The sequence below is a fragment of the Actinopolymorpha sp. B17G11 genome (genome assembly GCF_040196095.1).
GTDB lineage: Bacteria > Actinomycetota > Actinomycetes > Propionibacteriales > Actinopolymorphaceae > Thermasporomyces.
Genome location: NZ_JBEFTW010000005.1, coordinates 1 through 230,686, shown reverse-complemented (window position 1 = coordinate 230,686; position 230,686 = coordinate 1). Strand labels below are relative to the sequence as shown.

General features: G+C 69.5%; 195 protein-coding genes, 1 tRNA gene, 3 pseudogenes and 1 riboswitch (1 of these 200 cut by a window edge). Of the genes and pseudogenes, 91 read left to right on the top strand and 108 right to left on the bottom strand.

The window, feature by feature from the left end; all coding sequences use genetic code 11:
* Positions 1-338, top strand: partial view of a TrmH family RNA methyltransferase gene (locus tag ABN028_RS08230; RefSeq protein ID WP_349696170.1) — the final stretch only. 424 nt of this gene lie to the left of the window's left edge; only the last 338 of its 762 coding nucleotides appear in the window; the start codon falls outside the window, past its left edge; the stop codon is at positions 336-338.
* 78 nt (positions 339-416) lie between these two features.
* Here the strand turns inward: ABN028_RS08230 and ABN028_RS08225 are convergent, their stop codons facing one another.
* The 3 genes from ABN028_RS08225 to ABN028_RS08215 all read right to left on the bottom strand — a co-directional run bounded on the left by ABN028_RS08225 (position 417) and on the right by ABN028_RS08215 (position 4,200).
* The gene (locus ABN028_RS08225) at positions 417-1,157 is read right to left on the bottom strand and encodes an HAD-IIA family hydrolase (protein WP_349696203.1); all 741 of its coding nucleotides are present in this window, start codon (positions 1,155-1,157) and stop codon (positions 417-419) included.
* A gap of 783 nt (positions 1,158-1,940) precedes the next feature.
* Complete coding sequence (locus ABN028_RS08220; RefSeq protein WP_349696169.1) at positions 1,941-2,861, bottom strand: ribosomal RNA small subunit methyltransferase A; 921 nt, start codon at positions 2,859-2,861, stop codon at positions 1,941-1,943.
* A 295-nt stretch (positions 2,862-3,156) separates the two neighbouring features.
* The gene (locus tag ABN028_RS08215; protein WP_349328280.1) at positions 3,157-4,200 is read right to left on the bottom strand and encodes an SIS domain-containing protein; all 1,044 of its coding nucleotides are present in this window, start codon (positions 4,198-4,200) and stop codon (positions 3,157-3,159) included.
* Between the two features lie 322 nt (positions 4,201-4,522).
* On the opposite strand from ABN028_RS08215, the gene ABN028_RS08210 reads away from it, so the two are divergent.
* A complete protein-coding gene (locus ABN028_RS08210) occupies positions 4,523-5,290 on the top strand; it encodes a GntR family transcriptional regulator (protein ID WP_349328281.1) in 768 nt (255 codons plus the stop codon).
* Between the two features lie 314 nt (positions 5,291-5,604).
* Positions 5,605-6,633 carry a class II fructose-bisphosphate aldolase gene (fbaA, locus tag ABN028_RS08205; RefSeq protein WP_349328282.1) on the top strand — a complete coding sequence of 343 codons (1,029 nt, stop codon included), beginning with the start codon at positions 5,605-5,607 and terminating at the stop codon, positions 6,631-6,633.
* A gap of 572 nt (positions 6,634-7,205) precedes the next feature.
* Here the strand turns inward: fbaA and ABN028_RS08200 are convergent.
* On the bottom strand, positions 7,206-9,026 hold the full coding sequence (locus ABN028_RS08200; RefSeq protein WP_349696168.1) for a YfbK domain-containing protein: 1,821 nt from the start codon (positions 9,024-9,026) through the stop codon (positions 7,206-7,208).
* Between the two features lie 76 nt (positions 9,027-9,102).
* Positions 9,103-10,707 carry an ankyrin repeat domain-containing protein gene (locus tag ABN028_RS08195; protein ID WP_349696167.1) on the bottom strand — a complete coding sequence of 535 codons (1,605 nt, stop codon included), beginning with the start codon at positions 10,705-10,707 and terminating at the stop codon, positions 9,103-9,105.
* A gap of 230 nt (positions 10,708-10,937) precedes the next feature.
* Here ABN028_RS08195 and ABN028_RS08190 point away from each other — a divergent pair, with 230 nt between their 5' ends.
* Positions 10,938-11,360, top strand: coding sequence for a DUF3151 domain-containing protein (locus ABN028_RS08190; RefSeq protein ID WP_349328285.1), 423 nt, complete (start codon positions 10,938-10,940; stop codon positions 11,358-11,360).
* A gap of 109 nt (positions 11,361-11,469) precedes the next feature.
* Here ABN028_RS08190 and ABN028_RS08185 read toward each other — a convergent pair whose 3' ends face one another.
* The 3 genes from ABN028_RS08185 to ABN028_RS08175 all read right to left on the bottom strand — a co-directional run bounded on the left by ABN028_RS08185 (position 11,470) and on the right by ABN028_RS08175 (position 15,030).
* Positions 11,470-12,330 (bottom strand): aldo/keto reductase, encoded by an 861-nt coding sequence (locus ABN028_RS08185; RefSeq protein ID WP_349696166.1) that lies wholly within the window; start codon positions 12,328-12,330, stop codon positions 11,470-11,472.
* Positions 12,331-12,571: 241 nt separating this feature from the next.
* Positions 12,572-13,951 carry an alpha-amylase family protein gene (locus tag ABN028_RS08180; RefSeq protein WP_349696165.1) on the bottom strand — a complete coding sequence of 460 codons (1,380 nt, stop codon included), beginning with the start codon at positions 13,949-13,951 and terminating at the stop codon, positions 12,572-12,574.
* A gap of 143 nt (positions 13,952-14,094) precedes the next feature.
* Complete coding sequence (locus ABN028_RS08175) at positions 14,095-15,030, bottom strand: diacylglycerol/lipid kinase family protein (RefSeq protein ID WP_349696164.1); 936 nt, start codon at positions 15,028-15,030, stop codon at positions 14,095-14,097.
* A gap of 210 nt (positions 15,031-15,240) precedes the next feature.
* On the opposite strand from ABN028_RS08175, the gene ABN028_RS08170 reads away from it, so the two are divergent.
* The 3 genes from ABN028_RS08170 (at position 15,241) to purD (ending at position 18,549) form a co-directional block, all read left to right on the top strand.
* Positions 15,241-16,524, top strand: a complete 1,284-nt coding sequence (locus ABN028_RS08170) for an adenylosuccinate synthase (RefSeq protein WP_349696163.1) — start codon at positions 15,241-15,243, stop codon at positions 16,522-16,524.
* 262 nt (positions 16,525-16,786) lie between these two features.
* On the top strand, positions 16,787-17,188 hold the full coding sequence (locus ABN028_RS08165) for a PIN domain-containing protein (RefSeq protein ID WP_349328290.1): 402 nt from the start codon (positions 16,787-16,789) through the stop codon (positions 17,186-17,188).
* A gap of 92 nt (positions 17,189-17,280) precedes the next feature.
* On the top strand, positions 17,281-18,549 hold the full coding sequence (purD, locus tag ABN028_RS08160; protein WP_349328291.1) for a phosphoribosylamine--glycine ligase: 1,269 nt from the start codon (positions 17,281-17,283) through the stop codon (positions 18,547-18,549).
* A 111-nt stretch (positions 18,550-18,660) separates the two neighbouring features.
* Here purD and ABN028_RS08155 read toward each other — a convergent pair whose 3' ends face one another.
* Positions 18,661-18,945 carry a DUF1540 domain-containing protein gene (locus ABN028_RS08155; RefSeq protein WP_349328292.1) on the bottom strand — a complete coding sequence of 95 codons (285 nt, stop codon included), beginning with the start codon at positions 18,943-18,945 and terminating at the stop codon, positions 18,661-18,663.
* A gap of 150 nt (positions 18,946-19,095) precedes the next feature.
* Between ABN028_RS08155 and ABN028_RS08150 the strand changes: the two genes are divergently transcribed.
* Positions 19,096-19,902, top strand: coding sequence for an SDR family NAD(P)-dependent oxidoreductase (locus ABN028_RS08150; protein ID WP_349696162.1), 807 nt, complete (start codon positions 19,096-19,098; stop codon positions 19,900-19,902).
* A 228-nt stretch (positions 19,903-20,130) separates the two neighbouring features.
* Here ABN028_RS08150 and ABN028_RS08145 read toward each other — a convergent pair whose 3' ends face one another.
* Both ABN028_RS08145 and ABN028_RS08140 read right to left on the bottom strand, forming a co-directional pair.
* Entirely contained in the window at positions 20,131-20,919 is a 789-nt protein-coding gene (locus ABN028_RS08145) for an LLM class F420-dependent oxidoreductase (protein ID WP_349328294.1), read from the bottom strand.
* A 49-nt stretch (positions 20,920-20,968) separates the two neighbouring features.
* Complete coding sequence (locus tag ABN028_RS08140) at positions 20,969-22,297, bottom strand: sensor histidine kinase (RefSeq protein ID WP_349696161.1); 1,329 nt, start codon at positions 22,295-22,297, stop codon at positions 20,969-20,971.
* A 110-nt stretch (positions 22,298-22,407) separates the two neighbouring features.
* Between ABN028_RS08140 and ABN028_RS08135 the strand changes: the two genes are divergently transcribed.
* A complete protein-coding gene (locus tag ABN028_RS08135; protein WP_349328296.1) occupies positions 22,408-23,292 on the top strand; it encodes an ABC transporter ATP-binding protein in 885 nt (294 codons plus the stop codon).
* Positions 23,289-24,038 (top strand): hypothetical protein, encoded by a 750-nt coding sequence (locus ABN028_RS08130; RefSeq protein ID WP_349696160.1) that lies wholly within the window; start codon positions 23,289-23,291, stop codon positions 24,036-24,038. The genes ABN028_RS08135 and ABN028_RS08130 overlap by 4 nt, the downstream gene beginning before the upstream one ends.
* A gap of 3 nt (positions 24,039-24,041) precedes the next feature.
* Here ABN028_RS08130 and ABN028_RS08125 read toward each other — a convergent pair whose 3' ends face one another.
* Positions 24,042-24,707, bottom strand: a complete 666-nt coding sequence (locus ABN028_RS08125; RefSeq protein WP_349696159.1) for a response regulator — start codon at positions 24,705-24,707, stop codon at positions 24,042-24,044.
* A gap of 216 nt (positions 24,708-24,923) precedes the next feature.
* Between ABN028_RS08125 and purB the strand changes: the two genes are divergently transcribed.
* Together purB and ABN028_RS08115 are read left to right on the top strand one after the other, a co-directional pair.
* The gene (gene purB / locus ABN028_RS08120; protein ID WP_349696158.1) at positions 24,924-26,363 is read left to right on the top strand and encodes an adenylosuccinate lyase; all 1,440 of its coding nucleotides are present in this window, start codon (positions 24,924-24,926) and stop codon (positions 26,361-26,363) included.
* Positions 26,364-26,481: 118 nt separating this feature from the next.
* The gene (locus ABN028_RS08115; protein WP_349328300.1) at positions 26,482-27,912 is read left to right on the top strand and encodes a sulfatase family protein; all 1,431 of its coding nucleotides are present in this window, start codon (positions 26,482-26,484) and stop codon (positions 27,910-27,912) included.
* 69 nt (positions 27,913-27,981) lie between these two features.
* Here ABN028_RS08115 and vanX read toward each other — a convergent pair whose 3' ends face one another.
* The 3 genes from vanX to vanH are packed head-to-tail and all read right to left on the bottom strand — an operon-like array spanning position 27,982 to position 30,651.
* Positions 27,982-28,662 carry a D-Ala-D-Ala dipeptidase VanX gene (gene vanX, locus ABN028_RS08110; RefSeq protein ID WP_349696157.1) on the bottom strand — a complete coding sequence of 227 codons (681 nt, stop codon included), beginning with the start codon at positions 28,660-28,662 and terminating at the stop codon, positions 27,982-27,984.
* Entirely contained in the window at positions 28,659-29,699 is a 1,041-nt protein-coding gene (gene vanA / locus ABN028_RS08105) for a D-alanine--(R)-lactate ligase (protein WP_349696156.1), read from the bottom strand. The genes vanX and vanA overlap by 4 nt, the downstream gene beginning before the upstream one ends.
* Positions 29,692-30,651 (bottom strand): D-lactate dehydrogenase VanH, encoded by a 960-nt coding sequence (gene vanH / locus ABN028_RS08100; RefSeq protein WP_349696202.1) that lies wholly within the window; start codon positions 30,649-30,651, stop codon positions 29,692-29,694. The genes vanA and vanH overlap by 8 nt, the downstream gene beginning before the upstream one ends.
* Positions 30,652-30,936: 285 nt before the next feature.
* Here vanH and ABN028_RS08095 point away from each other — a divergent pair, with 285 nt between their 5' ends.
* Complete coding sequence (locus tag ABN028_RS08095; protein ID WP_349696155.1) at positions 30,937-32,301, top strand: UDP-N-acetylmuramoyl-tripeptide--D-alanyl-D-alanine ligase; 1,365 nt, start codon at positions 30,937-30,939, stop codon at positions 32,299-32,301.
* Positions 32,302-32,320: 19 nt separating this feature from the next.
* Here the strand turns inward: ABN028_RS08095 and ABN028_RS08090 are convergent, their stop codons facing one another.
* The 3 genes and pseudogenes from ABN028_RS08090 to ABN028_RS08080 form a co-directional block, all read right to left on the bottom strand.
* The gene (locus ABN028_RS08090) at positions 32,321-32,893 is read right to left on the bottom strand and encodes a VanZ family protein (protein ID WP_349696201.1); all 573 of its coding nucleotides are present in this window, start codon (positions 32,891-32,893) and stop codon (positions 32,321-32,323) included.
* Positions 32,894-32,966: 73 nt separating this feature from the next.
* A pseudogene (locus tag ABN028_RS08085) lies at positions 32,967-34,112 on the bottom strand (lipid II:glycine glycyltransferase FemX).
* 32 nt (positions 34,113-34,144) lie between these two features.
* Entirely contained in the window at positions 34,145-34,624 is a 480-nt protein-coding gene (locus tag ABN028_RS08080; protein WP_349696154.1) for a M15 family metallopeptidase, read from the bottom strand.
* Positions 34,625-34,915: 291 nt separating this feature from the next.
* Here ABN028_RS08080 and ABN028_RS08075 point away from each other — a divergent pair, with 291 nt between their 5' ends.
* Positions 34,916-35,797, top strand: coding sequence for a phosphoribosylaminoimidazolesuccinocarboxamide synthase (locus tag ABN028_RS08075; RefSeq protein ID WP_349696153.1), 882 nt, complete (start codon positions 34,916-34,918; stop codon positions 35,795-35,797).
* Positions 35,798-35,928: 131 nt separating this feature from the next.
* Entirely contained in the window at positions 35,929-36,324 is a 396-nt protein-coding gene (locus ABN028_RS08070; RefSeq protein WP_349328306.1) for a RidA family protein, read from the top strand.
* A 72-nt stretch (positions 36,325-36,396) separates the two neighbouring features.
* Here the strand turns inward: ABN028_RS08070 and ABN028_RS08065 are convergent, their stop codons facing one another.
* Positions 36,397-36,873 (bottom strand): RrF2 family transcriptional regulator, encoded by a 477-nt coding sequence (locus ABN028_RS08065; RefSeq protein ID WP_349696152.1) that lies wholly within the window; start codon positions 36,871-36,873, stop codon positions 36,397-36,399.
* A gap of 246 nt (positions 36,874-37,119) precedes the next feature.
* On the opposite strand from ABN028_RS08065, the gene purS reads away from it, so the two are divergent.
* The 3 genes from purS (at position 37,120) to purL (ending at position 40,778) form a co-directional block, all read left to right on the top strand.
* Complete coding sequence (gene purS / locus ABN028_RS08060) at positions 37,120-37,383, top strand: phosphoribosylformylglycinamidine synthase subunit PurS (RefSeq protein WP_349328308.1); 264 nt, start codon at positions 37,120-37,122, stop codon at positions 37,381-37,383.
* Between the two features lie 85 nt (positions 37,384-37,468).
* Positions 37,469-38,155, top strand: a complete 687-nt coding sequence (purQ, locus tag ABN028_RS08055; protein ID WP_349696151.1) for a phosphoribosylformylglycinamidine synthase subunit PurQ — start codon at positions 37,469-37,471, stop codon at positions 38,153-38,155.
* A 316-nt stretch (positions 38,156-38,471) separates the two neighbouring features.
* Positions 38,472-40,778 carry a phosphoribosylformylglycinamidine synthase subunit PurL gene (gene purL, locus ABN028_RS08050; protein WP_349696200.1) on the top strand — a complete coding sequence of 769 codons (2,307 nt, stop codon included), beginning with the start codon at positions 38,472-38,474 and terminating at the stop codon, positions 40,776-40,778.
* A 136-nt stretch (positions 40,779-40,914) separates the two neighbouring features.
* On the opposite strand, the gene ABN028_RS08045 is transcribed toward purL, so the two are convergent.
* Positions 40,915-41,313, bottom strand: coding sequence for a hypothetical protein (locus ABN028_RS08045; RefSeq protein ID WP_349328310.1), 399 nt, complete (start codon positions 41,311-41,313; stop codon positions 40,915-40,917).
* Positions 41,314-41,341: 28 nt separating this feature from the next.
* Between ABN028_RS08045 and ABN028_RS35295 the strand changes: the two genes are divergently transcribed.
* The gene (locus ABN028_RS35295) at positions 41,342-41,713 is read left to right on the top strand and encodes a nucleotidyltransferase domain-containing protein (protein WP_502879170.1); all 372 of its coding nucleotides are present in this window, start codon (positions 41,342-41,344) and stop codon (positions 41,711-41,713) included.
* 7 nt (positions 41,714-41,720) lie between these two features.
* Here the strand turns inward: ABN028_RS35295 and ABN028_RS08040 are convergent, their stop codons facing one another.
* From ABN028_RS08040 to ABN028_RS08030, 3 genes are all read right to left on the bottom strand, one after another.
* Positions 41,721-42,437 (bottom strand): class F sortase, encoded by a 717-nt coding sequence (locus tag ABN028_RS08040; protein ID WP_349696150.1) that lies wholly within the window; start codon positions 42,435-42,437, stop codon positions 41,721-41,723.
* A 78-nt stretch (positions 42,438-42,515) separates the two neighbouring features.
* A complete protein-coding gene (locus ABN028_RS08035; protein ID WP_349696149.1) occupies positions 42,516-43,334 on the bottom strand; it encodes a hypothetical protein in 819 nt (272 codons plus the stop codon).
* A 483-nt stretch (positions 43,335-43,817) separates the two neighbouring features.
* On the bottom strand, positions 43,818-44,270 hold the full coding sequence (locus tag ABN028_RS08030; protein WP_349328313.1) for a hypothetical protein: 453 nt from the start codon (positions 44,268-44,270) through the stop codon (positions 43,818-43,820).
* 656 nt (positions 44,271-44,926) lie between these two features.
* Here ABN028_RS08030 and lon point away from each other — a divergent pair.
* Both lon and ABN028_RS08020 read left to right on the top strand, forming a co-directional pair.
* The gene (gene lon, locus ABN028_RS08025) at positions 44,927-47,383 is read left to right on the top strand and encodes an endopeptidase La (RefSeq protein ID WP_349696148.1); all 2,457 of its coding nucleotides are present in this window, start codon (positions 44,927-44,929) and stop codon (positions 47,381-47,383) included.
* A 1,127-nt stretch (positions 47,384-48,510) separates the two neighbouring features.
* Positions 48,511-49,863 (top strand): cytochrome P450, encoded by a 1,353-nt coding sequence (locus ABN028_RS08020; RefSeq protein ID WP_349696147.1) that lies wholly within the window; start codon positions 48,511-48,513, stop codon positions 49,861-49,863.
* Positions 49,864-49,981: 118 nt separating this feature from the next.
* Here the strand turns inward: ABN028_RS08020 and ABN028_RS08015 are convergent, their stop codons facing one another.
* The gene (locus ABN028_RS08015) at positions 49,982-51,598 is read right to left on the bottom strand and encodes an alkaline phosphatase D family protein (RefSeq protein ID WP_349328316.1); all 1,617 of its coding nucleotides are present in this window, start codon (positions 51,596-51,598) and stop codon (positions 49,982-49,984) included.
* 446 nt (positions 51,599-52,044) lie between these two features.
* On the opposite strand from ABN028_RS08015, the gene ABN028_RS08010 reads away from it, so the two are divergent.
* Positions 52,045-52,449 (top strand): sterol carrier family protein, encoded by a 405-nt coding sequence (locus ABN028_RS08010; RefSeq protein ID WP_349696146.1) that lies wholly within the window; start codon positions 52,045-52,047, stop codon positions 52,447-52,449.
* A gap of 146 nt (positions 52,450-52,595) precedes the next feature.
* Complete coding sequence (locus ABN028_RS08005; RefSeq protein ID WP_502877583.1) at positions 52,596-54,887, top strand: RecQ family ATP-dependent DNA helicase; 2,292 nt, start codon at positions 52,596-52,598, stop codon at positions 54,885-54,887.
* A gap of 32 nt (positions 54,888-54,919) precedes the next feature.
* On the opposite strand, the gene ABN028_RS08000 is transcribed toward ABN028_RS08005, so the two are convergent.
* A complete protein-coding gene (locus tag ABN028_RS08000) occupies positions 54,920-55,825 on the bottom strand; it encodes a sulfite exporter TauE/SafE family protein (RefSeq protein WP_349328319.1) in 906 nt (301 codons plus the stop codon).
* 233 nt (positions 55,826-56,058) lie between these two features.
* Between ABN028_RS08000 and ABN028_RS07995 the strand changes: the two genes are divergently transcribed.
* The 4 genes from ABN028_RS07995 to ABN028_RS07980 all read left to right on the top strand — a co-directional run bounded on the left by ABN028_RS07995 (position 56,059) and on the right by ABN028_RS07980 (position 60,789).
* Positions 56,059-57,414 (top strand): dipeptidase, encoded by a 1,356-nt coding sequence (locus ABN028_RS07995; protein ID WP_502879169.1) that lies wholly within the window; start codon positions 56,059-56,061, stop codon positions 57,412-57,414.
* Positions 57,415-57,670: 256 nt separating this feature from the next.
* Positions 57,671-59,251 carry a 3-hydroxyacyl-CoA dehydrogenase gene (locus tag ABN028_RS07990; RefSeq protein WP_349696144.1) on the top strand — a complete coding sequence of 527 codons (1,581 nt, stop codon included), beginning with the start codon at positions 57,671-57,673 and terminating at the stop codon, positions 59,249-59,251.
* Positions 59,252-59,578: 327 nt separating this feature from the next.
* Positions 59,579-60,250 carry an RNA polymerase sigma factor gene (locus ABN028_RS07985; protein WP_349328322.1) on the top strand — a complete coding sequence of 224 codons (672 nt, stop codon included), beginning with the start codon at positions 59,579-59,581 and terminating at the stop codon, positions 60,248-60,250.
* Entirely contained in the window at positions 60,247-60,789 is a 543-nt protein-coding gene (locus ABN028_RS07980) for a hypothetical protein (RefSeq protein ID WP_349328323.1), read from the top strand. Before ABN028_RS07985 ends, ABN028_RS07980 begins: the two co-directional genes overlap by 4 nt.
* Positions 60,790-61,012: 223 nt before the next feature.
* Here the strand turns inward: ABN028_RS07980 and ABN028_RS07975 are convergent, their stop codons facing one another.
* Positions 61,013-61,618 carry a hypothetical protein gene (locus ABN028_RS07975; RefSeq protein WP_349328324.1) on the bottom strand — a complete coding sequence of 202 codons (606 nt, stop codon included), beginning with the start codon at positions 61,616-61,618 and terminating at the stop codon, positions 61,013-61,015.
* Positions 61,619-61,864: 246 nt separating this feature from the next.
* On the opposite strand from ABN028_RS07975, the gene ABN028_RS07970 reads away from it, so the two are divergent.
* Both ABN028_RS07970 and ABN028_RS07965 read left to right on the top strand, forming a co-directional pair.
* On the top strand, positions 61,865-63,490 hold the full coding sequence (locus ABN028_RS07970) for an alkaline phosphatase D family protein (RefSeq protein WP_349696143.1): 1,626 nt from the start codon (positions 61,865-61,867) through the stop codon (positions 63,488-63,490).
* A gap of 301 nt (positions 63,491-63,791) precedes the next feature.
* Positions 63,792-64,769 (top strand): hypothetical protein, encoded by a 978-nt coding sequence (locus ABN028_RS07965; protein ID WP_349328326.1) that lies wholly within the window; start codon positions 63,792-63,794, stop codon positions 64,767-64,769.
* Positions 64,770-65,155: 386 nt separating this feature from the next.
* Here ABN028_RS07965 and ABN028_RS07960 read toward each other — a convergent pair whose 3' ends face one another.
* A complete protein-coding gene (locus tag ABN028_RS07960; protein ID WP_349328327.1) occupies positions 65,156-65,902 on the bottom strand; it encodes a hypothetical protein in 747 nt (248 codons plus the stop codon).
* A gap of 224 nt (positions 65,903-66,126) precedes the next feature.
* On the opposite strand from ABN028_RS07960, the gene ABN028_RS07955 reads away from it, so the two are divergent.
* A complete protein-coding gene (locus tag ABN028_RS07955) occupies positions 66,127-66,675 on the top strand; it encodes a dihydrofolate reductase family protein (RefSeq protein ID WP_349328328.1) in 549 nt (182 codons plus the stop codon).
* A 179-nt stretch (positions 66,676-66,854) separates the two neighbouring features.
* On the opposite strand, the gene ABN028_RS07950 is transcribed toward ABN028_RS07955, so the two are convergent.
* The 6 genes from ABN028_RS07950 to ABN028_RS07925 form a co-directional block, all read right to left on the bottom strand.
* Positions 66,855-68,408, bottom strand: a complete 1,554-nt coding sequence (locus ABN028_RS07950) for a dihydrolipoamide acetyltransferase family protein (RefSeq protein WP_349696142.1) — start codon at positions 68,406-68,408, stop codon at positions 66,855-66,857.
* 48 nt (positions 68,409-68,456) lie between these two features.
* Positions 68,457-69,437 (bottom strand): alpha-ketoacid dehydrogenase subunit beta, encoded by a 981-nt coding sequence (locus tag ABN028_RS07945; RefSeq protein ID WP_349696141.1) that lies wholly within the window; start codon positions 69,435-69,437, stop codon positions 68,457-68,459.
* Positions 69,437-70,618 (bottom strand): pyruvate dehydrogenase (acetyl-transferring) E1 component subunit alpha, encoded by a 1,182-nt coding sequence (pdhA, locus tag ABN028_RS07940; protein WP_349696140.1) that lies wholly within the window; start codon positions 70,616-70,618, stop codon positions 69,437-69,439. Before pdhA ends, ABN028_RS07945 begins: the two co-directional genes overlap by 1 nt.
* Positions 70,619-71,217: 599 nt before the next feature.
* Positions 71,218-72,396 carry a CaiB/BaiF CoA transferase family protein gene (locus tag ABN028_RS07935; RefSeq protein WP_349328332.1) on the bottom strand — a complete coding sequence of 393 codons (1,179 nt, stop codon included), beginning with the start codon at positions 72,394-72,396 and terminating at the stop codon, positions 71,218-71,220.
* Between the two features lie 162 nt (positions 72,397-72,558).
* A complete protein-coding gene (locus ABN028_RS07930) occupies positions 72,559-73,707 on the bottom strand; it encodes an acyl-CoA dehydrogenase family protein (RefSeq protein WP_349696139.1) in 1,149 nt (382 codons plus the stop codon).
* A 124-nt stretch (positions 73,708-73,831) separates the two neighbouring features.
* Positions 73,832-74,677 (bottom strand): alpha/beta fold hydrolase, encoded by an 846-nt coding sequence (locus ABN028_RS07925; RefSeq protein ID WP_349696138.1) that lies wholly within the window; start codon positions 74,675-74,677, stop codon positions 73,832-73,834.
* 110 nt (positions 74,678-74,787) lie between these two features.
* On the opposite strand from ABN028_RS07925, the gene ABN028_RS07920 reads away from it, so the two are divergent.
* A complete protein-coding gene (locus tag ABN028_RS07920) occupies positions 74,788-75,849 on the top strand; it encodes a sigma-70 family RNA polymerase sigma factor (protein WP_349696137.1) in 1,062 nt (353 codons plus the stop codon).
* A gap of 100 nt (positions 75,850-75,949) precedes the next feature.
* Here the strand turns inward: ABN028_RS07920 and ABN028_RS07915 are convergent, their stop codons facing one another.
* From ABN028_RS07915 to ABN028_RS07905, 3 genes are all read right to left on the bottom strand, one after another.
* Positions 75,950-76,522 carry a hypothetical protein gene (locus ABN028_RS07915; RefSeq protein ID WP_349696136.1) on the bottom strand — a complete coding sequence of 191 codons (573 nt, stop codon included), beginning with the start codon at positions 76,520-76,522 and terminating at the stop codon, positions 75,950-75,952.
* Positions 76,519-77,115 (bottom strand): SatD family protein, encoded by a 597-nt coding sequence (locus ABN028_RS07910; RefSeq protein ID WP_349696135.1) that lies wholly within the window; start codon positions 77,113-77,115, stop codon positions 76,519-76,521. Before ABN028_RS07910 ends, ABN028_RS07915 begins: the two co-directional genes overlap by 4 nt.
* 209 nt (positions 77,116-77,324) lie before the next feature.
* A complete protein-coding gene (locus tag ABN028_RS07905; protein WP_349696134.1) occupies positions 77,325-79,496 on the bottom strand; it encodes a 3-hydroxyacyl-CoA dehydrogenase NAD-binding domain-containing protein in 2,172 nt (723 codons plus the stop codon).
* A gap of 395 nt (positions 79,497-79,891) precedes the next feature.
* On the opposite strand from ABN028_RS07905, the gene ABN028_RS07900 reads away from it, so the two are divergent.
* The 3 genes from ABN028_RS07900 to ABN028_RS07890 all read left to right on the top strand — a co-directional run bounded on the left by ABN028_RS07900 (position 79,892) and on the right by ABN028_RS07890 (position 84,576).
* A complete protein-coding gene (locus ABN028_RS07900; protein ID WP_349328339.1) occupies positions 79,892-80,773 on the top strand; it encodes an EamA family transporter in 882 nt (293 codons plus the stop codon).
* 218 nt (positions 80,774-80,991) lie between these two features.
* Positions 80,992-83,064: an amylo-alpha-1,6-glucosidase gene (locus ABN028_RS07895; RefSeq protein ID WP_349696133.1), complete on the top strand. Its 2,073-nt coding sequence runs from the start codon at positions 80,992-80,994 to the stop codon at positions 83,062-83,064.
* A 93-nt stretch (positions 83,065-83,157) separates the two neighbouring features.
* Positions 83,158-84,576 carry a sulfatase family protein gene (locus tag ABN028_RS07890; RefSeq protein WP_349696132.1) on the top strand — a complete coding sequence of 473 codons (1,419 nt, stop codon included), beginning with the start codon at positions 83,158-83,160 and terminating at the stop codon, positions 84,574-84,576.
* A gap of 3 nt (positions 84,577-84,579) precedes the next feature.
* Here ABN028_RS07890 and ABN028_RS07885 read toward each other — a convergent pair whose 3' ends face one another.
* Complete coding sequence (locus ABN028_RS07885; protein ID WP_349696131.1) at positions 84,580-84,939, bottom strand: winged helix-turn-helix transcriptional regulator; 360 nt, start codon at positions 84,937-84,939, stop codon at positions 84,580-84,582.
* 160 nt (positions 84,940-85,099) lie between these two features.
* On the opposite strand from ABN028_RS07885, the gene ABN028_RS07880 reads away from it, so the two are divergent.
* Both ABN028_RS07880 and ABN028_RS07875 read left to right on the top strand, forming a co-directional pair.
* The gene (locus tag ABN028_RS07880) at positions 85,100-85,963 is read left to right on the top strand and encodes an NAD(P)-dependent oxidoreductase (protein WP_349696130.1); all 864 of its coding nucleotides are present in this window, start codon (positions 85,100-85,102) and stop codon (positions 85,961-85,963) included.
* Positions 85,960-86,865 carry an NAD(P)-dependent oxidoreductase gene (locus ABN028_RS07875; protein WP_349696129.1) on the top strand — a complete coding sequence of 302 codons (906 nt, stop codon included), beginning with the start codon at positions 85,960-85,962 and terminating at the stop codon, positions 86,863-86,865. The genes ABN028_RS07880 and ABN028_RS07875 overlap by 4 nt, the downstream gene beginning before the upstream one ends.
* A 75-nt stretch (positions 86,866-86,940) precedes the next feature.
* On the opposite strand, the gene ABN028_RS07870 is transcribed toward ABN028_RS07875, so the two are convergent.
* Positions 86,941-88,146 carry an acetyl-CoA C-acetyltransferase gene (locus ABN028_RS07870; protein ID WP_349696128.1) on the bottom strand — a complete coding sequence of 402 codons (1,206 nt, stop codon included), beginning with the start codon at positions 88,144-88,146 and terminating at the stop codon, positions 86,941-86,943.
* A 350-nt stretch (positions 88,147-88,496) separates the two neighbouring features.
* Between ABN028_RS07870 and ABN028_RS07865 the strand changes: the two genes are divergently transcribed.
* Positions 88,497-89,258, top strand: a complete 762-nt coding sequence (locus ABN028_RS07865; protein ID WP_349328346.1) for a phosphotransferase — start codon at positions 88,497-88,499, stop codon at positions 89,256-89,258.
* A gap of 69 nt (positions 89,259-89,327) precedes the next feature.
* On the opposite strand, the gene ABN028_RS07860 is transcribed toward ABN028_RS07865, so the two are convergent.
* The 10 genes from ABN028_RS07860 to hisC all read right to left on the bottom strand — a co-directional run bounded on the left by ABN028_RS07860 (position 89,328) and on the right by hisC (position 104,339).
* The gene (locus ABN028_RS07860) at positions 89,328-91,055 is read right to left on the bottom strand and encodes an ABC transporter substrate-binding protein (protein ID WP_349696127.1); all 1,728 of its coding nucleotides are present in this window, start codon (positions 91,053-91,055) and stop codon (positions 89,328-89,330) included.
* 439 nt (positions 91,056-91,494) lie between these two features.
* A complete protein-coding gene (locus tag ABN028_RS07855) occupies positions 91,495-92,499 on the bottom strand; it encodes a ferredoxin family protein (RefSeq protein WP_349696126.1) in 1,005 nt (334 codons plus the stop codon).
* 192 nt (positions 92,500-92,691) lie between these two features.
* Positions 92,692-93,444, bottom strand: a complete 753-nt coding sequence (locus ABN028_RS07850) for a septal ring lytic transglycosylase RlpA family protein (protein WP_349696125.1) — start codon at positions 93,442-93,444, stop codon at positions 92,692-92,694.
* A 344-nt stretch (positions 93,445-93,788) separates the two neighbouring features.
* Complete coding sequence (locus ABN028_RS07845) at positions 93,789-94,703, bottom strand: glycine betaine ABC transporter substrate-binding protein (protein ID WP_349328350.1); 915 nt, start codon at positions 94,701-94,703, stop codon at positions 93,789-93,791.
* Between the two features lie 103 nt (positions 94,704-94,806).
* Positions 94,807-95,811, bottom strand: a complete 1,005-nt coding sequence (locus ABN028_RS07840; RefSeq protein ID WP_349328351.1) for an ABC transporter permease — start codon at positions 95,809-95,811, stop codon at positions 94,807-94,809.
* Positions 95,808-97,076, bottom strand: a complete 1,269-nt coding sequence (locus tag ABN028_RS07835) for a quaternary amine ABC transporter ATP-binding protein (protein ID WP_349696124.1) — start codon at positions 97,074-97,076, stop codon at positions 95,808-95,810. Before ABN028_RS07835 ends, ABN028_RS07840 begins: the two co-directional genes overlap by 4 nt.
* Positions 97,077-97,442: 366 nt before the next feature.
* The gene (locus ABN028_RS07830; protein ID WP_349328353.1) at positions 97,443-99,365 is read right to left on the bottom strand and encodes an ABC transporter ATP-binding protein; all 1,923 of its coding nucleotides are present in this window, start codon (positions 99,363-99,365) and stop codon (positions 97,443-97,445) included.
* Positions 99,362-101,098, bottom strand: coding sequence for an ABC transporter ATP-binding protein (locus ABN028_RS07825; RefSeq protein WP_349696123.1), 1,737 nt, complete (start codon positions 101,096-101,098; stop codon positions 99,362-99,364). The genes ABN028_RS07830 and ABN028_RS07825 overlap by 4 nt, the downstream gene beginning before the upstream one ends.
* Positions 101,099-101,492: 394 nt before the next feature.
* Positions 101,493-103,130: a hypothetical protein gene (locus ABN028_RS07820; protein WP_349696122.1), complete on the bottom strand. Its 1,638-nt coding sequence runs from the start codon at positions 103,128-103,130 to the stop codon at positions 101,493-101,495.
* Between the two features lie 126 nt (positions 103,131-103,256).
* The gene (hisC, locus tag ABN028_RS07815) at positions 103,257-104,339 is read right to left on the bottom strand and encodes a histidinol-phosphate transaminase (protein WP_349696121.1); all 1,083 of its coding nucleotides are present in this window, start codon (positions 104,337-104,339) and stop codon (positions 103,257-103,259) included.
* 85 nt (positions 104,340-104,424) lie between these two features.
* Between hisC and ABN028_RS07810 the strand changes: the two genes are divergently transcribed.
* The 3 genes from ABN028_RS07810 to ABN028_RS07800 all read left to right on the top strand — a co-directional run bounded on the left by ABN028_RS07810 (position 104,425) and on the right by ABN028_RS07800 (position 107,344).
* On the top strand, positions 104,425-105,081 hold the full coding sequence (locus ABN028_RS07810; protein ID WP_349696120.1) for a DUF3159 domain-containing protein: 657 nt from the start codon (positions 104,425-104,427) through the stop codon (positions 105,079-105,081).
* Positions 105,082-105,259: 178 nt separating this feature from the next.
* Positions 105,260-106,264: a PadR family transcriptional regulator gene (locus ABN028_RS07805; protein WP_349696119.1), complete on the top strand. Its 1,005-nt coding sequence runs from the start codon at positions 105,260-105,262 to the stop codon at positions 106,262-106,264.
* A 174-nt stretch (positions 106,265-106,438) separates the two neighbouring features.
* Positions 106,439-107,344, top strand: a complete 906-nt coding sequence (locus tag ABN028_RS07800; RefSeq protein ID WP_349696118.1) for a fructosamine kinase family protein — start codon at positions 106,439-106,441, stop codon at positions 107,342-107,344.
* A 109-nt stretch (positions 107,345-107,453) separates the two neighbouring features.
* Here the strand turns inward: ABN028_RS07800 and ABN028_RS07795 are convergent, their stop codons facing one another.
* From ABN028_RS07795 to larB, 3 genes are all read right to left on the bottom strand, one after another.
* The gene (locus tag ABN028_RS07795; RefSeq protein WP_349696117.1) at positions 107,454-108,398 is read right to left on the bottom strand and encodes an NHL repeat-containing protein; all 945 of its coding nucleotides are present in this window, start codon (positions 108,396-108,398) and stop codon (positions 107,454-107,456) included.
* A gap of 300 nt (positions 108,399-108,698) precedes the next feature.
* Positions 108,699-109,949: a nickel pincer cofactor biosynthesis protein LarC gene (gene larC / locus ABN028_RS07790; protein WP_349696116.1), complete on the bottom strand. Its 1,251-nt coding sequence runs from the start codon at positions 109,947-109,949 to the stop codon at positions 108,699-108,701.
* A gap of 11 nt (positions 109,950-109,960) precedes the next feature.
* Entirely contained in the window at positions 109,961-110,851 is an 891-nt protein-coding gene (gene larB / locus ABN028_RS07785; RefSeq protein WP_349696115.1) for a nickel pincer cofactor biosynthesis protein LarB, read from the bottom strand.
* Between the two features lie 180 nt (positions 110,852-111,031).
* On the opposite strand from larB, the gene galE reads away from it, so the two are divergent.
* From galE to ABN028_RS07770, 3 genes and pseudogenes are all read left to right on the top strand, one after another.
* Positions 111,032-112,027, top strand: coding sequence for a UDP-glucose 4-epimerase GalE (galE, locus tag ABN028_RS07780; RefSeq protein ID WP_349696114.1), 996 nt, complete (start codon positions 111,032-111,034; stop codon positions 112,025-112,027).
* Between the two features lie 318 nt (positions 112,028-112,345).
* Positions 112,346-113,116 (top strand): GNAT family N-acetyltransferase, encoded by a 771-nt coding sequence (locus tag ABN028_RS07775; RefSeq protein ID WP_349696113.1) that lies wholly within the window; start codon positions 112,346-112,348, stop codon positions 113,114-113,116.
* 83 nt (positions 113,117-113,199) lie between these two features.
* Positions 113,200-115,507 (top strand): annotated as a pseudogene (locus ABN028_RS07770) (ATP-binding cassette domain-containing protein).
* Between the two features lie 112 nt (positions 115,508-115,619).
* On the opposite strand, the gene ABN028_RS07765 reads toward ABN028_RS07770, so the two are convergent.
* The 7 genes from ABN028_RS07765 to ABN028_RS07735 form a co-directional block, all read right to left on the bottom strand.
* Entirely contained in the window at positions 115,620-116,009 is a 390-nt protein-coding gene (locus tag ABN028_RS07765) for a VOC family protein (protein WP_349696112.1), read from the bottom strand.
* Positions 116,010-116,066: 57 nt separating this feature from the next.
* Positions 116,067-116,933 carry a GNAT family N-acetyltransferase gene (locus ABN028_RS07760; RefSeq protein WP_349696111.1) on the bottom strand — a complete coding sequence of 289 codons (867 nt, stop codon included), beginning with the start codon at positions 116,931-116,933 and terminating at the stop codon, positions 116,067-116,069.
* A gap of 162 nt (positions 116,934-117,095) precedes the next feature.
* Positions 117,096-117,932, bottom strand: a complete 837-nt coding sequence (locus tag ABN028_RS07755; protein WP_349696110.1) for an MBL fold metallo-hydrolase — start codon at positions 117,930-117,932, stop codon at positions 117,096-117,098.
* A 36-nt stretch (positions 117,933-117,968) separates the two neighbouring features.
* Positions 117,969-118,223, bottom strand: coding sequence for a hypothetical protein (locus ABN028_RS07750; RefSeq protein ID WP_349696109.1), 255 nt, complete (start codon positions 118,221-118,223; stop codon positions 117,969-117,971).
* A gap of 40 nt (positions 118,224-118,263) precedes the next feature.
* On the bottom strand, positions 118,264-118,704 hold the full coding sequence (locus ABN028_RS07745; RefSeq protein ID WP_349696108.1) for a YybH family protein: 441 nt from the start codon (positions 118,702-118,704) through the stop codon (positions 118,264-118,266).
* 14 nt (positions 118,705-118,718) lie between these two features.
* Positions 118,719-119,168 carry an SRPBCC domain-containing protein gene (locus tag ABN028_RS07740; RefSeq protein WP_349328370.1) on the bottom strand — a complete coding sequence of 150 codons (450 nt, stop codon included), beginning with the start codon at positions 119,166-119,168 and terminating at the stop codon, positions 118,719-118,721.
* A complete protein-coding gene (locus ABN028_RS07735; RefSeq protein WP_349328371.1) occupies positions 119,165-119,551 on the bottom strand; it encodes an ArsR/SmtB family transcription factor in 387 nt (128 codons plus the stop codon). The genes ABN028_RS07740 and ABN028_RS07735 overlap by 4 nt, the downstream gene beginning before the upstream one ends.
* Positions 119,552-119,814: 263 nt before the next feature.
* On the opposite strand from ABN028_RS07735, the gene imuA' reads away from it, so the two are divergent.
* The 4 genes from imuA' (at position 119,815) to ABN028_RS07715 (ending at position 127,143) form a co-directional block, all read left to right on the top strand.
* Positions 119,815-120,693, top strand: coding sequence for a DnaE2-dependent mutagenesis accessory factor ImuA' (imuA', locus tag ABN028_RS07730; RefSeq protein WP_349328372.1), 879 nt, complete (start codon positions 119,815-119,817; stop codon positions 120,691-120,693).
* Positions 120,690-122,579, top strand: coding sequence for a DNA polymerase Y family protein (locus tag ABN028_RS07725; protein ID WP_349696107.1), 1,890 nt, complete (start codon positions 120,690-120,692; stop codon positions 122,577-122,579). Before imuA' ends, ABN028_RS07725 begins: the two co-directional genes overlap by 4 nt.
* A gap of 144 nt (positions 122,580-122,723) precedes the next feature.
* The gene (locus tag ABN028_RS07720) at positions 122,724-126,329 is read left to right on the top strand and encodes an error-prone DNA polymerase (protein ID WP_349696106.1); all 3,606 of its coding nucleotides are present in this window, start codon (positions 122,724-122,726) and stop codon (positions 126,327-126,329) included.
* Between the two features lie 61 nt (positions 126,330-126,390).
* On the top strand, positions 126,391-127,143 hold the full coding sequence (locus ABN028_RS07715) for a hypothetical protein (RefSeq protein WP_349696105.1): 753 nt from the start codon (positions 126,391-126,393) through the stop codon (positions 127,141-127,143).
* Between the two features lie 11 nt (positions 127,144-127,154).
* Here ABN028_RS07715 and lipB read toward each other — a convergent pair whose 3' ends face one another.
* Positions 127,155-127,814: a lipoyl(octanoyl) transferase LipB gene (gene lipB, locus ABN028_RS07710; protein WP_349696104.1), complete on the bottom strand. Its 660-nt coding sequence runs from the start codon at positions 127,812-127,814 to the stop codon at positions 127,155-127,157.
* A 116-nt stretch (positions 127,815-127,930) separates the two neighbouring features.
* A complete protein-coding gene (locus tag ABN028_RS07705) occupies positions 127,931-128,503 on the bottom strand; it encodes a type VII secretion system-associated protein (protein ID WP_349328377.1) in 573 nt (190 codons plus the stop codon).
* A gap of 371 nt (positions 128,504-128,874) precedes the next feature.
* Here ABN028_RS07705 and ABN028_RS07700 point away from each other — a divergent pair, with 371 nt between their 5' ends.
* Complete coding sequence (locus tag ABN028_RS07700) at positions 128,875-129,507, top strand: HAD family hydrolase (protein ID WP_349328378.1); 633 nt, start codon at positions 128,875-128,877, stop codon at positions 129,505-129,507.
* On the opposite strand, the gene ABN028_RS07695 is transcribed toward ABN028_RS07700, so the two are convergent.
* The 3 genes from ABN028_RS07695 to ABN028_RS07685 all read right to left on the bottom strand — a co-directional run bounded on the left by ABN028_RS07695 (position 129,504) and on the right by ABN028_RS07685 (position 131,448).
* Positions 129,504-129,800: a hypothetical protein gene (locus ABN028_RS07695; protein WP_349696103.1), complete on the bottom strand. Its 297-nt coding sequence runs from the start codon at positions 129,798-129,800 to the stop codon at positions 129,504-129,506. The genes ABN028_RS07700 and ABN028_RS07695 overlap by 4 nt on opposite strands.
* 128 nt (positions 129,801-129,928) lie before the next feature.
* The gene (locus tag ABN028_RS07690) at positions 129,929-130,654 is read right to left on the bottom strand and encodes an HAD family hydrolase (protein ID WP_349696102.1); all 726 of its coding nucleotides are present in this window, start codon (positions 130,652-130,654) and stop codon (positions 129,929-129,931) included.
* Entirely contained in the window at positions 130,651-131,448 is a 798-nt protein-coding gene (locus ABN028_RS07685) for a peptidyl-tRNA hydrolase (RefSeq protein ID WP_349328381.1), read from the bottom strand. Before ABN028_RS07685 ends, ABN028_RS07690 begins: the two co-directional genes overlap by 4 nt.
* Positions 131,449-131,576: 128 nt before the next feature.
* On the opposite strand from ABN028_RS07685, the gene ABN028_RS07680 reads away from it, so the two are divergent.
* Positions 131,577-132,317 (top strand): PIG-L deacetylase family protein, encoded by a 741-nt coding sequence (locus ABN028_RS07680; protein WP_349328382.1) that lies wholly within the window; start codon positions 131,577-131,579, stop codon positions 132,315-132,317.
* Here the strand turns inward: ABN028_RS07680 and ABN028_RS07675 are convergent.
* The 4 genes from ABN028_RS07675 to ABN028_RS07660 form a co-directional block, all read right to left on the bottom strand.
* Positions 132,274-132,756 (bottom strand): hypothetical protein, encoded by a 483-nt coding sequence (locus ABN028_RS07675; RefSeq protein WP_349328383.1) that lies wholly within the window; start codon positions 132,754-132,756, stop codon positions 132,274-132,276. The two genes, ABN028_RS07680 and ABN028_RS07675, sit on opposite strands and share 44 nt — an antisense overlap.
* A 29-nt stretch (positions 132,757-132,785) precedes the next feature.
* Complete coding sequence (locus tag ABN028_RS07670) at positions 132,786-133,880, bottom strand: hypothetical protein (protein ID WP_349696101.1); 1,095 nt, start codon at positions 133,878-133,880, stop codon at positions 132,786-132,788.
* A 244-nt stretch (positions 133,881-134,124) separates the two neighbouring features.
* The gene (locus tag ABN028_RS07665; RefSeq protein ID WP_349696100.1) at positions 134,125-134,577 is read right to left on the bottom strand and encodes a thiol-disulfide oxidoreductase DCC family protein; all 453 of its coding nucleotides are present in this window, start codon (positions 134,575-134,577) and stop codon (positions 134,125-134,127) included.
* Positions 134,578-134,662: 85 nt separating this feature from the next.
* Entirely contained in the window at positions 134,663-135,100 is a 438-nt protein-coding gene (locus ABN028_RS07660; protein ID WP_349328386.1) for an ATP-binding protein, read from the bottom strand.
* 271 nt (positions 135,101-135,371) lie between these two features.
* On the opposite strand from ABN028_RS07660, the gene ABN028_RS07655 reads away from it, so the two are divergent.
* On the top strand, positions 135,372-136,709 hold the full coding sequence (locus ABN028_RS07655) for a S8 family serine peptidase (protein WP_349696099.1): 1,338 nt from the start codon (positions 135,372-135,374) through the stop codon (positions 136,707-136,709).
* Between the two features lie 127 nt (positions 136,710-136,836).
* On the opposite strand, the gene eccCa is transcribed toward ABN028_RS07655, so the two are convergent.
* A complete protein-coding gene (eccCa, locus tag ABN028_RS07650; protein WP_349696098.1) occupies positions 136,837-140,907 on the bottom strand; it encodes a type VII secretion protein EccCa in 4,071 nt (1,356 codons plus the stop codon).
* 298 nt (positions 140,908-141,205) lie between these two features.
* On the opposite strand from eccCa, the gene eccD reads away from it, so the two are divergent.
* Positions 141,206-142,600 (top strand): type VII secretion integral membrane protein EccD, encoded by a 1,395-nt coding sequence (gene eccD, locus ABN028_RS07645; RefSeq protein WP_349328389.1) that lies wholly within the window; start codon positions 141,206-141,208, stop codon positions 142,598-142,600.
* A 28-nt stretch (positions 142,601-142,628) separates the two neighbouring features.
* Here the strand turns inward: eccD and ABN028_RS07640 are convergent, their stop codons facing one another.
* A complete protein-coding gene (locus tag ABN028_RS07640) occupies positions 142,629-143,285 on the bottom strand; it encodes a hypothetical protein (RefSeq protein ID WP_349696097.1) in 657 nt (218 codons plus the stop codon).
* Positions 143,286-143,290: 5 nt separating this feature from the next.
* On the bottom strand, positions 143,291-144,475 hold the full coding sequence (eccE, locus tag ABN028_RS07635) for a type VII secretion protein EccE (protein WP_349696096.1): 1,185 nt from the start codon (positions 144,473-144,475) through the stop codon (positions 143,291-143,293).
* 405 nt (positions 144,476-144,880) lie between these two features.
* Here eccE and eccB point away from each other — a divergent pair, with 405 nt between their 5' ends.
* The 3 genes from eccB to ABN028_RS07620 all read left to right on the top strand — a co-directional run bounded on the left by eccB (position 144,881) and on the right by ABN028_RS07620 (position 147,447).
* Positions 144,881-146,443 carry a type VII secretion protein EccB gene (eccB, locus tag ABN028_RS07630; RefSeq protein ID WP_349696095.1) on the top strand — a complete coding sequence of 521 codons (1,563 nt, stop codon included), beginning with the start codon at positions 144,881-144,883 and terminating at the stop codon, positions 146,441-146,443.
* A gap of 372 nt (positions 146,444-146,815) precedes the next feature.
* On the top strand, positions 146,816-147,103 hold the full coding sequence (locus tag ABN028_RS07625) for a WXG100 family type VII secretion target (RefSeq protein ID WP_349328394.1): 288 nt from the start codon (positions 146,816-146,818) through the stop codon (positions 147,101-147,103).
* A 53-nt stretch (positions 147,104-147,156) separates the two neighbouring features.
* Complete coding sequence (locus ABN028_RS07620) at positions 147,157-147,447, top strand: WXG100 family type VII secretion target (RefSeq protein WP_349328395.1); 291 nt, start codon at positions 147,157-147,159, stop codon at positions 147,445-147,447.
* A 108-nt stretch (positions 147,448-147,555) separates the two neighbouring features.
* Here the strand turns inward: ABN028_RS07620 and ABN028_RS07615 are convergent, their stop codons facing one another.
* The 3 genes from ABN028_RS07615 to ABN028_RS07605 all read right to left on the bottom strand — a co-directional run bounded on the left by ABN028_RS07615 (position 147,556) and on the right by ABN028_RS07605 (position 151,159).
* Positions 147,556-148,668, bottom strand: coding sequence for a bifunctional helix-turn-helix transcriptional regulator/GNAT family N-acetyltransferase (locus tag ABN028_RS07615; protein WP_349696094.1), 1,113 nt, complete (start codon positions 148,666-148,668; stop codon positions 147,556-147,558).
* A 194-nt stretch (positions 148,669-148,862) separates the two neighbouring features.
* Entirely contained in the window at positions 148,863-149,357 is a 495-nt protein-coding gene (locus tag ABN028_RS07610) for an Asp23/Gls24 family envelope stress response protein (protein ID WP_349328397.1), read from the bottom strand.
* A 608-nt stretch (positions 149,358-149,965) separates the two neighbouring features.
* On the bottom strand, positions 149,966-151,159 hold the full coding sequence (locus ABN028_RS07605; RefSeq protein WP_349328398.1) for a DUF8462 domain-containing protein: 1,194 nt from the start codon (positions 151,157-151,159) through the stop codon (positions 149,966-149,968).
* Between the two features lie 249 nt (positions 151,160-151,408).
* Between ABN028_RS07605 and ABN028_RS07600 the strand changes: the two genes are divergently transcribed.
* From ABN028_RS07600 to ABN028_RS07590, 3 genes are all read left to right on the top strand, one after another.
* Positions 151,409-152,488, top strand: a complete 1,080-nt coding sequence (locus ABN028_RS07600) for a YbaB/EbfC family nucleoid-associated protein (protein WP_349696093.1) — start codon at positions 151,409-151,411, stop codon at positions 152,486-152,488.
* Between the two features lie 123 nt (positions 152,489-152,611).
* The gene (locus ABN028_RS07595) at positions 152,612-152,944 is read left to right on the top strand and encodes a hypothetical protein (protein WP_349696092.1); all 333 of its coding nucleotides are present in this window, start codon (positions 152,612-152,614) and stop codon (positions 152,942-152,944) included.
* Positions 152,945-152,954: 10 nt separating this feature from the next.
* Positions 152,955-153,731, top strand: coding sequence for a hypothetical protein (locus ABN028_RS07590; RefSeq protein ID WP_349696091.1), 777 nt, complete (start codon positions 152,955-152,957; stop codon positions 153,729-153,731).
* A 122-nt stretch (positions 153,732-153,853) separates the two neighbouring features.
* Here ABN028_RS07590 and ABN028_RS07585 read toward each other — a convergent pair whose 3' ends face one another.
* The 4 genes from ABN028_RS07585 to ABN028_RS07570 all read right to left on the bottom strand — a co-directional run bounded on the left by ABN028_RS07585 (position 153,854) and on the right by ABN028_RS07570 (position 158,140).
* A complete protein-coding gene (locus ABN028_RS07585; protein WP_349696199.1) occupies positions 153,854-154,189 on the bottom strand; it encodes a ThuA domain-containing protein in 336 nt (111 codons plus the stop codon).
* A gap of 74 nt (positions 154,190-154,263) precedes the next feature.
* Positions 154,264-155,742 carry an O-antigen ligase family protein gene (locus ABN028_RS07580; RefSeq protein WP_349696090.1) on the bottom strand — a complete coding sequence of 493 codons (1,479 nt, stop codon included), beginning with the start codon at positions 155,740-155,742 and terminating at the stop codon, positions 154,264-154,266.
* Positions 155,739-156,896 (bottom strand): hypothetical protein, encoded by a 1,158-nt coding sequence (locus ABN028_RS07575; protein WP_349696089.1) that lies wholly within the window; start codon positions 156,894-156,896, stop codon positions 155,739-155,741. The genes ABN028_RS07580 and ABN028_RS07575 overlap by 4 nt, the downstream gene beginning before the upstream one ends.
* Positions 156,890-158,140, bottom strand: coding sequence for a glycosyltransferase (locus tag ABN028_RS07570; protein ID WP_349696198.1), 1,251 nt, complete (start codon positions 158,138-158,140; stop codon positions 156,890-156,892). The genes ABN028_RS07575 and ABN028_RS07570 overlap by 7 nt, the downstream gene beginning before the upstream one ends.
* Before the next feature lie 164 nt (positions 158,141-158,304).
* Here ABN028_RS07570 and ABN028_RS07565 point away from each other — a divergent pair, with 164 nt between their 5' ends.
* From ABN028_RS07565 to ABN028_RS07545, 5 genes are all read left to right on the top strand, one after another.
* Positions 158,305-159,999, top strand: a complete 1,695-nt coding sequence (locus ABN028_RS07565; RefSeq protein WP_349328405.1) for a lipopolysaccharide biosynthesis protein — start codon at positions 158,305-158,307, stop codon at positions 159,997-159,999.
* Positions 160,000-160,232: 233 nt separating this feature from the next.
* Positions 160,233-161,039, top strand: coding sequence for a WecB/TagA/CpsF family glycosyltransferase (locus tag ABN028_RS07560; RefSeq protein ID WP_349328406.1), 807 nt, complete (start codon positions 160,233-160,235; stop codon positions 161,037-161,039).
* 318 nt (positions 161,040-161,357) lie between these two features.
* On the top strand, positions 161,358-161,942 hold the full coding sequence (locus ABN028_RS07555) for a hypothetical protein (RefSeq protein WP_349328407.1): 585 nt from the start codon (positions 161,358-161,360) through the stop codon (positions 161,940-161,942).
* Positions 161,942-163,519: a M23 family metallopeptidase gene (locus ABN028_RS07550; protein ID WP_349696088.1), complete on the top strand. Its 1,578-nt coding sequence runs from the start codon at positions 161,942-161,944 to the stop codon at positions 163,517-163,519. Before ABN028_RS07555 ends, ABN028_RS07550 begins: the two co-directional genes overlap by 1 nt.
* Before the next feature lie 221 nt (positions 163,520-163,740).
* A complete protein-coding gene (locus tag ABN028_RS07545) occupies positions 163,741-164,316 on the top strand; it encodes a hypothetical protein (protein ID WP_349328409.1) in 576 nt (191 codons plus the stop codon).
* Between the two features lie 1,247 nt (positions 164,317-165,563).
* On the opposite strand, the gene ABN028_RS07540 is transcribed toward ABN028_RS07545, so the two are convergent.
* A complete protein-coding gene (locus tag ABN028_RS07540) occupies positions 165,564-165,818 on the bottom strand; it encodes a hypothetical protein (protein WP_349696087.1) in 255 nt (84 codons plus the stop codon).
* 388 nt (positions 165,819-166,206) lie between these two features.
* Between ABN028_RS07540 and ABN028_RS07535 the strand changes: the two genes are divergently transcribed.
* Positions 166,207-167,043 (top strand): MinD/ParA family ATP-binding protein, encoded by an 837-nt coding sequence (locus ABN028_RS07535; protein WP_349696086.1) that lies wholly within the window; start codon positions 166,207-166,209, stop codon positions 167,041-167,043.
* Positions 167,044-167,481: 438 nt separating this feature from the next.
* On the opposite strand, the gene ABN028_RS07530 is transcribed toward ABN028_RS07535, so the two are convergent.
* The 8 genes from ABN028_RS07530 to ABN028_RS07495 all read right to left on the bottom strand — a co-directional run bounded on the left by ABN028_RS07530 (position 167,482) and on the right by ABN028_RS07495 (position 177,892).
* Complete coding sequence (locus tag ABN028_RS07530) at positions 167,482-168,393, bottom strand: PKD domain-containing protein (protein WP_349696085.1); 912 nt, start codon at positions 168,391-168,393, stop codon at positions 167,482-167,484.
* Complete coding sequence (locus ABN028_RS07525; RefSeq protein ID WP_349696084.1) at positions 168,360-169,043, bottom strand: DUF6318 family protein; 684 nt, start codon at positions 169,041-169,043, stop codon at positions 168,360-168,362. Before ABN028_RS07525 ends, ABN028_RS07530 begins: the two co-directional genes overlap by 34 nt.
* Before the next feature lie 70 nt (positions 169,044-169,113).
* Positions 169,114-170,190 carry a nuclease-related domain-containing protein gene (locus tag ABN028_RS07520; RefSeq protein ID WP_349696083.1) on the bottom strand — a complete coding sequence of 359 codons (1,077 nt, stop codon included), beginning with the start codon at positions 170,188-170,190 and terminating at the stop codon, positions 169,114-169,116.
* Positions 170,191-170,198: 8 nt separating this feature from the next.
* Positions 170,199-172,583, bottom strand: coding sequence for a hypothetical protein (locus ABN028_RS07515; protein WP_349696082.1), 2,385 nt, complete (start codon positions 172,581-172,583; stop codon positions 170,199-170,201).
* 44 nt (positions 172,584-172,627) lie between these two features.
* Positions 172,628-175,660: an ATP-binding protein gene (locus ABN028_RS07510; protein ID WP_349696081.1), complete on the bottom strand. Its 3,033-nt coding sequence runs from the start codon at positions 175,658-175,660 to the stop codon at positions 172,628-172,630.
* Positions 175,657-176,265, bottom strand: coding sequence for a hypothetical protein (locus ABN028_RS07505; protein WP_349696080.1), 609 nt, complete (start codon positions 176,263-176,265; stop codon positions 175,657-175,659). Before ABN028_RS07505 ends, ABN028_RS07510 begins: the two co-directional genes overlap by 4 nt.
* A 176-nt stretch (positions 176,266-176,441) precedes the next feature.
* Positions 176,442-176,717 carry a TrbC/VirB2 family protein gene (locus ABN028_RS07500; RefSeq protein ID WP_349696079.1) on the bottom strand — a complete coding sequence of 92 codons (276 nt, stop codon included), beginning with the start codon at positions 176,715-176,717 and terminating at the stop codon, positions 176,442-176,444.
* 227 nt (positions 176,718-176,944) lie between these two features.
* On the bottom strand, positions 176,945-177,892 hold the full coding sequence (locus ABN028_RS07495) for a conjugal transfer protein (protein WP_349696078.1): 948 nt from the start codon (positions 177,890-177,892) through the stop codon (positions 176,945-176,947).
* Here ABN028_RS07495 and ABN028_RS07490 point away from each other — a divergent pair.
* The gene (locus ABN028_RS07490; protein WP_349328421.1) at positions 177,882-178,256 is read left to right on the top strand and encodes a hypothetical protein; all 375 of its coding nucleotides are present in this window, start codon (positions 177,882-177,884) and stop codon (positions 178,254-178,256) included. The genes ABN028_RS07495 and ABN028_RS07490 overlap by 11 nt on opposite strands.
* A gap of 608 nt (positions 178,257-178,864) precedes the next feature.
* Here the strand turns inward: ABN028_RS07490 and csaB are convergent.
* The 4 genes from csaB to ABN028_RS07470 all read right to left on the bottom strand — a co-directional run bounded on the left by csaB (position 178,865) and on the right by ABN028_RS07470 (position 184,538).
* The gene (csaB, locus tag ABN028_RS07485; RefSeq protein WP_349696077.1) at positions 178,865-179,905 is read right to left on the bottom strand and encodes a polysaccharide pyruvyl transferase CsaB; all 1,041 of its coding nucleotides are present in this window, start codon (positions 179,903-179,905) and stop codon (positions 178,865-178,867) included.
* Positions 179,902-182,118 (bottom strand): DUF5693 family protein, encoded by a 2,217-nt coding sequence (locus ABN028_RS07480; protein ID WP_349696076.1) that lies wholly within the window; start codon positions 182,116-182,118, stop codon positions 179,902-179,904. Before ABN028_RS07480 ends, csaB begins: the two co-directional genes overlap by 4 nt.
* The gene (locus ABN028_RS07475) at positions 182,115-183,434 is read right to left on the bottom strand and encodes a lipopolysaccharide biosynthesis protein (protein WP_349328425.1); all 1,320 of its coding nucleotides are present in this window, start codon (positions 183,432-183,434) and stop codon (positions 182,115-182,117) included. The genes ABN028_RS07480 and ABN028_RS07475 overlap by 4 nt, the downstream gene beginning before the upstream one ends.
* Before the next feature lie 219 nt (positions 183,435-183,653).
* Positions 183,654-184,538: an Fpg/Nei family DNA glycosylase gene (locus ABN028_RS07470; protein WP_349696075.1), complete on the bottom strand. Its 885-nt coding sequence runs from the start codon at positions 184,536-184,538 to the stop codon at positions 183,654-183,656.
* Between the two features lie 483 nt (positions 184,539-185,021).
* On the opposite strand from ABN028_RS07470, the gene ABN028_RS07465 reads away from it, so the two are divergent.
* Entirely contained in the window at positions 185,022-185,300 is a 279-nt protein-coding gene (locus ABN028_RS07465) for a hypothetical protein (RefSeq protein ID WP_349328427.1), read from the top strand.
* A gap of 181 nt (positions 185,301-185,481) precedes the next feature.
* Here ABN028_RS07465 and aat read toward each other — a convergent pair whose 3' ends face one another.
* From aat to ABN028_RS07440, 5 genes are all read right to left on the bottom strand, one after another.
* Positions 185,482-186,207 (bottom strand): leucyl/phenylalanyl-tRNA--protein transferase, encoded by a 726-nt coding sequence (gene aat, locus ABN028_RS07460; protein WP_349696074.1) that lies wholly within the window; start codon positions 186,205-186,207, stop codon positions 185,482-185,484.
* Between the two features lie 144 nt (positions 186,208-186,351).
* Entirely contained in the window at positions 186,352-186,495 is a 144-nt protein-coding gene (locus tag ABN028_RS07455; RefSeq protein WP_349696073.1) for a hypothetical protein, read from the bottom strand.
* Positions 186,496-186,671: 176 nt separating this feature from the next.
* Positions 186,672-187,361, bottom strand: a complete 690-nt coding sequence (locus ABN028_RS07450; RefSeq protein WP_349328431.1) for a hypothetical protein — start codon at positions 187,359-187,361, stop codon at positions 186,672-186,674.
* Complete coding sequence (locus ABN028_RS07445; RefSeq protein ID WP_349696072.1) at positions 187,358-188,257, bottom strand: ABC transporter ATP-binding protein; 900 nt, start codon at positions 188,255-188,257, stop codon at positions 187,358-187,360. The genes ABN028_RS07450 and ABN028_RS07445 overlap by 4 nt, the downstream gene beginning before the upstream one ends.
* A complete protein-coding gene (locus ABN028_RS07440; protein ID WP_349696071.1) occupies positions 188,254-188,754 on the bottom strand; it encodes a GntR family transcriptional regulator in 501 nt (166 codons plus the stop codon). The genes ABN028_RS07445 and ABN028_RS07440 overlap by 4 nt, the downstream gene beginning before the upstream one ends.
* A 334-nt stretch (positions 188,755-189,088) precedes the next feature.
* On the opposite strand from ABN028_RS07440, the gene ABN028_RS07435 reads away from it, so the two are divergent.
* From ABN028_RS07435 to ABN028_RS07405, 7 genes are all read left to right on the top strand, one after another.
* Positions 189,089-189,790: a hypothetical protein gene (locus ABN028_RS07435; protein ID WP_349696070.1), complete on the top strand. Its 702-nt coding sequence runs from the start codon at positions 189,089-189,091 to the stop codon at positions 189,788-189,790.
* A 280-nt stretch (positions 189,791-190,070) separates the two neighbouring features.
* Positions 190,071-191,348 carry an extracellular solute-binding protein gene (locus ABN028_RS07430; protein ID WP_349328436.1) on the top strand — a complete coding sequence of 426 codons (1,278 nt, stop codon included), beginning with the start codon at positions 190,071-190,073 and terminating at the stop codon, positions 191,346-191,348.
* A 1-nt stretch (position 191,349) separates the two neighbouring features.
* Positions 191,350-192,315: a carbohydrate ABC transporter permease gene (locus ABN028_RS07425; RefSeq protein WP_349328437.1), complete on the top strand. Its 966-nt coding sequence runs from the start codon at positions 191,350-191,352 to the stop codon at positions 192,313-192,315.
* Positions 192,312-193,148 (top strand): carbohydrate ABC transporter permease, encoded by an 837-nt coding sequence (locus tag ABN028_RS07420; protein WP_349696069.1) that lies wholly within the window; start codon positions 192,312-192,314, stop codon positions 193,146-193,148. The genes ABN028_RS07425 and ABN028_RS07420 overlap by 4 nt, the downstream gene beginning before the upstream one ends.
* 278 nt (positions 193,149-193,426) lie before the next feature.
* Positions 193,427-194,665 carry a hypothetical protein gene (locus tag ABN028_RS07415; protein WP_349696068.1) on the top strand — a complete coding sequence of 413 codons (1,239 nt, stop codon included), beginning with the start codon at positions 193,427-193,429 and terminating at the stop codon, positions 194,663-194,665.
* A gap of 94 nt (positions 194,666-194,759) precedes the next feature.
* Complete coding sequence (locus ABN028_RS07410; protein ID WP_349696067.1) at positions 194,760-195,260, top strand: GyrI-like domain-containing protein; 501 nt, start codon at positions 194,760-194,762, stop codon at positions 195,258-195,260.
* A gap of 208 nt (positions 195,261-195,468) precedes the next feature.
* A complete protein-coding gene (locus tag ABN028_RS07405; RefSeq protein WP_349696066.1) occupies positions 195,469-196,599 on the top strand; it encodes a MerR family transcriptional regulator in 1,131 nt (376 codons plus the stop codon).
* Positions 196,600-196,775: 176 nt separating this feature from the next.
* Here ABN028_RS07405 and ABN028_RS07400 read toward each other — a convergent pair whose 3' ends face one another.
* Together ABN028_RS07400 and ABN028_RS07395 are read right to left on the bottom strand one after the other, a co-directional pair.
* The gene (locus tag ABN028_RS07400; protein ID WP_349696065.1) at positions 196,776-197,876 is read right to left on the bottom strand and encodes a ketopantoate reductase family protein; all 1,101 of its coding nucleotides are present in this window, start codon (positions 197,874-197,876) and stop codon (positions 196,776-196,778) included.
* Positions 197,877-198,101: 225 nt separating this feature from the next.
* Entirely contained in the window at positions 198,102-199,466 is a 1,365-nt protein-coding gene (locus ABN028_RS07395) for a TrpB-like pyridoxal phosphate-dependent enzyme (RefSeq protein ID WP_349696064.1), read from the bottom strand.
* Positions 199,467-199,777: 311 nt separating this feature from the next.
* Positions 199,778-199,904: riboswitch (SAM riboswitch) on the top strand.
* A 39-nt stretch (positions 199,905-199,943) separates the two neighbouring features.
* On the opposite strand from ABN028_RS07395, the gene ABN028_RS07390 reads away from it, so the two are divergent.
* The 3 genes from ABN028_RS07390 (at position 199,944) to ABN028_RS07380 (ending at position 202,690) form a co-directional block, all read left to right on the top strand.
* Positions 199,944-201,413 (top strand): aminotransferase class V-fold PLP-dependent enzyme, encoded by a 1,470-nt coding sequence (locus ABN028_RS07390; protein WP_349696063.1) that lies wholly within the window; start codon positions 199,944-199,946, stop codon positions 201,411-201,413.
* Positions 201,414-201,698: 285 nt separating this feature from the next.
* The gene (locus ABN028_RS07385) at positions 201,699-202,163 is read left to right on the top strand and encodes a cysteine dioxygenase (protein ID WP_349696062.1); all 465 of its coding nucleotides are present in this window, start codon (positions 201,699-201,701) and stop codon (positions 202,161-202,163) included.
* Positions 202,160-202,690, top strand: coding sequence for a rhodanese-like domain-containing protein (locus ABN028_RS07380; protein WP_349696061.1), 531 nt, complete (start codon positions 202,160-202,162; stop codon positions 202,688-202,690). Before ABN028_RS07385 ends, ABN028_RS07380 begins: the two co-directional genes overlap by 4 nt.
* A gap of 142 nt (positions 202,691-202,832) precedes the next feature.
* Here ABN028_RS07380 and ABN028_RS07375 read toward each other — a convergent pair whose 3' ends face one another.
* A complete protein-coding gene (locus ABN028_RS07375; RefSeq protein WP_349328446.1) occupies positions 202,833-203,813 on the bottom strand; it encodes a glycoside hydrolase family 6 protein in 981 nt (326 codons plus the stop codon).
* Positions 203,814-204,273: 460 nt separating this feature from the next.
* Positions 204,274-204,762 carry a glutathione peroxidase gene (locus tag ABN028_RS07370; RefSeq protein ID WP_349696060.1) on the bottom strand — a complete coding sequence of 163 codons (489 nt, stop codon included), beginning with the start codon at positions 204,760-204,762 and terminating at the stop codon, positions 204,274-204,276.
* A gap of 146 nt (positions 204,763-204,908) precedes the next feature.
* Here ABN028_RS07370 and sigJ point away from each other — a divergent pair, with 146 nt between their 5' ends.
* On the top strand, positions 204,909-205,934 hold the full coding sequence (sigJ, locus tag ABN028_RS07365) for an RNA polymerase sigma factor SigJ (RefSeq protein ID WP_349696059.1): 1,026 nt from the start codon (positions 204,909-204,911) through the stop codon (positions 205,932-205,934).
* A gap of 91 nt (positions 205,935-206,025) precedes the next feature.
* On the opposite strand, the gene ABN028_RS07360 is transcribed toward sigJ, so the two are convergent.
* Positions 206,026-206,289 carry a GntR family transcriptional regulator gene (locus ABN028_RS07360; RefSeq protein ID WP_349328449.1) on the bottom strand — a complete coding sequence of 88 codons (264 nt, stop codon included), beginning with the start codon at positions 206,287-206,289 and terminating at the stop codon, positions 206,026-206,028.
* Between the two features lie 200 nt (positions 206,290-206,489).
* Between ABN028_RS07360 and ABN028_RS07355 the strand changes: the two genes are divergently transcribed.
* Positions 206,490-206,753, top strand: coding sequence for a zinc finger domain-containing protein (locus ABN028_RS07355; RefSeq protein WP_349696058.1), 264 nt, complete (start codon positions 206,490-206,492; stop codon positions 206,751-206,753).
* Between the two features lie 225 nt (positions 206,754-206,978).
* Entirely contained in the window at positions 206,979-208,163 is a 1,185-nt protein-coding gene (locus ABN028_RS07350; protein ID WP_349696057.1) for an NAD(P)-binding protein, read from the top strand.
* A gap of 132 nt (positions 208,164-208,295) precedes the next feature.
* On the opposite strand, the gene ABN028_RS07345 is transcribed toward ABN028_RS07350, so the two are convergent.
* The 4 genes from ABN028_RS07345 to ABN028_RS07330 all read right to left on the bottom strand — a co-directional run bounded on the left by ABN028_RS07345 (position 208,296) and on the right by ABN028_RS07330 (position 212,186).
* Positions 208,296-208,982: a response regulator gene (locus tag ABN028_RS07345; protein ID WP_349696056.1), complete on the bottom strand. Its 687-nt coding sequence runs from the start codon at positions 208,980-208,982 to the stop codon at positions 208,296-208,298.
* Between the two features lie 107 nt (positions 208,983-209,089).
* Positions 209,090-210,361 (bottom strand): sensor histidine kinase, encoded by a 1,272-nt coding sequence (locus tag ABN028_RS07340; RefSeq protein ID WP_349328453.1) that lies wholly within the window; start codon positions 210,359-210,361, stop codon positions 209,090-209,092.
* A 26-nt stretch (positions 210,362-210,387) separates the two neighbouring features.
* On the bottom strand, positions 210,388-211,122 hold the full coding sequence (locus tag ABN028_RS07335) for an ABC transporter permease (RefSeq protein WP_349328454.1): 735 nt from the start codon (positions 211,120-211,122) through the stop codon (positions 210,388-210,390).
* Between the two features lie 131 nt (positions 211,123-211,253).
* On the bottom strand, positions 211,254-212,186 hold the full coding sequence (locus ABN028_RS07330; RefSeq protein ID WP_349328455.1) for an ABC transporter ATP-binding protein: 933 nt from the start codon (positions 212,184-212,186) through the stop codon (positions 211,254-211,256).
* A 300-nt stretch (positions 212,187-212,486) separates the two neighbouring features.
* Here ABN028_RS07330 and pdxR point away from each other — a divergent pair, with 300 nt between their 5' ends.
* Together pdxR and ABN028_RS07320 are read left to right on the top strand one after the other, a co-directional pair.
* Positions 212,487-214,019, top strand: a complete 1,533-nt coding sequence (gene pdxR / locus ABN028_RS07325) for a MocR-like pyridoxine biosynthesis transcription factor PdxR (RefSeq protein WP_349328456.1) — start codon at positions 212,487-212,489, stop codon at positions 214,017-214,019.
* 134 nt (positions 214,020-214,153) lie between these two features.
* Positions 214,154-214,594 (top strand): MarR family winged helix-turn-helix transcriptional regulator, encoded by a 441-nt coding sequence (locus tag ABN028_RS07320; protein ID WP_349328457.1) that lies wholly within the window; start codon positions 214,154-214,156, stop codon positions 214,592-214,594.
* 30 nt (positions 214,595-214,624) lie between these two features.
* On the opposite strand, the gene ABN028_RS07315 is transcribed toward ABN028_RS07320, so the two are convergent.
* Both ABN028_RS07315 and ABN028_RS07310 read right to left on the bottom strand, forming a co-directional pair.
* Complete coding sequence (locus tag ABN028_RS07315; protein ID WP_349696055.1) at positions 214,625-215,560, bottom strand: beta-ketoacyl-ACP synthase III; 936 nt, start codon at positions 215,558-215,560, stop codon at positions 214,625-214,627.
* A 198-nt stretch (positions 215,561-215,758) separates the two neighbouring features.
* Complete coding sequence (locus ABN028_RS07310) at positions 215,759-217,087, bottom strand: amidase (RefSeq protein WP_349328459.1); 1,329 nt, start codon at positions 217,085-217,087, stop codon at positions 215,759-215,761.
* Between the two features lie 186 nt (positions 217,088-217,273).
* Here ABN028_RS07310 and ABN028_RS07305 point away from each other — a divergent pair, with 186 nt between their 5' ends.
* Positions 217,274-217,969 (top strand): GntR family transcriptional regulator, encoded by a 696-nt coding sequence (locus ABN028_RS07305; RefSeq protein ID WP_349696054.1) that lies wholly within the window; start codon positions 217,274-217,276, stop codon positions 217,967-217,969.
* Between the two features lie 220 nt (positions 217,970-218,189).
* Positions 218,190-218,822 (top strand): class I SAM-dependent methyltransferase, encoded by a 633-nt coding sequence (locus ABN028_RS07300; RefSeq protein ID WP_349328461.1) that lies wholly within the window; start codon positions 218,190-218,192, stop codon positions 218,820-218,822.
* Positions 218,823-218,866: 44 nt separating this feature from the next.
* Here the strand turns inward: ABN028_RS07300 and ABN028_RS07295 are convergent, their stop codons facing one another.
* Positions 218,867-220,882, bottom strand: coding sequence for an ABC transporter substrate-binding protein (locus ABN028_RS07295; RefSeq protein ID WP_349696053.1), 2,016 nt, complete (start codon positions 220,880-220,882; stop codon positions 218,867-218,869).
* Positions 220,883-221,361: 479 nt separating this feature from the next.
* Between ABN028_RS07295 and ABN028_RS07290 the strand changes: the two genes are divergently transcribed.
* The 4 genes and pseudogenes from ABN028_RS07290 to ABN028_RS07275 form a co-directional block, all read left to right on the top strand.
* Entirely contained in the window at positions 221,362-222,600 is a 1,239-nt protein-coding gene (locus ABN028_RS07290; RefSeq protein WP_349696052.1) for an MFS transporter, read from the top strand.
* Positions 222,601-222,631: 31 nt separating this feature from the next.
* Positions 222,632-223,102 carry an SRPBCC domain-containing protein gene (locus ABN028_RS07285; protein ID WP_349696051.1) on the top strand — a complete coding sequence of 157 codons (471 nt, stop codon included), beginning with the start codon at positions 222,632-222,634 and terminating at the stop codon, positions 223,100-223,102.
* Entirely contained in the window at positions 223,102-223,416 is a 315-nt protein-coding gene (locus ABN028_RS07280; protein ID WP_349328465.1) for an ArsR/SmtB family transcription factor, read from the top strand. Before ABN028_RS07285 ends, ABN028_RS07280 begins: the two co-directional genes overlap by 1 nt.
* Positions 223,416-223,640, top strand: a pseudogene (locus ABN028_RS07275) (DUF899 family protein); the annotation flags it as partial. The gene ABN028_RS07280 and the pseudogene ABN028_RS07275, both read left to right, overlap by 1 nt.
* Positions 223,641-223,784: 144 nt before the next feature.
* Here the strand turns inward: ABN028_RS07275 and ABN028_RS07270 are convergent.
* A tRNA-Leu gene (locus ABN028_RS07270) sits at positions 223,785-223,871 on the bottom strand.
* A 545-nt stretch (positions 223,872-224,416) separates the two neighbouring features.
* On the opposite strand from ABN028_RS07270, the gene ABN028_RS07265 reads away from it, so the two are divergent.
* The 5 genes from ABN028_RS07265 (at position 224,417) to ABN028_RS07245 (ending at position 230,510) form a co-directional block, all read left to right on the top strand.
* The gene (locus tag ABN028_RS07265) at positions 224,417-225,487 is read left to right on the top strand and encodes an FHA domain-containing protein (protein WP_349696050.1); all 1,071 of its coding nucleotides are present in this window, start codon (positions 224,417-224,419) and stop codon (positions 225,485-225,487) included.
* Positions 225,487-225,960: an FHA domain-containing protein FhaB/FipA gene (locus ABN028_RS07260; protein WP_349328467.1), complete on the top strand. Its 474-nt coding sequence runs from the start codon at positions 225,487-225,489 to the stop codon at positions 225,958-225,960. The genes ABN028_RS07265 and ABN028_RS07260 overlap by 1 nt, the downstream gene beginning before the upstream one ends.
* Before the next feature lie 47 nt (positions 225,961-226,007).
* Positions 226,008-227,537: a PP2C family protein-serine/threonine phosphatase gene (locus tag ABN028_RS07255; protein ID WP_349696049.1), complete on the top strand. Its 1,530-nt coding sequence runs from the start codon at positions 226,008-226,010 to the stop codon at positions 227,535-227,537.
* Positions 227,534-228,955 carry an FtsW/RodA/SpoVE family cell cycle protein gene (locus ABN028_RS07250; RefSeq protein WP_349328469.1) on the top strand — a complete coding sequence of 474 codons (1,422 nt, stop codon included), beginning with the start codon at positions 227,534-227,536 and terminating at the stop codon, positions 228,953-228,955. Before ABN028_RS07255 ends, ABN028_RS07250 begins: the two co-directional genes overlap by 4 nt.
* 97 nt (positions 228,956-229,052) lie before the next feature.
* A complete protein-coding gene (locus ABN028_RS07245) occupies positions 229,053-230,510 on the top strand; it encodes a peptidoglycan D,D-transpeptidase FtsI family protein (protein ID WP_349328470.1) in 1,458 nt (485 codons plus the stop codon).
* The last annotated feature ends 176 nt before the right edge of the window (positions 230,511-230,686 follow it).

The window sequence follows — 230,686 nt, the reverse complement described above, 5'->3', positions numbered from 1 at the left end:
ACCGCCGGGGAGCGATGGTGACCGATCGTTACCAGCACGTCCGCCACCACCCCGACCCGGCCACGCTGGCAGCCTGGGCGCACGAGCAGGACCTGAGCGTCCTGGGTGTCGACAACCTGCCGGGCGCTGTGCCGCTGGAGACGTACGACCTGCCGCGCGCCTCCGTCCTGCTCTTCGGCCAGGAAGGCCCAGGTCTCTCGCCCGATGCCCGGGCTGCCTGCGACGCCGTACTCTCCATCGCGCAGTACGGCTCCACCCGGTCCATCAACGCCGGTGCCGCAGCGGCGATCGCGATGCACGCATGGATCCGGCGTCATGCGTTCGACCAGAAACCGTGATCATGATCGTGATCGTGAAGGTTTTCCGGCGTATGGGCGACTTTCCTTCATGATCATGGAAGACGGGAGAGCCCGACGCTAGATCTCGTCGAGCAGGTCGGCGACGGAGTCGACCACCCGCGAGGGGCGGTACGGAAAGCGCTCGATCTCCTCGCGCCGCGTCACCCCGCTGAGGACGAGCACGGTACGCAGGCCCGCCTCTACCCCCGAGATGACGTCGGTGTCCATCCGGTCACCGATCATCGCCGTCGTCTCCGAGTGCGCCTCGAGCCGGTTGAGCGCGCTGCGCATCATCAGCGGGTTGGGCTTGCCGACGAAGTACGGATCGGCACCGGTGGCCTTCGTCATGAGTGCCGCCACCGCGCCGCAGGCCGGCAGCACGCCGGCCGGTGACGGTCCCACCGGGTCGGGGTTGGTGGCGATGAACCGCGCTCCATCCTTGATCAGCCGGATGGCCGTCGTGATGGTCGAGAAACTGTAGGTCCGGGTCTCGCCGAGCACGACGTAGTCGGGGTTGCGATCGGTCAGCACGTAGCCGATCCCGTGCAGGGCGGTGGTGAGTCCCGCCTCGCCGATGACGAACGCCGTACCTCCCGGCGACTGGTCCTCGAGAAACCTCGCTGTCGCCAGCGCCGAGGTCCAGATCGCCTCTTCGGGAACGTCCAAACCAGCCGTGCGAAGCCGGGCGCGCAGATCGCGCGGGGTGTAGATGGAGTTGTTGGTGAGGACCAGAAACTTCTTGTCCGACTCCCGTAGCCGCCGGACGAACTCGGCGGCGCCGGGGACCGGTTGGCCCTCGTGGACGAGTACGCCGTCCATGTCGGCCAGCCAGCACTCGATCGCCCTGCGTTCCGACACCCGCCAACCTCCGTACCGTGGCCGCGCCGCGCAGTGTCAACTCGGCAACCACCGTGCCGCACAACGCCCAGGGCTGCCACCGTAGCCGTTCGCCTCGGCCGGCACCCTGGCGGCGCCGTTCGCCAGCGGCGGCGGCGCCAACCTCAGCGGCTGGCACGAGCGGATCCGCCTCCGAATTCGCTCGTGCCAGCCCACCGGGCCGGCGGACGTCCCCCGAGTGTCGACCAGGCGGGCCGGAAAGCTGACGCGGCAACCAACCTCGCGATCAGCGGTCACCCCCCTCCTGTGACCGCTGACCCGTGAGGTCGTGCCGGGTGCATTCCGGCGCCGTGGACGCCTGGCGCACATGTCCGCCGCTCTACCCGGGTACTGCGACCGTCGGTGGAACGCCAAGGGCGCAAGGGTGTTTCGGGCCGAGGAAAGCCCGCCTTGACACCCACCTCTGGACGCAGCCGGGTGGCTGTGGTTCACCGGCCCGCCGGGACGGACCGTTGCAGGGATGAGACTAACGCGCACAGTAGTCATATCGAAACCCAGGGTGTCCGAATTCTTCGACAGCACCCCGGCGGGCCCGCGAAGCCTCGATCGGCAGAGAACGCACCAGCGGCACGAATCACCACAATCGTGCAGACGATCGAGACGATCGTTCGCCGGCGTCGAATCCCACGCTTCCCGAACCCGTGTTGCGCCGAGTGCGTCGCCGGCCTGCTCATCACCGGTGCCAGCCGGACGAGGAGTCGGATGTCACCACCTCCGCCGGGCGTTCAAGGAAGGTCCCCGCTCGAGCGACCGTGGAAGCGGCGGGTTCGGCAGGGTCGGGTCGGCGGCGATGCGGCGGGCGACGTCGGCCCACTGGGCAACGTCGATCTGCCCCGCCGCGGCCGTCGGCGGGAGCGAGGCGAGGGAGAGCAGACCGTTCACCCGTTTCTTCGGGACGACCGTGGCCAGGACCTCCCGGGTCGTACGACGAGGGTCCCGGTAGGCAGCCGCCAGCACACCGTGCAAGGCGCCGGCGACCGGTCGCCGCGCCATGCCTGGCCGCCTGCGTACCTCGAGATGCGCGCCGTCCACCGCCGGCGCGGGTGAGAAGGCCGCCGTCGGGATCTTGCGGACAATCCGGAGCTCGAACCGCCCACCCCACCAGGCCGTCTCGAGGTCACGCGGAATCCGCCTGGTCATGCGCTTCGCGAACCCCCACTCCACCACCAGGTCCGCCGCGTCGATGGCGGTCTGAGCGGGATCGAGAAGTCGGCGGAACAAGCCGGTCGACAGTGCGTACGGGATCGAGGCCACCACCTGGAATGCCTTCCTGGGAAGGGGGACCACCCGCAGGTCGGCTTCGACGACGCGGACGTTCGGGCAGTCGCCGAACCTCTTGTGGAGGCGGGCCACGAAGCCGGCCTCGCGTTCGATGGCGAGCACCCGGGCTCCCGTCTCGGCCAACGGAGCGGTCAGCGTGCCCGGGCCGGCGCCGAGGTCGAGCACCAGGTGGTCGGGACCCAATGCCGCCGATGACACCACGCCATCGATGATCGAGCCCGAACGCAGCAGATGGATACCGTGCCAGTTGCTGCCACGCGAACCCGCGTGTCGGTGGGCGCCGGTGGTGCGACTACTCGGCGGGACCCGGTGGGAGCGGCCGGTGTGGTAGGGGCGGGCAGGCATGAAGACCTCCTCGAGTGGCATGCGGACAGGGCATGAAGAAGCCCCACCGAGATCACTCGGGAAGGTCGTACGGAAATGATGTGCGTCAGTCGCCGCGCTCAGCGCGGCGGAGGAATATCACGCACTCCGCGCGGCGTCCTGGACGGCAGCGCGGATGCAGGGTCCGGTCAGACCCTCACCGGGCGTCGGTGAGGCGTTCTGACCGCAGACGAATGAAGAAAGCGCACATCACGCTTTATCGTAACCGGCCCGCGCGTCAGGATCCCCACACCCCAAGCCACCGCGAAGAGGAACGTCAGGTGGCGTCGGTCTGGGTGATCTTGGACAGGCCGCGCGGCGAGTCAGGATCGAGCCCGAGCTGGCGGGCGAGCGCCTCGACGATGAGTTGCCCGGGTACGACGGTGGCGAGCGGGGCCACCGGCTCCGGCAGGTCCGGCCCGGGTACCCACAGCGCGCAGGACTCGGCGAAGGTCGCGTTCCCGCCGATCCCGATGGTGCGGGCCCCACGTTCCCGCAGGTCGACGGCGACCTCGGTGAGCCCGCCCACGACCGGACCGTCAGGTGCCGCCACCACGATCGCCGCCACATCCGCGTCGACGACCGCGATCGGGCCGTGCCGGAGGTCGGCGTACGACAGTCCACGCACCGGCCGCAGACAGGTCTCCTCCAGTTTGAGCGCGACCTCGAGCGCGGTGCCGAAGAGCAGGCCGCGACCGGAGACCAGCGTCTCCGCGGACGAGACCAGCGACTTGGCGGCCTCGTCGACGCCGGTACGCAGCTCGACCAGCCGGGCCATCTCGCCCGGCACCCGTGCCAGATGTGCGTCGAGCGCCGTGGGATCGGGCGCGAGCGCGGTCGCGAGCACCGCCATCGCGGCGAGCTGCGTCGTGTAGGTCTTGGTCGCCGGGACGGCGCGTTCCTCGCCGGCATGTGTCTCGAGGGTCAGGTCGGCAGCCCGCGCGAGAGCGCTCCCTCCCTCGTTCGTCACCGCGACGGTCCGGGCGCCGCGGGAGGTCGCCCATTCCAGGGTCTCGACGATCTCCCGGGTCTCGCCCGACTGGGAGACGCACACGACGAGGGCGTCGGTGAGGTCGACCTCGGCGTGGTAATGGGTGGCGACACTCGGCGCCGCGAGGCCGGCCATCCGGTGGGCGTGGATCTCGACGAGGTACCGCCCGTAGACACAGGCGTTGTCCGACGATCCACGCGCGACGAACAGGATGTGCCGCGTCCCCGCGGCAAGCCGGGCCAGGTCGCCCCGGAGCGGACGCAGGACGTCCAGGGTGCGCGCGACGGCGTCCGGCTGCTCGCCGATCTCCCGGGCCATCTGGGTGGTCATACCAACGCCTTTCGAGTGGTCCGGCATCCCTCGCGTGACAAGATGCGTCCGTACATGCCTGGGCGGACGATAACCGGGCACACTTCTCGGAGCGAGGACGCCCCGGCGACAGCGGACTGCCGGCAGCTGCCGGCGACCAGTGCCGGGTGGCAGTGCCGGGTGGCAGGGCCGGCTGGCGGCCTCGGGTGGCAGCGCCGGGTGGCAGCGCCGGGTGGCAGGGCCGGGTGACAGGGCCGGCTGGCGGCCTCGGGTGGCAGCGCCGGCTGGAAACGCCGGGGGCACCCTGATCGACGAGCCGGGCAGCCGGCAGGAGGAGTCAACCGTGGGTGACCGGCCGCGCGTCGTCACCGACGGGCCCGTGCCCAAGCATCTCCAGCTCCGGCACATCCTCGAAACGCTCATCACCGAAGACCTCACCTCCGACGCACCGATCCCGTCCGAGCGTGAGCTGATGGCCAGCTACCACGTCTCCCGGCTGACGGTGCGCGAAGCGATCGGGCAGCTGGTGGCGGAGGGTCGGCTCTATCGCGTACGCGGGAAGGGGACGTTCGTCGCGGCACCCCGGGTCGACTCCATGCTGGAGCTCACGTCGTTCACCGAGGACATGCGCCGACGCGGCCATGAACCCTCGACGGTCGTGCTCCGCTCGGTCGAGCTCGTCCCGCCGGTCGCGATCCGCCAGGCGCTCGGGCTGTCGGCGAGCCAGCAGGCGTACCGGATCGAGCGGCTGCGGATCGCCGACGGCATCCCGATGGCCTTGGAGAACGGGTGGTACGTCGCGGAACCGGCACCCGGGTTGCTCGACCGGGACCTGTCGGAGTCGCTGTACGGCATCCTGGCTCGTTCGTACGGCGTGGTGATCGACGCGGCCAAGCAGACCCTGCGGTCGGAGATCGCCGACGCCCAGACCGCACGGATCCTGGGGGTGGCGGCCGGGTCGCCGCTGCTGGTGCTGGATCGTACGTCGACCGCCGGCGGGCGACCGGTCGAGCGGATCACGTCGTGGTACCGCGGTGATCGCTACCAGGTCCACATCGACCTCGCCCGGGCGAGTGACGCCGGCCAGGTGCCCTGGCTGCGCCCGCGCTGAGCGTGCCGCCGGTATGAGCGGTGCTCGACCATGAGCCGTGGCCGACCATGAGCTGTGGTCGACCATGAGCGCTGGCCAACGATGAGCGATGGCCAACGATGAGCGATGGCCGACGATGATCATGCGGCAGAGTTGGCGGTTCCGGCAGCCGAATTGCCGCCATTCGTGACGCATGACCATGGTCGCCTTGTCGGAGCTGTCTTGCCAGCGGCGGAGCCGGTCGTCGAGCACGGCGAGGGCGAGAAACGTCTGACCAGTGGGCTCGGGGATACTTGGAGTGACGCGAGGATCGATGAACCATCCGAGGAGCGCCCATGCCTATCGCCACTCCCGAGGTCTACGCCGAGATGCTCGACCGCGCCAAGGAGGGCGCGTTCGCATACCCGGCCATCAACGTGACCTCCTCGCAGACACTCAACGCCGCGCTTCGCGGGTTCGCCGAAGCCGAGAGCGACGGGATCGTGCAGGTCTCGACCGGCGGGGCGGAGTTCCTGTCGGGCGCCACGATCAAGGACATGGTGACCGGGTCGGCCGCCTTCGCCGCGTACGCCCGCGAAGTCGCCAAGAACTACCCCGTCAACATCGCCTTGCACACCGACCACTGCCCGAAGAACAAGCTCGACGGCTTCGTCCGGCCGCTGCTCGAGATCTCGGCGGAGCGGGTGGCCCGGGGCGAGGACCCGCTGTTCCAGTCGCACATGTGGGACGGGTCGGCCGTGCCCCTGGAGGAGAACCTCGAGATCGCGAAAGACCTGCTGGCGAAGGCGTCCGCGGCCAGGATCATCCTGGAGATCGAGGTCGGCGTCGTCGGCGGTGAGGAGGACGGCATCGTCGGCGCGATCGACGAGAAGCTCTACACCACGCCCGGCGACGGTCTGCGTACCGCCGAGGTGCTCGGTCTCGGTGAGCAGGGCCGCTACATCACGGCGCTGACGTTCGGCAACGTGCACGGTGTCTACAAGCCGGGCAACGTCAAGCTGCGTCCGGAGATCCTTAAGGACATCCAGGACGAGGTGGGGGCGAAGTTCGGCAGGGAGAAGCCGTTCTCCCTGGTCTTCCACGGCGGGTCCGGGTCGCTGCTGTCGGAGATCCGGTCCGCGCTCGACTACGGCGTGGTCAAGATGAACATCGACACCGACACGCAGTACGCCTTCACCCGCGCCGTCGCCGACCACATGTTCAAGAACTACGACGGCGTGCTCAAGGTCGACGGCGAGGTCGGCGACAAGAAGGTGTACGACCCGCGCTCCTACGGCAAGGCTGCCGAAGCGTCGATGGCGAAGCGGGTCGCGGATGCCTGCGAGGCCCTGCGTTCGACGGGTACGACCCTGGCGAAGAACTAGGACTCCGACTCCGCCCGAGCGCGGGATCGCCCTGAGCGCGGGTTGGCCCACGGGCTCGCCGCCCTGGCAGGCGGTTCGCTTGGGTGAATGACCACGCTGCCCATGCCGGTGATCTCCGGACAGGCGCCGATGCCTGTTCCAGGTACCAGAAGCCTGCTCAGCGTGGTCATTCACCGACGAGACGGGCCCCGGATGCCCGATTCACGGAAAATCGTGACTGTTCGTACGCGGCAAGCGCTTGCCGCTACCAAGGGTGGTGTCCGAATCTGGCCTCGATTACCTGGAACTCCCGCTGAGACACGTATTGCGAGGCCGTCCGGCGTACCACAAAACTTGCTCCAGCGGCGGCGCTCCGGACGAACCGTTCCACGGGACTCGATGAGGGGCGCTGCCGCGACCACTTTCTGGATCTCCCCGCCGGTGCCCGATACCGCGCAGCCGGGCCATGATGTGGCCATGGCAGCTGGTTGGACCTGCCCCGAGTGCGAGCGCCGCTTCGGACGCCGACTTACGCGGCTGGCTCACCGAGGCCTACTTCGCCTCACTCACCTGATCGGCCGGCGCCACCAGGGCTAGATCAGTTCGCCCGCGCGATGGATGAGGCCGGCGAGGGTCGCGGCGTCCGGATCCTCGGTCGCCGCCGCCAGAGCGTCGGCCTCAGCCGCGAGCTGCTGCCACGACACCAGCTCGGGTACGGACGGACCCGGCAGCGGGTGACCCGGCGGAACGTCGCCGCCCACCCCGCCATGGCCGCCCAACCCGTCACCGCGACCGTCGAAGCCGGCCCCGCCGCCATCCAGCGCGCCGTCCGGCTCGACGTCGCCACGGTCGTACACCACACCTCCACCGCAGCCATAGACGTACTCCCGGCCCGACCCGACCACTCCGTAGCCGGCACCGCGCAGACATACTGCGAACGTCGCGGCTACGTAGTCGAGCCGGAGTCGGGTGGACGCGGCGGCGTACGGCAGATCCAGGTCGGCGACGGACACCACCGACTGCGCCTCGTCAGCGGCACCGGTCCGCGGCGAAAGCCACCGCGCGGTGGCGGTCGCGACCTCCCCGTGCGCACCGGGCCGGAGGTTCACGACGTAGAGCGCGGTCACGCTGTGCCCCGGACCCACCTCGCCCCCGTCGACGGCGTCGTTGCGGAAGTCCTGGTCGGCGACGGCGCGGTTCTCGAAGCCGATGAGCTGGTAGCCGGCAACGTTCTCCGGGTTGAACGCCACCTGCGCCTTCGCATCGCGGGCGCGCACCGAGAGGGTCCCGGGCAGCCTGTCGACGAAGAGCCGCCGGGCCTGCTCCACCTGCGAGACGTAGACCGCGAACCCCTCGCCGTTGTCGGCGAGCTGCTCCATCAGCTGGTCGCCGTACTCCCGGCCCACGCCGACGCAGAGCAGCGCGATGTCCTTGCCGGCGCTCTCGCGTACCTGCGCCAGGATCCCTTCGTGGGTGACGTTCCCGGTGTTGGCGAGGCCGTCGGACAGCAGGATCACCCGGTTGGCGACGCCCTCTCCGAACCCGTCGCGCGCCACCCGGTAGCCCGCGACGAGGCCGGCCTCGAGGTTCGTGCTGTCCTCCGGCGCGAGCTGGTCGACGGCCTGGTGCAGGTCGGCCCGCTCCCACACCGGCGTCATCTCCTGGATCACCCGGGCCTGCGTCGAGTAGGCGACGATGGCTACGGCGTCCGAGGGCCGGAGCTGGTCGATGAGCGTGTGCAGGGCGTCCTGGACGAGGTCGAGCCGCCCGGGTTCGCGCATCGATCCGGAGACGTCGACGACGAAGGTGAGGTGGGCGTTCGGCCGCGTTCCGTACCGCTCCGCGCGGGTCTGCAGCCCCACCCGCATCAGCCGGGTGTCGGTCGCGACGATGCCGCCGTTGTCGACCCTCGGCCCACCCCACGCCGGCAGTCGGAACCCGTCGGTGTGGACGCCGATGCCGTCGCCCGTGGGCTGCGGATAGTCCTGGGCGAACGCGTTGATGAACTCCTCCGGCCGTACCTGCGCCGGATCGGGGAGCGACCCGTCCGAGAGCACCCGGCGGGCGTAGTCGTAGGACGCGGTGTCGACGTCGAGCCCGAACGTCGACAGGTTGTCGTCGTACGGACGGACAGCGCGAGAGTCGACGGCGGCGTCGCCGTCGGCACGGAGCCCGCTCTCGGGTGCGGCGCCACCCTGCGGCGCCATGGGGGCGGCGCCGGAGTTTCCGTCGTACGCGGAACCACCGCCGGGCGCGCTCTTGCCCGCCTCGCCTGGAGCCGCCCGCTCCCGCCCTTCGCTTCCGGCGGCGCCAGGCGCGGTATCGCCGGAGCAACCGGCGAGCAGGAGCAGGGCGGCACTGACGGTGACGGCGATCGCGGTACGTAGCTGGGTCACGGCGGGATGTCCCTTCACGCGGGAATGCGATGTGCCGAGGGACGCGCTACCCCCGCCGGACGTTGCCCGCGGGCCCGATTCGCTTCACCCGTCGTCAGTCGCCGGCGGCCCCGCGCGCGACCAGAACCGCGCGTACGGCGTCCGAACCCCGGGCCTGTTCGGGAACCGGCGCGCCCGCGTCGAGCAACAGTTCCACGGTGCGCGGGTAGTCGCCGTGGCGTACCTCCTCCACCGTGCGCATCGAGGGTCCGCCGTGCGGGTCGTGGCAGTTCTCGGACCCGTGGCAGGCCATCTGCACGGAGTTGGAGTGGTACGTCGAATCCACCGCCGCAGGATCCGCGCCTGCCGCCAACAGCAGCTCGACCGCATCGGCCTGGCCACACCACGCGGCCCGTTGCAGCGCCGTCATGACGCCGTCCGGGGCGGCGTCGACGTGAGCTCCCGCGGCCAGTAGGTGCCGCAACAGCGAGACGTTGTTCGCCTGTGCGGCGTTCCGCAACACGTCTGGGTGCGGTTGTACGCCGGCCTCCGGCGACTTCGCACCAGACAGCAACGCAGCGACGGCGCGGTCGTCGTCGCTGGCCAGGGACTCGTCGGCACCGTGGGCGAGCAACAGGTCCACCTGGTCCATCCGCCCGTTGCGGAGTGCCTTGCGAAGGTGCGCGCCGGACCGGTGGTTCGGGTCGGCGCCGTGGGTGAGGAAGAGCTCCACCATGGCAAGGTTGTCGAAGTCCAGTGCCCTGCCCAGGCAGTACGACACCTTCTCCGGGTCCGGTCCGGCATCCAGGAGCAGCCGGGCGCAGGTGATGTCGGTGAACTCCGCCGCGTGGTAGACGGCCTCGTTGCCGCCGTTCTCGTCCGGGTCCGCTCCGGCATCGAGCAGCATCGCCGTGAGTTCGGCGTTGTTGGCGATCCCGGCGGCGGCGTAGAGCGGTACCTGCAGGTGCCCGTGGTCATCGGTGTAGCCGGCGTCCGGATCGGCACCGGCGTCGAGAAGGAGCCGGGCGACGGCGACGATACGGGCCGCGCGGTCAGGATCTGCGTGGCGTGAGTCGGCGTGGCCTGAGTCGGTGCGGAGGAAGCGGGAGAAGCAGGCGTACGTCAGGGGCGGCCAGTCCGACGGCGCAGTCCTGCGGCTGGCGGCTCCAGGGTCGCGGTCAAGCCGGCGGCGTACCTCGTCGACCTCGCCTGTGACGCACGCGGCCGCGAGATCGTGGCGGGCGAGCTCGGGATCGGCGTCGAGCAGGGTACGGGCCGTGCGGATGTCCGAGGAGCACGCCGACCGCACGAGCATCGCGGCACGCTGGTCGAGATCGAGCGCGCGGGTCTCCACGTAGGTCTTGAGGCGCGGCCAGGACGCGAACCCGTGCTCACGCGCAACGGCCAGCTGGGCCTCGGCGAGCTGAGCGAACTCGCCGTCTCGCCGGCGCTTCTTGGCCTCGTCACGCAGCCTGCGCAGGTCCGGCCGCGGAGGCAGCGTACGAAGAGGCCGCGGCGCGGCGGACGGCGGCTGCGACGAGTGGTCGGAGCCTTGGTCAGGGCCACGGCCATCAGGACCACGGCCATCAGGGCCACGGCGATCGGGGCGAGGGCCATCAGGGCCGGGGTGATCGGAGTCAGGGTGATCGGAGTCAGGGTGATCGGAGTCAGGGCGATCGGAGTCAGGGCGATCGGAGTCAGGGCGAACGGGGTCAGACACGACGTGCTCCTTCACCGGCTCCGGGGGTCCGCACACCGAAACCGAGAAGCGTCGCAAGTCGAGGACCGCTCGGTCACCGCTGCACCACTCAGGTGGGCTATGAGCCCTGTCCGCGGACCGGACGCGCCCTGCGCGCGGCCGCCAGGATAGGCCGCCGCAACCTCACTCGTCCACGGCCGCCCCGGCAGGTGGGAAGCGGCACCCACCCGACTGCGGGCAGGATGGTGGGCATGAGCACACCGCACAACCTGCTGGGCGAACCGCCCGCGACCCGGCTGCCCGAAGACACCGAGGCGCGCGCAGCCCTCGACGGCGGCGCTGATCCCGCGGAGGTCGCCCGCGCCCACCCGACGTACTCCCTCGCCTGGGCGCTCCTCGCGGAGCGCGCACTCGCCGACGGCCGGGACATCGAGGGCTATGCGTACGCCCGGGTCGGCTACCACCGCGCCCTTGACGCCCTACGTCGGAACGGCTGGCGCGGCCATGGCCCGGTGCCGTGGGAACACGAACCCAACCGCGGCTTCCTGCGGGCGCTGGGCTCGCTGGCCAAGGCGGCGGACTCGATCGGCGAGGACGACGAGGCCGAGCGCTGCACGACGTTCCTCTTCGAGTCGAGCAGCACGGCGGCCAAGGAGCTCGGCCTGCACGCCTGAGTCGAAGCGGATCAACGGCGGCGGACCCGGACAGCCCGGCGGCGGATGTCCAGTTCGGCCGCCGCCGATCGTCTCTTCTCCGCGGCGACGCGGCGACGCGCCTCCGCGGCTACGCGGCGTCGAGGGTGGCGACCTCGTCGGCGGACAGGGAGAGCTCGGGCGCCTGGGCGGAGTCGCGGATCGACTCCGGCCGACTCGCGCCAGGAATCGGGATCACGACCGGCGACTTCGCCAGCATCCAGGCCAGGCAGACCCGCTGCGGACTGACCCCGTGCGCCTTTGCGATCTCCGCGAAGGCCGCATGCCGGGAGCCGAGCTCACCCGCCCGGGAGATCCCGCCGAGCGGGCTCCACGGCAGGAACGCGATCCCCATCTCGTGGCACAGCTCGAGTTCGGGCTCGCTGCTCCGGAACGCCGGGGAGTACTGGTTCTGCACCGAGACCAGCCGCCCGCCGAGCACCTCGTTCGCCTCGCGGATCTGCGCGACCGTGGCGTTCGAGATTCCGGCGCGTAGGATCTTGCCCTCGTCGAGCAGGTCGCGGAGCGCGCCGACCGACTCGGCGTACGGAACATTGGGATCCGGCCGGTGGAACTGGTAGAGCCCGATCGCCTCGACCCCTAGCCGCTTCCGCGAAGCCTCGCACGCGGACTTGAGATAGGCCGGCGAACCGTTGGCCGTCCACGAACCGTCGCCCGGTCGCAGATGGCCACCCTTGGTGGCGACGATGACGTGCGAGGTGTCACCGCCGTAGCTCGCCAGACACTTGGCGATGAGCGACTCGTTGTGGCCGACCTCTCCCGCGTAGAGGTGGTAGGCGTCGGCGGTGTCGATGAGGGTGACGCCGGCGTCGAGCGCGGCGTGAATCGTGGCGAGGCTGCGCGCCTCGTCGGGGCGACCTTCGATGGACATGGGCATGGCGCCCAGCCCGATCGCGCCGACCTGCACATCGCCGAGCTGGCGGAGTTTCATGGACGGTCCCCTTCTACGGTGATCAACGGCTCGCGGGAGTATGCACGTACCCGTTCCGGGCGTCGCCCGGCGGTTGAGCGCCGGCGTTTCCTCGCCAGGATCGGACCCTCGGCCGCCATCTGTCCAACAGCAGAAAGTTCTGGGATTCAGCACGCGAGCTGATGGAAAGCGCAGGTCAGGAACGCCTTGCCCGCCCATGGCAGCCACCACGTCCCGGGGGACGCCGATCAGGAGACAGGCCCTACGTCCCGGGAGGGGAGGTCGGGTGGGTGGGGACGAAGACCCGCCATCCGTACGCGGGAACGCCGAGCGGATCGGCAATGTCCTCCGGTTCGCCCGGCTCCACCCCCGGCCCCGAACTCGCGCCGATCACCATCCGGGCGATCGAGTCAGCCAGCTCATCCGGGAAGCGGTACGCCTCGTCGGCGACGTTCATCAGCACCACCACCTCGCTGCGTGGTCCGCCCGGCGCAGCTGCGGTGTCCGGCGCCGTCACCCGGTAGGCGAATGCCCGGTTGGTGAGGTGCTCGACCGTGGTACGCCCGTGGACCAGCCACGGATGGCGCCGGCGGAGGCCGATCAGCCGCTGATGCAGGCGGTACACCGGCCACCCGGACTCCGACAGCCCGGCGGGTGAGTCCGGGAACACCGGCCGGATCGCGTCGTCACCACCCTCGCGTTCCTCCTTGATCCCCCGGAACCCCTGCTCGTCCCCGGCGTACGCACTCGGTACCCCGCCCACGGTGAACAGGACCGCGAGCGCATGTCCGACCAACTCGGCACGGTCGAGCCTGCTCGCCAGCCGTGTCACGTCGTGATTGCCGACGAAGGTCAGCGGGCAGAACGCCTCGACGAAGCTGTCGTGCCGCTCCAGCGCCCAGGCCAGTTCGAAGAAGTTCCGGTCGCGGAGTGAGCTCCAGATCGCCTTCCACAGTTCGTACTGCGTCACCGAGTCCAACCCGCTCTCGGCGACGTACCCGGCATAGTCGCCGTGGATCATCTCCCCGACGAACCACGCCTCCGGATTCCGCCGCCGCACCTCCGGCAGGACGCGGCTCCAGAACGTCGGTGCCACCGCGTACGCGGCGTCCAACCGCCACCCGTCGGCGCCCCGAGCGAGCCAGTGGTTCATGACGTCGATGACGTACGCCGCGACCGCGGGCTGGTCGTGGTCGAGGGCGGCGAGACGGTCGTGCCCCTCGAAGGTGACGTGGCGGCCGTCCGGCCCGCGCCGGAGCCACGCGGCCCGGGTCGACTCCTCCTCCGGTGCCTGCCCACCGCTCGGGAACCCCCGCCCCACATGGTTGAACACGCCGTCCAGCAGGATCCGCAGCCCGCGCTGACGGGCCGCCGCCACCAGCCGGTCGAAGTCGGCGGCGTCGCCGAGTCGCGGGTCGATCCGGAGATGATCCACCGTGTCGTAGCCGTGGGTCTCGGACGCGAAGATCGGCCCGAGCACCAGCCCGGAGCAGCCGAGCTCCACGGCATAGTCGAACCAGGGTTCCAGCCGGCTCAGACGATGCCGGACCTCGGCTCCCGGCGGCAGCGCGACCGGCTCGGCGCCGAGAAAGGGCAGCGGAAGGAGGTGCCACCAGATCGCGTGGTCCACCCAACCGCCCATCGACGCTCCTCACCTCGGATCACTTCCGCCGCGCCGTCGGACACATACCCCGTCGCCGGACACGCGCACCAGGGCGGACGGCGAAAACACCACCCCGGCCTAGGCCGGCATGAGCGCCCTGGCGGTGCGCTCCCGCGCCGGGTTCAGGCGGCCGGCACGACCATCCGCAGGCTCTGGGGCACGACCTTCCAGGTACACCGCTGCTCGGTGCCGCTGTCCTGGCCGTCGCAGGTCATCCAGAACCGCTGGCCGCAGACCTTGATCTCCCGCGCCCGGACCGTCTGGATGTCCGTACGAACGATCGGGTGCGGACGGCGGAGCCAGTGCCGTGCCGCGGACACAGGGTCGACGGCGAAGCCCACGACCAGCTCTGCGTGACCGTCCGCTCTCACCGCGCACGAGGCGACCGTGGACCCGGCACCCGGCCGCGGCGACGAGGCCGACGACATCGCGGACCTGCCGTTGGTGACCGCGACCGACCACACCGGCCGGTCGAAGTCGGCTACCACCTCGTCATCGGCCTCGATGCGTACGTGGAGGGCTCGCGGCCGCACCGACCCACGGCGACGGGCGGGACGACCGAACGCGGACAGGGGCCCGTGGTCGCCGAAGCCGTCCCGGCCACCGCCCAACCCCCACCATCCCGGCGTGCCACGCGCGGGGCAGCGGCCCAGGTGTACGGCATTGACGACTACCGAACCCCGGCAGTCGACGAGCAGATCGAACCGGCGCTCGACGCCGGCGAGCACCGTCTTGGCGGCGACGTCCGGATCAGGCGGAACCCCCGCCCCGCAGGCGAAGCCGCGGCCGGAGCCGTCCGGCAGAACGGCGAGCAACGCGTCGTCCAGCTCGTTGCGCCGGTGCAGGGCGGCGACCACCGAATGGAGGTGCCGGTCACCGCCGGCCACCACCACCGTGCGCCCGCCGCGCCGGTGCAGGGCGCCGTCGAGCTCCCCAGGCAGCCGTACCCGAACCGCCTGGACGTCGGCCTCCGCGCGCAGGGTGTCGATGGCGGCCTGGACCTTGTGCTCGTCCACACCGTCGGCGTCGGGAGGGATCACCACGAGCAGGGACTCCACGCACGGCACCCTACCGCCTGCTCCACTGCCCATGGCGCTGCCGAAAGGGGCCCGGACGGGGGTGGACTATCCTGGGCCCGCAAGAGCCGGCTGCCCCAGGTTCGCTGCGACGAGCCGGGATCCGCGACCCGGCAGCGGAGCGAGCCACCTCACTCCTGGCGCTCGTTCCGCAGGTGGCGGCCGGACGTCCGCCATTCGGAAGGACCCCTGATGCCCGCGATCGTGCTCGTCGGTGCCCAGTGGGGCGATGAGGGCAAGGGCAAGGTCACCGACCTGCTCGGCAGCTCGGTCGACTACTGCGTCCGCTACCAGGGCGGCAACAACGCCGGCCACACGGTGGTCGTCGACGGCGAGTCCTACGCCGTACACCTGCTGCCCTCCGGCGCCATCACGCCCGGCTGCGTACCCGTGATCGGCAACGGTGTCGTCGTCGACCCGGCCGTGCTGCTGGACGAGATCAGCATGCTCGAGGGCCGCGGCGTGAGCTGCACGAGTTTGCTGATCTCGGCCAACGCGCACCTCATCGCGCCGTACAACACCGTCATCGACAAGGTGACCGAACGCTTCCTCGGCCACAACCGGATCGGCACCACCGGACGCGGCATCGGACCGACGTACGCCGACAAGGTCAACCGTCTCGGCATCCGCGTCCAGGACCTCTTCGACCCCGGCATCCTGCGCCAGAAGGTCGAAGGCGCCCTGCTCCAGAAGAACAACCTGCTCGTCAAGGCGTACAACCGGCGCGCCATCGGTGTCGACGAGATCGTCGACGGGTTCCTGCGCTACGTCGACCCGCTACGTGGCTACGTCACCGACACGTCCGCAGTGCTCAACACGGCCCTGGACGGCGGCAAGGTCGTCCTGCTCGAGGGTGCCCAGGCGACGATGCTCGACGTCGACCACGGGACGTATCCCTTCGTCACGTCCTCGAACCCGACCGCGGGCGGGGCGTGCATCGGCGCCGGAATCGGCCCGACCCGGATCGACAAGGTGATCGGGGTGCTCAAGGCCTACACCACGCGGGTCGGTGCGGGCCCCTTCCCCAGCGAGCTGTTCGACGCCGACGGCGAGCATCTTCGCAAGGTCGGGGGGGAGTACGGCGTGACGACGGGACGGGCGCGCCGGTGTGGCTGGTTCGACGCGGTGATCGCGCGCTACGCCACCCGGGTCAACGCGTTCACGGACTACTTCCTCACCAAGCTCGACGTGCTGTCCGGCTTCGAGCGGGTGCCCGTGTGTGTGGGTTACGACGTCGACGGCACAAGGTATGACGAGATGCCGATGACGCAGACCGACTTCCACCACGCCCGGCCGATCTACGAGTACCTCGACGGCTGGTGGGAGGACATCTCCGGCTGCCGGTCGTTCGAGGACCTGCCGAAGGCGGCCCAGGCGTACGTCAAGGCACTCGAAGAGCTCATCGGCGCTCCCGTCGCCGGCATCGGCGTCGGACCCGGGCGGGACGAGGTCATCGCCCTGCGGCCACTGCTTTGACCGTACGAAGCGCGGCGCTGGCGGGTGCGGCGTCAACGGCACGGAGCAGCCGGACGGGTGCGGCGCCGACCGTACGGAGCTACCGGCCCGGGACCTTTCGCGTGGCGGCGCCGGTTGCCCTCGCCCGTGGCGGCGCGAATGACCACGCTGAGCATGCCTGTGGAGCCTCACCAGGCGTCGGCGCCTGTTCCGGGTGCCACAGGCATGCTCAGCGTGGTCATTCGCCGGGCCGGCTCGCGGGCGACGTGGAACGGTGGTCCATGTGAACGGCACCGCCAAGACTCTCCTCATCGTCGATGCGGCGAACGTCGTCGGCTCCGTACCCGACGGCTGGTGGCGGGACCGGCTCGGCGCGACGATCCGGCTCCGCGACACCCTCGCCCCCCTCGCGTCCCGTGGAGTCGACGCGATCGCCGAGCCGCCGCTGGAGGTCGTCCTCGTGGTGGAGGGCGCCGCACGGAAGGTGCCGGCGACGCCGGAGGTACGCGTGATCCCCGCATCCGGCTCGGCGGACGACACGATCGTGGAGTTGGTCGCGGCCGAGGACGCCCAGGACTCCCGCCGGGTCGTGGTGGTGACCGCCGACCGCGGCCTGCGGGACCGGGTGCTGGCGTTCGGCGCCGAAGTCGCCGGCCCGCGAACCGTCTACCCCGCCCCCGACTGACTCCCAGACATCACCGGCCGAAGGCCAACCGTCTGCGCGGCTGAGCGAGTCCGGCGGCGGCGGTCGGGAGGGGTCGTCTAGGGTCGCTTGCCATGGACGTACTCGTCGTGGGCGCCGGCGGCCGCGAACACGCCCTCGCCCTAGCCCTGCGCCGCGATCCCACCGTCGACACCGTGCACGCCGCCCCCACCAACCCCGGCATCGCCGAGGTGGCCGAGGCCCATCCACTGGACATCTCCGACAACGACGCCATCGCCGACCTGGCCGAGAAGCTGGGCGTGGACCTGGTCATCATCGGACCCGAAGCGCCGCTCGTGGCCGGGGCCGCTGATGCCGTACGCAGCAGAGGGATCACCTGCTTCGGCCCTTCGCGACAGGCGGCGCGGATCGAGGGGTCGAAGGCGTTCGCCAAGGAGGTCATGGCGGCTGCCGGTGTACCCACCGCGATGGCGCACGTGTGCGAAAAACCCTCCGAGGTGGCCACCGCCCTCGACGCCTTCGGTCCGCCGTACGTCGTCAAGGCCGACGGGCTCGCCGCCGGCAAGGGCGTCGTGGTCACCGTCGACCGCGACGCCGCCCTCGCCCATGCCGAAGGATGCGACCGGGTCGTCGTCGAGGAGTTTCTCGACGGCCCGGAGGTGTCGCTGTTCGCGCTGACCGACGGCGCCACCGTCATCCCGATGCTGCCGGCCCAGGACTTCAAGCGCGTCGGCGACAACGACGAGGGGCCCAACACCGGTGGGATGGGTGCGTACGCCCCGCTGCCCTGGGCGCCGCCCGGCCTCGTCGACGACATCGTCGCCCGGGTCGTGCAACCCACGGTTGACGAACTCCGCCGGCGCGGGACGCCGTTCGCGGGGCTCCTCTACGCGGGCCTCGCGCTCACCTCCCGCGGCCTCAGGGTAGTGGAGTTCAACGCCCGCTTCGGCGACCCCGAGACGCAGGTGCTGCTCCCCTTGCTGCGTACCCCCCTCGCCCCCGTCCTCCTCGCCGCGGCCACCGGCACGCTGAGCGAGGTCGAGCCGCTGCGCTGGCACGCCGGCGCGGCCGTCACGGTCGTCATCTCGGTGGCTGGCTACCCGGACGCGCCACGGACGGGCGACGTGATCGAGGGGCTCGACGACGCCGCCGCGTTGGACGGCGTGGAGATCCTGCACGCGGGAACGACGCTCGACGCCGCCGGGCGCCTCAGCACGTCCGGTGGGCGGGTGCTGGCTGTCACCGCGCAGGGCAGCGACCTGGCGAGCGCCCGCGACCGGGCCTACGCTGCCGTCTCCCGGATCCACATCGCCGGATCCCACCACCGGCGCGACATCGCGGCCAGGGCGGTTCAGGGCGAGGTACGAACGCCCGGTATGTGACGTCTTCCCCGAGCAGGGGGCTTGTCGTGGCGGAGGTTCCCGCACGCACGTCGGGATCGCAGGAAGGCACGCCCGTCGACGTCACGTTCGGGCGGCGGGACCCTTGCACAGTCAGGCCGGCTGGTAGGTCAGGCAGTCCACCTCGTTGTGCTGGTAACCGACGACGATGCCGGCGGCCTGGCACTCGAGGTTGACGTTGTGCTGGCACTCGGCCATCTTGCAGGCACCGACGTGGCCGACGGACGCGGGATCTCCTCCCTTGAAGGCCACGTCGTAGAACGTGTCGCACTGGGCGCCACGGGAGTCGCCGACCGTGATGGCGAGAGCGTGGCAGGCCTGATCGCGGTTGTACGCACACGACTCCGCTGCACACCGGTTCACTACGGGCATATCCATACCGGCGGCCTTCCCAGATCTTGACGTTTTGTAACGCCCGTCCGGGCCAGCGCAGTCACGCCGGGTCCGAATCCCGCCGGCCCGCCACGCCTGCGCTGGTTAGCGTTCGAAGCCAACGACGTCAGCACAGTAGGAAGGAACCCCGCCTCCATGGACCTGCACCTGTCAGATCGCGTGGCCGTTGTCACCGGCGCCTCGAAGGGCATCGGACTGGCGATTACCCGGACCCTGGTCGCCGAGGGCGCGCGCGTGGTCGCCACGTCCCGCAAGAGCACGCCGGACCTCAATGTCTTGCTCGGGCCGGCCGTCCTTCATGTCGCCGCTGACCTGATGGATCCGGATGCGCCGGCGATGGTCCTGTCGCGCGCTGAAGAGGCGTTCGGGGGTGTGGACATCCTGGTGAACAACGCGGGTGGGCAACCTCCGGGAGTCACCTTCCCCCGTGGCTCTTTCCTGGACGCGACCGATGACGACTGGCGGGCGACGGTCGAGTTCAACCTGTTCTCGGCGGTCCGCGCGGTGCGTGCCGCCATCCCGCTGATGCTGAAGCGGGGCGGCGGTTCGATCATCAACGTCTCCTCCATGATGGCCTGGCAGCCGTCACCGACCAACCTCGACTACTGCGCGGCCAAGGCGGCGATGACCAGTGCCGCGAAGGGTTTGTCGGAGGAGTTCGCACCGCGCGGTATCCGGGTGAACACGGTCTCCCCTGGGCCGGTGCGTACGCCTTGGTGGACCGACGCCGGTGGTGTCGCCGACATGTTCGCTGCTCAGGCCGGCGCTGATCGGGACACCGTGCTGGACACGATCGTCCCGGAGTCGATGCGTCTGTCCACCGGCCGCATGGTCGACCCACAGGAGGTCGCCGACGCGGTCGCCCTGCTCGCCTCGCCGCGTTCTGCCAGCACGACGGGTGCCGACTTCATCGTCGATGCGGGATGTCTCAAGTCCGTGTGACCGCATTCGTTCGCGCCGGTGACCGCATTCGTTCGCGCCGGTGACCGCATTCGTTCGCGCCGGCATACGCCACGTCGACACGTCGACGGCTACGAACCCCCGCCTCCACAACCGCCGATGGCGCCGCGATGAACGTCATCTCACGAAGGGGAGCCAAGAGCGGCGTCCTCCTGACTTCCCCTTCGCCTGTGTCACCGCGGAAGCGTGGAGCTTGCGGGCATGAACGCGTCAGGAACCGGAGGAGTTGTACTCGTCCCGCCAGGCGATCCACTTCTCGACCGTGCTCAGGTCGTAGTCGGGTCCGTTGACGCCGAGCGTGAACTGCGTGATCCCGGCGTCGAGCAGCGGCTTGGCGACGTCCTCCGGCGTACCCTCGGGCGCGCCGGCGGACCGCTCGATCTCGGCCGGGTCGCGGCCGATGTCGGCGCACCAGTCGTCGAGGACCTTGCGCTTGCGTTCGAGGGTCGAGGCGTCGCCGAACCCGTGCCAGATGTGGGCGTACTGCGCGGTGTAGCGGAGGGTCTTGCGTTCGCCGCCACCGCCGATGAGCACCGGGATGTCCCGCGTCGGCGCCGGGTTCAGCTTGCCCCAGCGGGCGGTGATCCGCGGCAGGGCCTCGGACAGGTTGTCGAGCCGGCCACCGGCGGTCCCGAAGTCGTAGCCGTACTCGGTGTAGTCGCGTTCGAACCAACCGGAACCGATACCGAAGATCAACCGGCCATCGCTCATGTGGTCGACCGTGCGGGCCATGTCGGCGAGGAGCTCGGGGTTGCGGTAGCTGTTGCAGGTCACCAACGCGCCGATCTCGACCCGGGACGTCTGCTCCGCCCAGGCACCCAGCATGGTCCAACACTCGAAGTGCTTGCCGTCGGGTTCGCCGTAGAGCGGGAAGAAGTGGTCCCAGTTGTAGATGATGTCGACACCGGCCTCCTCGGCGCGCGCTACGGCATCGCGGATCTGGGAGTAGTCGGCATGCTGGGGCTGGATCTGAACGCCAATCCGTACTGGTCTCGTCATGATGTGAACCTAACGGACCGCCGCAACCCCGCTCCCGACGATCACCGGGTCAGAGCCGATCAGCGTTCAGGACGTAGAAAAGTACGAGTACGGCGGCCATGGCAGCGGGGGCGAGGAATGTCCCGATCATGCTGCGGTGCAGTCGGCGGCGCGCGGCGGACAGCGCGTGGCTCGACAACGGTGCGACGTCTGGCGCGGCGGCCGAAGCCATGGGCATGAGCGGGAGCCACGCGGTGACGGTGAAGCCACCGTCGGTGGGGCGTGCGTCCAGGGTGCCGCCGACGAGCCGGACCCGCTCGTCCAGGCCGATGAGACCGTAGCCCTGGATGCCGTCGGTCTGTGGTGGGGCCATCGGCGGAGCACCGTTGACGACGGTGACGACGATCCCCTGCTCGCCCTCGTCGTGGCGTCGCAGGGTCACCGTCACCGAAGCGCCGGGTGCGTGCTTGATCGCGTTGGTGAGCGCCTCCTGGACCACCCGGTAGGCGGCGCGGGCCGTGACGTCCGGCACGGGTGTGTCGAACTCGGCCGTGGCGTCTTCGAGGGTCACGGCAACTCCGGACGCCGCCGCCTGCGTCACGAGCGACTGCACGGTGCCTCCCGCGGGAACGACGGGCGGCGTCTCGCCGTCGTCCCTCAGCATCCCGATGATCTCGCGCAGCCGATCCGTTGCCGACGCCGCCGCCTGCCGCAGCTCCCCGGCCGCCTGCTGCCCTTGCGGGCCGATCCCCGTGGTCACCTCGAAGCCCGCCGCCCGAACGGCGATCAGGCTCAGCTCGTGGCCGAGGGAGTCATGCATGTCGCGGGCGATCCTGGCCCGCTCCCGCAACCGGACCTGGTTGGCCACCAGACCCTGCTCCCGCTCGAGCCGCTCGGCGAGTTCCCAGCCGGCGCGGAGCAGTTCGGCACGCTGCAGGACGTACTGGCCGGCGGTCCACGGGAGGGCGACCTGGAGCACCATGGTGCTCGCGAGAGTGAACCAGTCCTGGGCCGTACCTCCCTGATTCACCACCGCGAAGGTCAGAGCCACCGTGCAAAGCCCGGCCAACAGCTGCACCACCGAAGGTCCCCCGGCCGTCCGGCGGCCGAGCAGGAATGCCAACGTCACCTGGGCAAGGGTCAGCTGCTCGCAGTAGAACTCCCTGGTCACTGCCAGAGCGAGGACCGTGGGAAGCACCACCGCGACGAGCGGGACGCTCCGGGACACGAGCACGGCGACCGCCAGCAACGCCACCGCCACGGCCTGGAACATCGGCATGGACAAAACGGAACCCGGCGGCAGGCCGTCGTCGCTGAGGAACACCGGGGCCGTGATGGCGGCCCAGACCAGGAAGTCGACAGCGCGACGACTGCCGAACATCCTCCAGATCCGCTCCACGGGCGACAGGCTACGGGGCACGACCGGCGGAAAGAGCTGACGAACGACAGTACGGCTCACTGACGATCGTGCGCAGTCGGGGGCAGCCGACGATCCGTAGGTTCGCGAGCGTGATAAGCCTGAGAGACCTCACCAAGCGCTACGGCGCCAAGACTGCCGTCGACGGACTGACGCTCGAGCTCACACCCGGGACGGTCACGGGGTTCCTCGGCCCCAACGGCGCCGGCAAGTCCACCACGATGCGCTTGATCCTCGGCCTCGACGCTCCGACGGCCGGGACGGCGCTGGTCTGTGGACGCCGGTACGCCGAACTCGACCAGCCCCTGCGTACCATCGGCGCGTTGCTGGACGCCAAGGCCGTCCATCCCGCCCGCTCTGGCCGCGACCATCTTCGGGCGATGGCCCGGAGCCAGCGCATCCCCGCGTCCCGGGTGGACCAGGTGCTGGCCCTGACCGGGATGACGGAAGCCGGGCGGCGGCGCGCCGGCACCTACTCGCTGGGGATGAGTCACCGGCTCGGTATCGCGGGCGCCCTCCTCGGTGATCCGCAGATCCTCATGCTCGACGAGCCCGTCAACGGCCTGGACCCCGACGGCGTGCGCTGGATCCGGACTCTGCTGAGGTCACTGGCGGCTGAAGGACGCACCGTCTTCATCTCCTCGCACCTGATGAGCGAGGTGGAGCAGACGGCCGACCGGCTTGTCGTGCTCGGCAAGGGTCGCCTGATCGCGGACGAGCCGATGGCGAACCTGCTCACCGGCACCGGGACGAAGGTGCGCGGACCCCAGCTCCACGCGCTCGCTGACGCGCTGGACGACGCCCGCTGGTCAGGGCCTGACGAGCTCACCGTCACCGGTGTCCATCCCGAGCAGGTCGGTGCGCTGGCCCACGAGCTCGGGCTCATGCTCTACGAGCTCAGTCCGGTCGAGCCGACTCTCGAGGAGTCCTACATGAACCTGACCGCCGACAGCATCGAGTACGGAGCCGAAGCATGACGACCACGTCCCTTCCGCCGGCCGCCACCGTGGCCTCGACCGCGGCCGCCGAGTGGATCAAGCTGCGCTCACTGCGTTCCACGTGGTGGTTCGTCGGCGGCTCCGCCGCCATCATGGCGCTCGTCGCCATGCTGGAATCCGACGACAGTGATCCTGCCACCGTCCTCGCGGTCTCCGTGGCCACGGCGGCCCTCTCCAACTTCCTGCAGTACACGCTCGCGGCGTTCGCGATGCTCGCCATCACTGGGGAGTTCGCCACGCGGAGCATCACCGTCACGTGCGCGTGTACGCCCTCGCGCACCCGCGTCATGCTGGCCAAGGCCCTCGTCGTGGGGTCCACGGTCCTGCTCGTCGGCACCGGGGTCGCGGTCCTGGGCGTCGGTGTCGCCGCCGTACGGTTCGGCGAGCTGGGCGCCCTCGACTCGACCCACCTCACCAGCATCGTGACCATGGGCGTCTACCTGTCCCTACTCGGCGTGCTCGCACTCGGCATCGGCACCCTCGTCCGCCGGACGGCCGGCGGTCTGGCGATCCTCGTCCTCCTGCTCCTCGTCGTCCCCGAGGTCATGGTGCTCGTGTCCGAGCGGCTGGGCGCTCCGGTCATTGCCACGATCGCGGACTACACGCCCGCGCCCGCGGGGTGGCGGCTCATGTCCGGGGACTGGGAGTACGCGCTGGTCCTCGCGGCCTGGGCGACGGTCACGATCGCCGCGGGAGTCTGGGCCCTGCGCACCCGGGACGTCTGAGCCCTACTCGCCCTCGGAGTCCCCTACCAGGCCGGCCTCATGGGCAAGCACCGCCGCCTGGACCCGGTTCTTCAGCTCCAGCCGGGCCAGCAACGTACTGACGTAGGCCTTGACCGTCCCCTCGGTCAGGAACAGCCGCTGACCGATCTCGGCGTTCGACAGTCCTGCGCCCAGGAGGGCCAACACCTCGCGCTCACGCGGCGTCAGCCTGTCGAGGCGTTCCTTCGCCGCCGTACGCCGGGTCACCTGGCCGTCGTTGACCAGCTGGATGACCCGGTGCGCGACCTTCGGCGAGAGGTACGACGCACCGCCGTATGCCGCCCGCACCGCGGCCATGAGTTCGTACGGATCACCCGCCTTCAGCAGGAATCCGCTCACGCCGCTCTCGAGCGCCGCCCCGATGTACTCGTCCTCGGAGAAGGTGGTCAGCATGATCACCGCGGTGTCCGGGACGACCCTGCGCAACTCTGCCGCCGCACTGAGCCCGTCGAGCACGGGCATCCGGATGTCCAGCAGGGCGACGTCGGGCCGGTGCACCCGAGCGGCCTCGACGGCCTCGCGCCCGTTGCCGGCGTCGGCGACCACGTCGATGTCAGGTGCGGCGGCCAGGATGGCCCTGACGCCGGCCCGCATCATCGCCTCGTCGTCCGCCAGCAGCACCCGGATCACGCCCCGACCGTACTACCAGGCACACCCGCTTGGCGGCGTCCAGCGACGCGTCCGAGCTCTGCGCGGCGGTTTCCATGATCATGAAGGAAAGGCGGCTATACGCCCGCAAACTTTCATGATCACGATCATGATCACGGGGGTCGACGCCTTCGGGGAACCGAGGGCGCGAGGGGTGATCCGGGGCGGGACCGCGACCGGCGGGCGGCCTGCGGGAGAATGGGGTACGTGCCGCCACCGGTGATCCCCGACGTCCTCGCCGCCCGCTACGCCTCCGCCCCCCTGGTGGAGCTGTGGTCGCCGGCCCACAAGGTGATTCTCGAACGCCGACTCTGGATCGCCGTGCTCCGGGCGCAACGCGACCTCGGTGTCCCGGTGCCCGACGGCGTGATCGAGGCGTACGAACGAGTAGCCAGCCAGGTCGATCTCGACTCGATCCGCGAGCGGGAGCGCCGCACCCGCCACGACGTCAAGGCACGCATCGAGGAGTTCTGCGCCCTCGCAGGTCACGAGCACATCCACAAGGGCATGACCAGTCGCGACCTCACCGAGAACGTCGAGCAGCTCCAGGTCCGCGCCTCCCTCGAGCTCGTCCGCGACCGCATTGTCGCCGCGCTGGCACGGCTCGCCGCGCGGGCCGCCGAACACGCCGAACTGGTGATCGCCGGCCGCAGCCACAACGTCGCCGCCCAGGCCACGACGCTGGGCAAGAGGTTCGCGTCGATCGCCGACGAGCTGCTCGTCGCCCTCGAACGCATCGAGGACCTGCTGGCGCGCTATCCGCTGCGTGGCATCAAGGGCCCGGTCGGCACCGCCCAGGACCAGCTCGACCTGCTGGACGGGTCGGCGGAGAAGCTCGCCGATCTCGAAGACCGCGTCGCCGCACACCTGGGCTTCACCCGTGTTCTCACCAGCGTCGGCCAGGTCTACCCGCGCTCGCTCGACTTCGACGTCCTGTCCGCCCTCGTCCAGGCGACGGCCGCCCCCTCCAACCTGGCGACCTCGATCCGGTTGATGGCCGGCAACGAACTCGTCACCGAAGGATTCCAGCCCGGCCAGGTCGGTTCGTCCGCCATGCCGCACAAGATGAACACCCGTTCGGCCGAACGCATCAACGGCCTCGCGGTCGTCGTTCGCGGCTACCTGTCGATGGTCGGCGAGCTGGCCGGCGACCAGTGGAACGAAGGCGACGTCTCGTGTTCGGTGGTCCGCCGGGTGGCCCTGCCGGACGCGTTCTTCGCCACCGACGGGCTGTTCCAGACGTTCCTCACGGTGCTGGAGGAGTTCGGTGCGTTCCCCGCGGTGGCGCAACGCGAGCTTGACAGATACCTCCCGTTCCTCGCGACAACCAAGGTGCTGATGGCGGCGGTCCGGCGCGGCGTCGGGCGTGAGACCGCACACGAGGTCATCAAGGAACACGCTGTCGCCGTCGCGCTGGCGATGCGGGAGAAGGGCGCCGAACGCAACGACCTGCTCGACCGGCTCGCCGCCGACGAACGCCTGGGCCTCAGCCGGGACGAGCTGGGCGGCCTTGTCAACGATCCCCTGACGTTCACCGGTGCGGCTCTGGCGCAGGTGAGTGAGGTCGTGCGCCGGGTGCGGACCGTGGTCGAGCGCTATCCGGAGGCCTCGTCGTATACCCCGGACTCCATCCTCTGAGAGCCCGTCGCCACCCCGTCCCACTCTCCTGCGGCGTGGCCTGGTCATCGGCCAGGAGCGGTCACGTGCGCGGAGGTACCCCTGTCCTCGCGGTCGATCGGCGACCAGGATGGCTGGTATGGCAGCGACCCCACGGAAGCCGAACATCGTCCTGATCGTCTCCGACGACCACGGGTACGCCGACCGTGGCGCGCTCGGTATCGACCCCGACGTGCGTACGCCCTCCCTCGATCGGCTGGCCGCCGAAGGGGTCTCGTGCACGCAGGCGTACGTCACGGCACCGATCTGCAGCCCGTCCCGCGCCGGCCTGATCGGCGGGCAGTACCAGCAGCGGTGGGGCGCCCAGTGGTTCGACTCCAGTGCGTTTCCCGACCACCTGCCCTCGCTCGCCGAACGCCTCCGTGACGCCGGCTACGCGACCGGCTACCTCGGCAAGGTCCACTACGGGCGCGAGGACAAGGGCGACCGCGCATGTCCGCCACACCATGGGTTCGCCGAGAGCTACTACGGCCTTGCTGGCAAGCAGGTGGGCCGGCTCAACTACCTGCGCCATTCCCGCGCGGCCGTGGAGAGCTACGGGCCGGAAGCGTCCCGCACCATGGCGGTGCAACCTCTTCTTGACGGTGACGAGGAGTGCGAGCTGGAGGGCTTCCTCACCGCGGAGCTCGGCCGCCGAGCACGGGACTTCGTTACCAGGCACGAGGATGAGCCGTTCTTCCTGATGCTGGCGTTCAACGCCGTGCACAACTTCTGCTTCCAGCTGCCGGACGACGAGCTGGCCAGGCGCGGACTGGCGAAGTTCCCGGACTGGGATCCCGCGATCTCGTCGTACGTGGACTGGTACGACGGTGCGATCTCGCCCTACCTCCCGAACGGTCGGGCGTACTACCTCGCCCAGCTCGACCTCATGGACGCCCAGATCGGGCTGCTGCTCGACGAGCTCGGCCAGCGCGGACTCGCCGACGACACGCTCGTCGTCTACACCACCGACAACGGCGGTTCGATGTGCAACTTCGGTGTCAACACTCCCTTGCGCGGTACGAAGTACACGTTGTGGGAGGGCGGTATCCGCGTTCCCTACCTCGTGCGGTGGCCCGAGGGCGGCATCACGGGCGGGCGTACGAACGACGCACTGACCAGCACCCTCGATCTCTATCCCACGTTGCTGACCGCGGCCGGCGCACCCCCGGAAGGTTGGGCGCACACGGACGGACTCGACCAGCTGCCGGCGCTGCGCGGCGACACAACCAAGTCGTCAGGCGACGCCGGGGCAGCTGGGCACGAGGCGCTGCACTGGGACTGCGGCTTCCAGTGGGCCGTACGCCTCGGCGACTGGAAGCTCCACCACGCCTCGGCCGGCCCACACGCCGACGCTCTGCGGCGCGGCGAGCACACCGACATCGGTGTCGGCCAGCGGCTCACCCACCTGGGCGACGACATCGGCGAGACCACCGACCTCTCCGCCGAGCATCCGGAGATCGTCGAACGCCTCCGTGCCCGCCACGCGGCCTGGCGTACCGAGGTCGGGCTGGCCTCGCTTCCCACGTGAGGACGACGACCGAGTGATCGTGAAACAGCTGATTCAGGTACTCAGGGGAACGGCAGCCACGCTCCCCGCTCAGGATTGGTCGGCCGTTGTTCTCATGGGTGTGCCAGCCGCCTCTACATGCCTTCCCTTGTCGACGAGATCAGGAGTGATGGGAAAGTCGAAATAGGTGTCCGGATATGGTTCGTCCTTCAGTTCGTAGTGCCACCACTCGCGATCGTACGAATCGAATCCGCAGGCGCACATGATCGATCGAAGGTACTGACGATTTCTCGCCTCGGCCGGTGCGATCCCCGCTGCCCCGTGATGCGAGATCGAATCCATCAGATCATGATCACCACCCATGGGGACGAGGGTTCCCGTGGCGAGCCCAAAGAGCGTCAGGTCGACGGCGCCGCCGCGGCTGTGGCCCGACCTGGCGGCGACATATCCGTGGTCGAACAGCTCGGATCGGTCGATGTTCGGATGGTGCCTCGGTTTCGCCCGGCTGTCCTCCGGTTGCTTCGACCACCGCAGAAAGCAGTCCACGGCACGCTGTGGACGGTAACCATCCCAGAGAAGCAGGCCGAATCCGAGAGAGGCAGCCTTGTCACGCGCTGCCTCCAGGGCCGCACACAGGGTCCTTGTGCCGACGATTCGATTCGCCAGGTACCCGTCCACCGGCCTGCGGGTGAAGTTGTCCCAGGTAGCGTACTTGGCATCCCAGCGAATGCCGGATACGACCTCGTCGACGAAGACAAAGACGTCCTTCATCGCCCGGTTCCCGCCAAGGCCAACGCCACCAGCCGGTCGATCACGTCGGAAAGCGGCAACCCCGCGGCGGCCATCATCCTCGGATAACGACTGTAGGAGGTCATGCCCGGCAGCGTGTTGACCTCGTTGAGGACGACCTTCCCATCCCCTGTGAGGAACATGTCCACCCGCGCCAGTCCCCGGCAACCCAAGGCGCGATAGATGGCCTTGGCCGTCTCCCGAACACGCTCACGCACCTCGGCCGGAATGTCCGCGGGAACGATGAAGGTCGCGTTCTCGGATCCGCTTTCGGGATCATCCTCCTGATGGATCTTGAAGAAGCCATGAGAGAGCGAGACTCGGTCCACCTCACCTGTCGCCAGCTCCGAGTCGTTCCCCAGGACGGCACATCCGACCTCGCTGCCGACGACCGCCTCCTCGATCAACACCTTCGAGTCGAACTGTCGTGCGGTTTCCAGCGCACTCGGCAGTTCTTCCTTCCCCGAGACCTTGCTGACCCCGAAGGAGGATCCCGAACGGGCCGGCTTCACGAAGACGGGATAGCTGAGCCGGTCGGCATCGAGGTCGTCGTTCGTCGTGACGGTCCAGAACTTCGGCGTGGCGATTCCCGCGCTGCCGGCAACGATGTAGGCGAGGGACTTGTCCATGCAGACGGCGGAGCTCTGGACATCGCAGCCCACGTAGGGGAGGCCGGAGAGCTCGAGCAAGCCTTGGATCGCACCGTCTTCGCCGAGCTTGCCGTGTAGGACGGGCAGCACGACGTCCAGGCTGATCGTGGCGTACCGCCCCTGCTCCAGCACGAGCAGCCCAGGGACGCTCCGGTCCGGTGACAGCACAACCGAACGACAGTTGCCGTCCTCCCAGCCGCCGTCGGGGCCGTCGCAGAGCATCCAGGCACCGCGCTTCGTGATCCCGATGTAGAACGGTTCATACTTTGCGAGATCGAGGTTCTTGGCGACTTCTCGCGCAGACTTGACGGAGATGGGATGCTCCTCGAAACCGCCCCCGAAGATGATTCCGAGCTTCAACCTATCCATGCTGATTCCTGCTTTCGAATTCCAGGCAGTTGGTGAGGGAGTTTTCCACGGTGTCCCTCAGAGCGTGGTCCGTGTAATAGGCGGTGTGCGGACTGATGAGCACGTTCGGCAACTCCTGGAGTCGCAACAACGCCTTGCTCTCGATGGGTTTGCCTCGGCAGTCTGCGTAGAAGATTCCTTCCTCTCCTTCGAGCACATCCAACCCCGCACCGCCAAGTCGACCGCTTTCCAAGGCTTGAACCAGCGCCTCGGTGTCAAGAAGTGCCCCGCGTCCGGTATTGATGATGAACGCGCCGTGCTTCATCTGCTCGATACGTCGACGATCCAGGAGGTGGTGTGTTTCCGCAGTGAGCGGCGTATGGAGCGTCACCAGGTCGCTCAGCCGCAGCAGTTCATCGAGCGGTACGTAGTCGGCAGCGGTCTCGGGATGAGTGTCATGGGCCAGTATTCGACAGCCAAAACCCCGCAGCCTGTCCATGACCGCCGCGCCGATGCGTCCTGTTCCGATGACGCCGATCCTCAGATCGCGTAGTTCTCTCCCGCGTACACCGCTCAGTCGGTAGTCATGCGTATCCGTGCGGCGGACCATGGACTTTGCATGTCGCACCGCCATCAGCATCAGCATCAGCGTGTAGTCAGCCACGCTGTCGGGCGAGTAGGTGACGTTTTCCACAGAGACGCCGACGCTCGCCGCGTAGCCCACATCGATGTGGTTGTAGCCAATGCTTCGTGTCGAGATGTATGTGACGCCGACTCGGCTGAGTGCGAGAAGGGCGGAGTCCGTGACGTGAGTCTTGTGATCCACGCTGATGCACCGGTTTCCCAATGCCAGATCAATATTGGCCTCGGATACCGCTGCCTCGGTGATCTTCGGCATGACGCCGAGGCGAGGTGCCAACTCTCGGAACAGTACGGCCTCGTCCTGACCACATCCATAGATGGTGATCCCCATCTTCTGGCCGGCTGAGGAGGACGTGGACGCCAGCGATCGGGTGCGGCGGGCCGCTGTTCGTACTGGTTCGCTGTAGGTCATGCCAGCCAGTCAAGGCGGTGCGGTGTTGCCAGCACGTATCGAGTTTTCGATATGCCGACGATATGCCGCACCGCCTTGACTGGAAGGCATGACCTACAGCGACGCAGCCTCTTCCAACCGCTACCTCGTCAGCCTGCTCCCGATCTGTGTGATCTCGATCGGCCGGCTGTCGCTGCGCATCGCCGGCCCACGCGCCGTCCGGGCATGATCCCGCTCAGCCTCGGCGAGATCGCCGCGGTCGTCGGCGGGACGGTCGAGGGCGACGACGCCGTGACGGTGACCGCGCCGGCCGTGCTCGACGGCAGGCAGGCCGAGCCCGGCGGCCTCTTCGTCGCCTTCGCCGGCGAGTACGTCGACGGCCACGACTACGCCGGCCAGGCCGGCCGGGCGGGCGCGGTGGCCGTGCTCGGCTCCCGGCCAACGTCCCTGCCCACGGTCGTCGTCGCGGACACCCAGGCCGCGCTGCAGGCGCTCGCCGCCCACGTCGTGGCCCGGCTGCGCGACGGGCTGACCGTCGTCGGGGTGACCGGCTCCCAGGGCAAGACCAGCACGAAGGACCTCCTGGCGGCTGTACTGTCGAGCGCCGGGACGACGATCGCCACGATCGGCTCGCTCAACAACGAACTCGGCATGCCACTCACCATGCTGCGCGCCGACGCGGCCACCCGGTTCCTCGTCCTCGAGATGGGAGCCCGCCACATCGGCCAGATCGCCGCGCTCACTGGGCTGGTCTCGCCTGACATCGCCGTCGTCCTCAATGTCGGCCGGGCCCACGTCGGCAGATTCGGGTCGCGCGCGGCCATCGCCAGGGCCAAGGGCGAGCTTGTGCAGGGGCTGGCGCCCGGCGGCACCGCCGTCCTCAACGCCGACGATCCGCGGGTGGTCGCGATGCGTGCACTCACCGACGGCCCGGTGCTGACCTTCGGCCGGGCGGAGCACGCCGACGTGCGAGTGCTCGACCTGGCGCTGGACCGGCTCGCCCGGCCGTCCTTCGTGCTGCGGACCGCCGACACCTCGGCTCCCGTCGCGCTGCCGCTCGTGGGCGCCCACCAGGCGCTCAACGCGTCGGCCGCCGCTGCGGCGGGACAGGCGGCCGGCGTACCCCTCGGCATGGCCGCGGCGGCACTGGCCACCGTCTCGCTGTCGAAGTGGCGCCTGGAGCTACGCGACCTCCCGGGCGGCGCGACCCTGCTCAACGACTCCTTCAACGCCCACCCCGAATCGACCCTCGCTGGCCTGGACGCGCTGTCGGCGATCGAGGGCGGGCGCCGCATCGCCGTCCTCGGCGCGATGCTCGAACTCGGCGACGACAGCGAGGCCGAGCACCGCGCCGTCGGGGAGTACGCGGCCTCCCGGGCCGACGTGGTGGTCGCGGTCGGCGAGGCCGCCCAGCCGATCGCCGACGGCGCGGGAGAGCGGGCGGTGGCGCTGGCCGGCAACGACGCGGCCGTCGACTGGCTGCGCGACCACCTCGCCGCCGGCGATGTGGTGCTCGTCAAGGCGTCCCGCGGGGCGCGTCTCGACGAGGTTGCCGCCGCGCTGGCGGAGTTCGGCGGGGTGCGCAACTGACCCTGAGAGCGCCGACGGCTCAGGACCTCGGTACCGGAGCGGATCGAGGTCGGTCTGACGGCATGCCCGCTGAGGCGAGCCACCAGCGGCGCGACGCCAGTGCGGCCAGCCCGGCGCCGGCCGCGTTGAGCAGCACATCGTCCACCGAGGACACGCGGTCCAGCCGCAGGACGTACTGAGCGGTCTCGACCAGGACCGAGCAGCCCGCCGCGAACGCCAGGATCCGCGGTACCGACGTCAGCGCCGCGAACCGCAGGGGCGCGAAGAACCCCAGCGCGGCGAACACCAGCACGTTGCCGACGATCTGGCCCGTCGACATCGTGAGCAGGTCCCGCAGCGGTACCAGGCTCACCCGACCAGGGATGGCGCCGGCCCGGCTGCCCGGCAACATGGTCATCCATACCCACGGCACAGTCCCGTAGACGATGCCGACCTCGGCCAACGACGTGCGCCAGGCTGACGCCGACGTGGCGCCGCTGGCACTCCGCCCGCGTGCCAGAGCCCACACCGCCAGCGCGGCCATCGGCAGTACGAGCACCGTCAGGTAGGCCACGCCGGTGAACGTACCGACCCAGCTGTTCCACCCATGCATGGTCACGTTGCCTCCGCTTGCCCGACCGCGATATCCATCCCAGGTCGGAACGATTTGGGTAGGGAGATTCAGCTCATCGCCCGCGCCGCTTCAAGGACCCGCGCCGCCTCATGTAGAGGTCGAAGGCCCGGTAGACCATCGGCCGCAGCGGCAGGTCCCACTCGCCGACGTACCTCACCGCCTGACCGCCGGTGCCGACCTTGAACTGGATCAGCCCGACGTGCGGGTCGTCCGCGTCGAGGGTGGGCGTGATGCCGCGCAGGTCATAGACGTCGCAGCCAGCCGCCAACGAGTCGCGGATCATCGCCCACTGGCAGGCGTTGGAGCCGCGCACCTCGCGCTTTTCGGTGGAGGAGGCGCCGTAGGAGTACCACGCGTGGCCGCCGACGCGGACCAGGATGGCGGCAGCCACCAGGTCGCCCTGGTGGCGGGCCAGGTAGAGCGCGATCCGCTCGGGGTCCTCGGCGCTCATCGCCGCGAACATGGCCTCGAAGTAGCGCAGCGGCCGGGGCGTGAAGCGGTCGCGCTCGGCAGTGTGGACGTAGAGGTCGTGGAACGCCTTCAGGTCCTCGCCGACCGTCACCTCGACGCCCTCCTTGGCCGCCTTCTTGATGTTGCGGCGCCACAGCTGGTTCATGCCCGTGAGCAGGTCGTCCTCGGTCCTGCTCTGCCCGTCGGGATGGCGCAGTGGAAGCTCATACGTGAACTGCGGCTGCCCGGCCCCGAATCCGTCCTCCGGGTACTGCGGCAGCCAGCCGGCGTCCCTGAGCTGGCTGGTCACGCGAGCGCCGAGGGGGTCGGTCTACTGACTGGGCAGCTCGGTGAGCCGCTCGATGCCCGGGTCGGCGATGCCCTCCTTGACCTGGGCCGCGCTCCAGGTGTTCGTACGCACCGGCGGGCCGAGCCGGATCGCGAACGCGCCGTCTGCCTTGAGATGTGCCGCCAGCGGGTCGAGCCACGCGTCGATCTCGCCGGGCGAGTCGATGGCCGGGCCCTGGGGCAGGTAGGCCAGCGTGAAGCGCTCGAGCCGTGGCACCGGGCGGTGCAGGACGAGCCCGGCGCCGACCAACGTCCGGCCGGCGTACCAGCCGAGGGACTCGCTGCGCCACTCGGTCTTGACGCGGCCCCAGGCCGGGGTCTGCAGGAAGCTGACCGACCGCTGTTTTCGCACGAACGCCACATGCTCGGCGGCGCTGATCGGCCCGACGGTCAAACTCACGCCCGACACCGGCTCGATGCCGTGCGTGCTGGTCACTGCTGCATCCTTGGATCGTGCGTGGGGTCGGCGTACATGGGCGGGCAGCCGTGATCGATCGCTTCAGGGCGCAGTTCGTAGTGCCAGGGCTCGTTGCGGTAGATCTGGCACAGCCCGTACCCGGCGCCGTGCTTGGACAGCCACACCGCGGCGTCGGGGGGCCCGATGTCGACCGCGTCCCCGGACACGTGAGCAGACGTGTCGGGGGTGGCCACCCATCGAGCGGCTTCCTCCTCGGAGCCGTACTTGAGGACCGCCTCACGAAACAGCTGATTCTGGTAGTCAGTGGAACGCCAGCCGCTGTTGACGTAGAACGTGACGCCGTCGTCCGCGGCATCCGTCGCGGCTTGGCGGAGGGCACCGAGAAGATCCGAAGCGAGGTTGGCTACGCAGGAGTACTCGTCATCAAACACTGTCACGCCGTCGGGGACGGCACGGTCATCCTCGGGTGGCGTACCACGTGCGGCTCGAGTCATGCGACCAGTCAAGGCAGCGTGGTGTTGTCGGCACGTATGTGGTTTTCGATATGCCGGCGATATGGTCCGGCTCGTAACATCGAGTGTTGCCAGGGGACGCGTCGTGCGTGACGGGGGGCACTGCCGGTTACCGGGGGCGCGGCCGCTGACCGGAAGCGCCGCATTCGTCGGCCCCGGCGGGGGTCGGCGTCGTCCTCGTAGGACCTGCCCCGGCCACCTGGCTGAGCTGGTCGCTGGCGCAGTCGCGGACACAGGCGTCGGGCGGCCGGCGCGCTCTGCAAGGATCGGCGTATGAGCGAATCGGTGCCGGCCTTCGGCCTCCCGCACGTCTATTCGGGCAAGGTCCGCGACATCTACGAGGACCGCGGCGATCTGATCCTCGTCGCCTCCGACCGGATCTCGGTCTTCGACACCGTGCTGCCGACCCCGATCCCGGACAAGGGGCGGATCCTCACCGCTCTCTCGCTGTGGTGGTTCGAGCGTTTGGCAGACCTCGTACCCAACCACGTCATCTCCGCGACCGACGTCCCGTCCGCGTTCGCGGGCCGGGCGATCCGGTGCCGCCGCCTGGAGATGGTGCCGGTCGAGTGCGTCGCCCGCGGCTACCTCACCGGTTCAGGCCTGGCGGAGTACGAAAAGTCCGGCACGGTCTGCGGCGTCTCCCTCCCGGCCGGCCTCGTCAACGGATCCCAGCTGCCCGAGCCGATCTTCACTCCGACGACGAAGGCGCCCGTGGGTGAGCACGACACCGCCATGACGTACGACGAGGTGGTGGCCAAGGTCGGTGCCGACACCGCGGAGGAGTTGCGCCGGCTCACGGTCGAGGTCTACCGGCGGGGCGCCGCCCTCGCCGCCGAGCGGGGCATCATCATCGCCGACACCAAGATCGAGCTCGGGTTCGCCGGCCCCGACCGCAGCCTTGTCCTCGCCGACGAGGTGCTGACGCCGGACTCGTCGCGGTTCTGGCCGGCGGAGACGTGGCAGCCGGGGCGCGCGCAGTTCGCGTTCGACAAGCAGTACGTGCGGGACTGGGCGGCTTCAAGTGGTTGGAACAAGGAACCCCCCGCTCCGGAGATCCCGCCCCAGGTCGTCGAGGCGACCCGGGACCGCTACGTCGAGGCCTACGAACGACTTACCGGCGAAACCTGGAGCGGCGGCAGCCCTGCTGGATGAGGGGACCCGTCATCCGCTGCTGCTCACCGAACCGCCCCGCACGCCGCCTCATTCTGGATATGTACACTCCAGAATAGGCCACCCATCCGCCGGACCACGACACTCACACCGGAGAGAGGAACCCACAGCCGATGTCGCACACCCTGGTCAACCCTCCCGCCCTGCACGACCCGGTGCCGTTCGGCTACAGCCATGTGGCCAGCGTGTCCGGGCCCCTGGTCGTCGTCGCGGGGCAGTACGCGTCGGACGCCGACGGCCACGTCGTGTCGGACGACTTCGGCACCCAGGTGGACCGGTCGCTCGCCAACCTGGGCACCGCCCTCGACGCGGTCGACCTCGACTTCCGCCACGTCGTCCAGTTGCGGACCTACGTCGTGGATCTCGACGCCGACAAGCTCGGGATCCTGGTCGAGCGGCTCGAACGGATCTGGGGTGGGAACCCGCCCACGCAGACCCTCCTCGGCGTGGCTGGCCTCGCCCTTCCCGGCATGGCCTTCGAGGTCGACGCCCTCGCAGCCGGGACGTGAGTGTGCGCCGCTGACGGAAGCTTGGCGCGCGCTCAGACCTTCAAGCGTTCAGACGTTCAGGCGTTCAGGCGTTCAGGCACCCAGCAACCGCCTGGTGCGATCACGGACCGCGGGCGCCTTCCGTTCCACGTCGGTCTGTACGTCGGCAAGGGTCTGCCGGGCAAGTTCGCGACGCCAGGCGAGCTCCGCGGTCCCCACCGCGTGGGCTATCACGCAGGTGTCCGTGTAGTCGTCGGTGGGATCGCTTCCCGGCCCGCGACGACGGATCTCGGTACACCGGAAGGCCGGGTCGCGCCCCTCGATCGCGACCACCACGTCGAGCAGGGTGATCGCGTCGAGGTCGCGGGCCAGCTGGAAACCACCTCGGGGCCCGGACGTCGAGACCACGATCCCTGCCCGGGCCAGGGCCTGCAGCTGCTTGTTGAGGTACGCCGTCGGCAGTTCGTAGAACTCGGCCAGCCTCGCGGCAGTCACCCGGTGCTCGGGCCCGACCCAGGCCAGGTTCAGGCAGCTGTGGAGCGCCCACTCGACGCCCTCGCTCATCCGCATATCTGGAGCTTACGTATCCAGGACACATGGCTCGCCGACACCGGGCCGCCGGAGGGGCGCCGGACGGGTGGTGGTGGTGCCGGCGGGGCGGTGGGCGGCGGGGCACCTTGTGACTGGCTACCGACTCCTCCGCCGCGGGAACCCAGACGTTCGCCCGGGTGGCGCCGCACGGACCATCGGCCACGGCTCGATACGCTGGCGGCACGTCGTCTTGTCATGAGATCTGCAGGTGAGGAGCGTGCGACTGTGGCCAGGGTCGTCGTCGATGTGATGCCGAAACAGGCGATCCTCGACCCGCAGGGTCGGGCCGTCGTCGGAGCACTGGGCCGGCTGGGCTTCGCCGGCATCTCCGACGTACGCCAGGGCAAGCGGTTCGAACTCGAGGTCGAGGGCGAGCTCACCGAGGAGCGCCTTGCGGAGCTTCGACGGGCCGCCGAGACACTGCTCGCCAACACCGTGATCGAGGACTTCACGGTCCGGGTCGAGACGGTCGGTGCGGAGCCCGCATGAGCGCGAGGAGCCCCCACGGAGGTACGCCGAGGAACGAGGTGTGCCGGAGTGAGGCACCGCAGCGGTCATGCGAAAGGAGACCCGCATGAGCACTCGGGTCGGCGTCGTCACGTTCCCCGGTTCGCTCGACGACCGGGATGCCCGGCGGGCGGTGGAGATCGCGGGCGGCGAGGCCGTCGCGCTGTGGCACGCCGACACCGACCTCGGCGGCGCCGACGCGGTGGTGCTGCCGGGCGGCTTCTCCTACGGCGACTACCTGCGGTGCGGTGCGATCGCCCGCTTCGCCCCGATCATGACGCCGATCATCGAGGCCGCCCGGGACGGGCTGCCGGTGCTCGGCATCTGCAACGGCTTCCAGGTCCTGTGCGAGTCCCACCTGCTGCCGGGGGCGCTCGTCCGCAACGATCGCCGCAAGTTCGTCTGCCGCGACCAGCCGCTGCGGATCGAGAACGCCGGCACCGCGTGGACGTCGGCGTACTCGGCCGGCCAGGAGATCGTCATCCCGATCAAGAACGGCGAAGGTGGCTTCGTCGCCGACGAGGCGACGCTGGACCGAATCGAGGCCGGCGGCCAGGTCGTCGTCCGCTATGCCGGTGACAACCCCAACGGCTCCTACCGCGACATCGCCGGCATCTGCAACGAGGCGGGCAACGTCGTTGGCCTGATGCCGCATCCCGAGCACGCGGTCGAAGAGCTGTGTGGACCCACTACCGACGGCCTCGGGTTCTTCGCCTCGCTCCTGCGCCAGTTCGTACCCGCGACGTCTCCGTGACGACGATCGCGAGCCAGACCGCCGGCCAGCGCTCGATCGGCAACCCCCTGCTCCAGCCCTCTCCCCGTGATCATGATCGTGATCATGAAGCGTTTCGGGGCGTATGGACCCGCTTTCTTTCATGATCATGAAGGACCTTCCTCGACGCCATGCCAGCCAGAACCCGCGGGACACCGAGGCGGTCGAAGCAGTCACTCTCCGCAGGAAGGCGAGCCGGAACGGGACGCCCCGAGGCGGGAGGAGCGGTTCTGGATAGCGTGGGGCCTGTCGTACGCGCCCCATCGCCCCTCGTCCGGACGGAGTGCCCCAGGTGACTGTGACCGTCGACACCGTGAAGTACGCCGCGGACAACCCGGACCTCGAACAGCCGTATCGCGAGCTCGGTCTGAAAGACGAGGAGTACGCGCGGATCCGCGAGATCCTCGGCCGCCGCCCGACGAGTTGCGAGCTGGCGATGTACTCCGTCATGTGGAGCGAGCACTGCTCCTACAAGTCGAGCAAGGTGCACCTGCGCAAGTTCGGCGAACTGCCTACCGAGACGAGTCTCGGCAAACTTCTCGCCGGCATCGGGGAGCAGGCCGGTGTCGTCGACGTCGGCCAGGGCTACGCGGTGACGTTCAAGATCGAGTCGCACAACCACCCGAGCTACGTCGAGCCCTACCAGGGTGCGGCCACCGGCGTCGGCGGGATCGTCCGCGACATTCTCGCGATGGGCGCGCGCCCGGTCGCGGTGATGGACAGCCTGCGCTTCGGCCCCGCTGAGGCGCCCGACACCCACCGCGTCCTGCCCGGCGTGGTCGCGGGCGTCGGTGGTTACGGCAACTGCCTTGGCCTGCCCAACGTGGGTGGCGAGGTGGTCTTCGATCCGTCGTACGCCGGAAATCCGCTGGTCAACGCGCTCTGCGTCGGAGTGCTGAAGCACGAGGACCTGCACCTCGCCAAGGCTTCCGGCGTCGGTAACCAGGTGATCCTCTACGGCGCCAAGACCGGCGGCGACGGCATCGGTGGAGTGTCGGTGCTCGCGAGCGAGACGTTCGACGTGGCCTCGGGCGACGGCACCAGCGGCCCTGCCAAGCGGCCGAGTGTCCAGGTCGGCGACCCGTTCATGGAGAAGCTGCTGATCGAGTGCACGCTCGAGCTCTTCGCCGAGGACGTCGTCGTCGGCATCCAGGACCTCGGCGGCGCCGGCCTGTCCTGCGCGACGTCCGAGCTGGCGTCGGCCGGTGAGGGCGGGATGCGGGTCTGGCTCGACCGCGTACCCCTCCGCGACTCCTCGCTCGCTCCCGAGGAGATCCTCATGAGCGAGTCGCAGGAACGCATGATGGCCGTGGTGGCGCCCGGCGACGTCGAGAAGTTCCTCGCGATCTGCGCCAAGTGGGACGTGCCCGCCACGGTGATCGGCGAGGTCGAGGACACCGGCCGGCTGACCGTCGAATGGCAGGGCCACACGGTCGTCGACGTACCCCCACGGACGGTCGCGCACGAGGGTCCCGTCTACGAACGCCCGGTACTCCGCCCGCTCTGGCAGGACGACCTGCAGGCCGACGGCCCCGACGTCCTCGCCCGGCCGGTCCTCGAGGAGGACATCCGCGCGGTCCTGCTCCAGCTGGTGGCCTCGGCCAACCTCAGCGACCGGTCGTGGGTCACCGACCAGTACGACCGCTACGTCCTCGGCAACACCGTCCTCGCCCAGCCCGAGGACGCCGGCATGATCCGGGTCAGCGAGGACACGTCCCTCGGGGTCGCGCTCGCCACCGACTGCAACGGGCGCTACGCCAAGCTCGACCCCTACGCGGGTACGCAGCTCGCGCTCGCGGAGGCCTACCGCAACGTCGCCGCCACTGGCGCCCGGCCCCTTGCGGTGACCGACTGCCTCAACTTCGGCTCGCCGGAGGACCCGGGCGTCATGTGGCAGTTCGCGCAGGCGACGGAGGGTCTCGCCGACGGCTGCCGCACGCTCGGGCTGCCCGTCACCGGCGGCAACGTGAGCTTCTACAACCAGACCGGCGAGCAGGCGATCCTGCCGACCCCGGTGGTCGGGGTGCTCGGCGTGATCGACGACGTGGCTACGCGCGTGCGGCACGGCTGGCGCACGCCCGGCGCCGAGATCTACCTGCTGGGCACGACGCGGGAAGAGTTCGGCGGGTCCGAATGGGCCCACGTCGTCCACGGGCATCTCGGCGGCACACCGCCGACGGTGGACCTCGACGCCGAACGCGCCCTCGCCGACGTCCTCATCGAGGCCGGTCGGGCCGGTGTCGTCGAGGCGGCGCACGACCTGTCCGACGGCGGGCTCGCCCAGGCGGTCGTGGAGTCCTGCCTGTCCTCGGGCCTCGGCGCGCGACTCACCCTCCCGGCGGAGCTGGGTCCGTTCGTGGCGTTGTTCAGCGAGTCCTCGGCCCGCGCGGTTGTCGCCGTACGTACGCAGGACAAGGAACGGTTCGCCGACCTGTGCGCGGCCCGGGGCGTGCCGTCGACCCTGATCGGGGTCGTGGAGGCGGGCGGTGACGACGCCGCGCTCGTGGTCGGCGACGGCGGGACCGGCGCGCGGTTCCATGTCTCGCTGGCCGAGCTGCGGGCGGCGTGGTCCGGGACGCTACCCGCGCTCTACGAGCAGAGCTGAACCGCCTGCCTTGTTCCCGTTCGGGCCGATGCCCTCCAAGTGGCGGCCGCCAAGCGGGCGGGATGCTGGCGGTTGGCGGGCGGATGCTGGCGAGCCGGCACCCCGGACCTGCGTCGATCCAGAAGGCGTAACGGGCTCAGCCGAGGTCAGGGCCGGAGAAGAGCCAGCGGACGAGGAGTAGCAGCAGGCCGACGATGATCACGACGGCCGGGAGCGCCTGGAGGAGACCCGGCCACCGCCGAGCACCGCAGGAACGCATGATGGCGACGACCCCGCAGCTCATGACAAACACGGTGACGGCGGCAGGAAAGATGATCATCAACGAGATCATGAAGTACCAACTGCCGGCCCGCACGGGGTCGACACCGGGCACGCTGAAGAAGTCGAAACCGACGGCGCCGAGGGTGACGGCGAGGAGCGCACCGACGAGAATCATGGCCCACAGGTAGCCGCGCCCGCCCTTCGGAATGGGCGGCGGCAGCGGACTGAGAGTGCCGGCGCTGTGACTTGACGATGAGGTGGCATTGCCTGGCATGGAGTTCCTTCCCCGGTTCGGCACTTAGATGGTAATGCCGAACGTGGACAGTGGACCGGATCAGTCGCCGGTGGATCACGGCGGCCGACCTTCTGGAGGCGTACGAGACGCCATGGCGGTCAGGCGGCAGCCCGAGACGCTGAGGGACCTGCGCAGACGCGATGCCCTGGCGTCGCGCATGTGCGCCTTGCTGCGGCGGGACCAGCGGGTCGTTGCTGTCGAAGCGTACGGAAGTCTGGCAGCTGGCCGCGCCGACCGCTACTCAGATATCGACCTCGTGGTCCCGGTCGACGGTGCCGGCGGTGCCGGCGGTGCGGGTTGGGGCAGATGCTGGACCTGTGTGTGGCGGGGCACGGCCAGCGTGGGGCGCCCTGCGAGGCGGTGTACGAGCGCTGCGTGAGGCACCGCTAGCCGGGCGGAGCGTAGTCACGCAGGAGGCGTTCCCACCCGGTGGCCGGTGTGCGGTGCCAGGAGATCATGTGGGCGTACACGATGATGTTGTCTGACCAGCCGGTCTTCTTGTCGAAGCTGCCACCGCAGGTGATCAACCGGAGTTCGGATCGGTCACTCGGTGCGTAGATCTGATCCGCCGGGAACTGGTTTTTGGGCTGGATCGACGCCCCGTCGACACGGTAGACGACCGCAATGCCATCGCGGCGGGTGACCGTGACGGTCTCGCCGCGACGCACGGCCCCGAGGTCGTAGAAGACAGCGGCGCCGCTGTACCTGGAGTCCAGGTGGCCCACGATCACGGTGCGGCCAGGTTGACCGGGGGTGGCGCCGGGCGTGTACCAGCCGGCAAGATGCGGCTTGTTCGCCGGCGGTACGTCGATGGCACCGTTGCTCGCAGTACCGACCCCACCGAGCGGCGCGGAGACGCCGATCGAGGGAATGTCCAGGCGTGTCGGCGCTGATCGTGAGTCCAGCAGTGCCGGCGACGGACTGGACGCAGGAGCCTGCGCCTGCTCCCGCGCCTGGGACGCGGCCGACGTCGGCCGGTCGCGCTTAGGTACTGCGGACGCCGCCTCCGGCTGCGGTGGCGGTGTGGTCGTGACCGGTATGGGCGGTGGCGCAGGTCGCCCGAGAGTGTCCGCCGCAACCATGCCGAAGCCACTGATCGCCATGAGCACGAGCAAAACCATGGCGGTCCCCCGCCCCCAATGCTGGGGGCGGAGGACCAGCCGCAGATTCGACCGCACTTGTTACGCCTCGGCCGTGCCGTGGCCACGCCGGCGAAGCAGCATGACGCTTCCGGCGGTCAACGCCAGACCGAGCATCCCAGCGCCGGCCATTGCCGTCGGACCCACACCGCCGGAAGCCGACGCTGACGCGCCGTCTCCGGTATTGGGCCCAGTGCTGGACAGCGACGGGCTCACCTCACGAGGCTCGTTAGCGGCCTCGTTGCTTTCCGGCAGCGGCGTGAGCTTCTCGAACTCCTCGCAGCGTGGATCGCCGTTCGGCAGCTCGCCATTCGGGTCGAACGGGAACTCGGCGTTATCCGGGTTCACGGTGCAGACCGTCTGCCAAACCCTTTGCGCTGCGTTGTTCACGGCGTCCTTCACCGAGTGACCATCGGTGACGATCGTGACGTGGAGAGAGTTACCCTGAACCGCGACCGTCGCGCAGATCACGTTCTCGGGAATAGGTGTGGGCTCGGTGTCTGCCGTTTCGACAAACTGAATCCACGGGTCGACACTGCCTGCTCCTCTGTTTTCCTTCCATATCCACAGCTGTCCCTTCTCAGGGACGTAGGCGAGGATTTTGTCGTTGCCTTGAAAGGTGGAGTCGATACAGAGAGCCTTGTTCTTCTTCTTGTGGTCCTTCCCGCCATCGTGCGGCGTACCATCCGCGGCGAACGACCGAGCGGCGCTGCCCGGGTCGATGGCGGTGGCAACGCTCGCCGATGCTGGCGCCGACAGAGCCGCCAGCCCGCCGAGCACCACCGCCGCGCCGATGTGAACGCCTACGGTCCTGCGGTTGATCAGGCTGCGTAGCAACCTGCCCAATGGTGACTTGATCACCCGACTTCCTCCCAACGTGATACGTGGTAGATGCCTTCACCACAATGACGAAATCCGGTCTTCTGCCACGCCGAAAGGTTTGACAATCGGATCTACGTCGCAATGGTGTCCGCCTTGAACTACCCAGCCATTGCCGAACATCACTTGTGGCCAAGTTCGACAAAGAGCGCAAAGAGAATTGGGCGACGATCAGGGCGGCCACAGATCAGCTGGGAGGAATGCCGCATCTCTGGCGGGTGCGACCAATTCACATTTCTGGAATCCGGCGCTTAACCGGCGGAGGTAAGGGCGTATTTTCACCGCTCTTGAGGACCATCCGGGCGGCCTTCAACTGATCCCGAACACACGCTTTGGGTGTCACGGTGCGAACGGTCGCCAAGAATCAGGCAGGCCCGCCTCCGGGCCGATTCCTGACGTTCCGAAGAATCCAGAGTCCCCGATCGTGAGACCACGACAATCGGAAGTACACCCACAAAGCGTCATCTAGAGGCCGACCGCGGCGACAGCGCCCGAAACGGCCAGGACGGTGGTCGCCGCCAGTGCGCCCTGAGCCGCGCCGGTCCAGCGCCGAGCAGGGCTGAGTTGCAGGAGCAGGACGACCAGCCACGCGACACCGGTCGCGAGCGCCGCGAACGGCGCCGACATGAACGCGAGCAGCACAGCCCCGTCGCGCTGGGTGAGCGTGCAGCCGAATCCGAGGCCTTCGCACTGGCCGCCCCCCACCTGATCTCTCGGCCAGGACCACGCGAGCAGGGCGAGGATCGCCAGGACATACGGACCGAGGGTGAAGACGGTGGACCACGCCAGACCGCCGCCGGCGGACGCTCCGGCGTTCGACCCCTGACCGGACGGACCCTGACCGGACGGGCGCTGCACGGTCGAGCCCCTGCCCCTCCCCTCGAGGCCTGCCGGGACCGGCCGTTGTTCGATGTCCATCGGGCAAGAGTGGCGGAGGACCGGTCGAGGGACATCCGTACGGATACTCAGGTCGTACTCAGCACTACTGCGCAAAGAGGACCCCGGGCCGCACCGGTCAGCACGGGGAGCAGCGGCGGGGCGCCGACGCTAGGAGCCCTCCGTCGCCACATTTCGGTCGGGTCCGACGTGCGTCTCATCGGCCATGGCCGGCGAACTGATCAGGAGGGTTGCCACAACGGCGATTGCGACAGGGCCGGAACGCCACACCTGGCGGCAGGCGGCGAGCCGGGCCGGGTGGCCTTCGCCCTTTTCCGGGGCAGCGATGTGCAGGTGGTTCATCGTGGACCTCCAGATCCCTTCGTTTGCACGTGGCAATGCACCAGGGGGAAGGGCCGAGGCCGGGCCCTTCCCCCGTCGTGGCTGCGCACGGGACCCGAACGGGTGGGGGACCCGTGGTCACCGCGGCAGAACGTCAGTGGTCGCCGGAGGGACAGGAGGCGGCGACCACCCGACATCGGTCACCAGGCTTGTGCGGAGCGGGTGACCAGGAATGACGCTAGCGGCCGGACGGGTTACTGCGTGGAGACGCGGCGAGCATCTGTGGACAACGTTCCCATCTCATTTCTTCGACGCATGCGGGAATGCATGTAAGCGTGTAATCAGTTGAGATGGACATGACCACGCTGACACTCCCCCTGCTCTTCCTGGCCGACACCGTCGTCCTTCCCGGCATGGTCGTGCCCGTGGAGCTCGACGGTGACCGCCAGGCCGCCGTCGACGCGGCCCGGCTCGCCGCCCGTGACACCACGCCGGCCGGTGCCTCACGTCCAGACTCTTCGTACGAATCCGGCAGGTCGTACGAATCGAACGGATCCGGCAAGCGCGACACGACCGATGAGACGCCCAGGGTCCTCGTCGTACCCCGCCTCGACGGGAAGTACGGCGCGGTCGGCGCCATCGCCGAGATCGCCCAGGTCGGCCGCCTTCCCACCGGCGAACCGGCCGTCGCCCTCCGCGCCACCGGGCGCGCGAAGGTCGGCGTCGGCGTCAACGGACCCGGCGCGGCCCTGTGGGTCGAGGCCGAGGTTCTCGACGTCCCCACGCCAGATGACGCGACCCGCGAGCTGGCCCGGGAGTACAAGTCCGTCCTGGTCTCGATCCTCACCGCCCGCGACGCCTGGCAGGTCGTCGACGCCGTCCAGCGGATGAACGACCCGAGCGAGCTCGCCGACGCGGCCGGCTACGCCTCGTGGCTCGAGACCGACAAGAAGGTCCAGCTCCTCGAGACCCCCGACACCCGCGAGCGCCTCACGCTGCTCCTCGAATGGGCCCGCGCCCATCTGGCCGAGCTGGAGGTCACGGAGAAGATCCGCGACGAGGTGCGGGACACGATGGACAAGACCCAGCGGGAGTACGTCCTGCGCCAGCAGCTCGCGGCCATCCGCAAGGAGCTCGGTGAGGACGACCCCGAGGGCGCCGACGACTACCGGTCGCGCGTCGAGGCCGCCGACCTGCCGGAGAAGGTCCGCGAAGCCGCGCTCCGCGAGGTCGACAAGCTGGAACGCACCTCCGAACAGTCACCGGAGGTCGGCTGGATCCGTACCTGGCTCGACACGATCCTCGACCTTCCGTGGAACGTACGTACGGACGACACCACGGACATCACCGGCGCCCGTGAGGTGCTGGACGCCGACCACGCCGGCCTCGACGACGTGAAGGACCGGATCGTGGAGTACCTCGCCGTGCGTTCGCGGCGGGCGACCCGCGGGCTGCAGGCCGTCGGGGGCCGGGGCTCCGGTGCCGTCCTGGCGCTGGTCGGCCCGCCCGGCGTCGGCAAGACCTCGCTGGGCGAGTCGGTGGCGCACGCGCTCGGGCGGAAGTTCGTCCGGGTGGCGCTCGGCGGTGTGCGCGACGAGGCCGAGATCCGCGGTCACCGGCGTACGTACGTCGGCGCGATGGCCGGACGTATCGTCCGCGCCATCAAGGAGGCCGGTTCGATGAACCCGGTCGTCCTGCTCGACGAGGTGGACAAGGTCGGCTCCGACTTCCGGGGCGACCCCGCGGCCGCCCTGCTCGAGGTGCTCGACCCCGCGCAGAACCACACGTTCCGTGACCACTACCTCGAGGTCGAGCTGGACCTGTCCGACGTCCTGTTCCTCGCCACCGCGAACGTCGCCGACACCATCCCGCCAGCGCTGCTGGACCGGATGGAGCTCGTCGCGCTCGACGGGTACACCGAGGACGAGAAGGTCGCCATCGCCCGGGACCACCTGCTGCCGCAGGCACTCGACCGGGCCGCGCTGTCTGCCGACGACGTGGCGGTGGAGGACTCCGCCCTTCGGACGGTCGCGGCCGACTACACCCGGGAGGCCGGGGTCCGCGGGCTCGAACGCGCGATCGCGAAGATCCTCCGCAAGGTCGCGACCGCCCTGGCCACCGATCGCGCGAGCGCACCGGTCCGCGTGGGCGCCGACGAGGTGAAGGTCTACCTCGGCAAGCCGAGGTTCCTGCCCGAGTCGGCCCGCGACGGCTCGACCCCGGGTGTCGCGACCGGGCTCGCGGTGACGGGTGCCGGCGGTGACGTGCTGTACGTCGAGGCCGCCACGATGGCGGGCGAGCCGGGTCTCACGTTGACCGGCCAGCTGGGCGATGTGATGAAGGAGTCGGCCCAGATCGCCGTGTCGTACCTGCGGGCGCAGGGCGCCGGACTCGGCGTACCGACCGACGCGCTCGCCGACCACCGTGTCCACGTGCACGTGCCCGCGGGTGCTGTACCCAAGGACGGCCCGTCGGCCGGCGTGACGATGACGGCGGCGCTGGCGTCGATGCTGTCCGGACGGCCGGTACGCCCGGAGGTCGGCATGACCGGCGAGGTTTCGCTGACCGGACGGGTGCTACCGATCGGCGGCGTCAAGCAGAAGTTGCTGGCCGCGCACCGGGCCGGACTCACCGAGGTGATCGTGCCGCGTAAGAACGAGCCCGACCTCGACGACGTGCCGGAAGGCGTCCTCGCCGACCTCACCGTGCATCTCGTCGACGACGCCGCCGAAGTCGTCCGCCTCGCGCTCCGGGACAGTTCCGAGCTGGCGCCGGGAACGGGCGAACAGGTCGGGACCGGCAAGGCCGCTTAGGTCCCTGCCCACCGGGCCGGAGGCCGCCCACGCCCTGCCGCCGGGTCAACGAGAGCCGTCGCCACCTTGCCTGTGTGCGGGGTGGCGACGGCTCTCGCGCACGCTGGCGCTCACCGCCGACGGCCCGGGGAGCTTCACGCGAGGCGAAGCCGACCCCGGGCCGAAACGAGTACCCACATCCAGCCCCCCGGCCGTACGTCCGGACGCGGAACCCGGCCGAGGTGATGGAGGGACGCTTACCACCACGGCACGGCGGCCACCGGATTCCCTTTGGCCTGGGTGGCCGTCGGGCGACCAGGAACCGGTGGACCTGTGATGAGCGACGCGCCCCCTCAGGTGACGGCAGCAGGCCGCCGGTGGGTGCCGGCGGCGGGCTGCTGCTTCGTCCGCCGCGTCGCTCATGTCAGCGAGTTTCGCGTCCATCGCCGTGCGCCCGAATCCGCTGGCGTACTCAACATCGACACCGCACGCGTACTCGGTGGGCCGCGAGCGCGACCACCGACTCCGACCGGCCCTCTCGCCGTCGCCGAGGACACAGCCGTCCCGCCTTGGCCTAGGCACGTGCGAGATTGGCGGCACCTGCCGCGTGGGACCGCCGTCGGCCCGGGCGAGCACGCGCGAGGCGAAGCCCGGCCCGGGCCGAACTCGGATCCGTACGCCCGCAAACCCCCGTCGTCTTCCAGCGCGGGCGGACCCGGCCGCGGTGGTGGAGGAAGAAGGAACCACCCCGGCTTGGCGGCCACCGGTTCCGTCGGCCTGTACGGCCGTAGGGCAAACTGGAACCGGCGGTCTTGGCGAGCGGTACCGAGCGGCACCACTCGAGAACCCGAGCCTCGCGGCTCGGCCGCCGACGATCACCCGTCGGCGTACTCAATCCGGACTGGGCCACTCCCACCGGCGTCGTGAGTGTTCCGGCTCACCGGCGCCCCACGCGTACGTGGTCCACCGGTCTGGCAGCTTCCTGCCTCCGGCCTCGGCTCGGAGCACGGCGTGCTGCCCGATCGTTGGCGGAATGGCGAGCGGATCCGGATGTCGGAGACACCGGACGGAGACACCGGACGGAGACACCGGACGCGACCGGCCCGATGCGCTGGCCCGAGCGACCGCCAGCAGGAGGTGGGTAACTCATGACAGTGGCCGACGGCGACACCGAGACGGCGGCGGCCCGTGCGAAGGCCGCGCTCGCACTGACCAGCCGGCTGTGGAGGCAGCGGTTCGGCGTGTGGTGGCTCGGCCGGGTCAGGGGCGACACGCTCAGCCGGGTCTGGCTTCCGGCCGGAATCCTCGATCCGTACCCCCTCTACGCGCGGTTACGTGCCGAGGGTCCGCTGCCGCGCAGCCGGACCGGAGCCTGGGTCGCCGCGCGGCACCAGGTGGCCAACCAGGTCCTGCGTGACCGAAGGTTCGGCCTCCGGGAGAAGGGCGCCGCCTACCCGCCGGCGGACGACTCCGGAGGCCTGACCTCGGCCAACACAGCTCTCGACGAGTCCAGGCCCGAGTGGGACATGTCGTTCCTGGAACTCGACCCGCCCCAGCACTCCCGGCTCCGGCGGCTCGTCGCGCCGGCGTTCGGACCACGCATGATCGCGGGCTACCGCGAACGCATCGAGCAGACGACCCACGATCTTCTCGACAAGGCGCTCGCGAACGGGGAGTTCGACCTGATCAGGGACTTCGCGACTCCGCTGCCGATCGCGGTGATCAGCGACCTGCTCGGGATCCCGGACGTCGACGTGGACCGGTTCTCGCGGTACGGCAACATCGTCGGGGCGTCCCTCGACGGTGTCCGCTCCGTCCGGCACGCCCGCGAGCTGCGCGAGGCGAAGGCCGACCTCAACGCGCTCTTCAGCCGCCTCGTCGAGCAGCGCCGCACCGAGCCCGGCGACGACGTGATCAGTCGCCTGACACAGGCTTTGGGCGCGGAGAAGCTCGAGAGTCGGGAACTTCTCAACACGGCGCGGTTGCTGCTCGTGGCGGGATTCGAGACAACGGTCAATCTGATCGGCAACGGCATGCTGGCCCTGCTCGCCCACCCCGACCAGTGGGAGCGCCTCCGCGCCGACCCCACGCTTGCGCCGGGCGTGGTCGAGGAGGTGCTGCGGTACGACCCGCCCGTCCAGGGCACCACCCGGATCGCCCACGAGGAGATCGAGCTGGCGGGGCGCACGGTCCGGCCCGGCCAGTGGGTCGTCGTCCTCCTCGGCGCGGCCGGGCGGGACGCCGAGGTCTACCACGATCCGGACCGGTTCGACATCGCGCGCGAGACCGACGTCGAGCATCTGGCGTTCTCGAGCGGGATCCACTACTGCGTGGGCGCGCCGCTGGCCAGGCTGGAGGGAGAGGTCGCCTTCCGGGTCCTGGCCGAGCGCCTACCCGAGCTGGTGCGCGCGGGTCCGGTTCACCGGCGTACGTCGTTCACGATCCGGGGCTTGTCGAGGTTCCCCCTTCAGCTCCGCGTCCCCGCCCCGACCACCCCGTGATCATGATCGTGATCATGAAGTTTGTCGGCGTATCCGCCGCTCTTCCTTCACGATCATGGGGCACTCCATGACCACGGGCCACGTTCACCGCTACGGCAAGGGACGCGCCGATCCTCGCTCAAGAAAGCTCGACACCTCGCCGCCCGGCCTCCACAACGAACCGCTCGGCCGCCGACACCGACCCGTCCTCCACGGCCACCGCGGACGCGACTCGCAACGTCGCCACGATCGCCTCGCGGTCGACGTCGCACACCACGTAGCCACGCCGACCGTCGCCGTACTTCCAGTACGGCGACTCCGCCATGATCTGGTCCCAGGTCCCGTGCCAGTCCGCGGGGGCCAGGTCCCCGCCGGACGAGATCGACGTTCCCACGATCTCCGCGCCGACCACGCGCGCCTCGGGATCGTCGAAGTCGGTCGTCAGGTCGCAGGCCATCGTGAAGTGCCGGTCACCTGTCAGCACCACCGGGTTGGCGACCCGCGACGAGCCGAGGACCTCGAAGAGCCGCCGCCGCTGGGCGCGGTAGCCGTCCCACGGATCCGTCCACAGCACCTGGTCAGGCCCGGCCTTCCGGTCGGTCTGTGCCATCGGCGCCTGGTTGGCGAGGAGGTTCCAGCGCTGCCGGCCGCTGGTCAGCCCGCCAACGAGCCAGGCCTCCTGCTCCGAACCCGTCATGGTGCGCGCCGGGTCGTCGGCCTCGTCCGGCGTGCTGGGCTGGTCGTCGCGGTACTGCCGCGTGTCGAGTACGTGGATCCGGGCGAGGTCGCCCCACTCGAACCGGCGGTACGCCTGGATGCTGGGGCCCTCCGGCGCGACGGACCTGCGTACCGGCATGTGTTCGTACCACGCCTGGAACGCCGCGGCCCGGCGCTCCCGGAACTCCTCGGGCCCCTGTTGGTCGGGGTCCTGCGGGACGGGTCCGGCCCAGTCGTTGTCGACCTCGTGGTCGTCGAACGTCACGATCCACGGGCAGGCGGCGTGCGCCGCGCGGAGGTCGGCGTCGGTCTTGTAGCGGGCGTAGCGGTTGCGGTACTCGACCAGCGAGAACGGCTCGCCTTCGCCCTCGTGCCGGCGTACGCCCGTGTCCGACGGCGGCGACTCGTAGATGTAGTCGCCGAGGAACGCCACCAGGTCGAGGTCCTGTTCGGCGAGGTCGCGATGGGCGACGTAGAAGCCCTGCTGGTAGTTCTGGCAGGAGGCGTACGCAAGCCGCAGCCGGCGGGGCGACGTTCCGGCGGCCGGCGCCGTACGGGTCCGCCCGACCGGCGAGACCTCCGTGCCCGCACGGAAGCGGTAGAAGTACTCACTCCCCGCCCGCAGGCCGCCGGGCTCCACGTGGACGCTGTGGCCGAACTCCGGACGTGCGTGCTCTGTGCCCCGGCGCACGGACCGACGGAAGCGCGCGTCGGTGGCGATCTCCCACTCCACCGGTATCGCCCGGTCCGGCATGCCGCCGCCTTCTAGCGGGTCGGGCGCGAGGCGGGTCCAGAGCACGACGGAGTCCGGCCAGGGGTCCCCGGAGGCCACGCCGAGCCCGAAGAGGTCGGTGGGCAGGCTGCGGGTGACGGCGCCGGGTGCGGCGAGGCGCGAAGGTGTGGAGGCGGCGATGCGGCCGGCGGACTGCCGGACGGGAGCGGCGCTCGCCGAGCCGAACGCCGGCACCACGCCGGACAGTGCGGCTCCGACGGACACGCCGCCCAGGGTCAGGAGACGTCGACGGGACAGCTCAGACATGGGTGTCTCCGCGGGAAGAAGGGGTGGTCAGGCGTCGCGTGCGGCGGTGCACGGCAGGACGAGCGGGACAAGCGAGAGGCAGACGGACCAGCGAGACCAGACGGACCAGCGGGACCAGCGGGACCAGACGGACCAGCGGGATCAGACACCTCAGAGGCTGACGAACGGGACCGAACGTCATCAGGACCGCAGATGGCGCCACAACGGGCACATGGTGAACGCTTGGTCGCTCTCCGTCGCAGGCGTGACGCGGACGAGACCGGCGGCGAACCAGTGGTGAAATCCCGGGTGGCCCCAGCCGTCGGAGACCTGTCCGAAGATCGCGAGCGTGGATCGGGGTCCGTTCGTACGGACAACTCCCGATCGACGAGTACCCGGCCAGTCGGGAGGCGGGGAGCCGCGAGCCAGGCGACTCCCCGTGGATCTGGTCATCTAGGCTCCGGCAGGTGCCTTCCCGCCTCCGGCCGGCCGACCCGGACGAAGCCGCCGCCGCACTGAGCCGGGTCCTCGAGGCGCTCGACGCCCTCGACGCCCGGACCGAGCCGGGCCGCGATGACCTACGTCTGCTGGTCCGCCACTTCCTCGCGCTGCTCGCCGGCAAGGCGCCGGGCAGGTCGGTGGAGGTGCGGGTGCCGCCGTACGCCGCCATCCAGTGCGTCCCCGGCCCGCGACACACCCGCGGTACGCCACCCGGCGTTGTGGAGATGGATCCGGTGACGTGGATCCTGCTCTGCGCCGGAAGGCGTACATGGCAGGACGCCGTGCACGAGGGCGCCGTTCACGCCAGCGGCGAGCGCACCGACCTCTCCGGTTACCTCCCGCTGCCCGTCCCGCGGAGCGGGAAGGGCTAACCCGGAAATTCTTGCCGAACCACGGAACCGTTCGAGGATCGACGCCGTCTGATCGCCGGTGGTCCGAAGCCATCTGGAGAAGCCCCTCGCGACACCCCCCGACGTGAGGGGCTTTTCTATGCCCGCAGGCCCACGCCGCCGATGCCCTGTCGGACCGTGGGGCTAGCGTCGGCGTGGTGACCGACGAACTCACGGCCTCGCCCGACCAGCTCCGCCAGGACGCCGACGACCTGCTGCGGCGGCTCGTCGGTACGCCCGAGGCGACGTTCCGCGACGGGCAGTGGGAAGCGATCGAGGCCCTGGTCGCCCAGCGCAGGCGGGTGCTCGTCGTCCAGCGCACCGGCTGGGGCAAGTCGGCGGTCTACTTCGTCGCCACCGCGCTCCGCAGGAGCCAGGGCGCCGGTCCGACGCTGATCGTGTCGCCGCTGCTCGCCCTGATGCGCGACCAGGTGGCGGCCGCCGAGCGCGCCGGCATCCGTGCATTGACCATCAACTCCGCCAATGCCGAGGAGTGGACCGATATCGCCAAGGCGCTGGCCGTCGACGAGGTCGACGTCCTGCTGGTGTCGCCCGAACGCCTCAACAACCCCCGGTTCCGCGAGGAGCAGCTGCCCGACCTCGCGGCCCGCGCCGGACTCCTCGTCGTCGACGAGGCCCACTGCGTCTCCGACTGGGGGCACGACTTCCGCCCCGACTACCGCCGCATCCGCGACCTGCTCGGCGACCTGCCGGACGACACGCCCGTCCTCGGCACGACCGCCACCGCCAACGCCCGGGTCGTCGCCGACGTCGCCGAGCAACTCGGCGGTGGCGAGGTCCTCACCCTGCGCGGACCACTCGCCCGTGACAGCCTGCGTCTCGGCGTACTCCGGCTCCCCACCGCACAGATGCGACTCGCGTGGCTCGTCTCGCACCTCGACGAGCTGACGGGCAGCGGCATCATCTACACCCTCACGGTGAGCGCCGCCGACGACATCGCCGCGCTGCTGCGCGACGCCGGTCATGTCGTCCGCGCCTACACCGGACGTACGGATGACGCCGAACGCCGAGCGGCCGAGGAAGCGCTGCGCGACAACCAGGTGAAGGCACTCGTCGCGACGTCCGCACTCGGGATGGGGTTCGACAAACCCGACCTCGGGTTCGTCGTCCACGTGGGGGCGCCCGCGTCCCCGATCGCCTACTACCAGCAGGTGGGCCGCGCGGGCCGGGCGACCGAACGGGCCGACGTGCTGCTCCTGCCCGGCATCGAGGACGTCGACATCTGGCGCTACTTCGCCACCGCGTCCATGCCGCGACAGGTCCAGGCCGACGCCGTCCTCACCGCCCTCGCCGAGGCGGGGCGACCGATGTCCGCGGCGGCGCTCGAGGCGGTCGTCGACATCCGGCGTACCCGGTTGGAGCTCCTGCTCAAGGTCCTCGACGTCGACGGCGCGGTGCGCCGGGTCTCCGGTGGCTGGACGGCGACCGGCGAGCCGTGGACCTACGACGCGGAGCGCTACGCACGAGTGACGGCGGCCCGCGAGGCCGAAGCCCAGTCGATGCTGGACTACATCGCCAGCGAGGACTGCCGAATGGCCTATCTCCAGCGGGTCCTCGACGACCCCACCCTCGATGGCCACGCTCCCGGTAGCTCCCGTCTCGACGACCGCGACCACCCCGTCGGCGGCAACGACGTCGTCGGCGACCACGCCGCCGCGGATCCCGGTCATGCCGAGCAGAAGACCGGCCGGTGTGGACGCTGCGACCGGTGCGCCGAGCCCTGGTACCCCAGCGACGTCTCGACCGAGGCCCAGCAGGCGGCGACCGGCCAGCTGGCGCGGGTCGGCGTCGCGATCGAGCCGCGCGCGATGTGGCCAGGTGGCATGGATCGGCTCGGTGTCGAGGTCCGCGGCAAGATCCCGGTCGACGAGCGGGCCACGTCGGGCCGTGCCGTCGCTCGACTCACCGATCTCGGTTGGGGCCAGCGGCTCCGCGAGATCCTGGCGCCCCATGCGGCCGACGAGCCGGTGCCGGACGCCGTCCTCACCGCGTGCGTCGACGTCCTGCGTACCTGGGGGTGGGAGCGCCGACCCACCGGCATCGTCGCGGTCGGGTCGCGGCGGCGGCCAGCGCTCGTAAATTCGCTCGCCGCGGGTCTCGCCCGGATCGGCCGGCTGCCCCTGCTCGGAACGCTCACCCCCGTCGACGGCGGCCCGACCGGGGAACCCGGCGGCAACAGCGCGTTCCGGTTGGCGGGTGTGTGGGACCGGCTTGCCGTCCCACCGGACGTCCGCGATGGTCTGGCATCGGTGGCCGGGGACACCGCGGGTTCCGGGCCGACCATCCTGTTGGTCGACGATCTCGTCGACTCACGATGGACGTTGACCGTGGCCGCGAGGGCCCTCCGCCACGCCGGGGCGGGTGAGGTCCTCCCCTTCGCCCTCGCCGTCGTCGCCTGACCAGAGGGACCCACCGGTCCGGGTCGTCCGCGCTAGGCGGGGACGGCTTCCTCCGCCTCGCCGGCGAGCGTGGCGCGCTCGGCCCGGTGGCTGCGCACCGACCACAGGACCGCCGCGACCCACAGCGCCGCGATGAGGATGTACGCCGTCGCCTGCGTCGGAGCCGGAGCCGCTACCCAGTCCGACTGCAGGATGGTGCGTACGTTGGTCAGGACGATCACGCCACCCACGAGCGAACCGAGGATCCGGCCCGGGATGTGGCGTACCAGCCAGGCCGCGATCGGCGCGGCGATGAGACCGCCGATCAGCAGGGCGGCGACAGCGCTCAGTGGAATGCCCTCGGCACCGAGCCCGATCAGGAAGCCGATGCTGGCGGCCACCGAGACGACGAACTCACTGGTGTCGACCGACCCGACGACCTTCCGTGGCTCCATGCGTCCGCTGGCGAGCAGTGCCGGCGTCGCGACCGGGCCCCAGCCGCCGCCACCGGTGGAGTCGACGAATCCCGCGAAGATGCCGAGTGGGGCCAGGAAGCGCTTGCGTACCGGCTTGCCCAGCTGACCACGCGGCGTGCCCCACGCGGTGAACCGGATCAGGATGTACGCGCCGAGCGCGAGCAGGATGCCCGACATGATCGGCGCGGCGGTCTCGGTCGAGAGTGCGCTCAGGAACGTGGCTCCGGCGAACGCACCGACACCGCCTGGGATCGCGATGCGCAGCACGACGCGCCAGTCGACGTTGCCGAACCGCCAGTGCGAAGCACCCGACGCCAGCGTGGTGCCGATCTCAGCGAGGTGGACGGTGGCCGAGGCGGCGGCGGGCGCGGCGCCAGTGGCGAGGAGGAGCGTCGTCGACGTGACGCCGTACGCCATGCCGAGACTGCCGTCGACCAATTGCGCGGCGAGCCCGACGAGGCCCAAGAGCACGAGTTTGCGCACGAGTGCGACTCCACTTCTCCGATAGTTCCTATACGAATGGTAGGCATTAGAGTAGGGGTCGGTTCGGCGAACACCTATCTGGCGTCCAGATGCAAAGACGAAAGCCCACAAGGGGTGGCGTTTCATGCGTTCGGCGTAACGGGACAGCGGCATCGAAAAGCGACGGAGGACTTCCCGGACGGTGCCAGCTCGGGCCGCTGGGGCAGGTTCCTGCCGATCGAGGCGTACGCTGCGTGATCGTGATCGAAACCGACTCCCAGCGTGCCGTCAGCCGGGTCCTCCCGGGCGTCCGCGACGTGCTCGAGCACCTGGTCAGGATCCCGTCGGTGAGTGCCAACCCCGCCGCGGCCGACGACGTACGACGCACCGCGGACGCGACCGCGCAACTCTTCCGCGACGAGGGCGCGGACGTCGACATCCTCGAGGTCGAGGGCGGCCAGCCGGCCGTGCTCGCCCGCTTCCCCGCGCCGCCGGGCAAACCGACCGTCCTGCTGTACGCCCACCATGACGTTCAGCCGACGGGCGACCCTGCACTGTGGACGAGCCCGCCGTTCGAACCGACCGAACGCGACGGCCGGCTCTACGGTCGGGGCGCCTCCGACGACAAGGCCGGGATCGCGATGCATCTTGCCGCCATCCGGGCGTACGACGGAGCACCACCGGTCGGCGTCACCGTCTTCGTCGAGGGTGAGGAGGAGATCGGCTCGCCCACGTTGTCGGCGTTCCTCGAGACCTACCACGACCAACTCGCGGCCGACGTCATCGTCCTCGCCGACTCGGCCAACTTCGACATCGGCGTACCCGCTCTCACCACCACGCTGCGAGGGCTCGCGGACTGTGTCGTAGAGGTCCGCGCGCTCGACCACGGGGTGCACTCGGGGCAGTACGGCGGCGCCGCCCCCGATGCCCTCACCGCCCTGTGCCGGCTCCTCGCGACCCTGCACGACGACGAGGGCAACGTCGCGATCAAGGGGCTGGCCACCGCGGAGCCGCCAGACGTCGACTATCCCGAGGACCGGTTCCGCGCCGAGGCGAGCGTCCTGCCCGGCGTCGAACTGCTCGGCACCGGCAGCATCGCCGAACGGATCTGGGCCAAGCCGTCCGCGACCGTCCTCGCGATCGACGCCCCCCGGGTCGCCGACGCGTCGAACACGCTGCACCCTGTCGCCCGGGCGAAGGTGAGTATCCGGCTGGCGCCAGGCGACGACGCCGTACGCGCCCGTACCGCGCTGGTTGACCACCTGCGCGCCAACGCGCCGTGGGGGTGTGAGGTCGAGGTCAGCGTCGGCGACGTCGGTGAGCCGTACTCCGCCAACGCAGAAGGCCCGGCCTATGACGCCGCGCGGGAGGCGTTCCGCGAGTCCTGGGGACGCGAGCCGGTCGACATCGGTATCGGCGGCACCATTCCGTTCATCGCGGAGTTCGCCCAGGCCTTCCCGGCGGCGGCGATTCTCGTCACCGGCGCGGCCGACCCGCACTCCCGGGCGCACGGCGCCGACGAGAGCCTGCACCTGGGCGAGTTCGAGCGGGCATGCCTCGCGGAGGTCCTGTTGCTGTCCAAGCTCGCGAAGGCCACCAGCTCTCCCTGACGGGTCGTCGGCCCTTGCGGCGTTCCGACGTAGCGGCGTTCCGACCGTACGGGCGCTCGCCCCCGCTCATGGCCATGGCGTTCCGACGTAGGAGTTCGCCCCGCCCATGGCGTTCTGACTGACTCGACCCTCGCCGTGCCGGCCCGGCAAATGACCACGCTGCGCAGGACTGCGGTCTCCGGACAGGCGTCGACACCTGTCCAAGGTTCCACAGGCATGCTCAGCGTGGTCATTTCGGCCGGGTCAGGTGGCGATCATGCGTACGTCCGACAGGATGGGCGGCATGGCGGAAGTTCCTCGTTCAACTCCGGTCGGTGTCGTCGGTGCGGGCACGATGGGCGCCGGCATCGCGCAGGTCGCGGTCGTCGCCGGCCACCGCGTCCGGTTGTACGACGCCCTGGACGGCGCGGCGGCCCGTGGCGTCGCACAGATCCACGCCCGACTGGACCGGCTGGTCGAGAAGGAACGCATGACCGCCGCCGCCGCGGCCGACGCCAAAGCCCGGCTGGAGGCGGCCGACACCCTCGACACGCTGGCCCCGTGCGGACTCGTCGTCGAAGCGATCGTCGAGCAACTTCCCGCGAAACGCGAACTCTTCGCCGCCTTGGAGAAGGTCTGCGCCGACACCGCCGTCCTCGCCACCAACACGTCCACCCTGTCGGTGACCGCGATCGCCTCCGGCCTCCAGCATCCCGGACGTGTCACCGGCATGCACTTCTTCAACCCGGCTCCGCTGATGGCACTGGTCGAGGTCCCGGCGGGCGCCACCACCGACCCAGAGGTCGCGGCGACCGTCGCGGCGACCGCCACCGCCTGGGGCAAGACGCCGGTGCGCTGCGCGTCGACTCCGGGGTTCGTCGCCAACCGGGTCGCACGACCCTTCTACGGCGAAGCCATGGAGGTACTCGAGCAGGGCGGCGCCGACTGCGCCACGATCGACGTCGTACTCAGGGAGGCGGGCGGGTTCCCGATGGGTGCGTTCGAACTCGCCGACCTGGTGGGCAACGACGTCAACCTCGCCGTCGGCCGTTCGGTCTGGGAGCAGACGTTCGGCGACCCACGCTATGCGCCGTTCGTCGCACAGCAGCAGGTGGTCGACGCAGGATGGTTGGGCCGCAAGACCGGCCGCGGCTGGTACGCGTACGACGGCTCCGAACGACCGCGGCCCCAGACCGCCGAGGCCCGGCCGGCACCCGAGCGGGTCACCTATCACGGCGGGTTCTCCGCCTGCTACGGACTGCTCGACCGGATCGCGGACTCCGGCGTGAGCGTTGAGCGGTACGACACAGGTCCGGCCGGAAGACGCGCGGGATCAGGGGAGTTCGAACCCGGAGAGTCGGCGTATGGCATCGAACTCCCCAGCGGCGGCCTGGTCCTCGAAACGCTCGGCGAGCCGGCCACCGTCGACGGCGACGCGGTGGCCCTTGACTGGGTGGGCGACGCCGCCACGGCCAGCCGGGTCTGCCTCGCGCCCAGCGACACCTGCGAGGCAGCGACGCTCGACGAGGCCGTCGGGATGTTCCAGGCCGCGGGCCTCACCGTCAGTGTGATCGACGACATACCCGCCCTCATCGTCGCCCGCACGATCAGCATGCTGGTCAACGAGGCCGTCGACCTGGTTGCCCGGCGCGAGGCGGCGGCCGAGGACGTCGACGCCGCGATGCGCCTCGGCACCGGCTACCCCCAGGGTCCGCTGGCGTGGGGTGACCGGATCGGCCCCGGCGTCGTCGCCGAGGTCCTCACCACGCTGGCGCGGGCGCGCCCTGGCGGGCGCTACCGACCGAGCCCGCTTCTGGTCCGAGCCGCCCACACCGGGCGCCCCCTCCGCGCCCTCTGAGCCGCGCGCTCGCCGCACTCGCCGCACTCGCCGCACCCCGCCGCACCCGCCGCACCCGCCGCACCCGCCGCACCCGCCGCACCCGCCGCACCCGCCGCACCCGCCGTGATCATGAAGGAAAGGGGGCGCATACGCACACAAAACCTTCACGATCACGATCATGATCACCGGGGGGCTCCGGAGCGGTCGGGTGGCGCGAACATGACGAGTGACGACACGGGCGGCGTGACGGACACTGGGGGCCGACCACCACGAAGGTTTCCCATGCCGAGAAGACGCCCAGCAAAAAGTTCGGAACCGCCCCCGACGTCTGGACATAGACCGGGTGTGGATCAGCTCGAGACCGGCGATGTCGCCGACGGAGAGCTCTGGCGCAGTGCCGCCAAGGGCGACCCGTCGGCGTTCGGGGCCCTTTTCGAGCGGCACGCCGACGCGGTCTACAACCACTGCTTTCGTCGTACCGGATCGTGGGAGGCGGCCGAGGATCTCGCCTCGGTGGTCTTCCTCGAAGCCTGGCGGCGGCGCCGTGACGTGTCCCTCAGCGGCGAGTCGATCCTCCCTTGGCTGCTCGCGGTTGCCAACAACGTCGTACGCAACCGCGACCGTAGCCTGCGGCGGCACCGTCGCCTCCTCGCGAAGCTTCCTCCCGCCGTGGTCGCGCCCGACCCGGCGGAAGAGGCCGCCTCGCGGGTGGACGACGAGCGTGCCATGCGGCGGGTGCTCCAGGTGTTCACCCGCCTACTGCCCGATGAGCAGGATGTGCTCGCGTTGTGCGTATGGGCGGGACTCAGCTACTCCGATGCCGCGGTGGCCCTCGGGATACCGGTCGGCACGGTGCGCTCCCGCCTCTCCCGCGCTCGCGAACACCTCCGGCGGCTCGCCGGGCTCGAGGTGGACGCGGGACATACGGGGGGTCCCGCGCCCACCCCGCGCCCGGCGGGTGCTCTCCCGACCCATCCGTCGTCGGCCAAATGTGGTGAACGGGGACTAATGACATGACCGACATCGACCGGATCCCGCCGCCACGCGCGATGCCGCGCGGGCGCCGTGACGCCATCAGGGAGGCGCTCGAAGCGGAGGTGAGCGGGACCCGCCGCCCGTGGTGGCGGCGCTCCTGGCAGGGCGTGGCCGTGGGTGGCGGCGCCCTCGCTCTGGTACTCGCCGGCGGAGCCGCCACGGCCTACGTCGCGTTCAAGCCCGCCGAGGACAGGGCCAGCGTCATCTGCTACGCCCAACCAGACCTGGACTCCGACAACGTTGCCGGAGCGCGGGTCGCGGTCGGCCGCAACATGCCGGCCGGCGCGAAGGAATCCGACAGCGGCACCGTCGCCATCGCCGATCCGGTGGAGGCGTGTGCACAAGCCTGGCAGGACGGCCAGATCAGTACCGACGGCGCCAGTGAGGTGCCGGAGGACTCGACGGCCAGGTACCAGGTCCCCGACCTCGTGGCCTGCACCCTCGAAGAGGGTGTTGCCGGAGTGTTCCCAGGTTCCCCCTCCACCTGTGAACGCCTCGGTCTCCCCCAGACCACGAGGTAAACCAGCGCAGGGATGGCCGCGCTGCCCCCGGGCGGCAGCGCGGCCATGGGGACCAACCACACTCAGCGGGTACGCCAGGCTCCTCAGCGAGAGCGGGTAGCCGGATCAGCGAGCGGAAGCTCGACCGGACGAGATTCCTCCGGGCGAGATTCCTCCGGACGGCACTCGTCCGTACGACCTACGCCGGGTGTCCACCGCTCTCGTTGTGAACGGGTGGTCGTCGTCAGATGAACTTGATCGACGACGTACGGTCGTTCATCGAACCCAGGGACGGGCAGTTCGCGTCACAGTAGGTGTAACTGCCGGTGTAACTCGAGCCGTCGTGATGCTTTCCGAGGCAGTTGGAGTACATCTTCGCCGAGGAGATCCGGTTGTTGAATCCCAGGTCAGCCATGCTGGGGAAGCCGTACCAGTCACCCGAGTAGCATCCGGTCCCGCTGGATCCGTAGAGCACGAGCGAACTGCCGCCGTAGCTACCGTTCTGGTACTCGACGCCGAGCAGCGGTCGTGCCACCTGACTCACTTCCGAAGAGACGGCGCCCGCGGACATGAGTTGCTTCTCACTGACACTGGTCGCGTCCGCGTCGAGTGCCACTCGACCACCGGTCGCGAAGTCGATCGCGGCGGCGAAGGTGTCGAAGCACGTCGGGGCGCTCGCCGACTCGGGTGCTGCCGTGGTGTCGTCGACCGGGGTGGCGTCAAGCGCGACGACGCAATGGTCACCCGCTGCGTCGGCTGGACCGGTCGCCGCATGTGCGACCTGGCCTTGCCAGAAAACGAGAACCAGTGCTCCAAGCGCTGCCCACCACACACTTCGTTGGCGTCGCACGGCGGCCACCTCCTGCAGGGTCGGAAACGTACGCCAAGGACGCATGATGACATGTCGCGAGAAAGGTTGTCCTGACGTGTGTCCTCAATCACCGTACGTATGGGATGTATCGGTCAGCATTCCCGCCATAGGGGACATATCGGCTGACCACCGGAAACGTCCGGACACCACCCGGCCAAGCATTGGCCACTCGCGCGCCGAACGTCGTTGGTGGGTCGCTCATGGGTCTGCCCTAGACAGGAGGCCATGTCCCGACACTCCTCTGCCCACCCAAGCCGCCGTGCCCTCCTCGGAACCGGTCTCGCGGCCGGAATCACCGTGCTCAGCAATGCTCCGGCGCTCGCCGCCGATCGTGCGTACGCTTCGGTCGGCACCCACGAGCGGTCGCTCGCCCGGCGTACGGCTCCGGCGTTCCTGAGGAGCGGCCGGCCCTCCCTCAGCCATGGCATCGCCAGCGGTGACCCGACCGGTGACGGGGCAGTCGTCTGGGCGCGATCGGACCAGGTGGCGCGGATGACCGTCGACCTCAGCCGGACGCCGGACTTCGCTCGGGTCACGACCGTCCCTGGCCCGGTGCTCACGGAGGCGACGAACTTCACCGGCAAGCTCGACCTGCGCGGGCTTCCGGCGGGGCGGGAACTCTTCTATCGCGTGACTCTCGAGGATCCGGACCGCCACGGCGTGGGCGGCGAACCGCTCGCCGGGCGTCTGGTCACCGCACCTCGATCCAGGCGTACGAGCGTGTCGTTCCTCTGGTCCGGCGACATGGTGGGACAGGGGTGGGGCATCAACCCGGACCTCGGCGGCATCACCATCTTCGACCGCATGCGCGCGCTGCGACCGGACTTCTACCTCAACTCCGGCGACACGGTCTACGCCGACGGCATCCTCACCGAGACCGTCACGCTGCCCGACGGCCGGATCTGGCGCAACGTCACCACCGAGGAGAAGAGCAAGGTCGCGGAGACGTTGGCCGAGTATCGCGGACAGTGGGCGTACAACCTGCTCGACGAGCACGTACGGGCCTTCGCAGCCGACGTACCGCAGATCGCCCAGTGGGACGATCACGAGGTCACCAACAACTGGTATCCGGGCGAGGTTCTGGACGACGCCCGGTATACGGAGAAGCGCGTGGACGTGCTCGCGGCACGGGCGCGACAGGCGTTCTTCGAGTGGATGCCGATCCGGCCGGTACGCAGGGACCCGGACGGCCGCGTCTACCGGAAGATCGCGTACGGCCCGCTGCTCGACCTGTTCGTCCTCGACATGCGTACGTACAAGGATGCCAACACCGACGGGCTCGAGACCGTGCCGGACGGGGGTGTGCTCGGCCGGCGGCAGCAGGCCTGGCTGACCAGCGAACTGCTCGCCTCCCGCGCCACGTGGAAGGTGATCGCGAACGACCTGCCGCTCGGCCTGGTCGTGCCGGACGGTGAGACGGCGATCGAAGGTGTGGCGCAGGGCGATCCGGGGCGCCCACGCGGCCGCGAGGTGGAGTTCGCCGGCCTGTTGTCGACACTGCGCCGCCACCGCGTGCGCAACGTCGTCTGGCTCACGGCGGATGTGCACTACGCGGCGGCACATGCGTACTCGCCGGAGCGGGCGACCTTCACCGACTTCAATCCGTTCTGGGAGTTTGTGTCGGGGCCGGTGAACGCGGGTGGGTTCGGACCCAACGCGCTCGATCCGACGTTCGGGCCGGAGGCCGTCTTCGTTCATGCGCCGCCGGTGGCGAACGCCTCGCCGCTGGACGGCTACCAGCACTTCGGTGAGGTGTCGATCGCGGGCGACAGCGGTGAGCTGACGGTCCGGATGCGCGACCAGGACGCGAAGGTGTTGTACGCCAAGACCCTCCAGCCCGCGAAGGCCTAGCGCCCTAGACCCCGGGCGACCCGAACTCGACAGGTTGGTCGAGCGGTCACACACCCCCGGCCCGCCCTCGAGCGACCTCGCCATCGCCTTCGTCGGCGCCGCCATGGCTCCTCCTGGCGACCGCAGCGATGCGTGTGTGGCTGGTCACCCCTCTCGGCCGAGTAGGCCGGCCACGACCTGAATCTGCCATTCGGCGGATACACGGCCGGACCCTCGCCGGCCATCGTCGGTCGTGGAGGTCGTCCGTGGCCGGACTCCCACCCAACCCTGAGAGGGCTCGAACGACAGGAAGTGAGGTCCGATGACTGCCAGTCCATCCTCGGACGGCCCCGGGTCTGGAGAGCGCGACGCACGATGGTGGCCGGCCGTCAGTGTGTCGACCGCCGCACTTCTGGACGCCGCCGCGCACCTCGTCGGTTACCACGAGGTCTCCGGCATGCCGACGTTTCCATGGTGGACCAGCCTCGGCGCTGCGGCACTCGCCCTGGTTGCGGCCGGTCTTCCGGCGCCCGCGGTGCGCGCCACTGTGCTGTGGCTCGGGTCCGGCAGCATCCTGGCACTTTCCAGCCTGCCCGTCTTACCGCACGACCTGCTGGTCATTGTGTCTCATCTGATCGTGCAAGTGAGCGGAGGCAAGGACCTCTTCGCGGTGGATACGCCCTGGCTGGCAGTGATACGCCACCTGGTGGTGTTGACCGCCGCGGGCGCGGCGTGGCATGCCGGTGTCCGGGCCCGGCGCAGGGCGCGCGGCGTGTGCCCTGGCTGCGGGCGGATCGAATCGCGAGAGGCGGCGGTTGGTGGCCGCCTCGCTCGGGTGGGTGGCCTGCTAGCCGTCGTGGCACCTCTGCCCTACGTCTGGCTCAAGCTGGAATGGGCCACCGGATCCACTGTCGGTTTGGCTGATCCCGACTACTTCGACGGTGTCACCTTCTTCACGCCGGGCTTCGGTGACACTGCGCTGTTGGGTGGACTCGGAGTGGTGGTCGCGTCGGCCATGATGACCGTGCCGCGTCAGCGGTTGGTCCGAGCCACGCTGGTCGGCATCGGGGCGATCGGTTCGGTGATGCTTGTCCCGGTCGGCGTACTTGGCGCACTGCTCCTGGGAGCAACCCTCCTCACGGTGATGCCGATGGACGAGGACCTCGCCATCCGCCCCTGGGTATTCACCATGGTGTATCCCAGCTTCCTGCTCTGGGGGGTGGGCCTCGCCCTGGCGACATGGCAGTACTGGAAGGGCACCAAACCCGCCTGCGCCCATCACCGCGATCCTGTGCCATGAGCACCCGGACCGCCGCGGCCATCAGAACCGAGCGGTCCCCGCATTGATGATGGAGTACGACGGCGGCGTGATTGCCCGTTCGTGCGACACATGGACCCTGTCCGGTATCCGTACGCGATGGAGGCAAGCACGATGAGTGGGGCCCACAGGATGAGCGAGATCGCTGGAACGTGGGACACCAGAGTCATCGGGACTTCTGTTCCCGGGAACGTCATCCGTTGCCCCAACACGAAGCGCACCACGGAAGGGATCAACATCGTGGCATAGCCCGACAGGCCAGCGCCACACACCAAGCCCAAGCCGACTGGGAACCACCGGGGAATGGCCTGCCCGCGGAGTGTGGGAATCCAACGAGGCCAGGTTCTACTCCACGGGCGTGTGAGCCCTCAGCACAGCACCCCTCCACCCATCGCCATTCCGGCCAAGGTCAATTCCATGAGAACCGTGCCGTGCCCAGGATTCGCGTCGTTGATCCGTTGCAGAAACTGGGCGCTCGTCCCCGCTGGGACGCCGGCCGCCCACAGAAGCCGAACCGAGGCATAGCCGAGCGGTGCGAGAGCGGCCGCATACGCGGCGAGCGTGGCGAAGCGGGCGAACCTCCGCGGATGCGCAGTGGGCGACCTGCGACCGCAAACGGGGCATCCACCCCCCGTCTTCCGCCCATACCTGAGGGTCACCAGACCGAGAACGAATCCCGTCCCTGCCAGCACTATGACGCTCATCTCGGGCCATCCGACGCGGTAGAGCGCAAGCGGAAGCAGCATCGGAACCAGGTACAAGGACAGGTTGCCGGGAAGGACCAGCGTCAAGAACGTGCAAACTGCCCAGCCCCAAGCCAGCAACAGAGGGCGCCAGGGACCGGCGACCTCGAGTTGCATGGCGGCTATGGCTGCGAGCGTTAGCACTCCTATCCCGAGCGCCGACCAGTTCGTTTGCGCCGCGGCGAGGTCGGCCAGCCAGTGCTCGCGAAACATGCTGTCGGGATCGACACCGCGATCGAAGAAAGAGGTTCCCTCTTTCAAACCAACAACCGCCAACAACACGTGAATGGCAACTACTGCCGTCGCGAAAACGACCGCAACGCGCCAGATGTTCTGGTTCGTCCACCACGTCGTACGTTCTGTTGACTTCACACCAAAGGATGCTGCTCTCAGCCTCCGAGATCCGCACTCTGCCATATGGCAGATATGCCGAGTGGCGCAGCTGCGTCAACATGTGTACGTGCATGAGCAGCGCAGCCTCTGCACACCGTGCGGCAAGCAGCATCACAGGGACGATATCTAGACGAGGATGAATCATGACAGGTACGGTCCAGCAGAGCGACACCCCGAATCGACAGGACTTCCGCAAGGTCGTCGTGTACTCGCTCATCTCCCTCGATGGCGTAGCAGAGGAGCCCGGCGATTGGATGTTCGCCGTCGACGAGGATGTCTTCTCGTTCCTCGGAAGCGTGATCAACCGACAGGACGACGTGCTTCTTGGCCGGGGTACCTACGAATACTGGGTCGACTACTGGCCCACGTCGGACGTCGAGCCGTTCGCAAGCTTCATCAACAACACAACCAAGCATGTCTTCAGCTCCTCTCCGTTGAACGGGAGCTGGGCGAACGCACGTTGGGTCCATTCACCGTTGGAGGACTACGTCCGGCAGTTGAAGAACGGTCGCGGTCGAGACATCGGCGTGCACGGCAGTATCTCTGTTGCGCAAGCTCTCCTTGCGGCAGACCTCGTGGACGAGATTCAGCTGGTCGTCGCACCAACCTTGGCAGGTGATGGCTCCCGGCTCTTCCCGACGTTGGCTGGTGGACCGCGGCGGCTTGAATGCGTCAGCCAGGTTCGAACCCCCAGCGGGGCCATACTTCTGTCGTACCGCCTCGGCGAGCAAGCTGACCTCGCCTGTTCATGAGGTACGGCGGCACGAGGGTCGAACTGAGCGAAGCGCTCTGCCTGTAAGGAAGAATCGGTGCTGCGGTCACGCCGATCTTCTGACCGGAAGGCGCGGGCTGGGGTGGCGCGATGAGACCCCCCGAGCAGACCTCTCACCGGCATTGCCGGGCTCACGCGGAGCCGGCCCGCTTGGTTGGGTCAGGCGAGGAGGAGAGCGTTCGCCGGGTCCTCGACGATGCGGGCGACGTCGGTGAGGAACCGCGAGCCCTGTTCGCCGTCCACGACCCGGTGGTCGAACGACAACGACAGCGTCGTCACCCAGCGCGGTACCACCTGGTCGTCGACGACCCACGGCTGTTTGCGGACCGCGCCGAACGCGAGGATTCCGGACTCGCCCGGGTTCATGATCGGAGTCCCGCCGTCCACGCCGAAGACCCCGACGTTGGTGATGGTGAACGTCGTTCCCACCATGTCCTCGGGTGCTGTCCTGCCCTCGCGCGCGGTCTGGGTCAACGCGTTGAGTGCCCGCGCGAGGTCGGGTAGCGGGAGCTGCTCGGCGTCCTTGATGTGCGGCACGGTCAGCCCTCGCGGCGTGGCGGCCGCGATGCCCAGGTTGACGTAGTGCTTGAGCACGATCTCGCTGGCGGCGTCGTCCCAGGTGGAGTTGAGTTCGGGGGTACGCCGGAGGGCCAGCAGGCAGGCCTTCGCGACCACGACGAGCGGGGTGAGCTTGACGTCGGCGAGCTCCCGCCGTCCCTTGAGGCGCGCCAGCAGGTCCATGGTGTTGGTCGCGTCGACGCTCATCCACTCCGTGACATGAGGTGCGGTGAACGCGCTCTGCGTGACGGCCTGGGCCATGGCCCGGCGTACTCCACGGACCGGCACCCGCGTCTCCCGGACGCCCGGGGCCCGCGCTGCCGGCGCTAGGCCTTCTGCCGGAGCAGCCGGAGCGGCCGGGCCGGCCGCCTGGGTCGCGAAGGACTCCACGTCCGACCGGCTGATCGTGCCGTCCGGTCCGGTCGGTGGGACGGTACGCAGGTCGACGCCGAGATCCTTGGCCAGCTTGCGTACAGGCGGCTTCGCGCGGGCGGGTGCGGTCGAGACAACGGATGGCGCCGGCGCGGGTCCAGGTGCCGATGCGGGCGCCGCCGAAGGTTGCCCTGGCGCGGTTGCGGTTGGTGCCCATTCCGCCGGCGCGGGCGGAGCAGCGACCTCTGCGGGCGCTCCCTGCACGGGAACGGTTGCACCCTTGCGGGGACGGCGTCGTGCTGCTCCGGCCCGAGGACCGTAGCCGACAAGGTTGCTGGTCCGTCCTTCGCCGTTCGCCTCCCCGCCGGCTGCGGCAGGCGCTCCGGCCGCGGCGGGAGGCGCTTCTCCAGGTCCGGCGGCAGGCGCTTTCGCAGGCCCGGTGGCTGGCGCTTCCCCAGGTCCGGCAGCCGGTGCTTCCCCAGGTCCGGCGGCGGGCACGGACCCTCCACCGGGCCAAGCAGCCTCGTCAGGCGTGACGCCCTCACCAGCGACCCGGATGAGCGGCGTACCGACCGGCACCACCTGCCCCTCAGGCACCAGCAGCTCCGCGATCGTTCCTGCGTACGGGCAGGGGAGTTCGACCAGCGACTTCGCGGTCTCGATCTCGACAACGATGTCGTTGACCTTCACCGTGTCGCCCGGCTTCACCTTCCAGGTGACGACCTCGGCCTCCACCAGGCCCTCGCCGACGTCCGGCAGCTTGAACTCGCGTACGTTCGCCATCCGCGCCCCATCCCCTCGGTAAGTCAGCCCCTCAGTACGCCATTCCGCTCAGTACGACAGGACCCGGTCGACGGCATCGAGCACCCGGTCGAGGTCGGGCAGATAGTCCTCCTCGGCACGTGCCACCGGATAGGGGGTGTCGAAACCAGCGACCCGCTGTACCGGCGCCTCGAGGGAGTAGAAGCACTCCTGCGCGATCCGGGTGGCGAGCTCCGCGCCCAGCCCACCCGTCACGGGCGCCTCGTGGACGGTGACGACCCGCCCGGTCCGGCGTACCAGCTCATAGACCGGCGAGAGGTCGAGCGGCGAGAGGGTCCGAAGGTCCACCACCGCGAGGCTCCGGCCCTCCTCGGCGGCCGCCGTCGCGGCGTCGAGGCAGGTCTTCACCATCGGCCCGTAGCAGAGCAGGACCGCATCGGTGCCGTCCTGCACGACCCGCGACCGGTGCAGCGGATACGGCGGCTCGGCGAGGTCGGTGTCGACCTCAGCGCGTTCGTAGTACCGCCGCTTCGGCTCCAGGAAGATGATCGGGTCGTCGCTGGCGATGCACTGCTGGATCATCCAGTACGCATCACCGGGGTTGGCGCAGGCGACCACCTTGAGCCCGGCGGTGTGGGCGAAGTACGCCTCGGGCGACTCCGAGTGGTGCTCCACCGCCCCGATCCCGCCACCGAACGGGATCCGGATCACGACGGGCAGGGTGAGCTTGCCCTGCGACCGCAGGTGCATCTTCGCGACCTGGCTGACGATCTGGTCGTATGCCGGGTAGACGAAGCCGTCGAACTGGATCTCGCACACCGGCCGGTAGCCCCGCAGCGCAAGACCGATCGCCGTCCCGACGATCCCGGACTCCGCGAGCGGGGTGTCGATGACGCGGTCCTCGCCGAAGTCCTTCTGCAGGCCGTCGGTGACCCGGAAGACGCCGCCGAGCTTTCCGACGTCCTCGCCCATGACGATGACCTTGGGGTTGTCCTCCATGGCGCGGCGAAGGCCGGAGTTGAGCCCCTTGGCGAGAGTGAGCTGGCTCATCAGATCACCCCCTCCGCGAACTCGGCATCCGCACCTGATTTGGCATCGGCATCAGCGAACGACGCCTGATAGTCGCGGAGCCACTGTTGCTGCGCTGCCAGCTCCTCGGTCTGCTCGGCGTAGACGAGATCGAAGCTGCGGGCGTAGTCCGGTTCGGGCATCGCGTGGGTCCCTTCGCGCACATGCTGGGCGAGGGCGTCGGCCTCGGTTTCGATGCGTACGAAGAAGTCGTCATCGGTGACACCGTTGCGGGTGAGGTACGCCTTGACCCGGGCGAGCGGGTCCTTGAGCTTCCAGTGTTCGAGCTCGTCCTTGAGGCGGTAGCGCGTCGGGTCATCGGTGGTCGTGTGCGCGCCCATCCGGTACGTGAACGCCTCGACGAGTGTCGGACCGCCCCCGTCACGGGCCTGCTGCAGCGCGGCCTTCGCCGCGGCGTAGCAGGCGAGGACGTCGTTGCCGTCGACGCGTACGCCCGGAAAGCCGAAGCCGGCCGCTCGCCGGTAGAGCGGGATCCGGGACTGCTTCTCCATCGGCGCCGAGATCGCCCACTGGTTGTTCTGCAGGAAGAACACGATCGGCGCGTTGAACACCGACGCCCAGATGAACGCCTCGTTGACGTCTCCTTGGGCGCTCGCGCCATCGCCGAAGTAGCCGAGGACGGCCATGTCGCGCTCGGGGTCCCCGGTGCCGACGAGGCCGTCGCGCTGGACCCCCATGGCGTAGCCGGTCGCGTGCAGCGTCTGGGCGCCGATCACGATCGTGTAGAGGTGGAAGTTGGTAGTCCTGGGATCCCAGCCGCCGTGGTCCACCCCGCGGAACAGGCTGATGATCGCCAGCGGATCGATGTCACGGCACCATGCGACGCCGTGCTCGCGGTAGGTCGGGAAGATGAAGTCCTGCGCGCGGGCCGCCCGGCCGGAGCCGATCTGCGCGGCCTCCTGACCCAGGAGCGAGGCCCAGATCCCGAGCTCACCCTGCCGCTGGAGGGCGATCGCCTCCGCGTCGATCCGCCGGGTCAGCGCCATGTCACGATAGAAGCCCTTGATCGCCTCGTCATCGAGGTCGAACGCATAGTCGGGGTGCTCGCAGCGTTCACCTTCGGGGGTGAGCAGCTGTACGAACTCGGGGCCACCTTCCGCCGGGTCCCCGGGTGGGGACCACAACGCGCCATCCGTCGTCACCGTGCACTCCTTCTCCTCCATCGGTCGGCGGGATCACCGCCTCACCGGGCCGGAGCTCGGCGCGTCGGCACTCACCGTCACCTGTGGGCGCAGATGAGTCCTACGACGCGCACGACTGTGGCACCTTGCCCAGCCGTGGCACCAACGTACCCATCGTGCCCCGTCAGTGCATCCGTTCCGCGGCGTGCGTTCGTCCAGTCCGGCTCCGGCGTACTGCAGTGGTGTCCGCGGGCATCGAGGTGCGCTCGCCGCTCCTCGCGGATCTGCCCGACCTCTGCCGTGCCCCCGGCCCTCGCGATCGGTACCGCGAGGCCACGTGATTCAGGATCGTTCGGGCAGGTGGGGTGACACCATGTCGGAACCCACCGTTCGGTGGTGCGGTTTGGTGTACGCCTTCCACAGTTAGTCGTACGCCCGATTTCTTGGTCGTACGCCCGACTTTCCTTGCCGGCCGTACGCCCGACTCTTCTTTACCGGTCGTCCGCCCGACTTTCCTTGCCGTCGTACGACCGAGTTCCGGTCCCGCCGGCTGCCGTTTCCATGATCATGAAAGTTTTGCGGCGTATACGCACCGCTTTTCCTCATGATCACGATCATGATCACGGAGGGGTGGCGAGGGCGCCGGAGTGGAGGAGGGCGGCCACGTCGGCGTCGGTGAAGCCCCAGTCGCGTAGGGCCTCGCGGGTGTGTTCGCCAGGGTGCGGGGCGGGGCCCTGGACGGCACCCGGCGTGCGTGACAGTTTCGGCGCCGGGCCGGGCTGCAGGAGCGCTCCCACCTCGACGAACGTACGTCGGCTGGCGAGGTGTGGATGCGCGGGCGCCTCGCCCGGGTCGAGGACGGGAGCCACGCAGGCGTCGGTGTCGGCGAACCGCCGGGCCCACTCGTCACGGGTCCTGGTCGCGAACACCGCGGCGAAGCGCTGGTGCAGGACCGGCCAACCGCCGCGTTCGTACTGGTCAGGCAGGTTCTCGCCGTCGGGGCCGGCATCGGTCAGACCGAGGCCCTTCAGCAGTTCGGCGTAGAACCGCGGCTCCAGCGCCCCGACGGCGACGAAGCGACCGTCGGCGCAGGCGTACGTCCGGTAGAAAGGCGCGCCACCGTCGAGCAGGTTCCCACCGCGCGGAGCGGGCCACCCGCCGGCCGCGCGCAGGCCGTGCAGGTGCGTCGACAAGAGCGCCGCGCCCTCGACCATCGCCGCGTCGACGACCTGGCCGCGGCCGGAGCGGTCGCGTTCCCAGAGCGCGGCGAGGATCCCGATCACCGCGAGCATGCCGCCGCCCGCGAAGTCGCCGACATAGTTGAGCGGTGGTACCGGCGGCGCGTCGCCCGGTCCGATCGGGTCAAGGGCACCCGACACCGCCAGGTAGTCGATGTCGTGTCCCGCGGTGTGCGCGAGCGGGCCGTCCTGTCCCCAGCCGGTGACCCGGGCGTAGACGAGACCGTCGTTGCGGGCGAGGCAGGCTGCCGGGCCGATACCGAGACGTTCGCAGACGCCCGGCCGGAACCCCTCGAGGACGACGTCGGCAACGGCCGCCAGGTGCAGGAAGGTGGCGGCCCCGTCGGAGTGCTTGAGGTCGATCGCGACCGAACGCCGACCGCGCGCGAGCGGATCGTCCGGGAGCCCGGCGGCCGGGAGTGCGGACACCGGCTCGGCCGCCACGACCCGGTCGACCCGGAGCACCTCCGCGCCCAGGTCGGACAGCATCATCGCGGCGAACGGCCCCGGTGCCAGGCTCGCCAGCTCCACCACCCGTAGGCCAGTCAGCGGACCAGTCATCGCCCCATCATCGAGCCTCGCCTGCGCGGACGCGAACACGCCGCACGGCCGAGGTCGTCCATTAGTCACCGCGCGACCCCGACCCTGCCAGACCGGCCAGACCTCAGTGAGGACGTCCAGGCCCAGCCAGACCCGCTGGGACTCGGCGGGGCCCGGTCTGGTTCAGCTGGAGTCTCCGAGCATGGCGCGGCTGATGATGTCCTTCATGATCTCCGACGTACCCGCGTAGATCCGCTGCACCCGCGCGTCGGCGTACGCACGGCAGATCGGGTACTCCCACATGTATCCGTACCCACCATGCATCTGCACGCAGTCGTCGACGACTCGGCCGAGCATCTCGGTGGCGAAGAGCTTCGCGGACGCGGCTGAGGCGGCGTCCAGCTCGCCCGCTCCCGCCGCGAGGACGCAGCGGTCGACGTAGGCCTGCGCCACCTCGATCTCCGTCCGCATCTGCGCCAGCCGGAACCGGGTGTCCTGGAATCCCGCCAGGGCGCGCCCGAACGCCTGCCGCTCCTGCACGTACGTCAGCGTGTCCTGCAACGCCACCTCCGCACCGGAGACCGCGCTCATCGCGACGACAAGACGTTCCTGCGCGAAGAGCCGGATGATCTGTGCGAACCCCTCTGCCGGGTTGCCCAGCACGTTGTCCTTGGGGATCCGGCAGTTGTCGAAGAACAGCTCGGCGGTGTCCTGGGTACGCAGGCCGAGCTTGTCGAGCTTGCGGCCGCGGCTGAACCCGGGCGTGCCCGTCTCGACGAGGAAGAGCCCGATCCCGTGCCGGCGGTCGGGTTGGGTCCGCGCCGCCACCAGGACGACGTCGGCGCAGATGCCGTTGGAGACGAACGTCTTCGCACCGTCGAGGACCCAGTGATCGCCGTCGTCGGCGGCCTTCGTCCGCATCGCCGCCGCGTCGGAACCCGCCTCCGGCTCGGTGATCGCGATCGCGAGAACCGCCTCGCCCGTGACGGCCCGGGTGAGGAAGCGGCGCTTCTGGTGACGGGTGCCGGCGTGGATGAGATAAGGAGCGACGATCGCGTTGTGCAGCGCCAGCCCGAACCCCGACTCGTGGACCCGGGCCAGCTCCTCCATCATGATCTGCTCGTACCGGAGGTCGGTGATGCCGAGTCCGCCGTACGCCGGATCGGCCGCCGGTACGACGAAGCCCTGCTGGCCGGCGACCCGCCAGATCTCCTTGTCGACCAGCCCGGCCTTGTCCCACCCCGGCTGCCGAGGAACGACCTCACGTTCGCAGAACGTCCGAAACGACTCGCGGAACGACTCGTGGTCGGCGTCGTAGTATCCAGCCCGCATGGGCCCGATCCTGCCAGGAACGGGCGGCGGGCGGCCGCGCCGTGGGGAATGATCACGTATGCGTGATCATTCCCCACGATGCAGGACGAATGCAGCGCGCATCGTGGGGAATTGACGCGCACTGTCACGGCCTCGGTCCTCCCTCGCTCAGGACCGTACGCAGCCGAACGGCGAACGCGTCGGGGTCCTCGGCGAAGCCGATGTGGCCACCGGGGAACATCGTCGGTTCGATCCCGAGCGCGGCCGAGAGCGCCCTCGACGAACGGTCGCAGAGCTGGCCTGACGAGTCCTCGCCGATGCCGATCAGCACGCGGGTCGCCGCCGAACGCAGGTGGGCGGTGTCGGGCACCCAACGGACCGTCGAACGGATCATGTGCGCGTACTGGAAGTCGTCGTCCGCGGCCTCCTGAGGCGTGCGCTCTCCGGCGAACATCAGCTGGAACACCTCCTCAGGCATCTCGATGTTGGCGATGGCCAGGAACTTCCGCCAGGCGCCCACGACGTCACCGGAGAGGTGGGTGGCGATCAGGTCCTCGGTCCGCTCGCGAAGCTCCTCGTTGTCGTCGAGCCCGTGGTGCAGCGGGGGTTCGTGGGCGATGGCCGTGTGAACCAGCCCGGGGTGGGCCTGGGTAAGGGCCAGGACGCTGACGCCGCCGCCGCTGGAGCCGAGGACCGCTGCCGGGCCGGCGTCGAGGTGGGTGATGAGCCGGGCGAGGTCGTCCGCGCGCAGCTCCGGGGTCGAGTCCCGGTCGCGGTCGTCGACCGTGCTGCGGTTGATGCCCCGTGGGTCGGTGGTGAGGACCGTGTGGTCGGCGGCCAGCAGGTCAGCCAGCGGTTCGAAGGACCTCGCGTCCATCGGGGCCCCGACGAGCACGACGAGCGGGCCGGCCCCCCGTACCTCGTAGTGCAGTGTGGCGCCGGGGACCCGGAGGGTCTCGACGGTGACGGGAGCGGTGGACGTGTGGTTCATCGGATCCTCCTGATATGGGCCGGTACGACGGCTGTGCGAGGCTCGTACGGCGGCTCGAACATGCCTGCTCGGAGGTAAGTGACTCCAGCCCTGAGGCAGAATCGTCGCTCGTGAGTGACGCATCTTCCGGGCGGTCGGCGGACATGACGGCCGAGCCCGCCGCCGAGGATCTGGCTCGGGCCCGCGGCGGGGACGACGAGGCGTTCACCCGCCTCGTCGAGCCGTTACGTCGCGAGCTGCACGCCCACTGTTACCGCATGCTCGGGTCGACCCACGACGCCGACGACGCCCTGCAGGACGCCTTGCTCCGGGCCTGGCGCGGGCTCCCGCGCTTCGAGGGCCGCAGCTCGCTGCGCTCGTGGCTCTACACCGTGGTGACGCGTACCTGCCTCGACAGCGTCGCCATGCGCGGGAAGCGGGCGCTGCCTGTCGACCTCAGCCCGTCCAGCGACCATCCGGTGATCGGTGACGTTCCGTTGAGCGAGATCGCCTGGTTGGGGCCTTATCCCGACGCAGGTCTCGACGTCGGTGCGGGCGGACCGGCCGGACCGGACGCGCACTACGAACAGCGCGAAGCGGTCGAGCTCGCTTTCGTCGCGGCCCTGCAGCACCTGCCGGGCAACCAGCGCGCGGCCCTGCTGCTCTTCGAGGTCCTCGGCTTCTCCGCCGCCGAGATCGCCACCATCATGGACACGTCGACCACCTCGGTGAACTCCGCCCTGGCGCGTGCCCGCAGGATCGTCACGGAGAAGATCCCCTCCGCCACCCAGCAGCAGACGTTGCGGGAGATCGGCGACGCCCGCCTGCGGGAGATCGTCACCGGCTACTCCACCGCGCTCGAACGCGGCGACGCCGACGCCCTGGTCGCGCTCCTCACCGAGGACGTCACCTGGTCGATGCCGCCGATGCCGCACTGGTACCACGGGCTCGCGGCCGTCACCGACTTCGCCGTCCAGGTCCCGTTGACCGGGTGTGGCTCCTGGCGACACCTTCCGACCAGCGCGAACGGCCAGCCGGCGTTGGGTTCGTACCTCTGGAACGACGAAGCGGGCGCACACGTCAGCTGGGCGATCAATGTCCTGACCCTGCGGGGCGACCGGATCGCGGAGATCACCACGTTCATCGGGGCGGCCCATTTCGAGGCGTTCGGCCTGCCCGCGTCGCTGCCTTGACATTCGCTCGCGCGAACCGGGAGGCACCCAGGTCCCGGGAGGTCGGTCAGGTCACGGGGAGGTCGAGGGTACGCGTGGCCGGTCCGCGGACACGAAGTGGTCAGCGGAGGAGGAGCGCGACTCCGGCGGCGGCCGCCGCCCAGAGCAGGCTCGTGAACGTCCCGATGATGAACCGCTCGGCGGCCCCGGGAGCCCGGAGTTCCGGGTACCGGCCGAGGCTCTTCACCGCCAGAACCAGCGCGACGCCTTCCGCGAGTCCGGTGAGCAGGCAACTGGCGATCGCGGCCCGTTCGAGGGCGCCGATCCACAGACCTCCGCGCAGGACCGGCCTCGCGGGCACAGGCGACGTACCGCCGGCGACGGTCGGCCCGGCGGGTTCGGCAGGGTGGGTGATCTGCGGCATTCCCGCCAGCTCCGCTCCGCGCAGCATCGCCGTGGTGACCGGTCCCCCGCCCGCGACAGCGATCACGACGCCGAGGACCGCCGCGAGGCCGCGTGGGAGGCCGTCGCCGGCTGCGGCGAGAAGCGCCGCCAGACCGAGGACCGCTGCGGGCGCGGTGACGACGAGCCACCACGGCAGGCGGGCGAGTCGGGCCGACACCGCGTCATGCCATGCCGCGACGCTGGCGATGGCGAGAAGCAGCAGGAGGACGAGCAGCGCGATCGTGGTCACAAGCGGTCCGCCTCTCCCAGGAGTCGGCTCGCGATCGGGCGAACCCGGCGTTCTTCGTTCCACAGTGCCGCCCGAAGCCGTTGGCTCACGGCCTGCGGGCTGATCCCGAGGCGCTGGGCGACGTCCTTCTGGGTGAGTCCCTCGGCCATCAGATCGACGACCTCCCATCCCTGCCGGCTCCGGCGGTGTACGACCGCACCCAAGAGTGCCAGCAATGCCTGCGCGTCCTCGGCCGTGTCGGGGTCGGGTCCGGTCACGGCCAGCCGGGCGACCGTCGACTTCGCCCGCTCCACCGCCGTCCGCGCATTGACGAACGCCGGACCGCTCGCCGCCCGCACACTGGCTGGGATGGGTGTACGGACCTGCCCGACGCCGACGCCGACGTACCAATGGCCCTCGCGTACGAGAGCGAGGGCGAGGTTCACCGCGTCGTCCGGGTTGTCCAACAGTCCCTGGACCTCGTCGCCAGCGGTGCGCTCGAATCCGCGTACGAGCCGGGTCGCTTCCGGCCGCGTTGCCAGACGGGCGAGCAGGTCCTCGATCCGGTCGGCCTCGCGGCGGCTCGCGCGCTGGTCGATCGTGAGGACCAGCATGGGCAGCCTCCCTCGAGCGGGCTTGCCGCGTTTGTGCGCCTACGGCAGCGGCCGGCAGCGCCTTGATCCGGGCCTATCAAGCCTTTACGCTTGTGTGAGCCTAGTCAAGGTTAAGGGCTTGAGTTCGGGCGTCCGGCGCTTTCCAGAAGGAACTCCTCAGCAGGCGACCAATGTGGCAGAGGGGCGCCCTCATCCGGCGGCTCGTGGACTCAGGGGAGACGGGGTGGGTGGAAGCGGTCCCCGTACCGGGTCGCCAGTTCCTCCGCCCGCGCCTCGAATGCCTTCGCCCCGCCGTACGCATCGACGAACTGCGCCGCGCCACCGGTCCACGCCGGAAACCCGATCCCGAAGATGCTGCCCACGTTGGCGTCCCTCGCGGTCGTGACGACCCCCTCGGCCATGCAGCGCAGCGTCTCGATCGACTGGACGAACAGCAGTCGGTCGCGGACATCCTCCTCCGGCACGTCACCCGGCCCGGTCGCGAAATGCCGGGCGAGCTCGGGCCACAGCCGCTTCTTGCCGATGTCGCGGGCGTCGAAGGCGTTCCCACCGTTCGTCACCGGGTAGTCGTAGAAGCCCGCCCCCGCCGCCTTGCCCGGCCGCCCCAGCTCGCTGACCATGCGGTCGACGACCGCGAACGCCGGATGGTCCACCGGCTCCCGTCCCTGCGCGGCGAGATCGGCGACCTCCTCGGACCGGATCCGGGCCACGAGCGCGAGGCTCACCTCGTCGGCGACGGCCAGCGGGCCCACCGGGAGGCCGGCCTTGCGGGCGACGTTCTCGACGACGGCCGGGGGTACGCCTTCGACCACCATGTCGATGCCTTCGGTGACGTACGTACCGAAGACTCGCGAGGTGAAGAACCCTCGGCTGTCGTTGACCATCACCGGGAGCTTGCCGATCTGACGGACGAAGTCGAATGCCCGCGCGAGCGTCCCGTCCGAGGTCTGGGCGCCACGGATGATCTCCACCAGCGGCATCCGGTGGACCGGCGAGAAGAAGTGCAGTCCGACGAACCGCTCCGGCCGCTTGATGGCCGACGCGAGCCCCGTGATGGGAAGTGTCGAGGTGTTGGAGGCGATCATCGCATCGGGCGCGGCGGCCCCTTCGGCCGCGGCGAGGACGACGTTCTTCAGGCCGCGGTCCTCGAAGACCGCCTCGATCACGAGGTCACAACCGTCGAGGTCGGCGTCGGTGTCGGTGGGCGTCACCCGGTCGAGCACGCCGTCCCGCCGGTCGGCTGTCAACCTGCCCTTGCTGACGCGTTCGTCAAGCAGGGAAGCGATCCGGTGCTTTCCGGCCTCCGCCGCGCCGACGGAGACGTCCTTCAGAACGACCGGAATTCCGGCGTACGCACTGACATAGGCGATGCCGGCCCCCATCATGCCGGCGCCGACGACGCCGAGCCGCTGCACCGGCCGCTGGTCGTGGCCCGCCGGCCTGGACGCACCCCGCAGGATCTCGTTCCGGTCGAACCACAAGGTGCCGATCATGTTCTTGGCGACCTGGCTCGTCACCAGCTCCAGGAAGTACCTGCTCTCGATCGCCAACGCCGTCTCCATGTCGACGCAGGCGCCTTCCACCGCGGCCGCGAGGATCCGTTCGGGCGCGGGATAGGCACCGTGCGTCCGCTTCGCGAGCATCGCGGGCGCGACCGACAGCGCGCCGTGACTCTTGGCGTCGTTCGGGTCGAGTCCCGGGATCACATAGCCCGGCCGGTCCCACGGCTGCGTCACCTCGGGCTGGTCCTGGCCCTGATCCTGATCCGACCCGGCCTGCGTACGGATCCAGTCCCTCGCCGCCGGCAGCAGCTCGTCCGGCCGTTCCACCACCTGGTGCACGAGGCCGCTGTCGAGCGCCTCCTTCGGGCGCACCTGCGTACCTTCGACGAGGAACGGAAGGGCCGCCTGGAGCCCGAGCAGTCGGACGGTACGCACGATCCCGCCGGCACCCGGCAGCAGCCCGAGGGTCACTTCCGGGAAGCCGATCCTGATCTCCGGATCGGCCAGGACGACGCGATGGTGACAGGCGAGGGCGATCTCGAGGCCGGCGCCGAGGGCCGATCCGTTGAGGGCGGCGACGACCGGGCGGCCCAGGCGTTCGAGCCGGCGGAGCTGGCTCTTGGCCTGGCCGAGGAACCCGGCGAAGTCGCTGAGATTGTCCCGGGTGACCCCGCGCAACAGGTCGAGATCGCCGCCGGCGAAGAAGGTGCGCTTCGCCGAGGTCACGACGACACCGGTGATCTTGTCCCGCTCCCGCTCCAGCCGGTCGACGGCGGCACCCATGGCGGCGAGGTAGTCGGCGTTCAGGACGTTGGTGGAGTGTCCGGGTTGGTCCAGGGTCAGTGTCACCAGGCCGTCGGCGTCCCGGTCGTACCGCACCGCGCCTGTCCTGACGGTGCCTGTCCTAGCGGTGTCTGTCATAACGGTCCTCACCCGCACTCGGTCGGCCTCGGGCACCAGGGCTGACTGCCGCTCCATGCGCGGCCTTCGTTCATCCGCCCGCCGTTGACAGTCCCACCGCATCAGCCACTCGTGCGGGGAAACGTACCCATGCCCAGGCGCGTTCAGTCCAGCCCTATCCGTAAGGAGAATCATGCCCACGTTGAAGAGGACGCGGCGGTCAGCGCGGCCGGGAGAATGACCACGCTGAGCATGTCTGTGGAGCATCAACAGGCGTCGGCGCCTGTCCCGGGTGCCACAAGCATGCTCAGCGTGGTCATTTGCGGCTCTCCTGCGTCATTTGCCGTCACTGACGCGCTGCTAGTGTCCGGGCAGTGAACGTGCTCGCCGCCGCGGCCTCGCCCGACGCCGCGATGCCGGTGGTGGTGACCGTCGTCGTCCTCGTGGCGGCCGTTCTGCATGCCACCTGGAACGCGGTCGCGCACACCCTCACCGACAAGCTGGTCGCCGTCACGGCACTGTCGGCGGCGTTCGTCGTGGGTGGGATCATGGCGCTGCCCTGGGTCGGCTGGCCCGCCGCGGAAAGCTGGCCGGCGCTGCTCGCCTCGGTCGGGGTCCACATCCTCTACAACCTGTCGCTGATGCGGTCGTACCGGCTCGGCGCGTTCAACCAGGTCTATCCGCTCGCGCGCGGCATGTCGCCGTGGTTGGTGGCGATCCTCGCGCTGGTCCTGGTCGACGAGTCGCTGAGCCCTCTGCGCATGCTGGGCGTCGTGGTGGTCTCGATCGGGCTGGGCTGCCTGGTGTTCGCCAACGGGCGGCCGCGGCCGGAGGAGTTCCCTGCCATCCTCGCGGCCTGCCTGACCGGTCTGCTGATCGCGACCTACACCGTGATCGACGGGATCGGCGTACGACGGTCAGGCACGCCGCTGGGCTATGCCGCCTGGTTGTTCATCCTGCACGGCCTGTCGCTGATCATCTTCGCGGTCGCCCGGCGAGGGCCGGGACTCTTCCGGCAGGTGGCGGGCAACCTGCGACTCGGCGCCCTGGCCGGTGCCTGTGCCGTGGTGGCGTACGGACTCGTGCTCTGGGCACAGGCACGGGGCTCGCTCGCGGCCGTCGCGGCGCTACGGGAGACCAGCGTGATCGTGGGGGCGGTGATCGGGGCGGTGGCGTTCCGCGAACCGTTCGGTCGATGGCGTACGGTCGCGACCGTCGTCGTCGTGACCGGGATCGCGCTCCTCAACTTCGGCTGAGCGGGGCGGGCGGACCGCACGGCGCCCGGTGGTCCCGGCCGGCCGACTGGCGGGACGGCGGCCAGGGTGGATCTGGTAGGAAGGCTGCCAGGCTGCCGGACAGTGCCGTCCGGTCCCTCGGTGGTCCAGCAGGCGTCCCACCGCTCGCAGCCGCACTCCGGTTCCGACTGCACCGCCCGACACTCTGACGGACTGACGGACTGACGGAGGAGAATCCGGTGGCTCAACCCTTCCTGCACGAGCTGGTGAGCTGCGTGTGCGCCCCCAGCGTTGCTCTGTCCGGGCCCGACGGGCAGATCCGTGCGGGCGGCGTTCAGGGAGTGATCCGGCACGACCGGAGAATCCTGTCCGAACTCGTCGTCGACGTCGACGGGCACGAGCCGGCCCCGGTCGGTCACAGTCTCGCCGGCGCGGGACTCGCCCGCTTCACCGGCGTCATCCGACACCTCGGCGACGACGGAGCCGATCCGACCGTACGCCTGGATCGGCAGCGGCGGCTCCGGCCCGACGGGATCGACGAGGTACTGACCCTGGCCAACAACGCCCGCGTCCCGGTCGACGCCACCGTCCGCGTGACGGCCGCGGTCGACCTGGCCCCGATGAACGTCGTACGCCGCGGCGACACGCCCGCCCTCCGCTCACCCTCCGAGGTCCGCGACGACGCCGTGGTCTGGTCGGACAGCATGGGTGAGGTAACTCTGCGCACCGAGGGTGGCGAAACCGCGCACGCCGGCGTCGCACCGGTGGGGGACGTACGGCCGGTCTGGAGTTGGCGGGTGACGGTGCCGGCCCGGTCCACGTGGTCGGTGACGTACTCCCTGACCGCGACCGAGGACGCCCTCCCGGCGAACACCTTCGGGCCCGGCACTCCCGGCTGGGAGCCGCTCAGCGTCTCCGGTCCGGCCGCCCTCACCCGGTTGGTCGACCAGAGCGTCGCCGATCTCGCTGGCCTCGCCCTCGCCGACCCGGAGGCGCCAGGCGATGCGTTCCTGGCGGCTGGGAGCCCGTGGTTCTTCACGTTGTTCGGGCGGGACTCGCTCTGGGCCGCCCGCCTCACGCTGCCGCTCGGCACCGACCTCGCCCGCGGCACCCTGCGTACGTTGGCCCGTCGCCAGGGCACCCGCCACGACGTCGACACGGCTGAGGCGCCGGGCAAGATCCTCCACGAGGTACGCATGGAGCAGGCCAGCGTCGGCAGCCTCCCTCCCGTGTACTTCGGCACCGTCGACGCCACCCCCTTGTGGATCTGCCTGCTCCACGACGCCTGGCGCTGGGGTCTCGACGACGGCGCCGTCACCGACCTGCTCGATCCGCTGGAGGCCGCACTCGGCTGGTTGCGTACCGACGCCGACGCCGACGGCGACGGATTCTGTGAGTACGTCGACGAGAGCGGCCACGGCCTCGCCAACCAGGGCTGGAAGGACTCCGGCGACTCGATCCAGTTCCCGGACGGCACGATCGCCGAGCCGTCGATCGCGCTGTGTGAAGCCCAGGCGTACGCCTACGAGGCGGCGATCGCGGGGGCCCACCTGCTGGAGGCGTTCGGCCGTCCGGGCGGTGACCGGATGCGGGAGTGGGCGACGGCGCTGCGGGAGCGCTTTCGTACCACCTTCTGGGTGTCGGACCCGCGCGGCACCTTCCCCGCCCTCGCCCTGGACGGCGCGAAGCGCCCGGTCGCGACGGCGACGTCCAACCTCGGGCACCTGCTCGGCACCGGCATCCTCGACGCCGGCGAGGCCGCGAGCGTGGCGGCGCGGATGCGTACGGACGATCTCGACTGCGGCTACGGGCTGCGGACGATGACCGCCGACGTCGCCGGCTTCAACCCGCTCGGCTACCACGCCGGCACGGTCTGGCCGCACGACACCGCGATCGCCATCCTGGGCCTGGCGAGAGACGGTCACGCGCGGGCCGCAGCGTCGCTGGCGGCGGGTCTCGTCCGGGCCGCGCCGGACTTCGCGTACCGCCTGCCGGAGCTCTTCGCGGGTACGAACGCCCGCCGCGACGAGCCGGTGCTCGCCTATCCGGCCGCATGCCGTCCCCAGGCCTGGTCGGCGGCCGCGGCGATCGCAATGCTTCAGGCGGCGCTCGGTCTGGAGGCCGACGTCCCGCGCGGGGTGCTCCGGGTCGCACCGTCTGCCGAGTTCGCCGACTGGTTCCCGCTGCGGGTGGAGGGCCTGCGGGTGGCGGGGCACGCGCTGACCGTCGAGGTCGACGCGGCGGGCACCGCCCGGGTCGAGACCAGCGCACCTCTGACCGTCGAGACACCTCGGCCTCCCGGCCGCGAATGACCACGCTGAGCATGCCTGCGCCATTTGCCAGCACTACCCCGAGACTGACCCGCGCCCGCGCCCACGCCCCGCAACCTCAGCAAGGGAGAGCCAGTGACCGACGACCGGCCGAACATCGTGTTCATCGTGACCGACGACCACGCCGCCCACGCCATTTCGGCGTACGGCAGTGAGTTGCTCCAGACGCCGAGCATGGACCGGATCGCGGCGGAGGGCATGCGGTTCGACGCGATGTACTGCACGAATGCGCTGTGCGCGCCGAGCCGGGCGTCGATCCTGACCGGGACCTACAGCCACGTCAACGGCGTCAGCACGTTGTCGACCCACTTCGACGCACGCCAGCCGACGTTCGTGTCGATGCTGCGCGACGCCGGCTACCAGACGTGGCTGGTCGGAAAGTGGCATCTCGGCCATGGCGGCATCCACGACCCGCAGGGTTTCGACTACTGGGAGGTGCTGGAGGACCAGGGTCCGTACTGGGATCCCGAGCTGCTGTCGGAAGGCGGCCGCCGGCGCCAGGTGGCGGGCTACACGACGACGGTCCTCACCGACCTGGCGCTGGAACGCCTGACCGAGCGGGACCGCGACCGGCCGTTCTGCCTCCTGCTGCACCACAAGGCGCCCCACCGCAGCTGGGATCCGGACACCAAGCACGCAGAGTTGTTCAAAGAAGGGGTCCCCGAGCCGCCGACCCTGTGGGACGACCACGCCGGCCACAGCAGGGCCGCCCGCGAGGCGAAGATGCGCATCAGCCATGACCTCAACGAACGCGACGTCAAGCAGCCCTATCCGCCCGGGCTGGAGGGCCGCGAGCGCACGAAGTGGGCGTACCAGCGCTACATGCAGGACTACCTGCGGTGTGTGGTGTCGGTCGACGAGAACATCGGCAGGGTGCTGGACGCGCTCGACGAGGAGGGCCTCGCCGAGAACACCCTCGTCGTCTACACCTCCGACCAGGGGTTCTTCCTCGGCGACCACGGGTGGTACGACAAACGCTTCATGTACGACGAGTCGTTGCTGATGCCGCTGATGATCCGTTACCCGCGCGAGATCCCGGCCGGATCGACCACGGACGCGATGGCGCTCAACATCGACTTCGCGCAGACGTTCCTCGACTATGCCGGCCTGGATCCCCTCCCGCGCATGCAGGGGCGGAGCCTGCGCCCGCTGCTGCGTGGTGAGCGGCCTGCCGACTGGAGGCAGTCGGTCTACTACCGCTACTGGGAGCACGACGACGGCTCCCATCACGTGGTCGCGCACTATGGCGTACGCACGCAGCGGTACAAGCTCATCTACTACTACGGCGACGGGCTCGGTCTGGCCGGCACGTCTGACCGGCGTACGGCTCCTGAGTGGGAATTGTTCGACCTCGAGAACGATCCGGCCGAGCTGCGGAGCGTCCACGACGATCCGGCGTACGCCGCGGTCCGCCGCGAGCTGGAGGCCGAGCTGGCCCGGCTGCAGGCGGAGTTCGGCGACGAGCCGGCGCCCGTCCGTGGCGGGTCCCGGTGACGGTTACGCCGGTGCCGGTGATGCGTCCGCGGCGAGGCGCTTGACTCGTGCGGAGCCCCAGACGCCAAGGGGGCCAAGGGCGTCGTTGAGGGAGCTGCCGTGCTCGGTGAGGGAGTACTCCACCCTCGGCGGGACCTCACGATAGACCTCGCGGTGGATCAGCCCGTCTTCCTCCATCTCGCGGAGGTGCTGGATGAGCATCTTCTCGCTGACACCTGGCAGGCCACGCTTCAGCTCGCCGAACCGGCGGGTGCCGTAGTTGTTCAACTCCCACAGGATCAGCGACTTCCACTTTCCCGACACCACGTCCATCGCGGCATCGATTCCGCAGACGTACGGGCCACGTCGCGTCCTCGACGTCATCAGATCCTCCTGCCTCACCACGCCTGTTTCCACGGCGGGCTTCAATACTTACGAAACAGTAAGTATTGAACAAAATAGTGAGTACTTGTCAAGCGGAATGTAGCGACGAAGGATGAGGCCAGGCGTACCGATCCGAACCAAGCAGTCCGAAGGAAAACCGATGACAACCAGAACCACGTTCCTGGGATTGGGAGCGATGGGCAGCGCGCTTGTGAGGGCCGTGCTCGACTCCGGGCGGCCCGCGGTGGTGTGGAACCGTACGCCGCAGCGGGCGCAGGCCCTCGGCGAGCGCGGCGCCGCGGTTGCCGGCACCGTCAAGGAGGCGCTCGCCGGCGGCGGAGTGATCGTCGCCTGCCTCTTCGACCACCAATCCGTCCATGACGTTCTCGATCCGGTCGCCGCCGGCCTGTCCGGGCGTACGTTGATCAACCTGACCACCACGACACCGAACGATGCTCGCGAGCTGGCCGCCTGGGCCGCCGACCACGGCGTCGACTACCTCGACGGCGGGATCATGGCCGTTCCGCAGATGATCGGCGGCCCGGGGTCGGCGATCCTCTACAGCGGTTCGACTGCCGCTTTCGACGAGCACCGGACACTGCTCGAACTGTGGGGCGAGGCCACCTACTTCGGGACCGACGCCGGCATGGCCTCGCTGTATGACCTGGCGATGCTCTCCAGCATGTACGTGATGTTCGCCGGCTTCATGCACGGTGCGGCCATGGTCGGCTCGGAGGGAGTGTCGGCGAAGGAGTTCGCCGACAGAGCGACGCCGTTTCTCACCGCCATGACCGGGTCGTTCGCGGAGACCGCCGCAATCATCGACGCCAAGGATTACACCGGCGAGGGCCAACAGAGCCTGGAGTTCTCCGACCTCGGCGACATCATGCGGGCGAGCATCGATCAGGGCGTGAGCCTCGAGGTACTGAAGCCTGTGCACGACCTCATCCGTCGGCAGATCGACACTGGATTCGGCGAGCAGGGCTTCGCACGCATTTTCGAGGAGCTGAGGAGCACCGCATGAGCACCGACACGCCCTCACCGGTGACCGTCATCGGGCTCGGCCCGATGGGGCGGGCGATGGCCGGCGCGCTGCTCGAGGCTGGGCACCGGGTCACGTTGTGGAACCGCACTCCGAGCCGTGCCGACGCACTCGTCGCCGCGGGTGCGCTGCTGGCGCTCACTCCGGCAGCGGCCGTCGCGGCCAGCGAGTTGACCATCCTCAGCCTCACCGACTACCAGGCGATGTACGACATCCTCGGCCCGGCCGTCGACGATCAGGAGTACGTCGGCGTGCTGGCCGGCAGCGTCATCGTCAACCTCAGCTCCGACACGCCTGACGCCTCCCGCGAGGCGGCGGAATGGGCCGCCAGGCATGGAGCCAGCTTCGTGACGGGTGGCGTGATGGTGCCTGCTCCCGCGATCGGCACGCCAGAGGCGTACGTGTTCTACAGCGGACCCACGGAGGTGTTCGACGTCCACGTACCAGTGCTGAGCCGGATCGGCGCACCCAAGTACCTCGGCGAGGACCCGGGCCTGGCCCAGCTCTTCTACCAGGCCCACCTCGACGTGTTCCTCACCGCGCTGTCGAGCCTGCTCCACGCCACGGCGCTCGTCACCGCTGCCGGAATACCGGCAGCCGAGTTCCTGCCCGGCGCGCTGACCACCCTCACCGACATTCCGGCGATGATCGGCGACGGTCGTGAACTCGCCCGCCGGCTGGAAGCAGGTGAGCACCCTGGCGAGCTGAGCACGGCCCAGATGATGGGCGCCACGGCTGACCACATCCTGCGCACAAGCGAGAACTCCGGCGTCGACGTCGCGCTGCCGAAGGCGGTCAGGTCACACTACGAGCGCGCCATCGCCGCTGGCCACGGCGCCAAGGACTGGACGGCACTCTACGAAGTGATCAAGACGCGCCGCTGAGTCCGGTCCAGGCGGAGCCCACACCGCGGGGATCAGCACCTCGGCGGGTTCCGGCGTCGGTCGGTTGCGTCGGCGTCAGAGACGTTCGATGATCGTGGCGACGCCCATGCCACCACCCACGCAGAGCGTCACGAGTCCACGGCGGAGGTCCCGTCGTTCGAGCTCGTCGAGCAGCGTGCCGAGCAACATCGCGCCCGTCGCTCCGAGCGGGTGGCCGAGCGCGATGGCACCACCGTTGACGTTGACGATCTCGGGTGAGACGTCCAACTCCCGCATGAACCGCAGCACCACCCCGGCGAACGCCTCGTTGACCTCGAACAGGTCGATGTCACCGACCGTCAACCCCGCCTTGTCAAGCGCCTTGCGGGCGGCTGGGGCGGGACCGACCAGCATGATGGTGGGATCGGTCCCTACCGCGGCCGCGCTCACGATCCGGGCCCGCGGGGCGATGCCGAGGTCCGCGCCGACGCGTTCGCCGCCGATGAGGACAGCCGCCGCCCCGTCCACGATCTGGGAGGAGTTGCCCGCCGTGTGGACGTGGTTGATGCGTTCGACGCTCGGATAGCGGTCGATCGCCACGGCGTCGAAACCGAGCGCGCCGAGGTCGGCGAAGCTGGGCTTGAGGCCGCCCAGAGTCTCGACCGTGGTCTCGGGGCGGATCGCCTCGTCATGGTCGAGCAGCAGCATGCCGTTGTGGTCGACGACCGGGACCAGCGACCGGTCGAAGTAGCCCTTGTCGCGAGCGACCGTCGCCCGGTGCTGGGACTCGGCGGCATAGGCGTCCACGTCGTCGCGGGTGAAACCCTCCAGGGTGGCGAGCAGGTCGGCGCTCACGCCCTGGGGTACGAATCCGGTGGCGAGGTTGGTCTCCGGGTCGATGAACCACGCGCCGCCGTCGGAACCCATCGGCACCCGCGACATCGACTCGACACCGCCGGCCACGACGAGATCGTCGAAGCCCGACCTGACCTTCTGTGCGGCCAGGTTGACGGCTTCGAGACCGGACGCGCAGAACCGGTTTAGCTGGGTACCGGGGACCCTGAGGTCCCAGCCGGCCATCAGCACCGCGGTACGAGCCAGGTCGGCCCCCTGCTCACCCACCGGCGTGACGATGCCGAAGACCACATCGTCCACGCGTTCGGTGTCGAGTTCGGAACGCACCCGCAGCGCCTCCAGCACCCCTGACGCGAGGGTCACCGGTTTCACGCTGTGCAGCGCGCCCCGCTTCCCCCGGCCTCGTGGTGTGCGGATCGCATCGAAGACGTACGCCTCCTCGGTCATGAATCCAGCTTGCCCCTTCCCCGGCGGATCAGCCCAGAAGTCGCCCGACCCGGCCGCCTTCGTGCGCAGGAATGATCGCCTATGGGTGATCATTCCCAACGAGGCGCGGCAGATTCACCGGGTTTCGTGGGGATTGCCGCGTCTCGTGGATCTTGCCGTTCGGCCTGCAAGACCGGAGCTCGCGCGGCGTGCCTGTTGGAGCGCGTGCCTATTGGATCAGAGGCACCCTCACGCAAGCGCCCGTTGCCCCAGGGGCACCTTCACGCACACGCCCGTTGGACCAGGGGCCACACATGGCGCGCGGCAACCCGATGCTGGCAGGTCGGCGTACACCCGGGCAGGCTGGGCACATGAGTCGCCAGCGTCGCGTGACCGGGGAGCGCCTCGCAGGTGGCATGGTGAACGACGTCGTACGCATCGGCGAGACGGTACGCCGACCGATGCCGGCGCGCGCGGCCTACATCCACGACGTCCTCCGGCTCTTCGCCCGCCACGGCTGGCCGGCGGCGCCCCGCTACCTCGGCGTCGACGAGGAAGGGCGGCAGACGCTGACCTATCTGTCCGGTCACGTCGCGTGGCAGCCGGCACAACCTCCGGCGGTCTGGTCCGAGGACAGCCTGACCCGGGTGGCCAAACTGGTCCGGCAGTTCCACGACCTGACCGCCGGTACGCCACTGGCGGAGGACGGCGAGGTGGTCTGTCACAACGACCTGTCACCCAGGAACACCGTCTATCGCGACGACGGCGCCGGCCTGCGTCCGTACGCCTTCATCGACTGGGACTTCGCCGCACCCGGCCGGCGGATCCACGACGTCGCCCACGTGTGTTGGCAGTTTCTCGACCTCGGGCCGGGGCGCGCGAGTCCCAACGGCCCGGCGCGGCTGATCGGCCTGGTCGCCGACACCTACGCGCTACGGACGCGGGACCGGCGTGCGCTCGTCGAGACGATCCTGTGGTGGCAGGACCGCTGCTGGCGAGGCATCGACGAGCGGGCCGACGCCGGCGATCCGGCGATGGAGCGGCTCCGGTCAGCAGGGCACGTCAAGGCGATTCAGGAGGCGTACGCCTGGGTCGGCGAGCACCGCTCCGTCCTCGAGTCCGCCCTCCTCTGAACGGGCGGGGCTTGTCGACCGCCACACGAACTTCTCCGTCCCTCAGGTCCTCCCTCGTGGTTCGATGCCTCAGGTCCTCGTGGTGAAGTACTGGCACGGGTCGGTGGGGCCGGGATCAGGGAACCACGCGCCGGTGCTCGAGTGGATCTCCTTCGGCACGTTGTGGAAGTCATTTCGCACGATGCCGTAGCCCTTGGCGGGAAGATTGATCCCGATGAAGGCGAACTCCTCGGCCGCGATGGCGAGGATCTCCTTCATCAGGTTCGCCTGATCGTCCTCGCCCACCGTCGTCTGCAGCTGGTCGTACAGAGCCATCTGCCGCCGGACCCAGTCAGGCGGCCGCTCGCCCGATGCGCCGCGGGATTCGTACCACTCCACCCACGGGCCGGCATACTCGTTGCCGCTCTGGGGGAAGTACGCGCGAGGATCCATGACCACATTGGTCCCGCCGAACGCCAGCACCATCGAAACGTCCTGTTCGTTCGCCTCCCGCTTGGCCTCGACGAGCGACGGGGACACGGTCTTGACTACGGTGTCGACTCCGACATCGCGCCAGTAGCGCCCGACGAACTCGGCAACCTGTGGAAACTCCGGTCCGTCATTTCCCTCCGACGCGACGTCGAACAGGATTCTGATCCGCTCGCCGTCGGGGCCGAGGCGGAAACCGTCCCCGTCCTTACCGCTGTACCCGGCGCGGTCGAGGTAATCGTTGGCGAGATCGACGTCGTAGGAGATGAACTGCTTCGCGAGCTTCTCGTTGTAGAACCCGGTTTCGCGCCGTGGCGAGCTCTGCCATGGCTCACCTTGCCGCCGGTAGATCGCGGCGATGATCTCCTGGCGGTTCAACGCATGGGAGAGCCCGATCCGAAATTCCCTGTTCCCGAACACACTCCTCTTGACGGCGTCGGTATGAGTCACGTTGAGCATCAGAAGTGCCGTGTTCATCGGATCTGGAAGGAGATCGAAGAATCTGTAGTTGCCCTTCTCCCGATCCCGAGCGAGCACGGGCTTGTTCTCGGCGATGTTGATGTGCCTGCTGTGCATGTCCAACTCACCACCGAGCGCCTTGAGCAGGACCACCTCGGGCGTCTGCAGGACTTGGTACTCGATCCCGTCGAGGTAGGGGAGTTGGTTGCCTTCGGGATCGACCTTCCAGTAATACGGATTGCGCTTCGCGACGACGCGAGTCCCACTGCCGTCGTACGGCGTTTCCAGCGTCCACGGGCTGAGGGTGGGAAGGTCCGGGTTCAGCGACCAGTCGGCGCGATCGAGAAAGAGTGCGACCCAGTCCTCGAATCCCGCGTCCCTGACTTTCCGGTCGATCGTGTCCGGGGCATATTTCTGGTGGAACTGCTCAAGATAGTGGCGAGGCTTGTTGATCAGCTCCAGGCCGTTTCCCCCGGCCAGATAGCGGGCTAGGAGACCATGGGAGATCTGGTATCGGAAGGCCACGGCATGGTCGTCGACCTTCTCGACCGTGGGCGGCTTCCCTGCGCTGAGCAGGAGCGGCGACTTGGTGGGAGTGAGCTCATCGTTCATGAAGACGTCGTCGAACCAGAACGTCACGTCGTCTGCGGTGAACGGTGAGCCGTCTGACCACTTCATACCTTCCCGCAGGTGGAAGACGTACTCGGTCTTGTCGTCATTGACGTCGTAGGACTCGGCGACATCCGGGACCACGCCGCGCCAGTCCCTGCTGTAACGAAGCAGGCCACCGTAGTGCTGCAGCCTTTCCATCCACGCGGCGTCGTCGCTGCCGACCAGCGCGGTGTGCCACGTCCCTCCGTACACCCCCACCCGCTCGACCGGGCGGACGACGAGGGGAGTCTTCGGAAGACGGTCCTTCAGGGGCGGGAGTTTCCCTCCTCGGACCAGGTCGACCAGAGCAGGCGCTTCCTTGGCACCATTCCGCCTCCGACCACCCCGCCCTGATCCGTTGCCCCCCGGGTCTGTCGAGAGGAGGTCACACCCGGTCAGGGTCAGTGCAGCGGCCGCGGAGGCACTGGAACTCAGCAGGGTCCTCCGGGTCATTCTGCCGACGCGCCTGGTCCGCTCGTTCATCCCACCGCCCACCCTTTGAGGACATTCTGTATACCCACTCCGGTATCCGGTCAATAGGTTCCATACGTCACAGAACGGCCAGCCAGGGACGTCGGACACACATTTCCGCGTTCGTCATCAGGGGCGGACACACTTCGGCGGGTACGCCCACCGAAGGAACACCCGAGGTACGACGTCAGCCGGGGAGCGGACTGGGCACGCCCTCGGAGATCCCGGTCGCGAGGTTGACGGTAGGGATGACGGGAGCCTTGGCGCAGCTGGTGCGGCGTTCCGGCTCGGGCGTCTCGACGCGCCCGCTCACCCACCAGGCGCGGGCAGGTCCCGATGGCGCGTTACCGATCGGGTCGGCCGCCCCGCCGTCCTCGGTGGCCGGCACGCGATCCGGGGCGCTGTCCCGCACCCGCACCCGCCAGTCGGCGCCGTCGACCAACTCGTCGTCGATGACCAGCGCGTCGGTCCCGGTTTCTCCCGTCAGAGCGCGGACCGCGAGTTCGGCGACCTGACCGGCAGGACTCCACGTCGATCGACCACGACAGCGCTCGGTCACCATCTGGCCCGAACCCGAGCCGGTGAGCAGCCGATCCGCGAAACCGGCATCCAGCCGGCCGTACAGGTACCCGCTGGGGAGCACCACCGCCGTCGGCGCGAACCTGTGCCCACCGGTGTGCGTCGTCTCCCACACCTGCTCGCCGTGGCGGGTTGCCAGCTCGGCGGCGATCGGCCTCCCACGCAGAGCGCAGCAGACGTCGCGGCGGCCGTTGGTGCAGACCAGGAGCAACGTGCGATCGTCGAGACGTCCGAACGACGGGCGGACGCCGGATCCGAGCGCATCGAGATCGAGGTCGAGCAGCTCGCGAGGATCGTCGACGCGCCCATGGACGAGCCACGTCGCGCCAGGCCGGGTGTGCGCGAGAAAGACCTGCCGACGGACGGTCGGTGGGTGTTCGTCGGCATGCCGCCCTGGCCGCCGGATCAGTTGCAGTCGTACGCCCGTCCCGCCCGCGCGGCGGACGAGCTCCGTACCGATCTCGTGATCGAGGTGGGATTCGCGTAGGGCGTCGGGGCCGTAGGGCCCGGACTGCTCGATGCACATCCACGTCCGCGCCGCCGCCGCCGTGCCCGCCAGGGGTTCTGCCAGCGTCGCTGACAGCACCGAACATGACGTCGCCGGCAGCTCCATCTCCCCACCTGACCAGATCGTGGACAACTCGCGCCCGCTCCACTGTGACAGGACGAGCGGGCAACAGCCAACCGGGCAGGGTACTTCTCGGCCAATGCTGGACCACCCGCGTCCGCACCAGGCCCCGCCCGGGCGTGGGCGTTTCACATCATGGACACGCCGCCGCGGGCACACCGGCAGCCGCACACCTCCTCAGGGCGCATCGCCCTGGTCGGCGAGCACTTCGTAGGTGACCTCCTGCTTGCCCTGACTGCGGGGCACCCCGAGCGCGTCCCAGGTGTCAGGCAGCAGGTCGATCGCGACGCCCGTCCACTCGGCGGGACCCCGGTCGCGCACCGGGGCGATCACACTCCTGCCCGTCTCTTTGCTGGTGATCCGGATCATCGTCCCGCAGGGGACCTCCCACAACGCGACGCCCTCGGTGAGATCCCGGCTGTTGCCGCCGCAGGCCATCGGCTGGTACTCGGACTCGTCACCGAAGTAGCTGGCGAGCCCGCTCACCGTCTCCACGACCTTCGGCGAGATCGACGGTGTCGGCGCGGGCGAGGCACTCAGCGCGGCCCGTTGTGCCCGCCGTTCGGCCGTGCGTCGGGCCTTGGCCGCGGCCTCCCGCTTCTCCTGCGCGGCCTGTTTCCTGGCCAGTTCGGCCTTGGCGCGCATGTCGTCGGCGTGGTCCTGGAGCGCGTGACCTCGCGCCCGCTTGGCCTCCGACACCGCGGTCCACGTGTCCGCGTCAGGCAACCCGTCCGGAGTGGGGAAGTCGAGCCGGTCGCCGCGGGAGGCCCGCGCCGTGGCGTTGGCGCGGGCGTCGCCGTCATGCTCGCCTGCGTACGTCGCCCACAGCGGACTTCCCCCTGCCGACCCGGTGAGGACGTACACACCGCCGCCGACCGCGCCGAACAGGATGAGCGCCAGGGCGATGCCGAAAATCACGGGAGTACGCATCTGCTTCCGGCGGCGGACCCCCGAATTCCGCGGGTGCCGACTGGAGTCACCGCGCGGGAGAGATCTGGGCACCTGCTCGCCTTCCGGTCCGGGATAGCGCTGGAAAACTGCGGAACAGATCTCCCCCGACCGCGGACGAACCCGCCCAGGTTTACACAGCTATCGAGATCAATCCAAGACTGTCGGACGGAATGCCTCCTTTGTCGTAAGGGCCGAAAAGAAGGCGAAACGGCCCTGCCCATCGAGGAACGGCGGGAACACCGTGCGGATACGACGGCGCCCGGTGACCACCACTCGGGTGATCACCGGGCGTCCGCGTCAATGACCCGGCCGGAGCCGGAGAACTACTTCGTCAGGTTCGTCACGAAGTCCGGGTTGTCTTCCATCCAGGCCGTGACGCCCTCTTCTTCATTCCCCTCGTTCTGGTTCAGGGCGACGTCCTCCAGCGTGCCGAGGCTCTCGTCGTCCATCGTGAAGTTGGCCATCCAGCCGGCCAACTCGGGGAAGTCCTTCTTGAAGCCCTTCCGGCCGATCGCGTGGATCTCTTCTGCCTTACCCATCGCGCCCTTGGGGTCCTCGAGGTCGCGGATCGGCAGTTTCGCGTACGCCCAGTGCGGACGCCACAGAGTCACGACGACGGGGTCCTTGGCGTCGATCGCCTTCTGCAGTTCGGTGAGCATCGCCGGAGTCGACGATGTCACGAGCTCGTACTCACCCTCGAGGCCGTACTGCGGGATCGCCTCCTCCTTGGTGACCCGGGTCAGTCCGGCACCGGCTTCGATACCGACGACCCGGCCGTCGAACTCGCCCGCACTGCCCTTCAGGTCCTCGATCGACTTCGCCTTCACGTAGTCCGGCACGGCCAAGGCGAGCTTCGCGTTGTCGTACCACACCCCGAGGTCCTCGAGGTCCGCGCTGTACTTCTCCCAGTACGGCTGGTGAGTCACCGGCAGCCAGCCGTCGAGGAAGAGGTCGATGTCACCCTTGGACAGGCCGGTGAAGATCGGTCCGGGGTCGAGCTGAACCAGTTCGACCTCGTAGCCCTTCTCCTCGAGCACCTGCTTCCACATGTGGGTGACGACGACGTCCTCGTCCCACGGAATCCAGCCGATCTTGATCGACTTTTCGCCCGCGGGCTCCTCGGCCTTACCTCCGCCGGTGTCACCGGTGTCGCCTTCGGATCCCCCGATGGTGCCGCAACCCACCGTCACCAGCCCAAAGGCGAGCAACGCCGCGATCAGCATCGTCAGGCGTCTCATCTTCGATTCACGTTGCACGGTTAGCTGTCCTTTCCCATCTTCGGATTGCTCAGGCATCGTGCTGGACCGAACACGTCCTGCTCGCCTGGGACGCCCGCGAACGTCATTGTTCGCCGGCGGCCGCAGCCGCTCGGACGACCGCCGAGCGGCTCGTCAGCGCCGCCGTGAGGCGGTCGAGATAGATCGCCAGGATCACCACCGCTATCCCGGCTTCGAAACCCTCGCCGATCTGCGCGTTGGAGATCGCGGAGTAGACATCGCCACCAAGGCCACCAGCACCCACCAGGCCGGCGATCACGACCATGGACAGGGCGAGCATGATCACCTGGTTGACGCCCGCCATGATCGTCGGAAGGGCGAGTGGAAGCTGGATCCGGGCGAGGATCTTCATCGGTGAAGCGCCGAACGCCTCGCCGGCCTCGACAACTTCACGATCGACCTGACGGATGCCCAACTCCACCAACCGCACGCCTGGTGCCATCGCGAAGATCACGGTCGCAACGGCGCCGGGAACCGGGCCGACCCCGAAGATCAGGATCGCGGGAATCAGGTAGACGAAGGGGGGAAGTGTCTGCATCACGTCGAGGACCGGCCTGATCAGCTGGCTCACCGTGTCGTTGCGCGCGGCGAGGATGCCGACCGGGACGGCCAGGAGGACCGCCAACGCGCTTGCGATCAGGACCAGGGACAACGTCTCCATCGACGAGTCCCACAGGTCCATTCCACCGATCAGCACAAACCCGATGAGCGAGAACAGACCGAACTTCCAGCCACGTAAGGCGAAGCCGAGGAGGGCGAAGGTCACCGACAGGACGAATACCGGCGGGATGCTCGTCACCGCCGCGAGGTAGCCAAGGACAGCCGCCCCCGCGAACGCGCCCACGCCGATCTTCCAGCCCCGCAGGCCGAAGGCGATGACACCGAACAGGAGCGCGAGCCCGATGATCGTCGGGGTGAGGAGGAACGTGGTCAGCCCGTCATAGGTCCACTCGAGCACCGAGGCAATGGCATCGAGCAGCACCCCGAACGTGGCGATCAACCAGTCGATGACCGCCTCGAGGGCCTCACCGACGGGGATCCGGGGAATCTCGACAGCGGCCAGGTTCATGACGGCACCTCCTCGGTGGACACCGAGGACGGCTCCGCCGCATCCTCTGACGTACTGCTCCCGTCGGACTCCCCTGCGCCGCCGCCGAGGGCGAGCAGCAACGTGACACGGGGTATGACTCCGACCAACCGTTTCTCCTCGTCGACGACCGCGAGCGGCACCGGACACTCCGCGGATGGCGTCAGGAGTTCGGCCACCACCGTGTCGGGTGAGACGGCGACGACATCCTCGGGATCCATCAGACTGGTCAGTGACTCCGTGCCCTGGCGGGTCGCCTCGGCGACGGCGGCGTCACGAACGACGCCCACAAGTTTCCGGTCGCTGTCGACCACGAACGCCGCGGCCACCTGTTGTTCGCGCATGGTACGCAGCGCCTGGCGCGGTCCGGAGCGCGCGCCCACGACGGCGACGGACCGCTCCATCACCGCACTCGCCGTCAGTACGCGTGAACGGTCGACATCTTGCACGAACTGCGCCACATAGTCGTTCGCCGGGTCCTGCAGGATCTCTTCTGACGTACCGATCTGCACGATCCGCCCGTCGCGCATCATCGCGATCCGGTCACCCAACCGCATGGCCTCGTTGAGATCGTGGGTGATGAAGATGATGGTTTTTCCCAACCTAGCCTGGAGTTCCACCAGCTGGTCCTGCATCTCCCGCCGGATCAGCGGGTCGAGTGCGCTGAACGCCTCGTCCATCAACATCACGTCCGTGCCAGCCGCGAGCGCTCGGGCGAGTCCGACGCGCTGCCGCATTCCGCCGGAGAGCTGGGTCGGCAGGTGGCTCTCCCATCCGGTGAGGCCGACCATCTCGAGTGCGTTGTTGGCGCGCTCGAGCCGCTCCGCCTTCGGCAGCTGACGAATCTCCAGGCCGTACGCGGCGTTCTCGAGCACGGTGCGGTGCGGCAGCAACGCGAAGTGCTGGAAGACCATGCTGACCTTCTCCTGCCGGAGCGCGCGAAGCTCCTTGCTCGGCAGGCCGGTGAGCTTGGTCTCGTCGATGTAGACCGCACCCGACGTGGGCTCGAGCAGTCCGTTCAGCATCCGGATGAGCGTCGACTTGCCGGAGCCGGACAACCCCATGACGACGAAGATCTCACCGGGCTCGACTTCGAAGGACGCGTCAATGACAGCGGGTGTGACGCCAAGCTTGCCGACGGACTCCTTGTCCTTTCCTTGTTCGAGGAGGCGGACGGCATCGTCAGCGCGACGTCCGAACACTTTGTAGAGCTTTTCGGCACGTACGGCGGGCACTAGCTCCCTCATCGCTTCTCGTCGCGCGCCACTGCACGGCGTCCAAGGCCAGCACGGCGGAGCACTAGGGGCGTTCGACCGCGGCATGCTTGGCGCCTTCGCCGCAGTCCGGCCGGCGTCTGCGCCTCTTCCGACCCTCGTAGTGGGTCGACGCGCGACGTTTCCACCTGCAGTCCGGCCAGCCCCTGGACGGACTTATCGGTAACTGACCGTACCCGGGTCTGGTGGACGAATTCCAGTCCAGCCCGCCCGCCGGGCAGGTCGGCGTTCCACAGAGTGGTATTCCTCACTCTGCGTCGGCACATTAAGCCGTACCGTGCCTGAAAATATGGCCGGTCCGGCGAGCGATGGCGCGCCGCCGGACCGGCAGGAAGGCACTCAGGCGAGACTGTCCAACCACGCCTGATGCAGATCGGCGAACCGTCCGGAATCGGCAATCAGGTCAGACGGCGGTCCGTCCTCGACGATCCGACCGCCTTCCATCACCAACACCCGGTCGGCGATCTCCACCGTGGAGAGCCGGTGCGCGATGATCAGCGCCGTCCGGTCGGCGAGGATGGTACGCAGTGCCCGCTGCACCAGTCGTTCGCTGGGAACGTCGAGACTGGACGTCGCCTCGTCGAGGATGAGGACGGCCGGATCGGCCAGGAACGCCCGCGCGAACGCCACCAACTGCCGCTGCCCTGCCGACAGCCGGCCCCCGCGCTTGCCGACCTCGGTATCGTAGCCGTCCGGCAGGCTGGTGATGAACTCGTCGGCGCCAATCGCCCTTGTGGCGTGAACGATGTCCTTCATCGAGGCGCTCGGCCGGCCGAAGCGGATGTTGTCGGCGACCGTGCCGGTGAACAGGAAGTTCTCCTGCGTCACCATGACGACCGCCCGCCGGAACGTCGCCTCGTCGAGATTGCGGAGGTCGACACCGTCGAGCGTGACCCTGCCGCGGATGGGGTCGTAGAACCGCGACAGCAGCTTCGCCAGCGTCGTCTTGCCGGCACCCGTCGCGCCCACCAGTGCCACCGTCTGCCCGGCCGGCACGCGCAGGTCGAGATGCGGGAGCACCAAGTGCTCCTCCTGCGCTTCACCCTCCGGCCTCTCGGCCTTGTAGCCGAACTCCACACCGTCGAAGTGCACCGTGCCCTTGGCCCGCGGCAGCGGCACCGGATGAGTCGGCTCGGGCACGTCCGACTGTTCCTCGAGCACACCCGACAGCTTCTCCAGTGCCGCACTCGCCGACTGGAATGTGTTGTAGAACTGGCTGATCTCCTGCATGGGCTCGTAGAACTGCCGCAGGTAGAGCAGGAACGCCGTCAGCACGCCGACCGTCACGGCGTCGTGGAACGCCAGCCAACCGCCGTACAGCAAGACCGCGGCCACGGTGAGGTTGCCGATCAGCTTGATGCCCGGCATGAAGACCGCGATCAGCCGCATGCCGCGCATGTTGGCGTCCCGGTAGGCCTCGTTGACCTCCTCGAAGATCTCCTGGTTCCGCGGCTCGCGACGGAACGCCTGCACCGCGCGGATCCCGTTCATCGACTCGACGAAGTGCACGATGACCGCCGCGACGGTCTCCCGCGTACGCCGGTACGCGATGCTGGACTGCTTGCGGAACCACTGGGTGAAGAGGAACAGGATCGGGATCGGGATCAACGCCACCAGGCCGAGGTGGACATCGAGCACCAGCAGCAGGATCGCGGTACCGATGAGCGTGAGCACCGCGGAGACCAGGCCGTCGAAGCCGGACTGGAGCAGCTCGTAGATCGCGTCGATGTCGGAGGTCAGGCGGGAGATCACCCGACCCGAGGTGTACTTCTCGTGGAACCGCAGCGACAGCTTCTGGAAGTGGTTGAAGACCCGCCGGCGCAGCTCCAGCAGGATGTCCTGACCGATGCGACCGGACAGTTGCAGGAAGGCCTGTCGCGCAAGCGCCTGACCGATCGCCGCGACGAGGATGACGGCGACGACCGTGATCAGCGTCCGCGCGCCCTCACTGGCGAGGATGGGCGGAATACCGCGGTCGATCCCGACCTTCACGAGGTACGGAATCGCCAGCCGGGCAGCGTTTTCGGCGATGACGATCGCGATCAGCGCGAAGATCAGCTTCTTGTGTGGCCGCAGCAGGTCGCCCAGCAGCCGGCGGGAACGTTCGCGCAGGAGTAGAGACACCTTCTCGGTGATCTCGTCCTGCTGCTCCGCGGCGACGCCGCGCCAGTCCGACCCGTCCGTACGGCCGTCGTCGCCGTTGCCGCCGTGCCTGCGGTCCTGATCGGTCCGGTCGGTCGCCTCGGTCGAGGATGCGGTCACGACATCACCTCCTCGGCGTCGAGATCGGCGTCCTGGCCGAGCAGTTCGCGATACTCGGGCACCTGGTCGAGGAGCTCGTGGTGGGTGCCGACGTGAGTGATCGTGCCGTTCTGCAACAGCGCTACCTTGTCGGCCAGCAGAACCGTCGACGCGCGGTGCGCGACGACGATGCCGGTCGCGTGCTCGAGTACCTTCCGCAACGCCTCCTCCACCAACGCCTCGGTCTCGACGTCGAGGGCGGACAACGTGTCGTCGAGGACGAGCACCTTCGGCTTGGTCAACACCGCGCGGGCCAACGCGAGCCGCTGCCGCTGCCCACCGGACAGTGACATGCCCTGCTCGCCGATCCGGGTGTCGAGTCCCCAGGGCAGGTTGTAGACGAACGTCGCCTGCGCGACCTCGAGCGCCTGGGCGATCTCGTCGTCCGTCGCGTCCGACCGGCCGAGCGTGAGGTTCTCCCGCACGCTCATGGAGAACAACGTCGGCTCCTCGAACGCCGTGGCGACGACCGACCGGAGGGTCGGCAAGGTGAGATCGCGGATGTCGTGACGGTCCACGGTGATCCGGCCCGCCGTGACGTCGTAGAGCCGCGGCACAAGTGCCGTCAACGTCGTCTTGCCCGAGCCCGTGGCGCCCACCACTGCAAGGGTTTCGCCCGGCTGAACGTCGAGCCAGACATCTCGCAGGACCGGAGTCTTGTCGTCAGGGAAGTGGAACCCGACGCCCTCGAAACGCAGGTGCCCCCTGAGGCGCGCGACCTCCTTGGTGCCGCCGGCGATCGTGGGCTCGGTGTCGAGCACCTCCATCACCCGGTCGGCGGCGGTCATCGCCTCCTGCGCCATCGCCAGGATGTGGCCCATCGACGCGATCGGCCACACCAGCTGGAGCATCAGGGTGGTGAACGCGACGAGGGCTCCCAGCGTCAGCGCGCCCCGCCCCACCGCGAGCGCGCCGAGCAGCAGGACCAAGGCGAGGGTGACGTTGGGAACGAACCCGAGCACGGTCCAGAACCGGGACGAGAGCCGGACCTTCTCCATCGAGGTGGCGTAGACGTTGCAGGCACCCTCGTCGAACGTGTCGTAGACGTGGTGCCGTCGTCCGAACGACTTGATCACCCGGATGCCGACGGCACCCTCCTCGATGACCGTGGCGAGGTCACCCTGCTCGTCCTGCACCTGGCGGGAGATCCGGATGTAGCGGCGTTCGAACCGTCCGGAAGCGATGACGATCGGGATGGCCGACGCCGCGACGACGAGGCCGAGTGGCCAGTACATCCGGAAGAGCAGCACGGCGACGACACTGAGCTGCACGATGTTGGTGATGAGGAACAGGACACCGAACCCGAGGAACCGCCGGATCACCGACAGGTCCGTCGTCGCCCGCGACAACAGCTGACCGCTCTGCCAGCCGCCGTGGAACGCCATCGGCAACCGCTGCAGGTGGGCGTAGAGGTCGTCGCGGATCTGCGTCTCGAGACCCAGGACCGCGCGGGACTGGATCCACCGCCGGACGAAGATCAGGAACGCCTCGGTGATACCGAGGCCGGCGGCGAGGAGACCGAGCAGGATCAGTCCGGTGACTTCCCGGTGGGCGATGGGACCGTCGATGATCTCCTTCGTGACCAGGGGGATCGACAAGCTCGCGCCGACACCGACAAGGGCCGCGAGGAGCATCAGGACCAGGCGCCCGGTGTAGGGACGGAGGTACGAACGAAGCCGCCACAGATTGGTCACGCCGGCGAAACGGCGTCTGCCACCTGGCGGTGTGGCTGGCTGGCCCTCGGAACTGTTTGGATCTGAACTGTCTGGGTCTTGGCTTCCTGGATCTGGACTTTCTGACTGGTGGGCGCCGAGCGCCGGTCTATCTGATGGCATCGTCGGGCAGGCCGCTCCTCACCGGGTATCAGTGGACTGCGCTGTCGGTCGACTGCGCCGTCATGGCTGACTGCGCTGTCAGGCCGAAGTGAACTGCTGCCGGATCTGTGCGCGAGACCCCTCCCCGACGATCCGGTCAGGTCAACAGATGACCCAACAAGAGTAAGCCAACACGTCAACCGAGTAAGGGCGTTGACGCCACGTGGCGGACCCCTGTGACCGGTGACACCGCCGGACCTGTGACCGGATCTGGTCAGTACCGAGGTGATTCGCCCGAGCCATTGCCCTGCTGGCCGGTACTGCGTTCGCCCGTGCGATCGTCACGTACGGCCTCACCTTGGTGGTCTCCGGGCCCATCGGTGGGGCGATCGGCCTGCTGGTCGGGCCCATCGCCGGGTCGGTCGCCGGGTCGGTCGAATGGCCACTCGCCTGGCCAGTCGCCGAGTCCATGGCGGGCCGGATCGCTCGTCCACTCGACGGCTGGACGCGCCTCGGTGGGAGGGTCGCTCGCGATCGGCCGCGGCGGCTCGGAGAACCAGTCACCGACACCGGAACGGGACGCCTCGTCGGGGAGGTCGGACGTTTCCTTGCTGGCGGCATCGTCGGACCACCCGGACGTGGCCGGTTGCTGACCAGGCTGGCTCGTCCACTCAGCGGGCGCACCCTGCTGACCCGACTGACTCGGCCACTCGCCTGCGGTTTGCTGCGAGTCACCCGCCGTCTGCTGGGTGGTGGTCTGACTCCACTCGGCGACGCTCTGCTGCGCTGGCTGGTTCGGCCACTCGGCGACGGGCTGTGTCGTTGGCTGGGTGGACCAGGCCCCGCCGCTCTGCTGACCGGACTGGTTCGGCCACTCGCCTGCGGTCTGGTGGGACTCACCCGCCGCCTGCTGCGTGGTGGTCTGACTCCACTCGGCGACGCTCTGCTGCGCTGGCTGGTTCGGCCACTCGGCGACGGCACCCTGCTGGCCGGGCTGGCTCGTCCACGCACCGCCGCTCTGCTGCGCTGGCCACCCTGCCGGCGCGGGTGGGTGGGCCTGCCAGGCCACGCCGCCCTGCTGCCCCACCTGACCCGCCTGACCCGCCTGACCTGACTGGCCTACCTGACCCGCCTGACCTGACTGGCCTACCTGACCCGCCTGACCTGACTGGCCCGCCTGGCCCGCCTGACCCGACTGGCCCGCCCGCGCCGGCCACTCGGCGGCCGGTTGAGCGGCCGGCTGGCCGGAGGACCACTCACCGACTCGGCGCTGATCCGACTGGAGCCACTCGCCGACACCCTGCCCACGCCGGGACCATTCGCCCACACCCCGTCCGGCGTCGGAGGGCTGCTCGGCTCCCGACCACGAGGGGCTCGCGTCCGCACGCCCGGCGTCGCCGTACCGCTGTCCGACCGGTTCGCTCCCACCCGACTGCACTGGCTCGCCGTAGCTCGGCCGTCCCGACTCAGCCCGGTCCTGCCACTGTGCTCCGCCGATCGCCTGTGCGGGCGGAGGCTGGTCACCGTCCGCCGGCCACCGGTCCTGCGCCACCGCACCGCTGGCCTCCGCGGCGTCCGCCTCGGTGCCGGCGGCGGGCGCGGGGAACCTGGTGGTCTCCGTCATGCCAGCCTCGGCACGTTCCTGCGGTGCGGGTCGTTCGGTGGTCCTGTCGTACGGAACGACCTCTGCCCGCCCGCGGCGGCGGATCGCACCCGCGACCGCACCGATCGCCAGCGCACCCGCCGCGATCTCGAAGCCCAGGCCGATCCAGGGATAGAGATCCCGCTGTTCGGAGGTCAGCTCGGCGGGGCCGAAGTCGATCGAGAGGAACATCTGGAGGCCGACGAGGACCTGCAGCGCAAGACCGACGACGACAAGCAATCCGCGTACAAGTTGCCCTAGGACCGTCATGGCGAGGAAGCCTAACCATCGTGACCCGATCGGTCGCGCCCCCTGGGCCGGGAAGATTGGCCCACCCGGGGGACCGCTGGCCGTGTCGGTGCAGATGACCGCTTCCGGCCATCGCCCGGTTGCCGGTCAGGCCGACCAGCGGCCGGCCACCTCGAGCACCAGGTCGTTGGCGGCCGGTTCACCGATGCTCACCCGACAGCCCGCTCCGGGGAACGCACGGACGACGACACCCTCGGCCTCACAGGCCTGCGCGAACCGGTCAGCGTCGTCACCGAGCGGCAGCCAGACGAAGTTGGCCTCCGTCGCGGGGACGGCAAACCCCTGTGTACGAAGGGATTCCGCGACCCGGTAGCGCTCCTTGACGAGCTGCTCCACGTACGCGAACAGCACGTCCTCGCACCCCAGCGCGGCCAGTGCCGCCTCCTCCGCCACGGTCGACACCGCGAACGGAGGGGTGCAGGCGCGGAGGGCGTCGGCGACCGGTTCGTGGGCAATCGCGAAACCGACCCGCAGGTTGGCCAGGCAGTACGCCTTGGAGAACGTACGAAGGATGCAGACGTTCGGGTGCTGCCGGTAGAGGGCGAGGCCGTCGGCCGCGTCAGGGTCACGGATGAACTGCAGGTAGGCCTCGTCGACCACGATCAGAACATCGTCCGGGACCCGGGCGAGGAAGTCCGCCAGCTCGTCGTGGTGGACGACCGGGCCGGTCGGGTTGTTCGGCGTACAGACGATGACGACCCGAGTGCGATCGGTGACCGCCGCTGCCATCGCAGGGAGGTCGTGCCGCGCCTCGGCGGTGAGCGGCACCCGCACCTGGGTCGCGCCGGCCGCCTGCGACGCGATCGGATAGGCCTCGAACGACTGCCACGCGTAGACCACCTCGTCGCCGGGTTCGCAGGCCGCCTGGATGAGGTGGTAGAGCAACGCGACCGATCCGGTGCCGGGCGCCAGATTGCTCACCGGCACGTCGAGGCGGCGGGACAGCTCGCCGGTAAGACGTCCGCAGGAAAGGTCCGGGTAGCGGTTCATGGTGCCCGCGGCCGCACGCGCAGCCTCGAGCAGTTCGGGAGGCGGCGGGTAGGGGTTCTCGTTGCTCGACAGCTTGTACGTCGGCCGGCCCTTGGCGGGAGCGGCCGGCCGACCTGGCTTGTACGAGGGGATGCCCTGCAAGCTGCGACGCAGGCGAGGTCCGGACGGGCGCGCGGTCATGGACCCACCTTAGAGCGCAGGTCGGGTTGGCCTATTGCCGACTGCGAAGGCCCCGACGTTGCGTACTTAGGGCAGGCTTAGTCACGTGCAGGTGCACGAGAAGAAGCAACCGGACATCGCGCAGCCGGAGTCACTGGCCCGGCTCCTCGGCGGTTGGCGGGCGTCCACGGACGCGACGCTGCCGCCGGTGGCGTTCGTCGCCGGCTGGCTGCTGACCGGGCATTCGGTGTCCTGGGGAGCGGTGGCCGCGTTCGGTGTGAGCGTTCTCCTCGGCGTCTACCGGCTACTCCGGGGTACGCGGCCGCGGGCGGTTCTCCTCGGTCTCCTCGGTGTCGCCATCGCCGCCGCCGTCGTCCTGCGGACCGGACACGCCGCCGACTTCTTCCTCGTCCAACTGGCCACCAACGCCGCGAGTGCGCTCGCCTGGATCGTCAGCATCGTCGTGCGCTGGCCCCTGCTGGGCGTGGTGGTCGGCACCGCACTGCGTCAGGGTGGTCGTTGGCGGCGGGACCCCGCGTTGCTGCGGGCGTACGCGACGGCGTCGTGGGTGTGGGTCGGTCAGTACGTCGTGCGGGTCGCCGTCCTCGGGTCGCTCTACCTGGCCAACGCCGTCGTCGCCCTCGGTATCGCGAGAGTCGCGCTGAGTTGGCCGCTCGTCGCAGGGTGCGTGGCGGTGAGCGCGTGGATCCTGGCCCGCGTCCTCCCGTCCGACCACCCCGGCTTCCGCAGCCCACGGGCCTGAGCAACCCACAGGTCCAAGCGGGCCGCGGTCCAAGCGGGCCACGAGACCTCGCGCGCGCAAACCGGCTCTTTCGTACGACCAACCAGTGGGTCTGGCACTCCGGAGGGCCTTGTCGGCGCTGTATCGGCGATATATCGTGAACCATCGTTAGCATGGCATCGAACGAAGGAGTCGCGCCATGAAGAGGTTCATGAATCAAGGGCCGTTCCGGGATCGGGGTCCTGGCGGGCGGCGTGGCGACAACGCCGGTTGGCCGGGTCCCGACTTCCCTGCGGAGGGCCGTCACGGTGAGCCCGCCGGCCACGGCGAGCACCACCACGAGCACCATGACGAGCACCACCACGAGCGCCGTCGCGAGCGTCGGGAGCGCCGCGAGCGGCGCCGCGATGAGCGCAGCAGCCACCACGAGCATCACGAACACGGCAGGAACCACGGCGGCTTCGGCCCAGGCGGGCCGGGATTGGCGGGCCTCGGCCCGGGCGGGCCGGGGTTCGGTGGCTTCGACTTTGGCTTCGGCCCGGGTTTCGGCGGCTCTGGTGGGTTCGGCGGCTTCGGAGGCGGTGGACGGCGCGGCGGATGGGGTCCGCCGTTCGGGTTCCCGGGCCGTCGCGGCCCGCGCGCCCGCCGCGGCGACATCCGCGCCGGGATCCTGCACCTTCTCGCCGACTCGGACCGGCCGATGCATGGCTACGAGATGATCCGCGAGCTCCAGGAACGCACCGGCGGTGCGTGGCGACCGAGTGCCGGCTCGATCTATCCGACCCTGCAACTCCTCGAGGACGAAGGGCTCGTCGCCTCCACCGAGGACACGGGCAAGCGGCTGTACTCGCTCACCGACGCCGGCCGCGAAGAAATCGCCAGGCGTGGCGGTTCAGCCCCCTGGGAGGAGTTCACCGAGCCGACCGACTCGCCGTGGCACGAACTCCGCAACGCCGGCGCGGGCCTGATGACGGCGGCCATGCAGGGCGCCCACGCGGCGAACGAGCAACAGTTGCACCGGATCACCGAGACCCTGCGGGAAGCCCGGTCGCGGATCTACCGGATCCTGGGCGAGGACGAGCCCACCGAGCACGACCGGCCTGGGCGCGACAGCGACGCCCACCACCACAGCGACGCCCACCACCACAGCGACGCCCACCGCGACACGGGCGACGAGGCGCGAGGGGACGACACGAGCAAGTAGCCCGCCGGAGGCGGCGACACCACTACCCAGCTGTACGAACTACCCAGCTGTACGAACTACCCAGCTGTACGAACGCGCATCCCTGCCGCCTGCTGCACACTTCACCGACGCTTCGGTCACGCGAATGCGCTGAACCCCTTACGTAGCGTAGGCGAAACGCCCTAATATCGGACAATGGCTCGGCAAGCAAGCATCGCGTTCCACGTCGAAGAGGTCCTCAACACTCCCGTCATCTCGACCAATCCCGTCGCCGGCGGCGACGTGTGCATCGCCACCCGGGTACGCCTCGGCGACGGCCGAAGCGTCTTCGTCAAGGCCCGCCCCGGCGCACCCGCAGGCTTCTTCGCCACGGAAGCACGGCACCTGACCTGGCTCGCCGCCGCCGGTGAAGGGGCGGCACTGACACCGGGCGTTCTCGGTTACGACCACGAGTGCCTCGTCCTGGAGTGGGTCGAGACCGGGCGTCCCTCCGCCGAAGCCGCCGAGAGGCTGGGCCGCGCACTGGCGGTCACTCATCGAAGTGGGGCACCGGCGTTCGGAGCCGCAGCCGAAGGTTTCATCGGACGGCTGCCGCAACCCAACGCCCCGACCGACAGTTGGCCGGAGTTCTACGCCCGGCACCGGGTCGAGCCGTACCTCCGGGTGGCGTTCAACCGCGGCCGACTCGACGCGAACGAGGCGAACGCCATCTGCGCACTCCTCGAGCGCCTCGAGGAACTCGCCGGACCACCCGAGCCGCCCGCGAGAATTCACGGCGACCTCTGGTCGGGCAACATCATCTGGGCGACCGACGGGCAACCGCGCGTGGTCGACCCGGCTGCCTACGGCGGTCATCGCGAAACCGACCTGGCCATGCTCATCCTGTTTGGTACGCCGCACCTCGACCGGCTCCTCGCTGCCTACGACGAGGTGTTTCCCATCGCCGACGGTTGGCGCGACCGGCTCGCCATCCATCAGCTGCACCCGTTGCTCACCCACGCGGCGACCTACGGCGGTGGGTACGGAGCGCGGGCCGGGCGGGTCGCCCGCGACCTCCTCGCCAGGAATCCCGTCCAACGGCCCGACCCGCGTCCCGTCTGACTCCTCGCTGCCCCGTCGGGTGGGTGGAGGATTCGCCGGGCTGGAAGCAGCCGAACCTCCACCCGATTCCGGCAGCGCGTCAGCGGTGGCCGCGTCAGCTGCGGCGTCGTCAGCTGTGGCGGATGGCGACGACGGAGTACGGCGTCGTCGGTTCGGGCGGGGTGGTGAAGCGGGCGTTCGGGAGATACAACCGGTCGCCGTACGCCGCGACCGTGGTGGGGACGTCGAACCGCTCGTCGGTCAGGCGGTCCACCACCCTGGCCCGCGTGCCAGTGGAGTTCAGGCAGAGGACGGCGACGGTGTTGAGCCGGTTCTGAACGGCGTACAACGTGTCTCCCCGCAGCAGCAGCCCGTCGCCGTTCGTCAGTACCTCGCCACCGAGGTCGACGGTCGTCGTGACCCCGGTCTTCGGGTCGACGTGGAACAGCATGCCGGTGGACGACTGGACGACGAGGAGCGCCCTTCGGTCCGGCGTACGCACCAGTCCGTTGGTGTTGATGCCCGCGCCGAAGACGATGTCGCCGCTCAAAGGCAGGCGTATGACCTCATCGGCGGCCGGAAGGTGGCCCCGGCGCAACGGCAGTTGGTAGAGGACCGGGTTGGTCGAGTCGGTGAACCATGCCGCGTCGCCGGTGAGCACGACGTCGTTGACGAAGCTGGCGCCGGTGGCGAACTGGTACCACGCGAGGATCTCACCGGTCCGCCGATCGATGACCCTGCCGTCACCGCCCGATCCACCGGAGACGAAGATCCGGTCCTCGTCGGTCTTCAACCCGAGCGACGGTGTGCCCGGGCCGGTGCTGAGGATCCGTCCGCGGCCGTTCGCCAGGGACGCCTCGTAGATGGACCCGTCCAGGCGCGAGCCGAAGTACGCCACCGGGCCGGGACCGATGGCGATGCCCTCCGGCTGGAAACCGTCCGGCAGCGGGAAGGTCGTCGGGAAGCCGTTCGACCCGCCGCCGTGGTGAACGGATGCCTGGGCGGTCGTGGGTACGCCGGCAAGGCCGAGCAGGCCTCCCAGCGCGGCGGTGGACAGGAAGCTGCGTCGATGCATGGCGACCCCTCGGTTCGATACGTCGTCGAGCTGTGGTTGGCCGTGGCGCTGCAGGTTGGCCGTGGCGCTGCAGGTACGGCGACGAGCTGACGTGGGCGGATCGTTGGTGTCCCGGACAACGGCGACGAGGCCCCGCCGGCCGCGCCACGTATCGACGGGGACCGGCAGGCGACGCGGCCAGTGCGGGACCTCGTCCACTGTCACGGACGGCGGGTCGAGTCGGTTCGACGGCGGGCCGAAATCCGCCGGGGTCACCCCGCGCACCATCCGGCGGACCGCGCACCACACGCCCGGGTGGGCTCAGTCGAGCGCGGACGCGCCGCCGCTGATCTGCGCCTGAGCGAGTGCCGCGGCCTCCGCCAGGACGGATTTCACCGGTCGGCCGGTCCGCTCTGCGAGTGCGGCCACGTCGTCGTACTCCGGTTGGACGTTGACGACCGCGCCGGCATACGTCGCGACCTTGACGCGCACGGGTCCGTCCGGGAGATCCACCGTGCGGATCTCGCGGTCGAGCGGTTGCTTGCGTACCTGGTGGCTTCGTACGCCGATCGCCGAGGTCTCGGTGAAGATGACCTGGCACACCGCGTCCAGCCGGTCCGGGTCGACGAGGACCGCCAGCAGGTGCGCCGGGCGGCCCTTCTTCATCAGGATCGGCGTCAGCCAGGCGTCGGCGGCCCCGGCAGCGATGAGGCGCTGGAGGACCGCGGGCCAGATCCTGGGGTCGAGGTCGTCGACGTTGGACTCGACGACGACCTGGGTGGAGGTCGGCGGTCCCTGCGCTGCGGCGCCTTGTGCGGCCGAGTCGGGCACCGTGCCGAGGACAAGGCGCACCACGTTGGCCCGGCCGGGGACCTCGCGCGTCCCGGCACCGAATCCCTGACCACTGACCTGCATCGGCGGTTGCCCGCCCCATCCGGTCACGTGGGTGGTGAGCAGCGCTGCTCCGGTCGGCGTGCACAGTTCACCGAGGGGTGCTGCCTCGCTGCCGGTCTCGCCGGCGTACGACGGTGCGCCCGCGCCCGCCAGCAGCTCCACGACCGCGGGAACGGGGACCGGAAGCCGACCGTGGGCGGCGCGGACGAAGCCGGACCCGACGGCGACCGGTGAGGCGGACACCGCGTCGAGTCCCAGGTGGGCGAAGCCCGCGCACACCCCAACGACGTCGGCGATCGCGTCGAGCGCGCCCACCTCGTGGAAGTGGATCGCGTCGGGCGTGGTGCCGTGGACCTTCGCCTCCGCCTCGGCAAGACGCCGGAACGTCTCGTGTGCCTGCTGGCGTACGGCGTCGTCGAGCTCGGACTCGTCGAGCAGCTTGCGGACGTCGGCCCAGGTGCGGTGATCGGTGGAGTCGGTGCCGTCGACGCTCACGTGCGTGGCGGCCAGCCCGTTGCGGGTGACCCGTGCGGCCGTGAGTTCGACGCTCTCCGGCGCGACCATGTCGACGGCCGTCGTGAGGACCTCGAGGGGTACGCCGGCTGCCACGAGCGCACCGAGCAGCATGTCGCCGCTCGCGCCCGAACCGCAGTCGATCCAGGCGATCCGGCGGTCCACCGGTTGGCTCCTCACCGGTCCACCACGCGGTGCTCGGACGGGTGCCGCGTACCAGCGCTGTGGTCGGAGGCCCGGTGATCGGTGGCCTGGTGATCGGTCGCCTGGTGGCTCACGGCCTGCCCGTTCCCGGCGCGGCGAGCTACCCGGGCGGCGAACACCCCGGCGCCGAAGCCGTTGTCGATGTTGCTGACGACCACGCCCGGAGCGCAGGAGTTGAGCATCGCCAGCAGCGCGGCGACCCCGCCGAACGACGCGCCGTAGCCCACGCTCGTCGGCACCGCCACCAGGGGTACGCCGGTGAGCCCGCCGACCACCGACGGCAGGGCGCCCTCCATACCGGCGACGACGATCAGGCAGTCGGCGGCGTCGAGCTGGTCCTTCGCGTCGAGGAGGCGGTGGACGCCGGCCACGCCGACATCACTGATCCGGTGGACGCCACCCCCGAACGACTGGACCGTGAACGCCGCCTCCGCCGCCACCCGGGCATCCGACGTACCCGCCGCGACCACGCACACCATGCCTGTCGGCTCGGGCAACGGCCCCACCGTGGCTGCCCTGGCAGTCTCGTCGATGCGTGCGTCGGGAAACGCCGACCGGATCAGAGTGATCGCGTCGGCGTCGAGTCTGGTGGCGAGCGCGGCCCGACCGGGATGAGCGTCCCGAAGCGCCCGGAGCAGATCCACCACCTGGGCGGGGGACTTGCCGGCGCCGTAGACCACCTCCGGGTCGCCGGTACGGGAGAGCCGGTCCGTGTCGAGGCGTGCGTACCCCAGATCGACGTAACCCGGATCGACGGGTGCCGGTTCAGTGGTCCCGTTGCGGGTGCCAGCCTGCCCGTCGCCTCCTACCGGCGACCCTGGCGAGCCAGGCAACCCGCCGGGCACGATATCGCGGGAGGTCATGGCTCGACCTTAGGTCGGCGCGCGAGCGGGACCCGATGCGGGTCGACGAACGGGAAGGTCACATAGCCGAGAATGGACCACGTTCGAGTGCGTACGGAAGCTTCGCCGGCGAAAGGGACCGGAACAGCGAAGCCGTGAAGACCGCGGCGAGCGATACGTGAAGACCGGGAGGAACGCAGCGTGAAGACACTGATCACGGGCGGGGCGGGCTACATCGGCAGCACCATCGCCTCAGCGTGTCTCGACTCCGGCATCAGGCCGGTGATCCTCGACGACCTGAGCACCGGGCGGGAGGAGTTCACCGAGGGCCGGGCGTTCTACCGCGGCGACATCGCCGACGGCGCCCTCCTCGACACGGTGTTCCGCGATCACCCCGACATCTCGGCCGTCATCCACTGTGCCGCGAAGATCGTCGTGCCGGAGTCGGTGCGCGACCCGCTCGGCTACTACGCCAACAACGTCTCGGGAACCATCGCGCTGGTGCAGCATCTGCTGCGGCACGGCTGCGAACGGTTCCTCTTCAGTTCGTCCGCGTCGATCTACCAGCCCGGTCCGGATCTCAGCGTCGACGAGTCGTCACCGGTCGACCCGCAGAGCCCGTACGCCGCAACCAAGATGATGGTCGAACGCGTCCTCGCCGACGCCGCGGCGACGCTTCCGCTCCGGGTGATCTCGCTGCGCTACTTCAACCCGGTCGGCGCCGACCCCTTACTGCGTACCGGCCTGCAGAGTCCCGCCCCGACCCACGCCCTCGGGAAACTGATCGAGGCGTACGAACGAGGGACGCCGTTCACGATCACCGGCACCGACTGGCCGACCCGTGACGGTTCGGGTATCCGCGACTACATCCACATCTGGGATCTCGCAGAGGCACACGTGCGGGCGCTGGAGAGGTTCGACGAGGTGGTGCCTGCGCCACGGGGATACGAGGTCATCAACCTCGGGACGGGACGGGGTACGACGGTCCGCGAGCTTGCCAGCGCGTTCCAGGACGCGGTCGGTGACCGGCTCCAGGTGCGGGAGGCGGGTCCCCGGCCGGGTGACGCCGTGGGGTGCTTCACCCGCAGCGACAAGGCGGCAGCCCTGCTCGGGTGGAGCGCGACGAGGACCGAGAAGGACGGCGTGCTCGACTCGCTGGCCTGGGCGCGGAAGCGTCCCACCATCCTCGGCCGCTGAGTCGATGGCAGCGGGCCGCTGAGTCCATCCCGGACGCTGAGCCGACCGCCGAGCCGACCGCCGAGCCGACCGCCGAGCCGACGGCAACGGGCCGCGTGCTGAGCGTTGGGAACCACCGACAGACCGCGGTTCATGATCAAAAGGCAGAAAACGGGAAAAAGACGCCCACGATCGCCCGGTTTCTGCCTCTTGATCATGGACCGCGGCGGCGCCACCCGGGCGTTCTGCGGGACCCTCGACAGCAGCCCGGGCGCTTCGACGACCTGTGCAAAACATTGTTCGTGCGGCTGTCGGTGGCTGCCGCCAGAATGGGCGGTCATGTCCGCCGACCCGCCAGCCGGCCCAGCATCGCCGCCTGCTCCGGCCCAACCAACCCAGCCAGCCCAACCAACCCAGCCAGCCCAACCAACCCAACCAGCACAACCGACCCAACCGACCCAGCCAGCCCAACCAGCCCAGCCAGCCCAACCGACCCAGCCAGCCCAACCGACCCAGCCAGCCGATCCAACCCACCCGGCGGACCCGACCCAACCGGTCGACCTCGATGCCCTCGCCGGCAGCTCCGTCCGCCTCCGCGCCCTCGACGAGGGCGACCTGCCGCAGCTGTGTGCCTGGTGGGCCGATCCGCGGATCACGCCGTACCAGGTCGTCGGTCCGCCGCATCCGCGCCCCGCCAGCGTGCTCGCCGAGTGGTTCCGCTCCCGGGGTGCCAACGACGGCATGGACTGTGGCTTCTGCATCGTGACCAAGGACTCGGGTGAGCTGGTCGGTCAGGCCGCCCTGTTCGGCATCGCGCCGAAGGACCGGTGCGCGACGTTGGGGATCTTCCTCGGGCCAGTGCACCAGGGCCGCGGCTACGGCTCCGACGCGGTGCGCACCCTCGTCCGCTACGGGTTCGCCCAGCTCAACCTGCACCGGGTCGAGCTGGGCGTGTTCGGCTTCAACGCCCGCGCAATCGCCACGTATCGCAAGGTCGGCTTCGTCGAGGAGGGCCGGCGCCGGCAGGCGATCTACCGCAGCGGAGCCTGGCACGACGAGGTGCGGATGAGCATTCTTCGTTCGGAATGGGACGCCTCGAGCATCCCTTAGCAGTCATCCGCAAGCTCGAGCGTCCACTGACAGAGGAGGACCGCGGTGGTGTGTGTTTCCATGCCGTACGAAGGAGTCGCGCGGTGACCGCCGAGCGTCGGGCCGCGGCGGACAGCCATGATGTGATCCAGGTCCGCGGCGCCAGGGAGAACAACCTGGCCGACATCTCCGTCGACATCCCCAAACGCCGGCTCAGTGTGTTCACCGGCGTCTCCGGGTCCGGCAAGTCCTCGCTGGCTCTTCGGCACGATCGCCGCGGAGTCACAGCGGTTGATCAACGAGACCTACACCGCGTTCGTCCAGTCGTTCATGCCGAACGTCGGCCGCCCTGATGTCGACGCCCTGCACAACCTCAGCGCGGCGATCGTGGTCGACCAGGAACGCATGGGCGCCAACTCACGTTCGACGGTCGGCACGGCGACCGACGCCCACACGATGCTGCGGATCATCTTCAGCCGACTGGGCGACCCGCACATCGGCACCTCTGGCGCGTTCAGTTTCAACCTGCCCGACGGCATGTGCCCCGAGTGTGAAGGCATCGGCCGGGTGTCCGCGATCGACATCAACGAGCTCGTCGACGTCGAACGTACGCTCAACGAGGGCGCGATCACCGCGCCGAACTTCCAGGTGGGCTCGTGGTACTGGCAGACGCTCGCCCACTCCGGCTTCGTCGATCCCGACATCAAGCTGAAGGACTACACCCCGCAGCAGTGGGAGGACTTCCTCCACAAGCCCGCCACCAAGGTCAACAACGGCACCTTCAACACCACGTACGAAGGCCTTGTCGTCAAGGTGCAGCGGCTCTACCTCTCCAAGGAACGCGAGTCGATGCAGGCCCACATCCGGGCGTTCGTCGACCGGATTGCCACGTTCGACACCTGCGGCGGATGCAAGGGCGCCAGGCTCAATCCAGCGGCGCTCTCGTCGAGGATCAACGGACTCAACATCGCCGAATGCTCCGCCATGCAGATCAGTGACCTGGCGGAGTTCGTCCGCGGCGTCACCGACGAGTCGGTGGGCCCGTTGATGTCGACCCTGCGCGAGACTCTCGACTCGCTGGTCGAGATCGGCCTCGGCTACCTGAGTCTGGACCGGGAGTCCGGCACGCTGTCCGGCGGTGAGGCGCAGCGGGTGAAGATGGTCCGGCATCTCGGGTCCAGCCTGACCGACGCCACGTACGTGTTCGACGAACCCACGATCGGGCTGCACCCGCACGACATCGCACGGATGAACGACCTGCTGCTCCGGCTGCGCGACAAGGGCAACACCGTGCTGGTCGTCGAGCACAAGCCCGAGGTGATCCAGATCGCCGACTACGTGGTCGACCTGGGCCCTGGCGCTGGTGCGGCGGGTGGGCAGGTGTGCTTCACCGGCGATGTCGCCGGACTCCGGAGATCGGGGACGCTGACCGGGCAGTACCTCGACCATCGGGTACGCCTGCGCGAGAAGCCACGCCAGTCGCTTGGGCAGCTGTCCATCAGGGGCGCCACCCTGCACAACCTGCGGGACGTCGACGTCGACATCCCGCTCGGCGTCATGACCGTGGTCACCGGCGTCGCCGGATCCGGCAAGAGTTCGCTGATCCACGGCTCCCTGGTCCAGGGTTCACAGCCCGGCCGTGAGGGCGTGGCAGTCGTCGACCAGTCCGCGATCCGCGGGTCGAGGCGCAGCAACCCGGCCACCTACACCGGGGTGCTCGATCCCATCCGCACCTCCTTCGCCAGGGCCAACGGGGTCAAGGCGGCGCTGTTCAGCGCGAACTCCGAGGGCGCCTGCCAGACCTGCAAGGGAATCGGGCTCGTCTACACCGACCTGGCCATGATGGCCGGCGTGGCGTCGACCTGTGAGAAGTGCCAGGGCAAGCGGTTCACTCCGGAGGTCCTCACCTACAAGCTGCACGGCAAGGACATCAGCGAGGTCCTGGCGATGTCGGTGACCGAGGCGCGGGAGTTCTTCGCCAGCGGCGCTCGACAGGCGCGGGTCATTCTCGAACGCCTCTCCGACGTGGGCCTGGGCTACCTCAGCCTCGGCCAGCCACTGACCACGCTCTCCGGAGGCGAGCGGCAGCGGCTCAAGCTGGCCATCCAGATGGCGGAGAAGGCGACGACGTACGTCCTCGACGAACCGACCACCGGCCTGCACCTGGCCGATGTCGACCAGCTCCTGGCGTTGCTGGACCGGCTTGTCGAGGACGGCAACACCGTCATCGTCATCGAGCACCACCAGGCGGTGATGGCGCACGCCGACTGGCTCATCGACCTCGGCCCTGGCGCGGGCCACGACGGCGGTCGGGTGGTGTTCGCCGGAACCCCTGCCGATCTCGTCGCGCAGGGCGACTCGCTCACCGCCCAGCACCTGCGTACCTATCTCGACCTTGTGGCCACCACGTAGTGCCCGGTTGCCCAGGGTGGGTGGGCGGCGACCGGCTGTCCACACGCCGTCGTGTTCGCCTGCGCGTGCGTAGGCGACCGCACGTAGGTCTGGCGCGGTGTGCGGGCTCCGATCAGGGGCGGCGGCTCGCAAGGACGCAGAACTCGTTCCCCTCTGGGTCGGCAAGCGTGACCCAGCTCTCATCGCCGGTTTGGCCGACGTCGGCGTGTCGAGCACCTAGGTCGAGCAGGCGACGGACCTCCTCGTCCTGCTCCCTGTCGGTGGGGTTCACGTCGAGGTGGAGCCTGTTCTTGCTGGTCTTGCCCTCGGGCACGCGCGCGAATGTCAATGTCGGCGGCACTGGACCAGGGTGGTTGGTGGCGTCCAGCACCGTAGGTGGGCCAATGGCGACAATGCCGTCGTCTTCGTCTTGCACGTCGTAGTCAAGGACCGCGCACCAGAACCGGGCCAGACCGTTCGGATCGGCACAGTCGATCGCAAGCTCGGTGAACTTACTGGTCATGTCAGGACCTCCAGGTCAAGTAGTGGGTCCGCCAATAAGACTTCTAGCCTCGGGAGGCTAGGCGGCCCGGTACTGGTCGCGGGTCCCAGGGAGTTGCTGGAAGCCAGCTGAGGAGTAGGTGGCGACGGCGCCGACATTGGAGCTCGGGGTGCAGACGATCGCGCTCGACGAGCCCAGCTCCTGGAGTGCGGCCGCCGCGGCGACGGTGATCGCCTTGCCGTAGCCCTGACCGCGATGTTCCCGGTGCACGCCCATCGGCTCGAGCAACCCGGGCTTCCCCGGACCGGCCGACCACACCGTCACCGCGGCAACCGCGTTGCCCCGGTCGTCGTACGCGACCAGACACCGGGCGTCGGCGTACGGCAACCCGGCCGCCATCGCGTGCCAGCGCTCGTCCGTGAACGTCGACCTGTCGAACGACGCCCGCTGTACGGCGGCCCGCACGTGCGCCTGCTCCGGCCCGACCACCTCGATCCGCACGTCTGGGTCCTCCACCGGCCGCGTGAGGTCGCGGCGCAGCGGTGTCCGCGGCTCGTCGGAGTTCCAGCCGGCTTCGAACAACAGATCTTGGACCAGTGCGCCCAGTGGCGCTTCGACGTTGACGGTCCCCTCTCCCAGTACGCCGCACGCCGGCTCGGTCACGTCCCGGGCCAGCTGTTGCGCCAGTTCCCCGTCCCGCCGAGCGTCTGGCGCGATCGTCAGCCGCAACAGCTGGGGACCGTCAAGCAGCCCGACGGCGAGAATCTGCCCGTCCCGGTTCCAGGTCCGGACCGCCGCGGCCGTCGCCTCTGCGCCGAACCGCCAGAACCAGCCCAGGTCGCCCGGATGCAGTTGCATCGGCGCCCCGTCGTCCTGCCACTCCCGCAGCACGCCCACAGCCTCGCTCAGCCCGTCGACTCCCGGCTCGTCCCGCACAATCGCCATCCGCCGATCACACACCACCGGCTCGACAGTCCGCGCCTGGTTTTCGGCCGTCCGGCGTGGTGTGGTCGGGCTCAGAGCGCCAGCCGTGCCGGCTCGAAGCCCTGGCGTTGGCGCAGCACGCTGCTGGGGTAAGGGCGGCCAGCTTGTGTCGCAAGCGGTTCGCTAGCCGGACGTCGCGTCGCGTTCGTTTCTTTGGGCGAGGCTCTGGGCTTGCCCTGCGTGTATGTCGCTTACCCATTCCCAGCCGGGCTTGGCCGATGGGCCGATCCGCGGGTCATCGGGAGCATGGCCGTCACGCAGGGCTTGCACGTACGCGCGGTCCTGTTCGATCCGTGCGCGTACCTGATCAGCTCCGACGACGGACCCATGACCGGGGATGAGGAAATGGACCTCGTCCGCCACGTCCTCGAGCAGCCGCAGCCCAACGAGGTAGTCCTCGATCGGGTCATTGGTGCTGTTGAAGTCGTCGAGCATCGGAATGAAGACATCGGACAGCATGTCGCCGGCGACGAGAACACCGCGTTCCTCGATCAACAGTGCCGCATGGCCCGGGGCATGCGCCGGATGCTCGATGAGCCGGACTCGAGGGCCATCCCAAGGAACCTGCGCAGTTTCGGCAGGCAGAGCGGTGATGAGGCCGAACGGGTCCAGCGGTATCTCCTCGGCGATTTCCGGCGGTAATCCCTCGGCGACGCGGGCCTTCCAGTCCGCGTTCGACCGCAGATCTCGCATATGAGCCGCGCAGCGGGCTGTGCCGTATCGGGGCGCTTCGCCGAGTTCGGCGTGCCAGAGCACGTGATCCCAGTCAGGATGCGTCGAGAAGCCTGCCGCGACGGTCTGGCCCCACTCGCGAAGGTCGTTCGCGAGGCAGGTCATTTCATCGCCTGTTATCCCGGGGTCGATGAGTAACACGCCGGCCCTGCCCTGCACGACAACGGTGTTGTTCTGGAGCAACTCGCTCTGGTGGACCAACACACCTTCCGCGACCTGCGTCAGCATGGGGCTCCTTCCGCTTGTGCTTCCTGGTGTCGATCCTCACGCATGTGGGTTGATCTCGGCTGTGGTGAGGTCGGCGAGTCGTTGTGCGGTGTTGAAGTGGGGGGTGAGCTGGTTATTGGTCAGGGCGAAGGAGGTGCCGGTGGCGGTGTCGGCGTAGACGTAGCTTCCGCCACCACCGACCCAGCCGAACGTGGTAGGTGTCTGTTCCGTGCGAGTACCGATCCGGCCGAGCGGATAGCCCGGGGCCAGCCGCGCATGGTTACCGAAGACCTTGGGTCGGTCACTCAACATGAGAGAGATATGTCTGCCGCGGCGTGCAGGCCCGCTCGGGTCACAGGTCGCCGGTCAGTACGGCTTTGCCGGTCTCGCCCTCGAAGGGCACTGAGGCGTGCTCGTGGACGATCTTCCAGCCGTCGTCGAGTTTGCGGAGACAGCTGGTCGCGCGTACCCACATGCCGACTTCGGTGCCGTCGAGCATCGTGCCGCTGATCCGGACCAGGAAGTGGCAGAAGGCGAGGTCGGCGTTCGCCGTGATCGTCAGGTCGCGGATCTCGTGGCCGATGCCGGTGCGGTACGCCGCGAGCCACTCCCGCTTTCGCGCTGTCGACTCGGCGCCACGATGGGCGAAGGGGGCGACGGCATCGAACACCACGACATCGGCGTCGTTCGCGGCGGCCAGCGTGGTGGCGTCCTTGCCGGCAAGTGCCTGCGTGCGGGTCTCGAACAGCTCGCGGATCTCGGCTTCGGCGTTCGGGTCGTTCGTTCTGTGCATGGGGGACACTCCCTTCAGGACTGGCCGAGTTCGCGGCCGAGTGCGTCGAGCCAGTCGCCGGTGCCTTGTTGGCGCCACTCGGGCTGTTCCTGGTCGTCGAGGAAGGTGTCCTGTTCGGTGAGCACCAGGTGCGTGCCGGTGCCGTTGGAGACGAACTCCACGGTGGTCACCGACACGGTCGCCAGCACACCGCGGCCGTACAGCAGGGTGGTGTAGACGATGCGCTCGTCGGTCAGGATGTCGCGGTAGACCGACTCGGCGACGATCTCTGCGCCGTCGTCGGTGCGTCCGTGGGCGGCCTCGGCGCCACCGACGCGGAAGTCGAGGGTGTAGTCGGCGTCGTCGGCAGCGAACCACTTCGCCTTCGTGTCGCGATCGGCCCAGGCCGCGAAGACCTGTGCGGGCGAGGCGGAGTAGGTCCGCTCCAGCGTGAACGTGCTGTGTTTCACCGAGTGCTCGGTCATGATCTGGGCTCCTTCGAGGGGTCGTCCGGGGGTGTGGTGGTCGTGGTGTGGTCGGCCGCGCTCTCGCCGAGGACGTCGCCGAGGCGATCGAGGCGGTGCTCCCATGTCGTTCGCTGGAGGCGCAGCCACTCCTCGGCGCGCCGCAGGCCTGATGGATCGATCTGGCAGGTGCGGACGCGTCCGGCCTTCTCCGATCGGACCAGCTCGCTCGTCTGGAGTACCTGCAGGTGCTGGACCGTGGCCGCGACCGTCACGCCGAGGAGGCGCGCCAGCTCACTCACCGTCGCCGGGCCGCGGGTCAGGCGCTGGATGATCGCCCGGCGGTTGGCCTCGGCGAGAGCGTGGAACACCCGATCCGCGGCCGCCGACTCATGGTTAAGCATGCACTTAACCGTAGGGGTGACCCTCCAGAAAGTCAAGTCTTCGCTTAAGCTTTTGCTTTCGGCTCGACTGGGCACGGACTTCAGTCGCGGGCATCGGTGTCCGGCCATCGCCCCCTCGAGGTAGGCCTGCCGTGGCGTGAGGTCGCCGAGGGTCCGGGTGGCCGGATCGTGTTGTAGAGCTGGCGGTTCCTACGTGGGGTCACGCCAGAAAGCTTGGCGCAGTAGAGATTGACACCATCGAACGTACGTTCGATGATGGAGTGGTGGCTGGTTCTGCGCAGGGACGCACCCTCGACGTCGTACGCACGTCGGCAAGCCAGCCTGCCGTGGCCGAACGCACCGGATCGAAACCCGGCATCGCGGACCACAGTCGGGCGAGGCGCAACCGTGCGGCGGTGGTGGAGGAGCTGCGGGCCGAGCTCGCGGCCCGCCCGGCGACTGCCACGGGATCCGGCCGGGCGGTGCCCACCCTCCCCGCGCTCCCGGCCTTCGGCGACCTGCTGCCAGAGCGGGGACTTCGCCGGGGCGCGAGCTATTCGGTCCAGCGTTCGGCGATGCTCACCATGGCGCTCCTGGCCGGAGCGTCCCGGGCGGGCTCCTGGTGCGGGATGGTCGGGATGCCCGGTTTCGGCGCGGAAGCCGCGGCCGGGCTGGGCATCGACCTCACCCGGGTCATCCTGGTCCCGGCGCCGGGACGACAGTGGCTCAACGTTGTCGCGACCCTGGTCGACGTCCTCGACCTCGTGGTCGTCCGCCCACCTGCCCGCCCCTACGACGCGGAGACGCAGCGGCTGGCCGCCCGAGTACGCGAACGCGGCGCCGTCCTTCTCGTCCAACGCCCGGACTGGCCGGGATGCGAACTGCGGATGGCGATCACGTCGAGCACCTGGCACGGCCTCGGCGCCGGGCACGGGCACCTGACGTCTCGCGAGGTGACCGTCGAGGCGACGGGGCGGGGCACCGGCGGGCGACGTCGTACGACCCGGTTGTGGCTGCCCGACCGCGCCGGGGACGTCCGCGTCGCCGGACCGGCGGATCGCGCCGACCTCGCTCCGCTCACCGAGCTTGCTGAGCTTCCCGACCTTGCTGACCGTCCCGGTCGCACCAGCCTCCCTGGCCGCCGGTGGGAGCGCGCGGGATGAACGCCGTACGCACGATCGTCGTCTGGTTCCCCGACTGGCCGGTGACCGCTGCCGGGCGAGACGCCGGGCAACCACCGGACGCTCCCCTCGCGGTCCTCGACAAGGGGCAGATCTTCGCCTGTTCGCACGCCGCGCGCGCGCATGGCGTGAGACGCGGGCTGCGGGTCCGCGAGGCGCAGGCGCGGTGCCCTGACCTGGTGACGTTGGCGTACGACCCGGCTGTCGACGCCCGGGAGTTCGAACCGGTCGTCGCCGCGATCGAGGCCCTCGCCCCTGGCGTCGAGGTCATCCGACCGGGGCGGTGCGCGCTCGCGGCCAAGGGGCCGAGCCGCTACTACGGCGATACGTTCGGGCAGATCCTGCGTACGCACCTCGAGGAGGCCGGCCACAGCTGCGTGATCGGGATCGCGGACGGGCCGTTCGCGGCGGAGCAGGCGGCGCGTCTGGCCGAACGCTCCGGCGAACGGGAGCTGGCCTTCCCGCCCGGGGAGTCCGCCCGCTGCCTCGCCTCGCTCCCGGTCGACACACTCGACCGGCCCGAGCTCGTCGACCTGCTGCGCCGGTTGGGTATTCGTACGTTGGGTGCGTTCGCCGCGCTGCCCGCCCGACAGGTGCTGGCCCGGTTCGGCAACGACGGTGTCGCCGCGCACCGGCTCGCCGCCGGCCGTGACGACCGACCGCTGGCGACGCGGCGGCCGCCGCCCGAGCTGGCGACGGACGCCGCGTTCGAGCCGCCGGTCGAGCGGGTCGACCAGGTGGCGTTCGCGATCCGCGGCACCGCCGAACGCCTGGTCGCCGGGCTCGCCGAACGCGATCTGGTCTGCACCTGTCTCCGGGTCGAGATCGACACCGAACGCGACGAACCGCGCAGCCGGCAGTGGCGGCATCCGCGGTGGTTCAGCGCGGCCGATGTCGTCGACCGGGTGCGCTGGCAACTGCAAGGGACCAGCACTCGTGCGTCCGACACCTCGGCCGCGACGTCGGTAGGCGGAACATCGGTGGGTGGCGGCTCGACCGGCGCAACCGGCTCGGATGGATCGGATGGATCGAGCGGATCGGGTGGCGGCTCGGGCGATGGCAGACCAACCGAGGAACTGACCTCCGGTGTCGTACGCGTCCGGCTGATTCCCGACGACGTGGCCCCAACCGGGGCGTACCAGGACGGTCTGTGGGGCGACCAGGCACCCGACGAACGCATCCACCGCGCCTTCACCCGGGTGCAGAGCCAACTCGGGCACGAAGCGGTGGTGACCGTCGTTCTGTCAGGAGGGCGGGCACCGGCCGAACGCATGACGTTGGTGCCGTGGGGCGACGACATCGCACCTGCCCGCCCGACCGGGCAACCGTGGCCGGGGCATCTCCCGCCTCCTGCCCCGACCACGGTCCTGGCCACGCCCGAACCCGTGCGGGTCCTCGGTGCGACCGGCCACCTGGTCGAGATCAGCGAACGCGGTGCCTTGTCGGAGGACTGCCGCCTGCTCGAGCGGGACAGCTCTGACAACTCGGTCATCACGGGCTGGGCGGGTCCCTGGCCGGTCGACGAGCGCTGGTGGGATCCGGTGGCGGCCAGCCGCTGCGCGCGATTCCAGGTCGCATGCGCTGACGGGCGGGCGTTCGTCCTCCGGTACGAAGCCGGCACCAGGTCCACCGCCGACCCCCTCGCCAACAGCATCAGCAGCGTCTCTGGCTTCAACGGCCATTCTCCCGACGGGACCACTTCCTCTGGGAACAATGCCAGCAGCATCCCTGACGCTGACGCCCGCTCCAGCACCGGAAACCCCAGCACCGGAAACCCCAGTGCGGGCACGAGCGCTCGGGGTACCACGGCCTCCCACGTGCAGGACGCTGAAACCGGCCGATGGTGGATCGAGGCCTGCTATGACTGAGCTCCTCCTTCTCTCCACCTCGCGCGCCGCTCATGATCATGCGTCACTTTCAGGGCTTTTTCGGCGTGAAGAAGCCCTGTTTCTCACGCATGATCATGAAGCCGCCCCCGGATTCACCGGCCGACCCATCCGAGGGCGGCACTGATGGGCTGGGACAACCCGCAGGTCCCGTGGTCAGAGCTCGAACGCAAGCTCTCCGGCCGGCGACGCCCCGGTGGTCCGCCACCACACGCCGACGGCGGCGACAGCCCGGCGTGGACCTCCGTACGTCCGCCGTATGATCCGCCGCCCGAGGACCGTCCGCAACGCCCCGACGGCCCGGTCGTTCCGTACGCCGAACTCCACTGTCATTCCAACTTCAGCTTCCTCGACGGTGCGAGCCATCCCGAGGAACTCGTCGAGACCGCCGTCGCGCTGGGCCTCCAGGCGCTCGCACTCACCGACCACGACGGTCTTTACGGTGTCGTACGCATGGCCGAGGCCGCCGAGCTCGCAGGCTACGACCTCGCCACCGTCTTCGGCGCCGAGCTCTCCCTCGAGCTTTCCCAACCGCAGAACGGCATTGCAGACCCGGAGGGCAGCCACCTCCTGGTGCTGGCGCGCGGCGAGGAGGGTTATCACCGGTTGGCCGGCGCCATCACCGAGGCGCAGCTGCGCGGTGGAGAGAAGGGACGCCCCACCTACGACCTCGAGGACCTCGCGGCGCGCGCGGACGGCGAGTGGGTGATCCTCACCGGCTGCCGCAAGGGCCTGGTCCCACGCGCCCTCGAGCACGGCCCCGCCTCCCTCAGCAACACCCGCACCCTCAGCAACACCGGCACCCTCGGCACCCTCAGCGTCCATGCCGGCAGAAGCCGAGGCCACGCCGACGGCATGACCGCCGCCGACCGCGAACTCGACCGGCTCATCACGTTGTTCGGCCGCGACAACGTAGTCGTCGAACTCATCGACCACGGCTATCCGCTCGACACCGACCGCAACGACGCCTTGACGGAGCTGGCGAAGGCCCGGCGGCTTCCCGTCATCGCCACCAACAACGTGCACTTCGCCACTCCCGACCGGCGTCCACTCGCGACCGCCCTCGCCGCCGTACGCGCCCGCCGCAGCCTCGACGAGATCGACGGCTGGCTGCCCGCCGCCGGCACCGCGTTCCTGCGGTCGGGTGCGGAGATGGCCGAGCGGTTCGCCCGCTATCCCGGCGCGGTTGCCCGCACGGTCGACTACGCCAACCAGCTGGCATTCCCACTGCGCAGGGCGAAACCGAGACTCCCCAAACAGAACGTCCCTGACGGCCACACACCGATGAGCTGGCTCCGCAAGCTCGTCTTCGACGGCGCCGACGAAATGTATGGTTCGTACGTCGGTAAAGCCCGCGACGACGCCTACGCCCGGTTGGAAAAAGAGCTCCAGGTCATCGCCGAGAAGGATTTCCCCGGCTACTTTCTCATCGTCCACGACATCGTGACCTTCGCCCGAGAGCGCGGAATTCTCTGCCAGGGCAGGGGATCCGCCGCCAACTCCGCCGTGTGTTACGTGCTCGGCATCACCGCGGTCGACGCGATCTTCTACAACCTTCCGTTCGAACGGTTCCTCTCCGCCACCCGCGAGGAAGAGCCTGACATCGACGTCGACTTCGACTCCGACCGGCGAGAGGAGGTCATCCAACACGTCTACGAAAAGTACGGCAGGCGCAACGCGGCACAGGTCGCCAACGTCATCACCTACCGGCCGAAGATGGCGGTCCGCGACATGGCCAAGGCGTTGGGCCACAGCACCGGACAGCAGGACGCCTGGTCCAAACAGGTCGACGCCTGGGGCAGCGGTGTGGCGACGGTCGAGACCGACGTACCGCCCGCCGTGGTGCAACTCGCCGAACCCCTGCTGAGATTTCCGCGACACCTCGGCATCCACTCCGGCGGCATGGTGCTCACCGAACGCCCAGTCGGCGAAGTCTGCCCGATCGAGCACGGACGCATGAAGGATCGCACGGTTCTGCAATGGGACAAGGACGACTGCGCATGGATGGGCCTTGTCAAGTTCGACCTGCTCGGCCTCGGCATGCTCGCCGTCCTGAAATACACGATGGACGACATCGAGGCACACCTGGGCGAACACTGGGAGCTCGCGACGATTCCCAAGGAGGAGCCGAGCGTCTACGACATGCTGTGCCGCGCCGATTCGGTCGGGGTGTTCCAGGTGGAGAGCCGGGCGCAGATGGCCACCCTGCCCCGGCTACGGCCGCGACGGTTCTACGACCTCGTCATCGAGATCGCGCTGATCCGGCCCGGGCCGATCCAGGGCGGCGCGGTCCATCCGTACATCCGGCGCAAGCTCGGTCAGGAGCCACCCACCCCACCCCATCCGAGCCTGGCGCCGGCGCTCGAACGTACCCTCGGCGTTCCGCTCTTCCAGGAGCAACTCATGCAGATCGCCATGGAAGTGGGCGGCTGCAGCGGCGACGACGCCGACCTGTTGCGCCGGGCGATGGGATCCAAACGTGGGTTGGAAAAGATCTCCTCACTCAAGGAGAAGCTCTACAACGGGATGGCCGTGCGGGGAATCACCGGCGAAACCGCCGACATGCTGTACGAAAAGATCGAGGCGTTCGCGAACTTCGGATTCGCTGAAAGTCATTCGATCAGTTTCGCGTTGCTCGTCTATGCGAGTGCGTGGTTCAAGCTGCATTATCCGGCGATCTTCCTGGCGGCGTTGTTGCGGGCGCAGCCGATGGGTTTCTATTCGCCGCAGAGCCTCGTGACCGATGCCCGCCGGCACGGTGTGGAGGTGCGCCACCCCGATCTGCACGCCTCCGGCGTCCATCCCGTGATGGAGCGGCTCGGCGAGCGAGTGAGCAGAATGGTCCGCGAGGAACGAGCGGCCCACGGAGCGAACGAGGAGCCGAACGCGACCATAAGCATGGAGCGGCTCGCCGAGTACATCGCGACCGGTGACCCGGCATGTCTGTCCGACCACCAGCCGCCCACCGGGCCCTTCGATCCTGACGCTCCCGCCGACGACGCCAAGCATCGCCGCGACGGGAGGTTCGCCGTACGCCTGGGTCTCGCGGGGGTGAAATCGATCGGCGAGGATCTCGCCACGCGCATCGTCACCGAACGCGACGCCCACGGGCCCTACGCCGACCAGGCCGACCTCGTTCGCCGGGTGGGGCTCACCTCCGCCCAGATGGAGGCGTTGTCCACCGCGGGGGCGTTCGGATGCTTCCAGCTCAGCCGCCGGCAGGCGCTGTGGATCGCGGGCAGTGCCGCGCAGGAACGCCCCGACCATCTGGCTGCCGACTCCGCGTCGATCCCGGAGCAGGTGCCGCTCCTGCCGGACATGAATCCCGCCGAACGCGTGATGGCCGACCTGTGGGCGACCGGGATCTCCCCCGACGACTACCCGACCCGGCATGTACGCGACAAGCTGGAGGCGCTGGGAGTCGTCCCCGCTGACCGGCTCGCCACCTACGACAACGGGCGCCGGATCCTGGTCGGTGGTGTCGTCATCCACCGACAACGTCCTGCCACAGCCGGGGGCGTGACGTTCCTCAACCTCGAGGACGAGACCGGGATGGTCAACGTCATCTGCCCCAAGGTGGTGTGGGACCGCTTCCGCCGGATCGCCCGCGACTCACCCGCCCTGCTCATCAGGGGCCGACTCGAACGCGCCCAGGGTGTCACCAACATCGTTGCCGAGAAGTTCGCCCCGCTACCGCTCACGATTCGTACCATGTCCCGCGACTTCCATTGAGGGGCGCCTTGTGGGTTTGTTCCGGTCGGCGTCGCCGACCCCCACCCCCTAGGCTTCGGCCGTGACCAATTCCGTCGACCTTGCACCTCCAAGGTTCGCGGCGCTGGTAGGCCCGGCCGTCACCCGCGCGTTCATCGCCGGCATGCACGCGGGGCGCACCGAGGGACGGGAGCTCGTGCTCTCCTATGGCGGCCAGGCTGTCGGCTACCTCATCGACCTGCGCAACCCGCTCGCCGCCGGTCGATCCGTCTCCCGCGACGGGCTGGCGGCCGTGTACCGCTACACCGACCCCGGCGAGGTGGACGAGACCGTGCAGCGCAGCGTCGACCATGGCCTACTGAGCCGGGCCCCGGCCGGCGAGATCACCGCGACCGAGCGGGGACAGGCGTTTCTGCGCGACCTGTTCGCCCTGCACGCACGGGTGCTGACCGAGCGGTGGGGGCAGGAGCAGAACGGTCCGGTCGAACGGCTCAACACCCTGGTGGCCCGAATCCTCGCCCAGGCGACTGCGACCAGCGGCGACGCCTGGGCGGTGCACGCGCCGCCCTTCGAACCGAGGGACACGCCGTCACCCGTGCTGCTGCTCAACCGGCTGTCGACGTTGCGGATCCACCGCGCCGACGCACACGCAGCCGCCTGGCAGCGGGCAGGGCTCTCGGCCGCGGACATGGTCGCGATGCCGTGGGGCAGCACGTGGAGCCCGCAGCGACAGGCGGTTGAAGACGAGACCAACCGGCGCGCCGCATCGCCGTACGCCGTCCTCACCCCGGACGAACGCCTGACCATGCTGGCGGACCTGGCCATGCTCCCGTGACGCGGGCAATCTCAGTCAGCGCAACCACTGCTGGCTCGGGCACCCAGCGCGCCGGCCACGGCGTCGCGGATCGCCGCGTCGGACGGCACCGGAACTCCCGAGGCGTCGGCCAGCCTCCGCAACGACGTCATCGTCACGTCCTGCAGCCCACACACCGTGAACTGGTCGAACACCCGCATGTCCGGGTCGACGTTCAGCGCGAATCCATGGCTCGTGACGCCGCGCCGGATCCGCATGCCGATCGACGCGACCTTGTGGTGTTCTGGCGTCCAGACGCCGACGAGGCTCGCTGCCCCGGGCGGGGTGTCGCGCCGCATCGTCGCGAACCCGAGCTCGCCGAGCGCCGCCACGAGTCCGTTCTCCAGCCAGCGGACGACGTCGACCGGGCCGCGTTCTCGCAGGTTCACCACCACGTAGCCGATCAGCTGGCCGGGCCCGTGGTAGGTCGCGTACCCACCCCGGTCCACCTGCACCGTCGGCACGCCGGCCGCGGCGGGCGGCAGGTCCTCGAGTGGCGTCCGCGGACCGTACGTGATCACCGGCGGATGGCTCAGCAGAAAGAGTCGGTCACCGACCACGCCGCGCTGGCGTTCGTCGACCCAGCCGGCCATCTGGCGGACGGCCTCCGGATAAGGAACCTCGCCCAGGTCGACCCGTTGCAGCAGCGACATCCTTCATCCTTCGCGCGTGAGAGGCTCCTTCGCACGAGGGACGGGCTCGAGCGGACCTTCTCGGTAAACACGTGTCGCCGTGAGGCTACCCGTCGAGAGACGCGCCTCTCCCCAGGTCAGCCCTCCAGGATTTCCGGGCCATCCAGGGTCAGCGACGGTGGTGAGCCAGGGTTGAGCCGCACACGTACGCGTCGCAACACGTCGGCGAGCCGGCGGACCTCCAGTTCCCGGGGCGGTCCGCCGGCCGCGGCGCCTGCCGTGACTCGCTCGGTCGAGGTGAACGCCATCAACAGCGAGCGTCCCTCGGAATCGGTCACGATCGGGATCTGGCCACGGGCTCCGCGAAGGGCGGGGATCACGAGGGTGGCCTGGCGTAGGGCAACCAGCAGGTCGGACGTCGGCCCGTACTCGGCGACGGCCAACTCGAGAGCGCGTTCGACCTGGTTGACCGGCACCGGAAAGCCACGCCGGCGAGGCCCGGGTCGGTACTTGCCGTTCGGACGGTATCCGTCGCGGAGAATCTGACCCGCTCGGTTGGTGGGAAACGCACCCTCGATGCCCCACGCCGGTACAGCGCCGTCTGGGTCGAAATCCGGGTCGATCACGTACACCCACTGGCCCGGGTTCGCCCACGCAACCTCGCGCATGCCCTCGGTGATCCGCGGGACTTCCCTGCGAGCGTCGTCCATCGCTGTTTCTCCAGACGGCCAATGAGCCTGGTCCTCCGTGCGGGCCTTCACAGTGCCTGCGGCCCGGGACGCATCCCCTACGGCTCAATCCTCGGCGCGATCTGACGGGCGTTCGGTCGAGGTCGAAATCCTCACGGCCTTCCTCACATCGCTTGAGCATTGCCGACATAACGGACATGCGATATCGACGCAGAACACTACCTTCCACCGGGTCGACCTTCCACACCGTCGTCCATCGAGGGCGAGCCGCTCGCGCGCCCACAGCGGCCGACTTCCCACTCGCCGCGGGCCGCTCGGCACGTTCGCACGCCGACCTCCTCTGCACCGGTGGGGCCGGCACTCGCACGACGGGACCTGGCAGGATCGGCGCCATGCCTTCGGTCCCGTTCGACGCGGTGCTGTGCGATCTCGACGGTGTGGTCCGGCTTTGGGACCCCGATGCGATGAACCGGATCGACCGTACGCACGGACTACCGCCGGGCACCCTCGCCGCCACCGCCTTCGCGCCCGCACGCCTGCAACCAGCGGTGACCGGTCAGGTGACCGACACCGAGTGGCGGGCCGCGATCGTCGCCGACCTCGCTTCGGCGTACGGGTCACCGCAAGAGGCGCAGGCCATGGTGGACGCCTGGTCCGCGCTCATCGGCGCTGTCGACCGGGACATGCTCGAACTCCTGGCCACGGTCCGCCAGCACGTGCCGGTGGTCCTGGTGTCCAACGCGACGACCCGCCTGGAGGACGACCTTGACCGGCTCGGCATCGCCGACGCCGTCGATGCGGTCGTCAACACCTCACGCATCGGCGTCGCCAAGCCCGCCGCCGAGGTCTACCGCCACGCCGCCGGCCTGGTGGGCGCCGATATGTCGCGCTGCCTGTTCGTCGACGACACGCCCGGCCACGTGGACGGTGCCCGAGCGGCAGGAATGGTGGGCGTCCACTTCGACGGCCTCGACGCCCTCCGAAGTGTCCTCTCGCCACTGTGGTCCGCCGCGGCCTCCGGCTAGTCCGGCGCACTCCGACGTGGTTGCCGGCGTACGCGGACCACATGGGCGTCGAGGTCGACGTCGAACGGCGGGTCGCCACTCGGGCGTACGACCTTGCGCACGGTCTCCTGCTCCATCTCCCGCTTCACCAACCGGGCGGTCGGATCGAACAGCTGGGAGATCTCGAGGCTCATCCCCCCGCTGCTCTTCGTCCGGCGGTAGTAGATCCATCGCCGGCGTTCCATCCAGAGCAGGCCACGATCGAGGACGAACAGCGCAACGGCAACCGCCCCGGCGATGAGGGCGACCTTCACACCAGCACCTCCCACGGCCTCCCCAACGAACGGTGGACGAGCCTGGTTTCGCAACCTCAGCGCCTGCCGGTCAACCGGCGTGGCGTGGTGTGGCGCGCGTCGAACCAGGCCCGGCGGCTGCTTGGCTCCTACCCCGCGAGCACCGCGAGCAGATCGGCGGGAGCGGTGAGAGCCGGAAAGCCCTGCGTACGCGCGACCGCCTGCCGGCGTACCTCCGTCGGCCAACGGTTGACGTGCCATCGCGCCGCGAACGCCCGCATGCCGACCGCCGCAGCGCCCGCCAGCTCGTCGCTCCCACCGTCACCGACGAAGACGCACGCTTCCGCGGGTACGCCGAGACGCTTGCACGCCACCAGGTAGATGGCAGGGTCGGGTTTCGCCACGCCCACGTCGTAGGAGAACACGACGGAGTCGATGCGGCGGGCGAGCGGACTCGACGGCCAGCCCTCGACCTCTTCCACCGAGCAGTTGCTGACCAGTCCGAGCCGAAAGCCGGCCCTCGCGAGCTGGTCGAGGGTGTGCAGCACTGCCGGATCGACGCGACGGAGGACCGAGGTTTTCGCGGCTGTGCGTTCGGCGGCGAGCTCCTCGATCCGCGCCCGCACCTCGGCGTCGGGCCGACACCCGCTGCGTACGCATGCCTCCGCGAGCACGTCCTCGAACGCGAGGAGTCGGGTCATCCGCTCGTGCTTGCGTGCCCGCCACAGGGAGTCGAACAGGCCCCGATCGATGCCGAGCCGGTCCGCGGGCACGCGACCGGACGCCGTTCCACCGACGACGAGATCGACCTCCGTGACCAGCGTTTCGTACAGGTCGAAGACCACCGCCGCGCCGTGGACCCGGCGAGCGTTCATGGGCGCAGAGACGCGAGTTCGGCGAACGTCGACGCGCACGTGTGTGTGCCCGGCTCGACCTCCGTGTAGCCGGCGTCGGTGACCAGCGCCGCCTCGACCTCTCCCCCGACGACGCCGCGCCACGTCTCTCGTGACGCCTCGACGATCCGCAGCGGGAAGCCGGCGTCGACCCAGCCGAACACCCGCTCCGCGCCGAGCTCGAGTAGGCCGAGCTGCGCCGCATGTCCCACCTGCGCGCACGCCTTGCCGGTCGACATCGCCAGCCGGGGCGCCAACACGATCGTCAACGTCGGACCGCCGGCCGCCTCCGCCTCCGCCCCTACGTCCTCGAGCGGGAAGCGGCCGGGAGACCGGTCAGGATCGACGTCCAGGTCGAGCCCCTCCACCTGGAGTTTTCCCACCGGCGGCGGGACCTCCGACACCGGATGCGGCAGCAGCGCGCGGACCTCGGCGTCGTCCACCGTCGCCGTGACGCCCGGCAGCGCGGCGACGTCGAGCCATCGCGAACCCCGCGCGCGGCGTACGACCTTGCGGATCCGGCCGTCCGCCCAGCGTTCGAGTGGCTCGTGCCACGGGCAGTCCGGCGCGGCGGCGGGATCGGCCAGGAGCCGGACGACCGCCAGTGCAGAGGCGTACATCGCCTGCTGGTGCGAGGGCGTCCGGTCCCGCTCGACCCGGACGACAATCGGCAGCGACCACGGCTCGGCGTCGTCGCGCGCGGCTCGCGCGCGCCACGCCTGCGTCCGCCAGTGGGTACGCCAGAACCGGACGGCGGCCCGCTGCTCCTCGGTCATGGCGTACCTCTTCGGTGAGGGGACCCTCATTCACTAGGTTCATGCGATGGGAGCCCTCCGAGGGCAGTCCCGACAGGTGCTAGCCAACCACGTGTGCCGACCACCGCCCCCACCGAGAGGGAACGCAGATGAACGACCGACCGGGCGAGCTCGTTCCGCTTCCGGACGACTGGCAGCGCTGCCTCGCGATCGTCGCCCACCCCGACGACCTCGAGTACGGGACGGCCAGCGCCATCGCCGGCTGGACCGCCGCCGGCCGCGATGTTGCGTACGTCCTGGTCACCAGAGGTGAGGCCGGGATCGACGGGCTCCCACCGCAGCAGGCCGCCGCGCTCCGCGAACGCGAGCAGCGCGCCAGCGCGGCCGCCGTCGGAGTCTCGGAGGTGGAGTTCCTCGACCACCAAGACGGCGTCATCACCGAGGGCCTCAGGCTGCGTCGCGACCTGACGAGGGCGATCCGCCGGCACAAGCCCGAGCTGGTCGTGACGCTCAACCACCGCGACACGTGGGCACCCGGCGCATGGAACACCCCCGACCACCGTGCGGTCGGCCGGTCGGTCCTCGACGCCACCGGTGACGCCGGCAACCGCTGGATCTTTCCCGAGCTGGTCGAGGAGGGGTACGAACCATGGGGCGGGGTGCGCTGGGTGGCGGTGTTCGCCTCGCCCGAGCCCTCCCACGCCGTCGACGTGACGGACACACTCGAGGCCGGGGTGCGTTCCCTGGCCGAACACCGTGCCTACATCGAGGCGCTCACGTCCCAGGACCCGACGGACTACGCCCGGGAGATGCTGACCAGGAACGCCCGTGCGGCGGGCGAGCGGTTCAGTGGGCGGTTGGCGGCGGCGTTCGAGCTGTTTCCACGCTGACACTGCGCAGGGCGGCGACGGCGGCAGCCAGCCGTGCGTCCCGCGTCGGGCTGCCCGGGCGCGCTTCGGCGACGAACTCGACCAGGTGCCGGCGCGGCCCCGAGTCGAGGTCCGCCGGATCGAGCCCCGCCGCCAGCAACGCACGGGTGAGGTCGGCCGGCATGGACCGGCCGCGGGTACTCGCGGGAAGGACGAGGGTTCCACGCCAGTGATCGGGAAGCTCCGGCTGGCCGGGCAGCGGGTTCACGATGGTGACGTCGTCGAGGGTCAGGACGCGGACCTGCACCGACACCCGGCTCCGGGCGTACTCGACACCCGGCTCCCATGCCCCGGCCAGCACCAGCTTGGCGGCCCGGTAGCTGTCGTACCCGCTGATCCGCTCGTCGAGGACGTAGCTGCGGAGGCCGTCGTGGTCCTCCCGATGTCCTCGGACCGCCATCGTCCTCGGCGTACGCGCAGCCACCCGCGTCATCGGCTCGGCCCCGTGAGCGGCAGCCCGGCGTACGTCGTGTACCAGAGCGGCCGGTAGCAGCGCCACCGCTCCGGTACGAGTCCGCGGACGCTGCAGCGGTCCTCGACTTCCCGCCGGATCCGGAGGTAGTACGACAGGTCCGTCGCGTCCGGCGACCGCAGGACGTCCATCAGCGGGGTGTGCGACTGGTAGACCTGGATCGATGGGAAGACGGTCACCTGTGGGAGCAGCAGTAGCAGGAAGTCGCGCATCTCGACGTACGGATCAAGTCCCACCACGTAGGTGAACGACGTGTCGAGCCCGGCGGCGCGCGCCCTCGCGAGCAGCGCCGGCATCTCCTCCGGGCGCAGGCTGGCCTTGCTCTCCTTGAGCAGGATGTCGCGCCGGGAGGTGCACTCCGCGGTGAGGTAGAGCAGGAACGGCCCCACCTCGCGGGCGATCGCGTCGAACGCCTCCTGGCTGCGCAGCACCGAGCTGAGCAGCCCGATCCGGGGGTGGATGCCGTGGTCGGAGAGAACCCGCCGGACGGTACGCAGATGATCGAGCGCGGCGGCCTCGGTGTGGAAGCAACCGGTGGAGATCGTGACCTCGGTCAGGTCCGCGAGCGACCCGCCGGGCGGCAGTTCGGCCGCGAGACCGGCGAGGAGGGCCGCGATCTCGTCGTCGAGCCGCAGGCGCGGGTCAACCGCGTCCTCGAGCGTCGTCGGGCAGAACGCGCATCCGGTGCAGCGGCTGCGGGAGTTGGGGTTCAGGGTCGCGGCCCGCCACCGTTCACCGTCCCAACAGCGTAGGTAGCCGGGCACCGCGTCGTCGGCGACCACCCGTTCGGCGGCGGCCACCGTGCGCCCCTCGACCACGAGCGCGTCGCCGACGAGCTCGAAGGGGGATTCCGGGCGCCCGGACGGTACGACGATGAGACGCGGTTCCGGCTCGGTCGGCAGGCGAAGGTCGATCCGGACGCGGGCGCCCGCGGGTGTGCGGATCCCGTGCACGTTGAGGGCGATGAGCAGCAGGTCGGTCCAGGCGACGTCGTAGTCCGAGGCGAGAGATTCCCAGCGGGCGAGTGCGGTGGAGTCCACCGTGGCGGTCATCGCTCCTGCTCCCTTTCCGGCCGAGTCAACGGCTCTCTAGGTCAATCGCGCGTTTCCCGCATCCCGATGCCCGCCCCGAGGAACGCTGTTGTCCAAACAGTCCCATAGACGTCGCCAAGCATCCATTTCGTTCCATAGATGACGGAAATCCAGACATTCCCACCATGCGACGATAGGCGTGCCAGGGAGGGCGGGTTTCTGTCGTACGCAGTGCGGTGGTGCGCTGGCCCGCGGATGGACCGGATCACGCGTCCGAGGGGCCCGTTCGCCGGGACGCTCGGAGCCCGCCGGGGGCGGGGCCGTCCCTGGGGGGAAGTGCGCAGGCCGGCGTACCGCCCGGCAGTCGGTACCGGTTCACGGCGATGACGCGGTAGACCAGCTGGGCGAGCCAGCGGAACGGCGGAATCCGGATCACGGCACCGGGTACCAGCCACATGCCACCCGAATCGAGCAGGAGACTGCCGATCGCCTGGGCGCCCCCGTCGATCCGGCCGTCAGGACCGATCCACACCACTTCGTGCTCGGTCTGCGTACGCGTGACGCCCAGAGCGGCGAGGTCGACGCGCTGCCAGGGCACGACGTCGGCATTGGTGGGGATCCACCGCTCGATCAGCTGCGCGCTGCGGGTGCAGAACCCGCAGTCACCGTCGAAGAGAAAGGTCGGCAACGGGTCGGCACCGCGATCGCGAGGTCCCACGTCTCCATGCTCCCTGATCGCCACAAATCTGGCACACCCGGAGCGACAGGCGGGACGGCAACGACGCGTCAGCGCACCACTCGCGTCACCGCGCGCGTGCCTCTGCGGTGTCGAGGGAGAGAACCGCGAAGACGGTGGTCGTGTCCGGCTCTCGGCGTACGCCCCAGTTCTCGGCCAGTTGGTCGACGATGGCAAGGCCCCGGCCGCCGAGGGCCGAGGCGGGAAGGTCCAGGTTGCGCGGGTACGTCGCACCACCTCCGTCGGTGACGGCCACCTCCAGTTCAGCTGACCGCCGCGTCCAGCGGACCCGTAGCGTCCCCGCGGGCAGCGGGCGGGCATGCCGAAGGGCATTGCCGACGAGTTCGCTCAGGACGATGAGTGCGTCATGGGCATCCTCGGGGGAGACGCCAGCGAGCCTCAGGTCTGCACCAAGCCTGCGCCGGGCCCTCCGCGCACTCGCCACCTCGAAGGGCAGCATCAACGCCGTGGAAGTCGCCGAACTCTCGACGGGAGCCACAGTCACGCCTTCTCCTTCGACCTCCGCTCGCGACACCCTGACAACGCACGAACCTGCGCAGGCATGACGCTTTGCTTCCCTTCCTGGCGCGTTGGGAAACACTTCGACCATGGCCGGGGCCGTCCAGCGCCCGACAGGGCCCGAGGTCCCCTTGTCGGTCCCACCATGTCGAACCTTCGCCCGCCGACCTGGTTTCCCGCGCGGCCGGAACTGGACGCTTCACCACTGGCTACCGCCGATCCGGCGCATCCACCCAATCCGGGTACTCTCGCCCACTGTGAGGTGCGCGAGAAAGCAATCGACCCGAGCGGCCGGCTTCCTCCTGGCGCTTGTAGCCGTCGCCGCGCTGCCCGCCGCTCCCGCCCTGGCAGGGCCCGCCCAGGCCACCTCAACGGTGGCGCGGGCGCCGGGCGCCGTCGAGGCCGGCGCCGGATTGCCCCGTGCCCCCATCCGCCGCGGTCAGCTCGCCGAACTCTGTCAACAGCAGCCGCGCCCGAGCAACTCGATCGCGGAGACGCCCTGGGCGCAGGCGCGGCTGCAGTTCGACCGCGTGCACACCTTCGCGACCGGTCGCGAGGTCACCGTCGCCGTGGTCGACACCGGCGTGTGGGCGTCCCATCCCCAACTCAACGGCCCTGAGCTCGACGGTGGCGTGGTCGACCAGGACAACGGAGGGAGCCTTGTCGGGGACGGCGTGTCGGCCACGGTGGACTGCGACGGACACGGCACCCTCATCGCCGGCATCATCGCGGCCCGCCCAGCCGACGACACGAACTTTCAGGGCATCGCACCCTTCGCCAAGATCCTCCCGGTCCGGGTGACGAACTCGCTCGACGAGGGATCGGCGGGCACGCTGGCCGACGGGATCAACTACGCCGTCGACCAGGGTGTCGACATCATCAACGTCTCCGTCCTCGCCGACAACGAGTTCCCCGCGTTGGTCGATGCCATCAAGCGGGCCCTGGACAACAACATCGTCGTGGTCACGGCGGCCGGCAACACCGGCGCCGAAGACAACGCCAAGAGGTGGCCCGCCGAGCTCGCCCGCAAGCCGGGCTTCGAAGGCCTCATCGTCGTGGGTGCGACGAACCAGGACGGCACGCTGGCACCGTTCACCACCACCTCGGTCCCGGCGTCCGTGGCCGCGCCGGGCGTGGGGGTCACGGGACCCGCTCCGATCCAGGGTCATACCCGCAACGACAACGACGGGACCAGCTTCGCCGCACCGTTCGTGTCAGGGACGGCGGCGCTGGTGCTGGAGGCGTACGACAAGCAGCTCACGCCGCTCCAGGTGAAGCGCCGGCTGCAACTCACGGCCGACCACCCCGGAGCCGACCTGCCGGCCGAAGGCCTCGGATATGGCGTCGTCAACCCCTACGAAGCCGTCACCGCCATCCTGCCGGAGTCGAGCTCGGCCCCCGCGACGCCTGAGGCCGGGATCAAGCCGCTCGCCGCAGACACGGGTCCGGACACCACGGCCCGCGACGTCGCCCTCATCGTGAGCGGAACCGCCGTCGGCCTTGCCCTCATCACGCTCGGTGCGGTCGCGACCTACCGGCGCGGCCGCGACCGCAGCTGGCAGCCGAGCCAGGAACGACCGCAGACCCAGACCTGACGCGAAACCGCACCCGCCGAGCCCGAGCCCCCGACCGACACCCCGCGTGAAAGCCGTGGCGGGGCGGCGACAGGCGACGCCGCTCCAGCCGACGCGCACGCCCTCCGTGGTCCGCCCCGGGGCGCGCTCAGCGCTCCTTCGCGATGTAGGCCGTCTGGATCAGCTTGGTGCCGAAGCGGCGGCTGACCAGCGTGCCTCGTCCGGGCGGGAGCGGTGCGCCCCGGACACCGCCCCACAGCTGACCTTCCTCCCGGTTACCGGACATGATCAGGCCCGGGTTGCCCATGTCGCGGATCCGCTGCACGACCGGGTCGTACATCGACCGGCCGGCACCGCCGAACCCACGCGCGATGATCACATGCAGACCGATGTCGCTCGCCTGGCTCACGAGGTCGGCGATCGGGGCGAGCGGGTTGCCGGACGACGTGGCGACCAGTTCGTAGTCGTCGACGATGATGTAGAGGTCCGCGCCCGTCCACCACGACCGGTTACGCAGCTGGTCGGGCGTCACGTCCGGCCCGGGCAGCCGCTTGCGCAGGGCCGTACCGACATCCTTCAGCAGAGAGGTCGCCGCATCGGACGACGCGGCGTACCCGATCAGGTGGTCACCGCTCACCGAGTCCAGCAACGAACGCCGGTAGTCGACGATGATGAGCCGCGCCTGCTGGGGGGTGTTCCGCGCCACGACACCACGGGCGATGACATCGAGCAGGTTGGACTTGCCGCACTCCGTCGCGCCGAACACGACGAGGTTCGGCTCGTCGGCCGGGTCGAGATAGACGGGAGCGAGCTCGTCCTCGTCGATGCCGATGGGTACGCCGGGACGCACGTCGGCACCCACCGTCGGCAACGTCTCGAACGGCAGCTCCTCGGGCAGCAGCCGGACCGGAGGTGCAGGCGGACCCTGCCACGCCTGGGAAACCGCGTCACACATCGCCTTGACCCCGTCGGCAAGGAGCTCCGGGTTGGAGTCACCGTCGATCCGTGGCAGTGCGGACAGGAAGTGCAGCTTCTCCGGCGACAACCCGCGCCCCGGCCGGTTGGCTGGGACGTTGACGGCCGCCTTGCGGTCGATCTCGGAGTCGTACGGGTCACCGACCTTGAGCTCCAGCCGGGTCTGGATGAGGTCCTTGATCGCCATCCGGAACTCCGACCACTTGTTCGCCGTGGCGATGAGGTGGATGCCGAAACCGAGACCACGCGCGGCGATCTGGGTCAACGTCGCCTCGATCGCCTCGTGCTCACCTCGCACCGTGCCCCAGCCGTCGACGACGAGGAAGACGTCGGAGGCGAACCGGTCCGGTGCGATCCGACCCTCGCGGCGCAACCGCCGGTAGGTGGCGATGGAGTCGACACCAGCGTCGGTGAACGCCCGCTCACGCTGCTCCAGCAGCGTCGTCATCTCGCCGACCGTACGCCGGATGGCATCGGCGTCGAGCCGGGTCGCGACGCCACCCATGTGCGGCAGGCCCAGCATCGACGGCAGCGTGCCACCACCGAAGTCGAGGCAGTAGAACTGCACCTCGTCGGGCCGGTGGGTCAGGGCGTACGACGCGATCAGGCTCCGCAGCAGCGTGCTCTTGCCGCTCTGCGGACCTCCCGCGATGCCGACGTGCCCGCCCGCGCCGGACAGGTCCAGCCACATCGGGTCACGACGCTGGTAGTAGGGCTTGTCGACCAGCGCCACCGGCGCGGCCATCGTGCCGCGCCCCTCCCACTTCACGGTGAGGCCGTGCTCCTCGGTGACCTCGAGCGGCCCGGGAAGAAGCTGGTCGAGCGTCGCGGACTCGTTGAGCGGTGGGAGCCACACCTGGTGGGCGGAGCGACCCATGCGTTGGAGCTGTTCGACCACGAGGTCGACGAGGACCTTCGGCTCGTGCATCACCTGCGTCTGGGCGATGATCTGGGTCTGCGTCTCGTCGAGCTCGGGTTCGGCCGGGACCTCGACGATGTTGGGCTCGACGTAGTCGGTGGTGTAGGCCGTGATCTGCGGCATCCAGCGCCGCTCGCCCGGCTTGGCCGGCTTCTTCTGGGCGGCCGCTGCCAGGCTGGGAGGTTGGTAGATGCCACCGACGTAACAGGCCTTGAACCGGACGAGCCCCTCCGTACCGACCTTGAGGTAGCCGCCACCGGGCTCACGCGGAAGTTCGTACGCGTCGGGCACACCCAGCACGACCCGGCTCTCACCGGCGGAGAAGGTCCGCAGACCGACCCGGTAGGACAGGTGGGTGTCGAGGCCGCGCAGCTTGCCCTCCTCCAGTCGCTGCGAGGCCAGCAGCAGGTGGACGCCGAGGCTTCGACCCAGCCGGCCGATCATCACGAACAGCTCGATGAACTCCGGCTTCGCCGAGAGCAGCTCGCTGAACTCGTCGACCACGATCCACAGCGTCGGCATCGGGTCCAGCGGCTTGCCCTTGGCGCGGTCCTCTTCGTAGTCGCGCAGCGAACCGTAGTTACCGGCGTCGCGGAGCAGTTCCTGCCGGCGGTTCATCTCACCGGCGAGGGCGTCCTGCATCCGGTCGACCAGGATGAGCTCGTCCTCGAGGTTGGTGATGACCGCCGACACGTGGGGCAGGCTGTCGAGTCCGAGGAACGTCGCACCACCCTTGAAGTCGACCAGCACGAGGTTGAGGTAGTCGGGCGAGTGGGTGACCGCGAGACCGAGGACGAAGGTACGCAGCACCTCGGACTTCCCGGATCCGGTGGCGCCGATGACCAGGCCGTGTGGGCCCATACCGCCCTGTGCCGACTCCTTGATGTCGAGCTCGACGGGCTGGCCTTCTGGGGTGAGGCCGAACGGCACCCGCAGCCGCTCGTGCCGGGGGCGCGGCTTCCACACGACCTCGGGATCGAGCTGGTACGCGTCGGGGATGTTCAGCAGGCTCATCAGCTCGAGCTCGTGCTGGGCCTGCTCCTCCTCGACCTCTTCCTCCTCCTCGACCGCCACCGAGCCGCCGGCCTGGACCGACCTGAGGGGTGCCAGCTGCCGCGCGAAGGACTCGGTTTGCGCGATCGTGAACTCGTCCGGACGCCCGAGCTGACTCTCGTGCTGCGTACCGTCGGGGTCGGTGGTGACGTGGAAGAGCTCGTCGGCGGTCACGCGCAGCTGCATGACGCCGTCGCCGAACCGGCGTACGGCGTTGCCGGAGACGTCGATCACGGTCACGCCCTGCAGCGGGGCACTGAGGAACTTCGAGTCATGGCTGGCGTGTCCGCCGTCGATCACCACGATGATGTGCGGCTGGTCGGCCAGCGGCTTGGCGTTGGCGGAGAAGAGCGGGCGGTTGCCGATCTGGTCGAACAGCAGGCGTTCGAGCTCGGACAGCGAGGCCGCGACGAACCGGACCTGTCCGGCCCCGTCGGTGTTCTCCGGGTGGAGGGCGTGCGGGAGCCACTTCACCCAGTCCCACTCGGCGCGGCGGTCCGGCGCGAGGCACGTACCGATGACCATTTCGTGGGGCGCGTGCAGGCCCGCCAGGTGCACCAGCATGGCCCGGGTCAGGCCGCGGACAGGCTCGGGCTCACCGTCGATGCGGAGATGGGCGAACGCACGAAGGTTGACGGCGACGGGCACGTCCGGAACGGTGCGGTAGGTCTGGATGAACCGGCGAAGCGCCCCCGCCGCGACAGGTTCGAGGTCCTCGACCGGCTTGGTCTCCGGGCTGATGAGTCGCAGGACGAACCGCTGGGCGCCCCGTGCGACGCGGACGTGGGCGAAGTCGTTGTCGGTCGCCCTGCGCTCCCACAGCCGACGGTTGAGGGGAAGGGTCCACAGGCTGTCAGGGTCGGGGTACCGCCACTCCAGCGCCTCCCGCTGCCGGTTGGCGGCGGTACGGACCCGGCGGCGGAGCTGGGTGAGATAGCGAAGGTAGTCGCGGCGGCTCCCGTTGATCTGGTGCTTGCGTTCGGCACCCTTGCCACCGCCGCCGAGCTGGCCGATGTACATGCCGACCATGGAGACGGCCATGACGCCGCTCATCATGATCCGCATGCTGTTGCCGCCGCCACCGACGTTGCTGGTCATCATGAACGCCATGACGGCGCCGCCGCCGAGCATCGGCAGGATGCCGAACATCTTCTGCATGGCGCCGCCGGGCGTGACCTCCGGCAGCTCTGGCGGTGACTCGAAGAGCACCTCGCCCTTGGGCATCGCCGGCGGCGGCTTGCGCCCGGTGCGGCGGTGGAGCACTGTGCTCATTGCGCGACCTCGCTTCGGCCCTGTCGGTGATCCGACGTGCCGGTGCGCTCGGCCGAGGTGAGTCCGGCCGGCTACCGGCGATACGGCTTGCCATCTGTCGGGTTGTCAGGCACGCCCTGACGTACCTGTGAGTTCGCGCAGGAGGGGCGGTCGCCCGGCCAGACCGACCGGCGTCCCCGCTCCGCACCGTCTCTTGGAGAATGCTAACGATGCACCAGACGCGCCCGCTTCACCCCGATGTGGGTAATCTCGCGGATCGTCTGTTCCAGAGTGCTCGACACGGGTGAGGAGATCAACAGTGGAGGCGAACAGCGGCGTCGAACTCTGCCGGGTCACCGTCGTCGCACCGCGAACGCGGATGGACCTCGCACTGCCGACCGACACCCCGCTCTCGGATCTGCTGCCGACCCTGCTGAAGTACGCCGGCGAGAACCCGGACGATCCGGCGTTCCTGCGCGGCGGATGGGTGCTGCAGCGGCTCGGTGAGTCGGCGTTCGATCCGTCGCTACGGCTGTCCGGCCTCGGTGTGCGCGACGGTGACGTGCTGCACCTGCGGCACCGCGAGATGGCCATCCCCGAGTTCGCCTTCGACGATGTGGCCGACGCCATCGCCGTGGCCACCCGCGAGCGGCGGGCGGCGTGGCAGCCGTCCGACGCCCGGTCCTCCGCGCTCGCGGTGGCCGCCGCGTTCTTCCTCCTCGGCGCCGTCGTGGTGCTGCAGAGCGGCCCACCCTGGATCCTGCCCAGCATCGTCACCCTCGTCGCTTCGGTGATCATGGTGGGCACCGGCGCGGCAATGTCCCGGGCGTTCGGACAGGCCACCGTCGGCGCACTGGTCGGTGCGTTCGGCGTCGGCTACGCCGGTGTCGGCGGCTTCGTCGCACTCGGCGGACAGGTCGGCATCGATGCGTTCGGCGCGGCGCAGATGCTGCTCGCCTCGGGACTCGTCCTGCTCATGTCCACCATCGCCGGGATCGGCATCGTCGCCAGCTGGGACGGTTTCTTCGGGGCCGCCACCGTGGCCCTCGTCGGCGTACTCACCAGTGCGGCGGTCCTCATCTCCGACGCCGCGGCGGTCCCCGCCGCGGGCATCGCCGTGACGTTCGCGCTTGGCGCAGTCCCCTTCCTGCCCACCCTGTGTGCGCGGCTGGCCCAGCTGCCGCTGCCCCAGCTCCCGACGAGCGCGGAGGAGCTCCGGCGGCAGACCGACGTCCTTCCCGGACCGACCGTCCTCCAGCAGGCCATCACCGCCGACAAGCTGGTCGCCGCCATGGTGGCGGCGTCCACGTTCATCTGCGTCGCGGGCGGTGTCTTCCTCAGCCAGGCCGAAGGGGTGTTCGGTCCCGCCCTCACCGGAGTGGCCGGCCTCGCGATGTTCCTGAGGTCGCGACACTTCCGCGGCCGTACGCACCGCCGGTGGCTCCTGGCCGGCGGCGTCCTGTGTGCGGCGCTGGTGGCCTTCCGGCTGGCGTCCGACGGCGACGCCCTGCTGGTGCTTCTCGCCGGCGGACTGCCCGGCCTGCTGCTCGCGGGCGGGCTCGGTGCGTGGGCGGTGAGCGTCCCGGGCCGGCGGCTGTCGCCGTACTGGGCGCGGGCCGCCGACCTGTTCGAGGTCGTCGTCTTGTTGACGGTCGTTCCGCTGGCGATGGGCGCGGTCGGGGTCTACTCCGGCATTCTCAGCCTCTTCGGCTGAGCCTCGCCCGGATCTCGGCCTGTCTGGCTCAGGAGACGAAGAGTCGCTGCTCCATGGTGCTGAGGCTCAACTGGCCGAAGGACAGCTGGCCCGCCGCGGCCACGGCCACCACACCTGGTGGCATCTGGGTGAGCCAGCTCGCCCGGTCCTTGGCGAGGCCGAATCCTCGCCTGGCCAGCTCGGCCGCGGCGGGTTCGAGTCGCTGGCTGATGAGCAGGTCGTAGGACCGCAACCGGGCCTCGTCAGAGACCTCGAGATTGGCCTGGACCGACACGAACGTCTGCCAGTCGCCCTGCTCCCATCGCGGCAACGCCTGATGGTCGCGGGTCGCGTCGACGACGAGCGACGGCCGGGCGAGACTTCCCGACGCCGTCACCCGGGCACCGGTGGGCAGGACCGTCAGCCAGGACGGTCCGCGCGGCACGGCCGACACGAGGCGTCCCCAGGCCGCCACCGCGTCGGTGACGACGGTGACGTGTGCCCCGACGGCGAGGGCGCGGTAGGCGATCAGCTGGGCCAGCTGGCCGACCGAGACGACGCAGATGCGGACAGGGTCGCTACGGAACAGGCGGACGACGAGGGAACCGGCGTTGCCGGACCCGAGCACCAGACCTGCCGGGGGAAGCGTGAGGGTGAGGTCACCGAGCGCGTCGATACTCGTCTCGTGCGCCTGCACCGAAGGCATGAGGGTCACCGGGCACCGCCTCCCATCGGGATGGTCGCGAGAAGTCCGGGCACTTGTTCGCCGTCGAGGCGTGTGACGGAGATCTTCGACTGCCCTGCCGCCCTCGACAGCTGCCGGAACGCCGTCCGCGCGGCCTTGGCGTCGGTGGAACACACCCGGACGAACGAAGAGCACCGGACGCTGTGGTCCGACGGCCACGTGAAGGACAACGAAGCGGTGGCCGACAGGACGGGAAGCCCGGCCATGGCGGCCAGGACGCTCGCGAGCGTAGGCGGCCCGGACCGCGGCCAGTGGCGCAGCCAGCCCGTCACGTGGGATACACCATCACAGGTCCAGCCGCGCCAGGTCTCCTTCGTACGCCGGTCGCGGCGTGCGCTCGGCACATGGTGCGGGTCGACGCTCATCGAGAGCGTCAGCACCTCCCGCACCTCGCTCTCCTCCAGCGGCCGGCACGGCAGACCGGACGACGACAGCACCTTGGTCGCCCAGCCGACGCTGGCGCGGAGAGCCCGGCGAACAGCGTCGTGGTCGGTGCCGTCCAGGGTCGCCGACGTGCCGCCGGTGGCGGGTTCCAGCCGCAGCGCCACCCACCACGACATCACCGACGGGGTGTCGCCGGGGCTGATCTCGGCGTACGAGGCGCCCAGCTGGGCGCCGTAGGGCCCGAGTGTCGGGGCCGGCGCCGGCAGCGTACGGATGACGAGCTGCGCCGAGGCCAACCGGATCCCCTCCGCCTCGCCGAGGTTGGCGAGCGCGCGGAGCGGGATGTTGACGGGGTCGGCGGACGCGATGAGGTCCTCGCGGTCCGGCCCGAGCAGCACGACATAGCCCGAACCGTCATGGGCCACGCCAACGGAACGACCACCGCGCCGGCCAGCGACAGAGGCGAGTTCGAACCTGGGCAGCCACTCGCGCAGCGGTGCCATCGCGGGGTCGCTCGGCGGACCGGCTTCGGCCCGGAAGTTCCTGCGGCGGTACGCGGCCCAGACACGGATCCACCGCCACAGCGGCCTGCCGTTCCACCACACGACGGTGAACACGGCGACCACGAGGACGGCGATCGCACCGGCGAGGATCCAGGGCCCGCCCGCGGCGAACGCGGTCAGCCCGACGCCGATGGCGACCTGCCAGGCAATGACGGGGGCGAGCGGCAGGGGGCCGATGTGGCGGCCGGGGTAGGTCCGGTTCATGTGGACGACGGAACGCCGCGGTGGGCGCTCGGGGGGACGTGGACGCGCGGGGGCCGAGTTTCTCGGCCCGGTTATGGGCTGCTCACGCACGGCGGACACGTGGCCCTCCTCCCGTCGACGTCCCGCGGTTCCGAATCGTGCCCCGCGGCGGCGCGGCACACCCAGGCGGGTGTCGTGGTCATCGTCCCCGACAGCCGGCGGCGCTCGCTGCACCCGGCACCGGCTCGCCGGCATATCGTAGTGTCGCTCTCGCACGCCACGGAAACGCTCCCGGTCGCTGCGGCACCTCGCACCGGGTTTCGTTGGGTGCACGGCAGTCCGGCACTCACCGGCACCGGCAGTAGTCGTCGCGTACGTGCCGGTGACGGCATCATCGCTTCCAGATCGCGATCACGAGGGACCACGATGCAGACCCGACGGGACCAGCTGCAGGCGTATCGCTACCTTCTTCGGCGGGTTCTGGCCGCCATGCTCGGCAGCGAGCCAGAAGCCCTCGAGCAGCCCATGCGGCGGGTCTCGACATCAACGTTCGCGGGCATCATGATCGGCGTCCTCGCCTGTGCCGGTGTCGCTCTTTACGGCTGGATCGCCGACACCCGCACCGACCAGTGGAAGCAGGAGGCCGCCGACACCCTCATCGTGGACAAGGACACCAACAGCATCTACCTCTACCTCCACAAGGACGCGCTCGCCTCCGGCGGCCAGCAAACGGGACAGCAGGGTGGTGAACAGCAGGCGCCGGATCCGGCCAACCCGACCGGCGAGATCGACGAGAAGGACATGGTGCTCGTGGAGGTGCTCAACCACACGTCCGCGCGGCTGATCCTGGGCAAGGAACCCAAAGTGGTCCGAGTGGCGAGCGCATCGCTCGACGACGTCCCCCGCGGACCCCGGATCGGGATCCCGCTGGCGCCCAACTCCGTTCCCCGCAAGGACAATGTCACCTCGAAGCCACTCACGACCTGTTCCACCGCGCGGACGGTGAACGACGCGCAACAGCTCGAGGTCGACATGCTGATCGGCGCGACCGAGAGCGACCTCGGCGCCCGGCCCATCGGTGACCAGGCTCTGGTGGTGCGATCGCCTGACGGATCGCTCTTCCTCATCTACCGCGGCAAGCGACTCGCCACCGACGACGACGCCCTGCGGAGCCTGGACCTGAACCAGGGCACCCCCCTCACCGTCGGTGCGGCCTGGCTCGACGCCCTCGAGGAGGGCCAGCCACTCGCGGCCCCGGTCGTACCCGGTCGCCGCGAGCAGAGCACCGTTCTCGTCAATGGTGAGACCACCTGGATCGGCCAGGTCTTCCACTCGGACAGCCCCGACACCTACTACGTGATGCTCGCGGACGGCCTGACCGAGATCACCGCGGTGCAGGCCGACCTGTTGTTCGGGGAAGGCGCGGCGGAGATCAACGGCGTGGACCAGGACGAGGCCACCGATGTCACCATCAGTGAGGTCAACAACGCCGCCTCAGAGACACCGAGCATCGCGGTGCCCGACCTTCCGGCAACGACACCACGACTCGCCGAGGTCGGCACGGCCACGGACGAACCGGTGTGCCTGTGGTACGGCGGTTCGCGGGAAGGCGTTCACATCACCATGGGAGGCGAACTGCCTGCCGCACCGGTCGAAGGTGAGGGCGAGGGCTCGCAGGGCAACTCCATCGACCGGGTTGTCGTACCGCCCGGCCGCGTGGCGATCGTCGGCCTTCAGCCAGGACCTGACGTCGAGCCGGAGAGCTTCTTCCTCATCACCGACGAGGGCGTGAAGTTCCCGGTGCCAGACCAGGCTTCGCTGGACGCGCTCGGCTTCGACGGGATCGAACCCGAGAAGGTGCCGTCGTCGCTGCTCCGACTGGTCCCGGAGGGGCCCGCGCTCTCGAAGCAGGCCGCATTCCGGGTGGCGTCGTTCGACCCGTCAGCCAACCAGAACGACGCCGGAACCGCGGGTGGCGCAGGCGGGTGAAGGACCAAGCCGTGAGCTGGTCCGAGTGGGTGAGCCAGCGCTGGTTGGTGAGCCCGCGGGCGTGGCGACAGTGGCTCGGTGGGCGCAGCTCGCGATGCTTCCCGGAGCCCCTGGACGATCTTCACGAGAGTTATCCACAACCTCGGAGGTACCTGCTGACGCAAAGACCCCATTTCGCGTTAGCGTTGTCCAGCGTTGGGTGCCAAACCCGCACAACGACCTCCAACCGTGGTTCCGCACGGGGGGATCCGGGTCGGCGGAACCCCGGCACCCTCAGCAGCGATGCGAGTGCTCCGCGCTCGACGACAGCGCCCGGCACCGTCGGGCTAACCGGAGGAGGTAGGTGTGGGAGGTCAGCAAGACAGAGCCGAGATGGCCGAAGCCGCCCAGCGTGTGGGCGATTCGTTCGACGTCATCATCGGCATCAAGGGCAAGCTGCAGGAGTACAAGGCGGAGGCAGCCGGCACGTGGGAGGGCAACGCCTCGAGGGCGTTCGGCCGCGTGATGGACACCTTCGACCAGAAGCTCCAAGTCGTCGGCGACGCACTCAACGACCTGCGCGAGAAGATGGGCGCCGCGCGGATGAGCTACGAGGCGACGGAAGAGCAGCAGCAGGAAGGCGTCAACAAGATCGAAGAGCTGCTCGGCGGCACCACCTGACCCCTTGAGCACGTGTCCTGCACACCCAAACTTGCACGGAAGGTTTCACCCTCATGAGTGACTTCACCAGATTCGATCCAGCGGCGCTGGACCAGCTGCAGGCCAACCTGCGCCTGGCCTACCGCGGGATCCAGGACGAGACCAACGACCTCGAGAAGGCGCTGGAAGCCAAGCTGGCCAACTGGCACGGCGGCGCCAGGGACGCATACACCGACGCCAAGGCCCAGTGGGAAAAGGCGATCAGCGAACTCAACGATGTGCTTGGTCAGCTCGGCGCCGCCGTCGAGAACATCAAGGTGAACTACAGCGAGACCGAGCGGTCCAACCAGACCATCTTCCAGTAGGCCGATCTACGACAGGTCACGCGCCTCGGTCGAGCTACAGCATCACCAGAGATCCCGGTTACCTCGGTGGCCGGGATCTCTTGCTGTCCGCGTTGGCGGTGCGGGCGGTCACGTCGCCTCGGTGGAGCGGGTGGGCGACTTCGCGGACTTCGCCGAAGGAAGGTCCAGGCCCCACCACTGGCCGACGAGATCCTTGCCGAAACTGTGGTGGGCCTCAGCCTTCTCCAGCCGGAACCCGACCCGCTCATAGATCCGCCGCGCCTGGGTGAGCACGTCGTTGGTCCACAACACCAACCGTCGATAGCCGACCCGCTCCGCGAACCCCACGCACTCCTCGACCAGCCGTCCGCCGACTCCGAGTCCCCTGGCCGCCGGCTCGACCAGCAGCAGCCGGAGCTGGGCGGTCTCGTCGTCCTTGCGTACGCAGAACACCGCTCCGACCGGGTTGCCGTCCATCTCCGCGATCCATCCGGTCTCGCGGGCCGGATCGTGATGGTCGATGTAGTCGGCGACGATGCGGGCGACCAGTGCCTCGTAGGTGGCGTCCCATCCGTACTCCTCGGCGTAGAGCACCGCGTTGCGATGCACCACCCATCCGAGGTCACCGGGACGCAGCGAACGAAGGACGTACGCCGGCGGACGTGGCGCATGACCGAGCACCTCCCGGATGACGCCCATGGCCGTGGCCAGTCGCGCCTGGTCACCTTCGGCGAGGCCGGACAGCAGCCGTTGTACGTCGTCGGCGGCGCGGGCGTCGAGTGACGCGAACTCGGCCCGTCCCTTGGCTGTGAGTGCGACGACCTGGCGTCTGGCGTCGGCTTCGGAGCGGTCGCGGCGCACCAGGCCGTCGGCTTCGAACCTCGCCAGGATCCGGCTGAGGTAGCTCGCGTCCAGGTCGAGGTCGCGCCGAAGGGTGAGCACGTCAGGGGTGCCGGCGGCGTCAGCGGTGCCAGCTGCGTCAGCGGTGCCAGCTGCGTCAGGGGTGCCAGCTGCGTCAGGGGTCGCGGTACCGGCGGTGGTGGTGAGACCGCCACGGGCGAGTTCGTAGAGGATCCGGACCTCGGTCAGCGAGTACGGCGAATGAAGGTGGCGTCCCCCGAGCGCACCGATCAGACCGGTGTAGAAGCGGTTGAACGCCCGGACAGCATTGGTCCGTTCGGTAGGGACTGCCGCTGCCTGGGTCGTTGACTGCGGTTCCGTGGACGTGGAGGAAGCGGACACCTGAGGCCTCCGTAGCCCCGAGTTGTTGGACTGAGTCCAACATATTCGCACGCGAGATCTCGCCACGCCAGCACCCATGGGATGGGGCGCCTCACACCAGCCACCCATGGGATGGGGAAACCGTTCATCCAACAAAGCTGTGTAGGTGTGGCGGCAAGAGGCGAAGGGGGCAGCCCTCCTGGCGAGACCCGCCCCTAGGAGGGCGAGGGCGAGGATGTCGTCGAGGACGCGGCGGCATCGGCCGCCGCCTGTGCGGCCTGCCGCCCTGCCTTGCGTACGACGGGCATGGCCCAGACGGAGGCGCCCGCGATCAGCAGCGCACCGATGCCCATGAACCCGTACCCGACCGCGATCGGGCCGGGGTCGGAGTTCGCATGGAGCGCGAGCGCTACCACCACCGCCGCGAAACCGAGCGCGGTGACCGCCCACCACGCCGGGCTGAACGACGCCGACGGCGCTTCTGTCGTACGTCGTGACCGGAGCAGCCACGCCACCATCAGCCCGATCACGACGAGGGCACCGATGCCGGCGAGCAGGAACAGGACGAGGTTGATGCTGTCGCTCTGTGTGGCCGCATCCCGTGTCACCTCGGCTGGATCGTCCGCCAACTGGGCAAAGATTCCCCGCCTCGGCGCGAGCGCGAAGATGCCGTAGACCGCCGCAAGCACCGCCTCGACAGGGAGCGCCACGATGAGGATGCGCCACAGCGCCCAGGGATAGCGCGACGCGGGTCGGGGCGGTTCGGCCGGCGCCGCCGATGGCTGCTGATCCGGGCCAGGCCGCGGCGTCGTCCATCGCTGTGAGGCGGCGTGCTGGGGTGGCGTCTGCCAGGGGGCGGCGTCAGCTGACTCCGACCAGGGTGGCGACTCGTTCGGTTGGGCGGGAGGCCGGGTCCAGGACGGTCCGACAGAACGGGGCTGCTCCCCGGGCTGCCGTTCGTTCGGCTGGCCACCATCCTTCTGGGGATGGCCGCGCGGGTCGCCACCGGCTTGCGCCGACGCGGGCGGCACCCACGCACCCTGACCGCCCTGCGCCGGGCCGGCTTGCCCTGGCATCCCTGCCTGCCCAAAGTTTCCGGGCTGCCCACCGCTCTGCTGGTGAGGCGTCAACGTCATGCCGCAGCGAGAACAGGTGCGAGGGCCGTCCGAGTTGTCAGAGCCACAACGTGGACAGCGCATGTACCTGGGCCTCGCCATCGGTGCGAATGATCGGGGACGTGCGCGAGCCTACCTGGCGTCCGCAGGCACCCATGGCGGGATCGCCGAACGACGGACAGTCGAGGCGTACGACAGAAGGGCTACGCGTGTTGCGAACGCAGGAAGGCGCCGAAGTGAGGGACGGTGAAGGCGACCGTTCCGCGTTCGGCGGCGTAGACGAGGCCCTTCTTGATCAGGGAGTCCCGCGCGGGCGACAGGCTCTGCGGCTTGCGGCCGAGCATGCTGGCGACGTCGCCGGTCGGCACCGGATGGTCCGCGACCTCGGCGCCCAGCTCGGCCATCGCCCGCATGTACTCCCGCTCGGCGGGTGTCGCACGTTCGTACCGGGATCCGAAGAACCCGACCGCCAGCTCCGCCTCCGCCTCCGGTGCGGCGACCTTCACGTCGTCGACGCTGATCGGGCTTCTCGGCGCGACATCCCAGGTGGCCTTGCCGAACGCCTGGACGAAGTACGGATAGCCGTCGGTGACGTCGTGCAGGGCGTTCAGCGCCTCCGGTTCGTACTCCACATCCTCCGTCGCCGCCGGAACGGTCAACGCGCGGTCGGCCGCGGTCCGCTCGAGCCGGTCGACCGAGACGTAGCGGAAGAGGCGTTCGGCGTAGGACTTGCTCGCCGACAGCGCTGCCGGGAGGTGCGGCAGGCCGGCACCCACGACGATGAACGACGCCGCGCGTTGACTGATCTCGTGGCAGGCACCACACAAGGCCGACAGCTCGTCCGGCGCGATGTCCTGCATCTCGTCGATGAAGACGGCGGCACCCACGCCGAGGTCACGGGCGAGTTCGCCGGCAGCGGTGAAGAGTTCGGTCAGGTCCAGTTCGAGGTCGCCGGAGTCGGCGCGGCCACGGAGGGCCGGCACCTCATAGGGCGGTCGCCACCGCACCCCCTTACGGTCCTTCGCCGTCGTCTCGAGCGCGAACGCCTTGAGGACGCCGAGGAACTCGTCGACACGTTCGGGGTCGCGGTGCCGGGGCGCGAGCTCGCGGCTGGCGGCGTGGAGTGCCTGCGCGATCGGCAACCGGATGGACCGGTCGGGGCGGGCCTCGACCTTGCCGGTGCCCCAGGCGCGGGACAGCGCGAGGGAACGCAGTGCGTTGAGGAGCACCGTCTTGCCGACGCCGCGCAGGCCCGAGAGCACCATGCTGCGTTCGGGGCGGCCGGCGGCGACGCGTTCGAGGACGACCTCGAACTGGCGTACCTCCCGGTCGCGGCCGGCAAGCTCCGGCGGGCGCTGGCCCGCACCCGGCGCGTAGGGGTTCCGTACGGGATCCACGATCGGACTGTATGTCCACATCTAGCAAAACCCGTAGATTTCCTTAGATGCGGCTAGCGCGTGTCGCGGTCGCGTTCCCGGATGGGACGGGGTGCCCGGCGTTCTCGCCGGCCACCGAACGGGGCGGCGCGCCACCGCACGAGAATGTCAAAGTCGTATCGGTGGACGGACGATCTTGACACCGGACCCGCCTGGCCAGGTATTTTGCTCGCCGTTGCCACGGGCAGGGCCGTGATCGGGGGACACGTCATGGGTGCGGACCGGAGCGACCATGGCGCTGCCGGGTCGCAGCCGTCGGCTTCGGCCGTCACGGCGTTCGGTGAGCAGCTCCGTGCCCTCGAAACTCACCTTGCCGCGCGGGTGTTCACCGCGGAGGGTAGCCGGGGCGCCGTCCGCGTCGCAGTCGACGGCCACGCCCGGATCCACGCCATCACGCTCGACCCGAACTGGACCCGGGCGATCCAGGCGCGGGCCCTCGACACCGAGGTCGCGCGGCTCTACCGGAGCGCGAGCCGGGACGCCGTCGCCGCTGCCGAGTCCCTGTACACCCCTCGAGCGGGTTCACTGGACCCGTCTGCGCAGTCGACAACTGCCGGGGCCGACGTGCCGGTCGCTCCTGGCGTACCCGATGCAGGTCCGAGCGATGCGGCCGCGAGGGATGCGAGTGGGAGGGATGCGAGTGCGGCGGCCGATGCCCGCCTCATGGATCTCGGCGAGGATCCTTACGGCGAAGAGCCAGATCTGCCCGACCTCGGCATGGACCTCACCGACCAGGACTTCCTCGACCTGGCGACCGCTGGCCTGGGGTACGCCGACCGGTACCTCGCCGACCCGACCGACGAGGCCCCGTACGACACCGGATCGCACGACACCGGATCGCACGACGCCAACCCGGGAGACGCCGATCTGCACGACGCCGGCATGCACGCCGCCGCCATGGGTGGACTACCCGCTGCTTCCGAGATCGGCAGGCTCGTCGACTTTCCGTGGGTCGCCGAGGCGGTGCCCGCGTTGCGGCACGTAATGGCGAAGCTCGCGGCCGAAACCGTCCGCACCGGTGACGTCCGTACCGGTGTCGCCGTCGAGTTCACCTGCGAGGGGGAGCTGATCGACATCGAGATGCGCTCGCGCCATGCCACTGAGACCGCCGAGGGGCAGCTCGCCCAGGAGCTCGTCGCGGCGCTCCGCGAGGGCGAGGAGGCCGCGGCCCGGCGGCGCGGCGAACTCGCCGCGGAAATCACCGGGGACCGGCCGATCGAGGAGGTGGCGCAGGAACAGCTCGCGCAGTTGCGGCACCGCATGGACGAACTCCGCAAGCGGCTGCCCTAGCTGACCAATTCCAAGGGGGCGCCGTCTAGCGAGCGGCTTGTCCGCGCCCGGCTCCTGTGGATGACCACCCCGCGGTGATCGTCGAATCGCCTAACCTACTTCGGAAAGCTCGGAGGTGAACCGGTGGCCAAGACCTCGGTCGACCTGGCCGCGTTCAAGCGTGCCGCGTCGACGTTTGCCGACGTTGGCGGCACGGTGGGACGCTTCGCCGTGTCCCTGGACGAGGCACCGCTGCACCTTCCCGTCGAGGCGTGGGGACACCCCGACGATGGCGAGGACGACCTCGCCCACGCCTATGACGCGCTTCGGCGTTCGGCGTCGGACCTGCTGCGTGACGGTCGCGTCGTACTCGATGACATCGGGGCGACGATTCATGTCGCGGCCCGGCGCTGGCAGGACCAGGAAGACCAGGCAAGCGACGAACTGCACGCCATCGGCCGCCAGCTCGACGATTAGGGGAGGGGCGTTGAGCGAGCAAGGCGCGATGCCGGCAGCCGGCCGCGGGCGTGGCGAGGCGATCGACCCGCACGGCGACCCCGTGCGATTCATGGCGTGGATGGTCGACCGGCACCTCGAGCTGCTGCCACATCCCGTCCAGGCCGCGTGGCCGAAGACCCGGGACATGGTGGTAACGCCTGGGGACGCTCGGCTCCTGCGCGCAGCGGCACAGGACTGGGACGGTGGTTCCGGAGCCTCCGATGCTCCTTCGTACGTAGGAGCCGCGCGCGCATCGCTCGGCACCCGGGTGACGACAGGCCGGACGGAGATCGCGGGAGCGGTGACGAGGCTTCTCGACTCCTGGGAGGGTCCAGCCGCCGACGCGCTGCAGACCTATCACCAGGACGTGTTGAGCACCTGTTTCGAGTCTCTACGGGAGACCTGCCACCAGATCGCCGGCCACCTGCGTACGTCGGCGGACGCCATCGAGTCGTTCAGGACCGGCCTCCGGCAGGCGGCTGTCTCTGCGGTGGCCGCGATCCTCGCGGCGACGGTGTCCGCTGGCCCGGGCCAGGTCTCCCGTGCTGCCCTGCTGGGAACGGCGCCGACGCGGGCCGTTCTCACCGCGGTGCGGACGTTCGCCGAGTTCGCGATGGAGGCGACTGGGACGTACGTCGAGTTCCGGCGGGACTCCCGGGCGAGCTTGCGACGCCTGCACACGCGCCTGCTGACGTTCGATGGTGCGGCAGGTGTGGTCGACGGCACCTGGCCGCGCCCCGGTGGCCGACTGGCCGCACCACGCTGAGCATGCCCGCGGCGGTTGAATGACCACGCTGAGCATGCCCGTGTTCGCCAAAGAGGCGTCGACACCCGTTCCGCGTGCGGTACGCCTGCTCAGCGTGGTCATTCACCGACCAGCACGGGACGTCAGGACTGGGCCAGGCGCGGGTCAGCCGTGGAGAGCGTCTCCCCGGACTCGTACCACCCGGTCGGGCGCCGCGACACGCACGGCGTCCGACGCTCCGGCTCCGTCGGCGCGGCCCACGTCACAGCGTTGGCGATCACCTTGAGGACGTCCGGGTGGTGGTAGACGGGGTACTCCTCGTCGCCAGGACTGAAGTAGAACACTCGCCCGTGTCCCCGGCGATAGGCACAGACACTACGGAAGACCTCGCTGGGTGCGGCGACCTTCGGTGGGTTCGGCGAGCTGCGGGGATGAGTCGTATCCGGCCCCCGTCCCGCGGGTGTGTCGGGCCGGGGCAGCCCGGACTCAACCCTGCGGGCTCTCGCGCGATCTACGTTTGTCTAGCGTAGACGGTAGATTCGTTTAGATCCGCCTAGGTTTCAGGGTTTCCCGCCATTTTGGCGAGGTCACGCGAAGCGAGCGAACCAGCACCCGCCACGTCCTCGTCTGCCGTCCGGTCGAGCCAGGGCAGAGCGCAACCGCCGAGCAGCATCACCAGCGCGCTCGCCGTCAGCGTCACCGTGAACAGGTTGTTCGCCATCCCCTGCAACAGGAAGGCCAGCATCGCCACACCGATGGCCAACGGTTCGGTGCGGAGGGAGTTGGCCGACCGGCTCATCGCCCGCGCCCGCCGGATGACCGCGACCGCGACCGCGACGAGGGCGAGGTTGAGCACCAGCGCCCCGAGGAGTCCGAGGACGCCGTTCTCGGCGGCGGCGAGCAGCACCGTGTTGTGGGCGTTGTTGCCTGCCACGCCGTACGGTGTCGCACGGTAGAGCTCCGGTGCCGCCGCCGTGAACCGAGCCTGCTCGCCTGGGCCGACACCAGCGATCGGATAGTCCAGGAACACCCGGACGGCCGAGGTGTACAACGCCAGCCGATCCGTTCGGTCGTGGATGATCCGGTCGAACGTCGGTGTCAGGAAGAGCAGTGCGACGAGGACCACCGCACCGACCGCCAGCCACCGTAGCCGCCCCCGGAGAGCGACCAGGACCGCGCAGGCGAGGAGTGTCACGGCGAGCGAGCTGCGGGTGTAGGTGAGTACGAGCGCCCAGGTCTGGACGACGACTGCGAGCGCCCACCCCAGCTGCCCCCAGCCCCCGGCCCCGGTGTTGACCGTCGTGGCAGTGCGACCAAGCAACCGGCTGAGCAGGGATCGGACGTACGTATGCCACCGCGTCGCGGCGTCCAGCGCGATCCCGAGCGTGACCGGGATAGAGAGGACCAGCAGGGCGCCGAGGAAGTTCGGGGAGAGGCCGAGGGTGCCGGTGACCCGGCCGGGGATCTCCCCGACCAGACTGGTGTTCCCCTGCGCCGCCTGCAGACCGAATCCGCCCGGCAGTCCGATCGTGTACGCCAGCACACCGAACGCCGCCTCGAACGTTCCGACCGCGGCGAGGCCGCGGGCCACCACGGTCCGGGTCCGCTCCCGCGGCAGCTGCGCCACGATGACCACGACCATCACGACGTACAGCAGCAGTCGGATCGGGCCGCGCAGCAGCAACGCGGCCGTGTCAGGGAGCCCGTCGGCATTGACGAACGCGGAGATCGTCGTGCCCGCGACGAGCAGTCCAGCGCCGATGGCGAGCGGCCAGACGTACGGAAGCCGCCCTGCCGCCGACCCGACCCCGACGCGGGAGCGCAGGGCGTACGGCAGCAGCATGCCGAGGCCCAGCACGAACAGGGCATCGTCGGCGCCGACTCCGAGGACGATGATCTGGTGCGGTGGTACGACCGTGAAGGTGGCGATGAGCAGGCCGAGCGCCGGTGGCCAGGAACGCAGCCAGGGAACCCGCCACCACACGACGAGCGCGACGGCCACCGCGGCGACACCGAAACCGACCGAGGTCACTGCTTGTCTCCGCCGTGTTCCAGGAGCCCCGGCACGTCCGTCTCCAGGTCCAGGTGATCGGAACGCCCATCGGACGGCTGGCCAGAAGGCTGGTCGGAACGCAGGCCAGAGGACTGGTCGGAACGCAGGCCAGAGGGCTGGTCGGAACGCAGGCCAGAGGGCTGGTCGGAACGCAGGCCAGAGGGCTGGTCGGAACGCCGAACGGACGGCTGGCCAGAAGGCTCGTCGGAACGCAGGCCAGAGGGCTGGTCGGAACGCAGGCCAGAAGGCTGGTCGGAACGCAGGCCAGAAGGCTGGTCGGAAGGCTGGCCAGAGCGCTGATCGGCATCGAGGACGTTCTCACGGACGATGTGCTCGATCCGGATGTCAGCCGCACCGGGTTCGATGCGTACCGCGTGAATGGCGCCGACGACCATCAGGTCCTTGATGCGCACGTGGCGGGACTTCCCCGACAGGCAGAGCGCGTCGCCGTCCTTCACGATCACGGGGTACCGGTTCGGGTCGGCCCGACTGGTGCGGGCGTAGACCTCCCCACCCTCCCACCACGCCGCTTCGTCGACCGATGCCGGCGGCCTGCGCGGATAACCCGTGAGGGCGATGCCGCCGATCTTGACGAACCCGACGTCGGGGTCACCCGTCAGCCGGATCTTGCGCGGCCACGGCCTTGACCAGGTGCGTGAGCCGCCCTCGCTTCCGTGGCGACGCTTCCACCCGCCGTGCACCAGGTGGTCGGTCGTCAACACCGCCGGAGAGAGGGTGTTGGTGTAGACGTTGCGGCGGATCACGATCGGCCGGTCGGGCTTGCCTGCGAGGGTGACGCAGCGCGTCCCGGTGCCGGTGTAGGTCAACCGGTCGCCGTAGCCGGTCAGCAGGATCTCGGCACCGGGTTCGGCACGACGGACCGCTTCCCCGAAAGTCGCGAGCGGCTCCTCCGGCGTCCGCCCGACCGCCGCGTCGTTGCCGATCCGGGCATCGACATAGAACGTGAGCGGCATCCGGGCGCTGGCCGGCGGGAGGAGAGCATCGGCCACGAAGCTGGCCGCGAGGACGGCAGCCGCACCGACCGCGCCGACCGCGAGAGCGAGCCGCCGTCCCCGGGTCCGCAGCGGCGTACGCATGGCGGTCCGCGTGCGCGCACGGAGGCCCGTCAGCATGGGCGGACTGACGATCGACGCGCGGTACGACCGAGGCCGGCGTAGTGCTCGATCGTGCGTACGGCGGCGGCGTCGACGTCGTGCCGCCGGGCGAGCGTGTCGCCGGCCTCCCGCAGCGCCGCCCTGCGGGCCGGATCGCGAACGGCGGCGACCGCCTTGACCAGGGTGGTGGCGAGCGCTCCCGGGTCCTCGGGCGGGCAGGTGAACCCGGTGACCCCGTCGGTCACCGACTCGGTGAGGCCACCGACGGCAGCCACGACGGGTACGCACCCGGCGGCCATCGCCTCCAGCGGCGCGAGCCCGAGCGCCTCCTCGCGGGAGGGTACGACCAGCAGGTCGGCCGAGGCCATCTCCGCGATCACGGCGTCGTGCGGCAGCTCACCGGCGAAGTAGACCGGAAGTCCCGCCTGCTGCGCGCGTTGGGTCAGCGCGGGTCGTTCCGGACCGTCGCCGACGACCCGGAGGGCGGGTACGTCGTCACCACGCTTGGTCAGTTCCGCCAGGGCGTCGAGCAGGATGTCGAGGCCCTTGCGGTGGATGAGGTTGGCGACGAACAACAGCTCGTGGGGTCTTCGGCCGTCACCCTGCCGGCCCGCGGCCGCCGCTGCTAACACCGGTGCGGGAGTCGCTGGACCTGCGGCAGGCGTGCGGGTCGCGAGTCCTGCAGCGGGCACGGTGTTCGCCGAGCCTTGCGAAGCTGCCGCGGCGGCCAGGTCGGCGTACCGGATGCCGGGTGACACGCAGACGATCCGCTCCGGGTCCACACCCAGACGCGCCTCGACCTCGCCGGCGAGATACGTACTGTTGGCGACCACCAGTGCCGCCCGGCGGAACACCGCCCGGCACAGCGCCCGGTCGAGACCCGACCTGCCCGGCAGCCGTAACACGTCACTGCCGTGGGCGAACAACACGAGTGGCACCCCCAGCCGAGCGGCGAGCGGCCAGGCGAACAGACCCGTCGGATACGCGATGTGGGCCTCCACGACGGTCTCCACCACGCCCTCACCCGGCTGTGCCACCTGGGTTCGCCATGGGCCTCGGGCTCGCCGTCGCTCCACCGCTCGCCGTGGGCGGCCCGGTGCTCGCCGTGGGCCCCGCATCTCGCGCAGGACCGCGGTGAGCAGGCTCGCGTAGCGGCGTACGGAAGAAGGATGGTCACGCACCGCGACGAGATCGACCTGGTGCCCCAGCCGCCTCAGCGCCTCGACCCGGCTGGCGACGAACGAACCCCAGGCCGGACGCAGTTCGCTCGGCCACAGGTTGGTGACGACGACGACGCGCAGCCGAGTCTCCTACGGAGCTGTTCGGAAATCGGAACTGTTCGGAAATCCTGGGTGTCCTGAGTCCGGGGGTGTCGCGGCCGGTTGAGTACCGTGAGCGCGAAACTTCACCCTCTGGGGACGTAACCGTGCCGAACGATACCCTGCCCGGCTCAACCGACGCCTCGGCCGACACCCCGGGCGACACCACGACTGGCGCGGCGACGCTGGCTTCGGCACGGCGCCGGCTGGCCGCCCGGCTGGTACGCGGCATGCTCTGGTCGATGCTCGGAATCGCCGCGCTGGGTCTCACGCGGCTGGTCTATACCGCCCTCCTCGGTCGTACCGGCGATCCTGCCCGGCTCGCCGAGATCAACGCGCAGGTGTCGCTCGCGTTCTTCGCGACGTTCGCGACGGCCGCCGCGACCGGTGCCGGCGCGGCGAAGTTCCTCCCGGTCGCGACGGCCCGATGGGGTCCGGCCGCGGCGGTGGGCGTACGCCGGAAGCTCAGCCTCTGGACCCTCGCCGGCACGGGCCTTGTCGTCGGGTTGCTCGGCGTCGCCGGGCGCTGGGTCCTTCCCGGCGCCGGGTGGCTCGATGTGGCGACGGCGTGTGCGCTCACCGCGGCCTACTCGGCGTACACGTTCGCCAAATCGGTTCTCTACGGCCACGACCTTGCGAGGAGGTACGCGGTCCTCGAGGTGGGCGCGGACCTCGCGATCCTCGCCCTCACGGTGGCGGCGGTCGCCTGGGCGCCGCCGCAGTGGCGCGCTCTGCTGGTGCTCCCCCTGGTCATCGGGTACGCCGGGTTCGCGCTCGCCGCGGCCGCCTCCACACCACGCTGGCCAGGCGAGTCGAGCGAAGGGCGGCCCTCGCGTCAACAACTACGGCAACAACGCCAGTCAGACCAACCACGCGAGCCAGGTCGGCAACCACGGCAGTCCCGACCGCAACGCGAACCGATGCCGCCGCTCGGCACCGAGCTCGGCGGATTCGTCGCGTTCACCGCGCTCGGCATCGCCGCCGGCCAGGGCTTCTTCCAGGTGTCGATGGTCGTGGCGGGCCACACGACCGCAGGGGCCGAAGCCGGTGTCTACGCCGCCGCGATGGCCCTGGTGGGTCCCGCCTTCTTCCTGCCGCGCGCGCTGGCACTCGCGTTCTTCCCCGCGGCCGCGGAGGCCGTCGGCCGTGGCGACGGCGCGGCACTCGCCCGGCACACGGCCACGGTGACCCGGGTACTGGCCGTCAGCATGCTGCCGGCGTTCACGCTCGCCGCCATGCTGGGTGGACCCGCGCTCGGGCTGGTCTTCGGCCCGTCGTACGCCGGCGGCGGCGCCGTCTTCGCGATCCTGGTCCTGGCGGTCCTGCTCTACGTGATCGCCGTACCGTCGGTCAACGTCCTGTCGGCGTACGACCTCTCGCTCGCGCGGATTCCGCCGCTGGCCTCCACGGTCGGCGTGGTCCTGGGCGCGTTGACCTGGCTCGTGGTGACGCCCCGCCTCGGCGCGGTCGGCATCGCGGTCGGTTACCTCGCCGCCATGGTCGTCCAGGCCGGCATCCCGGTGGTGGTCGCGTTCCGGCGGCTCGGCCTTGTCCGCGTTCGCAGGATCGCGCGGTACGCAGCCACCGGCGCCGCCGGGATCGCGCTCGCCGGGTTGGCCGTCGCCGTTCCACGCATCGGCGTGACGACAGGATGCGTTGTCGCGTTCGGCGCGGTGTTCGCGGTGCTGCAGGGACGCGAGGTCGCGGGCACGGTGCGCGCGGTCCGCCGGCTCGCGGTCACGCCCACCGTCACAAGCAACAACGAAGACTCCGTACCGACACAGACCACGGACACCGCGTAGCGATCGGGCAACGGCTGATGATCCTCGGTCGCCCCCTCGTTCCTGCACTGGCATGCTGGACAGGCACCCTCGGTCGGAGCACGCGACGACGTGAAGATGTGCGGCCGAGTCGTTGTGGTCAGGCCGGCGCAGCGACGTTCGAGGTTCGTCATTTGGCTGTATAACCCTGCACTGTGCGATGTGACTCTGACCCGGGCCGTCGTTCGCGTGATCCGGGCTTCGCGGGAGGGAACGTGACGGCACCGCGGAGGGCGGACGCCGACGACGACGGCATCGCGACCGACGCCCCCTCGTCCAGGCGTACCCACATCTGCGGCGTCCCGGTCGACGCGCTCACGATGGAAGAGTCGGTCAAGGCCGCCTGCGCGCTCATCCGTACCGGACAACCTCACCAGCACGTCGCCATCAACGCCGCCAAGGTGATCGCCGCACGGCACGATCCCCACCTGCGGCAGGTCCTCGAGTCATGCGCCATTGCCAATGCTGACGGCCAGTCGGTCGTGTGGGCGAGCCGACTTCTCGGTTCCCCAGTGCCTGAACGCGTGACGGGTATCGACTTCATGCTCCGGATGTGGGAGGTCGCCGCAGAGCGCGGATTCCGGGTCTACCTGCTCGGCTCGAAGCCTGAGACCGTACGCAGGACAGCGGACGTCGCGCGGGCGCAGGGCGTGGACATCGTCGGTGCCCGAGACGGCTTCTGGACACCGGAGGGGGAGGCCTCGGTCGTCGCCGAGGTGGCCGCGGCCCGCCCTGACCTGCTCTTCGTCGGCCTGCCCACGCCACGCAAGGAGGAGTTCCTCCACCGGCATCTCGGCGAGCTTCGAGTCGGGCTGGCCGTGGGAGTAGGCGGGTCGTTCGACGTCGTGGCCGGGGTGGTGAGCCGAGCGCCGCTGTGGATGCAGAAGTCCGGTCTCGAGTGGCTGCACCGGATGGTGCAGGAGCCGCGTCGGCTGCTGGGACGCTACGTCCTCGGAAACGTCGAGTTCGTCTTCCTGGTCGCTCGCGAGGCGGTGACGTCTCGCCGTCCGCCGACCGAGTAGGTGCGTTGAACGCGCTGCGTGCGCGGCACGGCATTCACACTCGCCCGCACGTCGGCAGCGGCCACCCGCCGCCCGCAGCCGACCTTCGCCTCGGCGTACGTCGAGATGGCGTCTCACCTGGGCGTCCTCGTCGCGTTGGGTGCACGACTGCGGGCTCGTGACCCTCGCGGCCCGCCGGGTTCCGTTCGTACGACGGCTGGTGTGAGGTTTGGCCGCGCTGCGGAGTTGCGGTTACGTCGCGTACGGTATTCGAGACACAGTGGTTGCCGACATGCCCGCGGCGCAGCGCCCCGGGCCTGCCCGTCGGGGGAGCGACCGATGGACAACCGGAGCGTCCGGATCACCGCGGTGACGGTGGCAGTTGCCGCCGTCGTTGCCGTCGTTGCGCTCCTCGTCACCACCTACCGCGATGCGGCCGGCTCGCAGACCTCCGCGACGGAGGAGACGCCACCACCCGCGGGTGGTACGCCGGCACCGGCCGGTCCGGTCAGCCCGGACCCGACGACGAGCCGAGGCACCGGACACGACGACGACCGGGCATACGTTCCCGACGCCAAGACCAAGGCGGCCCTCGCGGACGTCACCGAGCGGTTCCTCGCCGAGTGGAAACGTCCCGGCACCCCGACCGAGCGCACCGAGCGGATCCGGCCGTACGCCACCGAATGGCTCACCAGCCGCCTCGCCGACGTCGACCCGGCCGAGCTACCAACGTCCCGCGTCGATGGAAGGCCGCGAGTCGTCGCGGCCACGCCCTACTCCGCCGGCACCACGACGACGTTCAGCGACGGCCTCGAGGTGCGCTGCAACCTCGTCCTCGACACGACCGGCTGGCGGGTCGCCGAGGTCCTGCCCGACACCGACACGCCGCAACCGACACCGAAGCCTGACGCCGGGGCGGCCTGATGGCGGCGCCGATCCTCGCGGCCGCCAAGGTCGTCGGACAGCGCCTCGCCAAGGCAGCCGCCCGCCGGGCCGGTCGCCGCGCCGTCGACACCGCCGTACGCCGAGGCACCGGCGGGCGCGTCCGCCACGCCCCTCACCGGCGGACGCTGTTCATCGCGCTGGGTGTCGCGGTGACCGTGATCCCGCTCATGATGGTGGCGCTCATCGGGTCGATGTCGATGGCGTTGTTCGCGCCACTCGGCTCCGATGGTGCGAGCACCGCGGCCCAGTGCGGTCCGATGGCGATCACGGCCAGCAACTCGGCCGAGACTAACCAGCTTGACGCCGAACAGGCCCGCAACGCCCAGACCATCATCGACATGGGCCGCCGCGCCAACATCCCCGAGTACGGCTGGGTCGTCGCGCTCGCCACCGCCATGCAGGAGTCGACGCTGCACAACATCCCCTACGGTGACCGCGACTCCGTGGGCCTCTTCCAGCAGCGGGCCGGTTGGGGATCGCTGACCGAACGCATGGATCCCGAGATCTCGGCCACGATGTTCTACACCGGCGGGCGTGGTGGCCAGCCCGGGCTCGCCGACATCGGCGGCTGGGAATCCATGACGGTCACCGACGCCGCCCAGGCTGTCCAGCGGTCGGCCTATCCCAATGCGTACGCCGACGACGAACCCCTTGCCCGGGCGATCGTCGCCGAAGCCACCGGATCCGCGGGCGAAGCCGAGGACTGTGGCTTCCCGCCCGGCCTGCAGTGCCCGCCGACCCCGTGGCCACAGGTCGAGGAAGGGCTGACGCCTGACGCCGGCTCGGTCCTGCGGTGTACGCACGAGCGATTCCCGGAGATCGAGCAGTACTTCGGCGTCGGCGACCGCCCCGCCGGCGGTGACGGCGACCACGCCGGTGGGCGGGCGGTCGATGCGATGTTGCCGTTCGACGACTATCAGAGCGCCGATGCCAAGGCGTACGGCTGGAAGGTCGCCCGCTGGGTCGTCGCCAACCGTTCCGCCCTCGGCGTGAAGTACATCATCTTCGACAAGAAGATCTGGTCGGTCGCGCGGCAGAGCGAAGGCTGGCGCGACTACCGGCACTACCAGGGCTGCACGAGCGACACCTGCCTGCACTACGACCACGTCCATGTGTCGGTCTACGGCAACGCCGGCCGGCTCCCGGACACCGGCGACTGGGTCACCCCGGTGGCGCCCGGCAGCTACCACCTGACCGCGCGGTTCGGCGACTGCAGCAGCCGCTGGGAGGCGTGCCACACGGGGCTGGACTTCGCCGCCAGCCAGGGAACGCCCGCGCGGGCAGCGGCGGCGGGGACCGTGGTCTTCGCGGGGTGGGCAGGCGCCTACGGCAACATGGTCACTGTCGACCACGGCAACGGCGTCATGACCTCGTACGCCCATCTGCGGACCTTCGCACCGGGCGTCAAGGGAGCGTCGGTGATACCCGGCGAGATGATCGGGGAGGTGGGGACGACCGGCAACTCCACCGGTCCTCACCTGCACTTCGAGGTACGCGTCGCGGGACGGCCCGAGGACCCGGAGCTGTGGCTGTCCGGTCATGGCGTCGAACCGTGAGGCCGGCAGGGCGGCGTATGAGCGCGGCGAGCGCGGTGGGCATGCGTGCCGCAGGCACGAGCACGAGCGGGCGGGCACGGGGGCACGAGCGCGGCCAGCACGGCATGAGCGCGGCCGGTTGCACATCCCGGCCGAGCAACTACTGTTCGCGATGAGGTGGTGGCCGCGTTTGCGGTTGCCTCTCGTACGACCGTCAACGGTGTCGGAAGGGGCGAGGCGACGTGACGACGAACCCGGACTCCGGGTCCTCTGCCGTCGGCATGCCCGCTGGTCAGCCTGCTGGTCGGTCAACCGCCAACCCACCGCCGGGCATCGCCGGACTGCCACCGGAGCGGCCTGCGCCTGCTGACGACACCGACGTACGAACGGTCCAGGACGACGCCACGCAGGACGAACCGGGAGCGGACCTGCCCTGGGACGAAGCGACGGCGTACGGCGTCGAAGGTTTTGACCCAGACGATCCGTGGAACGCGGTGCTCTGTGTCGAGAGCGACCGATCCGTGACGCTGCTGCCCCTGACGCCGAAGAGCCTCGACCATCTCGTGGGAAGTCTCGGGGAGGTACGTGAGGCGCAGCGCCTCGCGCTGGGTATGTCTGCCTCGGGCGACGAGGGTGACGTGGTTCAACAAGCACGGCCTGGAGCGTTCCGGCAGGTCGCTCACGCCGCCCAACTCGCCACCGGAAGCGCGCCAGTGTCGCAACTCTGGCAGACGTCGACGAGAGGCCGGTTGATCATCATCGGAGGTGCCGGATTGTTTGTCGCCCTCGGGATCATCGCCTCCCTGTTCGCTCGGTAACGTTCGAACCCCACGGCCAGGGAGTGAGTTGTGAGTGACCAGGAACCCCACGAGACCGAGCGCTCGGACGATGCCGCGTCGGGCGCGTCACAGCGGTCCCGTGAGCACGAACGTGGGCCGGAGGGGGAACAGGACCGCAAGCAGCCGGACCGCGAACAGCCGGACCAGGAGGGGTCGGACCAGGATCGGCCGGGCCGTGAACGAGGGCCGGACGGCGAACAGGAGCAGCACCCGGAACGGGAAGCGGACCGGGAACGAGAGAGCGTCGTGACGTCGGTCCGGAGCACGGACGCTTCCGGCGTTGCCAGCACGTCGGACGCATCAGGAGCCGCGGGTGCCTCGGGACCAACGGGGGTCTCGGGACCGACGGATGCGACGTCGAGGTCGGGGGCGCCGGGGAGATCGGGAGCCGGCTCGCGCAGCGGCGGTCGCTCCTACGAGGTCCACGTCGGCGTCGGCCGGCCCTATCCACATTCGCAGCTACCCGGAGCGTCCTGGCCAGGCGAGTCCAAGCCCGCGCCGCCGGGCATCTTCGGTACCGGTACCTCCGACGCCTCCGCCCCGCCAGGACGAAGTGACGCGCCGTCTCGCCCGGAGGCCGGTTCTGTTGGTTCTGGTCCTGGTGTTGGTGACAGCGAAGCCGATCCGTCCGCGCGTCACGACCCGGTCGCCGTGCCGGGCGACTCTGACACCCCGTACCCCGAGGACACCGCACACCCCGAGCCCACCGCACACCCCGAGCCCACCGCACACCCCGAGGCGCCACCGGCCAGGGAGGACAAGGGGTTCGACTCGGTTACACCGTCGGAGTCAACGCCGGAAGCACCGACCCCCACGACGCCAGACCCGGGAACGTCGGAATCAGCAACGCCCGGCCCGACCGTTCCCGGATCAGCCTCTGCTGGCTCCACGGCCTCCGGGGCCACCGCGCCCGGATCGGCCTCATCAACGGCGGCAGCCCCTGCTGCTCCTACGCCGGCCTCCGGCGCCGCCTCCTCAGGTAGCCCGCAGCACGCTGCCGGGGACCACGCCGCTGAACCGGATGCACCGGAGACAGCACGCCCATCTGCTCCCGCCACATCCGGAACGTCGGGTACGACGGGAGAGGGGTTCGAGGCTCCGCCGTACTGGACGCCCCGCCCGAGCACCGAGGACGCCGACGCGCCCACCCCCTCGCTGACGAGACGGGGATTCGAGGACTCCTCGACGTACCGCACCGGGGTTGGGGTCGGAAGGCCGTCTCCTCGTCATGCGGGTTCCAGGCCGGGCACCCCGAACCAGCCGAGCTCGACAGGGCAGCCAACGTCGGCAGGGCAACCGGGCATGCCGCGGCCCCCACGCACGCCGCCCGCCTCCACCACACCACCCGCCTCCACCACACCACCGGAGCCAAGCACACCACCGGCCTCAACGACACCACCGGAGCCGAGCACACCAGCCTCCTCGGGCACAGCCTCCGGCGCGCCGACCCAGCCGAGCTCATCACCTCGCGCGGGCAGCACTGCACAGCCGTACTCCCACACGCCTCCAGTGCGCGAAACCCCCGCTGCCCAATCCCAGCCTCGGCAACCCACTCAGCCGGCGCAGCCTCAGCCGCACCCGGAAGCGGGACGCTCGACATCGACGTACGGCCAAACGTCGCCGCCGGAGCGCCAGCGACCACAGGCTCGCCCGCCAGCCACTGGCATCGAGGCTTCTGGTTCCGGGTATGCGGGGGGTTCGGCGTCGGCCGCATCACCGGGTGGATGGCGGCCGGCCGAGTCGGGTCCGCCGGCGAACGACGTCGAGGAGGACTCGTTCGTCGACGAACTCACCACGCAACGGCGCCGGCCGATTCCGCGTCATGGCTGGCAGGGTGCGCTCTACCGACTCAGCCGGGTCAATGTCGGCATGAGCAAGCGCGACCGTGACGAGTGGGACGTTCGGCAGCGCCTGAACCGCCAGCTTCGGCGTACACGCGGCTACTGCGGCTACGTCGGCATCGCCTCGGAGAAGGGCGGGGTGGGCAAGACGACGTTGGCGGCACTACTCGCGGCCGAACTCGCCGAAGGCCGTCGGGAGTCTGTCGGTGTGGCTGACCTCAACCCTGACCTCGGAACCCTGCCGGACCGGTTTGGCGTACGCCCCCACCATTCGATTCGTGACCTTCTCGCACATGTCGAGGAAATCCCGTGGCGCTATCACGTCCACGACTTCATGGAGAAGGTGCCCGAGATGAATGTCCGGGTGCTCGCGGCCTCGACGGACCGGAAGATCCGACACCAGCTCAACGTGTCCGACGTCGAGCTGTTGGCCGAACTCTTCGCACCGTTCTTCTCGTTCGCGATTCTCGACAACGGCACCCACATCACGCACGAAGCGATGCTCGGCACGTTGCGCGTCGCGCACGGAATGGTGCTAGTGACCGACAACACCAAGGATGGCGCCAACCTTGCACGGAAGACGCTGCAGTTCCTGACCGACAACGGGTACCCGGAGATTCGCCGCCGCGTCGTACTCGCCGTGGTGGCGAAGGAGACGGCCAGTCCGGTCAAGGTCCGCGCGATCGAACGCGCCTTCTCCGACCATGTGCGGGACCTCGTCGTGGTCCCCTACGATCCGGCCCTCGACGGCGGCGGCAAGATCCCGTTCCGCGACCCGAATGCGATCAACAAGCTGTTGCGTCCGGCGACCCGCGACGCGGTGCGCCGACTGGCCGCCATCATGATCGACGACCTGGTCTCCTAGCGACCTGCGGCGATCCGGCGTCTCGTCGAGTTGTTGGAGGCATGCCCGGCTAGAAGCGGGAAACCCCTACAACTCAACGCCTCGTCCTATCGGCTCCGGCTGTGCACGGGGTCATTCTCGAAAACGGTCAGCGGTGTCGACGGGCCCTGTTGTCGACGGTGCGAGCCAGACGACGACCGCCACCACGAACGCGGACAGCCAGAACATCAGCCCCGCTTGCAAAGACGACACCAGCGGTGTCTGGTCACCGGCCTACGCAGCCATCATCGCGACCTGCATAACGGGTCATGCGCACCGGGATGTGTTCTGCCGAGTTGTTGGAGGCTTGTCGGGGTAGAAGCCGACCAACCTCCAACGACTCGACGCGTCGCGGCGACGTAGGCTCACCGGGCGCCGTGGTGTAGCGGTACTGAACAGGATCACTTTCTGCTGAAGAGGTCAGCGGCTGAGGACGTCGCGCTTGGACAGGACGGTCACGGGCGTGGACGCGTCGCCTGGCTGGGTGTAAGTGCCCGGGAGGTCGACTCGATTCCCGCCGAACTCGTACCAACCGCTGTAGGTGACGTCGACCCGGACCTCGTAGTCGCCGGTACGGCTGTAGGTATGGGTGACGTCCATGTTGGGGTATGGCCCGCCGGGTTGGCTCGTGACGTCGGAGGTGCCGTCACCCCAGTACCAGCGGTAGGACACCGGATTGGCGTGCACCGTGACGATGCCGCCGGGGCCGACCTGCACGGTCTGCTCGCCGGAGAGCTCGGTGTAGAAGACATTGTCGAAGTCGACGAGGGTACGACCGTTGCCGGGGTTGACCTCAGCGCTCGCCGAAGGCAGGCCGTACTCCTCCAGCCAACCCATCACCAGCTCCGGCGTGACCTGTGGGCCCTCCTCCTCGTCGGATCCACGGCATTCCGAACCCTGGAACTCCCATGAACCCTCGGGTACCCACGCCGATCCGTTCCAGCGTTCGGTCCGGGTGTAGACAAAGAAGCGAAGCTCGCCCTCCGCTTGACACGACTGGGTAGCCGCGCCGCACAAGGCGCCGCCGTCGCCCGGAGGAGGCCCGTTGCTGGAGCAGGCGGGAGTGAGGTATTCGTCGGTGCGAGGAACGCCGGGCTGCGGCCAGTCCGGCGCCGGGTTGTCCGGGCCCGGGTCATCTGGCCCCGGATTCTCTGGAGCGCCTTCGCATGAGCCCCACTGACATCCTGGGTCACCGTGAGAGTCGGCGTGCGCGTTGGGCGCCAGCGGGTTGAGGGCCACGCCGACGAAGAGTCCGGCCGCTGCGATGGCCGCGAGCGGGTACCGCGCCAGTGCGCCGATCAGTCCTCGTTGTCGAACTTCGTGACCAGCCATCGGCCATCCCTTTCCTCGACCGTTACGCCCCACGTGGTTTGCTGAAACTGCTGTGGTGTTGGCTTCGCGCCGGCTTCGGGGATCAACTCGTAGGACTGCTTGTCCAAGAAGACGGTGACGGCCGGCGGATCCGATGCGGGAACGCGCAGCACCCTGTTGATCCGAACCTTGTAGTCACCCTGGTAGCGGCCACCGCGCTTGTAGATTCCACCGATGTAGTCGGCGACCCCCTTGCAGCCCTCGCATTCCGGTGCGCTCGCCTGGAGCACTGCCGATACGTCGCCCGTCTCCTGAGACTCGTTGATCAGATCGAAGTACTGCCGGGCCGCGGCGACCGGACCTGATGCAGCCAACCCGGTCGGGCTGGGCTTGGCGGTTGTCGAGGGACTGTCCGTCGCCGTCGGCGATGACGTCTTCAGCGGCGTTGGTTCCGGTGCTCCGGACGGGCATCCGGAGACCAGAAGGCCGCAGCTGGCGACGAGCGCGGCTGCCCCGATGGCGCGACGATGTTGCCCCATAACCCCCAAACCCTCCCAGATGCGGAGAGCAACACTAGCAGCCGAATCCCGCCCGATCGGACGAGCGAAGCTGGCTGGCGTCACCGCGGCAGCATCCTGTCGGCGGGTGCTCCACAGGCTGCCGGTCGGCACTTACACGCAGTCTGGAGGTCGTTACCGTCCGGCAGGCGATCAGTTGGTGTTTGCGTGTCGGAGCGGATCTTCACCACTGCTGTGGCACTGGCGGGAGATTGGTCTCTACGTCGCTTGCCAGTCTGGTGAGGTTTCGCTTGCGCATGCGCATGGGTTGTTGGCGAAGCCAGTGCTCCAACTGGTCGCCGTTCAGCAGAACAAGTTCAGCTTGAGAATTCTCGGCGAGCACCGTGAGCTCTACCGCACCCTCTGGCAGGAAGGTGCCGTCCCAGAATACGACGAGACCGTACGCATGAACCGGATCGATGCCGAGCAGGTCGGCCAGCTGGCGAACGTTCCGCGCCACCGGAGCGAGGCGTGCCGCCAGCTCCGTGGTGTCGCCGTCGAGGGCGTACGCCTGAGTCGCCACCTGAACGCCAGCCTCGTCGCCAGGGGCGTCTACCAGCGACACGTCGCCTTGCCAGCTTCGGGTTTCGACGACGTAGACGCCTGGCGGACCGACCAGCACCTGTTCCACCGGTCGGGGTCCGGCACCGTTGTCCGGCAATACCCGGGACCCGAACACCTGCCAGCCCGATGAGCAGGCAGCCGCCAACACCTCGGCTGTCCTGCCCGCTCCATGCAACTCCGCCGCACGGCCGACATGCCTCTGGGTGCGAAGCGCAGACGCGGACTGTTCCGTACGCACGGATCCGCGGCAACGCCATGCCACCACTGCCATTGCCGCGCACAGGCCCGCGATCGGCGCGGCCGAAGGCGCCAGCACCACGAACGGGCTTGCCGCCAAGAGCACCGCGTGCGCCATCGCAGTTGTCAACGCCCGGTTGCGCCGGTCAGGCTGCGGCACAAGCCAGACGACGACCGCCACCACGAACGCGAACAGCCAGAACACCAGCCCCGCTTGCAAAGGCGACACCAGCGGCGTCTGGTCACCGGCCCACGCGGTCGTCATCGACGTACCCAGCAATGTCACCGCCAGCGACAGCACCGAGCCTGCCGCGGAAGGACTCCGGCGCCACCACGCGACGAGCGCGACGGCGGCAAGGACGCCGACCACCAGCGTCGTGGCGGCATCGCCTTGCAGGGCAGCGACAAGGACGACGAAGACGACGAGCGCACCGAGCGCGACAACCTTGATGCCCCGCATCACGTTCGTCACTCAGAACGTGGGCCCGAGCGGACGCCGCCGGAGGCACCCGAACCGGATCCCGAGGAACCCGACGAACCCGAACCAGGCGGCCGCGAACCGCGGGCTGCGCGCATCGCTTCACCACGCGAGCGGCGGGCCTCCTCCACGACCTTCCCGTGACGCTCGTCGGACGACTCGGACCCGTCCGAACGCCGGCGTTCGTCGGCCTCGGAGATCCGCTGCCGAGCCGCACTCCGGTAGGTCTCCCCGGCCGCACGGGCGCCGGCATGTTCCTCGGCGTGGACGAGTTCGCGCCCGCCGGGGGTGGTCATCCTGCCTCCGGTGACCGCGCCCTGCAGCCGGCCGCGGCGTACTTCCGCGCGCCACTCCCGCGAGCCGCGCGCATAGCCGAGTCCGTCCGCCGCGGCACCGGCCGAGCGACCGCCCGCACGCGCGCCTGCACGCATATTGCGTTGGAAGCGGTAGGCACCACCGGTCGCCTGTCCCGCCCGGCCGAGCAGTGCTCCGTCGGACGGCATCATGCCGCTCTGCCCTGCCTCCTGGACGATCTGCGGGGCGATCGCGCCGGTGCGCAAGGCACTCAACAACTTCCAGATGGCCGCGGTCGCGACGAGCATGAGGAAGATCTTGATGACCGTACCTCCGCTCGCGACCTGCAGAATGTTCAACACGGCAAGGAGAAGCGCGAGCACGAGCCCGAAGACGCAGCGCAGGAACACGGCCTGCACCATGATGCCCGCGACCGTACGCACGATGCGACGTGCCGGCGGGAACGCCGCGATCGCGCCGATGAGTGGCAGGAATATCCACGCCATCAGGAACACCGCGTGCCAGAAGATCGTCAGCACGGCCAGCAGTCCGACGAAGATGAACGCGATCAGGTTGACGAAGAGCGCCGCGATCGCCGTTGCCATCCGCCCGGTCGGCTGGGTGCCGCGCCAGAATTCGTAGTTCGGTTCGTACTCCTGCGCGACCTTGTACTGCACACCCTTCCACAGCGACAGGTGCTGGTCGGTGTCGACCACCCGGCCGTCGCTCTCGTCGATGGTCTCGTTGCGACTCATCGCCTGGGCGATCACCTGCTGGACGGCGAGGTTGATCCGGCCCTGCTGCTGGCCCGGGTTCCTCGGCCTGGTCGCGCACCGGTACTCGATGCTCTCGACGTTTCCGGGCCGTTCGTACGCCGGCGGCTGGCCGTCAGGACAGTGGTCCTTGCCGTCGAAGACAAGATCGTCGGCCTTGAGTTGGCGCTCGGTACCGAACTGGCCGTTGACCCACGGCTGGAAGAGCAGCACTTCGTAGAGCATGCACGACGACACGCGCTTGCCGAGATTGTAGGTCAGCGAACCCTGCGGGTTGTCGGGCACCGGCCGCGCCTGGTTACCGGCCGATCGGGTGGAGGAGCTCGGAAGATAACACGCGCTCGATGCGTCCTTGTTCTTGTTGATGATGGCGAGATCCATCACCGCGGAGTTGAATTCGGACGTATAGGTGTCGACAGCTCTGGTGATGTGGACATAGTTGTTCCCGGCCAGGATGGCCGCCACGATCACGACGATGACTCCCGACGCGATCACACCGCTGTAGGTTTCCCGCGCATCCGAACGGCGTTGCATACGGGTCAGCACCCAGAACCCGGTCACCGCGACGGCGAGGGCGACAGCGGGCACACCGATCTTGTCGTTCAGGTTGTTCAGCAGGCTTTCCTGCGCGGTGTAGAACGACTCGAACGGTGCTTCGTTGCTGGCCAGCTGTTTCACACCGATGGTGAGGCCGCCGAAGAAGCCGCCGACGGAGAACATCATCTGCGCCAGGCCCGTCGCTGACGCGTCCATGATCGAGCACTTCGTCTCGAAGTTGTCTTCCGGGTCACCGGTGTCGAACTCGTCGAGGTCCTCTTTCACCCGTTGCGGCGTGTACGACCACAACAGCCCCCGCGGGCCTGCGACCTCCAGCAGAGTGTGGTCGGACGGGTTGGCCTGCCGGCCCCGCTTGGCCCGGTCGGGATCAGCGGCCGGTGGCACGTCCTCCTTGGCGATCACCGGGATCCAGGCGGTCATGCCTGCGCCGCCGTGCTCCGGTCCGGCGTTCGAGATCTCGCCGCTGCCGAACGCGCAGTCCCACGGCGCGGCCTGGGCCGGCTGCATGGCGAGCGCGACTCCAGCCAGCGTCCCGGCCACAACGCCGAACGCCGCGCACACTCGCACCACCCGTCGCCCCAGCGACCCGAACCCGCGCCGCAACCCGCGCGGAAACCCGCGCCGGAGCCCGCGCCATCCCCGACGCTCGGGGATGGCGCGGGCCGGCACCGCGAGCGGCAAATGACCACGCTGAGCATGCCTACGGTCGCCGGGGCGGGCGTCGATGCCTTGCCCCGGTTCGGCACGCATGCTCAGCGTGGTCATTTGCGGGCGGCGCGGGAGCAGGGGGCGCCTCACACGGAGATCCCTTCGTCCGCGCTGACCGATCGGCTCCCGCCGTCACCACCGTTGTCGTCGTACGCAGCAGGACCGTCGATGTCCGGCCCGGCGGCGACCGGCGGCGCGCCGCCTCCCGCCGCGCCCAGACCTCCGACGCCGATGAGCTGCGCCGCTTCCTCGACCACCCGCCAGTCGTCGACATCCGGCGACGGGTCCACGGCCTTGAACCGCGACTCGAGGTGCGGGTTGGACTGGATCGCCGCCGCGAACTCGAAGAACGCTCGGTCGACCTCGACACTCGCGAGTTCGGAGTCGACGTCGCGCATCACGCATTCGCCGTCCCGCAGGGATTTCAGCGTCTCGATCATCGGCCGGTCGTTGGTCGCCCGGTTCAACAGCGGCAGTGTCTGGGCGGCGTCGGCGTCGGAGTGGTGCCGGAACGCGAACACCGTGTGGATCTGGTTGGTGCCGGCCGCCTTCGCGTCGACGTCCTCGGACTCGATCCGCGCCAGGTCGCCAGCCTGCTGGGTGATGAGGACGACGCCGATGTTGAAGGCCCTGCCCTGCTTGAGCACGAAGCTGATCAGGTCCCGTCCTTCGCCGGTGCTCGCCACGCTGTAGGCCTCGTCGACGAACAGCATCTGCGGCCGCCACCCCTTGACCGGATCGCGTTCGGTGGTCTCCTCCAGCATCTGGAAACCGAGCCTGGTGACGAGGTAGATGATGCCGCGCGCGATGTTGGCCGACGAGCTGGTGCCGTGCGCGCGTGGAAGGCCGCGCAGCGTGATGATCGTGCGTCGCTTGCCGCTGTCGTCGACGGCGACCGTGGGCTCACGCGCGAACGCCACCCGGGCGTACGGATTCTTCCGCAGGTCCTCCAGCACGGCCGCCGCGAAGCGCAGGTCCCGCACCTCGGTGTCGGCGACGCCGGCGCCCTTCACCCGTTCGAACTCGTCCACCACGAGCTGCAACGTGTGCCACGTGGTCGGCCGCGCGACCGCCCGCTCGACGTCGTCGCGAGTGGCGTCCGGATGGGCGGTACGAAAGGCCGCCACCTGCCGGTCGTACTCGTTCACGACATGGGAGAACGCCTCCACGACGTAGCCGCTGATCCGGTTCCACGCCTGGTCGCCGAGGAAGATCTCCAGCATCGCCTGCGCGTGCATGCGTCCCTCGGTCACGGTGGCCGAGGTGAGCAGTGGGTCGAGGTTGCCGGCCCGCCCACGCAGCGGGTCGATGATCTCCGTGTCTCGCCAGTACGACGGATTGACCGGCTGGAACGGACAACCGCCCTCGCCGAGGCACCCTTCCGCCGCGTGCCGCATGAACTCCGCGTCGAGCACCTGCGACCCGAAGGCGAGGTAGTACGCCATCCGGGCCGCGTCGATCTTCGGGTCGATGAAGACGCACCGGACGCCGGCCTCGGACTCGTAGTGGAACACCTTGAGCGCGAGCGTTGTCTTGCCGCCGCCCGACGCGCCCACGACGACCACCCCGGCGCCGTTCTCGCGGGCGATCGCCGAATGCGCGGAGTAGTGGACGGGGTAGTGGCCGTCGCGCGTACGACCGACCAGCATCCCCTGCCAGCCCTTGGCGATCCCGTCGCGCCCGACCACCGCCCGGTCACCCACCTGCGTCGCCGTCGTCAGCAACGCGACACCCAGCTGGTCCAACTCCTGCAGCCGCCGGAACGGTGCGATCCGCCCGATCGGCGACTTGTCCCCGTCACCGGGAAGCACGTTGTACAGCAGCCGGTACTGCAACCGTTTCGGCCTGAGCACCGTGGCGTCCAGCGTCTTGGCGAAGAGGCGCTCGAGCCGCTTGCGGCGGTTCTCCAGCTCCTCCGGTGTCGGTGCCGACAGCGTGAGCAGCAGCTGGGACTCCATGCCGGGGAACGGCTTGCTGTCCTGCTCGTCGACCAGTGTGTTGGCGCGCTCGACCTGGTCGACGAGGAGCGAGTCGATCCGCGCGCTCGCCCGGTCCATGTCGCGGGCTTCGTCCTCGAGGTTGTCGCGGATCTTCTTGCCGCGTCCCCGGAACTCCTCCGGCGGCAGCAACAACCCGCGCCACGACACGACGACCGGAAACTCCAGCCGCTTGAGGATCCGCCCCCACGCCCGCGTCTTCGCGAACCGGATCGCGTCCGGCCACCCGGTCGCCACCAGCGTGGTCAGATAGGTGGTCTGGTCCTCGCCGGTGTCGTCGTCGATGACGCTGACCTCGAGCCGGCTCTTGTGGTTGGGCGCCCGGAAGTCAGCGGCCAGCTCGAACTCGTGGGCGCCCCACGGCCGCCGGTCGACCGCGGTGCCGTCGTCCGGAAGGGCGAGATGCCCGAACAGGCAGGTACGAATGACCCGGACAAGATCGCGCCGAAGCATCGGCTGGACCTCGACGCCGGAGTCGACGGCGACGGCGTACACCTCGTCAGCACGTTCATGCCATTCGGCGACCACGGCCGGATCGAGGTACTCGTCGTGCACGCCGGTCGCCTGGTCCGCGATCGCGGTCACCGCTGCCGAACCGGGGCCGCGGCTGTCGCCGAGCTGACCGACCCGCATCAGGAAGAGGACGTCGTACTGCGCGCCGATCCGGCCCTGGGTCAACGCCCGCTCGGCCTCACGGTCGATGAGCTTCACGTAGTTGTGTGTGGGATGCCACGCGCGCTCGCTCACGTCGGCGACCCAGCCGGTGAGATCCGGGTGGCGCGGCACCAGCATGACCTGGAACTGCGGTCGGTGGAACTCACGGGCGATCTGGTGCAGCAGGTTGGGCAGCTTCAGCGCCTCGGGCACCAACTCGTCGGTGGTGATGTGCTCGTCCGTCGTCGTCGTGACGAAGAAGCCGGTCCAGACCGATCTGCCCCAGCAGAAGATGACGTCGTCGCCGTAGCGGTAGGGCAGGCGTTCACGCTCGGTTCGGGGCTCGCGGGCCTTCTGCTGCTTCGCGGGCTTGTCGTCGCTGCCGCCGACGTTGAAGACGAAGATGAGGACCGCGCCGATGCCGATGACGACGAGCGCGAGCAGGGGAAGAAGGTAGAGGGGGTTCATGCGAGCGTCCTCCCGTCGGTACGGTCGGCCGCAGACCCATGGCCGCCAGCCGCGGTGCGGGAGCCAGCGGCCGCAAGGTCGCCGGCACCGTCGACGTCGCCGGCACCGTCGCCGGCAGAGGCGTACGGACGAATCAGCCGGGACCACCGCGCGCGTCGCGCTTCTGCCAGCTTCCCGTACCAACGTGGGTGGAGCGGATGCCAGAGGATCACCCGCCAGTGCACCACGTCCGGCTCCACGTCCTCGGCGAGCCCGTGGATCCGCCGTGGCTGCAGGAAGAGGTAGTCGGCCGCCACCAGGAGGTTCTGCTCGGTCGTCAGGCCGTTGCGCCAGCGTCGCGGCCACAGGACGTAGACGAGTGCCGCGATCGAGAGGCTGCCGAGAATCGACCAGACGTCGAACGCAAGAACCGGGACGACGGGCGCCAGTGCCATCACACCGCCGAGAAGCGCGAGGAACAGCACGCCGGCGACGACGAGCGCACGCAGGTCGATGCCGCCGATCAGCGTGAGAGGTACGCCGTCAGCAAGGTTCCACAGCTTCTTGCGCCGGCGTTCGAGGTCGGTGTGGTCGAACGCGACGTACTGCCCGGAGGACTCGGCCACCTTGCTACCGCCCCCTCACGTGCCCCGTTGGGTCGGACTTCGGCCGGTGGACGACTTGTTGGAGGTTCGTCGGTCTAGAAGGCGACGAACCTCCCACAGGTCGACGGTCGACCACGCCGGACCGGAACTGCTCGGCCTCGAGCACGGATCCGTACAGTTCGCACCGGTACAGCGTCTCAACCGCCGATCTGCTTGCCCACGGCGTTGAGCAGCGCGGCGATCCCGGACGCACCCCCGATGAGGAGTGCGGCGAACGCCACGACGCCCATGTTCTGGATCGCCATCCGTACATTGTCGCCGTTGCGGATCGCGAACATGATCTTGAACCCGATGATGATGATCGCCACCGTGAGCGCGCCCACGGCGACGCCGGCAAGCATGCCCTCGATCCGCTGGAAGAGCGCGTCGAGTTGCGACCCGCCCGATGCGACGATCTGTTGCTCGCCCGTCACGGTCTACCTCCCCTGTTTCCTGGGACGATGCTTCGTGCAACTCGGTGTTGTCGACGCCCGCTTCTCCACGCTGGTCCGCCGGAGGTGCCGCCAGCACGGAGCGCCTGCACTGTAGTGAAACCGGCCGCCGGTTCGTGGCTGAAACCGATGTCCCGCGCGGGTCGCTCCTGACGGCCAGCGGCGGCACGGGACAGTCGCCGCGCGTACGAATGTGGTGTCGGCACAGGTCAGCCGCCCTTCACGTCCGGAACGCCGCCGCGGATGTCCCGCACGGCCCATTCCTGGCTCGGGCTCGTCGCCTGGGTGGTCTTGACGAGCTGGAGACGGTACGCACGGGTCTCGACGGTGCTCTCTCCGGCGCCGGGGGTACGCCAGCTGACCCAGATCCAGGCCTCGGCGACTTCGCCGGTCTTCCATGCGTACGTCCCGTCGGACTGGTCGGCGCCCTCGGGCAGGAAGACGCGCGCCTCCTGGATCGACGGTTGGGTCGAGGTGCCCCCGAGGCCGCTGGAGGTCCGGCTGGTGGCGTCCGGTGTCATGAACCGCTGCAGCGCCGGGCCGTTGGAGTCGCCCCACGCGGCGAAGAACTGCTGGAAGAACTCGCCCTGCACCAGGGCGTCGCCGAGGCCGGCGTCGACGTCGGCGGGTTCGTCGGGCTCGGGTGCGTCGGCCAGCGTCGGCTGCGGCATCTCGCCGACGTCGCCGACGATGCGCATCCCGTCACCGGACTGGAGGTCCGCGACGTAGACCGGCACCGTGACGACCCGGCTGCCGGTGGTGGTGAGGACCCTGACCGTCATCATGCGTGCCTTGCCGGCGTACCCCCCGATGTCGATGGGCTCGGACTCACCGGTCCAGCTGGCGTCGGAGACGGTCTGGGTGCCTTCGCCGTTCCAGCCGCACGTCGGGTCGGTGCCGGCCGACACGTAGCGGGCGAGCTGTGCCTCGCGCTGGTCCGCTGCGCCGGGGGTCGCGTCGTGGGTGAGGCAGATGCGGGCGTAGTCGGCGGCGAAGCGGCCGGCCTGCTCGAGCGGGAAGTCGGTCAGCCGGTAGCGGGCGATGTCGGCCTCGCTGAGCCGGTAGGTGTTCGCCCGCATGGTGGAAACGCCCAGAGAGAACGCCATGTAGCCGACGATGCCGGTCGCGACCAGGCAGGCGCACAGGATGACCGTCACCTTGACAGCGGAGTGCGCGCCACGACCGCCGGAGAACCGACCACCCGGAGGCGGGACGTCGAACCCGCCGCGCGCTCTGCCGGCACTGCCGCCACCCGCGCGCCCGGTGCGCGTCCGCGTCGTTGCGCTGGTGGCGGCCCGGGTCGGCGGCCTGGTGGTCTCCGACCGGCTGGTCGCGCTCGTGGTCTGCGTCTGGGTCTGCGTCTGGGTCCGCGCCTGGGTCCGCGTCTGCCGTCGGGTCCGCGTGGAGGATGTGGACGTCGCCGTCGCACTCGGAACGGCCCCCTGGACCATCGGTGGCGGGGTGAATGCGGGCCGGGGCCCGGGCGTGGTCTGGGGTGCTGGCGGGATCGTCGACGGCTGACCGCCGGTTCCCGGAGCTGGATGTGAGGATGGCGGAATCCTGGTGGCCGGTGCCGGTGCCGGTGCCGGGGACGACGGAGCAGCGGATCCGGATGCGGGTGGAGCGGGGTCGTCTTCCCAGTACGCAGGAACGTCGCCGGGAGGGTGCTCCTGCCCTTCGTACTGCGCCCCCTCGTCGTACCGTGGCCCGTCGTCGTCCTGCGCGTCGTCGTCCTGACCTGCGAGGGAGCCGGGAACGGGCGGCGCGGTCGACCGCTCGTCCGAGTCGCTCGGACGCCCGGAACCTCGCTGCCAGGAGAAGCGCATCCGGGTCAGCGGTGTGGGAGGTTCGTTCGGCTCTGTCATGACCCTACTGTTCTCGGCTGCTTGCCCGTTGTAGTCACGATAAGCGCGAACGCAACCTGTGTGCGCCGAAGGTCCACGGATGTGGTGGCCCGTCGGCCTCCGCGTGGTCCGCGCCGGTGCAGAGCGTACGGGGACAAGGTGGACGAACCGCCCCAGCCCTACGACGAGCGGTCAGCCGGCGCGTGCGCGGGCAGGTGTCGGTTACGCCGTCATCGCCGCGGACCATGGATGCTTTCGACACCTGCCCGCCGTGCCGCGCCACATCTATCTCTCCCGGAAGTGGCGGGCGATCGCGTCGGATGGTCGGGTCGCGGTGGTACGAAGGGCTGCTATGTGGTCGAGGTAGAGCCGGTCAGGACTGTCCTCGAGTGCCTTGCGTACGGACGTCACCAGGGCGGCCTGGTCGATCGGGCCTGGCAGGGTGGCCGCGACGGGTTGACCCACCTGGGCGGCGAACGCGGTGACCTTCGGGTCGTACGACAACGCGACGAACGGACGGCCCGCGGCCGCGGCGACGAGTAATGCGTGCAGCCGCATCCCGAGGACGGACCGCGCACCCGCGACCGCCTCCACGGCGGCCCGGTGACCCTGGTCAGGTTCGACCACTCGCAGGCCACCGAGGTCGGCGGAGAGCTCGCGGGCCAGCACCACATCCTGACGCGCGTGATACGGCACCAGGGCGACGTGGACGTCGCGGGCCAGCGTGGCCAGGGCCGACCGGATGACCGGTAGCCAGGTCGCGGACCCTCTCCACGGGCGGAGCGAAACCGCGAGACCGGACGGGTCAGCGCCGGGTGCGGAATGGTCCAGGCCGAGGACGGGGTCGGCGGCGGGCTCGGCTCCGCGTACGCCCAACCGTTCGGCAAGGATCAGGGAGTCGTGGTCGCGCAGTGCCACATAGGTCGCGGACTTCAACGCCGCCGCTGTCAAGAGCCGGTTGACAGGAAGGTGGAGCGGTCCCAGCCCCTGTGCGTACACGAAGACCGGTTTGCGCAGCGCCCGCGCCATCAGCATCAGGCCGGCGTAGAACGGTACCGGGCGAGCGCTCGTGACGTCCTGCAGGAGACTGCCACCACCGGCTACGAGGGCATCGCAGGTGCGCAGGGCGCGGACCACGCCGGTGGCATCCGTCCGGGAGATCGCCGGCAACCCGTGGGTGGAGACGGTGTACGCCGGATCGCCCGACACGACGACGAACTCCGTGTCGGCGCCGAGCGTGTCCCGCAAAGCCGCCACCTCGGCCTCCAGGATGGCCTCGTCGCCAGCGTTGCCGAAACCGAAGTACCCGAGGAGCAGCAGTCTCATCGCAGCTTCTCCCTCACCGGCGACCGACGCGTCACGCGACGTACCAGCCAGGTGGCCACGAGTCCGAGGGCGAGGCCGATCACGAGGGAGTACGCGGAGCGCAGGAGCGACAACGCCAGCGGCGTGTGGAAGTGGGCGAACGTGTCGACCATCGACGCCGTACCGATCCCGGCGACGACCGACCAGCACACGACCCAGCCGGTACGCCTGCCGCCGAGGCCGCCGCACGACCAGGCGACTGCGAGCACCATCGCCGGGAAGCCGAGCAGAGCTTCCTTGAAACGGGGTCGTACGTACAACGTCTCGTCCAGGGCGTCCCGAAGCCACAGTTCCGCCGCCGACGCGAGCCCGGAGTTGCCGGAACGGACGAGGTAGTAGGCCACACCGACGAGGACCACCGCGCCGCCGACGAGCTGCAGCGGCCGCACCCCACCCACCCACCGCCTCCACCCAAGGCTTCCCGGAGTCCAGGTCGACGCGAAGGTGACCAGCCCGACGACGACGGGCGGGGCGATCAGCAGAGCCTTGACACCCAGGAAGGGGACGATGCCGGTCAGGAACTCCGTGCGGCTCCCGAGCGCGGCCACCACCAGACCGGTCGCGAGTGCGATCCCCACCCCGAGCAGGTACGACCGGACGATCAGGCCGCTCGATGATTCCCGCGCGGGTTCCGCGACCGGCGATCCCACAAGCTCCGCGACCGGCGATCCCACGACAACGAGGACCGCGAGCGATGCTCCGGCGATTGCTACCGCCAGCGTCACCAGCTGCCACAGCGGCAGGGAGTCCACGATCAACGCCGCCACTCCCACCCCGCCGGCCAGGCCGACTCCGACGGCGGTGACCGGCCAGCCTCCCTCCACGCCGCGCCGCACCCGCTGCCCGAGACGCCCCGCCGGCAAACGCATCGGCGTACGGACGATCCATCCGCCCGCTGCCGCCAGGATCACCAGTGCGGCCAGCAGGGACGCCACGGAGACCACAGGACCGGGATCGACCGCCGGCATTGCGGTCGGCGGTCCCGACGGCACCGAACCCGACGGCACCGAACCCGACGGAATCGAACCCGACGGCACCGAACCCGACGACGTCGAACTCGGCCGAGTCCAATCCGGCAGGTCCCGGCGGAGGTTCGCCGCGAGTGCGGTCACCGCATCCGTCCGCCTTCCAGCGTCAGGCTCGGCGAGAGCCGAGCGCAGCACGAGCAGGCGTACCGTCCGCTCCTTCACCGCACGACTCCCACGCGCCACCAGGGCACGGGGATCGTCTCCTGGCCGCACATCGACGACGTGGCCGCGGACGATCCGTCCGGACAGCTGCCCCGCGTACGACGGCGCGCCAGGCAACTCCCCGAAGTCGGGGAACGCCAGCGTGAACCCGCGCCCGGCGAGGAACCTGCTGAACGCCGCCCGCTCACCAGCCAACGACGGGAACGGCGGCGAGCTGAGCACCAGCGCCGTCCAGGTGTCGGTCGCCTCATCCGGCTCGATGTCCGCCACCGTCCGGGCGCGGTCGATCTCGCGTTCCAGCCAGCCGCGACCGCGCGCGATCCGGGCAGGGAGAGCGAGCACGATCCCGATCCCGGCCGCGTCCAGAGCCCGGACGCGGGCAAGGTCGTAACCCACCGGTACCTCGTCGAGGTCCGCCAGCTTCGCTACGCCGTCGATACGTACGAACGGCACCGCGGCACCCTCGCTCGGCGAGCCCTCCTCGTTCGCCGCCCCGTCAACGCTTGACCCGCCAGTACCGGACTCGCCAGTGCCCGGCCCGCCATTGCCCGGCCCGCCATTGCCCGACCGCCCTGGACTGGGGGTGGCTTCGGCTGTCGTGACCCGGGAGCCGAACTGTGCACGCAGCGCGGTGACGACCCGTCCGAAGGCACCGTCCGGATCGCCCACACGACCGCGAAACACCACCGCGGGACCGTCGCCGGCGAGGCGCACCGGGATCGAAGAGGCACCCCGTGCGACGGGGATGACGGACCCGTCCCCCCGGTAGTCGCGCAACGGCCGCATCCCGACGACGACGTGGCTGATGCCCGCGCTTCGCAACCGTCGTACGACCGACTCTGCCGTTCCCGCGCCCGCCACGGTCGAGTCGGTGACGGCGATCGCCACGCTGCCGGACCGCTGTTCGGCCGCTACCCGGACCACGAGCGCCGGTACGGCCAGCGCGACGGCGAGCAGGCACGCGAGCGCAAACCGCGCCCTCATCGCGTCGCTCCTGCGCCGCCGACCCGGCGATGCGGCACCCGTGCGCGCACCAGTCGCAGCAGTCGCACCAGGTCGCCGAGATCACCCGGCCGAGGTACCAGCATCAGCAGCCGCCCACCTGTCACTCTCCGGTAGCAGGCGAGCAGGACGACAGCGGTTCCGCCGTACGCCACGACCGACGCGACGGCTGCTCCCTCGATCCCCCACACCGGGATCAGCAGCAGGTCCGTGATGACTGTCAACGCCGCCCCCACACCGCTGCCGACCGACACCAGGCCCGGCCGGCCGCGTCCCTTCAGGTCCGCCGCGAGCACCCGCGCCATGGCCAGCGGCACCATGCCGACCAGCAGGATGAGCAGCGCGGAGGTTCCTTGCCGGTACGCCGGACCGAATACCCACCCGAGCAGCAGCGACGCCCCACCCGCCAGGACGAGCGCAGCGGCGACCGTCGCCAGCAACGTCAACCGGCTCGTCCGTTCGGTGACCGCGGTGGCGCGCCGGTCCGGCTGGCCGGCGACGTGGGGGAAGAGCATCGAGGCGGCGGCCGTGGACGCCTGGCCGACCACATCGGCGACCCGCGTGGCCACGAAGTAGATGCCGGCCAGATCGAGCCGCAGCAGTGCGGGCACGAGCAGCAGGTCAAGGCGCAGGTTGAGGAACGTCAACACATTGCCCAGCTGGCCCGCCAGTCCCAGCCGCATCGCCTCCCGGGAGAACGCCGCGTCGAACCGGGGCCGCAGCGAACCCACCGCCCGGCGTACGCCCCACAACGCGACCGCCGCCGCCACCGCCGCACCGAGCACGGTCGCGAGAAGGTAACCCTCGGCGGTACGCACGAACAGGACCAGCAGCAGGACCGTGATGCCGAGCGTCGCGGCGCTGCGGAGGGCATCCGCGAAGACGTAGGACCGGCGGCGTTCGAGCCCGAGCAGCAAGGCGCCCGCGACTTCGTACCCGAGGGTGGCCACCGCCAGGAGTGCGGCCGCGACGAACAGCAGCGGTGCCTGCCGCTCCAGGACGACCGCGCCCACGACGGGTGCCGCGGCCCCCGTCAGCAGCACCGCGGCGAGCACGGCGCCCAACGTGAGCGCGAGGACGTACGCCACCACCGCTCCGCGTGAGTCCGGCCGCCGCCCGAGGAAGTAGATGGCCGCGATGTTGAGACCACCGTTGGCGACGATCGCGACCGCCCACCCGACCGTCAGGCCGACGCCGGCGACACCGAGCGCGGACGGGTCGAGCAGTCGGGCCGCGACCACCCCGGCGAGGAACACCGCGGCGACTGACAGCAGGCGGGCGGCTGTGAGCGCGACCATCGCCGAGCCGAGCGACCCTTTAGTCGCTGTTCGCCCGGCGCTCCTCCGCGAGGTGCCGCGCGTGGGAATGAGGCTCTCCTGACACATTGTGAGGGCTTGCCGTAAACGACCACGCTAAGCATGCCTGTGGTACCCCGGCCATGCGTCGGTGCCTCGTCGGGCTTCCGCAGGCATGCTCAACGTGGTCATTGGCACGCGGGTGCCCGGGGGTTTGCGGCGCTACTTGAGCAGGCGGGAGAGGCGACGGTCGGCGAGTGGTTTGCCGCCGGTCTGGCACGTGGGGCAGTACTGCAGGCTCGAGTCCGCGAACGACACCTCGCGTACGGTGTCGCCGCACACGGGGCACGCCTCGCCGGTGCGCCCGTGCACGGCGAGGTTGGTCTTCTTCTCCGACTTGAGCTCCTTCGCGGCGAGGCCACGGGAGCGTTCGGCGGCGTCGGTGAGCACCGACTGGATCGCGTCGTACAGCGTCCTGCGTTCGGCGTCGGTCAACCCACTCGCCGGCTTGAACGGCGAGAACCGCGCCGCGTGCAGGATCTCGTCGGAGTAGGCGTTGCCGATCCCCGCGATCCGGCCCTGTTCGGTGAGGACGCCCTTGAGCTGCGATCGACCCGCGGCGGCCAGGATCTCGCCGAGCCGCTCAGGGGTGAAGTCGTCGCCGAGCGGATCGGGTCCGAGCTTGGCGACGCCGGGAACGTCGGCGGACCTCGCGACGACGTAGCAGGCGAGGCGCTTCTGCGTACCGGCCTCGGTGAGGGTGAAGCCCACGCCGTCGCCCAGATGCACCCGCAGTGCGAGCGGGTTGTTACGCCCACGCGGCCGGACGGGCATCTCCGACAACGATGTGCTCCACCGCAGCCAGCCCGCGCGAGCCAGGTGCGTGACGAAGTGCATGTCCTCGGCGCCGTCCTGGCGCATCGTCAGGTCGAGGAACTTCCCGTGCCGACCCACGCTCGCGATCGTCCGCCCGACAAGCGCGTCGATCGGCGGCTGGAACGTCTTGAGCGCGCTGATCGCCACGACGTCCACGCGCGTCACGGCTCGGCCGACCGCCTCCTCGCGGAGGAATTCGGCGAGCGCCTCCACCTCTGGCAGCTCAGGCATGTGCCCATCTTCCCCTGTCGCACAAGTGGTCTGGATGAACGAGTCCGTTCGTACGCATGTCGCGCGGGCGCGGGTCTCCGACACCTCGTGGATGGAGCGGTTGCCGACCCGGGCGGCGGAACAGATGCGGTGATCCCGTTTTGTCGGTATTCGCGGTAGGTATTGCGGGAGGTATTCGCGGTATTCGCGGTATTCGCGGGTCGAGATGCGACGCCCCTGGGCGACCTGGGCGCTGACCGACCACTCCTTCCTCCGCCGCGGCCGGCCCGGAGGGGCTCCAGGTCAGCAAATACGCGGCCCGTACCTGTCCAGGCGCGGCGCAGTCCTACTCCGGCGCTCGAAGCGACCCCGTCCCTGGGGGATGGGGCGCTCGCTCAGAAGTCCTGACCCGACCCACGCAGAGGTCCGGCGATATCCGGACAGGCCGCGCATAGCCGGTCGTACGCCGCCGCAACTCCCTTGCCCGCGAGGGAGGATCGAAGCATGTCCGACGTCACCGCACCGCCGGTCAACGGCGAGGTCTTCCTCGATGCCAGGGGTGACGAACGCTCGCTGCGGGTCAGCTGGTACGAGCAGTCCAGCCATGACGGCACCGTCGTACTGTCGATCTGGCGCGAGGCGATATGCGTGGTCTCGTTCCGGCTCGAGGGTCGCGAGGTGCCGATCCTGATCGAGGCTCTCGCCAGGGCCTCGGACCTGTTTCCCTCCTCGGCGGCGCGCCCTCAGGTGCCGGAGCAGGCCGGGTCGGCGGACAACGCGTAGGACGGACGCGACCGGCCGCCCCGCCCGGCTCCTCGGTGCTGACGAAGACCGACCCGACGTACGCGGCGAAATGGCCTGCTTGCAGTCGTCGGGGCCGACGTCTCGTGATCATGCGTGGGAAACCGGGGATCTGGCCGGGGTGAGACGACCGGTTTCCCGTACTTGATCACGGCCAAGGCCCCTACACGCCCCGAAAACCCTCATGATCACGGTCATGATCACGGTCGCTTGGCCCGCCGAACGCCGGCGGCGGGGGAAGCTTGAGCGACTGGTCGAGCAACTCGAGGTAGGTCGCCCTGGGTACCTCGACGGCCCCCAAGGACGCGAGGTGGGGCGTACGCCACTGCAGGTCGAGCAGCCGCCGTTCTGCATCCCCGCCCGCGGCCAGGAGCTCCACCAGGCCCACGAGGGCGACCTTCGACGCGTCCGTCTGCCGGTGGAACATCGACTCCCCGCCGAAGAAGCCGCCGATCGCGAGCCCGTACAGTCCGCCCGCCAGCTGCCCCTCCGGCGTCCACGCCTCCACGGAATGAGCCCAGCCGAGCTGGTGCAGTCGTTCGTACGCCCGGATGATCTCCGGCGAGATCCACCCGCCGGGCCGGCCCGGATCCGCGCACGCCGCGACCACCTCGTCGAAGACTGTGTTGATCCGGATCACGTACCGCCGGCACGAACGCCGCAGCGACCGCGACACCGCAAGACCGTCCAGCGGAAGGATCCCCCGCTGCGCCGGCGACCACCAGGTCATCGCACCAGACCGCCGGACCGGCATCGGGAAGATGCCCTGGCGGTACGCAGCGAGGATGGTCGCAGGCTCGAGGTCGGCGCCCTGACCGATGAGGTCCCCGGTGCCCGCGACCTCAGGCGACGGAAACTCCCAGCGGGTGGGCGGTAGCTCGGTCGGCACGGGACCATCCTGCCGCCACCTCCCGCCCGGAGGATGGCGGCCCGACGTCAGTTGTTCCACCCATCGGCGCTCGGTGCGCCGGGCGGTGATCATGAAGGAAAATCGGTCTATACGCCCCGAAAACCCTCATGATCAGGATCATGATCACCGGGAGGTGACCAGCGCCCACAGCTGACGCGTACTGCTCCACCGTCCCCAGGCGATCAGCGCGGAGACGACGAGCAGAGGGACCGGCAGGAAGGCACCGCTACCCACGACGAGCAGCTGGATGAGAACCGCGCCCGCCATCAGATGTCCTACGTTCCTCTCCTCGGCCCGGATTCCGCCCAGGGCAGCCACCAGTGGCGGCTTGGGGTGGTGGTGATGCTTCCTGTTGGTGGTGGACGTGCGCGGCGGCGGCGTCAGACCGTGACCCGCCGCATGGTGCTGGGATGCGATGGTGCTGGATGCGCGGCGCGCTGGCCTCAGACCGTGACCCGCCGCATGGTGGTGAACCCGCCGAACGCAAGTGCAGCCGTGGCGAGGACCAGCACTCCCGTCAGACCGAGGGCACTCGAGGTCGCGAAGAAGCCGCCGACTCCGGACCAGCCATCAAGCCACGTGATGGCAAGCGCGGCGACAACCAGCACGGCAACCTGCGCAGCGGTGAAGATCACCACGCCGGCCTGGTTCCAGCGCCGGTAGATCAGCCCGAACCACATGCCGTAGACGAACACCAGCGTCAGCACGACGTACGACGTCAGCCAGGTCAGGTACCACGGTCCGTCGAGAATCCACGGGATCCGGAAGAAGTGCATGGACACACCCCAGCCTCCGGTGGCGCCTTCGACCCCCTGCAGGACCGTGACACCCAGCGCGTAGACGGCGGCGAGCGCCCCGAAGAACGCAAGGGTGCCCAGATAGTAGGAGCGGCGGCTCAGCCCCAACGCGAAGCCGAACGGCAGCAGCCGCGTGACACTCCGCGCACCGGGAAAGAACAGCAGGGCCAGCAGGGTCGACAGTCCGCCGGTGAACGCACCGCCTGCAGGCGTCGGGACCATCGTGAAGATGACGAGGTTCACCAGGAATGCGAATGCGGTCACACCACAAGGCAGGATGACGTACTGCAGCCGGTCCATCAGGTGGTAGCGGGCGACCTTGGTCAGCGTGCTCATGCCGTTGCCCTCTTTCTTGGCTCCTCAGCCGACTCGTCGCCTGTCGTGTGCACCATCAGCTGTTGCAGTGAGAGCGGTTCCAGCTTCAGGTGCAGGGTGCTCGCCCGCGCCCGGTCGGCCGCGTCGAGTGGATCGGCGACCGTGACCGAGACCCGCGACCCGATGCCCCTGCGGTGCAGGACGCGCCTGCCGGCGACGAAGTGCTCGACGGCGGTGCCTGGGCCACTGACCGTGACCGCGCTGCCGCGTACGTCGTCGGTTGCGGCGGCCAGCACGATCCGGCCCTTGTCGATCATGACGACGTGCTCCAGGAGGTCCGCCACCTCGTCGATCAGGTGGGTGGACAGCAGGATCGTCCGGGGATGTTGCGCGTAATCGGCGAGTAGACGGTCGTAGAACAGCTGGCGTGCCACCGCGTCGAGTCCGGCGTACGGCTCGTCGAGAAGGGTCAGCTCCGCGCGCGCGGCGAGCCCGATCACGATGGACAGAGCCGAACGCATGCCGCGGGAGAGCTTGCAGACCCCCCGGTTGGGAGGCAGGTCGAAGTCGCGCAGCAGCGTCTCGGCGAACTCGGCGTCCCAGTTCGGGTAGAACCACGAAGCTGCCTGGACGGCCTGGCGCACCTTGAGGTCGGGGAACACCTGGTCCTCGCGGACGAAGACCATCCGGCGCAGCACCCGGTCGTTCTCCATCGGATCCTCGCCGAAGACGCGCACGGATCCACCGGTGGCGAACTCCTGGCCGGTGACGAGGCGCATGAACGTGCTCTTGCCGGCGCCGTTGCGACCGAGTAGTCCGGTGATCGCGCCCGCTTCGACATCGACGGTGACATCGTCGAGCGCGGTCTGGTCGCGGTACCTGCGGGTCAGGCCAACCGCGGAGATCGTCGGTGTCATGCTGTGCCGCCTCCGGTGGTGTGGCTGGCGCTGTCGCTGCTGCTGGCGCTGTGGCTACTGCTGGCGCCCGTGGTCGTGCTGGCGCCCGTGGTCGTGCTGGCGCCGGTGCTCGTGCTGGCGCCGCGGCTGTTGCTCGCGTCCCGGACCATCGAGACCAGGGTGTCGTCGTCGATGCCGAGGCGCCTGGCTTCGATGAGCATCCGGTCGATGTACAGCTCGGCGAACCTCTTCCGGCGCTCGGTGACGAGCCGCTCACGGGCGCCGGGGGCGACGAACATTCCGATGCCGCGGCGCTTCTCCAGCAGCCCGTCGTCGATCAGGACGTTGATGCCCTTGGCCGCGGTGGCGGGGTTGATCCGGTAGTAGGCCGCAAGCTCGTTGGTCGATGGCACACGTTCCCCCTCAGCCAGGTTTCCCTCGGCGATGTCGTCGGCGATCTGCTCGGCGATCTGCACGAACAGCGGGCTTCCCTCGTCGAGCACATTCACCTCCGGCACCGTCTCCGCCTCTCACTATCAGAGGTTCAGGGGTTCATTACTTGAGTAATGTACCTACGAACCATCGGCCTGGCAATCTCTCAGTCCAGGAGCCGGCCAGTGCGCTCCAGGGCCGCCATGATCCTGAAGGAAATGGGGCCGTATTCGCCGAAGAAGCTTCATGATCACACTCATGATCACGGGAGCGAGGGGGCCCGGATCGGGGCGGGAGGACGTAGAGTTCGCGACAGATCCCCGCATCAGATGCGGGTTCGCGGCTCTGCGCCACCGGCCCGGCCGGCACGACCGCAGCGGCCACGGGATGGGACAGGTGGACCATGAACGCAGGCACACCATGAGCGTCAGCAAGATGGTTGCCCGGAGCCTCGCGCCCGTCGCCCGGCAGATGACCCCGCGTGCGGCCACCGGCTTCTTTCGTACGATCCTGGACGCCGCGATCGACGGACGAAGCGGATTCCCCGGTGCGGTCGCGGTCGGCGACCGCCAGCTGAGCAAGGCTGACGGCGACGCCACGCGCGCGGCCAACGCAATCGTCGAACAGCACGTACGCCTCGCCGGCGCGCAGGGCTTCGTGACGAGCCTCGGCGGCTTCGTCGTCATGGCGCTCACGCTTCCCGCCAACATCACCGGCCTCGCCATCCTGCAGGCCCGCATGGTCGCCGCGATCGCCCACGTGCGGGGCTATGACCTGTCCGATTCCCGTGTACGCACCGCCGTCATCGCCTGCATGCTCGGCGAGGAAGCGGCGGAGGAGCTTCTCCGCAAGGGCACCCTGCCGACGACTCCATTGGGTATCGCCACGGCGCCGGTCCCCGATCCCGGGCTTGATGCCCGGGTGGCCGCGGAACTGGGTACGGCTCTCACAGCGCAGATCGGCGGCAAACGCCTCGGGCTCAGCGTGACCCGTCGGGTCCCGCTCGTCGGCGGGGGCGTGGGCGCGGTCGTCGACGGGGTTGCGACGTACCGTGTCGGCCGTTATGCACAGCGCGAACTGCCTCCGCGGCGTTCCGGAGAACGCCCTACCGCATCCCACTGACAGCCATTCCAGCCAGCCGGCGCCCCGAATGGCGCACGGTGCGTGACACCGTCGATGTCCTGAGCCACGACCGCGACCTTCCGGCTCCATGGACGAGTCCGGAAGTGGCAAGCATTCTTCCGCGTCTCTGACGCACGCTCTACGCTGCGGAAACGCTTCGATGACCGCAATCCGGTCTGCGAGGCGGGACAGCCGTGTGCGCTGAGGCCCGTTCGTGCCCCCGTGCCGGCTCCCACTGCTTCTTCAACCACTCGAAGCGCGACTGAAACGAGGTGAACCCATGACGCACAGCCGGCGCGCGTTCCTTGCGGCGGCCTCTGGACTCGTCGGCACCGCCCTGCTCGGCACCTCCGGTTGCGGTCGAGGCAACTATCTGACGCCTGAGGGCACGCTGAGTCTGTGGTACTGGGACCGGTCGATCAGCGACAAGCTGCTCGACATGGCGCCCGACGAGACCGGGGTCCCGCTCACCCAGCAGAAGATCGGCGGCGACTTCAAGGCGAAGCTGCTCACCAGCCTCGCCGGCCAGGCGTACATCCCCGACATCACCGGGCTCAACGAGGACGTTGCGACGTACTTCCCGGACGCCGACCAGTTCATCGACCTGTACGAACTCGGCGCCAAGGACGTCGAGTCGCAGTACCTCGACTGGAAGTGGCAGCGCGGTGTGACGCCGGACGGCAGGCTGATCGGCTTCCCGATGGACACCGGCCCGACGGCCCTCTTCTACCGACCCGACATCTTCGAACAGGCGGGCCTGCCCACCGAGCCTGACGACGTGGCGGCGGAGCTCGACACGTGGGAGGCCTACCTCGAGGCCGGTACGACACTGACCGAGGCTCTGCCGAAGACCAAGATGGTTCCGAACATCGTCGACCGGGTCTACTTCCAGGCCGTGGCCCAGCAGGCAACCCGCTACCTCGACGAGAAGAACAACTTCATCGGAGACGGCCCCCAGATCAAGGGCCCCTGGGACCTCGCCGTCGACGCCTACCAACGGAAGCTCGCGGCCAACGCCGACGACTGGACGCCGGACTGGAACGCCGGCATGACCACCGGCCGGATCGCGACGTTCGTCGGCGCCGTGTGGATGGCCCAGGTCCTCAAGGACTCGGCCGGCGACACGTCAGGCAAGTGGCGGGTCTGCCGCGCGCCCGGCGGTGCTGGCAACCACGGCGGGTCCTTCCTGGGCATCACGAGTTCGTGCCGCGATCCCGAGGCCGCGTGGGAGGTCATCTCCTGGCTCCAGTCACCGGAGAACCAACTGGTCTACGGCCTCAACGAGATGCAGCTGTATCCGGCCGCGGCGTCCGCGCTCGAGGACGAGCGGGCCCAGCAGAAGGACGAGTTCTACGGCGGGCAGATCATCAATGACGTCTTCGCCACCGCGGCCAAGGAAGTCAAACCGGTCTACCTCAGCCCGTACGACAACGTCATCAACCCGGCGTTCACCGACGAGCTCGCGCTTGTCTGGAGCGCGGGCAAGGACCCCGACCGGGCGTGGCGGGACGCACTCAACGAGGTCGACCGGCAACTTTCGCACCTGGGGTTGATCTGACATGACGACGACACCTCTTGCCGCACCGCCGGAGTCGGCGCCAGGATCCGCCCTCCGAGCGGCAGCCGGCCGCAAGCGCAGCGAATACCTCTCGCTGTATCTCGCGATCTCGCCGTTCTACATCCTCTTCGCGATCTTCGGACTCTTCCCGATCATCTTCTCGTTCTACCTGTCGTTCCAGAACTGGGACGGCATCGGTGACATGCGCTTCGTCGGGCTCGCGCAGTACGAGTTCATGCTGTCGGACCCGATCTTCTGGAAGTCGATCGTCAACACGTTCCAGATCTGGATCATCTCGACGATTCCGATGCTGGCGTTGGCGTTGGTCATCGCCTTCATGCTGAACCAGCAGATCCGCGGGCGTAGCGGCTACCGCATCGCGTACTTCATTCCGAACGTCACGTCGATCGTCGCCATCGCCATCATCTTCGGGTCGATCTTCTCCAACGAGTTCGGCCTCATCAACGCGTTCCTGCAGAGTGTCGGTCTCGGCACCGTCGAGTGGCTGAACACCCCGTGGGGCATCAAGTTCGCCATCGCCGCGATGGTGATCTGGCGCTGGACCGGTTACAACGCGATCATCTATCTCGCCGGCCTGCAGGCGATTCCGACCGAGTTGTACGAAGCCGCACGGGTCGACGGCGCCAGCTGGTTCCAGGTGTTCTTCCGGATCACCATCCCGCTGCTGCGGCCGATCATCCTCTTCACCGTCATCACCTCGACCATCGGCGGTATGCAGCTCTTCACCGAACCGCAGGTGCTGGTCGGCAACGAGGGTGGCGTCGGTAACGAGGGCCAGACGATGGTGCTCTACCTGTACCAGCAGGCGTTCATCCTCAACCAGTTCGGCTACGGCGCAGCGATCGGGTGGGCGTTGTTCGTCATCATGATCATCTTCTCGCTCATCAACTGGCGGCTCGTCCAGGGTGCCGGCACCCGCAGCCTGCGGAGAGGGGCACGCGCATGAACGCGCAGACCTCGCAATGGTTCAAGTCCGTCGTCACGCATGTGCTGCTGATCCTGGGCGTCGCCATCTCGATCTTCCCGTTCTACTGGATGTTCGTGATGGCGAGCCGGACGACGACGGAGATCTTCAGCTATCCGCCGAAGCTCCTGCCCGGCGGAAACCTGCTGGAGAACATCCGCAACCTGCTCGACAGCATCGACATCTGGGGGTCAACGCTCAACACCCTCATCGTCGCGGTGGCGACGACGATCCTGGTGTTGTTCTTCGACTCGCTCGCGGCGTTCGCCTTCGCGAAGTTCGAGTTTCCGGCCAAGAACGTGCTGTTCGTCTTCCTGCTGGCGACGTTCATGATCCCGTCGCAGCTGTCGACGGTGCCGTCGTTCGTCATCATGGCGAACCTCGGCTGGGTCGGGACACTGCAGGCGTTGATCGTGCCAGGGGCGGTGAACGCGTTCGGCATCTTCTTGTTGCGGCAGTATGCGCAGGGCGCCATTCCGTCCGATCTGCTCGACGCGGCACGGATCGACGGGTGCAGTTTCCTCCGTCAGTACTGGCATGTGGCGGTGCCCCTGCTGCGGCCGGCGATGGCCTTCCTCGGGATCTTCACGTTCATCAACGCGTGGAACGACTACTTCTGGCCGTTGATCGTGCTGATCGACCCGGAGAAGATCACGCTGCAGGTGGCGCTGTCGCAGCTGTTCGGGCTCTACCAGACCGACTACAGCATGGTGATGGCCGGCGCGCTGCTCGCAGTGATCCCGTTGATCATCGTGTTCTTCCTCGGCGCCCGGCAGTTCCTGTCCGACCTCGCGGCGGGAGCGCTCAAGCAGTAGGCCGCTGCCTGGCCGGGTGGTTGGGCCCAGCCAGCCAGCCAGCCAGCCAGCCGGCCGGCGGCGGTAAATGACCACGCTGAGCACGCGCTTCGGACCTGAGCCAGGCATCGACGCCTGGCGTCCGGGCAGTTGCCTGCTCAGCGTGGTCATTTGCGGCTCACCTGACGAGCCTGCGTGCTCAGCGTGGTCATTTGCAGCTCACGTGACGAGCCTGCGTGCTCAGCGTGGTCATTTGCGCGTCTCCTCGGGTGCCCTCACCTTGCGGTTACTCTGCGAGCATGCGGAAGAAGCGTCCGGCTCCGGCCCTGCTCCTGCCGCATGGCGTGCGGGCGTTGGTTCCGGTGTTCGCGCCGATCGGGGGCGCCGGACGGTCGACCGTGTCCGGACTGCTCGCCCAAGTGCTCGCGCCCACCACACGCACCCTCGTCGTCGATTCGGCACCGCCGTCGTCCTCACCATGGCCGGGCTGGCTCGGCATCGATGCCGGCGAGCGGCCGCATCCCGGGCTCCCGGCCGTCCTCAGCCACGGACCCGTCGCCGGGCTGGCGTCGGTCGTCGGTCGGCCGGTGCCGCTCGGTGGGCAAGGCAGGGGTCCGGGCCGGGGTCGGGAGGACCCTCTCGATGTCGGCCCGGGAGGACCCGGCGGTCCCGGCTACGACGTACTCACCGACTGCCGTCCGCTCACCGCTCCGCCCGTCGTGGTTCCTGAGGACCCGAGGTGGTACGTCGACGTGCTGGAGTCCGGCAGTTGGTTCGCTGGCGTGCTCGACCTCCGCGCGCCAGTGCCGGCAGCCCATGTCCAGGCCCGGAACGCCGGGCACGCGTCGGTGCTCGACCTGTGGTGGCGGAGGACCGACGCCGTGCCGGTGGTGGTGCTGCCGTCCAGCGGTGACGGCCTCCGGGCCACGCGACGCCTGCTGGCTCTGCTCGACCGCGACGGACTGTCCCCTGCACGGATCGTCCTCGCTGTCGTCGATGTTGCCGGGCCGGACGTGCCGCGCCACGTGCGTACGGGGATCGCGGGCCTCGGCGGGGCCGACCAGCGCGGGGTGGCGGCGGTCGTGCCGGTCCCGTACGACCCGGCCATCCGGGCGTACGGGCTCAGCCGGCTCGACCAGGTATCCCACGCAGTCCTCGCCGCAGTGACGGACGTCGCCCGGCTTGTTGTCGCCGGCGTACGACCGCACCGGGATGCGCCGGCTGAGGGCCCTGGGGCGGAGCAGACGGAGCGACGCACGTCGGCCCGAACGAGAGCACCTGGATGGGTTCCGGTCCGACATCGGGTGTCCGCCACGCCGTACGACCCGCTTGTCGAGCCGTCCGAGTTCGATCCATCCGCGTCCGATCTATTCCAGTCCGATCTATCCGGGTCCGAGCCGTCCGAGTCCGAGTCCGAGCTGTCCGGGTCCGAGCCGTCCGAGTCCGAGCCGTCGGCGTCCACTCCGTCTGCGCGGCGTGATCGGCTTGACTCCTCGGATGCGGCCGACCGGGCCGAGGAGCCGTGGAGCCGGGCTTGACCCTGCCCTTGGGGTAGACCCGACCGTGGACCATGGCCGCCGGGGCGCGGCCGCCACGCTGAACAGGTACCGCACGCTCGGAGGTGCTCCACCCATGAACATCAGCCAACCCACGATCATCGACCGGGCGGCGCAGCCCTACGTCGCGATCACGTCGTCCGTCCCGATGAACCAACTCGGCAGCAACCTTCCGCCGCTGATCGGCGAGGTGTTCGGCTGGCTCGGAGCGCACGACATCGCCCCGGCCGGCTCGCCGTTCTGGAAGTACAACATCATCGACATGGAGGGCGAGCTCGAGGTCGAGGTCGGCGTACCCGTGGCCAGCGAGGTCACCGGTGACGACCGCGTACAGGGGGGCGTCCTGCCCGCGGGCCGCTACGCCACGCTCCACCACGTGGGCCATCCCGACGAGCTGATCGACGCCACCGCCGCTCTGCTCAAGTGGGCCGACGGTGAGACTCTCACCTGGGACGTATCGGATACACCGGATGGTGAGCGGTGGGCCGCCCGCCTGGAGTTGTACCAAACCGATCCGGACGAGGAGCCCGACATGAACAAGTGGGAGACCGACCTCGTCTTCAAGCTCTCCGACTGATCATCGCCCGGGAGGTCCGGCACCGGTCCTCCCGGGCCCTCTCCTCGTCCCCCGCGGACCTCGACTCGCGTCCGCTCCTCCAGTGATCATGATCGTGATCATGAACGTTTCGAGGGGCTATGGCCGACTTTCTCTTCATGATCACGGGCCAGACGGCCGCTCTCGGGCTTCATCTGTCGGGTCACCACCCACGTCGTACGCTGCCGGCGTGACCCCAACCGAGGGCCTCACCGAAGGCACCACCCCCGCCCCTGCCCGACGCAACGCCGACGCCTCGGGGACGTCGGCTGCCGACGGTCCGGGCAGAGGGACCGCTGCGACCCCCGCCACAGGCACCCGGCCCACGTCCACCGTTGAGGCCCCCGCCGCGTCCACCGCTGACACCCTGGGCGGACGTACCGTCGACGCGGCGCCCGCAGACATCGCCGACCCCACGCCCCCAAGCACCACCGACCCCACGCCCCCAAGCACCACCGACATCCAGGCCGGAGACGCCGCGGAGGCGACGGACCAGTTGCTGAGCATCGGCGTGTTCGCCCGGCGGTCGCGGCTGTCGCTGAAGGCACTCCGGCTCTACGACCGGCTCGGCCTGCTCACCCCTGCCGATGTCGATCCGGGCAACGGATACCGGCGGTACCGGGAGAGCCAGCTGTTCGCGGCCCGGCTGATCGTGCTGTTGCGGCAGCTCGACATGCCGCTGTCGACGGTGCGGGACATCCTCGCGGCGCCCGGCGCAACGGGGGCCGACGTCCTCACCGCGTACTGGGAGGCCATCGAACGCCGGCTCGCCGGTCAACGGGAACTGGCCGCACTTCTCCGCACCAGCCTGCTCGGCGGGGACGCCCGGTTCGACGGGTACGACGTGCGCGAGCGGGAGGTCCCCGAACAGCTGGTGCTCACCGAGTGCCGGCACCTACGCCTGGAGGAGCTCGAGTCCTGGCTTACCGCGACGAAGGTCCGGCTGTCGGCGGTCGCCCAGGACAACGGCGGGATGACCGGGCCGCTCTTCGTCATCTTCCACGGCGCGGTCAACGACGACAGCGACGGACCGGTCGAGGTCTGCGTACCCGTGCGGGGGACCCTCGGACGTGACGGAGCGTTACCCGCTGATGGTCCTACCGCGCGGGAGGAGCCGGCCCACCGCGAGGCGTACGTCCGGGTGACCAAGGCGCAGTTCGACATGCCGCAGATCCTGTCCGCCTACGACGCCGTTGAGCGCTCGATGACCGCGCGGAAGCGGACCTGCGCCGGGTCGCCACGCGAGGTCTACCTTCCCGGCGTCGACATCGCCGCGGCAGCGCCGACCGACCACGTGTGCGACGTCGCGTACCCGATCTGACCGCACCCGCTCGAAGGGCCGCCGGTCCAGCGAGCAGCAGGAGGATCGCCAGGACGTCGATCGGACGCTGTTCGGGCTGGTTGTGGGCCGCGCCGAAGGTCCCCCTGCGATCAGGGCCAGGCGATGACCAGCGGGACGCCGACGGCGCCGGCGATGCCGGTCCACCGCAGCCGTTCCTACCGCGTGGGGAGTACGCCTTCGGCAACGGCATCGTTCGTACCGTCTGACCCGTCCCGGTCGGAGTGTCCTGCGTCGCGGCCGGTGGGCGCCGGCCCCTGGCCGCTGGCGTCGGGCGCCGCGTCGAGGCGGGCGAGGAACACCTCGGGTGACATCAGCCCTGGCGGACTGCCCGCGCGGGCGGCCTGGTTGGCGAGCTGGCGGGCGAGTTCGTTGGCGGGGGTGGGTACGCCGTGGAGCCGTCCGAGAAGGACGATCTCGCCGTTGAGATAGTCGGCCTCGATCGTGCGGGTGCCCCTTGCGAGGCTCTGCCACGAGGAGCTGCCGGTGCGGTCCTGGCCGTTGACCGGTTTGACCTGCAGCAGGTCGCCGCGGCGGGCCCGGTCCTCCTCGAACGACTGGTACTCGATGCCGGCCGCGTCCAGCGCCGCGAGACCCTCCGCGCGCAGTCGGTCGATCACCTCGTCGCGGCCGTCGCCTCGCGTGCACACGGCGTCGACGGCGTTGCCGAGGTTGCCGAGCAGCTTGGTGTACTTCCGCCGCATGATGTCGGGACGCGGTTCGGAGGCGAACGTCGCGGACCGGAACGCCTCCGCGACCTCACGGGCGGTGTCGTCGACACCGCTCGGGTACCTGCCGAGGTCGAGGATCCCGGTGACCGGCGTGGACGGTGCCTGGACGACCCCCGGCGTGAGGTACGTCGCGGGGAACATCACGTGGACGCCGTAGACGTTGGCGAACTGCCGCAGGACCATAGGCTCGTTCGCGACGCCGTTCTGCACGCAGAAGACCGGCGTCTGCGCGTCGGCCGCTCCAGCGAGGGCCCGGACCGCGTCCGCCGTGTCCGTACTCTTCATCGTCAGCAGCACGATGTCGCCGCGCCGCCACTCGATCTCGCTCGGGTCCCCCACCGCGGGCAGCTGCAGCGTCTCCGTGTCGTACGGCGACTCCACCCGCAGCCCGTCGTCCCGGATCGCGTCGAGGTGCGCTCCACGCGCGATCAGTACGACCTCGTGGCCCGCTCTGTGCAGTCGAGCTCCCAACACGCCGCCGATCGCCCCGGCACCGTAGATGACGAATCGCCGACCCGCCTCACCCATGTCCTGTCTCCCAAGGATTCGTCCCGCCCGAACTCCCGTCGTACGAAGGTCTATCGACTGGGCGGGGCCGCTGGCAAATGACCACGTTGAGCATGCAGGTGTGACCTGGACCGGTGTCGATGCCTGGCTGGGCGTCCGTACGCCTGCTCAGCGTGGTCATTTGCCGCCGCGCGGAACGCCTGCGCCATGCGGGAAGAACCGTCGCCCTGTCCGAAAGAACCGGCGCTATGCGGGGACGGTGGGCAGGCCCGCGACAGCGGCTGCCACCTGGTCCGAGGCGAGTTCGTGGTCGACAAGCTCACCGGCGAGATACGTACCGTAGGCCGCGAGATCCAGGTGACCGTGCCCGCACAGTGCGGTGAGGATGACCTTCTCCTCGCCAGACTCCTTGCAGCGCAGGGCTTCGTCGATGCACGCGGCGAGGGCGTGGGTGGGCTCCGGCGCCGGCACGATCCCTTCCGTACGCGCGAACTGCACACCCGCCTCGAAGCACTCCCGCTGCGTCTTCGCCACCGCCTCGATCAAACCCAGCTCGTAGATATGGGAGAGCAGCGGCGACATGCCGTGGTAGCGCAGCCCACCGGCGTGGATCGGGTCGGGGATGAAGTCGTGGCCCAGCGTGTGCATCTTCATCAAGGGCGTCATGCCTGCCGTGTCACCGAAGTCGTACGCATAGACCCCCTTCGTCAGCGACGGGCAGCTCGCCGGCTCCACGGCGCGGATCGTGACGTCGAGCCGACCCGCCAGCTTCTCGCGGAGGAAGGGGAACGCGAGCCCGCCGAAGTTCGAGCCGCCGCCGGTGCAGCCGATGAGGACGTCCGGTGTCAACCCCACCTTGCCGAACTGCGCGACCACCTCCTCGCCGATGATCGTCTGGTGCAGCAGCACGTGGTTGAGGACGCTGCCGAGGGAGTAGTTGGTGTCGGCGTTCGTCGCCGCGACCTCGACCGCCTCCGAGATCGCGATGCCGAGCGACCCGGGCGAGTCGGGATCCTTCTCCAGCACGGCGCGCCCGGCCGCGGTCAGGTCCGACGGCGACGGGTGGATGGTGCCGCCGAACGTCTCGATCATGATCTTGCGGTACGGCTTCTGGTCGTACGACGCGCGCACCTGCCAGACCTCGCAGGCCAGGTCGTACTGCGAGCAGGCGAACGCCAGCGCCGTGCCCCACTGGCCCGCGCCTGTCTCGGTCGTCAACCTGCGTACGCCCGCCTTGGCGTTGTAGTACGCCTGGGGCACGGCGGTGTTCGGCTTGTGGGACCCGGCGGGTGAGCCGCCTTCGTACTTGTAGAAGATCTTGGCCGGCGTGCCGAGCGCCTTCTCCAGGCGATGGGCGCGGTAGAGCGGCGACGGCCGCCACAGCCGGTAGACGTCGAGGACCTCCTCGGGAATCTCGACGTACCGCTCGGTCGTCACCTCCTGCAGGATGAGGTCCATCGGGAAGAGCGGGGCGAGGTCGTCCGGGCCAACCGGCTGGTGGGTGCCCGGGTGCAGGACCGGCGGCGGTGGGCTCGGCAGGTCAGCGAGCACGTTGTACCAGGCTCGTGGCAGCTCGGACTCGTCGAGAACAATCTTCGTCGGTGCAGGCATGCCGGTCACGGTAGCCGGGCCGCGTCGATGGGCGGAACCCCGAAGCCGTGGGTACGCCCGGTCGGTTCACCGGACGGTCAGGATGCGGACCCGCCCGAGCGAGCCCGCGGCGGTCAGTTCGACGACCCCGATCGGTCGATCGCCAGGCTGCGGATGTGGGCCTCCGACGGCTGGTCACGACCTTCGGCAAAGAGGACGTACGACTATGGGCTGCCGGAGGTCGAGCTGCAGGCTGCCCGCATATTGGTACGCGCGTCCATTATTTGATACATCGAGGCGAGTTGCTCCTGCCACCGGTTAACGTGTGTCGCGGTCATGAGTGCCAGCAAGGGCGCCAAGCCCTGAGAGCCCCGGCTTGCTGGCCGGCAACCCTCCAACCGCGGTGGGGTGCCCCGGGTGAGGACCAGGTGGTGCCGCCCGGCACCACAAGCGCGGGACCCGCGGCCCACAGGGTCCCCGAGACCTTGTGAGGTACGCATGACACCAGTCGACACCGCGCCTGCGCCCTGTGCGCCGTTCGCCCCCAGCGCCACCACACTGCCGCTGAGCCCCACCCCACTGTCGTTCACCGCCACCTCGCCGCCGCCTAACGCCGCTCCACCCTCGCCGAACGCCGTTCCACGTGGCTCAGAAGCCGGCCTCCAGCCGCTCCTCCCGGTGGTCGGTGCCGACCTGCAGGTGCCGGTCGTCAGCGGCCAGCAGGTGCCGTACGCCCAACTCGACTATGCAGCAAGCGCGCCCTGCCTGTCCGCCGTCGCGGCCCACCTGAACGGCGTTCTCCCGTTCTACGCGAGCGTGCACCGAGGGGCGGGATACGCCTCGCAGGTGAGTACGACGCTCTACGAGACCGCGCGGGCCAAGGTCGCCGCGTTCGTGGGTGCCCGCCCGGACGACGTGGTGGTCTTCACCCGCAACACGACAGATGCGCTCACCCTGCTCGCACACTGCGTACCCACCGGCGAAGCGGTCGTCCACCTCGACATCGAACATCACGCCAATCTGCTCCCGTGGCGGCATCGCGCGAGTGGGAAGACCCGCTGCGTCCTCGCCGGCACCACCCAGCGCGCCACCCTCATCAGCCTGCGCGCCGAACTCGCCGCCCGCCCGGCCGCACTGGTCGCGGTCACCGGCGCGTCCAACGTCACCGGCGAGCTGCTGCCGATCGCCGACATCGTGGACATCGCGCACGCTGCCGGGGCGCGGGTCGTCGTGGACGCCGCCCAACTCGCCCCGCACCGCCGGATCGACCTGGCGGCCAGCGGCGTGGACTACCTCGCGCTGTCGGGTCACAAGCTCTACGCACCGTTCGGAGCGGGTGTCCTCGTCGGACGTCGCGACTGGCTCGACGCTGCCCCGGCCTACCTTCCCGGTGGCGGCGCGGCGCGCGAGGTCGGCCTCACCCACACCGATTGGGCACCCGCGCCCGCCCGGCACGAGGGTGGTACGCCCAACGTGCTCGGCGCGGTGGCGCTCGGCTTTGCGTGCGACACCCTGGCCGGCCTCCCCGACGGTGCGCTCGAAACCCACGAGGAGACCCTTCGGGAACGCCTGACCGAGCGGCTGGCCAGCATTCCCGGCGTACGCCTGCACAGGATCTGGCGGGACAGCCCGAGCTCGATCGGGGTGGTGGCGTTCTCGGTGGACGACCTGCATCCGGGTCTCGTCGCGGCGTACGTCTCGGCCGAGCACGGCATCGGCATCCGGCATGGACGGTTCTGCGCTCACCCGCTGGTGTCCCGGCTGGGTGCGCCGGAGGGTGCGCTGCGGGCGAGCTTCGGCGTCGGGAGCACGGTGGCCGACGTCGACCGACTCGCCGATGCCGTGAGCGCGCTGGTCTCGTCGGGAACCTGCTGGTCGTACTCCGACAGCAGCGGTGCGTGGGCCCCGACGCCGGACCCGCGGCCCCGTCCGTCGTGGGCCCAGCCGGAAGCGGCGGTGATCCCATGAGTCCGTCCCTGACCACGCCGCTGCTCGAGACGTTCTGGATCGGCCGGCGCTGCGACCACTTCGACGAATGGTGTCCTCGCCCCGCTGGTCCGCACTGACCTCCTCCACACCCGGGGAGGCGTGTGGCCCTAGGTCGATCGACGTTCGTCACGACTTCCCGGTGAAGACTTCCGCTGGAGGAACGCTGTGTCCGCAACCTCACTTCCGTTTCGGGATCTCAATTCCTATAAATCAGGTCTAGTTGCTGGTGTATCTGGTGCTCGCCCGCCCCGCCCGAATGCCGGAGTGGCCTCCGCCGCCGCCCTGGTCCGCCGGATCGCGGGCGAGCCGGCCAGGTGGCGCCAGGGCGTCGAGTTCGGCAGCGGCGACGACCGCTGGTACTCCCGGCTCGACCGGGACCCGGGTCACGAGATCTGGCTGATCAGCTGGCTGCCAGGACAGAACACCGGACTCCACGACCATGGTGAGGCTCTGGGCGCGTTCATCGTGATCGAGGGCACGCTGTCCGAGGCAACCGTCCAGCCGGCGAGCCAGGTCGGCGGCCCGGTTCGTACCGCCCGTCGTGCGTTCGCGGCGGGTTCGGTTCGTGGCTTCGGGTATGAGCACATCCACGACGTCGCCAACCTGGGTACCGTCCCCGCCATCAGTCTGCACGCCTACGCACCGGAGCTCACCGCCATGACGCAGTACGTCCTCGAAGGCCAACGACTTCGCGTCGTCTCGTCGGAGCGCGCGGGAGTGGACTGGTGACCAGCACGACGCAGACCCTCCATGGCCAGCAGACCCCGCAGTCCCCTCAGTCCCCTCAGACCCCGCAATCCCCTCAGACCCCGCAGTCCCCTCAGACCCCGCAGTCCCCTCAGACCCCGCAATCCCCTCAGCCCCCACAGGGCATCGACGACCTGCTCGCCCGCGCCCGCAGCCACCTCGACCGCGTGAGTCCGGCTGAGGCGTACGAACAGGTGAAGGCCGGCGCGCTGCTCGTCGACATCCGCCCGAGCGAGCAACGGCGACGTGAGGGCCACGTCGAAGGCGCCGTCCCGAATGTGCTCGTCATCGAACGCAACGTCCTCGAATGGCGGCTCGACCCGGCATCCGTCGCTCGCGTCCCCGAAGCGACCGGCTACGACGTGGCGGTCATCGTCCTGTGCTCGCAGGGTTATGCCTCCAGCCTGGCGGCCGCGACCCTGCAGGAGTTGGGGCTGCACCGGGCGACCGACGTCGACGGCGGATTCGTGGACTGGCGAGCGGCAGGTCTGCCGCATCGGACGGAGTAGCCCCGCCCGACCACCGCTGAGGCGAAGCTATGGGGACCAGGGCGCCCCTCACGCAGAGCCGCCTGGGATGAGGGGCACCTTGAGCCGAACCTTTGGGAGCAGGACGCCCCTCATCCAGTGCCGCCTGGGTTGACGTGCACTCTCAGTCGCCGGTGGGATCGGCACGGCTGAGTCCCAGGTCCCGTTGCCACGGATCCTGGTCACGGCTCACCACGCCCGTACTCTTCCGCAACCCCAGCAGCCACTGTCCGCCGTCGGACCCGGTGAGCAGCCCCAACGCGGCGGACGGCTGGAAGTCACCCGCGTTGCCCTCGGGTGCGACACCGCAGGCACCGTCGTACTCACCGGGCGGCTTCACCCACAGCTGCAGGTCGAGCCCGTACGCACCACCGGGTCGCGGGCGGTCCCCGACCTGCTGACCAGCCGGGTTGCACCACTCCGATCCCGCCGGTGGGCGACCGTTGCGGCTGGTGTCGATGACGAACGTGGGATGGATACCGTCCGGTTCCATCCGTTCGACGACCTCCTGGCCGTACGCCACGTTGGCCTCGGTCGGCTGGTAGTTGGAGACGTTGAGCGAGAAGCCGCGCGCGTTGCCGACATGGGCCCGGCGGAGGCGCTCGGCCATGGTCGCGGAGTCGACCCAGTTGGAGTGCCCCGCGTCGATGTAGACCCACGTGTTGGGTGCGCGGTTGGCGAACTGGTCCACGGCGTACGAGATCAGCGCGAGCGCCTCGTTCCGCTGCGTGTCGGGGCGGCAGTCCAACTGTGCAAGGGCATCCGGCTCGAGGATCACCACCGCCGGTCGCTGGCCGACCGCACTGGCGAGGCCGTCGACCCACTTCCGGTACGCCACCGAGCCGTCCGCGCCACCAGCACTGAACTGGCCGCAGTCACGGCCCGGGATGTTGTACGCCACCAGCACCGGCAGTTTGTCGGCCGCCTCGGCTCCGCGTACGTACATGCTGGCTTCCGTGCGATCGTTGTCGTTGCCCAGGAACCACCGGCTGATCGGCATCTCGGCGATCCCGGTCTTGATCGCCTCCTGACGCGGGTCACCGGGGTTGGTCTGCACCCACTTGGCAGGTTGCGACCGCGGGTCGACGTAGAGGCCGGTCGTCATCGATACGGGATCGCCAGGCATCGATCGGCCCGCGGGCCAGGTGAGGCCCGACCACTGCCCAGACCACAGCCTGGACTGAGGATTGAGGCTCACGACGCTCACGGCACTGAAGAAGAGAAGGAGTGCCACCAGAACCGCCACCGCGGTTCGGCGGCGTGGACGCGTCGGTCGTGTGCCCGGAAGGTCCATCGCTGTCTCCCCCTGGGTACCGGTGCCGGCCGCACACTGCTGTGGACGTGGGCCATGCCAACGTAACCCGGGGGTGGGGACGGCGTCCGCGACTCCGCGGATCGGTGCCAGATGCCCGGCCTGTCCCGCCGTGACGAGTGTGGCGAACGCGTTTCATGCTTGGCAAACCGCGCAGGTACGGGCCAGTGCGGACAGCCTGTGCCGGAACGCCACATCCGCCGAACGTCGTCGGCAAACCGACCCAGTCCTCCGACGGGCGGACGAACGGTCCTCAGCGGGGGAGCTGCGCCTCCACTGCGGCGACGAGGGCCGCGTCCTCAGGATCCGTGCGCGGCCGGAACCGGCCGACGACAGCGCCCTGCGGGTCGACGAGGAACTTCTCGAAGTTCCACTGCACGTCTCCCGCCTCGCCGTCGGCGTCGGCCGTGGAGGTGAGCTCGACATAGACCGGGTGCCGGTCGGCACCGTTGACGTCGAGCTTCTCGAACATCGGGAACGTCACGCCGTACGTCGTGGAGCAGAACTCCTGGATCTCCTCGTGCGTACCCGGCTCCTGCCCACCGAACTGGTTGCACGGGAAGCCGACGACCGAGAAGCCACGGTCGGCAAAGCGCTGGTGAAGACGTTCCAGGCCGGAGTACTGCGGCGTGAGGCCACATTTGGAGGCGACGTTGACGACCAGCAGAGCCGAGCCGGCGAGGTCGCCAAGTGAACCGGAGTCGCCGGCGAGGGTACGCAGTGGGATGTCGTGAATGCTCACGGTGGTCCTTCCGGAGTTCGGGCGGCGAGACAACTCTCGGCACCCTTGAGCGTGGGACGCGCCGTCGACAATACCCATGCCATCCGCGCGGCAGCCCTGAGCGGACCCGCGCCACCGCCGTTCCCGCGCACTGGTAGGACTGCAGTGTGCACAGCGGTGACGATCAGGACGCCGGGCCCGACGGCGTTGCGGCGTTCAACCCGCATCGCGAGCTGCTCTTCGGCGTCGCCTACCGCGTACTCGGCCGTGCGGTTGACGCCGAGGATGTCGTCCAGGACGCCTGGCTGCGCTGGCGGGACGTCGACCACGCGCGCGTCGTGGACGTCCGTGCGTACCTCGTGAAGGTCACCACCAGACTCGCCATCGACCGGCTGCGCAGCGCCCAGCGCAGGCGTGAGACCTACGTCGGCCCCTGGTTGCCGGAGCCCATCCTCACCGGTACTGGCCACACTCGCGCCGGCCTTCCCGGCTCCGGCCCTCACGCCACGAACGTCGCGGGCTCCAGCGTCGCCGGCAGCAGTCTCACGGGCGGAGGCCTCACCAGTCCGGACGTCGCGGACGAGGTGGCGCGCGCCGAGACGGTGTCGTTCGCCCTGCTGGTGGTCCTCGAAACCCTGTCTCCGCTGGAACGCGCGGTGTTCGTGCTACGGGAGGCGTTCGCCCTGTCCTACGCCGAGATCGGGGAGGTGCTGGACCGGACCGAGGAGGCCGTTCGCCAGCTCGCCCGCCGCGCGCGCGACCACGTACGCGAACGCCGGCCGAGGTTCGACACCGACCACGCGACCCAGCGGAGGGTGACGGAGCAGTTCCTCGCGGCCAGTATGTCCGGCGATCTCGCTTCCCTCATGCGGGTCCTCGCGCCGGACGTCACGCTGCACGGCGATGGCGGCGGCGTGGCCAAAGGGCCGCTCCGCGTCATCTCCACCGCCGACAAGGTGGGTCGCTTCCTGCTCGGCATGGCCACCAACGCACCACCGGAGCCGCGGGCCTTCCTCGCCACGGTCAACGGCCAGGTCGCGCTCGTCGTCACCTCGCGCGGCGTACCGCACTCGGTTCTCGCGCTCGAGGTGGCGGACGGCAGGGTGACGACCGTGCGGCTGATCGCCAATCCGGACAAACTCCGCGGCCTGCGGGACATCGAACGAGTCGGAACGCCCATCCCGCTCGGCTGACCGGCCGGACCCGTGTGTGCTTGCGCCGCGAAGGATCGCAGAACCACGTCGGCCGTACGGACGTGCAGTCAGTAGCTGGTGATCACGCCCGTCAGTGCTTGGACTCGTCCTCGCTCACATAGGTGCCGCGTCCCGTGACGGTGAAAGCAAGCCCTTCCTCGACGACTAGGCGCACTGCCCTTCGCACCGTCGCGCGCGCCAGTCCGTACTCGCCCATCAGCTGAGACTCGGACGGAATCGGCCAGCCGGGCTCCCAGTCGCCGCGTGCGATCCGGGCGGCAAGGATGCCTGCGAGCTGCCGGTAGGGCGGCTCCGGGGCGTTGTGTCGCACCTGCTCGTCAGGTCCGTAGTCCATGGCTGGGCAGGCTAGGGCGGGCAATCATAGCCGCGCCGGGTCATCATCAGCTGCACTTGGATGTAGACGTCTAGATCGGGCTAGGGTTACAGTTTCCGTCGCTCGGGGGGTCAAGCGAAGGAGGCGACTGTGCGGTGGAAGGTGGCGACGTTCGCGGCGTTCGTCCTTATCGGCCTGGTGTGGGCGGCGGGGTTCGGCCGGTGAGCGCGGATGCGGAGATGGCCGACCCGATCGACTCCGGCGTGGTGGACAGGGTGTTCGAAGGGTCGGTGGCCGCGGACTTCGGCTACACGCAGGGCGATCTGGGCATCCTGGCCCGGTTGCTGTGCCGCCCCTGCCCCACCTGCGGGGCCGAGCCGGGAACCTGGTGCCGCACGCGGAACGGCCGGGTGCTCGTCGGTCTGGACACCCAGCATTCCGCGCGGCGGCGATTCCAGGCCGGGTGCACCCCCGTCGTCCGGTGACCATGATCGTGATCGTGAAGGAAAAGTCAGCTATCCACCGAAAAGTCTTCATGATCACGATCATGATCACGGGCAGGACGGCCTGAAACTCACCGCGCAGCCGACCGAACGGACCATGTCACGTCCGGTTCCTTCCCGTCGTCCGAGTGGGTGGACGGACCGCGGCCGATGGCCCCGAACCACGGCGGCCGCCCGCGGACTGCGTACACGGGTAGGAGTTCCCGCATGAAGCAGGTGACCGTGATCGGCGGCGGGCTGGGCGGCCTCGTCGCCGCGATCGCAGCTGCCGAAGCCGGCGCGAGAGTCGAGCTTTTCGAGTCACACCAGACGCTGGGCGGGCGGGCGCGCTCGACCGAGGGCGCGTACATCGCGAACGATGGTCCGCACGTCTTCTACAGCGACGGCCCGCACTGGCCGTGGCTCGTCGAGCGTCGCATCGTCACGCCCGCGGCGAGGATCCCGCTCCGTGAGGGCCGCTGGCTGCGCTTCCGCCACCAGGGCCGCCGCCGCGCCATGCCCCCGGCCGGCGTCCTGCGACCCGCGAGCCGCCGGCGCCTCGAGGCGCCGTTCGACCAGGACTTTCGCAGCTGGGCGACCTCCCGGTTCGGCGCCGGGAGCGCGCGGATGACGGCGAACATGATGGGCGTCGCGACGTTCGACCGTGACCCTGGCCGGCTGTCGGCGGCGTTCGTCTGGGAGCGGTTCCTGCGGGTCACGCGGCCCGGCTATCCCTCCCCGCGCTACGTCGTCGGTGGTTGGCGGGCCGCCGTCGACCGGCTCGCCGCGCGGGCGCGCGAACTCGGCGTACGCATCGAGACCGGAGCCCGGGTCGACGTCCTGCCGACATCCACCCCGGTGATCGTGGCGACCTCGCTCGACGCGGCCCGCCACCTGCTGGGCGACGACACGCTGCGGTGGGAGAGCGGACGGACGGCGATGCTCGATCTCGGCGTACGACGGCACAAGGGTGACGCGTTGGTCGTCTTCGACCTCGACGAGGCAGGATTCTTCGAACGCTTCACCGGACCGGACCCCACACTGGCGCCGCGCGACCACTCACTCGTGCAGGCGCAGATGCCGTTGCGGGTCGGTGAATCCAAGGCCTCGGGGCTCGCGCGGCTGGAGGGTCTCGTGGACCTCGCGCTACCGGGATGGCGGGAGCGTACGACGTGGCGGCGCGAAGCCGTGGCGGCCGGGCGTACCGGAGCACTCGACCTGCCCGGCACCAGCTGGCGCGACCGGCCGGCGATCGACCGCGGCCACGGTGTCTATCTGGTCGGCGACCAGGTGGCGGCGCCCGGCCTGCTCTCCGAGGTCACCCTGGCGAGCGCCCGCCAAGCCGCTCACCTCGCAGCCGGTGCGCCAGGACCCGCGGTCCTCGCCGCGCACCACCCGGCAGTCCGCCAGTAGCTTGCGGACAGGGCACGTCCTGCGACCCGAGACGATGCATGGCAACTCCCGACGACACGCGGTGAATGTGCCGCGCTTCATTGGGAGTGATCACGTAAACGTGATCACTCCCAATGAAGCCCGGCGGACGGTTCACGGCGTGCCGCCGCCGGGGGTGAACAACCCACGGTCGAACGCGGTCGCCACCGCGGCGGCACGATCGTTGACGCCGAGCTTGGCGTAGATGTGGAGTACGTGCGTCTTCACGGTTGCCTCGCTGATGAACAGCTTCGCCGCCGCCTCCCGGTTGGTCGACCCCTTGGCGATCAGGCCAAGCACCTCCAGCTCCCGCTGGCTCAGCGGTTCCCGCGCCGGCTGGCGTACCTGACGTACCTCGCGTACCTGTCCCATCAGCCGCGACGCCACGGTCGGCGCGAGCACGGCCTCGCCCCGTGCGGCGGCGACGACGGCGCGGAAGAGCTCCTCGCGGGGCGCATCCTTGAGCAGGTAGCCCGTCGCGCCGGCCTCGATCGCGGCGACGACGTCGGAGTCGGTGTCGTACGTCGTCAACACGAGCACCCGCGCCGCACTCCCGCGTTCGGCGAGCTGGCCGATCGCCGAGACTCCGTCGACGCCGGGCATGCGGAGATCCATGAGGACGACGTCCGGGCGCAGCGCCAGTCCCTGGCGGACCGCCTCCGCTCCGTCGGCCGCCTCGCCGACGACCTCGAAGCGGGTGTCACCGCTGAACATTCCGCGCAATCCGTCACGGACCACCGGATGGTCGTCGACGATCAGGAGCCCGATCGGATTGGCGTGGTTGGCACCCTCGGGGTTCACCTCATCACCCCGCTCCTCGCGGCCAGCTCCGCGCGCACTCCGGCGACCAGCCTCGCCCTCGCTACTCACACGGCCGCCCCCGCCACTCACTCGGCCGCCCCCGCCACTCACTCGGCCGCCCCCGCCGCGATTGCCGGAACACTGGCCGAGATGGCCGTTCCGACTCCCGACTCGGACTCGACCTCGAGCCGGCCGGCCAGTCGGCGTACCCGCTGCCGCATCGCTGTCAGGCCGAACCCACCCTGCTGACCCGCGGCCTCGGGCACGTTGCCGATCTCGAACCCGGCACCGTCGTCACGGACGTCCAGCGTCACGACGTCCTCCATGTAGGACAACGTGAGGCCCACCCTCGTGGCGTTCGCGTGCTTGGCGACGTTGGCGAGGCCCTCCTGGGCCGTCCGGAGCAAGGTGACCTCGACCTCGGGATGCAAGGGGCGAGCCGTGCCCGTGGTGGTGACACTCGCGGGGACGTCGTTGACGGCCGACCAGCGTTCGACAACGTCCTCGAGTGCCTCGGGAAGCCGCGCGACCTCGAGCGCTTCGGGGCGGACGGCATGAACCGAACGTCGTGCCTCGGACAGGCTCTCGCGGGCGAGGACCGCCGCGGTGTCAAGGTGACGTTGCCATTCGGCCGGGTTGTCCTTCGCCTGGTCGGCCGCCTGAAGCTGCGTGATGATGCCGGTGAGCCCCTGCGCCAAGGTGTCGTGGATCTCGCGTGCCATGCGCTGGCGCTCGTCGAGGACACCCGCCTCGCGCGCCTGGGTCAGCAGCTGTGTGTGGAGCCCGGCGTTCTCCTCCATCATCGCGGTGAGCTTGGCGTTGGCCTCGGCGAGTTCGGCGAGTGTCGCCTTGCGGTTCTCGTGCTGCCGGCCGGCGATGACGGCGAAGAAGCACATCGTGCCCGCGATGACGGTGTTGACGGCGAAGAGGGCGACGTAGCTCGCGATCATCGCGGGAGACGGCTCCTGCATCCCGCCGGTCTGCGACAGAGCGGAGACGGCCGCCGTCCCGGCGATCCCGACGAAACGCCAACGCCCGGGAAGAATGATCATCGAGTGGAGGTACCCCACCCACGCGAAGATGCCGTACCAGGGTGCCAGCGCCACGAGGATGCCGGCGAGGATCAGCAGGCCGACGAAGTAGACCGTGCTCAGAGGCTGCCGGTCGAAGGTCGTGGGCCGACGGGTCACGAAGCAGTACACCCAGGCGACGGCGAGCGCCGTCACGGCGAGGATGGCGTTGGTCCGTCCCTGGGACTGCTCGTGGAAGAGCGTCACGATCAGCGAGAGCCCCAGCAGGACGTACGGGAGGCCGCGATAGATCGGCATCTCGCGGCGTTCCCAGATCTCCAGCGCGCTTGCCGGCTCGATCACCTTCACGGTCTACCCCTCCTTCCGGGCGTCGGTCACTCCCAACGGAAGAGCTTCGCCGCGATGGCAGCCGCCGCCGCCGCGACCATCGCCATTATGACCAGGTGCAACGGCTCCGGCCCGGTGCCCGTCCAGGCGTCCTGGAGGGCCTGGACCCCGGGCGGCAGGTACGCACCCAGCTGCACCACGAGATCGGGCAGCATGAACCTCGGCAGGTAGACCCCGCCGAAGAACATCGACAGGAAGAAGATCGGCAACGCGATCGCCGTGGCCATCCGAGCGGTCTTGGCGGTGGCGGCCGCGAGGAGCCCCAGCGCGAACAGGGCGCCCCCACCGAACAGACAAGCCGCCACGAAGCCGCCGGGATGCTGGGGAAGTGGTACGTCGAACGCGAGATGCCCTACCAGGACGAGCAGCGCGATGCCCGCGAGGGCCGCCACGAAGTTGACCACCAGCTGGGCGATCAGCAGGTTCGCCGGGTGGACGGGTGTGGTCGCCAGTCGACGCAGAACGCCCTTCTCGCGATAGGTGGCGAGGCGGATCGGCAGCGTGTTGACCCCGAGCGTCGCCAGGGTGATCACGACGAGAGACGGCGCGAAGACGTCGATGAACGCCATCCCGCCAAACGTTTCCGAGGGCTCGCGGGTGGCCGGGATGAGGCCGATGACCACCATGATCGTCGTCGGCAGGGCCAGGGCGAGCAGTGGTGTGGCCAGGTCGCGGAGGAACAGTTTGGTCTCGATGGCGGTGACTCTGCCGAGTGAGCGCACGGGAATCTCCTACATGGTCAGGCGCCGGCCGGAGGGGCAGACGGCGGGGCAGACGGCGGGGCAGATGGCGGGGCAGACGGGCGCGGACATGCGAGTGCCGGGCGGGCGCGGCTGCGGTTCGGTTGGCCGTTTCAGTTACCGGTTGAGTTGTCGGTTGAGATGTCCAGAGAACGGCCGGTGAGCTCGACGAACGCGTCGTCGAGGCTGGCCTGCTCCACCCGGAGTTCGTGAGCGACGATCTGCTGACGGGCGAGGACCGAGGTGACGGCATGCAACACGTTGCCGGTCCCCGTCACCACGACCTGTCGGCCCGAACGGGTCACCGAGGTCACCTCTGGCAGGTCGGCCAGCACCGCGTCGTCGAGAGCCGCTGACGGCCTGAACCTGATCCGCTGCTCGTCGTTGACCCGCGACACGAGACCGGCGGGGGTGTCGAGCGCGACCAACCGGCCGGCGTCGATGACCGCGAGCCGGTCGCAGAGGCGTTCGGCCTCCTCCATGAAGTGAGTGACCAGGACGATCGTGACCCCCCGGTCGCGGACGCCTTCGATCAGGCTCCACGTGTCGCGACGGGCCTGCGGGTCGAGCCCCGTGGTGAGCTCGTCGAGGATCGCGATCTCGGGATTGCCAACGAGGGCGAGGGCCACCGAGAGCCGCTGCTTCTGGCCGCCGGAGAGACGCTTGAACGCCGTGGTGCGCTTCTCGTCGAGACCGAGATCCCGGATCAGCTGGTCGCTGTCGGCGGGGTTGCTGTAGAAGGAGCTGAAGAGGGCGAGGGCCTCCCAGACCCTGAGCTGCTCGGGCACCTCGCTCTCCTGCAGCTGCACACCGAGGCGCTGCCGCAGCTCTGCACGGTCGCGTCGAGGGTGGAGTCCGAGCACGCTGGCGGTGCCGCTGTCAGGCGTACGCAGTCCCGCGAGGCACTCCACGGTCGTGGTCTTGCCCGCACCGTTGGGTCCGAGGATGCCGAAGATCTCGCCTCGTTCGACCGTGAACGACACGTCGTCGACGGCGGTCTTGGCGCCGTAGCGCTTGTGGAGCTGGTTGACCTCGATGACTGGCACGGCCCGTCCTCCTCCGCTCAGGTGACGAGATCGAGCCTCGCCCAGGAGGGGCCACTCGCGGATCGTCTGGTCGGCCACACTCCTGCGTGGTTCGGGCTGAGCCGACACCTCCACCGAGCGGAGTACCCAGATCCACCGTTCGGTGGATCCGGGTACCGTCAGGCTGCCCGGCGACGGTCTAGGGCAGGGGTTCCGGACCGGGTTCCGGACGGGGTTCTCGACCGCCGGGCCGGCAGGCCATTCCGGTCGGTGGCCGGCGGGCGTTCCAGAAGAATTGGTCTGGGCGTACCATCCAGTCTCGTGGCCACCACACGTGCCAAACTCGCCTGGGACACCCTCGTCGACGTCGAGGCGGCTGGGCCGGGACCCCTACACGAACGCTTGACCCGGTCGCTCCGGCAGGCGATCCGCGACGGCCGGCTTCCGCCGAGCAGCGCGCTTCCGCCCAGCCGCGCACTCGCGACCGACCTCGGCTGCTCGCGCTGGGTCGTGACGCAGGCGTACGAACAACTGGTCGCTGAGGGCTATCTCACCGCGCGCACCGGCTCGGCGACCACCGTGCGCGCGACCGGTCCGACCGAGGACCGGGGGGCCGCACCCAACCGTCCGGGCGGCGGCGCCACGACGGCTGGCACGGGGGTCCCCTCCGCCACCAGCGCACCGGGCCGTACCCCCTCACATCCTGGCTCGGCGGGATCGGGCCAGTTTTCGACCCGGTACGACCTCGCGCCCGGACTCCCGGACCTGCGGGCGTTCCCGCGTCGGCGTTGGGTGGAGGCGGTGCGATCGCAGCTGGCCACCATGCCGTACGACGATCTCGGCTATCCCACGCCCGGCGGCGCGCCGCACCTGCGTGCGGTGATGGCCGACTACCTCCGCCGCGTCCGGGGCGCCCTCACCGACGCCGGCGATGTCACCTGCTGCTCGAGCGTCTCGGACGGGGTGGCCCGACTCGCGACATGCCTGCGTACGGCCGGCATCGAGCGGATCGCGGTCGAGGACCCCGGCTGGACCAGGCTCCGGCAGACCATCGAACGCGTCGGTCTGCGTACCGTCGGCATCCCCGTCGACGCCGACGGACTCCGCGCTGACGAACTCGCGAAACGCCGGGACGTCCGGGCGGTCCTGGTCACGCCGGCCCACCAGTTCCCGACCGGAGTCGTCCTCACGCCGGGACGCCGCGCAGTGCTGCTCGACTGGGCGCGTGACGTCGACGGGCTGATCCTCGAGGACGACTACGACGCGGAGTTCCGTTACGACCGGCGACCGGTCGGGACCCTGCAGGGTGCGGATCCGGAGCACGTCGCGCTGTTCGGTTCGTTGTCCAAGACGTTGTCGCCGGCGATCGGGATCGGCTGGATGGTCACACCCGCCCGCTGGACGGCCGAACTCCGCGCCGGGGAGGGCGGCATGTCGATGCCGTCGGCACTCGACCAACTGGCGTTCGGGGAGTTCGTCGAGTCCGGTGGGTACGACCGGCACCTCCGGGCCGCCCGCCAGCGATACCGCCACCGCCGCGACGCCCTGGTCGCCGCCATCGACGCGCGCCTGCCCAGGTGCACGCTGTCCGGTGTCGCGGCGGGTCTCCACCTCGTCCTCCGACTCGAGCCGGGGACCCCGACCGCGGAGGTGGTTGCCCGTGCGGCCGCCAGCGGTGTCCGGGTCGCCGACCTCGACGCGTACCGGGTTCGGCCCGACCCGTCCGCACCCGCCCTCGTCCTCGGCTACGGCAACCTGCCCGACGGCGCCGTCGACCCCGCGGTGAGCCTGCTCGCCGCCGCGGTCGCTGCGGTACGCCCGGATGCTTCCGTCCGCACGCCGGCCGGCCGGTGACGGTCGGCGCTTGGATGAGGGCGCCCCTCGTACAAACCGCCGATCCATGAGGGCGCCCCTCACCCAAGGCGGGCCGCTCCGACCCGGCGGCCGGGCGACGACCTCGATGGACGCGGACCGAGGAGAATGGCGCGATGGGCGAGACTCCGACCAGTTGGCCGAACGACGAGTTCCAGGCCGTGTTCTGGGCGACCAAGCGTGCCCTCGCCGAGGCCGCCGATGTGGCGTACCGGCGTCACGGCGTACGCGACGGGCAGCAGTTCCTCCTGATGGCACTGTGGAAGGAGGACGGCCTGCCGCCAGGTGAGCTCGCCCGGCGGCTGGGGCTCGCGACGCCGACGGTCACCCGGGCCGCCATCCGGATGGAGGCCGCGGGACTCGTCACCCGCACCCCTGACCTCTCCGACCGCCGCCTGGTCCGGATCCACCTCACCGAGCGCGGACGAGACCTGCAACACGTCCTGGACAAGGAGATGCGCGCCCTCTCCGACCGCGCCCTCGCGACGCTCTCCGACGAGCAACGCACGACGCTGATCGAGGCGCTCGACCTGATCCGCCGCAACCTCAGCCGCTGATCCATCCCCGTCCGCCAGCGCCCGTCGACGCTACGGGCAGCGGATCACCTGGCCGGCGTAGGAGAGTCCCCCGCCGAAACCGAACAGCAGCACCGGCGCACCCGACGGGATCTCGCCGCGTTCGACGAGCTTGGACAGGGCAAGCGGAACGCTCGCCGCCGACGTGTTGCCCGACTCCACGACGTCGCGGGCGACCACCGCGTCCGTCACCCCGAGTTGGCGGGCGATCGGCTCGATGATGCGCAGGTTGGCCTGATGGGGGACGAACGCCGCAAGCTCCTCCGGCGCGATCCCGGCCCGATCGCAGGCCTGCCGCGCGAGACCGGCCACAGCGGTCGTCGCCCAGCGGAAGACCGCCAGTCCTTCCTGCGAGAAGACGCCCGGTACACCCTCGATGCGTACCGCGTTGGACATCTCGGGTACGCAGCCCCACACGACCGGCCCGATGCCAGGCTCCTCGGCGGCACGCACCACCGCCGCTCCGGCGCCGTCGCCGACCAACACGCACGTCGTACGGTCGGTCCAGTCGGTGAACTCGGTCAGCTTCTCCGACGCGATGACGAGGGCGTTCCGTGCGGCGCCGGCCTGGATCGCATGGTCGGCAGTCGCGAGGCCGTAGCAGAAGCCCGAGCAGGCGGTGTTGATGTCGTACGCCGCGGGGGCCCGCACACCCAACCGCGCCGCCACCCGCCCGGCCATGTTGGGTGACCTGTCTCTCGCCGTGCAGGTCGCGACCACGACGAGGTCGATGTCCTCGGCGCCGAGACCACCGGCCGACAACGCCTTCTCCGCCGCGTACGCCGCCATCTCGTCCACGGACTCCGTCTCGGCGACGTGCCTGGTACGGATGCCGACCCGGGTGCGGATCCATTCGTCATTCGTGTCGACGATCTTCGCGAGATCGTCGTTGGTGAGAACCTTTGCCGGCTGGTAATGCCCGAGTGCCACGACCCGCGATCCCGTCACTGCGCGCTCCCTTGTGTACGACGTCGGTGACGCTTCCACTGTCATCGATCTCCCGGCGAGAAGGTACCCGCCCGGTCGCCAGTACCTACCCGGACGCGTGGGAGGATCTCGCCAGTTCCTCCCTCAGCAAACGTTCACGCCAGCGCTCCCTCCGGTTCGAGCGGGACTTGGACACCCCGCCGCGCCGACGCACCCGCCTCAGGCCGACGTGGCCAGCGCGCCTTCCAGCTCCACCGCCCAGTTCAACAGGTCCTCGTCGGCGTTCGGGCGCGCGGCGAACTGCACACCGAGCGGAAGGCCGTTGGCGGCCGCGCCGGCGGGCACCCCGACCACCGGCAGGCGGGCCTGGGTCCAGGGCAGGTTCATCAGCGGGCTGCCGGTGGTGTGGAGCCCTTCGGGTGCGGGACCTGTCGCGGCGGGGGCGATCCACATGTCGATCCCCTCGGCATCCATCTGCGCGACCAATGCCGCTGCGTACTCCTTGCGTTCGGTCAGGGCCCGTTCGTACGCCTGCACCGAAATCCGCCGGCCCTCACGGATCGCGGTGGCCGACTGCTCGCGGTAGCGGTCTTCGTACGTCCGGAACCACGTCTCGTGGGTCCGCGCGAGTTCCACCAGGTTGATCAGATCGTTGCGCTGGATGACGTCGCCGAGGTCGGTGAGCGTGGAGATCCGGCGTACGGCGAAGCCGGCGTCCTCCAGGTGCCCGACCTGGTCGGCGAACGCCTGCCGCGCCTCGGCAGTTGCCTGGTCGAGGTAAGGCCCCTCCGGTACACCGAGCACGGGGCGCCGCATCGGCCCCACCTCCGTCCGCGCCCGCCAGCCGTCGCAGACGACGGCCGCCGCGGTCGTCGCCGTCGCCACGTCGTGGCTGAGTAGACCGACCGTGTCGAACGACGGCGCGTTCGCGATCACGCCTGCCGTCCGGATGCGGCCGTAGGTGGGCTTGAACCCGACGACTCCGCAGAACGCCGCGGGCCGGATCACCGATCCCACCGTCTGCGTACCGATCGCGAGTGCCACCAGCCCCGCCGCCACCGCGGCGGCCGAACCGCTGCTCGACCCGCCCGGAGTGTGCCTCAGGTCGTGCGGGTTGCGGGTCGGGCCTGGCGCCATGAACGCGAACTCCGCCGTCACCGTCTTGCCCACCACCAGCGCGCCGGCGTCACGCAGGCGCGCCACCGCGGGTGCTTCGACCGCGTCGGACGCGGCGAGCACCTCGATCGGGAGCCGTGCACCGGCACCCGTCGGCAGGCCGTCGACGTGGACGACGTCCTTCACCCCCAGAGGTACGCCGAACAGCGGCGGGCGCTCGCGCGGATCCGGCCAACGACGTACCAGCTCGCTGACCTCCGTGCGCACCCGCTGCCGGCGGTCGGGTTCGGCGACGAACGCCTGGAGATCCGCGTCGACGGACTCGATCCGGGTGCAGATCTCGTCGGCCAAGCTCACCAGGTCGAGGTCACCGCGTCGTACGGCTGCCCACTCGGCCAGCAACGTGCGCGCGTCTGCCGTTGTCCCACGCATGCCGTCCACCGTGCCACACCACGCGCCGCCCAGTCGTCATGATCATGGAACCGCGCACCAGCCGCGACTGTCCGTGCGGCACGGCGTCACCACCCACCCCGAAACTGACGGGCAGATGTCGGAGCGCCTCTATAGGATGTTCGGCGGTCTTACCACGTGGTATGACCCGAGCGTGGGGAGACGTGGGTGGCGAGTGCGCAAGGCATGGTGAAGGCTTCACTGGCGGCCCGTCGTCTTCCGCAACGCCGCATACTCACCGACGACGTCTACGAAACCGTCAAGGCGTTGGTGATGGACCACGCCCTCGCCCCCGGGGCGCATCTCAACATCGACGCACTCGCCCGCGACCTCGAGGTCTCGCAGACCCCCGTCCGGGAAGCACTGGCGCGGCTCGAGTCCGACGGCCTCACTGTCAAGCAGCCCTTGCGCGGCTACACGGTGGCGCCCCTGCTCGACAAGGACCAGTTCGAGCACCTCTTCGGGCTCCGCTTCCTCCTCGAACCCTGGGCTGCCAGTCAGGCCGCGAGACGCGCGACCCCAGCCGACCACGCCGCCCTGGAGGCGACGTTCGCCCTGGTGACCGACGTGCCGGCCGAAGGAAGCTACGACGCCTACCGCGCCCTCACCGCCCATGACGAACGGTTCCACGCGCTGATCCACGAACTCTCGGGCAACACCCTGCTCGCCCCGACGTTCCAGCGACTTCACCCGCATCTGCACATCTTCCGGCTCTACTACGGCAAGGGCATCGGCGCGCAGGCGGTCGACGAGCACCGGTGCATCCTCGAGGCGATCCAGCGGGGCAGTGCCAAGGCTGCCGAGGCGGCCATGCGCGCCCACCTCACCGGATCCCGCGACCGGCTACGGCCCGTCTTCGACTGAACGACCACAACCACGGGCACCCCGGCGACGCGTTCCCAGCCGGGCCGGGGTCGGCTCCCACAAGCGGCGCGCCGGTCCCCGCCGTTTTCCGAAATACGTAGAACTGCCGAAAAGCCGTTATCATCCGTCCCGTCGGCATCCTCCTGATTCGCCCGAGGTGCCAGAACGCCTTGCTGGGACGCGGATTCCGGTCGCCCAGGTAGGTGTGCAACATTGCGGGGTGCCTTTCGTCCACAACGACTACTACCAACGACGTCTGATCCGTCAGCTGCCCGCTGGTGGTCGTACGGCACTCGACGTCGGCTGCGGCACGGGCAGGTTCGCGCGGCGGTTGGCCCGACGCGGCTACGACGTCGACGCGATCGACCAGTCGGCGGAGACGCTTGCGACAGCGCGCGCCTTGACGGCACAGATCTGGGCGGCCGGCACGATCCACTGGCAGCAGGCCGACATCACGACGGTCGACCTGCCGGACAAGCACTACGACTTCATCAGCTGCCTGGCGAGCATCCACCACGTACCGTTCGAGACCGTCGGCAGGTTGCGGGACGCGCTCACCCATGACGGCGTCCTCGCGATTCTCGGCCTCTACAACGAGGAGACCGCGAGCGACTGGCTCCTCAGCCTCGCCGCCGTCCCGGTGAACGCGGCGGCGAGGCTGACGATGGCCATCTCCGACAAGCTGCAACCCACCTGGGAGAACCACGTCCAGCGGCAGGTCAGCGCCCCGACCATGCCGCCGAGCATGACTCTTGCGCAGATTCGTACCGCCGCCGCCGAGGAACTTCCCGGCTGTACGATCCACCGCCTGCTCTTCTGGCGCTACCTGCTCGTCTACCGCAAGACGACCTGACCGGCGCCGCCTGCTCTGCCCAGGCGATCCGACAGGCCGACGCCTCACTCGTCGGTGATGAAGTACTGCTCCGGGTTCGTGGGACCCGGCGTGGGATACAGGAACGACTGCGGCACGCTCTTCGGCACGTTGTGGAAGTTGTTCTTCACGATGCCGTACGACTGGGGCATCAGGATCGTCCCGATGTGGTAGAAGAACTCCTTCGAGATCGTGAGCAACTCCTTCAACAACCGGTCGCGCTCGGCCTCGTCCATCGTCTGGCGTACCTGCTGGTAGAGCTCCATCTGCCGGCGTACCGGGGCCGGCGGTCGCTCGCCGTCCTTCCCGCCGGTCTGGTACCACAGCATCCACTGCGGTGCGTAGTTCGTCGACTCGTTGGCCGACGGGAAGTACCAGTCCGTCCGCATCAACGGCTCGATCCAACCGCCGCCCTCGGCCTGCCAGACCGCAGCGTCGTGCTGTCCGGCGTCGGTGCGTTCGTCGAACAGCGCGCGGTCCTCGTTCTTGACCTGGATGTCGACGCCGACCTCCCGCCAGTGCGAACGGACGAGCTGCATCGTGTCCGGCCACTCCGCGCGGAACGCGGTCGGCACCTCGACACCGAACGAGATCCGCTTGCCGTCGGGCCCGAGCCGGAACCCGTCGCCGTCGCGTTCGGTGAACCCGGACCTGTCGAGGTGTTCGTTGGCCAGGTCCACGTCGTAGTCGGTGTACTGCTTGGCCATCTCCTCGTCGTAGTACGGCGAGCTGTCACGCGGCGCCACCTGGAAGGGTTCACCCTGCCGCTGGTAGACGGAGTCGATGATCTCCTGGCGGTTGATGGCGTAGGACAGGCCGATCCGGAAGTCCTTGTTGTTGAAGACCTCCCGCTTCGCCGGATCGGGATGGTTGAGGTTCAGCGCGACGACACAGGCGTTGGAGTCCGATGGCACTTCGTCGAAAAACGTGTAGTTGCCCTTGGCCCGCCCGCGCGCGAGGACCGGCTTGTTCTGCAGGGTGTTGATGGTGCGGTCCTGCATGTCGATCTCGCCGTTGCTGGCGGCCAGAACCATGACCTGCGGGTCGGCGATGTGCCGGTACACGAGCCGGTCGATGTAGGGGAGCTGGCTGCCTTCGGGATCGGTCTTCCAGTAGTACGGATTGCGGTCGTAGATGTAGCGGGTGCCCTCGCCGAACACCGTCCTCGCCAGCCAGCCGTGCAGCCGCGGCACGTCCTTGTTCGCCCAGGTGTCGGCCTTGAGAAGCAGCAGCTCGACCCAGCTTGCCTGATCCTCGTCCTCGGCGAGCTGGTCGGCGTCGGGGTTGTACTTCTTGTGGAACTGCTGCATGTAGTGCTTGGGGAACTCGAGGATGTCCAGGGCGTACGGCGTCGCGTTGCTCTGGATGAACAGGCTGTTCGGTTGCGCGAACGTGAACCGTACGGTGACCTCGTCGACCTTCTCGATCTCGCCGGGCTCGTCACCGGAAAGGTACATCGGCGGCGGCACGGGAAAGAGGTCGGTGTTGAGCAGCACGTCGTCGTAGGCGAAGACCAGGTCGTCGGCGGTGAACGGCTTGCCGTCCGACCACTTCATCCCCTTGCGAAGAGTGACGACGTACGCCCGGCCGCCGTCCTCGACCGTGATGTCCTTGGCGACGTTGGGGATCACCTTCTGGAACTGCGGATCCCACCGCATGAACGTCTCGTAGCCGACAGTACGGCCGAGCCAAGCGCCGTCGGACGGGCCGAGCGTGCCGCTGTTCCACTCGCCGCCGTACACCCCGATGCGGTCGTTCGGCTCGACGACCAGGGGTTCGTCGGGAAGCCGTTCAGCGACGGGAGGCAACTTCCCGTCCTTGACCAGCGCCGCCAACATCGGCGCCTCCTTTCCCTTCGTTCCCGGGCCGCTGCCCTGGTCGCCGTTGCCGTTGCGCTCTGATCCGGGGTCGGTCGAGAGGAACGAGCAGCCGGTCGCCGATGCCACCGATGCCGCTGATGCCGTGACGAGAAGTGCCGCCCCGCTGGTACGGAGCAGGTTCCGTCGTGTCACTTCGTTGTGGAGCCACGCGCGGCTGGTCACGACGCCTCATCTCTTCTGCGTACGTCCATCCGCCGAACCTGCCGCGGTGAACCCGCAGAGACAGTGTGGGAGAGCGCTTTCCATCGATGTGAAACGGATTGTATGAGCGACATGCCGGACAAACAAGGACAGATGTCCTGGTCGCCCGGATGAAACACGCCAGGGAGAACAGGGGCCTGTTGAGGCCCGGGGGAAGAGAGCGTGTTGGGTGCGCGAGGGGGGAGTTGAGCCGTAGAACCAGCACGCTCGATCACGCCCAAACCGCCGTCCTGAGCGTGAAACCGGCGTCTCGTTACCTCCGGTTCCGGCAACGCCGCGACGGATCTGTCGCCGTCGCCTTCCTGAGCTGATCTCCCACCGACCATCGCGAGAGGGCAGCGTCGCGCAGGGCGTCGCGCAGAGGCCGCCTATCTGCAACCCGACGGTTGCGCTCTGCGGAATCTTGTGCAACCGTTTGATTGCACTCAATGGAGGTTTTCATGGACACGGTCACAAGGCCCAACGAAGGCGAGACCCGCTCGATCCTCGTGGTGCTCTTTCTCGGGGCGTTCGCGATGGGCAGCGCGGACATGCTCGTCGTGGGGATGCTCGACCTGATCTCGGCCGACCTGGCCGTCTCGGTCCCGCAGGCCGGCGCACTGGTGACCGCCTTCGCGCTGAGCATGGCGATCGGTGGGCCGGTGCTCGCACTCCTGACGGCGCACCTGGACCGCAGGATCGTCCTGCTCGGTGCCGTGGCGGCTTTCGCGCTGCTCAACGTGGTTCCGGTGCTGGTGGCCGACTACACGTTCTTCCTCCTGGCGCGCGCCGGGGCCGGAGCGGTCGAAGGCCTGTTCATCGCGGCCGCGCTCACCGCGGTGGAGGGCATCGTGCCGAAGGACCGGTCCGGCCGCGCGATGGGCCTGGTGATCACCGGATTCGCCACCTCGAGCGCACTCGGGCTGCCCCTCGGGACGCTGGCAGGACAGGTCCTCGGCTGGCGCGCGTCGTTCGCCGCCCTCGTGGGCATCGCGCTCGGGGTCCTCATCGCTGGCGTCCGGGTGCTCCCTTCGGTCCCGACGCGCGCGAGCCGGACGGCCGGCGCTCAGCTCCGCCTCGCGTTCGCACCGCGCGTGCTCGCCGCTTTGGCGCTGTGCTGCCTGGTCTTCGCGGGCGTCCAGTCGGCCCTCACCTACCTAGTGCCGTACCTTGGCGACGTCACCAGGATCTCGGGCACGACGGTGGTGGGCGTGCTGTTCGCCTTCGGCGTGGCGACCACCGTTGGATCCGCGGCCGGCGCCCGGTTCGCCGATGCCCACGCCGCGCGCGCCCTGGTGGGCGGGACTGTCGGCCTGACGGCCGTGCTCGTGACCATGTACCTCTTCGGCGGGCACGCGGTGGTGGCTGTCCTCACCATCGTCGGCATGGGACTGTTCGCCATGGGGATGGCGCCGGCCCTGCAGAGCCGGGTGATGAGCCTCGCCGGACCCGGCGCGGCCCTCGCGGCCTCGCTGCCGGCGTCCGCCGCCAATGCCGGGGACTCCGTCGGCGCGCTCCTCGGGGGAGTCGCGATCAGCCATGCCGGTCTGGCCGCCGCTGTCCTCGCCGGGGCCGTGGTCACCGCCGTCGCCGTCGCCGTCGCCGTCGCCACCAGCCGCCTCCGCCCCACGGCACCCGCCGCCGAGGTCACCCCGACGACCGAGGTCACCCCGCCGAGCGCTGAGCTGATCGGGGCCTGAGCGCCGATCGGGAAAGGAAGGAACGAACGACATGACAGACAACCCGCAGACAGTCGCCGAGCACGACACGTTCACCGTGCGCCGCACGATCCACATCGCCGCCCCGGTGGAGAAGGTGTGGAGCGCCGTCACCGAGCCTGAGCACATCTCCCGCTGGTTCGGGCGCACGGTGCTCCAAGGGACCGGCGTCGGAGCCCCCGGCACCGTGGCCTGGCCGGACGAGTACGCCATCCCGATCCGCGTCGAGGCGGTCGACCGGCCGAGGATGATCTCCTACCGCTGGTGCAACGACGAGGCGGTCGAGTCCGTTCCGAGCGAGCTCGACGCCGCACACTCGACGGTGTTCACCTTCACTCTTGAGCCGTTGCGCGACGGCACCCAGCTCACGGTGGTCGAGACGGGATTCGAGACGACACTCGACCCGGCCCGGAACATCGAGAGCCACCGTCAGGGCTGGGACCAGCAGCTGGACCGGCTGGTCGCGATGCTGGAGGCACGGTGATGACGGAGATTCTGGTTCCTGTGTTCGCCGCGCTGGGTGACGAGACCCGCTGGAGCATCCTGACCGCACTGGGCGAGGCCCCGGCGTCCGCGTCGGCACTGGCCGCCAGGCTGCCCATCAGCCGCCAGGCGATCGCCAAGCACCTCGAGATCCTTCATCGGGTCGGGCTGGTCGAGCCGGTACCGGTCGGTCGTGAGGTGCGGTACCAGGTGCTGGGCTTGGAACTCAGCGCTACCGCCCGACGGCTCGACGCCATCGGCACCGCTTGGGAGCAACGCCTCGCGGACATCAAGAAGATCGCAGAGGGCCTGTGATGAGGCCGCGCTCAACGGCCCTCGAGGACGCCGCTCTCCCGCCCGTGGTCGACCAGGCAGTCTACGAGCTGGAGATCGAGCGGCTGCGCCAGCGGGAGAAGGCGCACACTCGTGAAGCCGACGCGATCGCCGCGGCCCGTCGACGGCTGCCGATGGTCGAGGTGGACGGCGGCTCGGAGCTGCTTGGCCCCGACGGCCCCACCAGCCTCATCGAAGCGTTCGAAGGACGCCGCCAACTGCTGGCCTACTACTTCATGTGGTGGCCGCGGCAACGGCGACAAGCGAATATGGGGAGGCCCGAGCCATCGCACCTACGCGCTCCCGAAGTGGACGAGGCCCCGGATCCGAAGACCCAGGGCCAGTCACTGTGGTGCGCGAGGGGGGAGTTGAACCCCCACGCCCTTGCGGGCACAGGAACCTGAATCCTGCGCGTCTGCCTATTCCGCCACTCGCGCGCGAGACGTTGCGTCCGGGACGACCGGAAGCGCCTAGATGCTAACAGTCCCCGGCGTGGGGGCGTTCCCGGGCGGGGTGCGTGACACTCGGCGGCTTCCGTGCCCGGCCGGCGGCGGCACTCGACCGGCAGCACCGGCCACTCATGGTCGACTCTCGTCCTGGACGTCCGATACTCGACTCCTCGCATTTGGCTGTCCGGTGCCACGGCACCGGCACCGCAACCGACCGGCCACCCCGGACGTGATCATGCAGGACAGGCGGGCCACAGCGAGCAGGAGCCATTGGAGCCATTTTCATGATCACCATGACCGCGGCCGGACCCGACGGTCCAGCCAGGCGTGCCGCGCGCGCAGTTCGCTCCCGGCGGCGCCAGCACGGCATGAGCGCGGCATGATCGGCCGTCAGGATCCGGACCGCGCCAGGACAACTCCGGGTCACTTCCCGGTCGCGCCACGGCAAGGGGTGGTAGGAGGCGGCCACTCCAGGGCTTGGCAGTTACGATCGACCGGAACATGGCACACCCTGCGCGGGAAGGGAGGTACCCGTGGGAGTCTTTCGTCGCTTTGAACGAGGTCTGGAGGGTCTCGTCACCGGGCCTTTTGCGCGCGTGTTCCGCTCGGCCGTCCAGCCGGTGGAGATCGCCTCGGCCCTCCAGCGCGAGCTCGACAACTCCGCACAGGTGGTGTCTCGCGACTCGAGTCTGGTGCCCAACGACTTCACCATCGAGTTGGCACCCAGCGACCACGAACGCCTCGGCCCCTACGCCCAGACGCTCAGCAGGGAACTCGCCGACGTTGTAAATCGGCACGCGCACGCACAGCACTACTCCTTTACCGGCCCGGTCACGGTGGGGTTCGAACGCCGTGACGACCTGTCCACGGGCCGCTTCCGCGTCCGGGGGAGCGCGGTCGCGGCGGTCATGCCGAGGGGTGGCCGTCCCGGCTATCCTGACGCGCGCCAGCCACACCAGGGCCCCGGCTACCCGCCAGGACCTGGCCCGGGTCCTTACCCTGGTCAGCAACCTGGCTACGGTCCGCCACCAGGAGGTCCGGCAGGCCCGGGCGGTCCCGGCGGTCCAGGACCCGGCCAAGGTCGGGGACCCGGCCAGAACCCACAGTCCTGGCCGCCACCCGGTCAAGGACCGGGTGGACCCGCCGGCCCTCCGCACGGCCCGGGCCAGGGCGGTGGCTACCCCGGCGGACCAGGACCGCACCCGCAGGGACCCGGCCAGGGACCGGGGCACAGCCTCGGACAAGGCCCACTCCCGAGCCAGGATTCGGGCGGTCCGGAACCAGAGGCCCCGCCCGCGGGTCCACAGGTGCCCTACCTCGAGGTCAACGGTCAGCGGCACCCGCTCGACCCACCGGGCGTGGTCCTCGGCCGCGGTACCGAGGCCGACCTGCGGATCACCGACCCCGGCGTCTCCCGCCGGCACGCCGAGATCCGGGTCGTCAAGGACGGTGGCTCCTACACCGTCACGGTCCATGACCTCGGCTCGACCAACGGCATCGTGGTCAACGGCCAACGCGTCGACTACGCCGCACTCCATGACGGCAGCCAGATTCTCCTGGGCAATACGCTGCTCGTCCTACGTCGCCCCGGTGGTGTGCGTTAGTGTCCGAGCTCACTCTCACGATCATCAAGCTGGGGTTCCTGGCGGTGCTCTGGCTCTTTGTGTTGTCGACGGTGTCGGTGATTCGTTCCGACATTTTCGGCTCCAGAGTCAGCGGCAGCAACAGGAGTCAGCGGCAGCCCAAGCCGGCCAAACCATCCCGGCCACCGCGGCGTAAGCGAGGTGAACCCTCGGTCGCCGTGGTGGTCCAGGGCACGAGCTCGGGCCTGCAGGTGCCGTTGGGTGATTCACCGCTCGCCATCGGCCGTGGATCGGAGTGTGAGATCCAGATCGAGGACGAGTACGTATCCACCAGGCATGCGGTCCTACGTCCCCAGGGGACGACGTGGTACGTCGAGGACCTCGGTTCCACCAACGGCACGTTCGTCGGTGAGTCCCGTATCCACGGCCCCACAGCGGTCGGGTCGGGGGTCCCGGTCCGGATCGGCAAGACGATCATCGAGCTGTACAAATAGGCGCGCAAAACGATGACCTCCGAGGTTTCTGGCCAAGAGAAGGCAGGATGACGCTCGCCCTCCGATACGCCGCACACACCGACGTCGGCCTCGGTCCGAAGACACGGAACGAGGACTCCGGCTACGCCGGTCCACACCTGCTCGCCATCGCTGACGGCATGGGGGGCACGGTGGGTGGCGACGTCGCCAGCGCCATCACGATCACGACCGTGCGTGCCCTGGACAAGGCCGGCCACAACGAACCGTTGCGCGCACTCGGCCAGGCCGCGGTCGAGGCCAACTCCCGGATAGCCGCCCGGATCGACACCGACCCGCACCTCGAGGGGATGGGCACGACGCTCACCGCCATCCTCGTCCAGGACGGTCTTGCCAACGTCGCGCACATCGGAGACTCCCGGGCCTACCACTTCCGTGCCGGCCGGCTGCGGATGATCACCCGCGACCACACGTTCGTCCAGAGCCTGATCGACGAGGGCCGGATCACGCTCGAGGAGGCCGAGCACCACCCGCACCGGTCACTCATCATGCGCGCGCTCGAAGGCCGGCAGGACGCCCGCCCCGACCTCGACCGGCTCGAACTCGAGCCCGGCGATCGGCTGCTCGTGTGCAGCGACGGTCTCGACAACGCCGCTGTGAAGGACGACGCGATCGCGGACGTGCTGGGCCGGTTCGCCGGACCGCAGGAGGCCGCGGACGCCCTCATCGCCCTGGCCCTCGACCAGGGCAGCCCGGACAACGTGACCTGCGTCGTCGCTGACGTCGTCGATGTCAGCCAGGGCGCTGCAGACGCGCCGACGCTCATCGGCACCGCGGTGGCGGCACCGGCTGTGGTGGGCGCGGCCGCCGAACCCGACAACCAGGTCCTCGACGACTCCGCCTTCGAACACACGGCGGCCTTGAGTCCCGGCGCCATCGTCCATCCCGCTTCCCGGCAGGCGCACGGCCTCTCGGGCGACGGTCTTCCCCATGGCGAGTCGGACCTGGAGGAGGAGCTTCGCTACGCACCGCGGCCTCCGCGCCGATTCCGCTGGCTGAGCCGCATCGTCGTCGCGGTCGTCGTCCTCGGCCTCCTGGGCACGGGCGGACGATGGGCCTACGGATGGACGCAGGACCAGTACTACGTCGGCCCATTCCCCACCGACGCGCAGGCGAACACCAGCAGGGCCCGGGTGGCGATCTTTCGCGGCATCTCCCAGCAGATCCCCGGCGTGCCCCTCTCCCACGTCTACGAGATGCAGTCCTTCGCGCTGAGCAAGCTTCCGTCGTACCAACGCCAGCAGGTCGCCGACACGATCCCCGCCGACAGTCTCAGCCATGCGCGGGAGATCGTCGGCAAGCTACGCAATCTCGCCCAGCAGTGCGCTCCCGCGCCGACCCAGAGCCCGACGCCCACCCCCTCCAAGACGCCCGACTCCAGTCCGACCGCCGGGAAGAAGCCGACAGCGACGTCGAAGCCGACCAAGCCCGCGGAAGGGGCAGCCAGCCCGTCGACGACTCCCCGCGCAGGCGACGCCCGTGCGCCGCAGGAGTGCGATCCCGCGGACTCCACCCCCTCACCCACGTCTGGCTCGAAGTGAGCGAGACCCAGGCACCCGCCGTCGAGGTCCGCAAGCGCCGCACCGCGGAGCTTGTGCTGACACTGCTCGCCCTGGCAGTCGCCGTCGGCGCCTACGCGGTCGTCGGCATCACGCTGACCGGCGAACTCTCGTCCCAGGTCTTCTCCTACGGAGCAGGCCTAACCCTGCTGGTCGGGATCGCCCACGTCATCATCCGGATCCGTACGCCCTATGCCGACCCGATCCTGCTGCCGTGCGTCGTGTTGCTCAACGGCATCGGACTCGCCCTGATCCATCGGCTCGACCTCACCAAGATCGAGAACGCCCGCCTCGACGGGGAGTCGCTGCCACGCGCCGACGCGCCTCTGCAGCTCACGTGGACCGCCGTCGGCGTCGCGGGGTTCATCCTGGTCCTGCTGCTCATCCGCGACCACCGGCGACTCCAGCGGGCCACCTACACCGCGTTGTTCGCCGGCGTGGGGCTGCTCCTGCTCCCGTTGGTCCCGGGCCTGGGGGTGCGCTTCCAGGGGGCGCAGATCTGGATCCGCTTCGCCGGGCTGTCGTTCCAGCCGGGCGAGATCGCCAAGGTCTGCCTGATCGTGTTCTTCGCCGGTTATCTCGTCGTGAAGAAGGACGCACTCGCCCTCGCCGGGCGCAGGTTCCTCGGCATCGACCTGCCACGTGGCCGCGACCTCGGGCCGATCCTGGCGGCGTGGATGATCAGCCTCGCCATCCTGGTGTTCCAGCGCGACCTCGGCACCGCCCTGCTGTTCTTCGGTGCGTTCGTCGTCTTGTTGTACGTCTCCACCGAACGCCCCGGCTGGGTGTTCCTCGGCGGGTCGTTGTTCGTCGGCGGCGCGTGGTTCGCCTACTTCGCCGCGACCACACTCAACATCTCTCAGTTCTCCCACATCGCCAACCGGGTCGACTCCTGGCTCGACCCGTTCGCGGACCGGGACGGTGCGTACCAGATCATCCAGTCGTTGTACGGACTCGCCTACGGCGGCATCCTCGGCCGAGGGCTCGGTGACGGCCATCCCACCCTCGTCCCGCTCGCCAAGAGCGACTTCATCATCGCCGTCATCGGCGAGGAACTCGGGCTCACCGGGCTGATGGCGGTCCTCGTCCTCTACGGCATCATCGTCGAACGCGGCCTGCGGACGGCCCTGCTGTGCCGGGACCAGTTCGGCAAGCTGCTCGCCACCGGGTTCGCGGCCGTCTTCGCCCTCCAGGTCTTCGTCGTGATCGGCGGCGTGACCAAGCTGATCCCCCTGACCGGTCTGACGACGCCGTTCCTGTCCTACGGCGGTTCGTCCCTGGTGGCCAACTGGGCCCTCGTCGCCCTGATGCTGCGCATCAGCGACTACGCACGCCGCCCGCCAGCTCCGGTGGCGGTGCAGACCGATGATGCGATGACACAGGTGGTGAGTCGCCGGTGATGGAAGCGATGCCCCCAACGATCACGGCCGTGGAGACGGAGACGGTGGTGGCAGCGATGACCCCGAAGATCGCAGCCGCAGGGACGGTCGTGATCCGATGAATCGTCCGATCAGGCGGCTCGCCGTCGCGTTCATGGTGCTCTTCTTCGCGCTGCTCGCCAACGCCAACTACATCCAGGTGTTCCAGGCGCCGGACTACAACGACAACACCGACAACACCCGGGTGCTGCTCGACGAGTACGCCCGGCAGCGTGGACCGATCCTGGTCGGCCAGCCGCCGGACCAGATCGAGGTCGCGCGGTCCGTCGAGACCACCGACGACCTGGTCTACCTCCGGAAGTACGCCAAACCCGCGCTCTACGGCCACATCACCGGCTACTACTCCTACACGTTGGGCCCGAACGCGATCGAGTCGGCGTACAACTCGATCCTCGCCGGCACGGACGACGGGTTCTTCGTCCGGCGGGTCGTCGACCTGGTCACCAACCGCCAACCCAAGGGCGGCAGCGTCAAGCTCAGCATCGACCCACGGGCGCAGCAGGCCGCATTCGACGGGCTCGAGGGCAAGACCGGCTCCGTCGTCGCGATCGAACCGGCGACCGGCAAGATCCTCGCCATGGTGAGCCGGCCCGGCTACGACCCGAACCGGCTTTCCTCCCACGACGCCGGGAAGATCAGCGACGCGTGGGCCGAGCTCAACGACGACCAAACCGATCCGCTGGAGAACCGGGCCACGCAGCGGCGCTACCCGCCGGGTTCGACGTTCAAGCTGGTGACGTCGGCGGCGGCACTGTCCTCGGGTAGCTACACACCGGAGACCAATGTCCCGGCGCCGGCCGAGCTCGACCTGCCGCAGACCACGAAGAACATGACCAACTGGCAGGACGGGTTGTGCGACTCGGGGGACGAGATCAGCCTCCAGCGTGCGCTCGAGACCTCCTGCAACACCGCCTACGCCGACCTCGCGCTCAAGCTCGGCGACGAGGCGCTGCGGGAGCAGGCGGAGAAGTTCGGTTTCGGCGCCGCGCACCTTTCGGACCTGCGCGGGGTTTCCAGCGTGTTCCCCGAGGAGGTCGACAAGCCGCAAACAGCGTTGAGCGCGATCGGTCAGTACGACGTCGCGGCGACGCCGCTCCAGATGGCCATGGTGACTGCCGGCATCGCCAACGGCGGCACGGTGATGAAGCCCTACGTCGTCTCCGAGCTCAGCGGTCCCGACCTGAACTCGCTCGATGAGACCGATCCGGAGGTCTTGTCAGAGGCGGTGTCACCGCAGGTCGCCGAGCAGCTCAAGCAGATGATGGTCGGCGTGGTCGAGAACGGCACCGGGTCGCCGGTGAAGATGGGTGTCCCCGTCGCCGGCAAGACAGGTACGGCGCAGACCACGCCGGACCGGCCGCCGTTCGCGTGGTTCGTTTCGTTCGCTCCCGCCGATAACCCATCGGTCGCCGTCGCCGTTGTCATCGAGAAGGCTGACGTCGGCCGCAGCGAGATCTCCGGCGGCAGGCTGGCAGCTCCCATCGCGAAGGACGTCATGGAAGCGGTGATCGAGTGAGCTCCGCGCAGTCCGCACAGAAGGGTGACGCATGACTGAGCCACGATTCCTCGGCGGTCGGTATGACCTTGGCGAGGTGCTCGGTCACGGGGGTATGGCCGAGGTGCGTATCGGTATTGATCGGCGTCTTGGTCGGACGGTTGCGGTGAAGACGTTGCGGGCTGATCTGGCTTCTG

What these genes read in the sequence shown, in the direction of transcription:
- eccCa (WP_349696098.1), bottom strand. Translation starts at nt 140,907, where the DNA reads ATGAGCACAGTGCTCCACCGCCGCACCGGGCGCAAGCCGCCGCCGGCG.
- lon (WP_349696148.1), top strand. Translation starts at nt 44,927, where the DNA reads ATGACCACGCTGACACTCCCCCTGCTCTTCCTGGCCGACACCGTCGTC.
- ABN028_RS07930 (WP_349696139.1), bottom strand. Translation starts at nt 73,707, where the DNA reads ATGCGGGCTGGATACTACGACGCCGACCACGAGTCGTTCCGCGAGTCG.
- ABN028_RS07310 (WP_349328459.1), bottom strand. Translation starts at nt 217,087, where the DNA reads ATGCGTGGGACAACGGCAGACGCGCGCACGTTGCTGGCCGAGTGGGCA.
- ABN028_RS07845 (WP_349328350.1), bottom strand. Translation starts at nt 94,703, where the DNA reads ATGAGACGCCTGACGATGCTGATCGCGGCGTTGCTCGCCTTTGGGCTG.
- ABN028_RS07450 (WP_349328431.1), bottom strand. Translation starts at nt 187,361, where the DNA reads ATGAGCACGCTGACCAAGGTCGCCCGCTACCACCTGATGGACCGGCTG.
- ABN028_RS07855 (WP_349696126.1), bottom strand. Translation starts at nt 92,499, where the DNA reads ATGGAGCTGCCGGCGACGTCATGTTCGGTGCTGTCAGCGACGCTGGCA.
- ABN028_RS07980 (WP_349328323.1), top strand. Translation starts at nt 60,247, where the DNA reads ATGACCGACATCGACCGGATCCCGCCGCCACGCGCGATGCCGCGCGGG.
- ABN028_RS08220 (WP_349696169.1), bottom strand. Translation starts at nt 2,861, where the DNA reads ATGCCTGCCCGCCCCTACCACACCGGCCGCTCCCACCGGGTCCCGCCG.
- ABN028_RS07795 (WP_349696117.1), bottom strand. Translation starts at nt 108,398, where the DNA reads ATGCATCGACGCAGCTTCCTGTCCACCGCCGCGCTGGGAGGCCTGCTC.
- purQ (WP_349696151.1), top strand. Translation starts at nt 37,469, where the DNA reads ATGAGCACTCGGGTCGGCGTCGTCACGTTCCCCGGTTCGCTCGACGAC.
- ABN028_RS08130 (WP_349696160.1), top strand. Translation starts at nt 23,289, where the DNA reads ATGACGACCACGTCCCTTCCGCCGGCCGCCACCGTGGCCTCGACCGCG.
- ABN028_RS07705 (WP_349328377.1), bottom strand. Translation starts at nt 128,503, where the DNA reads ATGGACGACGCTCGCAGGGAAGTCCCGCGGATCACCGAGGGCATGCGC.
- ABN028_RS07245 (WP_349328470.1), top strand. Translation starts at nt 229,053, where the DNA reads ATGAATCGTCCGATCAGGCGGCTCGCCGTCGCGTTCATGGTGCTCTTC.
- ABN028_RS08075 (WP_349696153.1), top strand. Translation starts at nt 34,916, where the DNA reads ATGAGCGAATCGGTGCCGGCCTTCGGCCTCCCGCACGTCTATTCGGGC.
- ABN028_RS07415 (WP_349696068.1), top strand. Translation starts at nt 193,427, where the DNA reads ATGCGGAAGAAGCGTCCGGCTCCGGCCCTGCTCCTGCCGCATGGCGTG.
- ABN028_RS07410 (WP_349696067.1), top strand. Translation starts at nt 194,760, where the DNA reads ATGAACATCAGCCAACCCACGATCATCGACCGGGCGGCGCAGCCCTAC.
- ABN028_RS07430 (WP_349328436.1), top strand. Translation starts at nt 190,071, where the DNA reads ATGACGCACAGCCGGCGCGCGTTCCTTGCGGCGGCCTCTGGACTCGTC.
- ABN028_RS07350 (WP_349696057.1), top strand. Translation starts at nt 206,979, where the DNA reads ATGAAGCAGGTGACCGTGATCGGCGGCGGGCTGGGCGGCCTCGTCGCC.
- ABN028_RS07925 (WP_349696138.1), bottom strand. Translation starts at nt 74,677, where the DNA reads ATGAACCACACGTCCACCGCTCCCGTCACCGTCGAGACCCTCCGGGTC.
- ABN028_RS07990 (WP_349696144.1), top strand. Translation starts at nt 57,671, where the DNA reads ATGCGTACGTCCGACAGGATGGGCGGCATGGCGGAAGTTCCTCGTTCA.
- ABN028_RS07965 (WP_349328326.1), top strand. Translation starts at nt 63,792, where the DNA reads ATGACTGCCAGTCCATCCTCGGACGGCCCCGGGTCTGGAGAGCGCGAC.
- ABN028_RS08115 (WP_349328300.1), top strand. Translation starts at nt 26,482, where the DNA reads ATGGCAGCGACCCCACGGAAGCCGAACATCGTCCTGATCGTCTCCGAC.
- larB (WP_349696115.1), bottom strand. Translation starts at nt 110,851, where the DNA reads ATGACCTCCCGCGATATCGTGCCCGGCGGGTTGCCTGGCTCGCCAGGG.
- ABN028_RS07320 (WP_349328457.1), top strand. Translation starts at nt 214,154, where the DNA reads ATGGGCGAGACTCCGACCAGTTGGCCGAACGACGAGTTCCAGGCCGTG.
- ABN028_RS08090 (WP_349696201.1), bottom strand. Translation starts at nt 32,893, where the DNA reads ATGCATGGGTGGAACAGCTGGGTCGGTACGTTCACCGGCGTGGCCTAC.
- ABN028_RS07280 (WP_349328465.1), top strand. Translation starts at nt 223,102, where the DNA reads ATGACGGAGATTCTGGTTCCTGTGTTCGCCGCGCTGGGTGACGAGACC.
- ABN028_RS07640 (WP_349696097.1), bottom strand. Translation starts at nt 143,285, where the DNA reads ATGCCTTCGGTGCAGGCGCACGAGACGAGTATCGACGCGCTCGGTGAC.
- ABN028_RS07970 (WP_349696143.1), top strand. Translation starts at nt 61,865, where the DNA reads ATGTCCCGACACTCCTCTGCCCACCCAAGCCGCCGTGCCCTCCTCGGA.
- csaB (WP_349696077.1), bottom strand. Translation starts at nt 179,905, where the DNA reads ATGAGACTGCTGCTCCTCGGGTACTTCGGTTTCGGCAACGCTGGCGAC.
- ABN028_RS07720 (WP_349696106.1), top strand. Translation starts at nt 122,724, where the DNA reads ATGGGCTGGGACAACCCGCAGGTCCCGTGGTCAGAGCTCGAACGCAAG.
- ABN028_RS07680 (WP_349328382.1), top strand. Translation starts at nt 131,577, where the DNA reads ATGAACGACCGACCGGGCGAGCTCGTTCCGCTTCCGGACGACTGGCAG.
- ABN028_RS07620 (WP_349328395.1), top strand. Translation starts at nt 147,157, where the DNA reads ATGAGTGACTTCACCAGATTCGATCCAGCGGCGCTGGACCAGCTGCAG.
- ABN028_RS08185 (WP_349696166.1), bottom strand. Translation starts at nt 12,330, where the DNA reads ATGAAACTCCGCCAGCTCGGCGATGTGCAGGTCGGCGCGATCGGGCTG.
- ABN028_RS07850 (WP_349696125.1), bottom strand. Translation starts at nt 93,444, where the DNA reads ATGCGTACTCCCGTGATTTTCGGCATCGCCCTGGCGCTCATCCTGTTC.
- ABN028_RS07800 (WP_349696118.1), top strand. Translation starts at nt 106,439, where the DNA reads ATGGCTCGGCAAGCAAGCATCGCGTTCCACGTCGAAGAGGTCCTCAAC.
- vanA (WP_349696156.1), bottom strand. Translation starts at nt 29,699, where the DNA reads ATGGATAGGTTGAAGCTCGGAATCATCTTCGGGGGCGGTTTCGAGGAG.
- ABN028_RS07550 (WP_349696088.1), top strand. Translation starts at nt 161,942, where the DNA reads ATGGCGGCGCCGATCCTCGCGGCCGCCAAGGTCGTCGGACAGCGCCTC.
- ABN028_RS07625 (WP_349328394.1), top strand. Translation starts at nt 146,816, where the DNA reads ATGGCCGAAGCCGCCCAGCGTGTGGGCGATTCGTTCGACGTCATCATC.
- ABN028_RS07475 (WP_349328425.1), bottom strand. Translation starts at nt 183,434, where the DNA reads ATGGTCGCGCTCACAGCCGCCCGCCTGCTGTCAGTCGCCGCGGTGTTC.
- ABN028_RS08040 (WP_349696150.1), bottom strand. Translation starts at nt 42,437, where the DNA reads ATGGCGATCAGTGGCTTCGGCATGGTTGCGGCGGACACTCTCGGGCGA.
- ABN028_RS07465 (WP_349328427.1), top strand. Translation starts at nt 185,022, where the DNA reads ATGTCCGACGTCACCGCACCGCCGGTCAACGGCGAGGTCTTCCTCGAT.
- ABN028_RS07760 (WP_349696111.1), bottom strand. Translation starts at nt 116,933, where the DNA reads ATGGCGATTGTGCGGGACGAGCCGGGAGTCGACGGGCTGAGCGAGGCT.
- fbaA (WP_349328282.1), top strand. Translation starts at nt 5,605, where the DNA reads ATGCCTATCGCCACTCCCGAGGTCTACGCCGAGATGCTCGACCGCGCC.
- ABN028_RS08145 (WP_349328294.1), bottom strand. Translation starts at nt 20,919, where the DNA reads ATGACGAGACCAGTACGGATTGGCGTTCAGATCCAGCCCCAGCATGCC.
- ABN028_RS07530 (WP_349696085.1), bottom strand. Translation starts at nt 168,393, where the DNA reads ATGGCTGGTCACGAAGTTCGACAACGAGGACTGATCGGCGCACTGGCG.
- ABN028_RS08190 (WP_349328285.1), top strand. Translation starts at nt 10,938, where the DNA reads ATGAGCACACCGCACAACCTGCTGGGCGAACCGCCCGCGACCCGGCTG.
- ABN028_RS07360 (WP_349328449.1), bottom strand. Translation starts at nt 206,289, where the DNA reads ATGGACTACGGACCTGACGAGCAGGTGCGACACAACGCCCCGGAGCCG.
- ABN028_RS07935 (WP_349328332.1), bottom strand. Translation starts at nt 72,396, where the DNA reads ATGACTGGTCCGCTGACTGGCCTACGGGTGGTGGAGCTGGCGAGCCTG.
- ABN028_RS08045 (WP_349328310.1), bottom strand. Translation starts at nt 41,313, where the DNA reads ATGCCAGGCAATGCCACCTCATCGTCAAGTCACAGCGCCGGCACTCTC.
- ABN028_RS07840 (WP_349328351.1), bottom strand. Translation starts at nt 95,811, where the DNA reads ATGAACCTGGCCGCTGTCGAGATTCCCCGGATCCCCGTCGGTGAGGCC.
- ABN028_RS07290 (WP_349696052.1), top strand. Translation starts at nt 221,362, where the DNA reads ATGGACACGGTCACAAGGCCCAACGAAGGCGAGACCCGCTCGATCCTC.
- ABN028_RS35295 (WP_502879170.1), top strand. Translation starts at nt 41,342, where the DNA reads ATGGTAATGCCGAACGTGGACAGTGGACCGGATCAGTCGCCGGTGGAT.
- ABN028_RS07470 (WP_349696075.1), bottom strand. Translation starts at nt 184,538, where the DNA reads ATGCCTGAGCTGCCAGAGGTGGAGGCGCTCGCCGAATTCCTCCGCGAG.
- ABN028_RS07425 (WP_349328437.1), top strand. Translation starts at nt 191,350, where the DNA reads ATGACGACGACACCTCTTGCCGCACCGCCGGAGTCGGCGCCAGGATCC.
- vanH (WP_349696202.1), bottom strand. Translation starts at nt 30,651, where the DNA reads ATGGGGATCACCATCTATGGATGTGGTCAGGACGAGGCCGTACTGTTC.
- ABN028_RS07870 (WP_349696128.1), bottom strand. Translation starts at nt 88,146, where the DNA reads ATGACCGAGGAGGCGTACGTCTTCGATGCGATCCGCACACCACGAGGC.
- ABN028_RS07880 (WP_349696130.1), top strand. Translation starts at nt 85,100, where the DNA reads ATGACAACCAGAACCACGTTCCTGGGATTGGGAGCGATGGGCAGCGCG.
- ABN028_RS07255 (WP_349696049.1), top strand. Translation starts at nt 226,008, where the DNA reads ATGACGCTCGCCCTCCGATACGCCGCACACACCGACGTCGGCCTCGGT.
- lipB (WP_349696104.1), bottom strand. Translation starts at nt 127,814, where the DNA reads ATGTCGCTGCTGCAACGGGTCGACCTGGGCGAGGTTCCTTATCCGGAG.
- ABN028_RS07555 (WP_349328407.1), top strand. Translation starts at nt 161,358, where the DNA reads ATGGACAACCGGAGCGTCCGGATCACCGCGGTGACGGTGGCAGTTGCC.
- ABN028_RS08080 (WP_349696154.1), bottom strand. Translation starts at nt 34,624, where the DNA reads ATGACTCGAGCCGCACGTGGTACGCCACCCGAGGATGACCGTGCCGTC.
- ABN028_RS07740 (WP_349328370.1), bottom strand. Translation starts at nt 119,168, where the DNA reads ATGACCGAGCACTCGGTGAAACACAGCACGTTCACGCTGGAGCGGACC.
- ABN028_RS07520 (WP_349696083.1), bottom strand. Translation starts at nt 170,190, where the DNA reads ATGCGGGGCATCAAGGTTGTCGCGCTCGGTGCGCTCGTCGTCTTCGTC.
- hisC (WP_349696121.1), bottom strand. Translation starts at nt 104,339, where the DNA reads ATGACCGCGCGCCCGTCCGGACCTCGCCTGCGTCGCAGCTTGCAGGGC.
- ABN028_RS07945 (WP_349696141.1), bottom strand. Translation starts at nt 69,437, where the DNA reads ATGAGCCAGCTCACTCTCGCCAAGGGGCTCAACTCCGGCCTTCGCCGC.
- ABN028_RS07285 (WP_349696051.1), top strand. Translation starts at nt 222,632, where the DNA reads ATGACAGACAACCCGCAGACAGTCGCCGAGCACGACACGTTCACCGTG.
- ABN028_RS07755 (WP_349696110.1), bottom strand. Translation starts at nt 117,932, where the DNA reads ATGCTGACGCAGGTCGCGGAAGGTGTGTTGGTCCACCAGAGCGAGTTG.
- eccE (WP_349696096.1), bottom strand. Translation starts at nt 144,475, where the DNA reads ATGAACCGGACCTACCCCGGCCGCCACATCGGCCCCCTGCCGCTCGCC.
- ABN028_RS07820 (WP_349696122.1), bottom strand. Translation starts at nt 103,130, where the DNA reads ATGACGGTCCTAGGGCAACTTGTACGCGGATTGCTTGTCGTCGTCGGT.
- ABN028_RS07480 (WP_349696076.1), bottom strand. Translation starts at nt 182,118, where the DNA reads ATGAGGGCGCGGTTTGCGCTCGCGTGCCTGCTCGCCGTCGCGCTGGCC.
- ABN028_RS08030 (WP_349328313.1), bottom strand. Translation starts at nt 44,270, where the DNA reads ATGGACATCGAACAACGGCCGGTCCCGGCAGGCCTCGAGGGGAGGGGC.
- ABN028_RS07725 (WP_349696107.1), top strand. Translation starts at nt 120,690, where the DNA reads ATGAACGCCGTACGCACGATCGTCGTCTGGTTCCCCGACTGGCCGGTG.
- ABN028_RS07445 (WP_349696072.1), bottom strand. Translation starts at nt 188,257, where the DNA reads ATGACACCGACGATCTCCGCGGTTGGCCTGACCCGCAGGTACCGCGAC.
- ABN028_RS07875 (WP_349696129.1), top strand. Translation starts at nt 85,960, where the DNA reads ATGAGCACCGACACGCCCTCACCGGTGACCGTCATCGGGCTCGGCCCG.
- ABN028_RS08065 (WP_349696152.1), bottom strand. Translation starts at nt 36,873, where the DNA reads ATGCGGATGAGCGAGGGCGTCGAGTGGGCGCTCCACAGCTGCCTGAAC.
- ABN028_RS07670 (WP_349696101.1), bottom strand. Translation starts at nt 133,880, where the DNA reads ATGACCGCCACGGTGGACTCCACCGCACTCGCCCGCTGGGAATCTCTC.
- ABN028_RS08095 (WP_349696155.1), top strand. Translation starts at nt 30,937, where the DNA reads ATGATCCCGCTCAGCCTCGGCGAGATCGCCGCGGTCGTCGGCGGGACG.
- ABN028_RS07515 (WP_349696082.1), bottom strand. Translation starts at nt 172,583, where the DNA reads ATGCGTGCCGAACCGGGGCAAGGCATCGACGCCCGCCCCGGCGACCGT.
- ABN028_RS07690 (WP_349696102.1), bottom strand. Translation starts at nt 130,654, where the DNA reads ATGAACGCTCGCCGGGTCCACGGCGCGGCGGTGGTCTTCGACCTGTAC.
- ABN028_RS07700 (WP_349328378.1), top strand. Translation starts at nt 128,875, where the DNA reads ATGCCTTCGGTCCCGTTCGACGCGGTGCTGTGCGATCTCGACGGTGTG.
- ABN028_RS07735 (WP_349328371.1), bottom strand. Translation starts at nt 119,551, where the DNA reads ATGCTTAACCATGAGTCGGCGGCCGCGGATCGGGTGTTCCACGCTCTC.
- ABN028_RS07490 (WP_349328421.1), top strand. Translation starts at nt 177,882, where the DNA reads ATGACCGTCACCTTGACAGCGGAGTGCGCGCCACGACCGCCGGAGAAC.
- eccB (WP_349696095.1), top strand. Translation starts at nt 144,881, where the DNA reads ATGCAGACCCGACGGGACCAGCTGCAGGCGTATCGCTACCTTCTTCGG.
- ABN028_RS07885 (WP_349696131.1), bottom strand. Translation starts at nt 84,939, where the DNA reads ATGACGTCGAGGACGCGACGTGGCCCGTACGTCTGCGGAATCGATGCC.
- ABN028_RS07375 (WP_349328446.1), bottom strand. Translation starts at nt 203,813, where the DNA reads ATGACGACCGGCCTCTACGTCGACCCGCGGTCGCAACCTGCCAAGTGG.
- ABN028_RS07455 (WP_349696073.1), bottom strand. Translation starts at nt 186,495, where the DNA reads ATGGCGGGCGCGGTTCTCATCCAGCTGCTCGTCGTGGGTAGCGGTGCC.
- ABN028_RS07765 (WP_349696112.1), bottom strand. Translation starts at nt 116,009, where the DNA reads ATGACCAGTAAGTTCACCGAGCTTGCGATCGACTGTGCCGATCCGAAC.
- ABN028_RS07865 (WP_349328346.1), top strand. Translation starts at nt 88,497, where the DNA reads ATGAGTCGCCAGCGTCGCGTGACCGGGGAGCGCCTCGCAGGTGGCATG.
- ABN028_RS07435 (WP_349696070.1), top strand. Translation starts at nt 189,089, where the DNA reads ATGAGCGTCAGCAAGATGGTTGCCCGGAGCCTCGCGCCCGTCGCCCGG.
- ABN028_RS07950 (WP_349696142.1), bottom strand. Translation starts at nt 68,408, where the DNA reads ATGGCGAACGTACGCGAGTTCAAGCTGCCGGACGTCGGCGAGGGCCTG.
- ABN028_RS07675 (WP_349328383.1), bottom strand. Translation starts at nt 132,756, where the DNA reads ATGGCGGTCCGAGGACATCGGGAGGACCACGACGGCCTCCGCAGCTAC.
- ABN028_RS07535 (WP_349696086.1), top strand. Translation starts at nt 166,207, where the DNA reads ATGAGCAAGCGCGACCGTGACGAGTGGGACGTTCGGCAGCGCCTGAAC.
- ABN028_RS07600 (WP_349696093.1), top strand. Translation starts at nt 151,409, where the DNA reads ATGGGTGCGGACCGGAGCGACCATGGCGCTGCCGGGTCGCAGCCGTCG.
- ABN028_RS07750 (WP_349696109.1), bottom strand. Translation starts at nt 118,223, where the DNA reads ATGTTGAGTGACCGACCCAAGGTCTTCGGTAACCATGCGCGGCTGGCC.
- ABN028_RS08225 (WP_349696203.1), bottom strand. Translation starts at nt 1,157, where the DNA reads ATGGACGGCGTACTCGTCCACGAGGGCCAACCGGTCCCCGGCGCCGCC.
- ABN028_RS08020 (WP_349696147.1), top strand. Translation starts at nt 48,511, where the DNA reads ATGACAGTGGCCGACGGCGACACCGAGACGGCGGCGGCCCGTGCGAAG.
- ABN028_RS07775 (WP_349696113.1), top strand. Translation starts at nt 112,346, where the DNA reads ATGTCCGCCGACCCGCCAGCCGGCCCAGCATCGCCGCCTGCTCCGGCC.
- ABN028_RS08150 (WP_349696162.1), top strand. Translation starts at nt 19,096, where the DNA reads ATGGACCTGCACCTGTCAGATCGCGTGGCCGTTGTCACCGGCGCCTCG.
- ABN028_RS07745 (WP_349696108.1), bottom strand. Translation starts at nt 118,704, where the DNA reads ATGCACAGAACGAACGACCCGAACGCCGAAGCCGAGATCCGCGAGCTG.
- ABN028_RS07510 (WP_349696081.1), bottom strand. Translation starts at nt 175,660, where the DNA reads ATGAACCCCCTCTACCTTCTTCCCCTGCTCGCGCTCGTCGTCATCGGC.
- purD (WP_349328291.1), top strand. Translation starts at nt 17,281, where the DNA reads ATGGACGTACTCGTCGTGGGCGCCGGCGGCCGCGAACACGCCCTCGCC.
- ABN028_RS08215 (WP_349328280.1), bottom strand. Translation starts at nt 4,200, where the DNA reads ATGACCACCCAGATGGCCCGGGAGATCGGCGAGCAGCCGGACGCCGTC.
- ABN028_RS07420 (WP_349696069.1), top strand. Translation starts at nt 192,312, where the DNA reads ATGAACGCGCAGACCTCGCAATGGTTCAAGTCCGTCGTCACGCATGTG.
- ABN028_RS07910 (WP_349696135.1), bottom strand. Translation starts at nt 77,115, where the DNA reads ATGCTGGTCCTCACGATCGACCAGCGCGCGAGCCGCCGCGAGGCCGAC.
- ABN028_RS07400 (WP_349696065.1), bottom strand. Translation starts at nt 197,876, where the DNA reads ATGGGTGAGGCGGGTCGGCGATTCGTCATCTACGGTGCCGGGGCGATC.
- ABN028_RS07685 (WP_349328381.1), bottom strand. Translation starts at nt 131,448, where the DNA reads ATGACCGAGGAGCAGCGGGCCGCCGTCCGGTTCTGGCGTACCCACTGG.
- ABN028_RS07805 (WP_349696119.1), top strand. Translation starts at nt 105,260, where the DNA reads ATGAAGAGGTTCATGAATCAAGGGCCGTTCCGGGATCGGGGTCCTGGC.
- ABN028_RS07390 (WP_349696063.1), top strand. Translation starts at nt 199,944, where the DNA reads ATGACACCAGTCGACACCGCGCCTGCGCCCTGTGCGCCGTTCGCCCCC.
- ABN028_RS08180 (WP_349696165.1), bottom strand. Translation starts at nt 13,951, where the DNA reads ATGGGCGGTTGGGTGGACCACGCGATCTGGTGGCACCTCCTTCCGCTG.
- ABN028_RS08170 (WP_349696163.1), top strand. Translation starts at nt 15,241, where the DNA reads ATGCCCGCGATCGTGCTCGTCGGTGCCCAGTGGGGCGATGAGGGCAAG.
- ABN028_RS07575 (WP_349696089.1), bottom strand. Translation starts at nt 156,896, where the DNA reads ATGCTGACGGGCCTCCGTGCGCGCACGCGGACCGCCATGCGTACGCCG.
- ABN028_RS08155 (WP_349328292.1), bottom strand. Translation starts at nt 18,945, where the DNA reads ATGGATATGCCCGTAGTGAACCGGTGTGCAGCGGAGTCGTGTGCGTAC.
- ABN028_RS08070 (WP_349328306.1), top strand. Translation starts at nt 35,929, where the DNA reads ATGTCGCACACCCTGGTCAACCCTCCCGCCCTGCACGACCCGGTGCCG.
- ABN028_RS08015 (WP_349328316.1), bottom strand. Translation starts at nt 51,598, where the DNA reads ATGTCTGAGCTGTCCCGTCGACGTCTCCTGACCCTGGGCGGCGTGTCC.
- vanX (WP_349696157.1), bottom strand. Translation starts at nt 28,662, where the DNA reads ATGAAGGACGTCTTTGTCTTCGTCGACGAGGTCGTATCCGGCATTCGC.
- purB (WP_349696158.1), top strand. Translation starts at nt 24,924, where the DNA reads ATGGGGTACGTGCCGCCACCGGTGATCCCCGACGTCCTCGCCGCCCGC.
- ABN028_RS07835 (WP_349696124.1), bottom strand. Translation starts at nt 97,076, where the DNA reads ATGAGGGAGCTAGTGCCCGCCGTACGTGCCGAAAAGCTCTACAAAGTG.
- ABN028_RS07395 (WP_349696064.1), bottom strand. Translation starts at nt 199,466, where the DNA reads ATGCCTGCACCGACGAAGATTGTTCTCGACGAGTCCGAGCTGCCACGA.